We start from the raw sequence: 230686 nt of genomic DNA, 5'->3' as shown, positions 1-230686 counted from the left end.
TGTCCGAGACCGAGCCGAACACGCCGCCCTGCATCTTCACCATCTTGATGGCGGCGTCGTGATTGCCCTTGTCGGTGGCGCCGCAGCAATCCTCCAGCAGCAGGCATTCGAAGCCCCGGTCGTTCGCTTCCCGCATCGTGGTATGGACGCAGACATCGGTGGTGATACCGCTGAGCACGATGTTCTCGATCCCCTTGGTGCGCAGCATCAGCTCCAGATCCGTGGCGCAGAAGCTGCCCTTGCCGGGCTTGTCGATGATGGCCTCGCCGGGAGCCGGGGCAAGTTCGGAGATGATGTCCCAGCCCGGCTCCCCGCGCACCAGAATGCGGCCGCACGGGCCGGGGTCGCCGATCCCGGCGCCGATCTGCTGCGAACGCCAGCGCTTGTTGGCGGGCAGGTCGGACAGGTCCGGGCGATGCCCCTCCCGCGTGTGCATGATGTGATAGCCCTTGGCCCGCATCGCCGCCATGGTGGCCTTGATCGGTTCGATGGGCGCGCGGGTCAGCGACAGGTCATAGCCCATCTTGTCGACGTAGCCGCCTTCACCGCAGAAGTCGGTCTGCATGTCGATGACGATCAGGACCGTGTTCTCCGGCCTCAGATCGCCGTTGTAGGGCCAGGGATAGGGATCGGCCTTGATGGTGCTCATTCTGCAGCCTCCAGCTTGCGGACATAGGTGCGGGTCGGTGCGTCGAAGCCGCAGCTCGTCCCGTCGGTGATCGCCACCTCTTCTTCCCACGGCAGGCGATAGCGCCCGGCGGCGAGGTCGGTCATGTAGGTATAGGGGCAGTCCTGTGCGCCGCCCTTCACCGCGACATAGCCGCGATGGCCGAACTGGTAGATGTTGTTCTCCACCCCCCAGCCCGTGCGCGCTTCCCGCACCAGGTCGGGGCGCACCTCCGCCGTGATGATCTCGTCGGCCCGGCCCGTGGTGCCATGTGCCAGTACCGTGCCGTCGAAGTTGACGATCATGCCCTCGCCCATGCTGTCGAAGGTGCCGTCGGAACCGCACATGCAGACATTCGCCGTCACCATCAGGTTGCAGAAGGCGTTGGACTGGTTGGTGAAGCGCCAGCTCTCGCGGATCGGCGCGGTATAGCCGGCGGTGCGGATCATGATCTCCGCGCCCTTGTAGGCGCATTCCCGCGCCATCTCCGGGAACATGCCGTCATGGCAGATGATCAGCGCGATGCGCGATCCGTTCGGGCCATCGATGACCGGAATACCGAGGTCGCCCGGCTCCCACGGTTCCACCGGCACCCAGGGATGCAACTTGCGGTAATAGAGCTGCATCTCCCCCTGGTCATCGATGATGATGCCGACGTTGTAGGGCATGCCGCCGGGGTTCAGCTCCATGATGGAGAAGCAGCCCCAGATGCTGTTGTCGATGCAGGCCTGGCGGAAGGCCGCGACCTCCGGCCCGTCCAGGCGGCACATGATTTCCGGGTTCGTGTCCATGCTGAGGCCGTGCAGCGCGTACTCGGGGAACACGACGAGATCCATGTTTGCTGAATTGCGCCGCGCCTTGCCCACCATCTCGACGATCCGCGCTGTCTGTGCCGCCAGATCATCCGGTGTCTCCACCACGGGCAACTGCAACTGCACCATACCGATGACGACGCCGTTCGCCGACTTGTTCAGCCCACCAAGTCCGTTCATTGCGAGACTCCTACTTCGTGATGCTCAGTTCGCCGGGTGCGCTTTCCAGCGCCCGGTTGGGGGAGGATGTGGCGATCAGCAGGCCCAGGGTCAGCACATAGGGGGCAGCATAGAACAGGTAGTAGCCGGAGCTGATGCCCACGGACTGCAGTGCCGGACCCAGCGCCCCGGCGCCGCCGAACAGCAGCGCCGCCCAGAAGCAGTTTACCGGCGACCAGCGCGCGAAGATGACCAGCGCCACCGCCATCAGGCCCTGACCGGACGACAGCCCCTCGTTCCAGCTGCCGGGGTAGTAGAGCGACAGATAGGCGCCGCCGACGCCGGCCAGCGCGCCGCCCGCACCCGTGGCCAGCAGACGCACGACATTGGGGTTCAGGCCCATGGAGCGGGCCGCGTCGGTGCTGTCGCCCACGACACGCACGATCAGCCCGATGCGGGTGGTGCGGAACATCCAGCCCATGGCAACCGTCAGCACGATGCCGATCAGGAACAGCACGTTGACCTGCAGCGCCGCCTGCACCTGGGAGATGTCCGACCACCAGCCGAAGGAGATGGCCGGCAGGTCCGGGGCCTGCGGCTGCACGAAGGGCTTGCCGAAGAAGAAGGCGAGGCCCATGCCGAGCAGCATCAGGGCGATGCCGATGGCAATGTCATTGACCTTCGGCAGCTTGCAGACCCAGCCGTGAAAGAAGCCGAACAGCATCCCCGCGAGCGCGGCGGCGAGGACGCCGATCCATGCGGAGCCGCTTTCGTAGGCGACGGCGTAGCCCGACATGGCGCCGAAGACCAGCGTCCCCTCCAGCCCCAGATTGATGCGCCCCGAGCGTTCCGTCAGGCATTCGCCCAGCGACACGAACAGGAAGGGCGTGGAGACCCGGATGGCGCCGCCGATCATGGCCAGCGGGACGGCCCAGAGGCCGAGATCGGTCTCGTTCATGGCTGTTCCTCCGCCCTTGGCGTGAAGATGCGGAAGCGACCGTAGAGGGTCTCCGATACCAGGATGGCGACGAAGACGATCCCCTCCAGCACCAGAATGGTTGCGTCCGGCAGGTCCATGCGGCGCTGGATCAGGCCGGATGACGCCTCGAAACCGCTGAGCAGGATGGCCACCGGAATGATGGCAAGCGGGTTATGACGTGCCAGAAAGGCAATCAGGATGCCGGTATAGCCATAGCCGCTGACCAGCGAGCCATTGGCGGAACCGTGGATCGCCGAGACCTCGAAGAAACCCGCCAGCCCGGCGCAGGCCCCGCCCGCCGCCGTGAAACAGATGATCAGCCGCCCGACGGGCAGCCCCTGAACCTGGGCGGCGCGAATGTTGCCACCCGCGATCCGGGCAGCGAAGCCCCAGGTCGTCCGCTCGATCAGCACCCAGGCGACGATGCAGGCAACGATGCCCGCGACGAAGCCCCAGTGCACGTCCATGCCTGGCAGATCCCCCACACGCAGCGCCGGGTCGAGTGGCGCGGTGGAGGGCTTGTTGAGACTTGCGGGGTCCCGGAACGGTCCTTCCACCAGATGGTTCAGCAGGGCGATGGCGATATAGGCCATCAGCAGCGACGAGATGGTTTCGTTCACACCCCGCCTGATGCGCAGGGCACCGACGGCCCCGATCCAGAGCCCGCCGATCAGCATTGCGGCGAGCATCATGAGTGGGATGCCGATGGCGGTCGGCGCACCCGAGAGCGCTGTCCCGACCACGGCAGCCGCGAGGCCACCGAGAACGACGGCCCCCTCGCCGCCGATCACCACCAGTCCCAGCCTTGCGGGCAGAGCCACGCACAAGGCTGTAAGCAACAGCGGCGCGACCCGTGACAGGGTATTCTGCCACGAGAACGCCGTGCCGAACCCGGCCTTGTAGACCAGGCCGAAGAAGTCCACCGGCGACTTGCCGAGCAACACCAGGAACACGGAGAAGGCGAGCAGGCCGCCAAGCAGGGCCCCGATCGGAATGATCAGGGGCTCCAGCCGTGGCGCGATGTCCGCGAATCCACGACGTTCAGGTGCACGAAGCTCTGTCGAGGTGCCGGTGGACATCGGATCAGGAAGTCGAGCCGATCACGCCCTCGACCAGGTAGTCCATGCTCTCCAGCGCAATATCATCCTCGGCGAAGGCCTTGCCGGCGGGGGCAATGACATTGCCCTTGTTGTCGTTGATCGGTCCCTTGATGATCAGGAACCCGCCCTTCATGATCTCCGCCTTGGCCGCCTCGAACTGGTTGCGGGCGGTGTCGGAAACCGCCGGACCCAGCGGGCTCATCTTGACGAAGCCATCCGACAGTCCACCCCGGACGAAGTTGTCGATGGTGCCGCCGCTCATCATGGTCTTGACCATGCCGGTATAGACATTGGCCCAGTTCCATTCGGCACCGGTGAGATATTTCGCGGGCGCCAGCGGGCTCTGGTCGGCGTGATAGCCACAGACGAACGCGCCGCGACCGGCAGCGGTCTCCACCACTACCTTCGGGCCATCGACGTGGCAGGTGATGACATCGCAGCCCTGGTCGGCGAGGGCATTGGTGGCCTCTGCCTCCTTCACCGCCAGCGACCATTCGCCGGTGAAGATGACCTGGCAGGTGATGGTCGGGTCCACGGCGCGGGCACCCAGCAGGAAGGAGTTGATGTTCATCAGCACCTGCGGGATCGGCTTGGCCGCAACGAAGCCGATCTTCTTGGACTTCGTGGCGTGGCCCGCGGTGATGCCGTTCAGGTACTGGCCGAGACCGATGTAGCCGAAATATGAACCGGCGTTCTTCGGATGCTTGTCCGCGGACCAGAGGCCGCCCGCGTGCTGGAACCGGACATCCGGGTGCTTCGGCGCGACCGCCAGGATATGCGGATCGAAATAGCCGAAGGAGGTCGGGAACATCAGCGATGCACCGTCGAAGTTGATCATGGATTCCATGGACTTCTGGACGGCGACGGTCTCGGGGACGTTCTCTTCCTCGACCACGGTGACGCCCGCCATCTCCTTGACGGCGGCGGCCCCTTCGGCGTGGGCCTGATTGTAGCCGAAGTCATCCTTCGGCCCGACGTAGATGAAGCCGACGGTCAGGTCAGCGGCATGTGCGGCACCGAAGGGCAGGGCGCTCGCGGCGGCAAGCGCGCCTGTTGCGGCACCGGCCTTGAGAAGGCTGCGACGTGAGATGGTTCTGCGGTTCATGAGTGTCTCCTGGCCCTGGATTCGGAAAGGGGTTCCTGCCCCGCCACATCTGTCTTGGGGCTGCATCGATTGCGGATGAAGAAAGGATAGGTGAGGTGGTGGGTGTCGTCTTTTGCTATTAATTCCTCGGATGTGTTCATTTTCTGCACCGGTCTGGACTCAGCGTCCTGCAGCGAGGTGGCCACGCCATCCAGCCGCCGCGTCAAGTTCCCGCGCACCGGCCAGCCCATGGGTTTCACAGAGAAACCCGGTCACCGACTCGCCGTCGGACAGCGTGAGTGTGCCGAGGCCGAGCGGGGCGGGGATGCCGGCCAGGAAGCTGCCGACTTCCGTCATCGGCAGGGCCCAGACCTCGACAGGCACGGAACCTCCGCCTGCCGGGTCGCGTACCAGTCCGGGTCTTTCAGGCGGGCCGCCATTCAGCGCGTAGAGGCGGTAGTCCCCGGCGGTCGTGGTGGCGCGCAGGAACCGCCCCCCCCGGGATGTGAGCTGACCATTCAGCGGCAGACCGGCCATATGGGCGCCGCAGACCGCGATGGCCATCTCGTCCGGGCCGGGGCGGGGTGCGTGAACGCCCGGTGTCGGGCGGCTGTGTGCCGTTGCACCGACTTTCCCCGACCGCTCCAGTGCGAGTGCCACGGACGCCAGCCAGCCATCCCGTCCTGCCTGTGCCAGCAGGGTGACGCTGCCCGGCCGACCGTCCGTGCGCGGCGCCGTCGGAACGGCAATGCCGCAGAGGTCCATCAGGTTGACGAAGTTGGTGTAGGTGCCAAGCCGGGCGTTCGGACCAATGGGGTCCCGGGTCAGGTCCGCCACGGAATAGAAGGTCGGGATGGTGGGAACACACAGCAGATCAACGCTCGCCACCATCGGATCGGCAATGGCCCGCAGTTCCTTCAGGCGATAGATGCCCCGGAAGGCGTCCGTTGCCGACTGGGTCTCCGCCACCTGGATGATCTGGCGCGTCACCGGATGGACGGCTTCCGGGGCGGAGGCCAGCAGATCCTCGATGACCGCGTGCCGCTCCGCCACCCATGCCCCGTCGTAGAGCAGTCGGGCAATGTCATGGAACGGCGTGAAGTCGAGCGGGACCAGCTCCGCCCCGGCCTTCTCCAGACGGTCCAGGTCCGACATGTAGGACGCCTGCTGCAGGGCGTCACCGAAGAATTCAAGGGTGGCCGCATCCGGCACACCGACGCGAAAGCTGTCCGGCAGGGGGGTCAGCGGCGCGACGCTGACGGGGCGGGAATAGGCGTCACTTGCGTCAGGGGCGGCGACCGCTTCCAGGACGGCGTGCGCGTCCTCCACTGTCAGGGCGAAGATCGAGATCGTGTCGAGGGTCCGGCAGGCCGGCACCAGGCCGCTGGCGGAGATGGCACCCAGTGTCGGCTTCAGTCCGACAATGTTGTTCAGCGCAGCCGGCACGCGTCCCGATCCCGCCGTGTCGGTGCCGAGGGAAAAGCAGACCATGCCGTGCGCCACCGCGACGGCGGAACCGCTGGACGATCCGCCGGGCACGATTGCCGGGTCGACGGCGTTTCGGGGGACCGGGTAGGGGGTGCGGACCCCCACCAGGCCGGTCGCGAACTGGTCCAGATTGGTCTTGCCGATGGGCAGCGCCCCCGCGGCTCTCAGGCGCGCGACGGAGACCGCATCCTGTTTGGCGCGGTAGGAATACGCCGGGCAGGCGGCGGTGGTCTCGTGCCCGGCGACGTCGATATTGTCCTTGATCGCGAAGGGAATGCCCCAGAGCGGCAGGGAACGATCCATGCCTGCCAGCGCATCGACGGTGGCCAGCACCTCCGTCCGGTCGAACAGGTCGATGAAGATGCCCGGATCATCGACCTCGGCGATGCGTCGGTAGACTTCCTCGATGACTGCCACCGGGCTGACGCCATCGGCATAGGCCGATCGAAGAGACGGCAGCGTGAAGGGCAGATCATCAAGCATGGGTGTCTCCTGACAGGCCGTCACAGCCCCTGTTCTTCTTGCTGGAGTGCGGGAGGCTGCGGCGCGGCGGCCACCAGCGTTCGTGTGTAGTCGGTTGCCGGATTGCGCATCACCTGCTCTGCCGGGCCCTGTTCGACGATGGAACCGCCCTGCATCACGATCACCTGGTCGCACAGCAGGCGGACGACGTTCAGGTCATGGCTGACGAACAGGTAGCTGATGCCCAGCCGTGCCTGCAGGTCGATCAGCAGGTTCAGCACGACGGCCTGGATCGAGACATCCAGCGCCGCCGTGGGTTCGTCCAGGATCAGCAGGTCCGGGTCCAGCGCGATGGCCCGCGCGATGCCGACCCGCGCCTTCTGGCCGCCCGAAAGCTGGTGCGGAAACCGGTCCAGCAGGGGCAGCGGCAGGCCGACCAGATCGGCGAGTTCCGCGATCCGTTCATCACTTGCCCCGTCACCCAGTCGCCGAAGCGGTTCGGCGATGGACTGGCGGGAGGTGTGGCGGGGGTTGAGACTGTTGGTGGCATCCTGAAACACCATCTGGATGCGGGCGCGACGCGGGTCCCGGGCAAAGCGGCTGGCCGGTGTTGCAGCGAGGTCCTCGCCACGGAAGATGATCTGGCCACTGGTCGGGTCCAGCAGCCGCACGACCATCGATGAGGTGGTGGACTTGCCACAGCCGGATTCGCCGACCAGCCCCAGGGTCTGGCCCTTGTTGATGGTGAAGGAGACATCGCGGACCGCATGGACGGGGCCTGAGCGGGAGGGGAAGGTCTTGACGAGGTTCCGCACCTCCAGCAGTGGTTCATCCTCTACCCGACGTTCCGGCAGCGGGGTTCGGGCCTCCACCGGCAACAGCTCCCGGATCTGCGCGCCCAGCCGGGGCGTGGCGTCTATCAGACGGCGGGTGTAGGGGTGGTCGGGGGTGGTGAACAGGCTGAGCGGTGTGCCGCGTTCCACCACCTCGCCGTCGCGCATCACCATGATCCGGTCGCAATAGCCCGATGCGAGGCCCAGGTCGTGCGTGATCAGGATAGCGCTCATTCCCCGGTCGCGGATCAGGTCTGCCACCAGGTCCATCACCGCCTTCTGGGTGGTGATGTCCAGCCCCGTTGTCGGCTCGTCCATGATCAGCAGCTTCGGATCACAGGCCAGCGCCAGGGCGATGACGACACGCTGGCACATGCCGCCGGACAGTTCGAACGGATAGGCATCCACCCGCGCGGCGGCATCGCGGATGCGCACGGCCTCCAGCGCCCTGATTGCCTCCGCCCGCGCCGTGGTCCGCGTGGCGCGGGCATGGCGGCGCAGCACGTCGCCGATCTGGTCACCGACCCGACGGATCGGGTTCAGCGCGGCGCGCGGGTTCTGGAAGATCATGGAGATCTCCCGCCCCCGGATGTTGCCCATCTGGGTCTCCGTGGGATCGCTCAGGTCGACGCCGCCATAGCGCACCGTGCCGTCGGTTACCTGCCCGCCGGCCTCAAGCAGGCGCATGATCGAATAGGCGGTCACCGACTTGCCGGAACCGGACTCGCCGACGACGCCCAGGATCTCGCCGCTTGCGACGTCCAGGCTGACACCCTTCAGGGCATCGACGGGACCCCGGCGGGTCTGGAAGCGGACTGCGAGATTGGTGACTGACAGCATGGCTCAGGTCCGCTGCCGGGGATCGACGATGTCGCGCAGACCATCGCCCATCAGGTTGAAGGTGAAGACGGCGAACATCAGGGCCAGGCCGGGGAAGACAGCCAGCCACCATTCGCCGGAGACGATGAAGTTCGCCCCCTCCGCCACCATGATGCCCCACTCCGCGGTCGGCGGGCGCACACCGAGGCCGATGAAGCTGAGACCGGCTGCGTTCAGGATCGCCCAGCCCAGGTTCAGGGACATCTGCACCATCATCGGCGGCAGGGCGTTGGGGAAGATGTGCATGGCCAGCACGCGGATGTCGGAGTTGCCCGCCAGCTTGGCCGCGTGGACGAAGCCTGCCTCGCGCCGGATGTTGACCTCCGCCCGGACGAGGCGGGCGTAGAAGGGCGTATTGATGACCGCGGTGGCATAGACGATGTTCTCCACCGTGTTGCCGAGTGCGGCGACGATGCCCATGGCCAGCACGAACAGCGGAAACGCCATGATCGTGTCCATCACCCGGTTCAGCACGGCATCGAGCCAGCCGCCCCAGTACCCCGCAGCCGCCCCCAGGATCGACCCGGCCATCAGCGACAGGGTGACGGCGGAGATGGAGATCATCAGGTCCAGCCGGGTGGCGATGACGACGCGGCTGAAGACATCGCGACCCAGGTTGTCGGTGCCGAACCAGTGTTCCCAGCTTGGCGGCTGCAGGGCATTCGCGGCCTCGGACGCGAGCGGATCGTAGGGCACCAGAAGGGGGCCAAGCACTGCCGCGATGATCAGGATGGCGAACATCACGAACGACAGCAGCGTCACCGGATTGCCGCGCAGGACGTAGCCGATGTGGCTGAAGGTGCCGGGGGAAGCGGTCGTGACGCTCATGACGCTTCGAACCCGATACGGGGGTCGATCAGCGTGTAGGTCACGTCGATCACCAGGTTCAGCGCCACGAACAGGAAGGCCATGGCCAGCACAAAGCCTTGCACTGCCGCATAGTCGGAGACCACCAGCGCCTCCACCGCGTAGGTCCCGATGCCGGGCCAGGCGAAGACCTTCTCCACCAGCACGTTCGCGCCAAGCGTGAAGGAGAAGACCATACCCAGCGTGGTCACCACCGGCAGCAGCGCGTTGCGGAAGGCATAGGTGTAGCGAACGGTGCGACCGGTCAGTCCGGCGGCGCGGGCGGTTCGGACGAAATCGGCGGAGAGCGCACCCAGCATTGCCGCGCGGGTCATGCGCGCGATGGGGGCGAGGGTGAACAGCGCCAGGGTGATCGCGGGCAGGACGAGCTGTCTCAGGGCGGCGAGGAAGGTCTCGCCGTCGCCCGCCAGCGCGGAATCGATCAGATAGAAGCCTGTGATCCGATCCGGTTCGATATAGATGAAGTCCAACCGGCCCAGCGGCGATGGGGCGATGCCGAGCAGGTAATAGAAGAGGTAGATCAGCACGACGCCGGTGAAGAAGGTCGGCAGCGAGACACCGGCGGTCACCAGCACCCGGCAGGCATGGTCGATCAGCGATCCGGGCCGCGTTGCGGCCATGACGCCCAGCGGGATCGCGATGGCACAGGACAGCAGCAACGCCACCAGCGTGAGCTCCAGGGAGGCGGGCAGGCGGCTGGCGAGATCGGCGATCACCGGCTGGCCGGTGGAGATGGACTCGCCGAAGTCACCGCTCAACAGGTCACCGACATAGATCAGGAACTGCTGCGGCAGCGGCAGATCCAGTCCCAGTGTCTTGCGGATTTCCGCGATGGATGCCGCATCGGCAGCGGCCCCGGCGAAATAGACCGCCGGGTCGCCGGGCAGGGCCCGTGTCAGGACGAAGCCGATGATGACAACGCCGATGACAACGGGGATCGCCTGCGCCATGCGGAACAGGATGCCCTTCAGGCGCGGTGACATTGCGCTGCCTCCGTCCGTGGACATCCTGTGCCGGTATCGCGGCCGGGGTTCATGTTCAGCCCTTGGCCAGCTTGCGGGCATCGAGCTGGCGATGGAACCAGTACTCGTAGCCGGTCGCACCATTGGTCGCCACGTTCAGGGCGGGCTGCCACAGCGGGATGCGGGGCAGATCCTCGAACGCGATCTCGAACATGCGCTTCACCTTGGGCGCGTAGTCGGGGTCATCGACGGGCAGATGCAGGGTCTCGTCCACCAGCGTCTCGATCTCCTCGTTGCGGTAGTTGGAGGAGTTGAAGAGATGCCCGTCCTTGTAGGCCCAGAAGAAGTAGTAGCAGGGGTAGTTCAGCCAGCCGCCGAAGCCTTCCAGATGCAGCGGCAGACGCTTCTCCACCAGGGACGCGGTGCGCCAGTTGGCGCCGGGGATCTTGTCGATCTCCGACTTGATGCCCAGCTTCGCCAGGCTCTCCTGGATCAGCAGCGCGGTCGGTTCCATCCAGTCGGTCTGGCCCAGGCTGATGGAGAAGGGCACCTCGAAGCCCTTGGCGAAGGCTGACTTCTCCAGGTGCTCGCGCGCCTTGTCCATGTCGGTGCTGTAGGGGGACTTGCGCGGCCAGTCGATGCTGTCGATGTCGGCGCTGCCGCCCCACATCGGATTGCCGCGCCCGTAGGCGGCAGCCTGGAAGATTTCCTCGTAGGGAATGGCATAGGCGAGCGCCTTGCGCACGTCCGGGTCCTGGAACGGCTCGAACTTGTGGTTCACGCCGACGACGTAGATCGAGTTCTCGATGGGCGTCGAGAAGACCTTCACGTCGCCGCTGAGTTCCTTCGCATCCTTGTTGGGGATGTTGAAGGAAAGCTGGGCGTCGCCACGGGTGATCAGGGCGCGACGGGTGGCCTGGCTCGGTACCTCGCGCAGCACCAGCCGCTTGATGCCGGGCAGGGGGCCACCGGTCCAGGCGTCGTTGCGTTCATAGACCAGCTGCTGACCCGGATCCCAGCGCACCACCTTGTAGGCGCCGGAACCGATGGTGTTCTTGTGGACATATTCCATGGCCCAGGGGTCATCGGCGGTCGCATTGGCCTTGGCGATGCGGGAGTTCAGGATATAGGGGACCGGCACGGCCAGATCGGGCAGCGTCAGCTTCGACGACCGATCCAGCGTGATGACAAAGGTCTCGTCATCGACTGCCGTGAACTGGTCGGGGCGGACCAGCCCGCCGGCCTTCATCTGCACGGTGGGGAAGCCACCCGCCGAAACGGCGCGGTCGAAGGACCATTTGACGTCCTCCGCCGTTACCCTGGAGCCGTCCTGGAAGACCGCCTTCGGGTTCAGCTTGAAGGTCATCGTCAGGCCGTCGTCGGAGATGGTCCAGCTTTCCGCCAGCTCCGGTTCGATCTTCGAATAGTCGTAGGACAGCCCGCCGTCCGGCGTGGTCTTGGTGCCGAAGGACACCAGCCGGTCGTAGCAGTTCACCGCGACCTGATAGCTGGGTCGGTTGGTGCCCGTGCGGTGGATGTCGAGGGAGTTGATGGTCTGCCCATGCACTCCGACGATCACGTCGTCCGTTGCCGCGGCTGCGGGCAGGACCTTCAGGAACGGCAGGATGCCGGCACCCAGAACACCGCCACCGCCGATTTTCAGTAGTTCGCGCCTTGTCAGGGTCATGCCCTCGTCTCCTTGCCAGGTCAGGAATGCTGCACTGCAGAAACGCTAGGAGTTTAGGGTATGTCATTCTATTGCTATTAATTCACAGAACCGGTTCAATAAATGAACCACTCGGGAGCAATCGCGATGCGCCATCTGCAGACCTTCCGCCTGATCGAGGCCGTCATGCGGGCTGGATCGATCCGCAAGGCCGCGGAGGATGTGAACATCACAGCCTCTGCCCTGAACCGGCGCATCCGGCGGTTCGAGGATGAATTCGGCTACGAGATCTTCGAGCGGCTGCCGCGGGGGGTGCGCCTCAACCCGGCCGGGGAACTGCTGATCCAGCACATCCGGTCCCAGGTATCCGATCTGGTGCGGGTGCAGTCGCAGGTGGCCGACCTGGCCGGGGTCAGGCGCGGTCACGTGTCGATAGCCTGTTCGCAGGCACTGCTGCCCTATTTCCTGCCGGCACAGATCGCGGCCTACCGCCATGAACATCCCGGCGTGACCTTCGAGGTCAAGGTGCGCGACCGGGAGGCGGCGGAACGTGACCTGAGTACCTTCAGCAGCGACCTTGCGCTGGTGTTCGAGCCGGTGGTGCTGGTGGATTTCGAGGTTCTGAGCTCGATCCCGCAGCAGATTCAGGTGGTGATGGCTGCAGACAATCCGCTGGCAGAGAAGGATGAACTGAGGCTGCGCGACTGCCTGGATTGTCCGCACGTGCTGCCCACCGCCGAGTATGGGGTGCGGCATCTGCTGGACCAGGCGTCACGACGCGGCACGCGACGGCTGTCGCCCATCGTGGAGGCGGAGTCCTTCGACTTCATGCGCCACTATGTGCTGCACGAGAAGGCCGTGGCGTTCCAGATTCCGATTGGCCTGGATGCCGGGCCGCAGCATGGGCTGGCCATTCGCCCGCTCTCCACCCGCGACGTGCCTGTCGGTCACCTGCTGCTCGGCCAGGTGCGGGGCCGGACCCTGCCGATTGCCTCTGCCCTGTTCGCGCGGCAGCTGGCGCAGGATCTGGAAACCCAGGTGTCCCAGTCCGTGGCGGACACCAACTGACAGGCGTGTCTGGCACTATTCCGCCGGGACCAGCAGGTCGTGCACGTAGTCGGGGTGGGAGATCCGGCGCATCGGAATGCCATAGACCCTCGAAAGCCGTTCCGGGGTAAGCGCTTCATCGGTCGGACCTGCCGCAACGATCTGCCCCGCCTGCATCAGGACAATCTGGTCCGAATAGGCGATGGCGAGGTTCGGGTCATGCAGGACGATCACCACACCGAGCCCGCCCCTTGCCAGTTTCCGGGCATGGCGCAGGACAACATGCTGGTGCGAGAGGTCGAGGTTGTTGGTGGGTTCATCCAGGAACAGCAGTTGTGGCGCGGCGCCCGACGGACGCCAGGGGAGCAACTGGCAGAGGGTGCGGGCGAGGTGCACCCGCTGTTTCTCGCCGCCGGAGAGGGTGAGGAAACTTCGGTCCGCCAGATGTTCGACATTGGCGATCTGCATGGCTTCAGCGACGGCCATCAGGTCGGTCCGGCGCGTCGAGCGACCGGCATGCGGGATGCGGCCCAGCCTGACGACGTCCGTGACGGAACTGCCGAAGGCGAGCTGTCCCTCCTGCCCCAGCACCGCCCTGTGCAGGGCCAGCTCGGATGCCGTGTAGTCGCTGAGGTCACGACCGTTGAACAGGACGCGACCCCGATCGGGGCGCATGGTCCCGGACAGGCAGCGCAGCAGCGTGGACTTGCCCGCGCCGTTGGGACCGAGGATGGTCGTTACCTCCCCCGCGCGGATGCCGAGGTCGGCATTGTCGATCAGCATCTTGCAGTCGCGCCGGATGCAAAGGCCCGCCACCTCGATGACCCGCATCAAAGGATCCCCCGTCGGCGGCAGAGCAGCCAGATGAAGAACGGGCCACCTGCCAGGCTCATGACCACGCCGATGGGCAGGACCACGCGGGACGGTGGGCCTCGGCAGGAATTACGTCAGTGGGGGTGGGGAAAGGGGCCGGCGGAGATCGACTGGCAGGCTGTCGGGAGCGTGTGAATCAACGCCCCGCCCTGCATCGGGTCAGGACCCGCTGTCCTTGCGCGGCCCGCCGTCAATCGATGTCGGATCAGGCGTCGCGCTGGCGTTCGATGATGGTGTCGCCCAGCACCAGAACATCCATGTCGGTGCGCAGGAAGCAGTCCAGCGCTTCCTGCGGGCGGCAGACCACCGGCTCGTTCTCGTTGAACGAGGTATTCAGCAGGATCGGCACACCGGTCAGGTCACCGAAGGCGGAAATCAGCGCGTGGTAGCGCGGGTTGGCCGACTGATGCACGGTCTGCAGCCGCCCGGAGCCGTCGACATGGGTCACAGCCGGGATCTCGCTGCGCTTCGGTTCGCGGATCTGGAAGACCTGCATCATGAAGGGGACGTTGTCGTCCTCCTCGAACCAGTCCGGGACATGCTCTGACAGGATCGAGGGCGCGAAGGGGCGGAAGCTCTCCCGCTTCTTGATCTTGGCGTTCAGCACCGCCTTCATGTCGCCTCGGCGCGGGTCGCAGAGGATGGAGCGGTTGCCCAGCGCCCGCGGCCCCCATTCCAGCCGACCCTGGAACCAGCCGATGACCTTGCCATCGGCGATGGCCTTCGCGGTCCGGGTACAGAGGTCGCTTTCCCGGTCATGGGTCGTGACGCTGCAACCGGCGGCCGAGATGGCGTCCCTGTTGTCGTCCAGTACGCCCTTCACCGCCGCCGCATCGTAGTCGGGACCCCAGTAGGCGTGATCCATGACGAAGCTGCGTGGCGCCCCGGTGTCATGCCAGGCGGCATAGGCGGCACCGATGGCACCCCCGGCATCGCCCGCTGCGGACTGGATATAGACCTTCTCGTAGGCTGTCTGACGACGCACCTTGCCGTTGGCGACGGAGTTCATGGCGCAGCCACCGGCCAGGCACAGGGTCTTCAGACCGTGGCGCGGCTGCAGTGTGTTGAGCATGTTGAAGAAGGCTTCCTCGTACATCGCCTGTACCGAGCGGGCGATGTCATAGTGCCGCTGGCCGATCTCCGCCTTCGGCTCCCGGGCCGGGCCCAGCAGTCCCTCCAGAGCGTCGGAGAACAGGGTGCCGACTTCCGGGATGCCGGATTTCCACTCATATTGCACGCCTTCCTTGTGGTGACGGAAATACCGCAGGTCGAGCTGGTAGCCGCCATCAGACTGCAGCTTCACGATCTGGCGCATCTCGTTCATCAGGTCCGGCTTGCCGTAGGGGGCCAGGCCCATGACCTTGTACTCGTCGCCATAGTGCCGGAAGCCGAGAAACTGGGTCAGCGCCTGATAGAAGATGCCCAGCGAATGGGGGAAATAGACCTTCCCCTCCATGCTGATCTCCGTACCGCGCCCGATCCCCCAGGCACCGCTGGAAAAGTCGCCGAACCCGTCCACGGAAATGACGGTCGCCTCCTCGAACGGAGAGACGTGGAAGGCGGACGAAAGATGCGCGCGGTGGTGTTCGATATTGCGGATCTCGCCGGTGAACGTCTCTCCCGGAAAGGCTTCATCGATCAGTTCAGGCAGGCTGCGTCGGGCATGGCGGTTGCGGATGCGGTCGAGCACCAGACTCAGATCGGGACGCTTGCGCAGCACATAGCCGATCTTGCGCGGCAGACTCGCGCGACTGTCCTGGTTGACGGCCAGCACATCGACATCGCCAAGTCCCAGACCCGCTTCGTCCAGGCAATAGCGGATGGATTCGGACGGGAACCCCGCCCAGTGCTTGATCCGGCGGAGGCGTTCCTCCTCCAGCGCGGCGACCAGCTTGCCGTCACGGATCAGACAGGCGGAGCTGTCCCCGTGAAAGGCGTTCACGCCAAGGATGATCATGCAACTCTTCCTGTCTTGAATCCGGCCTGAACGGAGGAATAGAGATCGAGAAACCGCATTGCCACCGATTCCCAACTGTATTGCGTGCGAACCAGATCATGGCCCCGGCCGCCCATGGCGATCCTCGCCGCATCGGATAGGGCGGTTGCCGCGGATATGCCGTCGGTGAGGCCCGCGACACTGACAGGCACGCGCCAGCCGCAGTCGATCCGTTCGAGGTCGGGCCACGGTACGGCCTGGGTCGTCAGCACCGGCAGGCTGTGGGCAAGCGCCTCCGCCACCACCATCCCGAAGCTTTCCGAGTGGCTGGGCAGCACGAAGAGGTCGGCGGCACGCAGCAGTTCCGTCTTGGCGTCGCCATCAACCGCGCCGATCAGCCTGACGCAGTCGTCCAGGGCATGCTTTGCAATCAGGTCCTGCAGCACCGCGCGATAGCCGTCCTCATCCGGTCCGGCGATCTCGAACACCCAGCCATCAGGCCGTACGGCGTTCCAGGCCTCCAGTGCCAGCGGCAGTCCCTTGACCGGGTGCAGGCGCCCCAGGAAGACAGCCTTCCGCGGTGCTGTCCGGGCTGCTGTCCCGGGTGAGGGAGCTTCGGTCGGCAGGTCGGCCCCGTTGGGGATCAGCGCGGCCGTGTGTCCGAGGTTCAGTGCGGCGACGTGGCCTGCCTCCTCCGGCGATGTCGCGTGGATGGCGGTGGCGCGCATCAGGTCCCGGCGCTGGTAAAGCTGCCAGGCGACCTTCTTGCGCCAGTACTTGTGGCGCATTGCCCAGGGGGCGAGCATGCCACGGGTGCTGACCACGACCGGTTTCCCGGCCTGCCGCGCATGACGGCTGATGGCGTGATTGTGGGACCACCACAGGCCGCTGTCATGAAAGACGTCGACCTCTCCGAATGTCTCGAGCGCCGTCGGCAGGGCCCCGTCGAGCCGGGACAGCCGGTCATCACCCTGACCTTCGGCGACCTGGATGACGTCGGAGCCAACGGCGCTGCCATCCGGTGCCCAGAGACCGACCTGTGCACCCGCATCGGCCAGCGCCCGGCCGAGCCTGGAAACCGAGTAGGCCGGACCTCCATAGCTGCGGTCGAAACTGCCCGACGACATGAAGATGCGCATCAGCTGCAGTCAGCCGGGTCGATGACGCCGAAGGTCTAGATGCGCCACTTCAGAACCTTGTAGGCAAAGACGTAGAACATCGCGACCAGAGCTCCTGACTTGACGATGTGGTTCAGCACGATGGCGCTCTCGGTCTCGGCCTTGGTCGCCTGCAGGAATATCAGGGGTATCCAGAAGATTACCGTGGGAAATCTTCGGGCAATGATGACGATCGTCTTCAGGATCAGGCCATAGAATGTGCCAAAGAATCCCATGAAGATGATGCCGTAGTAGCCAAAATTGACCCAGGCCTCGCCCACGACGCTGATGCCGAAAGAGGTGTCGCTGGAAACCTTCAGCCCGGTGTACCTCTCGAATCCGTCAGATACCTTGATGTCGCGCTTCTCGAACAGGAATCTCGGCAGAAGACTTTCCTGGAATGCGCGCACAATTGTCTCTCCGTTCTCGAATTCGCGAACCGAGGGGACATAGTTCATCGCGGCGCTGATGATCCATCCCTGATTCAGGCGGGCATTCAGCTGTCCATAGTCGGTGCTTGTCGACGAGAATGCGGAATTCTGGAAGAGGGAATTCTCCACCATGGCGTCCATTAGTGAAAAGATTCCGGCACTACCGGGATCTTGAATGATGCGGAGACGATATTCGGACTTGGCTGCCTGAAGCTGCGCCACAAGCAGTACACTCAGGACCAGAACAGCAAGCTTCGTGGTAAAATTCAGCCGTAGTTCTGCGCAGATATAAGACGCGATAAGTGCGGACCAGAGCAGGAAAATGTGAAAAAGGCTGTAATCGAGCGAATTCATTCCCTGAAGAAGAAACGCAGTAATCAGGCATACCCAGCGGAATCGCATCCCGAGAACCATCATGTAGATGGCGCCAATAAATGCAAATTGAGAGAACAGGAAAATGAAAAATCGAAGAGAAAATGGGAGACTTGATACGGATAGCTGTGTAATGGCTCCAATCGCAAAAATATAGTAAATATTTCTCGAACTCAGAAGCGACGTATTGACGATATAATTTCGAATTTGAAAGATGCTGATCTTGGGCGCGAAAAAACGAATTGCAAATACGAGCAGGAACAACGACGGAACGATGTAGAGGGAGTAGGTTTCCTCGTCAACGTACATTCTGTACTTGTAAGTAACGGCATCGTGGTAATAGGCCAGATAGGGTCCGACAATCCACTGTGCGGTGGCAATCATCGAAACCACGGCGCCAATGGCGACTTCCTTACCTGTTGTATCGATGAACCAGTAAAGCGAGTAGGCGAAGAGACCAAGGCCGAGTGCCATCAGGATTTCGACACCGGACATCAGCGCGACAAGCGCGACCGCTGCGCCAACCACCAGATCGGCATAGCCGGATGTACGATGCGAAGCCAGGTCACCGTCTGAACCGTGATAATTCTCAACTGCCGTCATGCAACTGCTTTCGATCAATGCCAGAAGGTGGTGATGGTCAAGGCATCGGCCATTGTCCTGGGGGCACCGGGCACCCCTGTCCGGGCCGGTGTTCGCCAGATGCCCTTTGGAGATAGCCACGCCTGTCAGCCCACATGTCGTAGTGGCTTGCCAGTGCTTGGAAATCAACGCAAGTCATTTTGTCTTCAATCCCTGTGTGACCAGGGCATGGATGCGCAGGACTGTGAGAACATTCACGCTGTCGAGTGCCAATAGTCGGTGTGGCCAATCAACGGAGCGGGGATTCCGTGGCTTCACGTATCACCGCCGCAACGGCCTCTGCCGCGGACTCGATTGACCAACCCGGACTGTCCTCGACCGCCTGACGCGCAAGCATGGGCAAGTCTGATCGCAGATCCACAAACTCGCGCATCGCTGCGCAAAGTGCAGCGGAGTTGCCGCACTCGAAGATCCGGCCATATTGCCTGGCCTCCAGCAGATCGGGTGCGGCGCCGACATGATCGCTGGCGATCGCGACGCAGCCTGCTGCCAATGCCTCGTTCAGCCCCAGGCCCCAGGTGTCGCGAACCGAGGGCAGCACATATACATCGGCCATCCGGTATGTTGCCGGCATCTCGCTCTGGTTCCTGAAACCGCAAAAATGTACCGAGGGCGTCTCCTCTGACTGCCTTCGAAGCATCGGCTCGTCAGGTCCGTCCCCGACCAGCACCAGGTGCATGTCCGAGGAGGGGAGTTCGGTACGAAGTTCCCTGAAAGCTGCGAGCAGGACATGCACCTGTTTGCGCTGGACGAACTTCCCGGCGAAGAGAAACACGAGCGCTTCCGGCGAAATGCCCAGATTGGAGCGCATCTCATGCGCGCGCCGCGATGATTCAGGATCGTCCGCGGAGAAGCGATGTATGTCGATCGCATGGGGCATGTGGCGTATGCGGTCTTCGGGGAAACCCATCGCCTTCAGGTACTTGCGATTTTCCTGCCCGGGCGAGAGTGCGAGATCAACGTGTCTGTAGACCCAGGTCAGTAACGTCCGGCGCAACCATGATTTCCAACGGGCGTGATGCGTCGACCGCAATGTCGAATCGCCGCGGAAGAGAACGGGAATGCGGCCATGGAAGTGCCTGAGCGCGCTCAGGTTCGTCCGCCAGGCCCAGCCGAACACAAGCAGGCAATCCGGATCAAACCGGGCAATCCTGGAGTTCATTTCGGGGTTGTGCAGGCCGCCGAAATGGTGCGTGCCGGGATCCTTCGCGACATTGGGCACCATTTCCCAGTCATAGCCTTCCAGCAGCGGAATATCGAGTGTCACAGGCCGATTGAATTCGTGATCGAAGGAATTCGCCGTACCTTCCCAGCAATAGAAGACACGTAGTGTCAGGCCGTCCTGGTTCGCGAGTTCACGAAAAAGAGGGGCGTTGTACTGGATCGGATGGCTGGAAAGTATCGCCAGCCGCACGTTCGATACCTTCTTGTTCAACGCGGTTTCCTGCACTCGATGCCCAGACTGTTCGCCCAGCGCCCGGGATCTTCGACGTCTGCAAAGGCGGCCATCGAGGCGTCGCCGTGGCTAGCGCGACGGATATCTTCGAAACCCGCATGCTTCAGCTCCTGCGCGAGACCCTTGTAGTCCCACATCCACAGATAGCTGCTGTTGCCAAACTGGCTGGTCAGCTTCTGTCTCAAGGTGCGGGCCCTGCGACGCGATCCCAGATAGGTCGCGTCCATGAACTGGCTCACGGCATCGGCATCGGGGTTGTCCAGATACCGTCTGGCCTCGAACTCCATGTCGGGAACAACCAGCCGGAACATGCCACCAGGCTTCAGCAATCGAATGGTATTGCCAAGCGCGATACGCAGGTCTTCAAGTGCCAGATGTTCCAGCACATGCGAACAATAGACAGCGTCCGCGCTGGCATCCGGTTCAGGCAGCCCTGCCACGATGTCGCCATAGCGGACGGTGTCGGCGAAACGCTGGCTGTTGCGGGTGTAGAGGCGTCCGATCAGCGGAATGCGCTCGAAACGAAGGGTGGGCGATGCGTCGTAGTTCACCCAGGTGGCCGGTCCACCCTGGCCACAGCCATACTGTACGAATTTCTCGGTCATAGGCATTCCATCAAGGTCGGGACGCAACGGCTTCTTCGAAGAACGCGGTCATTCTTGCCGTCATGGCTTCAGCGGTGAAAGCGGCGAATGCCGTCCTGTCCATTTCGGGAACTTGCGGCATGCGGACGAATGCGGCAAGGGCGGAACAGGTCTCCTGCACTGCCAGGTCGTCGGTCTGTCCCGGGCCGAATGTCACGACAGAGCCGGCACCTGTCTTGCGGACGAATTTCGCAGCCCCGCTGGATTCGTGAAAGATCGAGAGCAGTGGCCGGCCGGCAAGCACGTAGGGATAGACCTTGGACGCTGTATAGGCGGCGTCATCGGAGCCGATCACCAGCAGGGCATCCGCGTCCAGAAGATGGCGCAGCGACACGAAATAGGGGAGACGGTCCGGTATCTCGCTGACCTGGTCTGCGACCCCCTCCCGTTCTGCAACCGGCAGGATCGTTCGCATGCCGTGGCCCGCACGGGCGTAGCTGGTGCCGTAGAATTCGAACCGCAGCCTGTCAAAGGTCTCGCGTTCGCGTTCAAGCCCCAGCCGCATGGCACGGAACAGGATTGCAAGCGCCCGCGCCATGTCCGGTCCGCCCCGGCCGACGTAGCGCACGACAACCTGTGACGGGTCCGCTGATCTCTCGGTCTCGGGAAGGGTACGTGCGATGTCCATGTCGCCGACCGCCGCCGCGAAGGGCAGGGTCAGTTCCGGCCTGTCGCGCAGTACGGGATAGCGGTCCTGAACCGTGCGGATGTAGGGTTCCGACACGGCCAGCACGCCGGCAGCCTCCGGCATCGTGCGGGCTTCCAGTTTCGACTTCTGCCAGTAGTCGAAGGCAAACTTGCGCGGGCGTTTCTCGCGCGGCAGCGAGAGATAATAGTCGTTGCGCCACGGATCCTGCAGATCGACGACGAAGGGAACACCGAATTTCCGCTTCCAGTGCGGACCGTGGGCGATGGCCGTGAAGACCGTTGTCGTGAAGAAGATCAGGTCCACCGGATGGCGGGCCAGATAGGCATCCACGGCGCGCCGCAACTGCAGCCAGCAGCGAAAGCCGAGATTGCCCAGCCCCACCTTGCGCGTCAGGCGGGGCGAGAAGGCCCGCACGTGATGGACCTCGATGTCGTCGGGAATGGTCTGAAGCAACAGGGGGTCGGAGGCCGTCTCGCAGTCAGCGGGATCGACGGCAAAGACAATCGGTTCCCAGCCGTTCGCGCGCATCCACGGCAGGGATTGCCGCAGCCGGTGCATGTCGGCGGCATTCACCGGCGGAAAGTGCGGCGAGATGCAGAGAACCCGTTTCAAGTGTCTGCTGCTCCCAGAAAGCCATTCACCTGATCCTGCAGCCGTGCCTTCGACAGTTCCCAGGAGAAATGCTGATCCAGGGCCGCCACGGCCGCGGCCGCCGCGCCTTTTCGGGTCTCGGCATCCTCGATCAGCGGGCGCAGGGCATTGGCAAGGGCCTGCGCATCGTCCTGCGGAAAGATGCGGACCGCTTCGGGCGCCGTCGCGGCGACTTCCTTCTGTCCGGCAGTGTCACTGGCCACGATGGCGAGGCCGGCGCGCATGTACTCGAAGACCTTGTTTGCGATGGTCAGATCGCTGTTGGGCTTGTCCGAACGTTCCCCGCAATAGCCGATATCGTGCTCGCTCAGCCGCGACAGCAGTTCTTCCTGCGGGACCTGGGCATGGACATGGACACGACCACGGACTTCCGGTGAGAGCGGGGCCATGAGTTCCTGCACGAAGCCGGGGCGAGGGGTTCCGCGCAGATGCAGTTCGAACGGTGCATCGATCAGCATGATCGCCTTCATCAGGATCTCGAGTCCGCGCCCTGGACCTATCGTCTGCGAGAACCAGGTGATTGACGGAATGGCGGTATCTGTACGGTCCACGATCCTGCCGTCCGTCGTCAGACGTTCCCCGGACGGAAAACTGTTGTGGATCACGTCCGGCTTCGGGCAGCCATAGGCCTGCACCAGGGCATCTGCCAGAGCATGGGACGTCGTTGTTGCATGGACGGCATTGTTGAGCAGGAACGACTCGGCCCGACGCATCATCGCCAGTGGCCGCTTGGCCTGATCGACCGGAAGACCATCACAGGTGTACCAGTCCTCCATGTCGATCCGCACGGCGCGGCCATCATGGATCAGTTTGGTGCCGACCCAGAGTGCCTTTTCCAGATGCAGACTGTAGAGGTCAGCGTTCAGCCGACGCGCGGTGCGCAGCAGCGAACCTGCTTCATACCCCAGTTGCATCGGGTGTTCGTAGCCGAAGCGTTGCCCGGCCTCCCGCATCAGTCGCGCCATCGCCCGCAGCCCGGTGCCACGCAGCCGATTCATCAGCCCCGTGCGGGTCAGGTCCACCACGGGCACATGTTGCCATTTCCGCTCCCGTACCATCGCGTTGATGCGCGGCAGGTCCTGCGCCCGATGTATGGCAGCCAGCACGATGACCTCGTGACCCAGTTCCGCGATGGCGTCGGCTTCCTTGACCACGCGCGGATTGTTGATCACCTGGAAACCGGAGACGATCACATAGCGATGCGCCATCAGGAAGGCTTGGCGACCAGGTGGCAGACATGGAAGTTGGCAGCGGTGATGGTGTCCAGATCCTGTTGCACGACGTGCATCCGGTAGTTCCGCTCCGCCAGCCATTGGCGGCAACCGGTCAGCAGATCGTGGGAGTGGACCTCGATCAGCAGGGTCGGTCTGAACTTCTCGATGGTGGCGGTCGCACCCTGCAGGGCATCCAGCTCCGCACCCTCGATGTCGATCTTCAGCAGGTCTGGCGGTGCAACGACCTGACTGTCGACCAGGGTATCCAGACGCGCGACCTGAACCTCGATACGCTGCTGCCCGTCGGTGCCGTGCTGAAAGCTGGAACTCGAAAGCTTGCCCATGCTTGTCTCGGGCATGATCTCGAACGTGGCGGTTGTATCGTCTGCGCCGACGGCAAGAGTCTGCAGGGACAGTTTCATCTGCGGGTTCAGCGCGATCAGGTCATCGATCGTTGCCGCATTCTGCGGATTGGGTTCGAAGCAGATCACCTCGCCCGCACTATTCGCGGCCATGACACCGGCCATGAAACCCCTGTGACTGCCGATGTCGTAGCAGACCATCCCCGGCGCGACCTCTGCCGCGAGGGCGGTTGTCACATCCTGCTCCCAGGTGCCGGTCCAGTACAGCTTGTCCTCCGGCAGTCTGATCCGCATGGACAGCCCCTTCGCGGGACCGGCGGTGATGCGGTGCACGAACTCGGCATCCTTCATCGCCGAGTTGACCAGCCAGCGCTGCAGCGGTGCCACCAGTGGCAGTGACTTGATGCTGTTGCGCACACCCCAGGGCAGCACATCGACACTGCGGGCGATCAATCGTTTCAGGCTCATGATCTCGTTTCCTTGCTGCGGCCGGTGGTCGTCTCGATCTGGCAGAGAATGCTGTCGATCCGTGCAATGTTGCGGGGGTAGGTATTCTGCAGTGCCAGTGCCTTGCGGCGCATCTGGCGTTCCGGCGCGTTGTGGGTGCCCAGGGTGTTCACCGTCTCGCTGAAGACATCACAGAAGTCACTGTCATCGACCGCACCGGACATGCGGACCAGTTCCGGGTCGTCGGCATAGATCGACATGCGGCTGCTGACAACCACCTTCCCCGTCGCGAAATACTCCAGGAACTTGTGCGAATTCGAACGGTCCGACTCGGTTTCATGATCCTGATAGCTCAGCAACAGGCAATCCATGTCCGCCGCCGCCTTCGCCAGTTCCGCCTTCGGCAGCGCGCCGTGAAACAGGCAGTTCCCGCAATCCGCCAATGCCGCCGCCAGGGGGGAACCCTCGCTGAAGGGGCCCCAGTAATGGAAGGTGATATCCGGATGCTGCCGCGCCACTGCCCTCAGCAGATCCACGTTGATGGTGGGGCGGTCGAGGTTTCCGAAGTAACCGCAGTGAATGCTGCCATCCATCTGTTGTGTACTCACCTCCGCGCGCGCCAGTGCCTCGAACTCCGGTCCGGTGCCATGACTGATCACGGCGCTGACGGGGGACGGCGCGTGTGCCGTCACACTCTCCAGAATGCGTTCCGACACGCTGAGCACGAGGTCGGCGGTACGACCGATCCGGGCCTGCCGAGGATCGCTGATGGGGTCCACCGGATGGAAGATCGCGCGCGGCGCACCGAATGCACGAAGGTCGGGGTAGGTATTGAAATCGAAGCACCAGACCAGATCCGGGCTGGCCCGCAGCGTCCGGACCAGCCGACGGACCTCCCGTCCGATCCATATCCGATAGAGCCCGGGCGCATGAAACCGCAGTGCCCTCGGCAGGCAGGGTCGCCAGATGATGCGCTCCACGCCCTGCCGTTCCGTTGCCGTGCGGCGCACTGCGCCCGGACGCATGGTCCAGTCCGGAGGATCGAGAAAGAAGACCCTGTTCGAAAGTCCCAGCGCCTCTGCATAGTGATGCTTGGAAATCGGTATGTGGTCCCAGACCTGCGGTGAGATCAGCAGGATCTGCCTGTCCGTAAGCCACCGAACGTCTGTTCCGGTCATTCGGGGACACGCGATCCCGACACTCAGGTACGCTTCCCGGCACGGGGCTTGATCAGGTTGAAGGCACCACGCAGCGGGCGCAACGCGGGGTACATCTCGTAGACGGAACGCTCGACCGCAAAGTCGCTGTGGGGCCGCGGCGGCGCCCGCATGAGTTCATCGAACTCCGCCAGGGTGAACCCCAGCTTCTTGGAGACGAACTGGCGGTCCTCCTCCATCTGATCCGGATCGTAGGGGGGCGCGGACAGTTCGGCCAGCGCCTCTTCCTTGGTGATCTGTCCGGCATAGATCAGGTTCGTCAGATGGGCCTTGCGCTTGTCGACACCGAACTTCACCGGCAGGATGTAGCCTTGGTAGAAGCGGGTGAATATCGACTCGTGGTGCTTGCCGCCATAGTCCCGCCAGCCCAGTTCCTCGATGATCCGCTGTTTCACCGCAGCCTTGTCGTAAGGCATCAGGTTCAGGATGGAGTGGGATTTCAGTCCCCGGAACATCATGTCCCACTTCTTCTGTTTCAAGGACATGAAGGGGTAGGTCTTCAGCGGTACCTCGCCATAGGCAGCGTGGATCGCCTGTATGTTCACGTGATCGGTCTTGGCATAGATCCAGTGCGGCGGCATGACGAATTCGGTCACCACATTGGTGCCGCTGAGGACATGGCGGATGCCATACTTCGATGCCAACTGGTTCAGCAAAGCAAATATCGCGTGGTCCGAAACGACTTCGATGTCGATCACGGATGCCTTGATGTGGGCGCGCTGCAGGTCCCGGAACTCGTTCCAGTCAATGACATGGGTGTGCAGGTCGATGTCCAGGCGGCTGACGATCTGTTCGATGTTCTGGACCGCAAGCTCCGCGTTCCAGCCATTGTCGAGATGAACGGCGAGGGGGCGCAGTCCCAGACGGCGCGCCTGCAGTGCCACATAGGTGCTGTCGACGCCACCGCTCAGACCCATGATGCAGTCGTAGGGCTTGCCCTTGCCGTCCGCACGGATCTGCTCGGCCAGTGCCTGCAGCATGGCCTCGCCCTCTGGTCCCTCGTGAACCAGCTCGGCAGCGGCGCGCATGTAGTCGTGGTAGTAGTGGCTGCGCCCTTCGTCATCGAAGCGCATGTCCGGATCGTCGCCCGTATCCAGTACACCGACGCTGCACTGGCGATGGTTCTGGATCTGGTTCAGGTCCGGCTCTTCTGTCCTGCTCATTTCAGGCCCCACATGCTTTGGCGTAGACGGCACGAAGCTTCTGACCAAATTCCTGTGGTCCCCAGGTTGTCCGTGCGCTGGCCTGAATGGCCTCGGCATCGAAGCTTCCGGACGCCGAGGCGACCTCCACCATTGCCGCGACCAGACCGGCCGCGTCGGCCGGCGCGACCAGCCGCCCGTTCGCGGGCGTGACGATTTCTTCCGGGCCGCCCGATGCCATGGCAATCACCGGCAGGCCGCAGGCCAGGGCCTCGATCAGCGCAACGCCGAAGGTCTCGAACTGGCTGGGAAAGACGAAGGCGTCAGCCTGCTGCATCTGCGCGCGAACCTGTTCCGGTTCCAACAGTCCCGCGAATTCGACCCGATCACCCAGCCCGGCCTCGGCGGACTGTTGCTCCAGTGACTGGCGAAGCGGCCCGTCACCAACCAGGACCAGGCGGCAGTCGGGGCGGGTACTGAGAACCTGCGCGAACGCGGACAGCAGCAGGGTCTGGTTCTTGACCGGCAGCAGACTGCCAACGGTGAGAAACGTGAAGGGACTGCCTGCTCTGTCTCTCGGCGGAACAGCCATGAAGGCACGTGGCAGCACATTGCCGAGAACGGTGACTTCGGTGTCCGGCTGGCCGATACGGGTGACCATGGACTGCAGCAAGGCCTTGCTGACCGGCAGGAAGGCCCGCGCCCCCGCGATGGCGGCGCGAACCGCGGGAAACAGGGAAGCCGGGACCTCATCAAGCTGGTAGGCACTGCTGTGCTCGGTCAGCACATAGGGAATGCCGTCCCGTCGGGAGATCCGGTGCGCCAGCAGACCGGCTGAGATGGTGTTGTGGGCATGGATCAGGTCGGGGCGACCGTAGCGTGCACAATATTCGCGATAGCCTGCCCAGCCTGTCCGCTGCCACCAGATCGGGTCGTACCTGCGGGACGGCGGCGTGCCGTAAAGCCCCTCCACCCTCACGACCGGTGTGCCTTGCCATTCCGCGACGGTCACTGTGGACCGCGGCTCGAACCACCGCCGGGTCAATTCCCGGCACAGGGTCGAAAGGCGTGTGCCCGGCAGTGCGGGATCGGCCGGACGCAGGGCGAGGCGGCGCAGGATGCTGCGGATGTACATGGGCACGGAATGGCGCAGGCGAACGGAGAGAACGCCGAACCGCTCGTTGCCGGTCATCCGCAGCGCTTCCAGTTGATGTCCCTGAAATATTCCTGCCAGTGGTGCATGAGCCGGCAGGAACTCCTCGGTTGGCAGGATGAGGACATGAAGTGGCATCGGGTGAGAATGCTCAGCTATCGCGCCGACAGATGAAGATCTCTGAGAGGTGGTTCGGTTCGTTTGAACAGTTTCGAGCCGTTTCTTAGGTGGATTTTCCGCTTGGTTATGCCGCCACCGGGATTGGTTGCAACTTGATGTGATATGCCTGATCGGGCGTTTGCCCTTCCAGCGATGAATGCGGTCTCCTTGTGTTGTAGAAGGCCAGGTATCGGTCGATGCCCTGTCGGGCGGCTGACACGCTTTCATAGGCGTGCAGATAGACCTCCTCGTATTTGACGCTGCGCCAGAGCCGTTCGACAAACACGTTATCGCGCCAAGCGCCCTTGCCATCCATGCTGATCTGGATGTCGGCGTCCTTCAGCGCCTTGATGAAGTCAATGGACGTGAACTGTGATCCTTGGTCCGAGTTCATGATCTCCGGCTTGCCATATCTGCGCAGGGCATCATTCAAGGCCTCCAGACACGGCGCTGTTTCCAGCGTCACCGACAGCCGCCAGGCCAGAACCTTGCGGCTGAACCAGTCCAGAACGGCGACCAGATAGACGAACCCTCGGGCCATGGGAATGTAGGTAATATCCATGGCCCAGACCTGATTGGGCTGCGTCACGGCCAGCTTGCGCAGCAGGTAGGGATAGATCCTGTGACCGGGCGCAGGCTTGCTGGTGTTCGGTCTGCGATAGAGCGCCTCAATGCCCATCGTTTTCATGCAGGTTGCCACGTGCAGCCGCCCGGCCGTGAAGCCTTCCTGCCGCAGCAACCCTTTCATCATACGGCTGCCCGCGAACGGGTAGTCCATGTGCAACTCGTCAATTCTGCGCATAAGCTTGAGGTCCGCCGCACTGGTCGGGCGCGGCGCGTAATACAGGCTGCCCCGGCTGATCCCGAGAAGCCGGGCTTGCCGTGTCAGGCTCAGCCTGTGGTCCGGGCCCGTCATTTCCTTGCGCTCGGCAACAGACCGGCCTTGTCGAGCGCGCCCTCTAAAAAATCGTTTTCCAGCGCCAGCTGGCCAATCTTCGCGTGCAGGGACTTTACGTCGATCTGCGGCTCTTTCGCGGCCTTTGGCGTGTCATCGAAGACACCCGTTACGCCCTCAAGCAGCTGATCCTTCCACTGCTTGATCTGATTGGGATGCAGGTCGAACTGCGTCGCCAGCTCGCTCATCGTCCTGTCGCCCTTCAGCGCCGCCAATGCGACTTTCGCTTTGAAGGCAGGGCTGTGGTTCCGCCTGGGTCGTCTTGTCATCTTCGCTCCTTCGTCCCGGCAACGCTGCCGGATTGGGAGCAGAAAATCCACCTAACTCAACTGTCCAGATTTGTCGGGCCACCTCTCTGTCGAGGGACCGCGCGACAGCAATCGCAGTGCCGCAACTTCTATTGGATAGAGTGCAGCTCCGACGACTTGGCCCCAGGTTTCACTGCGGGCGGCCAGCCGATAGATCCGGTTGAACAGGGCCCGCATGATCCGACTGCGGCTGCGAACCGGGTCGTTCATGAAGACGAACATGGGCACGACCTTCTCGATAGAGAAACCATTCCGGCGCAGCAGATCACGGACATCGCCCTCTGTTCGCGAGATCTGATGCGTGTCGTGATTGCGACCGTCATCGACCAGGTTGTCCGAGAAGATCAGATAGCCACCGGGCCGGATCAGATCCGAAAAGTTCCGCATCGCCCTTGCGTAGGGTTCCTTCTCCACGATGTGAAACAGCACATCATAGGCGGTGATCACGTCCAGCGAACCCGGTTGCAACGTTTCCGGCAGGTCACTGCCTATGTCGATCTGCATGAACACGGCGTTCGGAAAACGGCCTGAAAGATTCCGGACGGCCGTCGCGGTGATGTCGGCGCCCGCAAGCATGCGCGGGCGGCGCTGTGTCCACTGCTCGATATAGAAGCCGGTCCCCGAACCGACATCCATAATGGACCAGTCCCCGGGATTGCCCTGCAAATGTTTCAGTACATGCCGAAAGGCGCTGGCACGCACACGATACAGCCAGTTGTTGTAGCTGAGCGGCAGGCCGATATCGCCGACCCCCTGCAGGGTGTAATGCTGCGAGAGCCTGCTCTCCCAGTAGTCTCCAGCCTTGAAGGCTGACTTCTCTCCGTCGTCAGACGGCTCTTGGTCATTCATTTCTGGAACTTTCCGGCAGACTGCCGCGTTGCACGCTGCAGGCGCGCGAGCACGGTACGGCGGTAGGCAAGCGCGTTGCCAATGCGGTCAGGGTGCAGCAGTTCGCGCCAGAGTGGTCTGTGGAGCTTGCTGCGGTAGGCTTCCAGGGCTGCCTGCTTTTCCGCCATGTCCAGCGGGCAATCCGGCGATTCGAGCGCGGCGATCACCACACCTGCTCGCATCGCGGCCTTTTCGGTATCGGAGTCGGCGTTCTTCTCCTGCCCGCCATGCACCCGGTCCCAGACCAGGGCAGGCGGCAGGGTCACCACCGGGTAGCGGGCCCCGATCTTCAGCCAGAATTCCATGTCACCCAACTGGCGCATGCCGCTGAAGCCGCCGACGGCCTCGTAGGCGTCGCGGCGAATGATGCCGGATCCGGGCGCTCGCCCGAACAGTTCGCGCCCGTGGAACTCTTCCCTGTAGGCTTCAGCGGGGGAGAAGATCATCGGATGCGGGCGATCGGGCGCGGAATGGGCTGACAGGCCGAAACCGGCCTCCGGGAATTGCTCCATGCACCGCACGAAGACACCCAGACCCCACGGATAGATCATGTCGTCGGAATCGACGTACTTCAGGTACTTTCCTTCTGCGAGACTGGCGGCGTGCTTGCGGTTCGGATAGTCGCCCAGGTTCTTCTCGTTCTGATAGACCCGTACACGGCTGTCGGTGGCTTCCAGCTTCCGTGCGATCTCGACCGTCCTGTCACTCGACCCGTCATCGACCACGATCAGTTCGAAGTCGATAAAGTCGGAGGCCAGAACACTGCCCATCGCGTCGGCGATGAAGTCGGCCCGGTTGTAGGCTGTCATCAGCACACTGACCGTCGGGGCAGGTTTCGTCGTGCCGTTCTCCTGGCTCATCAGTCCTGATCGCCTGTCTTCGTGAAGTAGTCCCTGATGGCAGCGACCACCTGATCCTGCTCCTCTTCGGTCAGAAGCGGATGGATCGGCAGCGACAGGATCTCCGACGCATGGGCATGTGCCACGGGGAAATCGGATGGTGTGTGCCCCAGGCGGTCGTACGCCGAATAGAAGGGCAGGGCGCGGGGGTAGTTGATGACTGTCGGTACGCCCGCTGCCGAGAGATGTTTCTGGAGCGCGTCACGGTCTCCGGTGCGGACCACATACAGGTGGTAGACATGGCGCACGCCGGGACGCTGCGCCGGCAGGATCAGGTCCCCGACCCCGTCGAGCAGGGCATCATAGCGGGCCGCAACCTTGCGGCGGGCATCATTCCAGCCAGGCAGATGGGGCATCTTCACGTTCAGGACGGCCGCCTGCAGCCCGTCCATGCGGCTGCAAATCCCCTCCATGACGTGGTTGTTCTTGCCACCATGGCGAGCAAACAGGGTGGCGAATTCCGCGCTGTCGTCGCGATCGGTGATCAGGCACCCGGCATCGCCCATCGCCCCCAGGTTCTTGCCCGGATAGAAGGAGAAGGTGGCAACGTCGCCGAAGCGACCCACCTGCTGCCCGTCCGCTTCGGCCAGATGTGCCTGGGCACTGTCCTCGATCAGCCAGAGTCCGTGGCGGTCACAGATGGCCTTGATCTCGCCGATCGCCGCAGGCTGTCCATAGAGGTGCACGACAACCACCCCCCTGGTGCGGGGCGTGATCTTCGCCTCGACCTCTGCGGGATCAAGGCAGAAGTAGGCGTCTTCCGTATCGCCGAACACGACCTTCGCCCCGGTCTGGGTGATGGTCTCGCTGGTGGCGATCCAGCTGTGCGCCGTGGTGATGACTTCATCACCCGGTCCGGCCCCCAGGGCCCTGAGCGCGATATAGAGCGCGTCCGTGCCATTGGCGCAGGAAACACAATGCCTCGCGCCGGTCAGGCTGGCGAAATTCTGCTCGAAATCGTCGACATCCTTGCCGCGAATGAACGCGGACGTGTCGATGATGCGGGTGATCGCGTCGTTCAGGGCAGGCTGCAGCGTGTCGTGCAACGCCTTCAGGTCTACGAACTGCATCAGTCAGCGCTCCATACGTCTTGCAGGGTTCCCGACATAGAAGCCGGGTTGGGTAATGTCTTTCGTCACCACTGCTCCGGCGCCGACGACGGCATTGTCGCAGATGCTGACGGGCATGATCGTGGCGTTGGTGCCGATGGAGACATTGTTGCCGATACGGGTGTGGCCCCAGCGGGTGCGGTCCCCGCGCGCCGGCCCGCCGCCGGAAAAGCTGTCGTTGATGAACATCGCGCCGTGGGAGATGAAGCAGTCTTCACCGATGGTCACCAGTTCGCAGATGAAGGCGTGCGACTGCACCCGTGTCCGCGCCCCGATCTCCACTCCGGCCTGGATCTCGACGAACGGACCGACGAAGCAATCGTCGCCCAGCGTGCAGCGATAGATGTTCGACGGTTCGACAATCGTCACGCCCGTGCCGCAGGTGACGTCGCGAATGCCGACGCTCTTCAGGTCAGGAGGCAATCCTGGCCGCCCTGTAGATCTTGTCGATGATCTCGACGGTCTTCAGCCCCTCGAAGCCGATGGTGCCGATGGAGCCTTCGGCAGTCAGAACCTGCTGGATGTTCTGGTAGACATCCTCGTGGTTCGACATGGAGCCCTGGTAGGCCCCGTATTCATTGGGGGGGCGGCCCTGCTTCAACTCCGCCGGGTCCATGCCGGCGATGTTCTCGTATTCGATCTCGTTCAGGTACTGGCCCCCGATCTTGATCGTGCCCTTCTCGCAGAACAGCGTCAGCGACCCCTCCATGTTCCGCCCGAAGCTGTTGATGGTGAAGCTGACGCTGCCGATGGCACCGCTGTAGAAGCGCAGGATCGCGACCCCGGCGTCCTCGAATTCCACCGAGTCCGCATGGCAGTAGTTGTCCATGAAGCTGGCCACGTCCTGCACGTCACCGGCGAGCCAGTAGAGCAGATCGATGAAATGGCTGAACTGAGTGTAGAGCGTGCCGCCATCCATCGCCAGGCTGCCCTTCCAGCTGTCGGCGTAGTAGGCGTCATTGCGGTTCCAGAAGCAGTTCAGATGCACGCTGTAGATGCGCCCCAGGGATCCCTGGTCCAGCAGCTTCTTCAGGTGTTCCACAGGCGGGTTGTAGCGGTTCTGCTTGACGACGAAGAGACGACGGTTGGCTTTCTCGCCTGCCTTGATCATCTCCCCGCACTCGTGAACGGTCAGCGCCATCGGCTTCTCGCAGAGTACATGGTACCCCGCCTCGAACGCCTTGATCGTGTGCTCCGCATGCAGGCCGTTCGGGGTGCAGATCGCGATCACATCCGCCTTGCCGCGCATGTCCTTCAGCATCTGGTCCAGATCGGTGAAGGCTTCGGCCCCCTGCTCGGCCGCAACCTCCTGTGCCTTCTCCGGCACGATATCGCAGACGGCGGTCAGGCGACCGAACTTGGGGGCGTGGCCGGCGTGACGCTGACCGATCCGGCCACAGCCAACGATGGCGAAGCCTGTGCTGTTGGGGGATACCTGCTGCATGTTCTCTTTCAGACTAGTGTTTCAAGGATGAAAAGGGGTCAGACAGTGATGTCTTCGGGACCAAGGTGATTGAACAGCCCTTCGCGCAGGACGGCCTGGCTGGGGTAGTTGACCAGAACGGCCCTGTGCGGACCCTTGAAGACAAACTGGGCACCCGCCGCGACAGCGGAGGCGCCGCCTTCCTTGATCGCGGCCAGGAAATCGGGAATCCCGCGTGCACCGCCGCTGGCAATGACCGGCACATCGACAGCGGCAGTGACCCGCTTGATCAGTTCCATGTCGTAGCCATCGAAGGTTCCGTCGCGATCCATGGCCGTCAGCAGGATCTCGCCCGCCCCGGCATCGACTGCGTTGCGCGCGATCTCCGTGACGTCCCCGGAAACGCGCCTGGAGCCGCATTCGGTCATGACCTTCGGGCCGCCCAGCAGGCCCTTCTTCACGTCAATGCTCGCAACCACGGCCTGGCTGCCGTACATGCGGGCGATCTTGCTCGCCAGTGTCGGCGCACGGTGCAGGGCGGTGTTCAGCACGACCTTCTCGACCCCGGCATCAAAGGCCCGGCGCGCCTGCTCCAGTGTGCGGATGCCACCGCCGTAGCCGAAGGGAATGAAACATTCGCTGGCGATCTCGCGCAGCAGGTCGAAATCCGGTTCCCTGCCTTCCTTCGCGACACCGATGTCGAGCAGCATCAGTTCGTCGACTTCCTTGTCGCTGAAGATGCGCACCGTGTTCACCGGATCACCGATATAGGTCCGCTTGCCGAACTTGATGGTCTTTACCAGACGCCCCTGCTCGATCAGCAGGGTGGGTATGACGCGCACACGTTTCATCGGGGATCAGATCTCATTCGGCGCCTGTCTTTCCTTCGGCGAAGTTGCGCAGCAGCGTCATGCCGAAGCGATGGCTCTTCTCCGGGTGAAACTGAACGCCGATCAGATTGTCGTGCGCGACTGCGGCGCAGAAATCATAGCCATGATGGGCCGTCGCAGCGACATCTGCCGGGTCATCGCACGTCATGTGAAATGAATGCACGAAGTAGAAGCGCGGATCCTCGTGGAAGCCGTGCAATGCCTTCTCCGGCTGCTTCACGTCCAGGCTGGCCCAGCCCATGTGCGGCACCCGGTCGGTCGGTCCAAGTCTGGTGCGGTCGAACGCCAGGACATCGCCATTGATCCAGCCGAGACCGGGCAGTTCGCCCTCGTCACTGCGTCGGGCAAACAGCTGCATGCCGACACATATCCCCAGGATCGGAACGCCGTCGCGGATCACCCGCTGTTCCAGCGCCTCTGCGATGCCCTTCGACTGAATGCTCTCGGCCCCGTAGTCGAAAGCACCGACGCCGGGGAAGATGATCCGGTCGGAAGTCAGGATATCCTCCGCCTCCGACGTGATCGTGGCCTTGATACCCAGCTTCTTCAGCATGTTGCGGATGGAGGCGGGGTTTCCGCAGCCATAGTCGACGATTGTGATCATTCCTGCGGTCATGCGGCGTTCGCCTGCCCGCGCTTGACCGGGATCGGCGGTGTTCCGAGGTATTCCTCATGCAGGGCGGCCAGCGCCGCTGCGCCTTCTGATCTTGCCTTCTCGAACAATGCGATTCCATCCATCATGCCGCGGAAGCACTGGCGCTGGTTGCGCCACCAATGCACTTTCTGACGCAGCGAGAGTGACGGTTCCCGCATCAGTCGCACTGCTTCCCGGGCGGGTTGCGATACCGGTACCCCCGGCGTGGTACCGAAAAGGTCATGGCGCATGAGACAGACAGCGACAGTCCGCTGCAATGTCGTCCTGTAGTTCTGAAGATGATAGTGGAATACACAGGCTGCGGGGTCCCTGACCAGCGCATGACCCGCGCGCAGGGCATCGACACAGATCAGCATGTCCTCTCCATAGACCGTCCTGCGGAAGGGGACAGCCTCCAGGAACGCGCGTCGATACATCGACGTCACATCGTCGATGACGCAGGCCGACTGCTTCGCGGCACCGTCCGCCGCATCGAATTCGGCAGCGCTGCCGAACCGGTGGACGGACCGCACCGGTTCGGAAACAGGCCGGTACCATTCCAGCGGATTGTTGCTGGGATCGTGGGCGACGATCTGGATGCCGCCAACTGCCGCAACGTCTTCGGCGACGAAGCCGGCCTGCAACCGCTCGATCCAGCGGTCGTCCACGGGGCGCGCGTCGCCAACCGTGAAGAGGATGAGTTCGCCGTTGGTCTCACGAACGCCCAGATTGCGAGTGTCGCCGTGATTGAAATCGCCTGGCTCGATCTCCAGCAGACGGGCAAGGTCGTATCCCTGCACGATCTCCTGCGTTCCGTCAGTGGACCCGGAGTCGATCACCAGAATTTCCTTCACCGGCACGGTCTGGCTCAGGATTCCGTCAAGACAGGCGGCGATTCCGGCGGCCTCGTTCTTCACGGGGATGACGACGGATATCGTGGGCTGTTCGGTCATGCTGCTCAGAGATTGAACTGTTGCAGGGCCAGGTTGAGTTCGGCGGTGGTGCCGATGTCGATGTATTTCGCCCCTTCGAACGAGGTGGCCTTGACCCGCATCTTCCGCTCGATTGCATGATTGAAGACGTCCCCCAGCACGACCTCGCGCGTGCCAGGCGTCAGTTTGCCGAGATACTCGCCGATCAATGCGGTGAATGCAGGCGACCAGCAGCAGGCCCCCCAGGTACAGGGCAGGTCCGATGTCTCCGGCTTGTCGTAGGTCCAGATGACGTCGTGGTTCGCATCCATGTCGACCATGCCGAACTTGCTCGGGTTGTCGGTCGGAAACAGGGCCAGTGTCAGATCGGCTTCGTGGCGATCATGAAACGCCAGCAACTGGCTGAAACAATCGGCGGGTTCAATGATCGTGTCCGGCATCCCGAACAGAACCGTATGGTCGTCGAGCCAGGGGCGGGCCAGATCAATGGCGTAGGGCATGCCATGCAGCTCTTCCTGGAACAGGTAGCTGACATGGGCCCCGAAGCGGGTGCCGTTGCCGTAATACTGCATGATATCGGACTTGCCTTCGCCCAGGACGATGAACACCTGCTCCGCGCCGGCCGAGACCAGGTGTTCCAGCAGGTACTGGCTGACCACCTTCGGCCGTTTCTCCAGCACGCCATCAATCATCACGTCCTGATAGCCGACCGGGAAGAGTTCCTTCGGACAGGGAAACGGCTTCAGCCGTGACCCACGACCTGCGGCCGGAATGATTGCAGCGAGGGATCTCGTCATGAGGGTGTGCCTGCCATTTTCGTGACTGGAGTGGTGGTCGGGATCTGGCCGATTGTTCCATTCCCGACGAAGGGGGTCTGCAGCGCTTCGGCCCAGCGGCGAAACAGCGTGAACCGCGTCAGGCGCCCGCCGTAGAGGCAGATGACACCAGCGATGCGCAACGCCTCCAGGGTGCTGACTGCACCCTCCCTGAAAGCCCAGAGCAGGAATGAGACAGCGAGGCGTGGCTGCCCGGAACGGGCGGCACCGGCCACGATTTCCGCCACCATGTAGCGCAGCTCGTTCAGCCGATGCTGCTGACCGTTCTGACGCAGCATTGACGCGGCCTGTTTCGCTACCCTGATCCGGCTCAACTGCTTCTCCGGGCTGAAGAAATTGCCGCGGCTCAGGCTCGTCGGATTTACGCGGTTGTGCAGGTCAGGCGGCAGGTCGAAGAACTTGCGATAGCGGTAGCCCTGGATGTAGGCGCGGAAGAACAGCTCGATATCCTGCCAGAGCATCAGTTCCAGGTCCCACATGCCGATCCGGACAAAGGAGTCCTTGCGCCAGAGAACGCCCGTCCCCTGTGCGATGGCATCGCCGCGGAATTGCCGGGTCAGTTCATCTTCCGGCTTGTCGGTGTTCCACCAGAGGCCGAGGTCATTCGGTACATGCGCGAACATCAACCCGGGAAAGATCGCGAAATCGAGGTCCGGATCGCCTTCCATGGCCTTCACCCGGTTCTCCAGGCAGAAGGGTTCGATGATGTCGTCGGTATCCAGGAACATGACGTAATCGCCAGTGGACATCGAAACGCCTTCGTTCCGGCAGGTGCATGCACCCTTGGGTTGCCATGTGCGATCGAACAGCCGAATCCTGCTGTCCCGCGCGGCATACTCCGCCACGACATCTCTGGTCCTGTCCGTCGAGCCATCGTCGACCACCAGCATTTCCCAGTGGGGCCATGTCTGTGCCAGCACGGAGTCCAGCGTTTCCGCGACAAGGTCCTCGCGGTTGAAACTGGGGGTCAGGATGGAGACGACGGGGGGCATGGCTCAGGCGGTGCGCCGCTTGTACAGGCGCCACAGCGGCAGCAGGGGCTTGAAGATCGGATACCGTGCGAAGAACCACTTGTGGTTCTCGAAGTCCAGATGCCGCCGCGGCGGCGCGCGCATGAAATCTTCGAATTCCTCTTGCGAAATCTGAAGCTTCTTGCAGACAAATTCCAGATCTTCGCGTTGTTCTTCAGGCGAATAGATTTCCTGCTGAAACTCGCGCAAGGCCTCGTCACGGGTCATCTGGCCACTGCACACCAGGTTGGACAGATGGGCCTTTCGCTTGTCGACACCGAATTTCCTGGGCAGCAGATAGCCCTGGTAGAAACGGGTGAAGATCGACTCGTGATGCTTGCCGGTATAGGGGCGCCAGCCAAGTTCCCTCTCGATGGTCTCGCGTACTTCGGCCACGTCATAGGGAATCAGGTTCAGGATCTGGATCTGCTCGATGCCGGATCGCATCAGCTTCCGCCACTTCCGTCGATCCATGAGCGGGTAGTTGCTCAGCTTTCTCGCACCACCATGCTTTCGATAGATGTCCATGATGTTGTAGGCGTCGTACTTCTCGTAGTTCCAGCCATCCGGCATGATGTGCTCGGTAGCGACATTGACTCCGCTGATGATGTACTTGATGCGGTTGCGCATCGCGATGTCGTACAGTGCCCAGAAGATCGCGTGGTCGGTCAGTACCTCGATATCGATGACATATGTCACCAGATCGATGTTCAGCCTGGTGACGATGCGGTCAATGTTCTCGACGGCCAGCTCCGTGTTCCAGCCATTGTCGAAATGTACTGCCAGCGGCCGCAGCCCATGCTGCTTCATCAGGTATGCGATATAGGTGCTGTCCACCCCGCCGGAGAGCCCGATCAGACAGTCGTAGGGCTTTCCCTTTCCCGCCGCCTTCAGCTGTTCGACGGTCCGGTTGAGCTCCGGTTCGGCCTCGTCCCAGGTTCTCGGCACCTTGGCATATGCAATATCGAAGCTGCGGCACTGGTCGCAGACACCATCTTCGTCGAAGGTCAGGTTTGGAGCGTCCGCCTTCGTCAGGATGCAGCGCGAACAGGCGAAATGGTTCTGCTCTGGAACTGTCACTTCACATTCTCCGCTCTGGCAGCGGCATTGGCTGGCAAACCATGAAGCTGATCCTTCAGGTCCATAGATAGGCCGCCCGGTAGGCTTCGAATTCAGCCGCAGGCATATAGCCGATGTAGGGGTCGGTTTCGTTGCGCGGGTGGCAGCGTTCCCTATCCAGGTCCCGGATCTTCCGGGCAGGGTTCCCTGCAATGACGCAATAGCCTTCAGGAAAGGGCTTTGTGACGATGCTGCCGGCGGCGACGATCGTAAAATCACCCAAGGTTACATCGGGCAGGATCACGCAATTGACCCCGATCCAGCAATTCGACCCAATCTCGACGCGACCGGGCAGGTGCTTGTTGAGGTCGTACAGGTCATGATTGGCACTGATGATCGAAGTGCGCGCTGCGATCGCGGTATAGTCTCCGATGATCACGGTGCCGATGCCCTGAATGTAGCATCCTGGTTCTATCCCGGGGTTCGTGTTCCTGCCGACGATGATCTGCTTGGGTTGGGTCACCTTGCTGGTGAAATGGACACCCCAATAGGCGGCACGATTGAAACCAAGCACTTTCTGCATGAACCAGATCGAGAGCGTGATCGGACCCTGCTTGCCCTCGTATGCCTTCAGGAAACGGAATCCTGGCAACAGGACGAGCGCATTGTAGCCCGTTCGCCGCAATGCGCGCCCGAACCGCCGCAGGATGCGAACGGGCAGGGACCCGAACTTGTTGCGGTACTGCAGTTTCATTCGGATGCCTGGCTTGCTGTCCATTCCAGACTGGGATGAATCACCCCGGGCATCCGGACTGCATGTTTTGGTCCCCAGCCGTCATGAACCATTTCGTCGATCTCGAATGCGCAGGTCTCCCCGCTCACGAAATCCTGAATGCGGGGGGTCTCTATGCCGACCCCCACGGTGTACTTGCCATCCAGAAGCATGTGGCCCGGGATGCGCACCGTGCTGCTGTGGCGGCCCTCCGGACGGATGGCGCCGGAACCGCCTGCTTCATAGTCGCTGCTGATCAGGATCAGGGTGCCTTCGGAATTGAACAGGCTGATGCCGACACGCAAGTCGCCCCGTGGGGCGTCGAGTTCATAGTCGACCTCGACAAGAATGTCCTCGTCACTGCCAAGGGCACCCTCGGTCTGGCCGAGATGGTTCTTCACATAGATGCCGCGCAGGCTGACTCCCTCGCTGCCCGGGGCCTGTTCCTTCGGCCAGGTGACAATGCGCGCGGCGGTGCTTCCCAGCGTCATGTACTGTTCGATGATCGCATTGGTTTCGCCGCTGTTCACCACCGTGCCCTGGTTCATGAGGATCGAGCGGGGGCAGAGCTGCCTGACGGCGGCCATGTTGTGGCTGACGAACAGCACGGTCCGGTGCCCCTTCGTGCTCAGGTCCTTCATCTTGCCGAGGCATTTCTGCTGGAACTCGGCGTCGCCGACGGCCAGCACCTCGTCAACGATCAGGATGTCGGTCTCCAGATGCGCGGCGACGGCGAAGGCGAGGCGGACGTGCATGCCGGAGGAATAGCGCTTCACGGGCGTGTCGATGTATTTCGCGCAGCCGGAGAATTCGACGATCTCGTCGAAGCGGGACCGGATCTCCTGCTTGCTCATGCCCAGGATGGCACCGTTGAGGAAGATGTTCTCCCGCCCCGTCAGGTCGGGGTGAAACCCGGTGCCGACTTCCAGCAGACTGGCGATGCGTCCGTTGATGTAGATGCTGCCTTCGGTAGGGGCAGTGACCCGTGAGAGCAGTTTCAGCAGTGTGGACTTGCCCGCACCATTGCGGCCGATGATGCCGACGATATCTCCCTGGCCGACTTCGAAATTGATGTCACGCAAGGCCCAGACGAAATCGCGGGTACCTTCTGAGGCCCGGTCATTGACCGCACCGACCAGGGCATAGGGATCGGGGCGGCCGCGGAGACGTGCCCAGGCCCGGTTCAGGTCGTGCGACAGAGAGCCCGTGCCGACCTCACCAAGACGGTACATCTTGGACACGTTCTCGACCCTGAGTGCCGGGGTACTCATCAGACGGTATCCATGAAATTCTTCTCGACCTGATTGAAGATCACCGTCGCCAGGATCAGCAGGGCCAGGATCACACCGCCGCTGTAGGCCAGATGCATCGGGTCGAAGTCTCCCCGGCCGACAAAGGCATAGCGGAAGGTCTCCACGATGGGCGTGATCGGGTTGGCGAGGATGTAGACCCGATAGGCCTCGGGCAGGGACGAGACGGGATAGATCACCGGCGTCGCATACATCAGCAGCTGGACCCCGAACTGCATCAGGAACCGCAGGTCCCGGTACTTTGTGGTCAGGGCGGAGATGATCATGCCGAGACTGAGACCCAGCGTGCCCATCATCAGCAACAGGACCGGCAGCAGCAGCACGGCCCAGTTCGGACGCACGATCTCCGTCGTCGCCGCGAAATAGGCGACGAAACCGACCAGGATGGTGAACTGGACCGCAAACTTCAGCAGCCCCGACAGCACCACCGAGAGCGGCACGATCACGCGGGGAAAGTAGACCTTGCCGAAGATGTTGGCGTTGATGATGAACGTTTCGGATGTCTTGGTGAAGGCATCGGCAAAGAACGTCCACATGGTGATCCCGGCCAGATAGAAGACCGTGTGTGGCACACCATCGGTGGAGATGTTGGCGATGTTGCCGAAGACGATGGTGAACACGATGGTCATCATCACGGGCTGGATGACGAACCAGATCGGCCCCAGCACTGTCTGCTTGTAGAGCGCAACGAAATCGCGTCGCACCAGCAGCAGCAGCAGGTCACGGTAGGCCCAGATCTCCGCAAGTGGGACGGAGAACAGGCCCCGCTGAGGCTGGATGACACGGGTCCACTGTACATCAGCCTGCGTGGCAGGCAGGCCCGTCGCGATCTTGTCTGTCTCAGTCATGCAGGGCTTTCTCTGACTCGACCATGGCCTTCACGATGTCCTTCATCCGATATCCCGCTGTCCAGCCAAGGTCGCGGGCGGCCCGGCTGGCATCGCCCTGGCCAAACGCGATGTCCGAAGGGCGCTTGAGGTCTTCATCCATTTCGACATGTGCGGCGGCGTCCAGGCCGAGTTCGGCAAATGCCGCATCGCAGAAGGCCTGCAGCGTATGGCTGGTGCCGGTGGCGATGACATAGTCCGACGGCGCGTCGGTCTGCAGCATCCGCCACATTGCATCGACATATTCCGGTGCCCAGCCCCAGTCCCGGCTGACCGAGAGATTGCCGAGCTGCAGTACCCCGCCGCCGTCGCGGGCAATACGGCAGGCGCCGTTGACGATCTTGCGCGTGACGAAGCGGGCGGGCCGCAACGGTGATTCATGATTGAACAGGATGCCTGTGCAGGCGTGCAGGCCATAGGCTTCACGATAGTTCGCGACCGCCCAGTGCGCTGTCGCCTTGGCGGTCGCATAGGGGCTGCGCGGACGGAAGGCGGTATCCTCGTTTGCGGCCTTGCCGCCGGTATCACCGAAACATTCGCTGGAACCGGCATTGTAGAGCTTCATGGGACGCCCGGTGAAGCGCACCGCCTCCAGCAGGTTGATGGTGCCGCCCGCGATACTGTCCAGCGTCTCGACCGGCTGCTGGAACGAGAGGCCGACCGAACTCTGACCGGCGAGATTGTAGATCTCGTCGGGCTCGAAGCGGCTCAGGGTCTGCAGCACACTGCGGAAGTCGGTCAGAACCATGGAGGCGGTCTCGACCCGGTCCGCGATGCCCAGGTGTTCCAGGTTAGTGAAACTGTTGGTCGTGGCATCGCGGGAGGTGCCGATGACCCGATAGCCCTTGTCCAGCAGCAGCCGGGCCAGATAGGCCCCGTCCTGGCCGGACACCCCGCAGATCAGGGCCGTTACCTGGCCGCTCACCGTTTCACCATCCCGTCCAGAATGTCGCGAACGCGCTCGGCAAACTGGCCGAAGGCAAAGTACGAAAGGCCATCGGGCACCCCGCGCGGTGCGTTCAGGCCGCGCCGTATGGCGCCAAGCAGTTCCTCCGGCCGGTCCGGATCGACCATCTCGCCCAGCTGGCCGTCACGCACCGCGTCGCGGCTGCCATCGGTCGAACTGGCGATGACGGGGACGCCGCTCGCCATGGCCTCCAGGAAGACGAAACCGAAGCCCTCGCCCCGGCTCGGCATGACATACAGGTCGGCGAGGCGATAGAGATCAGCCTTCTCCGCTTCCTCGACGAAGCCGGTGAACACGACATGTTCGCCAAGGTGCAGCTCGGCCACCCGGTCTTCCAGCCGCCGCCGGTAGTCGCCGTCGCCGGCGATCAGATAGGCGATGGACGGATCTTCGGCCACCAGGGTCGGCAGCACCTGCAGCACCTCGTCGAAACCCTTCGCACGCTCCTTCGAGACCAGGCGCCCGAACGTCAGCAGGACCTTGCGGTTCTGCAGGCCGAAGCGCGCCGCCAGCACCTCGGATTTCTCGCCCGGGGCATAGTCCTGCAGATGGATCGCGTTGGGCAGCAGGTCGATGCGCGCGTCCGGGACACGGGACCAGGAAGTGAAACGGTCGCGGGTATAGTTGCTGATGGCATAGTACCGGGCGAGGTGGCGGCTGGCCCAGGCTGTCATTCGACGGCTGGAGGGACGCCAGGCCTCGATGCCATAGAGGGCGCCAAGCACCGGTCGGCCGAACAGCTTGCCCAGTGCCCAGGCGAGGGGCGCAAGGTTCAGGTGTCCGCAGTAGATCATGTCGCTCCGCGCGATGCGTGGCAGGTCCCTGACGATGGTCGCGAGGAACCGGACAACGCCACCGGCCGCACCGGTGCGATAGGTCAGCCCTTCCGGCAGGGCCTCCATGGTGTGACTGATCACCCGGGGAACCGCGATCACCTCGGTCACCCTTGGGTGTTGCAGGAAGGCGGAAAGCAGGTCGCGATTGTAGACCGCGACGCCGCCGTGCCCCCCATAGGCATCCGTGATCAGGGCATAGATGCGCATCAGGCGCGCAAGCCTGTTGCTTCGGTGCGACCGTGGAGCTTCCCGTGCCAGTTCCAGGCGGTGCGGATGATCTCGTCCAGTGCAGCAAAGCGTGGTTGCCAGCCCAGTTCACGACGGGCCTTTTCGGCGCTGCCGACAAGGCGGCCGGGGTCGCCCGGGCGGCGCGGGCCGATCTCCACGGGCACGGTCAGGCCGGTGACGCGTTCCACCGCCTGAATGACCTCGAAGACGGAATAGCCAGTGCCGTTGCCCAGATTGAAGGCTCCGGAGGGCAGGCCGCGCTGCAGCCCCTCCAGCGCACGCAGATGCGCATCGGCCAGGTCGGTGACATGGATGTAGTCACGGATGCAGCTGCCGTCCGGCGTGTCGTAGTCATCGCCGAAGACGGTAATGGCGGCCCGTCGCCCGGCCGCGGCATCCAGGATCAGCGGGATCAGATGTGTTTCCGGCGTGTGATCCTCACCGGTCTCGCCATCGGGGTCCGCGCCCGAGGCATTGAAGTAGCGCAGGGCGATCCAGCCCAGACCGTGCGCCTGCTCGAAATCAGCCATCATCCGCTCCACCGTCAGCTTCGACTGGCCGTAGGGATTGATCGGATGCTGCGGTGCATCTTCCGTGATCGGAACGCTCTCCGGCACGCCATAGGTCGCGCAGGTGCTGGAGAACACCATGTGCGCAATGCCGTGATCGCGGATCGCCTCGATCAGGTTCAGGCTGCCTGCCACATTGTTGCGATAGTACTTGCCGGGATCGGTCACCGACTCGCCGACATAGGCGAAGGCGGCGAAATGGATCACGGCCTCCGGCGCATGTTCGGCGATGACTTCATCCAGTCTGGCGCGGTCCAGGATGTCGCCCTGCGCGAACGGTCCCCACTGGACGGCGTGACGGTGACCATGGACAAGATTGTCATACACGATCGGCTCGTGCCCCGCCGCTGCCAGCACCTTGCAGGTATGGGCACCGATGTAGCCGGCGCCGCCTGTGACGAGTACGCGGGTCATTTCTGCTGCGCCTGCTTCTGGGGCACGGACTGGTCGATGTCCGGTTCCAGTTCGACCTTCAGGGCATCGATCTCGGCCTTCAGCGCCTCATATTCGGCCATCTTCCGTTTCAGGAAGCGCCCGGTGAGGGCTGATTTCTCCGAAATGCCCTTTGGTGTCAGGATGTAGGCATAGCGGCGCTTGTCCCGCGCGGCGGAGAAATTGCCGATCTTGACCCACCCCTTCTCGATCAGCGCATTGAGGCAATAGTGCGCGCCGCCGACACTGATCCCGACGGCCTGTGCCAGATCGCGCTGGCTCATCTCCGGATTTTCCTCCAGCAGGCGAAGTACGCGGAAATGCACATCTTCCTGCGATGTCTTGCGACTGCCGGCCATCAGCGGGCGACGGGCCTTGTAGTCTGCTGCGGAATCTGGTTCACCACGGCTACCGCACCGGTCTGCACTGCGGTGCGCCGGTGACGTTGCGGGGGCGGATAGGGGCGGTGAGCCTGCGAATCGGTGCAGATCATGCCGCGTTCATAATTGAGCGATATGTGGCAGGCAAGCCTTGTGACAGCTTATGGAGCCGCGGTTCACGGGCCATGATGACGCACCTGACGTGACGCTTCGCACTTCAAATCCACAACCGCAGATGCAATGTTCATTATTGAGCAATCACTTGACCGAACGAGAGGCCGATGGCGGCGACCGAAACTGCTGAGCGGTGGTATCTGGCGCAGTTGAAACCCAACTGTCAGCGCATCGCGTTGCGCAATCTGGATCGGCAGGGCTTTCGCACATTCCTGCCCCTGCATGACCTGACGACCCGGCAGGGCGGCAGTTTCGTCACCCGCTCCCGGCCGCTGTTTCCCGGTTATCTCTTCGTCGCCTTCGACATGGATGCCGGGGGATGGAGTGCCATCAACAGCACCTATGGCATCACCCGGCTGGTCAGCTTTGGCGCGAAACCCGCACCGGTCCCGGATGAACTGATGACATCCCTTCTGGGGCGCTGTGATGCCGACGGCAAGCTGCTGGCGGAGGTCACCGTGCGGACCGGTGATGCGGTCAGGGTCACCGCTGGCGCTTTCACCGATTTCGTTGGCAGGGTCGAGCGTATTGATCCCGATCAGCGCGTCTGGGTCCTGCTCGACCTTATGGGACGGACCACCCGCGTCAGTCTGGGTCCCGACAGCATGCGCATCGCCTGAACGGTTCCGTTCTCACTGTCGGCCCGCGTCAGCTGTCGGTTCTTCGGCGTAACCTCACTCGGGCGGCGTGACCTTCAGGCGATTGATGCGGTGTCGCCGACGCTCCAGAATCTCGAACGTGAAATCATGGAACCGGAAGACCTGGCCGATCTCCGGCAGGACCTGCGCCTCATAGATCACCAGCCCGGCAATCGTCGATGCCTCTTCATCCGGCAGGTTCCAGTCGAACCTGCGGTTCAGGTCGCGGATGGTCACGGAGCCCTCGACCTCGTAGGCGCCGTCCGGCAGCGGACGGACACCGGCCGTCACCGCGTCATGTTCGTCGGAGATGTCACCGACGATCTCCTCCAGGATGTCTTCCAGCGTGACGATGCCCTTCAGCGCACCATATTCGTCCACCACCAGCGCGAAATGCGCGCGCCTGCGACGGAACGCATTCAACTGTTCGCGCAGGGAAGCCGTCTCCGGCACGAACCAGGGCTCCCGCGCCACAGCGGTAATGTCGAGTGTCGCGGCATCACCATTGTTCTTCGACAGGGCGCGGGCCAGATCCTTGGCGTGCAGAACGCCGACGATGTTCTCCTGATCGTTCTGCCAGAGCGGAATGCGGGTGAAGTTGCTGTCCAGCGCGGCACCGACGATTGCCTCCGGCGGGTCGTCGATGTTCAGGGTCTTGATGCGCCTGCGATGCATCATGATCTCGGAGACGAACACGTCATCCAGCTCCAGGATGGAACCGAGCATGTCCTTGGCCGTCTTGCGCACGCCGCCTTCACGGTGATGCAGTTCGATCTGCCCGCGCAGCTCATCGGCCACGTCGTAGGTGTCGTCGCCGTCCTGCCTGGCGCCAATCACGCGCAGGGCCACACGGACAATGGCCTCGACCGCGATCACGGCCGGGGAGAGGGCGCGGACCAGAAAGGCCACGACGGGGGAGACGGCGAGGGCGAAACGGTCCGGGTTGCGGATCGCATATGTCTTGGGCAGCACCTCTGCGAAGATCAGCACCAGCAGCGTCATCGCCACCGTTGCAATGGCGACCGCGGCGTCGCCCACCAGCGCGATGAGCACACTGGTCGCCAGCGCAGAGGCGAGGATATTGACCAGGTTGTTGCCGAGCAGGATGGACCCGATCAGCCGCTCCTTGTCCTCTGTCAGTCTGTTGACCAGATGCGCCTTCTTGTTGCCCAGCCGTTCCATGTGATGCATCCGCGCCCGCGAGGATGCGGTCAGCGCGGTTTCGGAGCCGGAAAAGAACGCCGACATCACCAGCAGCAGGACAATGGCGGCAATGGAGAGAACCAGACTCCAGTCGATCGAGGACATTTCAGTGCCGGCGCTTTCCATCAGTTCGGTTCCGTTTCGAGAAAGGACTGCAGCCTTGCTGCATCTACATCGCGCGTGACGAAGGCTTCGCCGATGCCACGCGCCAGAACGAAGGTGAGGCGTCCGTCGCGTACCTTCTTGTCCTGTGCCATATGGTCGAGCAATCGCGTGACCGGAATATCGCCCAGACCCCGGTCTGACGGGCGGGTCGGCAGGCCGACGGCCTGCAGGTGGCGGCGCGCGCGCTCCGCGTCCTGTCCGGGGCAGAGACCCTGGCTGACGGAGAACTCCAGGGCCTGCACCATGCCGATGGCCACGGCCTCGCCATGCAGCAGGCGTCCATCATAGCCGCCTTCCGCCTCCAGCGCGTGGCCGAAGGTATGGCCGAGGTTCAGCAGGGCGCGCTGATCGTTCTCGCGCTCATCCGCCGCCACGATATCGGCCTTGGCCTGACAGCTTCTGGCGACGGCCTCCTCCCGTGCGGCGGGATCACCTGCGATGACCTCCCTGCCGTGGACTTCGAGCCATTCGAAGAACGCCCTGTCACCCAGCAGGCCGTATTTCACCACCTCCGCATAGCCAGCCAGCACCTCGCGCTCGGGCAGGCTGTCCAGGGTGGAGGTATCCGCCAGCACCAGGCTCGGCTGATGAAAGGCACCGACCAGGTTCTTGCCCTCTGGCGTGTTGATCGCGGTCTTGCCGCCGACGGAACTGTCGACCTGCGCCAGCAGGGTGGTCGGAATCTGGATGAAGCCGGTCCCGCGTCGCAGGATCGCCGCCGCAAAGCCGGTCAGATCACCGATGACACCGCCGCCCAGGGCCACGACCATGTCGTCGCGTCCGACGCGTTCCGATATCAGCCAGCGTGTCAGCCGCTCCAGTTGGGCAAAGTCCTTGGTGGCTTCGCCAGCGGGCAGCGTCAGGCAGACCGTCTCGATCCGCGCTGCGGCGCAGGCATCGTTCAGGGCAGGCAACTGGGCCTTCGCCACATTCTCGTCCGTGACAATGGCGATGCGGGGACGACGCAGAAGCGGGGCGATGAACTGTCCGGCCTGCGCCAGCACATCCGTGCCGATGTGGATGTCGTAGGACCGCGCACCCAGTGCGACATGCACCATGGCCGTCATGGCTGCACCGTACCGTCATCGGAACCGACAGGCTTTCCCAATGCGCTGATGATCCGGTTGACCACCACGTCATGGGTATCCCCGCCGCTTTCCACCATCAGGTCCGATGTCTCGTAGACCGGGTAGCGTTGCTGCATCAGCGCAGCCAGTGTCTCACGCTGGTTCCGCCCGCGCAGCAGGGGGCGGTCCGTCCGCTTGGCACAGCGCCGGACGAGGGTGTCCAGATCTGCCTTGAGCCATATGGAGGTTGCTTCGGCGGCAATGAGAGCCCGTGTTTCATCATTCATGAAGGCGCCGCCCCCCGTGGCGATGACCTGGCGGGGTTCGCTCAGCAGGCGTCTGATGACCCGGCGTTCCCCGTCCCTGAAATGCGCCTCGCCATAGCGATCGAAGATTTCCGGGATGGTCATTCCGGCCGCAGCCTCGATCTCGTCATCGGCATCGACGAAGCGCAGGTTCAGGCGCTGCGCGAGGCGGCGACCCACGGTACTCTTGCCCGCGCCCATCAGACCGACAAGCACCAGGGAGCGCCGGTCGTCTTCCCGGGCCTCTCCCGTGCCCTGGAACATCACGCCTTGAGCCGCCTCCCGAACCATGAAACTGCAGTGTCCTTCGTCGTTTTCAGTTGCGATGCAGCGCTGGTGACTGCAATTGAAAGCCTGTTACCCCGTCGATACACTGCCGACACCGTCCGTCAAGCTCTATAGGGTGATGGACAGCCTGTCCGACACCGTCATCGCACACCGACCGGAGTATCCCACGGCCCCATGCGACGTCTGTTCCTCTTCCTGTTCCTGCTGGTCATTGTGCTCGGTGCCGCCGGCGCCGTGTTTGTCGCCACTTGGGACATCCCGCCCCCCACGAAGGAAACCCGCAAGGTGGTCCCCGATGAGCGTTTTCCGCGTTAGCAGCCTGCTCGGGCTCTGCCTTTTCCTGCCCGTTCTGGCCCTGGCGCAGACCAGCGCCGATGGCGGACAGAATAGCGGCCCGAAATCGCTTCTGCCCGCAACGGTGAACTCCGGGGGCACCTCCCAGGCACCGTCGGACCAGAGTGTCACCTCCGGTGGAATCGTCATTGGTCGGCTGGATGCTCCGGGGGAAGCGGCGGCTGGCCTGCTCGGCCCTTCTTCCGGTGGCCTGGGGCTCGGTCTCTGGGAAGGGTCCGCCGCGGGGATCGTGCATGCGCTCTACGGGCGGATGCCGAGCCACTATGAATCGCCTGCGGCCCGTGATCTGGCGCGCCGCCTGCTGCTGTCCATCGGGACGCCGCCGTCGGGCAGCGACAGCGCCGCCCTGCTGGGGCAGCGCATGACCCTGCTGGTCACGATGGGGGAGGCGGATTCGGCGGTGGCGCTGGCGGAGGCCGCATCAGGCGGTGACCTGAACAATCCTGCCTACAGCCGTCCCCTGGCCGATGCCCTGCTGCTGAGCGGCGACGTCGAGCGTGCCTGTGACATCGTCGGTGCCCAGGTGCGGGGCGGCAGCCGTGATTTCTGGCAGCGTGCGTCGGTCTTCTGCGACCTTCAGGCGGGTCGGCGCCCGGACGCGGATCTGACCCGCACGATCCTGAACGAGACCGGGCGGAGCAATCCCGTCTTCGATGACCTCGCCGACGCGGTGGCCGACGATGCGACTGTCGAGCTGGAGGATGCCGCGCAGCTTTCGCCGCTGCACCTCGCCATGTTCCGTCTTGGACAGAAGGTCACCCTGAAGTCCCTTGCCGGGCTGGCACCTGCCGTCGCAGCGCGGCTGGCAACCCTGCCCCGGCTGACGACACCCCAGCGGCTCGATGCAGGTATTTCCGCGATACGCACCGGAACCCTGCAGCCTGCCGCCGTTACCCTGATCCTGGGCGCACCCGACGCGGACCTGAATGCCGACGATTTCCGTCTGGCGGCAGTCGCGTTCGCACGGGCGGAGGGCAAGCTGGCCCGAGCGGAGGCGATGCTCGCGATGTGGACGGTTGCCCTGTCGCAGGGCGAGGCGCCGATGGCAGCGGCCCTGGCCGCGCCGGCGCTGGAACGCCTGCTGCCCTCCATCGACCTGGCCTTTCTCGCACCAGCCGCGTTCCGCATGCACCTGCTGAATGGTGACAGGGACAGGGCGCGGGGCTGGCTGGAACTGCTGCGGCGCCGTGCTGCGGCCGGGGAGCGTGATGCCGTCCTGGCCCAGACCGCCATGCTGCCGCTTGCGCAGGTTTCCGGCATCGATCCGGCGAACAACAGGCGGTTGGGCAACTGGCGTGATGCCAACCCGGCGGGTGAGGGGGCAGATCGGCAGTGGCATCGCATCCTGTTGCTGATGGACGCTGTGGGGCGGCCAGTGGCGGAGGGACTCTGGACCGATGCGCTGCAGTCACCCGCGACAGATGGTGTACCGGGTTACGCGACAGACGCTGCGCTCTGGCGTCAGCTTGTGCTGGCGACCGGCGCGGGCCGGACGGGGGAGGCGGTTCAGGCTGCCCTGGCGCTGATGGGTTCCGCCGGGCCGGGCGTACTTGATCCGGTCGCACTTGCCAGTGTCGTCGGATCGCTGCGTCGGCTTGGTCTCGCGCCGGTGGCGGAGCGGCTGGCGGTGGAGGCGCTGATTGCCACCGAGGCCGGGCGGTCCGGTGAATGACGGTCGGCTGATCGACCTCTATCTCGACATGCTGGCGGCGGAGCGTGGTGCTGCCGCCAACACGCTCGCGGCCTATCGGCGGGATCTGAACGGCATTTCCGAGGGTCTGCCACGCGGGCGCAGTCTGCTTGATGCCCGGGCCGAGGACCTGAGGCGCTGCCTGCACGGGATGGTAAAGGCCGGGCTGGCCGCATCCACCCAGGCACGGAAGCTCTCTGCCATTCGCGGCCTCTACCGGTTTCTGGTGCAGGACGGACTGCGTTCGGATGATCCGGCGCAGGCCCTCGACGCGCCGCGCCTGTCACGCCCGCTGCCCAGGGTGCTGACGGTGGAGGATGTTTCCGATCTGCTGCACTGCGCGGCATCGAAGACAGATCACAAGGGTCTGCGCATGACCTGTCTGCTGGAGGTGATCTATGCCTCCGGCCTCAGGGTCAGCGAGTTGCTGACCCTGCCGCATCCCCCGCTAGGACCCGATCCCCGCTTCCTGCAGGTGCGGGGCAAGGGCGGGCGGGAGCGGCTGGCGCCGATGAGTCCCGAGGCGCTGGAGGCGCTGGCGCGCTATCTCGAGGTCCGGGAGATGTTCCTGCAGAAGGGCCAGCCGTCACCCTGGCTGTTCCCGTCCCGCGGGGCGAGTGGCCACCTGACACGGCAGGCGTTCGGGATCGCGCTGAAGCAGCTTGCGCGGGATGCCGGGATCGATGCCGCGAAGGTGTCGCCGCACGTGCTGCGCCATGCCTTCGCCAGTCATCTGCTGGCCGGTGGCGCGGACCTGCGCAGCCTGCAGAAGATGCTGGGCCATGCGGACATTTCCACCACCCAGATCTATACCCACGTGCAGGAGGCGCGGCTGACGGCCCTGGTGGAGGAGACCCATCCGCTGGCGCGACGGGGCCGGACCGGCTGACCGCCGCCGGGCGCACGGCAGCGAGTTCGCTTGTCTGCATGCGCGGTGGTCTGTAAGAGAGCGACAGAGGAAAATATTCCACAAACCAGGGGGGAATCCCGAAAATGTCCTTCAAGATTGTCGAACAGACCACGCCGCGCCTGAACCGTTGCGAGCTTGCCGTGCCGGGGTCGTCCCCGAAGATGTTCGAAAAGGCCGCCAAGTCCGACGCCGACGTGATCTTCCTCGATCTGGAGGATGCCGTCGCACCGGACGACAAGGCCTCCGCGCGCAAGAACATCATCGAGGCGCTGAATGACATCGACTGGGGCGACAAGACCATGTCGCTGCGCATCAATGGCCTGGATACCCACTACATGTACCGCGACGTGGTGGACGTGCTGGAACAGGGCGGCGAGCGTCTGGACCTGATCATGATCCCGAAGGCCGGCACGGCCTCCGACATCTATGCCGTCGACATGCTGGTGACCCAGATCGAGGCCGCGATCGGTCGCAAGAAGCGGATCGGCTTCGAGATGATCATCGAGACCGCGCTCGGCATGGCCAACGTCGACGAGATCGCCGCCGCGAGCCCGCGCAACGAGTCGCTGCACTTCGGCGTTGCCGACTATGCCGCCTCCACCAAGGCCCGCACCACGGTGATCGGTGGTCCGAACCCGCTCTATGGTGTCCTGACTGACCCGGCCGAGGATGGCGGCGCGCGTGACTATCACTGGGGTGACATGTGGCACTATGCGGTTGCCCGCATGGTGGTCGCCGCCCGCGCCAACGGCCTGCGTCCGATCGACGGCCCGTTCGGTGATTTCTCCGATCCCGATGGCTACAAGGCCCAGGCCAACCGTTCCGCGATCCTCGGCTGTGAAGGCAAGTGGGCCATTCACCCGAGCCAGATCGCAACGGCCAACGAGGTCTTTACCCCGTCCGAGAAGGAAGTCGCCAAGGCCAGGCGCATCCTGGAAGCCATGGAGCAGGCACAGAAGGAAGGCCGCGGCGCGGTCGCCCTCGACGGTCGCCTGATCGACATTGCCTCCATCAAGCAGGCCGAGGCACTGGTCAAGCAGTCGGAACTGATCAGCGGCCGCTGACCGGCCCGGAACTGCACTGCGCGCCGCAGGGTCCCGGTCCGGCCGGAGCCCATGCGGCGCGCTTGCTTCCTCCGATCCGGTTCATCCTTCGTCCGCACCACACTTTCTCCCCGCCCCGCCGTTCCCGTGTATGGTCGGCGTTGAGGCTGACGCAGGGCGGTCGTGTTTGGGGGGAGAGATACAGAGATGACCAGGCTGCTGGCCCTGATCGATGGATCGGTCTATTCGCGCAGTGTCTGTGACCACGCTGCATGGGCGGCGGCGCAGACCGGCGCATCGGTGGAACTGCTGCAGGTATTGGGGCGGCGCAATACGTCCAGCGCGCCGACGGACCTGAGCGGCAGCATCAATGTGGATGCGAAGGAGCATCTGCTGACCGAACTCGCAAATCTGGATCAGGAGCAGGCGCGGCTGACGCAGAAGCGGGCGCGGCTGGTGCTGGAGGAGGCGAAGCAGCGGCTGGAGCAGGCAGGTGTTGCCGATGTCACCGCACGGCTGCGCCATGGCGATCTGATCGAGAACCTGCAGGAGGCCGAGTCCGATGCCGATCTGGTCATCATCGGCAAGCGCGGGGAGGGTGCGGACTTCGCCAGACTGCACCTGGGATCGAACCTGGAACGGGTGGTGCGGGCCTGTCACAAGCCGGTCCTGGTCACGTCCCGCGCCTTCCGGCCGATCAACAGCCTGCTGATCGCCTTTGACGGCGGCGAGAGCGCAATGAAGGCGGTGCGCCACATCGCCCACGGTGTGCTGTTTCCCGGCACTGTCTGTCACCTGCTGACGGTCGGCAACCGCACCGACCAGGCCGAACGCAATCTGGAGGATGCCGCTACCATGCTGCGCAAGGCGGGCTACGAGGTGGAAACCGGCATCCGCCCCGGCCAGGCCGACAGCGTCATCGCCGCCAAGGTGGAGATCGACAGGATCGAACTGCTGGTCATGGGTGCCTACGGCCATTCCCGCATCCGCAGCCTGATCATCGGCAGCACCACCAGCGAGATGATCCGGTCCTGCCTTGTCCCGGTGATGCTGTTTCGCTGATCCTGAATGCTGAAACCACGACTGACTCATCGGGAGAAACGATGGAACTGACAATGGACCTGCTGCCGCTGGCTGCCATTCTGGTGGGCACCGGATGTGTTGCCGGTGTGCTGGCCGGCCTGCTTGGTGTCGGCGGCGGTATCGTCGTGGTGCCGGTGCTCTACACCATGCTGGGGCAGCTGGAGATCGATCCGTCGGTGCGCATGCATGTGGCGGTCGGGACCTCGCTGGCCAGCATCGTGCTGACCTCCATCGGCTCGGCGCGGGCGCATCATCGCAGGGGCGCGGTGGATACGGACCTGCTGCGGCGCTGGGGGCCGTTCATCTTCGCCGGATCCGTCTCGGGTGTGCTGATCGCCAGTCTTGTCAGCGGCGCGACGCTCACAATGGTCTTTGCCATCGTCGCGCTGATCGTCGCGGCCTACATGGCCTTCACCCCGGCCGACTTCCGCCTGCGGGACCGGCTGCCCGGCGGGGCCGCGGGGGCGGCGTCCGGCTTCGCCATCGGTGGCACATCAGCCATGATGGGCATCGGTGGCGGCACCCTCTGCGTGCCCTATTTCAACATCTTCGGCTATCCGGTGCATCGGGCGGTGGGTACGGCAGCCGCCATCGGCCTGATCATTGCCTTGCCGGGTGCCATCGGTTTCATCGTTTCCGGCTGGGGTGTCGCCGCCCTGCCGCAGGCGAGCGCAGGTCATGTCAACCTGCTCGGCCTGGTGCTGATTGCCCCCTTCGCCAGCCTGACCGCGCCACTGGGCGCGCGTCTCGCCCATGGGATGAAACCGCGTGCGCTGAAGCTTGCCTTTGCCCTGTTCCTGTTCGCGACGGCGGTCCGCATGCTGGCCTGAATGGGCCCAGATCTGGAACAGTCAGAGACGCCGAACCGCTCCGTCCTATCCCTTGATCGCGGCCTGGATCCGGCCTGCCATTTCCTCGATCGCCATCTGACCGTTGAAGATGTCGATGTTCTGCCCGTCCGGCCCCATGAAATAGATGAAGTTGGAGTGATCCATCAGGTAGTAGGGGTCGTCCGGCGTGTCGCTCGGAGCCTTGGCGTAATAGACCCGATAGGCCTTTGCGGCACGGGTCACCTCCGCCTCCGATCCTGTCAGGCCGACCATGCGCGGATGAAACGCCTCGACGTAGGCATGCATCTGGGCGACATCGTCCCGCGACGGATCAACCGTGATGAAGACCGGCGTCACCTTGGCCGCATCCGCGCCCAGTTCATCCATCACCGCCGCCATGTCCTGCAGCTCGGTCGGGCAGACATCGGGGCAGAAAGTGTAACCGAAGTAGACCAGTGACCAGGTGTCGTTCAGCATCGCCTCGGTCACCCGTTCCCCGTCGTCGTTGGTCAGGGTGAAGGGGCCGCCGATGGAAACCGTGCCGCTGGTCGTCACTCCACCCGCCTGCTGCGACGGTGCGCGAAGACCATCAACGATGACTGCCGCGCCGCCGATCAGCGCCGCGAGCACAAGGACCGAGATCCCGAAGATGCGTGTGCGTTTCATGGGAGAAGGATTTAGGCGCCCCCGTCCCCATCGCCTTCGTGGCATCCGGTCGCAGCAGGGGGCGGGACGGGCTGAACCTGTTCAACCCCGCGTGAAACGGCAGGCCATGCGCCGGGCCCCATGATCGGCGAGTGGCCGCGAGACCGATTGCACCAGCCTCGCTTTTCGTCTATCAGAGCGCCTCTGGCCCGCACATGCAGGCCACGCGGGACCCGTAGCTCAGCTGGATAGAGCGCTGCCCTCCGAAGGCAGAGGTCACAGGTTCGAATCCTGTCGGGTCCGCCATTAACCTTCTGAATAGACTTAAAATTCTTGTCACAGAACCAATGAGGATTGACGATCAAGCCTTTCGTGTCAGCACGATGTCAGCGCCGAGTCCGATTTCGCAATTTGTGATATGATGCTGGATGCCCTGTTGGCGGACCGCTCCCGCTGCCCCTAGAGAGCACCGCCAGCCGAATCCGAGTTACGACGGAGCGGATCGTGATAGAAGCAACGCAGACGCAGCCGGGCCGCCGGTCCCGCAACGAACGATTTGCACAGCTCATCGCCGCCGGGTGGACGCAGAGCGCCGCTTTCCGTGATGTCTGGCCGCATGCTCGCGAATGGAAGCCCGAGAGCGTACACACCGCTGCGTCGCGCAAGGCCGCCAAGGTTGCGCCAAGGGTTGCGGTGATTTCCGCCGAAGCCGCAGCCCAGGCCGGAGTGGCGCTGCAGGACATGATCCGCCAGGCGGACCTCGATCACGCTGTCGCCCGCGCCTGCCGGAACGCCTCAGCGGCCATCAAGGCGACGACGCTGAAGGCGAAGCTATGCGGATTGCTCGGTGGGGGTGAAGCGCAGAGGCGTGAGGCAAACGAAAAAGCCTTGGCGGACCTTCTGGGGATGCTTGATGGCCTCGACCGCCAGGCGGGGCAGACACCCCCCAGGGGGAGGACACCCTAGGGGCCCCAATCGGCAAGATCTGGCCGGGTTTAGGGGTCCCAGCCTCTCTAGTCCCCGCCAAGATTTCGAGGGATCGTCAATTGCCTTGGACAACCTGACACTCTTCCCCCGTCGAAACGGGAGCTTTGCAGTCGCAGAAGGCACGCAATGATCATGCATACAAGAGTGGCCGTCCTGCTGCCCATCCTGCTTTGGCAAGCTGCGGTCGCCGAAGAGATTGTCGGCCGGGCATCCGTGACGGATGGTGATACCGTCGTCATCCGGAGCGAGCGAATCCGGCTGCATGGTATCGACGCACCGGAGAGCGCCCAGACATGCGAGGCAGGGGGCAAGGTTTGGCGCTGCGGTCAACAGGCCAGTCTGGCACTAGCGGACAAGATCGGTCGCTTGCCGGTTCGCTGCGAGACCTTCCAGCGTGACCGCTATGGGCGTGCAATCGCCATCTGTCGACAGGGGCAGACCGACCTGAACAGGTGGATGGTCCGCAACGGCTGGGCGCTTGCCTACCGTCGATATTCGACCGACTACGTAGCGGCGGAGAACGAAGCCAAGAATGCCGGCCTGGGGATATGGCAAGGCCGCTTCGTTCCGCCATGGAACTGGCGTCGCGGAAAGCGGCTCGCGGTGACTTCTCCGGCGAGACCGGATACCATGTTGCCTTCTGGAGCAGACCGCAACTGCGGTGATTTTCAGACGTGGCAGGAAGCACAGGAGTTCTTCAAGGCGGCTGGGCTTGGCGACCCGCATCGGCTGGACCGCGACCGCGACGGCGTTGCGTGTGAGGGGCTACAGTAGCTGAGATCTCCCAGTCGCTGCAGGTGTGCGTGCGGGCATACTCGTTGATGCAATAAGGGACAGACGGTTTCGTCGGCTTGTTCCACGTGACGGGCGGTGTCGGCGCGAGTGGTGCCGTACAGAAAGCGGACGCGACCGTCGGCAATGCCAGCGCTAGGACAAGGACCAGGGCGAGGATGTGCTTTGGTTCTGTCGGCATGTCGTCTCTCCCGTCATTGTCCAGTATTCGGCCAACCGCTCACTGCAGCGGAAGCACCTGACCTGCAGACCGAGAGCGCCCGTGCGCTCCTGAAATGTCCCGCGCAACAACCGAAGACACTGCCGATGAGGCCCCGGCGTTCATGTTGCCGACATGACCGCTCTGGTCGGGTATCCGAGATCAAGCGTCACCGGCCAGTGGTTTCAGAGTCTTGGGTGCCGAGATTGTCGAAGAATGAGGCGACCATGTATGCGATCACTCCGTTCGGGCTGTCAGCACAACCATGGAGATTCATGTCGTCTGCCTAAGCATGTGCTGATGCCTGAGATAGCTTACTCCCCAATAATTGCGAGCAAGGTTCGACTGATTGCTATTGACGTCTATGTCTGAGATATTTCCAGTGGTTCTTGGAATATTATCAATCTGAGACGGACGCTACCCATCTGAAGGGGGGGATTAATGCAATGTTCCGGGTATTTTTGTTTGCTAGTACGTGCCTTTTATTGTCATGCGTAAACGTGGAGGGAATAAACAAACGTCTAGGCTCGTGGGTGGGATCCACTGAAGACAGTCTTATTGCTGCGTGGGGGCCGCCAAATCATTCCCATGAAACTGACAATAGTCGCTATCTGACTTGGTCGGACTCAGGTCAGGTAACGATACCAGGCACGCCTCCAAGTTATACAACCACAGTAATCGGCAATACGATTTATACAAATCCGATTGGCGGCACCGCACCCACCACAGTTAATTTTCGGTGCAAGATAACCATGACTGTATCTAAATCTACTGGCCGTGTAACATCTTGGAGATGGGAGGGCAATAATTGTTGAGTAGTAAATGGTATTTTCACCCATGCCGATGGCATTTTGGCTCAAGAAACTGCTCTCGCAGATTGATATTGTCTGAGTATAATCCTGTTATGAATTCAATGCGGCAATGAAGACGTGGTACGTCAGGTCGATAGTTCCCGCTATCTCCTTTCTGCTTTACCAAGTAACGGAAGTATGATCTTTGTAATTGTCGGCTCAGAAAAGCGGTGGAAAATCGAAACCGTCATGATGTCATCATCGTTGTAACGGCCAACATTATGGAGAGGTGGTTCGGTTCGTTTGAACAGTTTCGAGCCGTTTCTTAGGTGGATTTTCCGCTTGGTTATGCCGCCACCGGGATTGGTTGCAACTTGATGTGATATGCCTGATCGGGCGTTTGCCCTTCCAGCGATGAATGCGGTCTCCTTGTGTTGTAGAAGGCCAGGTATCGGTCGATGCCCTGTCGGGCGGCTGACACGCTTTCATAGGCGTGCAGATAGACCTCCTCGTATTTGACGCTGCGCCAGAGCCGTTCGACAAACACGTTATCGCGCCAAGCGCCCTTGCCATCCATGCTGATCTGGATGTCGGCGTCCTTCAGCGCCTTGATGAAGTCAATGGACGTGAACTGTGATCCTTGGTCCGAGTTCATGATCTCCGGCTTGCCATATCTGCGCAGGGCATCATTCAAGGCCTCCAGACACGGCGCTGTTTCCAGCGTCACCGACAGCCGCCAGGCCAGAACCTTGCGGCTGAACCAGTCCAGAACGGCGACCAGATAGACGAACCCTCGGGCCATGGGAATGTAGGTAATATCCATGGCCCAGACCTGATTGGGCTGCGTCACGGCCAGCTTGCGCAGCAGGTAGGGATAGATCCTGTGACCGGGCGCAGGCTTGCTGGTGTTCGGTCTGCGATAGAGCGCCTCAATGCCCATCGTTTTCATGCAGGTTGCCACGTGCAGCCGCCCGGCCGTGAAGCCTTCCTGCCGCAGCAACCCTTTCATCATACGGCTGCCCGCGAACGGGTAGTCCATGTGCAACTCGTCAATTCTGCGCATAAGCTTGAGGTCCGCCGCACTGGTCGGGCGCGGCGCGTAATACAGGCTGCCCCGGCTGATCCCGAGAAGCCGGGCTTGCCGTGTCAGGCTCAGCCTGTGGTCCGGGCCCGTCATTTCCTTGCGCTCGGCAACAGACCGGCCTTGTCGAGCGCGCCCTCTAAAAAATCGTTTTCCAGCGCCAGCTGGCCAATCTTCGCGTGCAGGGACTTTACGTCGATCTGCGGCTCTTTCGCGGCCTTTGGCGTGTCATCGAAGACACCCGTTACGCCCTCAAGCAGCTGATCCTTCCACTGCTTGATCTGATTGGGATGCAGGTCGAACTGCGTCGCCAGCTCGCTCATCGTCCTGTCGCCCTTCAGCGCCGCCAATGCGACTTTCGCTTTGAAGGCAGGGCTGTGGTTCCGCCTGGGTCGTCTTGTCATCTTCGCTCCTTCGTCCCGGCAACGCTGCCGGATTGGGAGCAGAAAATCCACCTAACTCAACTGTCCAGATTTGTCGGGCCACCTCTCCCGACAACCGCTCCGGCGCAGCCAAGCCAGTAGAGGACATTACCGAGCCTAGCGATCATCCTTCACGCCATCCTTCTTGAGCGGCGGCTTCACAATCTTCTGTAGCGTGCGTTCAAAGGCTTCCTCGCTTTCGTCCGCTTCCTGTTCCTCCCGCCACCGTGTTCCTTTCAAGCTTCCAACCAGACTGAAGGGGCATCGGGATGGCCGTCGCAAGTCTACGCAGATTCCGAGGCTCTGAGCCATCGCCATCATGCTGGCGTCTTCAAGACGCGAAATTTCGTCGCGCATCCGCATATAGGTTCTCCAATACATCCCCTTCGGCTTGCGGGACATCGGCTGGTGGAAGCCTGGCTCGCCACCGATCTTCTGCCGCAAGCTGTGCGCCTTCTCGGCTATCCGGTCCGGCAAGCTTTGGCTCTGACTGCGATAGGCCAACCCGTAGGCATTGCGACTGCCGAAGACGGTTCCACCAGGCGGGAGATACAGTTTTGCAGCCCGGTCGTTCGACAGCGGGCACACAAACCACCGGCGCAGGCCACCATAGTTAGGCACCGTGGTCGTTATCTGGATCGCGTATTCCTTCGGCAGGTCATTGTGCCTGTATTTCAATCGCAGCCAGCCGCAGCCCTGCTCCGGCAAGCTGGACTCATACCCGATGGTAGCAAGAACCTCTCCATCACGCTGACTGCTCCAACTCAGCACGCCCCGAACATGGCGCAGGGGCCTGATGCTCTCTTGCCGCAGCAGAAGGCCCAAGTCCAAAGTCAGACTGTCCTCGACCACCGGGCGGGTATCCCACCTGTACCAGTGACCTGACCCAGATCCGCCCATAACGCCCTCCAGATTTTCCCGAAATCATCAAGGAAATACACTACCAGCCGCCTTTTCCGTATATTCTCCAGTTGAGTTGCGAGACAAGGCTGATGGGGCACAAAAGCTGATGAAACTTGGTCTGACGGCGATTCTGGTTCTTTCGACAATGCTTTTGTCTGGCTGCCAAACCGCGCCGAAATCGTTCACCGGGCCGACAGGAGAAACGATCAATACGGTTCGTTGCACGACGGACCCGACAAGCTGTTTCGAATCGGCTTCCGAGGTGTGTGCGGGAGGCCGTTACAAGGTCGTTAGTAGCTATCGCAACGCCGGGGGACTTTTCGCCGACATACTCCCTGGTCCGGTCACTTGGTACACGATGAGCGTGGTTTGTGGAGAATCTGACGGCGCCATGCCTCAGTTTCCGCTGCGCGGTACCGAACCGGCTATGCCGCCTCCAACACCAGCACCGGCACCGGCTGCCATTCAACGACCTTCCACGACAACGTGTGTCCGAACCGGCTCTGTCGTGTCTTGTACGAGGCAGTAGAATTCTGATCGTTGCGCCTGAACTTTGCGTTTCTGCCGCTATGGAGCCTTCCGGAATATATGCGCACGGGTGAAGCCACCACGTCCTGCACCACGCCGTTGCCGAGCGGGAACCGGTAGGGAATGACGGCCAAAAATGGTCGCTCGCCAGATGCAGCTTTGTAACGGCTTTACCGTATTCTGCCCGCGCGGTTCCCGGCGCGTTCTCCCGCCAGCTCCAGCACGTCTGAGCACGTCGCATCAGGAAAATCTATCGGCCCCTCCTGAAGCGCGACCTGGTTCCGTCTGAAGGCATACCCGCCAAGGCATCACCTTCTCCCGGCACCACGACAAATATCCGCTCACGCGACTCCGAAGGCACCTCACAGGGCCGGTGGCATCAAAGCGCGGTGACAGGGCCTTTTCGATTCACCGGCGCTCCTGCCCCCTTTCAAATGCCGCTTGTTCACTAAATGTTCTCATGCCATCGTCGGGCATGGACGAGATTGACGACAAGCACCTGACAGAGACCATCGCCTATGCCCTGTGGCGCTCGTACACGCTGCGGATGAAACGGCGGAGCCTGGACGAGGCGCGGGCATGGGCGCAGCACGTCACGGCCCACCTACGGACCTGCGGGATGATTGTCAGCCGTCATCCGCCGAAGCAGGCACATTCAACGCCAAAGCTGCACGACACCCCAGAACCCGACGCCAAGTAGGCAATCTACTCGCCCGCGACATGGGGATTGCTCCACCCCATCTCCTGCGAAATCACCGCGTGGCGGTTCCGCTCGGCGTCGTCAACGGGATCTGCGGCTGACCAGCCTTCAAGCATCGTTGTCATGTCGGCAGGGACAACCACGCCGTAACGGTCGCGCATGTAGAACCAGACGCGGGCAACGTCGCCCCTGATGCTTTCCATCGGTTCGGCCATGCCCCGCCGCTGAGCAGGTCCATCGCCGTCCGTCACCACCTCGAAGTCACATGCACCATATTCGCGCGGTTCGTCCGGGATGATGCCGAAGGGCCTGGCGCTGCGGTCGCCGTTCAGTTCACCGATCGCAGGCACAAGGTTGAACAGGTCGCCCTCGGCTTCCTCATAGCCCGGTATCTGACGGCACTCGTCGCGACTGGCTTCCTGGCAGCCGAAGCCCGTTGCAATCCAGTCCGCCGGGACAACGTGCTCCCGCTCGATGCGCATGGTCCGGGCGTTCGGCTTGCCCTTGCGGGTGATGTCGGGTCCGCCATTTCTCTCCGGAAATTTTCAGACAGGCATGGTGTCTCATCGCCCGAACCGTCGAGCGCGATTCAGCCTATTTCTTGGTGTGCACGTAGACGCCGGTCCATTCCTCTTCAGGCGGGGAGCGATGCAGCTTGCGGGCGCGACGCGCCATGATGCCGGCGGCGAGGTTGGTCGGATTCCTCTGCGACAGATCCATGAACCGGCGGGACGCCTCGTCGAACGCGCCGTTCATGTAATATCCGATCGCCTCCTCGTAGGCGTCCCGGTCTGACAGCCGTTCCGGGGCGACCTGTCCCTTCTCCCCCATCAGTTCGAAGATGCGGGTGCTGCTGGTGCGGCCGACCACCGAAGCCCGGTCCAGGAAGCGCCATTCGAAACGGTCGCCGGTCGCGTCACGCAGCGCCTCGCTGCCCATGATGCTGATGCCGTAGAATTTGCAGAGACCTTCCAGCCGGCTGGCGAGATTAACGGTGTCGCCGATCACCGTGTAGGAGAACCGGTCAGCGGTGCCGATGTTGCCGACCAGGACCTCGCCGACATCCAGTCCGATCCTGGCATGGAACAGCGGCCTGCCTGCGGCCTCCCGCTTGATGCGGTCCTGCACCAGCAGTTTCTGTCCCTCGATGGCAGCCAGGCAGGCTGCGACCTCGTGATCCGGTGTTTCTATCGGGGCGTTGAAAAGCGCCAGGATGCCGTCGCCGATATACTTGTCGACCGTGCCCTGGTTTTCGGACAGGGAGTCGCGCATCAGGGAGAAATAGTCGCCCATCTCGTCAACGATCTCTTCCGGCGTCAGCTTCTCCGAAATGGCCGTGAAATTGGCGATATCTGAGAAGTAGATTGTCATCCGTCGGCGCTCTCCGCCAAGTTTCGCCTCCTCGCCGGAGATGATCAGCTTGCGGACCAGATCCGTGGGCACATACCGCCCGAACGACCGAAGGCTGAGCTTCATTCTCTCCTTCGAGTGATCGAGAATATCAAGCTCCTGGACGATCGTGTCGAGCATCTGCGTGTCGGTCAGGCTGAACTGACCGATGTTGTTGAACTCCACGACCAGGTGATTGACCGCTCGCCGGATCCGGTTGGCCAGAAGCAGGATGATTGCACTCAGAATCACCACCAGAATGCCCGTGATCGCCGCCATCTCCTGATTGGTGCGGATCAGTTCGCCCACGAAGTCGTCGGTGGACGCGACTGAAAGGACACGCCAGTCCTTCCGGAACCGGTCGGGGAACGGCATTTCCCTGATGCTGAGCTGGCGGCCCTGGGAATCCTCGAAGACATAGGATGAGGTCTTCGCCAGATGCCGCAGATCGTATGACTCGCGGATGGAGATGTCGTCGATGCTGGCGACACCTGATGTGACGGCACCCTTCTGGCCAGTGTTGAGGAGCCCCAGATCGGAACTCGCGATCAGATTGCCCTGACCGTCATAGATGATCGTGGTGCTGTTCTCGCTGATCCGGTTGTTGTCCAGATAGTCGGAGATGTTCGACAGGGTCATGTTGGCGCCGACAAAGCCGATGAACTTGCCGCTGCGAACGATCGGGAAACCGAGCGAGATCACCCTGAAACCCGTGTCGGGATTGATGCTGGGTTCGCCGATCGCCAGCCTTCCCGTGTCCCGGGCTTCGATGTAGTGGGGCAGTTTCCGGATATCGAGATCGGTCGGGACGGAATAGGCCGCGAGGCTCTCGCCGCCCCAGGTCTCGAAGAACTCCCGGTGGCGCGCCCTGTCTTCACCTGCCGAGAATTCATCAATGTAGCTGGAGTGCCAGTTGGCTGTCTCCGGTATCCGTGAATCGGACTTTCGGCGGTCCGCGTCGATGCGCGACACCACCCGGTGAAAGCCGTTCTCCAGACTGACATAGATGGCATCGATCTGGTTGGCCGCCCTCAAGCTGCGCCAGAGCACCTGACCGCCGCGGCTGGACTTGAAATAGACCGGGCTCATGGCTGCCGAGTCCGCCACGACGGCGATGACATGACCGACCGTCTCGATCATCTCCGCGGAGGCCAGGACCGTCTGGCTCATGTTGCGGGTCACCTGGCGCTCCAGGTTCGCAAGTGCTGAGGCCTCGTTGCGGCTGTAGCCGTAGATCAGGACGCCCAGCATCGGCAGGATCGTGAAGACCAGAAACATCCCGAGCATCAGGATGCTGAGACTGATGCGGACCCGTTTGCGCAGAACCTTGGCGTGTACCGCCTCCATATTGCGTCCCTCCCAGGAACCAGACTCGTGGTTGGACTCAGACGCTACACGTTCCGGAAACGTGCCCGAGAGTATCGCGGCGACCGGACTGCCGCCACAGCGCACGTCAATCGCCGGCCCCTTGAGGTATGATCACCCCACAAAGTCAGTGATGCCGGAAGCAAATGCAACTTCCGGAAGCTTTCGATGCCCATCAAGGCAACCGGAGCGTCCTGTCTCGGGTGATCAGGTCGGCGATTCGCAGACAGCGGAGTGCCCGAATCCTGCACCGGAGCGAAGTCCGCGTGCTTGCAGCGCTGGAATCAGCTTTCGAAGGCACCGGCACCATGCCTGGTCAGGTACTCGGCCGGTCAGGTGCGTGGTTGCGGAGCGTGGCGATCGCGGCGAGGCGCTTGGTTCAGCGAGATTGCCCGGGCTGCAACTATGGACGTCAGGTGCGCTGAAGACTCTGGAGATAGGCGCAGAACATGTCGGCCATGGCGTCCGCGTGAGCCTTGATCTCCGTCGGCGTTCGTGACCTCTCCGAGAAGCTCTTGCCGACCGTGCTCAACGTTGTGGTGATCAGGTCGCCGGCCAGGTCGCGCATCGCGTTTGTGGTCCCGGGCAGGACCTCGCGCATGAAGGTGTCGAAGATGCGGTCTCCTGCCGCGCGGACCTCCTGCGCCTCGGGTCCATCGCGATAGAGCGGAGCTGCGTCGTTGAGCGCCACGCGCACGGCGGCTTCATCACATTCCGAGCGGATGAAGGCGTGGACCAGGGTTCGCAGACGCTCGAATGGCGGCCGCGTGCCGTCATCGAGGATCGCACTGAGCATGTCGGTCGTCTGCCGCCACTCGTCGCTCTGGAGCCGGAAGAGGATTGCGGCCTTGTTCGGGAAGTACTGATAGAGCGAACCGACACTGACGCCGGCCTTCTCGGCCACCCGAGCCGTGGTGAAGCGCTGCGCGCCTTCCTTTGCCAGAACCTGAACAGCCGCCTCGAGAATCGACGATACGAGTTCGGCCGAGCGCGCCTGTCTAGGCTCTTTCCGTGAGGAAATCCGGGGTGTTGAGCGGTCTGTCACGCGGCGCTCCGGGAACGCGAATAGGAAACGCGAATGATTAATCGTATTTTCAGATCAACACAAGAATGCACCCACTTCCGACCGGAGACCCCCAATGACCACCCTGACAACCGCACCGCTCGCGCCCCTGCTGGAACGCCTGTTCAGGGAGGCCGCCGCGACGACGAGCCCGGCATTGGCCGAAATCTCCCGTGACGAGCGGGAACGCCTCATGCACAGCAAGACGGACTATCTCGACCTCTACGGACGCCTGAAGGATCTCTGGCTGCCCGTCTCTCGCAAGACCGCAACGCTGCTCTACATTTTGGCGCGAAGCACCCGCGCCCGGACCATCGTCGAGTTCGGAACGTCGTTCGGCATCTCGACCCTGCATCTGGCTGCCGCGCTCAGGGACAATGGCGGCGGCCGCCTGATCACCAGCGAGTTCGAACCGTCCAAGGTGGCACGGGCATGGGAACATCTGTCTGCGGGTGGTCTCGCCGACATGGTGGAGATCCGGGAAGGCGATGCGCTCAGGACGCTTGCGGTCGATCTGCCGGAGACCATCGACCTGCTGCTGCTGGACGGTGCCAAGGCGCTTTATCCCGAGATACTGCATCTGGTGGAGACACGGCTTCGGCCCGGCGCGCTCGTCGTTGCGGACAACGCCGACTTCTGCCCGGAATATCTGGCGCGCGTGCGTTCCGCCGACAGTGGCTACATGTCATTGCCGTTCAACGCGGAAGTCGAGCTGTCCATGCGTCTCGGCTGACTCCTGTCCGATCCCCGGACAACAGCCAGGTGAAGGCCCCTCCGTCAATGCCTGGCCGACGACGTGAAGATTTGCGGGCCAGGTCGGCGGGATCGCTGTCAGGAAAGGCCTACAGCCTGTTGTGCCGTCCGCCGCCGGTGGGGAAGGCCTGGGCGTAGCCGATGCCGAGGATGGTGGCGTACATGATGGCGACCGCCGGAATCTGCAGGCTGAAATCAACGAGGGAGTGCAGCGCGACGAGCGCTGTGGCAGCGAATCCTATCGCCGGGTAGGACGCGTCCTGCTTGCGTCTTCGCATGCCTGCCAGGCTCGTCAGGGCGATCCCGCCAATGACGACGACCACCACGATCAGGGCCGGAATGCCCGCATCGGCGGCGAATTCGAGATAGCTGTTGTGGGCCTTGGAGATGGAATAGACACCGCCGAAGTCAGCATTCTTGTAGCGCTGGAAATAGCTCTCGAAGGCACCCGCACCATGCCCGGTCAGGGGTTCGTCGGCGATGGCGCTGATGGTGCGCTGGAACAGCCAGGTGCGACCGCCCAGCTCGCCGGCCTCCGCCTTGTCGACCTTGCGTTCGAAGGTGCCGGTCCCCGCCGCGAACAGCAGGACCGAGGCGGCGAGTACAACGCCACCGGCGACCATGCCCCAGCCCGGAATGCGCCGCCAGCGCCACAGGTGCGCCACCACCAGGGTTGCCATGCCGACGCCGGTGGCGACCAGTCCTGCCCGCGAATGGGTCAGGATCAGGGCGACGCCGATGATGGCCACGGCCACCAGGATCAGGCCGGCGCCGACGCGCGACAGGTCGGTGCGGCGCGTGCGGATGACTGGCTCCGCCTCGTCCCGGCGCAGCATGCGCAGGGCCATGCCCAGTCCTGTCACCATCGACAGGCCCGCGAAGGTGGCAAAGCTGTTGCGATTGACGAAGGTGGAGGTCAGGGCATCGAGATAGGCCCACTTCTCGAACCAGAGAATGCTGTCGGTGCCGAGCATCTCGTTGGCCAGGCCGTAGAGCGCATAGAACAGGCCCACCAGCAGCACGCCGAGACTGAGGGCCTGCGCATTGTCGCTGTCCCGGCCGGTCTGCACCGCCAGCCAGAAGATGCCGCCATAGGCCATCATCCGCATGGCCGTGGAGCCGGTGTCGAAGGGGGCGACGGAGATTGCCCCGCGGGTCGGTTCCCCCAGCCCGGCGGCAAGGTCCCAGAACGGATGCCAGAGGAACTGGGGTCCCGATGCCTGGAACAGCAGCCAGGCAATCACCAGCCCCCAGAGCAGTGCCGGCCAGACCGCGTCGCGCCCCTGCAGACGGAACAGGGTCGGGCGGACGGAGGCCAGCAATCCCCAGGCGATGATCAGACCGCCAACAACCAGCGCCATGAGGCTCCAGCTAGCCGGGCGGTTGCTGCCCAGCGGCAGGGGCGCCAGCGCCATGACGAGCAACAGGCTGAACAGCATGAACCTGTCGATCAGGATCGTCATCATCCTGCCCGGTACTCCGGGGCCTGTCGGTCAGTAGGCATTCTGGTTCACGAAGCCCACGAACAGGGTGCGTACCAGGATCTTCAGATCCAGCCACAGGGACCAGTTGTCGATGTAGTAGAGATCGTACTGGACGCGCATTTCCATCTTGTCGGGGGTATCGGTCTCGCCCCGCAGGCCGTGGATCTGGGCCCAGCCGGTGATGCCCGGCTTCACCTTGTGGCGTCCCAGGTACTGATCGATGATGCCGGCATATTCCTCGTTGTGGGCGACGGCATGGGGGCGGGGGCCGACCAGCGACATGTCGCCCTGCAGCACGTTGAACAGCTGGGGCAGCTCGTCGAGGCTGCTCTTGCGCAGGAAGGCCCCGATGCGGGTGATGCGCGCATCCCCCTTCGTCGCCTGCTTGCCGCCGCGCGTGTCGCCGACGTCGTTGCGCATGCTGCGGAACTTGTAGACCGTGAAGACATTGTTGTTGAAGCCATAGCGTTGCTGGCGGAACAGCGCCGGTCCGGGGCTGTCGAGCCGGATCAGCAGCGCGATCAGCAGCAGGATCGGCGAGATCAGGATCAGGATCAGCAGGGCCAGTATCCGGTCCTCGATGGCCTTGACGATGTAGCTCCACCCGGTCAGAGGTCGTTCCTGCACCACGGTCAGGGGCAGGCCCCCGACATTGTCCACCCGGCGATCGGCCAGGCGATAGGCCAGGGGCTCCGGTGCCAGCGAGACATCGACGGGCGCTTCGCGCAGCCGGTCCAGCACCTTGGAAATCCGCTCCTCCCGCGCCCAGGAGATGGCGACGACGATCTCATCGACCGGATTTGCGCGGACATAGAGCAGCAGATCGTCAAGATCACCGAGAACGGAAAGGCCCGCAACCTCGGTGGCCGTTTCGTCCTCATCGACGGCAAAGGCGCCCACAAGCTGGACACCGCTCTCCTTGCCGCTGGACTGCACATGGCCGATCAGGCGGCGGGCGGAATTGCCGACACCGACCACGACCAGATTGCGCTGCAGCAGCCCCGACCGCTGCCAGGCCAGCACCTGCCAGGTCAGCCACGTGCGGAACAGTGTCAGCCCGACGGATGCGAGCACCAGCCAGGTCGCCAGCCAGATACGGGAATATTCGGCGGAGGTCTTGGAGAAGAAGCCGATCACCAGCAGCAGGACCGCAACCGCTATCCAGGCTCCCAGCAGCCGCGTCAGATGCCCGCCGATGTTGCGGATCGTGTCCAGCCGGTACAGCCCGGCGAAATGAAACGCATTGGCGGCAAAGAACATCGACAGCCCGATGGCCGAGAAATAGATCACGGGCGGATTGGCGGAGTCATGCCGGATCCAGTAGGCGGCCCAGCCGACCAGCAGGATGATCAGCAGGTCCATCACGCGGGTGGAGCCAAGCACGACCGACGGTGAGGAAACCACCATGCGCAACCGTCTGCTCTGTCTGCTGGTCGCCGCTGTCATTGCTTCATGCTGCCCGCATCGGTCAATTTCGGTCTCGGTCGCATCTTATATCGCCAAAATGGCTGCGGTGTCAGTGTTTTGACGGTCGCCGCGCACCTGCCTTCAGGAAGTGGTCGCGGCGTTCAGCCAGGCGTCGCCTTCCGCAATGGCCCTGGCCTTCTGCTGTTCGCTGATCCTGGCGCTCATGGAGGCCATGCCGACATTTCCCTCGATCAGGCCCTTCTGGGCAGCGATGTAGTACCACATGAACGCGCTTCCGAAGTCCTTGTCGCCCAACTGTCCGCGCTCGTAGGCTTTCGCAAGGCGAATGGCACTGGAATCGTTGCGCCGGGCGGCCTTGGTGAACCAGTTCAGGGCTTCCTGATAACTCTGGGGGACGCCGACACCATTCGCATATGACATTGCCAGGTCGATCATCGCGCCCGCGTGACCAAGGTCGGCAGCCGTGCGCAGGTATTTCATGCCGAGTTCCATGTCCTTTTCGACACCAACACCCTCGCGCAGGATGACGGAGGCATTGAAATAGGCGAGATGGAAGCCCTGAGCCGCGCTCTTCTCGAACCACTCCAGCGCGGTGGCGAAGCTCTGCTTCACGCCCTTGCCGTCGCGATAGAGTTCGCCGAGCAGGTTCTCGCCGCGATCAATCCCCGCCTCCGCCCCGATGCGCGCCCATTTCACGGCCTTGGCGTGGTTCTCCTTCACGCCTGGCTCACCGGAGCGATAGATGGCACCCAGCGGGATCGAGGCACCAACCACGCCCAGATCAAAGGCCTTCAGATACAGTTCCTCAGCCTTGGCCGGGCTGTGGACGACCCCGATGCCGTTGCGGTAATGCCAGGCGAGCCTGTTGGTCGCCTGCTTGTGACCCTGGTCGGCGGCCTTCTGCAGCCATTGGGTGGCGCGCAGGGAGCTCTTCTTTACCGCGATGCCTTCCTGATAGATGACCCCCAGGCCGTACTGGGCATCTGCGTCACCGGCCTCGCCAAGCGGTTTCAGCGTTTCGAACTTGACGATCTCCTCCTCGACCGTCTGTGCGACGGTCGGGCCGTACGACATCAGCAAGCCACAGAACAGAAGGATTGCTGTTGCAGGGATTTTCCATCGGTCCATCATGATGCTCCTTGAACTTCCGCGTTCAGTTCAGTGCCAGTTCAATGGCTTCAGCGTGGATTCCGATCCTTTGCCGGACGACCATTTTTCCATTCCCGCAAATCGCAAGATGCGATAGGAAATGCAGGTTGCCGGTCAAAATCCTGCAAGAGGATCAGAACTGCCAGTCATGCCGGATCGAATGCAAACCTCATGCTACCCTGGATGAAACGGACCGAGAGTCCGGTCGAAACCGTGTCCGAGAACAGGAACCGGGTGGCCATGGTGCCGGACGGTTTGCGGGTCTACGCCATCGGCGACATTCATGGCCGGGCGGATCTGCTGGACGAGTTGCATCGCATGATCCGCAACGATGCCGCGGAATGGGAAGGCGACCGGATCATCGTCTATCTGGGCGACTACATTGATCGCGGCATGCACAATCGGGAAGTCCTGGATACCCTGGTACATCACGCGCCCGACGGCTTTCGCTCGATCCATCTGATCGGCAATCACGAAGCGGTCCTGCTGCAGTTCCTTCAGGATGCCGAGATTGCCCGCGACTGGCTCAAGTTCGGTGGCGAGACGACGCTCGCGTCATACGGCGTGCACCTGCCGCGTTCAGGGGCCACGATCGACAGTCTGCTGGAGGCGAAGGCGAGCCTGCAGCACAACATGCCGCCCGAGCATCTGGCTTTCCTGCGCGGTCTGCGCCTGAACTACTGGATCGGCGACTACATGTTCGTCCATGCAGGCGTCCGGCCCGGTGTGCCGCTGGACCGACAGGACGGCAACGACATGATCTGGATCCGCAACAGGTTCCTCAAGTCCCGCGAGGACTTCGGCAAGGTCATCGTGCACGGTCACACGCCGATGCTTGCGCCGGAGGTGCGCCCCAACCGCATCAGCATCGATACCGGGGCCTTCTTCAGCGGCCACCTGACCGCACTGGTGCTGGAAGGCGGAACGCGGCGGTTTCTCAGCACCTGAAACGGGACTGCTGCTGCGTGGTGCGGGACTTGCTTGGTGGGTCGCCACGGGCAAGGGTTGCTTCATTCTGGACCAGAGGCGCATTCGGATGGTTGCGGGCTACGGCGATACAGGGACTGGCAGGGCGGGGGCGGCACGTATCGACCTCGTCGAACTCGCCATGCCCTTTTTCATCGTGCTCGATTTCTTCTACGGCGCTTTCTACAACGCCCTGCCGGACGGGCTCCTGACGCCCATCGCGGCGGCGCTGTTCGGTGGCCAGACCGTGCTTGCCGGTGTCAGTATCCTGGCGCGGCCGAACTGGTGGCGCTGGCGACTGTTCTTCGTCATCACGGCGCTGCCCTTCGTCTGGCTGACCGCGCATCTGATCCTGCGGCAGGAGATCGATTTCCCGCAGATGCTGCGGTATCTGGGCGGCTTCTATCTTGGTGTTCTGGTGCTTGGCCATGCGGACCGGTTTCCGGTGCGTCTGATTGCCTGGCTGGCCTGTGGTGCCATTGTCTGGGTAATGGTGTGGTCGTTCACGCAGCCGCTGTATCTCCATTCCGGTGAGACCGGCGTGGCGGAACCGGTACCCGGATGGTGGGCAAGCGTCTTCGGCAATGGACGGCTGGCCCCCTATCACGGCGGCATCGATAACCCGCATTCCAGCGGTTACATGTCACTCGCCCTCATGCTGGTCGTGCATCAGGCCTGGCTGGCCGGCCTGCTGCGCTGGCAGGTGATGGTGGCCTTCGTCGGCCTGGCGATGGTCTACATCATCGGCTGCTTCTCGACCCAAGTGCTGGTCGGGGCCGTGGTCTACTTCGGTGCCTATGGCATGTTCTCGACCCGGTTCTCTCGCCCCATGAAGGCGATTGTCGTGGCCGCGGGCATTGGTGGCATGCTGTTCATCGTGGTGGAGAACGAACAGCGGAAGGCGGAGGTCCGTGTCGATACCAACGTGAAGATCGAGGAACTGGGCTCCGGTCGTCTCGGCACATGGATGGAGCGTCTGGAGATCATAAGTGCACGCCCGGCGGGCGAGATATGGCTGGGCACCGGGATCGGCTCCGACAACATGTCGTCGATCATCTGGCGCCTGAAGGAGACAACGTCCCACAATACCTATCTGACGATGATCATCGAGAACGGGATCATAGGCTTCTTCGCCTATTGGGGGGCACTGGTGATGATGATGCTGGGGCTGGGCCGCACGGGAATCTGCCTGTTCGCCCCCGTCTTCGTCACCGGCATGATCGGCAACGGTCTGTCGCTGCGGCCCATGCCCTTCATGATGTTTTTCATTGCGGTTTCCATCGCGGTCTGGGCCATGATGCGTCAGGCAGAACGAAGCCGCAGGCTTGCGGAACACCGCAGGCGACTGAAGGAACAACAGATGGCCGAGGTGCTGGCGGGCCGTGACGGTTGGTAGCGACCGTCGCGCCCGGCGCGCGCAGATGGCTGGATTCGGGGATCCGGTCGGGGGGGATCAGGAATGGCAGACGGCAACGCCGATCAGATTGAATACTGGAACGGACCCAGCAGTCAGAAGTGGGTGCAGAACCAGCAGCGCATGGACCGCACACTGGGGGCGTTCAGTCGTCACGTGATCGAGGTGGCCGACGTCAGTCCGGGGGAGAGTGTCCTGGACATTGGCTGCGGCTGTGGCTCGACCAGCCTGGAACTGGGCGCCCGGGTCGGCGCGTCGGGACGGGTGGTCGGGGTCGATGTCTCGCGCCCGATGCTGGAGGTCGCGAAGTCGGTGGCGACCGATATGCCGGTGGAATTCGTCGAGGCTGATGCGTCGAGTCATGATCTCGACCGTGACGCCTTCGACCTCCTGTTCTCCCGCTTTGGCGTGATGTTCTTCGCGGATCCGGACGCGGCCTTCGCCCATATCGGTGGATCCCTCCGTTCCGGCGGACGCGTGGCCTTCGCCTGCTGGCGTCCGCTTTCCGAAAATCCCTGGATGCTGGTGCCGGTGCTGGTGGCGAAGGAATTCGTCCAGCTTCCCGCCCGGCCCGGGCCGGAAGAACCCGGCCCGTTCTCCTTTTCCAACCCGGAGCGGGTCAGCCGGATACTCAGCAGCGGTGGCTTCACCGACATCCGGATCGAACCCTACGATCACGAGATGGTCATGGGAGAAACGGTGGAGGAGGCGATCCAGACCGCCATGGAGGTGGGACCGGTCGGGTCCGTGGCCAGCGAGGCTGATGCGCAGACCCAGCAGGCGCTGAACCAGGCGATGGCGGAAAAGCTCTCGTCGTTCGCCACCCCGGAAGGTGTGCGACTTGGCGCGGCCATCTGGTGTGTCACGGCCACGAAACCCTGATCCGAACGCGATCAGTCTGTTTGTGTTGCTCGGCTTTCGTCTTCCAGGCGGCGCGTTGCCGTCTCGATGTCGGCCTGCAGGCGGGCATGGAATGCCTTGCGGTCCAGACCCGGGGGAATCGGTTCCAGATACTCCAGCACGATGGTTCCCGGGCGCTTGCGAAAGGCGTTGCGGCCCCAGAAGAGCCCGGAGTTCACCGCGACGGGTATCACGGGGATGTCGAGGTGCCGGTACAGCGCGGCGGCACCCGGATGGAAGTTACCGCTTTCCCCCGGCGCGACACGTGTCCCCTCCGGGAAGATGATGATGTGACGGTTCAGGTCGCGGGCGGCGGCGGCGCTGTGCAGCATGTTCTTCAGCGCGCTCGCACCCGCGCCCCGGTCGATCGGAATCTGGCGGGTGTGGCGGCAGTACCAGCCGTAGACCGGGATGCTGAGCAGTTCGCGTTTCATGACCACGGCAGGGTCCGGCACCTCCAGATGCCAGATGATCGTGTCCCATGCGGACTGATGCTTTGACGCGATGATCGCGGGACCGGGGGGCAGATTGTGCTTGCCGCGAACTTCGTAGCGCAGGCCGACCAGCCAGCGCATGCCGAAGTTCACCCCCCGTGCCCAGACCCGCTGGCCGAACATCACGGCCTGCCTTGGCAGGGTCAGCGCCGGAATGAAGAACAGCAGGGCCACGATGGTCCAGCCGAAGAACCAGATATTGAACAGGGTGGCCCGAACCAGTCCGATCATCTGAGCCTCACGTCGCCGATGTCGGCGGTCAGGCGGGCACGCAGCAGGCTGAAGACATACTTGTGATATTCGACCACCAGCCGCAGGAATGTCCGGCGGTCCTCCGACCAGCGATCCGGGTCATCGGTGCCGGCGCGTGTCGGCCATGGCTCCAGCCGGAAACTGGCCGTCGTCCGTTTCAGTTCCACCAGACTGCGCGGCATGTGATAGGCGGCGGTAACGACGATCAGTGACTCGACGCCTTCCCGAATGGCCCAGCGGGCAATTTCCTCGGCGTTGCCAACGGTGTCCAGGGCATCGGGCCCCAGGGTGACGCAGCAGGCGATCAGCGCCGCCGAGTCCGGATAGGCCCGGGCCAGCGCCGCCTTGTCGGTGCGGGTGTCGACGCCGGAGATCAGCATCCGGCGGCTCGGGTTGCGGGCCAGCAGTTCCAGCCCCTCCGTCACACGTCCCTGAGAGCCGGTCAGCACGACAATCGCATCTGCCGCGACATCGGTCTGCCGCATGGTCTGAATGTCGCCGACGAAGTGAACCAGGCCGCCGAACCAGAGGGCCACCAGAACAAGGATGATGCGGAACAGGGTCTTCATGCGGCTCACCAACTCGCGCGGAGCAGCTTCAGCACGGTGACACGGGCCGTGAATGTCGCGACAAGCGCAACGATCAGAGGCAGTGCGGCGATGGCCAGCCAGCCTGCCAGTGAAGGTGTCAGTCCGTTCAGCAGCGCCGCGCCCTGCAGACGTGCGGCTGCCGTCGCGAAGAAGATGACGATCAGGCCGGGTACCGTCCCGGCAATCCCGCCGACCAGCGCCAGCCGCAGGCCATGCCGCTGGAACCGTTTCGCGATGTAGCCGTCAGCAGCCCCGATCAGTCTCAGCAGATCAACGGTCTGGCGCTGGTTCACCAGGGCGGAGCGGGTGGCGAACACGGTCACCAGCATGATGGCCCCGACCGCCACCGCCGCCAGCACCCAGGCCACCAGCCGCGCCAGCCCGGCAAGGTCCTGCAGCGGGGCAAGCCAGGCGTCGGCGGAATCCAGCGTGATCTCCGACCGGTCGGCGATCAGTGCACGCAGTTCGGTGGTATTCGCGCCGGGCTTCAGTCTGACGTCGATCAGGGCGGGCAGGGGCAGCAGGGCGGTGTCGACCTGTGCCACATCCCCCAGCCAGGGCTGCAGCATGCGGGCCACCTGTTCCCGTGGCAGGTGTTCGATCCGGCTCACGGCGTCCAGCTGCGCGACCTGATCGACCAGTGCCGGGATGTCGGTGTCCCCGGTTGCCACCCGCAGGGTGACCTGGTCGCTGGCCGCCCGGCCCCAGTCCGCAGTCATGGAGGCGAGGGCGAAGGCCGTGCCCAGCGCGATCGCGCACATCAGCGACAGCGCCGCGACGATCCAGGGGACGAAGCGGCTGGAGGGGTCTCTATCCAGTGACAATTCGGAGACGGACATTCAGGCCGTTCCCCCCGATTCGTGGGTCAGCCGTCCATCCTCCAGATGCAGCAGCGGATAGCCATACTGTCCGGGCAGGGAGAGATCATGGGTCGCAATCACGATGGTCGTGCCGAGGGAGTTGAGCTTCACGAACAGGCGCATCAGCCGCTCCCCCATTTCCTGATCGACGTTGCCGGTCGGCTCGTCCGCCAGCAGCAGGCGCGGGCTGGAGATGACGGCGCGGGCAATGGCGACGCGCTGCTTCTCCCCGCCGGAGAGGGTCGGCGGGCGCGCCTGGGCCTGCTGTCCGAGGCCGACCCAGTCAATCAGTTCCCGAACGATCTCGTCGATCCGTTCGGCATCCATGGTGTTGGCGACCTTCAGCGGCAGCGCCACGTTCTCCTGTGCCGAGAGATGGTCCAGCAGGCGGAAATCCTGAAAGACCACGCCGATCCGGCGTCGCAGCACGGGCACATCCCGTGCCGGCATGTCCTGCATGTCGTGGCCGAACACCCGCATCAGACCCCGGCTGGGGCGGCGGCTGAGATGCAGCAGGCTCAACAGCGACGACTTGCCTGCACCGGAGCGTCCGGTCAGGAAATGAAACGACCCTTCGGCGAGTTCCAGATCGAGGTCGCGCAGGACTTCCGGTCCGGTGCCATAGCGCAGTCCGACATTGCGCATGGCCACCAGCGGTTCGCCGGTTCCGTCTGTCCCCTGCTGTTGCACGTCTGTCTCGCCTTGCCTGCGTTGAACTCATTCGGGCCTGCTGTGAGACCCGCGCGGGGGTCGCCGCCTTGAACGGCGGATCATTCAGTGCCTATATGGCCTGATCGCCCGGCTGTCGACCGGGTTGGACGACTGGCAGACGAGCCCGCGAATGATATTGACCTGTCCAGCCTGCGCAACGCGCTATGTGATTGGCGACGATGTGTTTCAGGCAGGCAAGCGCGAAGTGCGCTGTGCACGGTGCAGCCACCGCTGGACCACCGACGGCAGTGATGCGGTCGAAGAGGTCGATGCGCGCATGGACATGCAGAACGAGGCCCCGAAGCCCAGGGCGGAACCGCCTGCGCCTCCGGCAGCGTCCGAACAGGTTGGCTTCGGCCTCAATGACATGCCGGGAATGGATACTGCGGAGCCGGAGGAAGACCCGGAGGACGCGGCACCGGACGACGCCCCGCCAGAACCGGCGGATGACGCGGCACCCGCCATGCCGGTGCTGGCGGCTGAACCGAAGCCCGAAAGCATGGAGAAGGCCAGGAAGCCGAAGAAGGCAGAAGCCGACAGGAAGCCACGGGCAGGGCGCAGGCGCACGCCGGTATGGGTCTGGATCGGCTGGGTATTCCTGCTGGGCTGCATCGGCGGTCTGGCGGCGGCGCTGGTGCTGATGCGCGGCCCCCTGGTGGAGGCATGGCCGCCGCTGCAGCGGCTCTACGACACGGTCGGCACCATGGCTCCGGGTATCGTGGAGAACGCGCATGAGGCGGCGGGCGTCGAACTGGCGGTCGAAAGCTCCGAACTGGTGGATGATCACGGCGCGCGGCAGTTGAACCTGCTGATCCGCCTGACCAACAACACCGGATCGCGGCAGTCACTGCCCATCGCCGTCGTGCATCTGCTGCGCGCCGACGGGGAGACCGAGAAGACGGAACGGATCAGGCTGCCGTCCGACGAGCCTCTGGCCCCGAAGGAAAGCCGTGTCATGGCCCTGCGGCTGAGTGAGGTTCCCGCCGACGTCACCAGCGTCCGTGCCGAAAGCGAAGCCGGATCGGACCATTGAGAATGGCCCGCTTTCCAGCCTGTCGGGCGGGGGCTATCATGAGACGAGGCTCGGAATTCAGGGTGCGATAGCTATGGCAAGGGTTCTCGTCGTCGATGACGAACCGGACATCAGGGATATTGTCTCGCGCGCCCTGCGTCATGCGGGGCATGACGTCGATGTTGCATCCGACGGCGCGGCGGCACTGGAACGTCTGGAGCAGGACAGCTACGACCTGCTGCTGACCGACATCGTCATGCCGATCATGGATGGTGTGGCGCTGGCGCTGAAGGCGGGCAAGTCCTGGCCGGACATGTGCATCCTGATGATGACCGGCTATGCCAACGAACGCGATCGCGCCCACAATCTCGACCTGCTGATCCACGACATCGTCGTGAAGCCCTTCACGGTCGACGAGATCATCCTGAAGGTGGACGACGCCCTGCAGGGATGAGTCTGTCTCTAGTCCTCTGACGCTCCGGTCAGCATGCGCGGTGCAGTGTAGCGGTGGAAGCCCTGGTAGGGCTTGGCGCGGTCGTGATCCGGGACGGTCCAGTCCTGGCGGATCGAGAGGCTGGCACCATGCACGTAATAGCTGGCGCCGGTGACGTAGGATGCCCCCTCCGACAGCAGGAAGCAGATGACGGAGGAGATTTCGGATTCCGTTCCCATGCGCTTGAACGGCATCTTCTTCATGTTCTCGCGGAATTTCTCCTGCATCTCCGGGCTGTAGGTATCCATGCCGGATGAGGCAATGTAGCCCGGTACCACCGCATTGATGCGCACACCGGACGGTGCCCATTCGACGGCCAGGGTCTCCGTCACGCTCATCATGCCGGAGCGTGAGGCGCCGGTATGGACCATCGCCGGGGTGCCGCTGGTCGGGTCGGCGACGATGTTGACGATGGCGCCGCCATGCTCGCGCATCCACTGCACGAAACACTGGCGCGCGGTCGTGAAGCCGGAAACCAGGTTGTTGCGGACGACGGTCTCGAAACCCTTCTGGTTCATGTCTGCCGCGGGGCTGGTGAACTGCCCGCCCGCATTGTTGACCAGACCGTCCACGCGACCCGTGCGGGCGATCACGTCGGCCACCATCGCCGTCACCGCCTCCTCGTCACGCAGGTCGCAGGCATGCGTGATGGCGGTGCCGCCATCCTCCGTGATCTCTGCCGCCACGGCCTCCAGCTTCTCGATCCGCCGCCCGATCAGCGCCACCGTGGCCCCGAGGGATGCCAGCTCGTGCGCCGTGCAGCGCCCGATGCCCGAACCGCCGCCGGTGACGATGATGGTCTGTCCCGCGAAAAGCCCTGACCTGTAGATCGACCGGTAACCCATGACGCTTCCTCCCCATTCCGCTGTGCATGTTGCGGCCAGCTTCGGCGATTGGGGTCCGCTTTGTCCATGGTGTCGGCCGCTGCCGGGTCATGCGGCCAGCGCGGGCGGAATGCTGCGTTCTGTCGGTAGCGACAGCGTCGAAAATGCTCCGGGACAGCCCCGGCGGGGTCCTGCTTCAGGGTGATCCGACCCGGCAAAAGGTTAATGCCGACGGTCACACTTCCCTAACAGTCTGCTTGTAAGATCTCGCAAAAATGGCCAAATAGGTCAGGGCTTCAATGATTTGACCGGCTTTGATTCGCAATTTTGTTGCGCGGGCCGATGGCGGACGGGGCGGAGCAGGCATGCGGATGAAGACTGGGACCGGTATTCGATCAATGTTCGTGGCGGGTGCGCTGGGCCTCGCGACGCTGGTGGCAACCGCACCGGCATTCGCCGACACCCTGCGTGACCCCTACGAGGAAACCAACCGCGACATCTTCCAGTTCAACCTGGGTCTGGACCGGGGTGTGATCCGCCCGGTCGCACGCGGTTATCGCACGATCACGCCCGCGCCTGTGCGCAGTGGCCTGTCGAATGCGCTGGAAAATCTGACCGAGCCGCAGACCCTGCTGAACAACATCCTGCAGGGCGATGCCGAGGCGGGCTGGAACACCTTCATGCGGTTCATGATCAACACCACGGTTGGTCTGGGTGGCCTGTTCGACATCACCACGGCGGGCAATTTCGAACGGCGCAAGGAAGATTTCGGTCAGACGCTGGCCGTGTGGGGCAGTGATTCCGGCCCTTACCTGATGCTGCCGTTGTTCGGCCCGTCCAATGCCCGTGACACGGCGGGCAAGGTAGTGGATATCTTCACCGACCCCTTCAGTCTGGTCTTCGGTTTCGTGCCCGCCGTCGTGCGCACCGGCACGGCAATCGTGGACAATCGGTCCGAGACGATCGAGGCCTCGGAATCGCTGGAGGCCACGTCGCTGGACCTCTACGCCTCCGTCCGTACGCTGCATTTCCAGAACCGGGAATTCCAGATCCGCAATGGCGCACCCGCGCCGCTGGATGATCTCTATCGCGATCTGGAACTGCAGAAGGACGTCTCCGTCCGTTTCCCCCGCACCCAGAACAACTGACCCGGCCCGGCCCCTGTAGGTCTCCTCCGGTCAGGTCCTGCCAAAGACCTTCAGCAGGAAGGCGTGATTGCGCGCGACCTCGTGCAACTTGTCGAAGCGTCCTGCCGATCCGCCATGGCCTGAGTCCATGTTGATCTGCAACAGCAGCAGGCTGTCGTTGGTGCGCGTCGCCCGCAGCTTCGCCGCCCATTTGGCCGGTTCCCAGTAGGTGACGCGCGGGTCGGTCAGGCCGCCCGTGATCAGCATGGCCGGATAGTCCATGGCCGCCACATTGTCGTAGGGGCTGTAGGACTGCATCAGGTCGTGGACGGCCCGCGATTCCACCGGGTTGCCCCATTCGGTCCATTCCGGCGGGGTGAGCGGCAGGCTGGCGTCCAGGATCGTCGTCAGGCAATCGACGAAGGGCACTTCCGCGACGACCGCGCGCCACAGCGTCGGCGCCATGTTGGCCGCCGCACCCACCAGCATGCCACCGGCACTGCCGCCATGAATGGCGATGTTGCCGTGTCCCGCCAGGCCCTGGCCGACCAGATGCTCCCCGGCGGAGACGAAGTCCCGGAAGGTATTGGTCTTCTTCAGCAGCTTGCCTTCGGTGTACCAGCGATAGCCCTTCTCCATGCCGCCCCGGATATGGGCGATCACATAGGTGAAGCCGCGATCCACCAGGCTGAGCCGGTGCGGGCTGAAACTGGCCGGCATCGACATGCCGTAGGAGCCGTAGCCGTAGAGCAGCAACGGACGGTCCGGCGCAGGCGGCGTGTCATTGCGGTGCAGCAGGGTCAGCGGGATCTGCTCCCCGTCGTGGGAAACGGCCTGCAGACGGCGGACGGTATAGCTGGCCGGGTCGTGACCGGACGGGATTTCCTGCGCCTTGACCAGGACCCGTTCCCGCGTCCGCATGTTGTAGTCGTAGGTCTGCTCCGGCGTGGTGGGAGAGGAATAGGAGAAGCGGACGGTGTCGGAGACATATTCCCCGCCCGCGATGCCGAGGCTGTAGGCCTCCTCATCGAAGGCGATGCTGTGCTGCTCGCCACTTTCCGTGTCGGTCACGACGATACGGGGCAGGGCATTGACCGTTTCCAGATGTACCAGCCAGCTATCGAATGCGCATACCGCGCGGAGCAGCCGGCCGTCGCGCGCGGGCTCCAGGTCCGTCCAGTTGTCTTCCTCCGGCCGGTCCAGCGGTGCGGTCATCAGCTTGTAGTCGATGGCACCGTCCTTGTTGGTCCGGATGACGAAGCGGTCGCCCTGATCGGTCACGTCATAGTCATGACCGTCGCGGCGCGGGGCGATCAGCCGTGGTTCGGCGTCCGGACTGTCGGTGGGGATGAAGCGCACTTCCGTGGTCTCGGATGCATGCGAGACCAGGTAGAGAAAGCGCTCGCTCTCCCCGTTGTCGAGGCCCAGGAAATAGCCGCTGTCCGGCTCGTGATAGACCAGCCGGTCATTGGCCGGGTCGTCGCCGATGCGATGGCAGAAGGCCCGGTCAGGCCGCAGGTCGTCGTTCAGCAGGGTGTAGAAATAGTGTGTGTTGTCGGCGGCCCAGATGACTTCCCCGCTGGTGCCGGTCGGCCCGGTCTCGATGGTTTCGCCGGTTGCAAGATCACGGACTTCGATGCCGAAGAGTTCGGACCCCCGCGTGTCGCAGGAAACGGCGAGCAGCCTGTGATCCGGTGAATGCCGCAGCGCGCCCAACCGGAAGAAATCATGCCCCGCCGCCATCGCGTCCCCGTCCAGCAGCAGTTCGGTGTCGCCACCTTCGCGCGGGATGCGGCAGAACTGCGGGTGCTCGGCCCCGGGCAGGAAGCGGGTGAAATAGGCGAAGGGGCCGTCCGGAGCCGGGGGTGTGGAATCGTCCTGCTTCAGCCGTCCCTTCAGTTCCTCGAACAGGTGCTTCCGCAGGTCCGAGACATCTGCCAGCCGGGCTTCGGCATAGGCATTCTCCGCCTCCAGATAGGCGCGGATGTCGGCATCCAGCACGGCGGGATCGCGCATGACCTCCCGCCAGTTCTCGTCACGCAGCCAGTACCAGGGGTCCTGGCGGGTCACGCCGTGGGCGGTCAAGCTGTGCGGGCGCTGTTCGGCAACGGGAGGCTGGGCATCGGACACGCGGAAATCTCCACCGGAGGATCAGAACTGATCCTCCGATCGTTAGTGGTTTTCACGTCCAGGCGAAAGGGCTTCAGGCTTTCGGGAAGGCCGGTCGGTCAGACACGGACCAGCGACTGCATCAGGCGCGGCACCCAGCCGGTGAACTCCAGCGGCGCATCGGTGGCGATTATGCAGATGCAGTCGGTATCGGCGTCGGAGACCGGCTGATGCGTAACTTCCGGGTCCAGATCGACCACATCGCCGGGCATGAAACGCCCGATCTCGTCGGTATAGGAGCCGGAGACGATCATGGTCATCTCGTGACCGCCGTGACTGTGCTGCGGCACGGCCCGACCGGGCGCGATCCGCAACAGGCGGATCATGGCCTCGCCGGTACCGACACGGGCCTGACGAATGCCGCGCCCGACCGGCCACCAGCGCAGGCTGTCCAGATCGGCAGGCAGCATGGCGCCAAGGGGGGACGGCAGATCGCGATTGCGCATGCCCGTATCCGCAACCTGGTTCACGTCGCCAGCAAAATCCGCGTCGATTGCGGCCAGCGCGCGATCCAGCGCCCCGGCACCGACCTCGACAGGCTCGACCGCGCCCAGCAGCGCGCCGCCAATGGCCTCCGCCTCCGCGGTGCGGGCACGGCAGGTCGGGCAGACCGCCAGATGGGTTGCGACGATGGCCGACAGCGCGGTGGGCAAGCCGCCGGAGGCATAGCTCAGCAGGGTCGCCTCGTTCGGGTGATGACGTATCATCATCTCTCATCTCCCAATGCAGAACGTATCTTGCGGAACGAAAGTCTCAGGCGGGATTTCACCGTGCCCAGGGGCAGGGAGAGACGTTCCGCAATCTCCGAATGTGTCAGGCTGTCGAAGAACGACAGCCGCACGATCTCGACCTGTTCGGGCGGCAGGTGCTCCAGTGCCGCCCTGACCCGGACCTGGTCCTGTCTGGACTGGGTGAATTCCTCCCCCGACTGGGGCGGGTCGGGCTGGAACATCGGATCTTCCGGATCAGGCTCGGGCCGACTGACCCGGCGCAGGATGTCGATCCGCTTGTTGCGCGCGATGGTGAAGATCCAGGTGGATGCGCCGGCCCGGGCGGCATCGAACTGCGTTGCCTTGGTCCAGACGGTCACCATGGTCTCCTGCACGATCTCTTCCGCCAGCTCCTCACTGGTGCCCGAGCGCATGATGAAGCCCTTGATGCGGGGGGCGAAGTGACTGAAGAGTTCCGCAAAGGCGGCACGGCTGCGCTTCTCGGCAATATCGACGAGAAGCCGGTTCAGTTCCGGTATGGACGGCCCGGTGGTCTCGAACGACCCCGAACCCGGTACCTGTTTCAATGCTGCCCTCATGAAGCCGTGTACGTGCGCGCTGCCGGAGCGGATCAGGCACAATGCAGAAAAATTTCCGACATTGTCCCCCGGTGATCCACCGAAACAAACGCCTCGTAGCCTAGGGTGACGAACCGGGGTCCGGCAATCGGACAGCGGGACGCGGTAAACCGGCTCACGCCCTTGGGTAGGAAACACATGCATTCAGCCACCAGTACCGGTCGCAACATCGCCATCATCGGGTCCGGCATTTCCGGTATGTCCGCTGCCTGGTTGCTGTCCCGGAGCCACAGGGTCACGGTCTATGACCGCGCGGAGCATGTCGGCGGACATGCGAACACGGTCGAAGTGGATGCCGGTGACGGGACCATTGCCGTGGACACCGGCTTCATCGTCTTCAACGACCGGAACTATCCCAACCTGAATGCCCTGTTCGACCATCTGGATGTACCGGTGGCGAAGTCGGACATGTCCTTTGCCGTGTCCAGCGACAATGGCCGTTTCGAATATGGCGGGGCCGCGCCTTCCATGCTGTTCGGGCAGCGCCGCAACCTGATCCGGCCGGACTTCTGGCGCATGCTGATCGACATTCGCCGCTTCTATGCGGAGGCGAAGGAGAGTTTCGCGGAGACGCCGGAGACCATGACCCTGCGCGAGTACCTGGGCCAGCACCGGCTGGGCCATGCCTTCGTGCGTGATCACCTGCTGCCCATGACCGCGGCGATCTGGTCCACCCCGGCGGAGCACATGCTGGACTATCCGGCGCAGAGCCTGCTGCGGTTTCTGGACAATCACGGGCTGCTGGGCCTTTCCGGCCGACCGCAATGGTCGACAGTTCAGGGCGGCAGCCGTGAATACGTGAAGCGGCTGACGGCAGGCTTTCGGGACCGGATCCGCCTCAACACGGCGGTGGAAGCGGTGACCCGGCTGCCGGACGGTGTCCGGATCGAGGACCGGCAGGGCGGTGTCGAGGAGTTCGACGAGGTCGTCCTTGCCTGCCACGCCGACGAGGCGCTGGCGCTGATCAAGGATCCTGACGGCGCGGAGCAGCGCATGCTGCGCGCCTTCCGCTACCAGCGGAACGTGGCGATGCTGCATACCGACAGGGCGCTGATGCCGAAGCGCCGCCGGGTCTGGGCAAGCTGGAACTACCTCACCCGTCAGGCCTCCGCCAATGGCGAGGCGCAGCAGCTCTGCGTCAGTTACTGGATGAACCGGCTGCAGCCGTTGCCGACCCGGCACGACCTGTTCGTCACGCTGAATCCGGTGGAGCAACCGGCGGAGGGGACGATCCTGCGTACCGTGCCTTATGATCATCCGGTCTTTGATGCGGCGACGGTGCGGATGCGCAGCCTGATCTGGAACATTCAGGGCCATCGCAACACCTGGTTCTGCGGCAGCTATCTGGGGGACGGGTTTCATGAGGATGGCATTCAGGCCGGGCTGGCGGTGGCGGAGGCGCTGGGCGGTGTCCGCAGGCCGTGGGACGTGGAGAATGAATCCGGCCGTCTCAGCCTGCCGCCCGGCTGGCCGGAACTGATGACCAGCACCCGGCAGGCCGCCTGACCGTGACCGGCATTCACCCGATACCGGCAGGCAGCATCTACGAGGGCCGCGTGGTTCACGTCCGGCACCGTCCGAAGCGGCACCGGTTGAGCTACCGTGTCTTCTCGCTGGGGCTCGACGTGGACCGGCTGGACGAACTGGACGGGACGCTCAGGCTGTTCGGCCACGGACGCCGGGCCCTGCTTTCGTTCCGGCCAGAAGATCATGGGCCAACGGATCACGGGCAAGGGGAGGCGGGTCTGGGCCTGCGCCCCTGGATCGAGGGGCTGCTGCACGACATCGGTCAGCCGGCGCCGGCCCGGATAGAGATGCTGACCTATCCCCGATTGCTCGGGTACGTGTTCAACCCGCTGACCGTCTGGTTCTGTCGCGACGACACCGGCACGCTGCGCGCCATTGTCTATGAGGTCCACAATACCTTCGGCGACCGCCACGCCTATGCCATCCCCGTGGAGGGGGAGGATACCGGGCTGGTGATGCAGCAGGCGGAGAAGCGTTTCTTCGTCTCTCCCTTCATCGCCAATACCGGCAACTACCGCTTTCGGGTGCGCCCGCCGGGTCAGGATGTGGCGGTGGTGATCCGTCATGCCGACGACGATGGCCCGCTGCTGGATGCCAGTTTCAGCGGTCAGCGCAAGCCTCTGACCGACCGCCAGATCGTCTCGACGGTCTTGCGTCACCCGCTGATGACCCACAAGGTTGTTGCCGGGATACACTGGGAGGCGGCGCGGCTGTGGCTGAAAGGCATTCCGTTCCTTGGGCGGCCCGCCAGTTCATGGCGCGCCTGAGACGTGACGAGACATCAGGACATCGACCGGACAGCATGACGTTCAGGGAGTGCCCATGAGCACGATCGACACCGTTGGGGATCGCAAGCGCCAGGACACGGTTGAAGCGATGCTGGAGGAAATCGGCGCCCGACGCCGGAGTGGCTGGCTGCACCGGCGGGGGGGCGCCCTGCTCTGGTCGCGCGTGCTGCACCGCGTTGCCGGATGCATCGGCACCGGCCAGATCATCTTTCACCGGCCTGATGGCCGCACGCTCACGGCGGGGCGGCGCGCATCGGACGCGGAACCGGCGGCGGAGGTCGTGCTGCATCGCTGGCGCGCCCTGCGCAGGCTGGTCACCGGCGGAGAGCTTGGCTTTGCCGAGGCCTATCTGGATGGCGACTGGTCGACGCCTGATCTCGCGGCCTTTCTCCAGGTCGTGCAGATGAACCGCCAGGCGCTTGTGCGCCAGTCGCAGGGACTGGCCACCCGGCGCTGGCTGGACCTGCTGTTCCATCGCCGCCACGCCAACTCCCGCAGGGGCAGCCGCCGCAACATCGCCTACCACTACGATCTCGGAAACGCCTTCTATGCGCCCTGGCTGGACGAGAGCATGACCTATTCGTCAGCCCTGTTCACGGCGGATGACGATGAAACGAGCCTCGCCGAGGCGCAGGCGCGGAAATACCGCACGATTCTCGACATGGCCAATGTCGGCACAGGTGACCGGGTGCTGGAGATCGGCTGCGGCTGGGGCGGCCTGGCGGAGGTCGCGGCGCGTGAGCGCGGGGCGGATGTCACCGGCATCACCCTGTCGACCGAGCAGCTTCGCCATGCCCGTGACCGCATCGCGGCGGAAGGGCTGGCGGACAGCGCCCGCTTCAGCCTGACCGACTACCGCGACACCTCCGGTACTTATGACCGCATCGTCTCCATCGAGATGTTCGAGGCGGTGGGGGAGGAGAACTGGCCTGCCTATTTCCGCACCGTGCATGACCGTCTGCGGCCGGGCGGGGAAGCGGTGATCCAGGTCATCACCATCGACGACGACGCCTTTCCCGCCTACCGCAAGCGCGCGGACTTCATCCAGCGCTACATCTTTCCCGGCGGCATGCTGCCGTCGCCCTCCGCCTTCCGCAGTGCTGCCCAGGATGCGGGACTGGAACTGGCCGGAGAACAGTTCTTCGGCCGCAGCTACGAGCGCACGCTGCGCATCTGGCAGCAGTCATTCGAACGCGCCTGGCCGGAGATCGGCCGCCTCGACGGCTTCGACGAGCGCTTCCGCCGCATGTGGCGCTTCTACCTGCTGTTCTGTGCCGAAGGCTTCCGCGACGGCCTGATCAACGTCGCCCTGTTCCACCTGAAACGCGCCTGATTCCGGCTGTGCCGCGCAGGCGTGGGCGATGGGGCTCGCGGATCAAGTCCGCGAGCGGCGTGGCAGGAAGGCGGATCAGTGGAACTCACCGCCAACACCCAACAGACGCCTTGCCCGGGCTTGACCCGGGTACCCAGGAGTGCCGCGCGGGCTTTGGAGACCGTGCACTTCCCGAAATACCCGGCATGCCGAATGTCCGGGAGACAGGGGCGCGGCGGGCGGGATAGGTTGCGCGGATGGAGCCTGTCGCCGAACCCTTGCCCGAGCGCGTCCACGCCCCCCGGTTTCACCGGGGCTGGGCGGTCACCGCAGGGTGTTTCCTGATCGCGATCTTTGCCTGGGGCACGGTCTTCTACGGTCACGGCTTCTACATCTCCTCGCTGACGCGGCTGCATGGCTGGTCCACCAGCGCGGTCTCCGGCGCGGTGACCCTGTTCTGGGTGGTGGGCATTCCGATGACGGTGATCACCGGTGGCATGATCGACCGCTTTGGTCCGCGCGCGGTGATGGCCGCCGGGGGGACGCTGGTGGGCATCAGTGTGCTGCTGCTGGGGCAGGCGAGCGAACTCTGGCACATCTATGCGGCCTTCGTGGTCATGGCGCTGGGCTATCCGGCGGTGGGCGCAGTGGGGATCAGCGCCACGCTGGGGCCGTGGTTCGACCGCAACCTCGGCATGGCCATGAGCTTTGCCCTGACCGGAGCGAGCGTCGGGGCCATGGTGATGGTGCCGGTCGTGACCCGGATCGCCGTGGCGGAAGGTTTCACCTTCGCCGCCACGGCGGCGGGGCTCTCCATCATCATCGTCACCCTGCCCGTGGCGGCGCTGGTCATCGCCCGGCCCCCGGGCGCGGCAGAGACCGCGGCAAGCGCCACGCCTGCGCTGCGTCACCTCGGCACGACGGCACGCATTCCCGCATTCTGGGTCATCGTGCTGGCCACCGGCCTCAGCCTCGCCGCGCAGGTGGGGTTCCTGTCGCACCAGATCCCGGTGCTGGAGGAGCGTCTGACCCGGACAGCGGCGGCGGACGCGGTGGCGGTCACGGCGGCAGCGGGGATCATCGGGCGTTTCGGCCTGGGGTTCTTCGCGGCGCGTTTCGACCTGCGCTGGATCGCCGGTGTGTCCTATGGCGTCCAGGCGCTGGGGCTGGTGGCGATCGCGGAGGCACCGCCCGGCCTCGCGCTCTATGGTGCCTGTGCGCTGTCGGGTTTCGTTGTCGGCTGCCTGGTCATCCTGCCGCCGCTGCTGGCGCGACGCTGGTTCGGGGCCGCCGGCTATGGCAAGACCTACGGGCTGCTGGCGCTGTTTCTCTACCTGTTCCAGGCAATGGGGCCGGGGATGAGCGGTGTGATCCGCGATGCCGCCGGATCCTATGGACCGGCGCTCTGGACCCAGTCGGGGATACTGATCGTCGCGATCTTCGTGATCAGCCGTCTCTCGGCGCCGCCGCCCGAGTGAGCCGGTCGTTGATGGCCAGTCCGAGTCCATGGTTCGGGATCGGCATCACGGCGATCCGCCCTGTTTCGCCCCTGTCGATGCTGTGCAGCACCTGAAACAGGTTCGCCGCCGCCTCCGCCAGGTCGCCTGTGCGGCTGAGATTCGGACCTGGCGGGGCATCGGGGCCGAAACCCAGAAGCGTTTCACCAGGCTCCGCCGTCATTGCGTTGAGGCGCAGTGCACTTTGCGGTGCGTAGTGGCTGGCCAGCATGCCGGGACTTGCCGGCGCGTCCGGGGCACCGGAGGGGCGGCTGAGGGGGCCGACGATGGCCTCGATCTCCTCCACCGCCAGCCCACCGGGACGCAGCAGCACGGCCTGCCCCTCGAAGACGCCAACCACGGTGGACTCCACCCCGACCGGGCAGGGGCCGCCGTCCAGCACCATGGCCACCCGGTCGCCGAGGCCGCTGATGACATGCGCGGCGGTGGTGGGGCTGAGGCGGCCCGAAGGGTTGGCGGAGGGCGCGGCGACGGGGCGCCCGACCGCCCGCAGCAGCGCCTGCGCGATCTCGCCCGCAGGCACCCGCACGGCCAGCGTGTCCAGTCCGGCGGAGCAGATCTCCGCCACCGGGCACCTGTCGCGTCGGGGCAGGACCAGGGTCAGCGCGCCGGGCCAGAAGCGCGTCGCCAGCCGTTCCGCGAGATCGTCGAAGACCACCAGTTCCCGCGCCGCGGCCAGGTCCGGCACATGGGCGATCAGCGGGTTGAAGCTGGGGCGGTTCTTGGCGGCGAAGATCCCCGCGACCGCGGTGCCGTTGGTGGCGTCCGCACCCAGGCCATAGACCGTCTCCGTCGGGAAGGCCACCAGACGACCGGCGCGCAGCAGCGCCGCCGCGCGGGTGATCTCCGCCGCGTCGATCACGGGCTGGTCCGGGTGTCCGTCGGGCATGGATGCTTACCTTTGTCGCAGTCGGCTTCCCTTGAACGCGGGCGGCTTACAGGTCAAGTGCTACGGCAATTGCCGGGGTGTCGGCATTCCCCGTACACTCCGCCACAAGAGATGCGAAACAAGAGATATCCCGAACGGATACCACAAGGGAGTCGACCCCATGTCCGATTACGCCGCCCCTGTGCGCGACATGCGCTTTGTCCTCAATCACGTGCTGGATCTGGAGGATATCGCCAGACTGCCCGGCTACGAGCATGCCGAGCCCGATCTGGTGGACCAGATTCTGGAAGAAGCGGCGAAGCTGGCCAATGGCGTGCTGGGGCCGCTGAACTGGACCGGTGACCAGCAGGGCGCGCAGTACGAGAACGGGGTTGTGCGCACGCCGGAGGGATTTGCCGATGCCTATCGCCAGTTCTGCGAGGGCGGCTGGAACGGTGTGCCGTTCGATATGGAGCGTGGCGGCGGCGGCCTGCCCTGGGCGGTGACCATCGCCCTGACGGAGATGTGGAACGCAGCCAATCTGGCCTTCTCCCTCTGTCCGCTGCTGACCCAGGGCGCCATCGACGCGCTGGAGGCACACGGCTCGGAAGAGCTGAAGGACAAGTATCTCGACCGCATGATCTCCGGCGAATGGACAGCGACCATGAACCTGACCGAACCGCAGGCGGGATCGGATGTCGGTGCCCTGCGCACCAAGGCCGAGCCGCGCGGCGACGGCACCTGGCTGATCAAGGGCCAGAAGATCTTCATCACCTTCGGTGAGCACGACATGGCCGACAACATCATCCATCTGGTGCTGGCCCGGACACCGGACGCGCCTGCGGGCACGCGTGGCATCAGCCTGTTCGTGGTGCCGAAGTTCCTGGTCAATGACGATGGCAGCCTGGGGGAGCGCAACGACCTGCGCTGCGCCTCCATCGAGGAAAAGATCGGCATCCACGGCAGCCCCACCTGCGTCATGTCCTATGGTGACAATGACAATTGTGTCGGCTGGATGCTGGGCGAGGAAATGAAGGGCATGCGGTCGATGTTCACGATGATGAACAATGCGCGCCTGTCCGTCGGCACCCAGGGTGTTGCCGTGGCGGACCGTGCCTACCAGCGCGCTGTCGCCTTCGCCCGTGACCGGGTACAGGGCAAGGCCATCCCCGATGCGGCGGCCGGTGGCTCCGGCAGCATCATCGACCATGCCGACGTGCGGCGGATGCTGATGACCATGAAGGCCTATACGGAAGCATCGCGCGCCATCTGCCTCTACAACGCCGCCTGCCTGGACTATGGCCGCCGTCATCCGGACGCGGACACGGCCCGCCGCCGTGGCGGTATGGCGGAACTGCTGACGCCGATCTCCAAGGGCTTCGGTACCGACATCGGGGTCGAGATGTCCTCCGTTGGCGTCCAGATCCATGGTGGCATGGGCTTCGTGGAGGAAACCGGCGCCGGGCAGCATTATCGCGACAGCCGCATCCTGCCGATCTACGAGGGCACGAACGGCATTCAGGCCATGGACCTGGTGATGCGCAAGCTGACCCTGAATGGCGGGGAACCGATCAAGGACCTGCTGGCGGAGGTGAGTGAGACCATCGCCGCCTGCGGCAAGAGCGACGACGAACGGGTGCAGGCGATCGCGGAGCCGCTGGAGGCCGCACGGTCCGCAGCGGAGGAATCCGCCACGTGGCTGGTGGAGCGCATGGGCAGTGCGGCCAATGATGCCGCAGCCGGTGCCGCACCTTTCCTGCGCCTGATGGGCCTGCTTGCCGGTGGTGACCTGCTTGCCCGTGCAGCCATCGCGGCGGCGCGCCAGGTGGCGGCGGGGGAGGGGGACACGCCTTTCCTCAATGCCAAGGTCGGGACAGCGCACTTCTTTGCCACCCAGCTGATGCCGCAGGCCGGATCGCTCGGGCTGGCAGCACGTCAGGGCTCGGCCGCCCTCTATGCCATTCCCGACGATGCGCTGGTCGCCTGAGGTCGGCCTGCGACCCGGTTCCGTTGTGTGAAGTGATCGGCCGGGCTGTTGCCGTTACAGCAGCCCGGCTGAGCGGAAGCTGATTTCCTGACCCTTGCCGATCACCAGGTGGTCATGCAGCGTCACGCCGACGGCCTTGGCCGCATCGCGTACCAGTTTCGTCATCTCGATATCCGCGTGTGACGGCATCGGGTCGCCGGAGGGGTGATTGTGCACCATGATCAGGGCGGACGCTTCCAGTTGCAGCGCCCGCTTCACCACTTCGCGCGGATAGACCGGGGTATGGTCCACCGTGCCCTTCTGCTGCAGTTCGTCGGCGATCAGCTTGTTCTTGCGGTCGAGAAACAGCACCCGGAACTGCTCCGTCTTGCGGTAGGCCATGTCGGCCTTGCAATAGTCGACCAGCGTGTCCCATGACGACAGCACCGTGGCGCTGCTCATCGCCTTCGTGCGGGTCAGGCGGATGGCTGCGGCCTCGACGGACTTCAACGCTGCGACACCGGTCTCGCCCAGCCCCTTGATCTCCAGCAGCCGCTCCGGGGCGGCGCTGATGACATGGGCGAAGTCGCCGAATGCCGCCAGCAGGGCCTTGGCCAGGGGCTTCGTGTCGCCGCGCGGATTGCCGGCCCAGAGAATCATCTCCAGCAGTTCGTAGTCTTCCAGGTTCTCGCCGCCGGTCTTGGTCAGCCGCTGGCGCAGGCGGGCGCGATGGCCGTGGTAGTGCGGTTTCGCATCTGCCGCGGGGCGCTTCGCTTTCCCGTCATCGCTGGATTCGGACACGGCGCGGCACCCCCTCAATACGGGGGCTTGTGCATGCCCTTCGGCGATTCCGTGAAGATCTCGACGCCGGTTTCCGTCACGCCGATGGAATGCTCGAACTGTGCCGACAGGGAACGGTCGCGGGTCACGGCGGTCCAGCCGTCCTCCAGGATCTTCACCCGCCAGTCACCCAGATTGATCATGGGCTCGATGGTGAAGAACATGCCCGGGCGCAATTCCTGACCGGAGCCGTAATCGCCATAGTGCAGGATGTTCGGGGCATCATGGAACACCTGCCCCAGACCGTGGCCGCAGAAATCACGCACCACGGCGCAGCGCTCGCTCTCCGCATATTCCTGGATGGCGGCGCCGATGTCGCCGACGCAGGCCCCCGGTTTCACCATGCGGATGCCGCGCATCATCGATTCGTAGGTAATGTCGACCAGACGCTTGGCCTTCAGCTTGACCTTGCCGGAATAGAACATGCGACTGGTATCGCCGTGCCAGCCATCGACGATGACCGTGACATCGATATTGACGATATCGCCATCCTTCAGCACCCGGTCCCCCGGAATGCCGTGACAGACAACGTGGTTGATGGAGGTGCAGATCGACTTCGGAAAGCCGCGGTAATTCAGCGGCGCGGGGATCGCGCCATTGTCGGTGATGTATTCGTGGCAGATGCGGTCCAGTTCCCCGGTCGTCACGCCGGGCTTCACGTGGGGTGCGATCAGGTCCAGCGTCTCGGCGGCCAGCCGGCCTGCCTTGCGCATGCCCTCGAACGCTTCCGGTCCGTGCAGCTTGATCTGTCCGGTATTCTGGCTCGGCGCCTTCTCGGCTGCGACATAATCCATGGGCTGCGGCCTCCTCTGGGCGCGGGAGCGTGGCTCTCTCAATCGATATCTACGGGCAGGACAGCCTTGGGATATATGGCTTCCGGGGAAATCACGCAAGCTTGGGCAACCGCCTCGACACCCGCCTCACGGGCGCGGCGAAAGGCTTCCGCATAGGCAGGGTCGATATCCTCCGCCAGGCGGAACGAATTTCCGTCATCGCGCATGGCGAGATAGAACATGACCGCTCGATGGCCCTGTCGGACCATGCTTGCCAGCTCATCCAGATGCTTTGCCCCGCGACTGGTGACCGAATCCGGAAATTCCAGCACACCGGGCAGGCGCGACATGGTCACGCCCTTCACCTCCACGTAGCAGTCGGGGCGTCCCTGTGACTGCAACAGCAGATCGATCCGCGACTTCTCCCCGTACTTCACTTCCCGGCGGATGGTTTCGTAGCCGTCGAGCGACGGCTGCAGGCCGGTCTCGATGGCCTGCCGGGCCAGCAGGTTGGGCCGCATAGTGTTGACGCAGACAAGCGCCGCATCCACCTGCAGCAGTTCCAGGGTCCATTGCAGCTTTCGTTTCGGATCATCGTGCGGGGTCAGCCAGACCGCCTGGGGCGCGCCGTCGATCAGGCTGAGCATGGAGCCGGGATTCGGACAGTGCGCCGTGATCTCCCTGCCGTCCTCCAGCCGCACGTCGGCCAGAAAGCGCTTGTAGCGGCGCAGAAGCGTGCCCCGGATGAGGGGAGGCTGAAATGTCATGAAGTGTCTCCCCTGCGCCGGATGCAGCGGCATTGACGGAAATTCATTGCGCCCGTGCAACAAGTTTCACGCTCGCGGTGCTTGACAGGGATGCGTGGCGGGCGTATCCCCCCGCTCGCACTTCGTTGCGGGGGTGTAGCTCAGTTGGTTAGAGCGCTGGCCTGTCACGCCAGAGGCCGCGGGTTCGAGTCCCGTCACTCCCGCCACTTTCTCCCTGCCAAAAACGCCACCACTGTGCCTGCGTTCGGGGAACTCCTTGAAATATAATCGATCTCCGCAGCAAACTGCGCCGGATTGACGCTTTCGCCCGGTCCAAACGGTGCCTATACTCCCCCGTCTTCATTGTCGGGGAAATGAGGGAGCCGAGACCGGTGACAGGTGTCGATACGCTGTTGAGTGAATATCTGCCGATCCTGATCTTTCTGGGCGTGGCCATCGGGCTCGCCAGTGTGATCGTGATCGCGTCCTTCATTGCTGCCCGCCAGAAGCCGGACAGCGAGAAGCTTTCGCCATACGAATGCGGCTTCGAGCCGTTCGGGGATTCCCGGACGCAGTTCGACGTGCGCTTCTATCTGGTGGCCATCCTGTTCATCATCTTCGATCTGGAGGTCGCCTTCCTGTTCCCGTGGGCGGTATCGCTGGCCGAAATCGGTACCTTCGGGTTCTGGTCGATGATGATCTTCCTCGGCATCCTCACCATCGGTTTTGTCTACGAGTGGAAGAAGGGAGCGCTGGAATGGGAGTGAACGAGAACCTTCCTGTCACCGCGCTGGCGGCCAAGGCCGCGTCGGGCGATCAGGATGCCTTCTACCGCGACGTGGGGGAGGAACTGTCGGAAAAGGGTTACATCATCAGCAATGTCGACAAGCTGGTGAACTGGGCGCGGACAGGGTCGCTCTGGCCGATGACGTTCGGTCTGGCCTGCTGCGCCGTGGAGATGATCCACGCCTACATGCCGCGCTATGACCTGGACCGCTTCGGTGTCGTGCCGCGCGCCAGCCCGCGTCAGTCGGACGTGATGATCGTCGCCGGTACGCTGACCAACAAGATGGCCCCGGCGCTGCGCAAGGTCTACGACCAGATGTCGGAGCCGCGTTACGTCATCTCCATGGGGTCGTGCGCCAACGGCGGCGGCTACTACCATTACTCCTACTCGGTCGTGCGGGGCTGTGACCGGATCGTTCCGGTCGATATCTATGTGCCCGGCTGCCCGCCGACGGCGGAGGCGCTGGTGTACGGCATTCTGCAGTTGCAGAAGAAGATCCGCCGTACCGGCACCATCATGCGCTGACGAGCAACGTTTTTTCAGGGGTCCGGGATCATGGACGAAAATCTGAACGAGCTGGCGGAGCAGATCAGCTCCGGTCTGGGCGATGCGATCATCGGCGTTACCGTCACGAACGGTGAATTGCGGGTAGATGCGCGCGCGGATCGCATTGTTCAGGTGATGACGTATCTGCGTGACAATTCCGGGTGCCAGTTCAAGGCGCTGATGGATGTCACGGCGGTGGACTGGCCTGCCCGGTCGCCGCGGTTCGATGTCGTCTACCATCTGCTGTCGATCCGGCTGAACCAGCGTGTCCGGGTGGCGGTGAAGACCGACGAGGAAACGCCGGTGCCGAGCGTGTCGGAGGTCTACAGCGTCGCGAACTGGTTCGAGCGCGAGACCTGGGACATGTATGGCATCATGTTCTCCGGTCATCCCGACCTGCGCCGCATCCTGACCGACTATGGCTTCGAGGGGCATCCGCTGCGCAAGGATTTCCCGCTGACCGGCCATGTCGAAGTGCGCTACGACGACGAGCAGAAGCGCGTGATCTACGAGCCGGTGAGCCTGACACAGGAATTCCGCCGGTTCGACTTCATGAGCCCGTGGGAAGGGGCGCAGTACATCCTTCCCGGCGACGAGAAGAGCAGTGAGGCGTCCTGATCATGGCTGAGGTCGAGATCAAGAACTACATGATGAACTTCGGTCCGCAGCATCCGGCCGCGCACGGTGTCCTGCGCTTGGTGCTGGAGCTGGACGGCGAGATCGTGGAGCGGGCCGATCCGCATATCGGCCTGCTGCATCGCGGCACCGAGAAGCTGATCGAGTACAAGACCTACCTGCAGGCGATGCCCTATTTCGACCGGCTGGACTATGTCGCGCCGATGAATCAGGAGCATGCCTTCTGCCTGGCGACGGAGCGTCTGCTTGGGCTGGAGGTTCCGGCCCGTGGCCAGGCGATTCGCGTGCTGTTCGCGGAGATCGGGCGGCTGCTGAACCATCTGCTGAACTGCACCACGCAGGCCATGGACGTGGGCGCGATGACGCCGACGCTCTGGGGCTTCGAGGAGCGCGAGAAGCTGATGGAGTTCTACGAGGCCGCATCGGGCGCGCGGCTGCATGCGGCCTACTACCGGCCCGGTGGCGTGCACCAGGACATCCCGGCGGACATGCCGGAGAAGATCCTGGCCTGGTGCAGGACCTTCCCGAAGTTCCTGGACGACGTCGAGGGGCTGCTGACGGAGAACCGGATCTTCCGCCAGCGCAATGTCGATATCGGCGGCCTGAGCGTCGAGGACGCGCTGGACTGGGGTTTCTCCGGCGTCATGCTGCGGTCCTGTGGCGTGCCGTGGGACCTGCGCAAGTCGCAGCCCTATGACGGGTATGAGGCGTTCGATTTCGATATTCCCGTCGGCAAGACCGGTGACTGCTTCGAGCGTTATCTGTGCCGGCTGGAGGAGATGCGCCAGTCGCTGCGGATCATCGAACAGGTGCTGGAGCGCATGCCGGATGGCCCCGCGAGTTCGGTCGACCGCAAGGTGACGCCGCCGAAGCGGGGCGAGATGAAGCATTCGATGGAAGCGCTGATCCATCACTTCAAGCTCTACACCGAAGGCTTCCATGTGCCGGAAGGCGAGGTCTATGCCGCCGTCGAGGCGCCCAAGGGCGAGTTCGGCGTCTACCTTGTCTCCGATGGCAGCAACAAACCCTACAAGTGCAAGATCTCGGCACCTGGCTATCGTCACCTTCACGCGACGGACTTCCTGTCGAAGGGCTACCAGCTTGCCGATACGGTGGCGATCGTCGGATCGCTGGACGTGGTTTTCGGGGAGATCGACCGATGAGTGGTGCTGCGGGACCCGCCGTGGAACAGCCGGCCAGCTTCGAGTTCGAGCCGGAAGTCTGGGCGCAGGCGGAAAAGATCATCGCCCGCTATCCGGAAGGGCGCCAGCAGAGTGCGGTCATGCCCCTGCTGGATCTGGCGCAGCGCCAGCATGGCTGGCTGCCGCAGGCGGCGATCCGCTGCGTCGCGGAAAAGCTGGGCATGCCCTACATCCGCGCCTATGAGGTCGCGACCTTCTACACCATGTACAACCTGGCCCCCGTCGGCAAATACCACCTGCAGCTCTGCCGGACGACGCCGTGCTGGCTGCGCGGGGCCGATGAACTGCGCCGCGCCATCAAGGACAGGACCGGCCTCAGTCACGCCGGTGTATCCGACGACGGCCAGTTCTCGCTGGTGGAGGTCGAGTGCCTGGGCGCCTGCTGCAACGCACCCATGATCCAGATCAATGACGATTTCTACGAGGATCTGGATTACGAAAGCTGCACCACTCTGCTGGATCGGCTGGCGAAGGACGATGTGCCCGCGCCCGGTCCGGTGAATGGCCGCCGGTTCTCCGAACCGGCCGAGGGGCGCAAGACGCTGCTGGATCGTGTCGAGGGGACATCCTGATGCTGCAGGACAAGGATCGTATCTTCACCAATCTCTACGGTGACCAGCCCTGGAACCTGGCTGACGCGCGGAAGCGTGGCATCTGGGACAATACCAAGGCGCTGCTGGACATGGGGCCGGACAACATCATCGGCCAGATCAAGGAATCCGGTCTGCGTGGCCGGGGCGGCGCCGGTTTTCCGACGGGGCTGAAGTGGTCCTTCATGCCGAAGGAATCGGACGGGCGTCCGTCCTATCTCGTCGTCAACGCTGACGAATCGGAACCCGGCACCTGCAAGGACCGGGAGATCATGCGCAACGATCCGCACCGGCTGCTGGAAGGCTGTCTGGTGGCAGGGTTCTCCATGAAGGCGAGCGCCGCATTCATCTATATCCGTGGCGAGTTCGTCATGGAGGCGCGGGTGCTTCAGGCGGCGATCGAGGAAGCCTACGAGGCTGGCCTGATCGGCAAGAACGCCTGTGGTTCCGGCTATGACTACGACATCGTGCTGCATCGCGGTGCCGGGGCCTATATCTGCGGCGAGGAGACGGCGCTGATCGAGAGCCTGGAGGGCAAGAAGGGCCAGCCGCGGCTGAAGCCGCCGTTCCCGGCGGCCGTGGGCCTGTATGGCTGCCCCTCCACGGTGAACAATGTCGAATCCATTGCGGTGGCGCCGGAGATCCTGCGGCGCGGCGCGGCCTGGTTCGCCGGTCTGGGCCGGCCGAACAACACCGGGACCAAGCTGTTCTGCGTTTCGGGGCATGTGAACACGCCCTGCAACGTCGAGGAGGAAATGGGCATCCCGCTGAAGGAACTGATCGAGAGGCACTGCGGCGGAGTGCGTGGCGGCTGGGACAACCTGCTGGCCATCATTCCGGGCGGATCTTCGGTGCCGATGATCCCGAAGTCGATCTGCGACGAGGTGCTGATGGATTTCGACAGCCTGAAGGAAGTGCAGTCGGGTCTGGGGACGGCGGCGGTGATCGTCATGGACAAGTCCACCGACATCGTGGAGGCCATCGCCAATCTGGCGCATTTCTACATGCATGAGAGCTGCGGGCAGTGTACCCCTTGCCGGGAAGGCACCGGCTGGATGTATCGGGTGCTGACGCGGATGGTGCGCGGTCAGGCAACGGTTGGGGAAATCGACCAGCTCCACGAGGTGACGAAGCAGGTCGAGGGCCACACGATCTGCGCCCTGGGGGATGCGGCCGCCTGGCCGATTCAGGGTCTGATCAGGCATTTCCGGCCCGAGATGGAGCGTCGGATACTGGAATATCGCAAGCAGGCCGCCTGAGGGGTGTCCGTGCGAACCGTGAACGAATAGAGGGAACGGCAGGAAGCCATGCCGAAGCTGACAGTAGACGGGATCGAGGTTGAGGTACCAGCAGGTGCCACGGTGCTGCAGGCCTGTGAGGCTGCGGGCCGGGAAATTCCCCGGTTCTGCTATCACGAGCGTCTGTCCATCGCGGGCAACTGCCGCATGTGCCTGGTGGAGATGGAGAAGGCGCCGAAGCCTATCGCCAGCTGTGCCATGCCGGCGGGTGACAACATGGTCATCCACACGGATTCACCGACGGTGAAGAAGGCGCGTGAAGGCGTGATGGAGTTCCTGCTGATCAACCATCCGCTCGATTGCCCGATCTGCGACCAGGGCGGCGAGTGTGACCTGCAGGACCAGACCATGGCCTATGGCCGTGGCGGGTCGCGCTTCGACGAGAACAAGCGCGCGGTCAAAGAGAAGTACATGGGGCCCCTGATCAAGACGATCATGACCCGCTGCATCCATTGCACCCGCTGCGTCCGCTTCGTGGAGGAAGTGGCTGGCGTGCCGGACATCGGCGCGATCAACCGGGGTGAGAACATGGAGATCACGGCGCTGGAAAGCGTCGTGGACAGCGAGCTTTCGGGCAATGTCATCGACCTCTGCCCGGTTGGTGCCCTGACCTCCAAACCCTATGCCTTCAACGCGCGCCCCTGGGAGCTGCGCAAGACCGAAGGCATCGACGTCATGGACGCGCTGGGCAGCAACATCCGCATCGACGCACGTGGTCGTGAAGTGCTGCGGGTGATGCCGCGCCTGAACGAGGACGTGAACGAGGAATGGATTTCCGACAAGACCCGCTTTGCCTGTGACGGCCTGCGTCGCCAGCGGCTTGATCGTCCCTATGTCCGGGTGGATGGGCGTCTGAAGCCGGCAAGCTGGGCGGAGGCGTTCCGCGTCATCGGCGAGAAGGTCTCCTCCGTGGAGCCGTCGAAGATCGGTGCCATCGTCGGTGACATGGCGGCGCTGGAGGAAATGACGGCGCTGAGGGATCTGATGGCGGCACTGGGCAGCCCGAACATCGACTGCCGTGCCGATGGTGCGAAGCTGGATGGCGCGCACCGCGGGGATTACCTGTTCAACACGACGATTGCCGGGATCGAGGATGCCGATGCGGTGCTGCTGGTCGGCAGCAACCCGCGCAAGGAAGCGGCGGTGCTGAACGCGCGTATCCGCAAGACCTGGGTGCAGTCCGCCGGTGCGCTGAAGGTTGGCGTGATCGGCGAGAATGCCGACCTGACCTATCCCACGACATATCTGGGTGCAGGCCCGGAGACGCTGACCGAGCTGCTGAATGGCAGCCATTCCTTCTGCGACGTGCTGAAGGAGGCCGAACGGCCGCTGATCATCGTCGGTGCCGGTGCGCTGGCGCGTGAGGATGGTGCGGCGGTTCACGCTGCGGCGCGGAAGCTTGCCGATCAGACCGGCGCTGTCACCGATGACTGGAACGGTTTCTCGGTCCTGCACACCGCTGCCTCCCGCGTTGGCGGGCTGGAACTTGGCCTGGTGCCGGGTGAGGGCGGTCTGGATGCGGGCGCGATGCTGTCCGGTGGCGTCGAGGTCCTGTTCCTGCTGGGCGCGGATGAGATCGATACCTCCGGCCTGGATGGTACCTTCGTGATCTATCAGGGCAGCCACGGCGATGCCGGGGCCCATGCGGCGGATGTGATCCTGCCGGGCGCCGCCTATGCGGAGAAGGCCGGGATATGGATCAATACCGAAGGCCGTATCCAGATGGCGGAACCTGCCAACCAGGCACCGGGAGAGGCGCGGGAGGACTGGAAGGTCCTGCGGGCGCTGTCGGCGCAGCTGGAGCACACGCTGCCCTATGACGATATTGCCGCCCTGCGCGCCCGGATCGGTGAACTGATCGAAGGGCTGGACATGGTTGATCTTGCACGGCCCGGAACACCGGGACCGCTGCGCGATGATGCCGGTGAGATGTCGGATGCGCCGTTTGCCTGTCCGGTCACCGACTACTTCATGACCAACCCGATCGCGCGGGCCAGCCAGACCATGGCTGAGTGTTCCGAGCTCTATTCCGTCGGCAAGGCCGCTGCAGGGGAGGCGACAGGGACCAATGGTTGAGTTCTGGAGCGTCTGGCTGCTGCCTTTCCTGATCATTCTCGGCAAGATCCTGCTGATCGCGGTGCCGATGCTGCTGGCCATGGCCTATCTGACCCTGGCTGAGCGCAAGGTCATCGGCGCGATGCAGATGCGCCGTGGCCCCAACGTTGTCGGCCCCTTCGGCCTGCTGCAGCCGCTGGCCGACGGTGCCAAGCTGCTGCTGAAGGAAACCGTGTTCCCGACCGGCGCGGACAAGACGGTCTTCGTCGCCGCGCCCATGCTGACCTTCATCCTGGCCCTGATCGGCTGGGCGGTGATCCCGTTCGATTCCGGCTGGGTGCTGGCCGACATCAATGTCGGCGTGCTGTACCTGTTCGCCATCTCCTCGCTGGGTGTCTATGGCATCGTCATGGCGGGCTGGGCCTCGAATTCACGCTATGCCTTCCTGGGTGCGATGCGCTCGGCGGCGCAGATGGTCTCCTACGAGGTCTCCATCGGCTTCGTCATCATCACGGTGCTGCTGTTCGCGGGCACGCTGAACCTGTCCGAGATCGTGGAGGCGCAGTCGTCAGCCGGCATCGCTTCGCTGCTGGGGCTGGAGCAGGGCGGTATCCTCGGCTGGTACGTCTGGCCGCTGTTCCCGATGTTCATCATCTTCTTCATCTCGGCACTGGCCGAGACCAACCGTCATCCGTTCGATCTGCCGGAGGCAGAGGCGGAACTGGTGGCGGGCTATCAGGTTGAATATTCGTCCATGACCTTCGCCCTGTTCTTCCTGGGCGAATACATGAACATGATCCTGATGAGCGGCCTGACCGCCCTGCTGTTCCTGGGCGGCTGGCATTCGCCGATACCGGGGGAAACCTTCATTCCCGGCGTGATCTGGTTCGCGCTGAAGATCAGTTTCCTGCTCTTCGTTTTCATCTGGGTGCGCGCAACCCTGCCGCGCTACCGCTATGACCAGCTCATGCGGCTTGGCTGGAAGGTCTTCCTGCCGGTTTCGCTGGGCGCCGTGGTGTTCTATTCCGGTGTGCTGGTCTACGGCGGACTGTTGCAGGGCTGAGGCAGGACAAGAGGAGGCTGCGATCATGGGATTTCTGGACCGTACCGCGCGGGCTGTCCTGCTGGGCGACATGCGCTCCGGCATGTGGCTGACGCTGAAGTACATGTTCAAGCCGAAGGTGACGCTGAACTACCCCTACGAGAAGGGGCCGCTCAGCCCGCGCTTCCGGGGCGAGCACGCGCTGCGCCGCTATTCGAACGGCGAGGAACGCTGCATTGCCTGCAAGCTGTGCGAGGCGATCTGTCCGGCACTGGCCATCACCATCGAGGCCGAACCGCGCGAGGACGGCAGCCGCCGGACCACGCGCTACGACATCGACATGACCAAGTGCATCTACTGCGGTTTCTGTCAGGAAGCCTGCCCGGTGGATGCGATTGTCGAGGGGCCGAACTACGAATTTGCCACCGAAACGCGGGAGGAGCTGTTCTATGACAAGAGCAAGCTGCTCGCCAACGGCGACCGGTGGGAACGGGAGATCGCGGCCAATCTGGCTGCGGACGCGCCCTACCGCTGATCGCGGTGGGCGCTGGACTTGAGGTGTCGGCGGCGCGATCAGGGGATCGCGGTGACGGCGTGGCCCGGCAAGGGCCTGAAGGGGCGACTGGAATGAAGGGAATGGACACGTGATCCTGCCAGCCTTGGCATTCTATCTGTTCGCGACGATCACCGTTGCCTGCGGCGTGATGGTGATCGCGTCGCGCAACCCGGTGCATTCCGTGCTGTTTCTGATCCTCGCCTTCTTCAATTCGGCGGGGCTGTTCGTGCTGCTGGGGGCGGAGTTCCTGGCGATGATCCTGGTCATCGTCTACGTCGGCGCGGTCGCGGTGCTGTTCATGTTCGTCGTCATGATGCTGGACATCAATTTCGTCGAGTTGCGGCAGGGTTTCCTGCAGTACCTGCCCATCGGCCTGCTGGTGTCCTTCATCCTGCTGGTGGAGATCCTGATGGTGGTGGGTGCCTGGGTGATCGCCCCGGAAACGGCAGCCGTCGCTGCTGCGCCAACCCCGGATCCGGCCCTGCGCAGCAATGTCGCCGCGCTGGGGGATCTGGTCTACACCCGCTACGTCTACCTGTTCCAGGCGGCAGGGATGATCCTGCTCGTCGCCATGATCGGTGCCATCGTGCTGACCCTGCGTTCGCGCCCGGGTGTGCGTCGCCAGCGCATCGCCGATCAGGTCAGCCGCACGCGGGACAGTTCGGTTGAGATCAAGAAGGTCCAGCCCGGCCAGGGCGTCTGAGGGGGGCCGAGGGGAAGTCATATGGAAATTGGTCTCGGACATTATCTGACGGTTGCGGCGATCCTGTTCACGCTGGGGATCTTCGGCATCTTCATGAACCGCAAGAACGTCATCATCATCCTGATGTCGATCGAGCTGATGCTGCTCGCCGTCAACATCAACCTGGTGGCCTTCTCTACCCACCTGAACGACCTCGTGGGTCAGGTCTTCGCGATGTTCGTGCTGACCGTCGCGGCGGGGGAGGCGGCCATTGGCCTGGCCATCCTGGTCGTGTACTTCCGCAATCGCGGCTCCATCGCCGTTGAAGACATCAACATGATGAAAGGCTGATCGAGACCGCCATGATGTATGTCCTGATCACCTTCGCACCGCTGCTCGGTGCCCTGCTGGCCGGTTTCTTCGGGCGTTCGCTCGGCGACCGTGCCGCCATGCTGATCACAAGCCTGCTGATGACCCTGGCTGCTGTCCTGTCCTGGGTCACGCTCTATCAGGTTGCCTTCGGCCACAGCCCGGCGCACGTCGAGCTGCTGAGCTGGATCAAGTCCGGGGACTTCGCGGTCAGCTGGGCGCTGCAGATCGACAGCCTGACCGCCGTGATGCTGGTCGTGGTGAACACCGTGTCCTGCCTGGTTCACTGGTATTCCATCGGCTACATGAGCCACGACAAGGCGAAGGCGCGGTTCTTCGCCTACCTGTCGCTGTTCACCTTCGCCATGCTGATGCTGGTCACCAGCGACAACTTCGTGCAGCTCTATTTCGGCTGGGAAGGTGTGGGCCTGGCATCCTATCTGCTGATCGGTTTCTGGTACCACAAGCCCTCCGCCAACGCGGCGGCAATGAAGGCCTTCATCGTCAACCGCGTGGGTGACTTCGGCTTTGCCCTCGGTATTGCCGGCATCTTCCTGGTCTATGACAGCGTGACGTTCGAGGCGGTGTTCAGCGCGACACCGGACTATGTGGACCACACCTTCATGTTCCTCGGCTACGAGGTGCATACCCTGACCACGATCTGCCTGCTGCTGTTCCTCGGTGCGATGGGCAAGTCGGCACAGTTGCCGCTGCACACCTGGCTGCCGGACGCGATGGAGGGCCCGACGCCGGTCTCCGCGCTGATCCATGCGGCAACGATGGTGACGGCAGGCGTGTTCCTGGTCGCGCGCTGTTCGCCGATGTTCGAGTATGCGCCGGACGCGCTGGCCGTGGTCGCGGTCATCGGTGCCACGACAGCCTTCTTCGCCGCGACCGTCGGTCTTGTGCAGACCGACATTAAGCGGGTCATCGCCTATTCGACCTGTTCGCAGCTCGGCTACATGTTCTTCGCGGCGGGCCTGTCAGCCTATCCGGTGGCGATCTTCCACCTGTTCACCCATGCGTTCTTCAAGGCGCTGCTGTTCCTGGGCGCCGGTTCGGTGATCCATGCCGTGGCGGATGAGCAGGACATGCGGAAGATGGGCGGTCTGGCCCCACACATCAGGAAGACCTTCTTCATGATGTGGATCGGCTCCCTGGCGCTTGCCGGTATCGGCATTCCGGGGGTGATCGGCTTCGCCGGCTTCTATTCCAAGGACCTGATCCTGGAGAGCGCGTTCGCCGCACACACCAGCTTTGGCGAATATGCCTTCATCATGGGTATCGCCGCGGCCTTCATGACCGCCTTCTATTCCTGGCGCCTGCTGTTCATGACCTTCAACGGCAAGCCCCGTGCTCCCCGCGAGACCATGGCGCATATCCATGACTCGCCGCCGGTGATGATGATCCCGCTGTATGTCCTGGCCGTTGGCGCAGTCTTCGCCGGTATCGCATTCTACGGCCCGATGACCGGACACCACTGGGAGGAGTTCTGGGGTGAGGCGATCCTGATCCTGCCGGTCCACACCGCGCTGGAGCATGCCCACGACGTGCCCACCTGGGTGAAGTGGCTGCCGCTGGTGGTCTCCGTTGCCGGTATCGCGCTGGCCTGGCAGATGTACATCCGCAACACGGAACTGCCCGGTTCGTTCGCCCGGACACATCAGGCGATCTACCAGTTCCTGCTGAACAAGTGGTACTTCGACGAGCTGTATGACTGGATCTTCGTCCGCCCGGCAAAGGGGCTGGGACGGATCTTCTGGAAGCGTGGTGACGGTCAGGTCATCGACGGCTTCGGCCCGGATGGCATCTCGTCGACGGTTCTGAAGCTGGCCCGCCGGGCGAGCCTGCTGCAGAGCGGCTACGTCTACCACTACGCCTTCGCCATGCTGATCGGCGTCGCCGTGCTGGTCAGCTTCTATTTCTACGCGATCGGGGTCTGAGGATAAGATGTTTGCTTTCCCGCTGCTGAGCATCGTTACCTTCGCGCCCCTGGTTGGTGCGCTGATCATCCTGCTGTTCGTGCGTGGTGACGACGCCGATGCGCAGAAGAACGTCCGCTGGGGCGCGCTGTTCGCCACCACCGGCACCTTCCTGCTGTCGCTGATCATCTGGGGCCGTTTCGAATATGGCACCGCCGACCTGCAGATGGTGGAGGAAGTCGACTGGATCGGCACCGGCATCGACTACCGCATGGGGATCGACGGGATCTCCCTGCCGCTGGTGCTGCTGACCACGTTCCTGATGCCGCTCTGCATCCTGGCGAGCTGGGAGGCGATCAAGGTCCGGGTGAAGGAGTACATGATCGCGTTCCTGCTGATGGAAACGCTGATGATCGGCGTCTTCTGCGCGCAGGACCTGCTGCTGTTCTACCTGTTCTTCGAGGCCGGTCTGATCCCGATGTTCCTGATCATCGGCATCTGGGGCGGCGGGCGCAGGATCTACGCCTCCTTCAAGTTCTTCCTCTACACGCTGCTCGGCTCCGTGCTGATGCTGCTGGCGATCCTTTGGATCTACTTTGATGCCGGCACCACCAGCATTCCGGCACTGACGGCACAGGCAGTCGATCCGGACAAGGCGATACCGGCCAATATCCAGACCTGGCTGTGGCTGGCCTTCTTCGCCTCCTTCGCAGTGAAGATGCCGATGTGGCCGGTCCATACCTGGCTGCCGGACGCGCACGTGGAGGCACCGACGGCCGGTTCCGTGATCCTGGCCGGTGTGCTGCTGAAGATGGGCGGCTACGGCTTCATCCGGTTCAGCCTGCCGATGTTCCCCGTCGCCTCCATGGACTTTGCGCCGCTGATCTTCGGCCTGTCGGTGGTCGCGGTCATCTACACCTCGCTCGTCGCGCTGGTGCAGGAGGACATGAAGAAGCTGATTGCCTATTCCTCCGTGGCGCACATGGGCTTCGTCACCATCGGCCTGTTCACCTTCAATGTGCAGGGTATCGAGGGCGCGATGTTCGTCATGCTGGCGCATGGCCTGATCTCCGGCGCGCTGTTCCTCTGCGTCGGTGTCGTCTATGACCGGCTGCACACGCGGGAAATCGCGCGCTATGGCGGACTGGTGGAGCGCATGCCGCGCTATGCCTTCGTCTTCATGCTGATGACCATGGCCTCTGTCGGCCTGCCGGGCACCGCCGGGTTCGTCGGCGAGTTCCTGTCCATCGTCGGCGCGTTCGAGGCCAATACCTGGGTTGCCCTGCTGATGACCACCGGTGTGATCCTGGGGGCGGCCTATGCGCTGCTGCTCTATCGCCGGGTCGTCTTCGGCAAGCTGGAGAAGGAAGACCTGAAGGCCATGACCGACCTCAGCCCGCGCGAGATCCTGATCTTCGCGCCCATTGCGGTGGCGGTGATCTGGCTTGGCGTCTATCCCTCCTCGTTCCTGGACATCATGGAACCGTCGATCACCTATCTGGTCGAACACCACAACGCGGCCATCGCGCTCGACGCAGCGATGCAGCCCGCGGGCGCCGAGACCCTCGGCGCGGCGAAGCATTGAGGTCCGATCACCATGCATGATTTCGCCATAGCCCTTCCCGAGATCTTCCTGGCTGTCGCCGCGATGGCGATGCTGATGATCGGCGTGTTCCAGAAACCCGGTTCCGACATGGGGCTGGTGTCCTGGCTGGGCATCCTTTCGCTTGCCGTTGCGCTGGTGCTGGTGGTGACGGGGGAAGGTGACAATGTCAGCTTCGCCGGCCTGTTCGTCGATGATCCCTTTGCACGCTTTGCCAAGGTGCTGATCCTGATCGGCTCTGCCGCCGCCATCATCCTGTCGCAGGGCTTTGTCCGGCGGGAGGGGATGAACCGGTTCGAATATCCCGTGCTGATCATGATCGCCACGCTGGGCATGCTGATGATGGTCTCCGCCAATGACCTCATCTCGCTCTACATGGGTATCGAGCTGCAGAGCCTGCCGCTCTACGTGCTGGCGGCCTTCAAGCGTGACTCGACCCGCACGACGGAGGCGGGGCTGAAGTACTTCGTTCTCGGCGCGCTGTCGTCGGGCATGCTGCTCTATGGCTGTTCCATGATCTACGGATTCACCGGCTCCACCACGTTCGGTGACATTGCCAATGTGATGCAGGGGCAGGAAAAGGCGGGCCTGGGTCTCGTCATCGGCATCGTCTTCCTGTCGGCCGGTCTGGCCTTCAAGGTGTCGGCAGTGCCGTTCCACATGTGGACGCCTGACGTCTATGAGGGCGCGCCGTCGCCGGTCACCGCCTTCTTTGCCACGGCACCCAAGGTCGCGGCACTGGCCATGTTCCTGCGCGCCATGCTGGAGCCCTTCGGCGGCATGGAGGCGGACTGGCGGCAGATCATCTGGCTGATTTCGGTCCTGTCGATGCTGCTGGGTGCCTTCGCGGCCATCGGGCAGCACAACATCAAGCGGCTGATGGCCTATTCCTCCATCGGCCATGTCGGTTACGCACTGGTCGGCCTGACGGCGGCAACGTCGGAGGGTGTGCGCGGCGTTCTGGTCTATCTGACCATCTATCTGGTGATGAACGTCGGCACCTTTGCCTGCATCCTGGCGATGCGGCGCGGCGACCGGATGGTGGAGAGCATCGACGACCTGCGTGGTCTGGGAAAGACCCACAAGGGCATGGCCATGGCGCTGGCGATCTTCATGTTCTCGCTGGCGGGCGTGCCGCCGCTGGCCGGGTTCTTCGGCAAGTTCTACGTCTTCATGGCGGCCATCAATGCGGGCCTGTACTACCTGGCCGTCATCGGTGTCCTCGCCAGCGTGGTTGGTGCGTTCTACTACCTGCGGATCATCAAGATCATGTATTTCGATGAGCCGACCGAGCCGCTGTCGAAGCCGATCGGCATGGAGCTTGGCGTGCTGATGGCGGTCACCGCCTTCCTAACCGCCGCCTTCTTCGTCGTGCCCGGTGTTCTGGTCAATGGTGCGGCTGTTGCGGCAGGCAGCCTGTTCCCCTGAACGGGGAAGGGGTGACCAATGGACATCCGCATCCAGGAAGATGAACCGACCCGTCCGGAATGCCTGGCGCTGCTGCAGGTGCATCATGCGCACATGCAGGCCCATACCAGCCCGGAGAAGATCTACGCGCTGGATGCCAGCGGACTCGCCGCGCCCGGCATGACGTTCTGGAGCATGTGGGGCGACGGTCGGCTGATCGGTTTCGGCGCGCTGAAGGAACTCGATACCGGGCATGGCGAGATCAAGTCGATGCACACCATCGGTGAGCTGCGCGGGCAGGGACTTGCCGCCCGCATGCTGGACCATATCGTCGCCGTGGCACGCCAGCGGGGGTATCAGCGTCTCAGCCTGGAGACCGGTTCGGCGGACGGCTTCCGTTCGGCGCGGACACTCTACGCCCGCTACGGCTTCACGCCCTGTGGTCCCTTCTCCTTCTACCCGGATGACCCGGAAAGCTTCTTCATGACGCTTGTCCTCGACTGATGTCGACCGGCCGCTTTCATCATGTGGCGCTGGGCGATGTCGGTTCCACCAATGACGAGGTGAAGGTGCGGCTGGAGATGGCTGATCAGGGCGGGCTGGTGGTCACGGCAGAGCGTCAGATGCAGGGACGCGGACGGCGCGGTCGGGAGTGGACCAGTCCGGCCGGCAATCTCTATTCCTCCTTCGGCTTCTGCCCGACGGTGCCGCTGGCCCGTTTCGCCGAGCTTTCCTTCATTGCCGCGCTCGGCGTGGCTGAGGTGGCCACAGAGGTCCTGCAGGACCGGGCCGCCGTCCGCTGCAAGTGGCCGAACGATGTTCTGGCGGACGGTGCGAAACTGTCCGGCATCCTGCTGGAGACGGCACGCACGCCAGCGGGGCGGGACGCGGTCATAATCGGCATCGGGGTCAATATTGCCTCAGCGCCGACAGGCACACCCTATCCGGCCTTTGCCCTGTCCACCCTTGCACCGGAGACCACGGTCCAGCGGGTTCTTGCCATGTTGAGCCTGCGCTTGACGGCGTGGACGGAAACGTGGGAGAGGCAGGGCTTTGCGGCTGTTCGCCGGGCCTGGCTGGACATGGCTGACGGACTGGGCAAGCCGGTCGTTGCCCGTCTGGCGGATGGCGAACTGCATGGCCTGTTCGAGGGGCTGGATGACGACGGTGCCCTGTTGTTGCGACAGGATGATGACACCTTGAGGCGGATCACGGCGGGGGATGTCTTCCGGCCGCCGCCCCACTGAAGCGCGAATCGAGGAGAGGTCGATGCTGCTGACGATCGACGCGGGCAACACCAATACGACCTTCGCCGTGTTTGACGGTGAGGACATTCTCGGCGAGTGGCGGACAAGCACGAATTCTGCCCGGACCGCCGACGAGTATGGCGTCTGGCTGGCCAGCCTGATGGGGCTGGTGGAAGTCGATGCGAAACAGATCGACAGCGCCATCATCGCCACCGTGGTGCCGCAGGCGCTGTTCAACCTGCGCACACTCTGCCGCCGCTATTACCGTTGCGAACCGATCGTGGTCGGTGATCCGGACGTGGATGTCGGCATCAAGGTGCTGATCGAGAAATCGCGGGAGGTCGGTGCGGACCGCATCGTCAACGCCGTCGGTGTGAAGAAGAAGTATGGCGGCCCGGCGATCATCGTCGATTTCGGCACCGCCACGACGTTCGATATCATCAATGAAGCAGGCGACTATCTGGGGGGCGTGATCGCGCCGGGCATCAACCTCAGCCTCGAGGCCCTGCACATGGCGGCGGCGAAGCTGCCCCGTATCGCGGTGGAGCGACCGGAGCGCGTGATCGGCAATGATACGCAGTCCGCGATGCTGTCAGGGGTCTACTGGGGCTATGTCGGTCTGATCGAAGGGCTGATCAGTCGCATCCGCGAAGAATACGGGCAGCGCATACAAGTCATTGCAACCGGCGGCCTCGCCCCTATGTTCGCCGATGGTACGGACTGCATCGAGGCGATCGATCGTGATCTGACGATGCACGGGCTGCTGGAGATCAGTCGCCGCAACCCAAGGACGCTGTAGTGGGCAAATCGAAATCGAGCAAGGCTGGCGGACATCACGCCTATCGTGACGGACTGGTGATGGTGCCGCTGGGTGGCTGCGGTGAAATCGGCATGAACCTGACCATGTATGGCACGGGCGGGAAGTGGCTGATGGTCGACTGCGGCATGACCTTCGCCGACGACAACCTGCCCGGCATCGACATTGTCGTGCCCGATCCGACCTACGCGGAGACGGAGGCCGAGGATATCCTCGGTCTGGTGATCACGCATGGTCATGAGGATCATCTGGGTGCGGTTCACCACCTGTGGCACCGTTTCAAGTGTCCGGTCTATGCGACACCCTTTGCCGCGGAACTGCTTGTCGGCAAGTTCAGGGAAGCGGGGATCGAGGACGACGTCGATCTGCGCATCGTCCGTGACGAGGGCCCGCTGGAACTCGGCCCCTTCCGCGTGACCATGATCGGCCTGACCCACTCGACGCTGGAGATGCAGGCGCTGGCGATCGAGACGCCGCACGGCACGCTGCTGCACACCGGCGACTGGAAGTTCGATGCGACCCCGATGCTGGGCCCGGCCTCCGACGAGGAGGCGCTGCGGGCATGGGCGAAGAAGGGGATCCGGGCGCTGATCTGCGATTCCACCAATGTCTTCAGTCCCGGCACGTCGGGTTCGGAGGGCGATGTGCGCGACGAACTGGTCAGGACCGTACAGGGGCGCAATGGCCTGGTGGTGGTGACAACCTTCGCCTCCAACGTCGCGCGGCTGGAAAGCGTGGCCTACGCCGCGAAGCAGTCCGGTCGTCACTTCGCGCTGGTGGGCCGGTCGCTGTGGAAATTCTACGAGGCGGCGCGAAAGGTCGGCTATCTGGCGGACATGGACGAGCCGCTGAACGACAAGGAAGCGGCAGCGATGCCGCGGGACAAGGTGCTGCTGCTCTGTACCGGCTGCCAGGGGGAGGCGCGCGGTGCCATGGCGCGCATCGCCAACGATGACCACCCGCAGGTCAACCTGCGCAAGGGCGACGTGGTGATCTTCTCCTCCAAGATCATTCCGGGCAACGACAAGACCCTCTATCGCCTGCACAACCAGCTCGCCCTGAACGAGATCGAGGTAGTGACGGAAAAGGATCGTCCGGTGCATGTCTCCGGCCACCCGAGCCGTGATGAACTGCGGCGCATGTACGAGATCGTGCAGCCGGAAATGCTGATCCCGGTCCATGGCGAGGCGCGCCACCTGATCGAGCAGGCGCGCTATGCGGTGAAGGAATGCGGCGTCCCGGAAGCGCACGTGGTGCTGAATGGCGACATCCTGCAACTGGGGCCGGGCACACCGGAGAAGGTGGGTGAGGTGCCGGTCGGGCGTCTGGCCGTCGATGCCTCCGGACTGGTGCTGACAGCGGCGGAGATGCTGCTGAACCGGCGCAGGCTGAGCCACAATGGTGCCGCCATGATCGTGCTGGTGGTGGATGAGGACAGCGAACTGATCGAGGATCCGCGCATCATCCTGATCGGCATTGCCGAAGGCGCGGAGCATCGCGACCTGATCGCGGACGCGGAACGCGCGATCGAGCGGGAGATGGGCAAGGTCAATGGCCGACGCCCGGCGGATGATGACACTTTGGCCCAGACTGCGGTCCGGGCGCTCAGGAAGGTGGTACGGCAGGCCAATGGCCGCCGGCCGGTAACGGAATGCGAGGTCGTGCGCCTGGAAGAGGGTGAGCGGGTCGCGGCAGGCAAGTGGAAGGAGGCTGTCTGATGATCGGACGTCTGAATCATGTGGCAATTGCGGTTCCTGATCTGGAGGCCGCGACGGCAACCTATCGTGACACGCTGGGGGCGAAGGTCTCCGAGCAGCAGCCGGAGCCGGATCACGGCGTGACGGTGGTGTTCGTGGAACTGGGCAACACCAAGATCGAGTTGCTGCATCCGCTGGGTGAGGATTCGCCCATCGCCAACTTCCTGAAGACCAACCCGTCGGGCGGCATGCACCACGTCTGCTACGACGTGGAGGACATCATTGCCGCGCGCGACAAGCTGAAGGCCGAAGGCGCCCGGGTGCTGGGCGACGGGGAGCCGAAGATCGGCGCCCACGGCAATCCGGTGCTGTTCCTGCACCCGAAGGACTTCTGCGGTACACTGGTGGAACTGGAACAGCCCTGACGGGGGCGGTCTCGGGGGGGCGAGGGTCCAGTCTGACACTTCGGCCTGAGTACGACAGCCCACAACCAACCACGGAACCGAACCATGTCCATCGCCGGCGGCATCGTCATCTACATCATCCTCTGGTGGGTGATCCTGTTCACCACCCTGCCCATCGGTGTGCGCACGCCGGAGGAAGCGGGTGAGGACCTGGTGCCGGGGCAGGCGGACGGCGCGCCGGTGAAGCCGCGCCTGCTGTTCAAGTTCGCCCTGACGACCGCCATTACCACCGTGGTCTTCCTGCTGCTCTGGGCCAGCGACCACTATGGCATCGTGCCCTGGCGGGAGTTCTTCGACCGCAAGCCGTGAGGCTGCACCTTTTCTCTGGCCGTTCCGTCCCTCTCCCCATCCCGACCACCCACGGAAGTATCCTAAAAAGGGTGTTCGGGAGGGGGAGAGGGGCGGACCAGTCCCTCGGACGAGGGCAAATCGGGCCGCCGCTGCATGCCCCCCTGCGGCCCTGTTCCCCTTGACCCCAATACTGCCAGCCATATACCTACGCGGACACTTTCTGCCTTCAGTCATCAGGGATCGGTTTCATGCCAGAGCGCGAGGCCGCTGCGCCATCGTTTCAGGACCTCATTCTGCGCCTTCACAGCTACTGGTCGGCGCGCGGATGCCTGATCCTGCAGCCCTATGACATGGAAGTCGGCGCGGGCACATTTCACCCGGCCACGACCCTGCGCGCACTGGGGCCGGAGCCCTGGAATGCCGCCTACGTGCAGCCGTCACGGCGGCCCACGGATGGCCGCTATGGCGAGAACCCGAACCGCCTGCAGCACTACTACCAGTACCAGGTGATCATGAAGCCGTCCCCGCCGGACTTTCAGGAGCTCTATCTGGGCAGCCTGCGGGAGATCGGTATCGACCCGATGAACCACGACATCCGCTTTGTCGAGGATGACTGGGAAAGCCCGACGCTGGGCGCCTGGGGACTGGGCTGGGAGGTCTGGTGCGACGGCATGGAGGTCAGCCAGTTCACCTATTTCCAGCAGGTCGGCGGCTATGACTGCACGCCGGTCTCGGGCGAACTGACCTATGGACTGGAGCGGCTGGCGATGTATGTGCAGGGCGTCGACAATGTCTACGACCTGGCTTTCAATGCGCCCACCGCCACCACGCCAGGGGTGAAGTACCGGGAGGTGTTTCATCAGGCGGAGGTCGAATATTCCGCCCACAACTTCGAGCACGCCAATACCGAGATGCTGTTCCGCCACTTCACGGATGCGGAGGGGGAATGCATGGCGCTGGCGGATCAGGGCCTGTCCCTGCCTGCCTATGACCAGTGCATCAAGGCGAGCCATGTCTTCAACCTGCTGGACGCGCGGGGCGTCATCAGCGTGACGGAGCGCGCCGCCTACATCGGCCGGGTCCGGGCGCTGGCCAAGCGCGCGGCGGAGGAATGGCTCCGCGCCCGCGGACATCTGCCGGGGGAGGGCTGAGCCATGGCTGAACTGCTGCTGGAACTGTTCTCGGAGGAGATCCCCGCGCGCATGCAGGCGCGGGCCGCCGATGACCTCAAGGGTCTGCTGCTGGAGGCGCTGACCGCCAACGGGCTGACTCATGAGGCTGCGCAGGCCCATTCCACGCCGCGCCGCCTGACCGTCGTGATCAGCGGCATTCCGGAGGCGCAGGAGGACGTGCGCGAGGAACGCCGTGGTCCCCGCGCCGATGCGCCGGAAAAGGCCATCGAGGGGTTCCTGAAGGGCGCAGGCGTCAGCCGTGACCAGGTCGAGGAGCGGGAAAGCCCCAAGGGCACGTTCCTGTTCGCGGTGATCGAGCGTAAGGGACAGGCCACAGCCGAGGTGCTCCCCGGGCTGGTCGAGGGCGCGATCGCGAAGCTGCCGTGGCCCAAGTCGATGCGCTGGGGCGACCGTCCGGAACGCTGGGTGCGCCCGCTGCATTCGATCCTGTGTCTGTTCGGCGGCGCCACCGTCCCCGTGACCTTCGGGCCGGTGACGAGCGGCAATACCACACGCGGTCACCGGTTTCATGCGCCGGACGCCTTTGAGGTGGCGGACTTCGCCGACTATCAGGCGAAGCTGGAAACCGCCCGGGTGGTTCTGGATCGCGAAACCCGCAAGACAATGATCGACAGCCGCGCCCGTGCGCTGGCGGAGGCCGAGGGCCTGACGCTGAAGGATGATCCGGGCCTGCTGGACGAGGTCGCGGGGCTGGTGGAATGGCCGGTGCCGCTGATAGGCAGCATCGACGATGCCTTCATGGATGTGCCGGCGGAGGTTCTGACCACCTCCATGCGCAGCCATCAGAAGTATTTCGCGACGGAAAAGCCTGACGGGTCGCTGGCCCCGCGCTTCATTCTGGTGGCGAACCTGGAAGCGGAGGACGGCGGCACGGAGATCACCGCCGGCAACGAGAAGGTGCTGCGCGCGCGCCTCTCGGATGCGCGGTTCTTCTGGGACCAGGACCAGCAGCGGACGCTGGAAAGCCGCCTGCCGGACCTGAACCCCATCGTGTTTCACGCCCGCATGGGCTCCGTCGGGGCCAAGGCCGGACGCATCGCGGAACTGGCGGCCTGGCTGGCGCCGCAGGTCGGGGCCGATCCGCTGATGACCCGTCGTGCCGGACTTCTCGCCAAGTCCGACCTGACCACGGGCATGGTGGGTGAATTCCCGGAACTGCAGGGGATCATGGGCCGCTATTATGCCAGGCTGGATCAGGAACCGGAGCAGGTGGCGGAGGCGATCCGGTCGCACTACAGCCCTGCCGGTCCTGCCGACGACTGCCCGTCGGACCCGGTTGCCGTTGCCGTGGCACTGGCCGACAAGCTGGACAGCCTGGTCGGTTTCTTCGCCATCGGCGAGAAGCCCACGGGGTCGAAGGACCCCTTTGCCCTGCGCCGCGCCGCCCTGGGTGTCATCCGCATCATTCTGGAGAACGGGTTGAGGCTGCCGCTGGATCCGGCCCTCACCTTTGCGTTCGACGGTATCAAGGGCGATCTGCTGGCGGAGGTCAGTGATGCGGAAACCGTCTCGGCGGAGATCATCGCTTTCATTGCCGAACGGCTGCGTGTGCATCTGCGCGGCGAAGGCGTGCGCCATGACCTGATCGCGGCGGTGCTGGGGCTGGGCAGCGAGGATGATCTCGTCCGGCTGGTGGCGCGGGTTGATGCGCTGACCACCCTGGTGGGGTCGGACGACGGCGCGAACCTGCTGGCGGCCTATCGCAGGGCGGCAAACATCCTGCGGATCGAGGAGAAGAAGGACGGTTTCGCCTGGCAGGGTCCGGCGGACCGTGATCGTCTGGTGGATCCGGCCGAGGTCGATCTGGGTGTTGCCCTTTCCACAGCGGACGAAACAGCGGATGCTGCGCTGCTGGCCGAGGACTTCGCCGTTGCAATGTCTGCGATGGCGGCGCTGCGCGGCCCGGTCGACGCATTCTTCGAGAGTGTGACGGTCAATGCAGACGATCCGGCCTTGCGGGCCAATCGTCTGAAACTGCTGGCTGAAATCCGTGCCACGCTGCACCGGGTTGCCGATTTTTCGAAGATCGAGGGCTGAAGCGATGAGCAAGTGGGTCTACACGTTCGGTGACGGCGCGGCCGAGGGCAGGGCGGACATGCGCAACCTGCTGGGCGGCAAGGGTGCCAATCTGGCGGAAATGAGCAATCTCGGCCTGCCGGTGCCGCCGGGCTTCACCGTCACGACAGAGGTCTGCACCTGGTATTACGACCACGGTCAGAGCTATCCGGCGGAGCTGACCGATCAGGTCCGCGACGCCATGGCAGTGGTCGAGAAGACCGTGGGTGCCGGGTTCGGCGATGCCGAAAATCCGCTGCTGGTTTCCGTCCGTTCCGGCGCGCGGGCGTCGATGCCGGGCATGATGGACACGGTCCTGAACCTGGGCCTGAACGATGTGACGGTGGAGGGGCTGGCCAAGCGTTCCGGTGACCGCCGCTTTGCCTTCGACAGCTATCGCCGGTTCATTCAGATGTACGGTGACGTGGTTCTGGGGGTCGATCACGGCGACTTCGAGGATCTGCTTGAAGGCATCAAGGAGACCCGCGGCGTCTGGCTCGACAATGAACTGACGGTCGCGGATCTGGAACAGCTCGTCAGCCTGTTCAAGGAACAGGTGCAGAAGGCCACGGGCAAGCCCTTCCCGCAGGACCCTGAAGACCAGCTCTGGGGTGCTGTCGGTGCCGTCTTCGGGTCATGGATGAATGACCGCGCCAATACCTATCGCCGCCTGCATGACATTCCGGCGGCCTGGGGCACGGCCGTCAATGTGCAGGCCATGGTGTTCGGCAACATGGGTGAGGGGTCGGCAACCGGTGTCGCCTTCACCCGCGATCCCTCGACGGGAGAGAACATCTTCTTCGGCGAATACCTGATGAATGCGCAGGGTGAGGACGTTGTGGCCGGTATCCGCACGCCGCAGCTCATCACGAAGGCGGCGCGGGAGGCGGCGGGCGAAGAGGCCCTGTCCCTGGAGGAGAACCTGCCCGAGGTCTTTGCCGAACTGGTCAGGGTCTACAAGTCGCTGGAGGCCCACTACCGCGACATGCAGGACATCGAGTTCACGGTGCAGCAGGGCAAGCTGTGGATGCTGCAGACCCGCTCCGGCAAGCGTACCGCGAAGGCTGCGCTGAAGATCGCCGTGGACATGGCCGAGGAAGGCCTGATCGACCATACGGAGGCGGTGAAGCGGATCGAGCCCGGATCGCTCGACCAGTTGCTGCACCCGACACTTGATCCGTCCGCCGAACGCGACGTGATCGCCAAGGGGCTGCCTGCCAGCCCCGGCGCCGCATCGGGCCGGATCGTCTTCACGGCGGACGAGGCCGAGCGTCAGTCCAAGCTGGGTGAGAAGGTGCTGCTGGTGCGGGAGGAGACGAGCCCGGAAGACATCCACGGCATGCATGCGGCAGAGGGTATCCTCACCAGCCGGGGCGGCATGACCAGCCATGCGGCGGTGGTTGCGCGCGGCATGGGGCGTCCCTGCGTTTCCGGTGCCGGTCACATCCGCATCGATCACAAGGTGGGGGAGATGCGGGTGCTGGGCCGTACCTTCCATGCCGGCGACATGCTGACCATCGACGGTGCCACGGGCGAGGTCATGGCCGGTTCCGTGCCGACGATCCAGCCCGAGCTGTCGGGTGATTTCGGCATCCTGATGGGCTGGGCCGACAAGATCCGCAGGCTGCGGGTCCGCGCCAATGCCGAGACACCGCACGACGCCCGCACCGCCCGCGAGTTCGGCGCGGAGGGCATTGGCCTTTGCCGCACCGAGCACATGTTCTTCGACGATGATCGCATCCTGGCGGTGCGGGAGATGATCCTGTCGGAGAAGCTGGAGGGGCGGAAGGCCGCGCTGGCGCGCATCCTGCCGATGCAGCGGGCGGACTTCGTGGAACTGTTCCGCATCATGGCGGGGCTGCCGGTCACGATCCGGCTGCTGGACCCGCCGCTGCACGAGTTCCTGCCCCGGTCGGACGAGGAGATCGAGGGCGTGGCCTCCGCCATGAACGTGGAGTCGGAGCAGATGCGCCGCCGCGCCGCCGAACTGCATGAGTTCAACCCCATGCTGGGGCATCGCGGCTGTCGTCTCGGTATCTCCTTCCCCGAGATCTACGAGATGCAGGCCCGTGCAATCTTCGAAGCCGCCTATCTGGTGGCGAAGGAACTGGGAGAAGCGGTGACACCGGAGATCATGATCCCGCTGGTGGCGACACGGCAGGAGGTCGATATCCTGAAGGCCCGCATCGATGCGGTGGCGACCGCCGTACATGCGGAACAGGGCGGCCGCGAGGTGGAATATCTGGTCGGCACCATGATCGAACTGCCGCGTGCCGCGCTGCGCGCCGCCGACATTGCGGAGTCCGCGGCCTTCTTCAGTTTCGGCACCAACGACCTGACCCAGACCACGTTCGGCATCAGCCGCGACGACGCCGCGTCCTTCCTGGACGCCTATGTCGGTCAGGGCATCCTGCCGAAGGACCCCTTCGTCAGCCTGGATACGGAGGGTGTCGGCGAACTGGTCGAGATCGCTTCGGAGCGTGGCCGGAAGACGCGCCCGGACATCAAGCTCGGCATCTGTGGCGAGCATGGCGGTGACCCGGCATCGATCCATTTCTGTGAGGCGGTTGCGCTGGACTATGTTTCCTGCTCGCCGTTCCGTGTGCCGATTGCCCGGCTGGCGGCGGCACAGGCAACGCTGAACAGCGCGCCGGAGAAGGATGGCTGACAGCAAGAACCTGCTGATCGTCGCCCACGCGCCGTCGCCGAATACCGCACGGCTGCGCGACGCACTGGTTTCAGGGGCGTCGCATCAGGACATCGATGGCGTGGCGGTGGACTGCCGCTCACCGTTTGACACGGAACCGGAGCATGTGCTGCGGGCGGGTGCGATCATCCTGATGACCACCGAGAACCTGGGCTACATGAGTGGCGCGCTGAAGGATTTCTTCGACCGGTGCTACTATCCCTGTCTGGAGGAAACCCAGGGTCGGCCCTTCGCGCTTCTGGTCCGTGCCGGGCATGACGGAACCGGCACCTGCAGGGCTGTGGAGACCATCACCACGGGCCTGCGCTGGAAAGCGGTGCAGGAACCGCTGGTCTGCCGCGGTGACTGGGACGAAGCCTTCGTCGACAGGTGTCACGATCTCGGAATGCTGGTCGCGGCAGGGCTGGAGGCCGGGGTATTCTGAACCGGCGCCTGTTGCAGGGCTGTGACTTCTGAGGCGTTCGGTCGCTGCATCCGCACAAGCCCTTGCGACGTAGGTATATGATGACGATGTGTCGTCGCCTTGTGCTTTGAGCTTTCCGGCAGACTGTCTGCCGTCCGATTGACTGGAGATTTTCCCGATTTCGCTCAACTGCCTGACATTGAACCTGCCAGGTCGTGCACGCATCCTGGGCCTCTGTCTGGCCCTTCTTGCGCTCGCGGGCTGTGAAACGGTTGGCCTGGATCAGATCACGGGCGGCGAAGAGTCGGCGCAGCAGACCCGTCTGGGCGACATCACCTACACAGCGGAGATCGTGGGGCTGCCCGGTGACAAGGACCTTGACGCGGTCGCGCGCGGGGTCCTGAAGACCTTCACGCTGCAGTCCCGTGGCGTGCGCAGCACGGCTGCGCTGCAGCGCCGTGCCGACGGGGACATCAGCGAGTTGCAGCGCATCCTGCGGGCCAGCGGGTACTATGACGCCAAGGTCACGACCGAGGTTGCGGACGGCCCATCACCCGATGTCACCTTCCGGGCGGAACCCGGCGCGCTGTTCACGATCGGCAGCTACAGCATTGCGTTCCGCAAGACGCGCCCGACCCTGCCAGAAGCAGCAGTACTTGACGCGACCGCGGAAATGCCCGCCGGGATCGTGGCGGACGGTGAGAGCATCGTGGAAGCGGAAGCCCGTATCGTCACCTATCTGCAGGAACATGGTTTCCCGCATGCGGCATTTGATTCCCGTGTCGCCCGCGCCAACAGCGAAGCCGGCACACTGGACGTCACGGCAACCTTCCGCAGTGGCCCCTACATCACCTACGGCGACCTGATCATCGAAGGCGAGACGGGCGTAGAACAGGATTACCTGCGGGAAATGATCACCTGGGACAGGGATGCACCGGTCGCCCGCTCCCAGCTCAATCAGTTGCAGGAACGGATGGCGAGCACTGGCCTGTTCAAGACGGTCAGCGTGCGGCTGCCAGCGTACGAGCCGGGCGAGAACGTGGCGGACGGCGCACAGCCCGTGACCGTGAAGGCAAGCGAGGCCAAGGCGAAGTCCATCAGCGGCAGTGTCCGCTATGACACCGATCGGGGTCCCGGTCTCCGGGCCGGATGGCGGCACCGCAACCTGTTTGGCCGGGCGGAGGATCTGCGCACCGAACTGGACCTGTCGCTGGACGAGCAGAAGCTCTCCGCCGAGTTATCGCGCCCGCGCTACCCTTCGGCACGCTGGACGGTCTTCGAGGGCGCGGAGGTGCGCAATACCTTCGACGACGCCTTTGACGAACAGGCCGCCGAGGTGCAGGTCGGCATGCGCACGGGTCTGGAGGACGGCTGGACCGTCAGTGGTGCGATCAAGGGCAGTGTCTCCCTGACCGAGACCGATGTCGAGAGCGACACGGCCTATCTGGTCGGCCTGCCACTCACCGCGCGGCAGGTACGTACCGATGATCCCCTGAACGCGACGAGGGGGCACAAGCTGTTCCTTTCCGCCACGCCCTACATGGGCCTGAATGACGGCTCGCCGACCTATTTCGGATCGGTCTCCGCCGGTGGTTCCTACTACCTGCCGGTCATCGGCAAGGACAGTCTGGTGCTCGCCACCCGCGCACGGGTCTCCTCCATCCTCAGCGGTGATCTGCAGGATGTGCCGGTCAACCAGCTTCTGTTCGCAGGTGGCGGCAGTTCGGTACGCGGCTTCGGTTTCCGCTCCATCTCTCCGGTTGATCTCGGCGACGAGACCGGTGGCCGGTTCCTGGCCGAGACCGGGCTGGAGACACGGATCAAGGTCACGGACAGTTTCGGCTTCGTCACGTTCGTGGACGCGGGCGTTGTCGAGGAAGAGCCGTTTCCGAACTTCAAGGAGCGGGTGAACGTCGGCGTGGGGGGTGGTCTGCGGTACTACAGCCCCGTCGGACCGATCCGTTTCGATCTGGCCTTCCCGCTGCATCGGCGCGCGGGTGACAGTCTGTTCGAGTTCTACATCAGCCTCGGACAGGCGTTCTGATGTGGCGTCGTCTGCGCAAGATACTGCTCTGGTCGCTGGCGGTGCTGCTGACACCGGTCCTGCTGCTTCTGGTCGGCCTGTTCTGGTTTCTGGAGGTGGCGGGGGAGGATAGCTGGACCGCGGCGCTGGATCAGGGGCTGGCGGCGGCGAGCACACCGGGCGAAATGGAGATCGCGGCCAGCGGCTTTCGCCGTGACGATGCAGGTGTGATCCATCTGGGCCGTCTGCAGATGGCCGACGGGGAGGGCGTCTGGCTGACGCTGGATGACCTGGCGCTGGACTGGGATCTGGGTGCGCTGCTCGGCGGTGCCCTGACGGTCGAGAGCCTGACTGTCGCGCGCGTCGATGTCAGTCGCGCGCCGGTTGGTTCCGTGCCGGTGGAGCCGGAACCGGACGATCCGACACCCCTGCTGGAATCCTTTGAATGGCCGCGTGCGCCGCTGCCCGTAAGGCTTGACCTGCTGCGCGTCGATGCCCTGTCGCTGGGCGATGACCTGGTGCCGGGCGGCGCCCGTTTCTCGGTCAAAGGTTCGGTACGTGATGCCGGCACCGATCAGCGCGTCACCCTGAATGTCGAGCCACTGGATCTGAAGGCGAGCTTCGCCCGCGTGGACGTGGCGCTGGACTTCGGCACGCGGCAGTCGCGGATCACCATGGCCGCCGACCTGCCTGTCCTTGCGCCCTTGTCGGAGCCGCTGGGGATCACCACCGATGAACGCCTGTATCTGAATGTGGAGGGGGGCGGTCCCTTCGGTTCCGCCACCATAGACCTCTCGCTGACGGTGGAGCGTGTTGCCGACCTGCTGCTGGGCCTGCGACTCAGCGCCGACCCGGCGACGGGCTGGGCACTGGATGCGGATGGTGTTGCCAATCTGCTGGCGGCGGCACCCGTGCCGACCGACCTGACCGGGGAGACGATCCCGTTCCGACTGGCGGCGCACGGGGCCGATGAAACCGAACTGCAGCTTGCCCGTCTGGAAGTCTCGACGGCTTCTGCCTCCCTCAGTGCCAGCGGTTCAGTCGATCTCGATGCCGGGACGGTCAATCTTGGCAGCACCGTGGATGTGCATCGCCATCCTGCGCTGGACGCGCTGCTGGCCGGTGCAACATTCGGTGCCGCGCGGATCGAGGCCCAGGTCAGTGGCGCGCTGGACAGTCCTGATCTTTCGGTTGCGGCAGACCTTCGCGAGCCCGCGTTCGGTGACATGGGCGCACGAGCCATCAGCCTGAAGGTCACCGGGGGCCTGAAGGACGCCGACTTCGACGGGGATGTCGCCGTCGATCTGACCGAACCATCGCTCGGCGATCCCGGACTGGATGTCCTGCTTGGGCCGTCGCCCCGTCTGACGGCGCATGTGACGGCAGGCGCCGCACAGGCCCGTGTCACGGCCCTGGATCTGACGGCGGCGGCGTTTGGCCTGTCCGGCGACGTCTCGACGCCCCTGCCGGAGCCGAAGATCGATGGGGAACTCGTGCTGCTGGTGCCGGAGCTGTCGAAGCTGCCCGGCGCTGATGCGGCCCTCCGTCAGGGCAGTGCCCGGCTGGTCGTCACCGCGGATGGTGTTGTCCCGGAAGGTGGCGGTGAGATACGTCTGGCAGGCGGTCTCACCGGTCTCTCGTTCATCGACGACGTGATCCAGTCGGCCGTCGGGCCGAATGTGAAGCTGACAGCTACTGCACGGCCGCTTGCGGCAGGTGCGGCGATGCTCGATCTCTCGGTTGCCACCGCGTCCGGGCCTGCCCTGACCATTGATGCGGGCCTGGATGCCGCCGGTTCGGTGAAGGGTGAGTACGGGCTGGACATGGCGGCGGTCCCGGGCGGTCTGGTGCCGGAAGGGGTGCTGATCGAAGGCCCCATCCGCCTGCGCGGCAGGGTCTCCGGCACGGCGGACGCCCCGCGCACCCAGGGCCGCCTGGAACTGGCCGCCGTCGGCAGTGACGAAATCAGACTCGCCGGGCCTGTGCTGGCCTATGACTTCAGTGATCTGGCCACCGATCCGTCCGGCAACCTGAGCCTGGACGGCCAGTGGGGTGAGGAGGTGCTGGATGTCGATCTGCGGCTCGCCATGCGCAATGCGTTCCAGCAGGCTGACGTGCCGTCGCTCTCCGTCTCGCTCGCCGGGCTGACGCTGGAGGGCAACGCCTCCGCTGACCTGAGCACACCGGGCTATCGCGCCAATCTGACGGCGGCAAGTGACGAGCTTTCGCGTATCGCCGCCCTGTTCGACGTCCCGCTTGCCGGTGCCCTGAATGCGACCGTGACGGTGCAGCCCGAAGGACAGGATCACGGCGCGGACATCGATGTGACGCTGCAGCGTCTGGAAGCCACCGACGCGGGCGCGACCGTGGCGGAGGTGCGTCTGGCAATGCACCTCGCGGCATTGCTCTCTCCGACGCCGACCATGCAGGGTGATCTGACCGTGCAGGACATTCGGGCAGATGGGGCACGGATCGGGAAGACGGAGGCCCGGATCGGAGGTACCTTCTCACGCCCGACCATCGACCTCAGCGTGTCTGCGACCGAACCTGAACCAGCGCGCCTGACCACCCGTATCGTGGCTGATCTTGCCGGTGCGGAAGGCCCATTGATCGATGTCGAGAACCTGCGTCTCGAAGGCAATGAAGCGGCCATCGAGGCCGTGCAGCCATTCAGTGTCCGGGTGGGTGAGACCATCGTGCTTTCAGGGCTGCGGCTGGGCACCTCCTTTGGCGGTGAAGTGATTGCAGATGCGCGCTACGCGCCTGACCTGCTGGACGCCACGGCCCGGATCAGTGCTCTGCCGCTGGGACCGCTGGCCGCGATTGGCGGCGTTGGCGGTCTGCAGGGCATGCTGGCAGCCGATGTGCGCTTTGACAGCACGGCGGCGGATGAGAAGGCCAGGCTGTCGGTGCAGGTTGATGACCTGCACCCCCCCGGCGACGAGATCGGTGCAAGCTTCGACATCGCGCTCGATGCCAACTGGAACGGGCAGACCGCGCGGGCCGGTACCCGCATTACAGGTCCATTCGAATCCCCCCTGGTGGCAGAAGTCAGTGCGGAGGTCCGACAGGGGCAGGGGACATTCCTGCCGGAACCCGCACCGGGCGGCGCATTGCAGGGCAGCATCGACTGGACCGGAAGCCTGGCAAAGCTGATGCAGTTGCTGCCGGAGGGGGATCACCTGCTTGAAGGCACGGCCAGTGTTGCCGTGGATGTTTCCGGCACCATCGGGGCTCCCGTCATGCAGGGTAACGTCGCGATCTCCGATGGCCGCTACGAGAACCTGATGACCGGCACGATCCTGGAACGCCTCACACTGACCACGGCCTTCGCCGACAGCGGTGTGGGAGAACTTGAACTGTCCGCTGTCGATCCGGCGGGCGGAAGCGTGAGCGGCAGTGGCACGGCGCGGTTGCTGGGCGCAGATCGGCGGGCCAGCGTGAAGGTCACACTCGACAGGCTGCGCGCGGTCAGTCGGGAGGAGGCGACGATCCTGGTTTCCGGCAATACCGATGTCACCTGGGACGGCAGTCTGGTGCAGGTGGTGAACCGGACGACGATTGACGAGGGCGAGATCCGCCTCATAACCGATAACCTGCCGCCCAGTGTTGTCGATATCGAACTGGCGCGGGACAGCGATGCCGCGCCAACCGGTGATTCCGGCGAGGAACCGGTGGATGAACTGCCCGTGGCGCTGGATGTGGTGGTCGATGCCCCCGCGCGGCTGTTCGTGCGCGGTCGGGGCCTCGACAGTGAATGGAGCGGCAAGGTCACGGTAATGGGCCACCTGCCGGAACCGCAGGTGGATGTGAACATCGGCGTCGTGCGCGGTCATCTCTCCCTGCTGGGCAAGGACTTTCAGGTCTCGACCGGGGAGATCGGGCTGACCGGGGACATGCAACCGCGCTTCAACATCGCGCTGACCCGCCAGAGCGGTGACATGGAAGGCACGATCAGCATCTCCGGCAGCCCGGCGAAGCCCGAGATTGCCTTCTCCTCGACCCCCGAACTGCCGGAGGATGAGGTGCTGCCGCGTCTGCTGTTCGACAAGTCGGCCCAATCCATGAGCCCGCTGGAGGCAATCCAGCTTGCGCAGAGCATCAATACCCTGACCAACGGCGGTGACGGGGCAACCGACAAGCTGCGGGAGGCCGTGGGCCTCGACGTCCTGCGTGTGGAGGAAGGCGCCGACCCGGACTCCTCCGGCTCCGTCGCGGTCGGCCGGTACGTGCGGGAAGGGGTCTATGTCGGGGCGAAGCAGTCGCTGGACTCGGAGGCCGGCAGCGTTGTCGTGGAGATCGACGTGCTGCCCAACCTGAAGGTCGATGCGGAGGTCGGTCGCGGCGGCGGTGGCAGCACCGGCCTGACATGGGAACGGCGTTACTGAGCCATCCGGAAAAAAAGTTCCTGCTTTTCCTGAGACCGGTGATCCGGTCCCTGCCACGGGGCGTAACAGTCTCAGAGTTGCCTGTGGTTCAGTTCATCAGGCATCCGGTCTCCCCCAAGACCATGACTGGTGCGGGGGGCATGTCACTCCCTCCCCCTCGCGACATGTCCCCCGCCCCCTTTCGAAATTCCCTCCCGGAACTGGACCCGACACCGCCCGCGCGCGATGATGGCCCGATCAGTCAGTCTCTTGGGGCAGGGGAAAAGAATCATGAAATACGTACGTCTGGGTAACACGGGTCTGAAGGTCAGTCGCCTCTGTCTCGGCTGCATGACCTATGGCGATCCCTCGAAGGGCAATCACAGCTGGGTGCTGCGTGAAGATGAATCGATGCCCTTCTTCCGGGAGGCCTGGGAAGCCGGCATCAACTTCTTCGACACCGCCGACATGTACTCGCTCGGCGCGTCGGAGGAAGTGACCGGGCGGGCGCTGAAGCAGCTCGGCTCCCGCGATACCCAGGTGATCGCGACCAAGGTCTTCAACCCTATGAGCGACGACCGCAATGACCGCGGTCTCTCGCGCAAGCACATCATGAAGAGCATCGACGGCAGCCTGAAACGGCTTGGCACCGATCATGTCGATCTCTACCAGATCCACCGCTTCGACTATCAGAGCCCCATCGAGGAGACGATGGAGGCGCTGCACGACTGCGTGAAGGCGGGCAAGGTCCGCTACATCGGTGCCTCGTCCATGTGGGCGCGGCAGTTCATCCAGATGCAGCATGTGGCGGAGATGAACGGCTGGACGAAGTTCGTGTCGATGCAGAACTTCTACAATGCGGTCTATCGGGAGGAGGAGCGGGAGATGATTCCGTTCTGCCATGAAACCGGTGTCGGCCTTATCCCCTGGAGCCCGATGGGACGTGGTTTCCTGACCCGGCGGCACGCGGAGAAGACCATCGGTGACACGGCGCGTGCGACGTCTGATCCGGTCGCGGCCCGTGTCTTCGGACGTGACGAGGACTTTGCCGTGGCCGACGCGGTCGGAGACGTTGCAGACGCGCGCGGAGTGCCCATGGCGCAGGTGGCGCTGGCCTTCGTGCTGGCCAATCCGGCGATCACGTCCCCGATCATCGGTGCCTCCAAGCCCGGCCACATGGCGGATGCCCTGGCGGCGCTCTCTCTGGAACTGACCGATGAGGAAATGCAGGTGATCCGGGACGCCTATCGCCCCAATGACGTGAAGGGGCACCAGTGATCGACATCGACCGCTGCCGGGCGGAGACGCCGGGCGTGGCCAACGTGCTGCACTTCAACAATGCGGGCGCCGGGCTGATGCCCGCGCCCGTGTTGCAGTCGGTGAAGGACCATCTGGATCTGGAGGCCGCGATCGGCGGTTACGAGGCGGCGGACCGGGCACGTTCCTCCATTGACCGGACCTACAGCGCCATCGCCCGGTACCTGAACTGTGACGCAGGCGATGTGGCCGTCATGGAGAATGCGACCGTGGCGTGGAACCAGGCGTTCTTCGCCGTGGCCGACCGCATGAAGCCCGGTGACCGCATCCTGACGGCGGAGGCGGAATATGCCTCCAACTATCTGACCTACTTGAAGGTCGCGGCGCAGAAGGGTGTCTCCGTCGAGGTGGTGCCGAGCGATGCGGATGGGGTGCTGGACGTGGCGGCGCTGTCGCGGATGCTGGACGGCGGCGGGGTTGCGCTGGTTGCGGTGACGCATGTCCCGACCAACGGCGGGCTGGTCAATCCGGCGGCGGAGATAGGAAAGCTGACCCGTGCGGCAGGTGTTCCCTATCTGCTGGATGCCTGCCAGTCGGCGGGGCAGCGGGTGCTGGATGTGCAGCAGATCGGCTGTGATTTCCTGACGGCGACAGGGCGGAAGTACCTGCGCGGCCCCAGGGGGACCGGCTTCCTCTATGCCCGGCCGGAAGTCGCCGCGCGGTTCGAGCCACCGGTGATCGACCTGCACTCGGCCACCTGGACCGCCCGCGAATCGCTGGAGTGGCAATCCGGTGCCCGGCGGTTCGAGAACTGGGAGTTCAACGAGGCCGGGCGCATCGGACTGGGTGTCGCTGTCCATTACATGCTGGATGTGGGTATTGCGGAGATCGAGGCACGTGTGACAGGGCTGGCCGAACAACTCCGCGCGCGACTGGCCGAGACTGCCGGTGTGCGGGTGCACGATCTGGGGCGGGACCGCTGCGGAATCACGACCTTCACGGTTGACGGCATGGAGCCGCTGGCGGTGAAACAGGCACTCTTCGCCCGACAGATGAACGTCACCACCAGCACACCGAGCAGCACGCGGATCGACATGGAACGGCGACGGATCAGCGGACTCGTCCGCGCCTCCGTTCACTACTACAATACTGAAGTGGAGATTGACCGCTTCGTCGAAGCGGTCGCGGAGGAAGCTGGGAGGCAACAATGACACCCAAGGAACGGGCAGCGGCACGCGACAACGCCGTCAAGGCGGCCATGATGCAGGTACGTGCGATCGAGGTCGCGCAAGGGGTCACCCGCCAGTCCATCGCCGACATGCGCGATGTGCTGATCGAACTGGCCAAGCGCCGGGACCTGTTCCCGCTGGAGGACTTTCCGCCACCGGAGGCAACGACGGAGCGCAAGAACGCGCTTTATCGCCTGTCGGAGGATGCAGACCACCGTTTCGCGCTCTATGCACAGCTCTCCATGGGCGGCACCAACTCCCCGGCGCATGATCACACCACCTGGGCGGTGATCGTGGGCATGGAAGGCAAGGAACTGAACCGTCTCTATGATCCTGCCGATGATGGCGGTGTGGCGGAGAAGGACCAGTTCGTCGTCGAGGCCGGGACCGGGCTGGCGCTGATGCCGGACGATCTGCACTCGATCCATATCGACGGCTCCGAACCGGTGCTGAATTTCCACATGTACGGGCTGGCGCTGGAGCAGCTGGAGCATCGCCGCTACTACAAGCCCGAGACCGGTGAATGGAAGCATTTCCCCGCCTCCGAAGGCATTCGCGATCTGCCGATGCCGGCATGAAGAGCCTGACAGCCCCGGCGTTGCGCGCCCGTCTGACCGACGGGCAGGAAATCGCCCTGATCGACGTGCGGGAGGAAGGCGCCTTCTCCAGGGAGCATCTGTTCCTCGCCGCCTGCATCCCGTTGAGCCATCTGGAATTCCGCGCGCCGCGCATGGTGCCGCGTCGGACGGTGCCCGTGGTGGTGACGGACCATGGCCCGTCGGACAAGGGACTGGCGGAACGCGCCGCTACCCGGCTGGCGGATATGGGCTATTCGGATGTTTCCGTGCTGGTCGGCGGAACGGCGGGCTGGCGGGCGGAGGGATACGAGGTCTTCTCCGGCGTCAATGTCCCCTCGAAGGCTTTCGGTGAATTCGTCGAACATCACTACGACACACCACGTATCGAGGCGGCGGAACTTCAGCGGATGAAGGACAGCGGCATGGACCTCGTCATTCTCGACAGCCGTCCGATGCCCGAATTCAACCGCATGTCGATCCCCGGCGGTGTGGACTGTCCGGGGGCGGAGCTGGTCTATCGTGTCCATACGCTCGCCCCTGATCCGAACACCACCGTGGTGGTCAATTGCGCCGGTCGCACCCGTTCCATCATCGGCAGCCAGTCGCTGATCAATGCCGGCATTCCCAATCCGGTCATGGCGCTGAAGGATGGCACCATGGGCTGGCAACTGGCGGGACTGACCTGCGCCAGCGGGGAGACCGAACATGCGCCTGAGCCGGAAGGGGAGGCGCTGCAGGCCGCGAAGGACCGTGCCGCGCATGTCGCCGACCGCTTTGGTGTGCGCCGGACGGACAGCGCCACGGTGGCCCGCTGGCAGGCCGAGACGGACCGCACCACCTGCCTGCTGGACGTGCGCACGGTGCAGGAGTTCGAGGCCGGTCACTGGCCCGGCGCGCATCACGCACCGGGCGGACAACTGGTGCAGGCGACTGATGAATATGTCGCCACCCGCAATGCCCGGATCGTGCTGGCGGATGCGGAGGATGGCGTGCGCGCCACCATGACCGCTTCGTGGCTGATCCAGCTTGGCTGGACGGACGTGCATGTGCTGGCCGAACAGCCGACCGCGCCGGAAGTCGGCCCGGTGGATGTGGAACCGGCCCTGTTCCGACCGGCGGAGACACTCTCGGTCGCCGAGATGCAGGCCGTCATCGACTCGGGCGAACCGGCAGCGGTCGTTGACCTGACGGAGAGCCTGACCTTCCGCAAGGGACACATTCCGGACGCCTACTGGACCGTGCGTTCACGCCTGACGGAGAGCATGGTGGCGCTGGCGCATGTCGGGCTGATCCTGCTGACTTCCCCCGATGGCCGATTGGCCCACTATGCGGCGCATGAACTGCGCGCCGCGCGGCCGGATCTGGTCGTCCGCGTCCTCGAAGGCGGAACCGCCGCCTGGGTCGCTGCCGGTCAGCCCATGGAACCCGGCCTCGACCGCGCCCTGACCGACACCGATGACGTCTGGTGGAAACCCTATGACCACCAGGGCGGCGTCCGGCAGGCGATGGAAGACTACCTGACCTGGGAAGTCGGTCTGGTCGAGCAGGTCAATCGCGACGGACTGGTCGAGTTCAGACGCTTCGATTGAACAGCCGGGTTGTGACCGGTCAATAGCCGAACATGTGGTCCAGGCTGAAGGCGATGCCGGGGCGAAGCAGGCCGTGGAAGCCGAACAGGCGACAGGTGGTGTCGCGGATCTGGACGTAGGCGTCCGGACCGGCGGCCTTCAGGTCAGCGGCGTCGAAGGTCTCTGACACGCGCCAGTGGCGGGAGCCACCGCAGGGAATCGCGATGCGCTTCGTCACCACCATTTCGCCCGCGCCGCTGAACAGGTTCAGGTCGGTGCTGGACTCCGGCGCCCAGGGCAGGGACGCCGGGTAGAGCAGGTGACACATGGCATCCGCCGTCTCGCCGCCCAGCCGCAGGAACAGGCGGGTGGAGAGGCCCGGCGGGCGACCGGAATAGGACTGCGGCTCGTCGCGGAAGACCAGCGGCATGTTGAACATGTGCGCGCCGAAGATGGTCTCGGCGCGATGGCCGCTGGCCCGCTGCTCGACCCGGGCGAGGGCATGCAGCCAGCCGTCCGCCTCGCCACCATCGCGGAAGTCATAGAGGAATTCCACGTGACCGGTGCCGGAGGGCAGTTCGGCGGCGGCTTCCTTCATCCAGGCATCGACATCGATGGCGATGGAGTCGCGGCGCGCGACCCGGCCGAGGAACTTCTCGGCAACGCAGGTACCGTTGGCGTCGATCAGGTCGGCCCGGATCGGCAGTTCCATCTGGGTATCCGCCATCGGCGTCGGCAGGCAGAAGGTCCGGAACTCATCCACCGGCAGCACCGGCAGGGGCATGATGTAGCCCTTCCCGAACAGGGGGGCGTTCTCCCGGATATCGGGGTCCGGTTTCAGGTCAACCCGTTCCACGTTCGCGTGCGCGATGCGGCGGCGGCCCGAGGCACGCTGGATCACCTCATAACGCGGACGGACGAAATAGCGCCCGGCCTGCAGTTCGATCTGATCGGGGAAGCGGGCATCGGGCAGCATGGCGCCGACATCGACCGCGACGGTTCCGAACGGGGGCACGCTCTCGTCGTAGGTGGTGACATCCTGGCCACCGACCAGGTTGAAACCGATCACCCCGGCGGGAATCTCGATCGGATGGCTGTTCTGCACCCAGAGGATCAGGTCCTCGTTCTCGTCGGGCGCAGGCACGCCGGAATAGAGGTCGGCGGGCCAGGCATTGGCGTCATGGGTACAGCTCAACTGCTCCGCCGCGTCGCCATAGACGTCCAGCGCATATTTGACGATCTCGTGCCCCCTGATGCGCACCGCATGCATGAAGAGGGTGCCCGCGAAATCGTCGAGGCCAAAGCGCTGCCGTACCTCGGCGCTGTCGATGGTGATGGTCTCGAACGGGCGGGTCAGAGGCTCTTCCCACTCCGCCAGCGTCACGCCGTCGCCGCTGATCAGACGGCACCAGAGTGCCGGATCCTCGGCCCCGTAGCCGGACCAGTAGTTGGCTGTGACGATGCGGGTGTGCAGGCCGTCGCCGTCGCGCAGGAAGCCGAAGTTGGTGGCGAAGTTCAGCGCATCCACGTAGGCCTTCGGCTGTGACAGCATGGTCTCGGGCAGCCGCAGCGGGTCCAGCGTCTCGATGCGCTTGCCGGTGGGCAGGATGTGTTTCAGGTGCTGCAGGAAGCTGCCGCCATCGAAGGCGGTGATCAGCAGCGTATCGAAATCGTCACCGATCTCGGTCACCGGACGCGCGGTCAGGCCAAAGGCTTCCCGGCCCACATGCTCGATCTGCTGCACCAGATAGGCGACAGGCGACAGCCCGGCCAGATCATGAAACACGTCCACCGTCTCCGCGTCGCCCAGCGGATCATAGATCGCGATCCGGCCCGCATCGGCCAGGGCGGCACGCCAGCCTTTCGCAAGATCGGCGGTGATCGGGTGGCCCAGCGCCTTGAACAGGGTCAGGCCGCCGGAGTTGTTGCCGGGACGCCAGCCCGCGCGGTGGTCGGCATTGCGGAACGTCTGGATATTGAGGGTCATGGTCGGACCTATCGCATGCTGCTTGCGCGACTGGCAAACGGGTTGAAACGCTTCAGCTTGGCGGAGACGCGGTGCCGCGCCTTCTCCTTGTCCGCTACCGCCTGGCTGGTCACCCAGTTGATCTGGATGGAGCGCCGGGTGCCCTCGAACGGTTCATGGCCGTGCCAGGAGGAATCCGAACGCTTGAAGATCAGCAGGTTGCCGGACGAAGGCTCGATCTCCTCCGCGAAGTCATTCAGGTCGGTGCCGGAGCGGAGCACGCGCAACCGCCCGCCTTCCGCCTGCCAGGGCGGATTGAGGTAGATCAGGACCGTGATCAGCTTGGTCTTCGAATCCGTGTGGATCTGCCCGTCCTTGCGCTGGGCCGCACCGCGCACGGTGCAGGTCATCGGACGGCCGGTCAGGTCGATGTCGAACTTCTCCGCGACGGCATCGCGGAAGTCATCCTGCGCCAGCCGCTCCAGCAGTTCGGCGAACCGGGGACCATATTCCAGTTCCTCGATGGGGAACGACCCCGGCAGATTCAGATCGGGAAAGTCTTCGGCGATTGATTCGAGTGTGTCGACGGGGACGAAGTTCTCCACCATCACATAGCTGTAAGGGTCGGTCTTCAGCGGGGTTTCCCGCAACCTCTCCATCTCGATCCGGGTCATCGGACCCTGTCCTCCTGGCTCATGCCGGCCGATCAGCGAGCCTGTCCCGCACGGCCTTGGCGACCATCGCGGTATCATCCAGCGGAGAGTAAGTCCAGTTTTCCAGCCTTCCCCGGAAGGGGCGGGTCAGTCCGTCGCGGCTGAGGGCATCGTGAAAACGGGCGAACTTGGCGTTGCCGCCTTCCAGATCGACCACGAAGACCGGCTTTCCGGTGGCGCAGGCCTCCGAGACCATATTGACGGAGTCGCCGGTCACGACCACCGCATCCGCCAGTCCCAGCCAGCCGAGGTAGGGGTTGTCGCCCTTGCCGTCGTGCCAGAGGTACGGCAGGTCATGCAGCGCCGCTCGCAACCTCTGCCCCAGTGCCGTGTCGGTCCGGCGGGAGGGGGTGAGCAGCAGTCCGGCACCGGTCTCTGCCACAAGCTGCCGCAGATCCGCCGCGAGCCGGTCGATCACGGCCTCCGTCATGCGGAAGACGCTGTTGTCCCCGCCGAGAGAGACCATCACATGCGGCCGGGGCAGGTCGCCGATGCCGGCCCTGAACCGTTCCGCTTCCTCGGCAAGCCGGGCCGGGCTCACACGTCCGAGCGCACCGTAGGTCTGGATCACGTTGGGGCCGGTCAGGCGGTCATGACGCGGGGCCACGACCAGGTCGAAACGCGCCGGCGAGACGCCTGGGTTCTGGAGCTGGACGCAGAATGTCGCGCCGCCCGAAAGCCGTCGGATGGCCATGGCCGGGGCCACGGTCTGACGCCCGGTCGCGATCAGCAGGTCCGGCCAGGGCGGGGTGAGGGGGTCGGAATCCGCAGCCAGCGACTTCAGCGGCGCGAGCCACAGTTGCGGCGGCAGGCTGCGCCATGGCTGCCGGATCGAGAGCTGGCGGAGCGATGGCGTGACGCCCAGCGCCTCAGCCAGGCCGAGACACTGGTTCACCATGCCCTGCTTGCCGTCGCACAGCGCCCAGGTCGTCGGCCGGAGGTCGGTATCGTCGCGTGTCATCCTGGCATTCATCCAAAAACGGAAACGCCGGAGCCAGCATGGCTGGCCCCGGCGCTCCACCGACGCCGAAGCGCCGGGATCTTCGTCAGCGATGTGATCGCAGGGAAATCCCTTACGACTGGTCGCCTTCGTTCTCGCCACCTTCCATGCGGGCCTTCAGGGCCGCACCGAGGATGTCGCCGAGGCTCGCGCCGGAATCGGAGGAACCGAAGTTGGCAACGGCTTCCTTCTCTTCCGCGAACTCCAGCGCCTTGACCGACAGGTTGACCCGGCGGGTCTTGTTGTCGACGCTGATGATGTTCGCATCGATCTTGTCGCCCACCGCATAGCGGTCGGGACGCTGCTCGGAGCGATCACGGCTGAGGTCGTTCTTGCGGATGAAGCCCGGCAGACCGGTCGAGGTCTCGACCTCCAGCCCGGCTTCCATGACACGCACGACGGAACAGGTGACGGTCTCGCCACGCTTCATCGACTTGGCATCGGCAAACGGATCGTTGTCGATCTGCTTGACGCCCAGGCTGATGCGCTCCTTGTCGATGTCCACGTCCAGAACCACGGCACGGACCATGTCGCCCTTGTCGTATTCGTTCATGGCCTGCTCGCCCGGGACATCCCAGGACAGGTCGGACATGTGGACCATGCCATCGATCTCTTCTTCCAGGCCGACGAACAGACCGAACTCGGTCTTGTTCTTGATCTCGCCCTCGACGATCGTGCCCTTCGGGTGGCTGGCGGCAAAGGCATCCCACGGATTGTCCATGGTCTGCTTCAGGCCAAGGCTGATACGGCGCTTGTCCGGATCGACCTCCAGCACCTGCACGGAGACTTCCTGGCTGGTGGAGACGATCTTGCCCGGATGGATGTTCTTCTTGGTCCAGGACATCTCGGAGATGTGGATCAGACCTTCGACACCCGGCTCCAGCTCCACGAACGCACCATAGTCGGTGATGTTCGTGACGCGACCGTCGAAGCGGACGTTGACCGGATACTTGGCGGCAACGCCGTCCCACGGATCCGTCTGCAGCTGCTTCATGCCCAGGCTGATGCGCTGGGTTTCCTTGTTCACCTTGATCACCTGGACCTTAATGGTCTCGCCGATCGTCAGCACCTCGCTCGGGTGGTTGACGCGACGCCAGGAAATGTCGGTGACATGCAGCAGGCCGTCGATACCGCCCAGGTCAACGAACGCACCGTAATCGGTGATGTTCTTGACCACGCCGTCGCAGACCATGCCCTCTTCCAGGCGCTGGATCAGCTCGCTGCGGGCTTCCGCGCGGGTCTCTTCCAGAACGGCGCGGCGCGACACCACGATGTTGCCGCGGCGGCGATCCATCTTCAGGATCTGGAACGGCTGCGGCGTGCCCATCAGCGGGGTCACGTCGCGGATCGGGCGAATGTCCACCTGGCTGCCGGGCAGGAACGCCACGGCGCCGGACAGGTCGACCGTGAAGCCACCCTTGACGCGGCCGAAGATCATGCCCTCGACACGCTCGTTGACCTCGTAGGATTTCTCCAGCTTGGCCCAGGCTTCCTCGCGGCGGGCCTTGTCGCGGCTGATGACGGCTTCGTGCATGCCGTTCTCGATCCGCTCCAGATAGACCTCGACCTCGTCACCGACCTTGACTTCGGCGGGACGGCCACCGACCTGGAATTCCTTCAGCGGAACCCGGCCTTCGGTCTTCAGGCCGACGTCAACAACGACAAAGTCGTGCTCGACGGCCAGGATGGTTCCGCGAATGACGGAGCCCTCAAGATTGCTTTCGGAGCCATAGGTTTCGTCCAGGAGGGCGGCAAAGTCCTCCCGTCCCGGGAACTGCTCGGCAGCTCCGACGGATACGTCGCTCATATAGTGATTTCCTTTCTCGCGGCCCTTCGCTGGGATTTGCCAGTTGCCTGGCTACGATCGGGCCGTTCGCACTCTGCAGGCGGGACATTCAGACCTCAGGCCTGACGCTCCAACCGCGCCGTAACCAGCTTACGGGCTGCGAAGAACGCGGCCTCTATATCCAATTCCGTTGTATCGAGCAAGTCCGCATCTGCTGCGGGTTTCAGCGGAGACGTGGCGCGGTTCGTGTCGCGTTCGTCCCGCGCGCGCAGATCCTGCAGCACATTCTCCAGCGTCACGTCGGTTCCGCGGGCCACCAGTTCGGCATGGCGCCGCGCCGCGCGCGCGGCCGCCGTTGCGGTCACGAACAGCTTTGCCGTCGCGTCCGGGCAGACCACCGTGCCGATGTCTCGCCCATCCAGCACCGCGCCTGCTGCCCCGTCGGGCGGTGTCAGGGCGAAGGCCTGCTGGAACGCGAACAGGGCATCGCGCACGGGCTGCAGGGCCGCAACCTTCGATGCCATGTTGCCGGTCGCTTCCTCGCGCAGGGCGGGGTCGGAGAGATCGCCGGGCGTGATGCCCTGCGCCGCAGCCACTGCCGCGTCGACATCGCTGCCATCTTCACCGGCGCGGATCAGCCGCAGGGCGGTCGCGCGATAGAGACCGCCGGTATCCAGATAGGCGAAGCCGAGATCCGCCGCCAGCCGCCGCGCCAGCGTCCCCTTGCCGGAAGCGGTCGGTCCATCGACGGCCACCACAGGTGTCATGCCTTGCCGTCCAGCCTGGCCTGCTGCATCTCGCTGCGGCGCACCTTGCCCGCATCGTCGCGCAGGGGCTCGTTCACGAACTCGAAGCTGCGTGGAATCTTGTAGCGCACCAGCCGCTCCGCCAGGAACGCCACCAGTTCGTCCTGGGAAATTCCGCCGGGCGCATCGACAATGCCATGGATGCGGTTGCCCAGATCCTCGTCCGGCAGGCCGATCACCACCGAGGAGCGGACGCCGGGGAACTGGTCGATCGCCGCCTCCACCTCCGCCGGATAGATGTTGGCGCCACCGGCCAGGATCATGTCCTTGCGCCGGTCGGTCAGATAGAGGTAGCCGTCGGCATCGACGTAGCCCATGTCGCCCAGGCTCTCCCAACCTCCCTCGATGGCTTTGCTCTCCGCGCCGAGATAGTGATAGGTCGTGCCGCGCCCGGTATCGGGGCGCAGGAAGACCTCCCCCACCTCGTTCGGTTCGCAGTCGGTGCCGTCCTCGCGCACCACCCGCATCGACGAGCCCTCGCGCAGCCGCCCGACGGAGCCCTTGCGCAGCATGGACTCATGACCGGTGATCCAGGTCGTGCCGGTGCCTTCGGTGCCGCCCATCAGCTCGAAGATGCGGTCGGGGCCCAGCCATTCGATGAAGACATCCTTCAGCCACACGGGGCAGGGGGCCGCCAGATGCAGCAGGACCCGCAGGCTGGACAGGTCGTAGCGGTTGCGCACCGCCTCATCCAGCCGCCAGATGCGCTGCATCATCGTCGGCACCATCATCATCCAGTTGATGCGGTACTGCTCGATCAGGGCCAGTGTCTGCTCCGCGTCGAAGCGGTCGGCGACCACGACGTGGGAGCGTTTCAGCAGCGCCTGGATGCAGAAGATGAAGGGGCCGTTGTGATACAGCGGCCCGACGACCAGGTGATTGTCGTGGTCCTGTTGCAGCAGCCAGCTGTTGTCTCCCCCGGCCAGCAGACCGGCATCGAAATCCCACAGCGGCGGCGAAGCCGCGACGATCAGCTTCGGACGACCGGTGCTGCCACCGGATGTCGGCGCCTTCCAGTAGTCGGCGATGATGTCGGGCAGGTCGCTGTCGTCGGCATTGTCATCGGGCATGAAACCGGTAGGCAGCGTGGGAGCGCCATTGGGCGTCGGCTCGCTTGTGCCAACCACCAGCGCAGATTTCGCCAGGTCGATGATCGCATCCCGCTCCATCTTCGGCAGCCGGGCGGAAACCGGCTGGGGAATGCCGCCAGCCTTCCACGTCGCGAAGGCAGCGGCCAGGAACTCGGCGCCATTGGGCAGGGCGATGGTGACCATGTCGTTGCGGCGCACACCCAGTTCGACATATTTCCGCGCCAGCCGGTTGGTCCAGCGATGAAATGCGGCCACCGTCCAGGTCTGCCCGTTGTGCGTGACCAGCGGCGCCTCCGGCTCTTCCTTCGCCCAGCGTGCCAGATTGGCTCCGAATGACAGTTCGACCATGATCCCAAATCCCTCCCCGAAGACCCGCAGAACCTATGCTGGCAGGGTTTCGGCTGGCAATGGGAAAGCGCGGGGTGCTGGTTTGTCCGCGGCTTGGGGATTTGTGATCGCGAATTGCTTCCGGGAAAGAAAGTGGCCCGCTGCCAGCGGTGCGTGAGGGGGTACGACCGAGGCAGCGGGCCGGGTTTTCAGAACCGGCGGACGGGTCATGGTCCCGGCGAGATCGGGTCGCAGGAGGGATTGAGGGTCCCGCCGGAACGCATGTCGTCCTTCTTGCCGGTTCGGGGCAGCCCGTCCGCATCACCGGCGGAGGGGGACGCCGTACGCGTGGTGCTGTTCGGACTGCCCGTCCCTGAGCCTGATATGTGAACTCGTGCAAAGCCCGCCAAGGGGCGGAATTGGGGCAATTTCAGGGCACACGCCAAGGTGAAGTGGCCATCACACATGGCGCCGCCCGTTGCGACCGTATTCCGGGAGATTCAGGACACGATTTGCGCTGCCCCCGAACCCCTCTATAACGTTCTGCATGAACACAAAATCCGCCCATCGGGCCAATGTCGGCCTGTTCGTGACCTGCCTGGTTGATCTCTATCGACCAACGGTGGGCTTCGCTGCCGTGAAACTGCTGCGGGATGCCGGTTGCACGGTCGAGGTACCGGAATCGCAGACCTGCTGCGGTCAGCCCGCCTACAATTCAGGTGACCGGGCGGATACGAAGGCCATCGCGCGGAATACAATCGCGGCCTTCGAGGATTTCGACTATGTGGTCGCGCCCTCCGGTTCCTGCGCCGGGATGCTGAAACACCATTATCCGCGCCTGTTCGAGGGGGATGCGGACTGGGAACTGCGGGCGAAGGCACTGGCGGCGAAGACACATGAACTGGTGTCCTTCCTGACCGATATCGCCGGAGTGACGGAGGTGGATGCCGCGCTGCAGGGCAGCGTCACCTATCACGACAGCTGCTCCGGCCTGCGTGAACTGAAGATCAAGGAACAGCCGCGCCGTCTGCTTGGCACGGTCGAGGGCCTGTCGCTGAAGGAACTGCCGACCGCCGAGACCTGCTGCGGCTTCGGCGGCACCTTCTGCATCAAGTATGCGGATGTCTCGGTCGAGATGGTCTCCCGCAAGGCGGAGGATATCCGGGCGACGGAGGCAGACCTGCTGCTGGCCGGGGACATGGGGTGCCTGCTGAACATGGCCGGTCGGCTGAAGCGGGAGGGTTCCGAGATCCAGGTGCGGCATGTCGCCGAGGTTCTGGCCGGCATGACGGATCGTCCCGCCATCGGTGAAACGGAGCAGATCTGATGCAGTCCGAAGCGCTCAACTTCAAGAATGCAGCGAAGGGGGCCATCGCGGACCCGAACCTGCGGCAGGCCCTCAGCAATCTGGAAACCGGTTTCGTCGCCGCACGTTCCCGGGCAGCCGCGGGGCTGGACGAGTTCGAGGCCATGCGCGATGCGGCGGTGGATCTGAAGAACCACATCCTGGCCAACCTCGATTTCTATCTGGCACGGTTCGAGGAACGGGTGGTGGCGCAGGGCGGCACGGTGCATTTCTGCGCCACGGCGGAGGAGGCGCGCCAGACCATCCTGGGTCTCTGCAAGGACTATGGCGCCAAGACGGTCACCAAGGGCAAGTCGATGGTGGCGGAGGAAATCGCCCTCAATCCCTTCCTGGAGGCCAATGGCGTCGAACCCATCGAGACCGACCTCGGCGAGTACATCATCCAGTTGGCGGAGGAACCGCCGAGCCACATCATCGGTCCCGCCGTGCACAAGACCAAGGACCAGGTCTCGGACCTGTTTCACGAGCATCACGGCAAGTACGGCAAGACCGAACGGCTGACCGAGCCTGAGGATCTGGTGAACGAGGCGCGGGAGATCCTGCGACAGAAGTATTTCGACGCCGACGTCGGGATCACCGGCGCGAACTTCCTGATCGCGGAGACCGGGTCGACGATCATTGTCACCAACGAGGGCAATGGTGACCTGACCCAGATGCTGACCCCGGCCCATGTCGTCATTTCCTCCATCGACAAGGTGGTGCCGACGCTGGAGGACGTCTCGACGATCCTGCGCGTGCTGGCGCGGTCAGCGACCGGGCAGGAGATGTCGGCCTACACGACCCTCTCGACGGGGCCGAAGCGGGACGGGGACCTGGACGGACCGGGTGGCTTCCATGTGGTGCTGCTGGACAATGGCCGCTCCGACCTGCTGGGCACGAAGAAGCAGGAGATGCTGCGCTGCATCCGCTGCGGTGCCTGCATGAACCATTGCCCGGTCTATCTGGCGGTTGGCGGGCACACCTACGGCTGGGTCTATCCCGGCCCGATCGGTGCGGCGCTGGACCCGCATTTCCTCGGGATCGAGGACGCGCATCACCTGCCGAATGCCTCCACCTTCTGCGGGCGCTGCCAGGAAGTCTGCCCCATGCGCATCCCGTTGCCCTCGATCATGCGGCACTGGCGGGAGGAAGCTTTCGAGAAGAAGATCAGCGCGAAGTCCGAACGCTACGGCGTGAAGACCTGGGCCTTCTTCGCCCGCCGCCCGAGGCTCTACCGCTTCGCCACCCGGATCGCGATGCGCCTGATGGGCCGTGCAGGTTCGGTGTGCGGCGGCCGCTTCGAGAGCCTGCCGCTCGCATCCGGCTGGACCCGTGGCCGCGACATGCCGGCACCGGAGGGGCGGACCTTCATGGACCGCTGGGCGGCTGGCGAGCGCTGATGACTGTCAGTGAAGACGCGGACCTGGTCTCCTGGCTGCAATCGGCGGTGCAGACCGGCGTGCTGCGCATGCATGTCAACTACCGCAAGGCCCGGCGCAACGGCGCCTTCCATCAGGCGCTGGTCGCGCGGGTGGGTCCCCGGGCGGTGAAGATCAGGGACCGGTTCCTGTTCGGGTCCTTCGCCCTGTTGCTGGTCTGGTTCGGCTTTGCCGAGGCCCTGGAACTGAACACCATCATGCTGCCGGTGGCGGGCTCCGAGATGTCGCTGGGGTCGATCACCTTCTTCGCCCTGCTGCTGGCGCTTGTCCTTGCCGGCCGGCGCTTTGTCCGTCCGCTGCAGGGACGCCTGCTGCATGAGGTCGTGACGAGCGATGCGGAACTGTTCGACAGCCTCTGGCGTGCCGGCGCGCTGGCCCTGATGGCCATGTCCGGCAGCGACCGCCTGTGCTCCTCGCCCAAGGGCGACTGGCGGCAGTTCGTCCGCCAGGCGCGTCTGTCTGCCGAATAGCGCGGGGCGGTCAGCCGATCCTGGCACCCAGCCCCGTCATGTGACCGACAAAATCCGGGTAGCTGGTGGCAATCGTTTCCGCGCCGGTCACGGTGATGGGCTTCTCGCAGAACAGGCCGAGTATCAGGAACGACATGCCGATGCGGTGGTCGTGTCCGGCGTCGATGGTGCAGCCGCCAGCCGGGGCCCTGCCGCCGGACCCGGTGACGGTCATGCCGTCCTCATGCTCCTCCACCGCGACACCCGTCGCCCGCAGCCCCTCGACCATGCGCGCGATGCGGTCGCTTTCCTTGACGCGCAGTTCCTCGATCCCGCGCATGACCGTCTGCCCCTCCGCCAGGGCCGCGGCGACGCAGAGGATCGGGTACTCGTCGATCATGGCAGCGGCATTGTCGGGCGGTGCGGTGGTGCCGTTCAGATGGTCGCCCCGGATCACCAGATCGGCCACCGGCTCGCCACCCTGGCTGCGCTGGTCCGTGAAGGTGATCCTGCCCCCCATCGCCTTGAGTACATCGAACAGCCCGGCGCGCAGCGGATTGATGCCGACATTGCGGATTGTCACGTTGCTGCCGGGGGAAAGCAGGGCGGCCACGGTCGCGAAGGCGGCCGACGACGGGTCTCCCGGCACCACGATCTGCTGTGGTGACAGTTCCGGCTGTCCGGTCAGGCGCACGGTGCGGCCCGCGCCATCCGGTTCGCTGACGACCTCCGCCCCGAACTGGCGCAGCATGTTTTCCGTGTGGTCACGGGACGGCTTCGGCTCCCGGACTGTCGTGACACCCGGTGCGTTCAGTCCGGCCAGCAGGATGGCCGATTTCACCTGCGCGGAGGCCACAGGCGAGTCATAGGTGATCGGCATGACTGTTTCCGGGCCGGTGACCGTCATCGGCAGGCGATCCCCCTCCCGACCCTGGAACCGTGCGCCCATCTGCTGCAGGGGCTTCGTCACGCGCCCCATGGGCCGTCCGGACAGGGATGCGTCACCGGTGAAGGTGGCGCTGATCGGATGCCCTGCGACCAGGCCCATCAGCAGGCGCGCACCGGTGCCGGAGTTGCCGAGGTCCAGCACGGTCTCCGGTTCCGCCAGTCCACCGACACCGACACCGTCGACCTGCCATTCGCCGGGTCCCAGCCGCTCGACCCTTGCACCCAGCGTGGCCACGGCGGCGGCGGTCGCGCGGACATCCTCCCCCTCCAGCAGTCCGGTGATGCGGGTACGCCCCACGGCGAGGGCACCGAACATCAGGGCGCGGTGGGAGATCGACTTGTCCCCCGGCGCGGTGAGGTCGCCGCCGAGGGTGGTTTCATTCAGGGGATGGGCTGTCAGACTGGTCACGGAGGGTGGGCCTTGTACTTCAGGTATCGGGGGCTGGCAGCGCGATAGCACAGCCGCAGGCACCTTGCCACGACTGCTGACTTGAATGGCTGAAATGAAGACTTATTTTCATGTGTGACGGGTGCCTATCGCTGGGCCCGTCTGTGGAGGCCGAGAGGTCTCCGGTCATGCTCGCTTAACCGACAAGGAGATGACGGTACATGTCCAGGATGTCCCTGTTCAACAGTCCGCACCTGCTGGGCTTCGATCATGTGGAGCGTGTGCTCGACAGGGTCGCGAAGTCCGCGAATGACGGCTATCCGCCCTACAACATCGAACAGACCGGCGAGAATGCGCTGCGCATCACGCTGGCGGTCGCAGGTTTTGGCGACGGTGACCTCAGCGTCACGGTCGAGGAAAACCAGCTCGTGATCCGGGGCCGCCGGACCGAGGAGGAGGATGAGCGCATCTTCCTGCATCGCGGCATCGCTACCCGCCAGTTCCAGCGGGCCTTCGTGCTGGCCGAGGGGATCGAGGTGCATGATGCACAGCTCGACAACGGTCTGCTGCACATCGACCTGCAGCGCCCGGTGCCCGAGACCCTGGTGAAGACAATCCAGATCAGGGCCGGCAAGTCCGGTTCCCGTTCCGTGATCGACAATGCGCCGGAGAAGGAGGCTGCAGATGACTGACCCGTTCGAAGCCGTCCGCCAGATCACGCCGGAGGCACTGGCCATGCTCGGCCAGCCGCAGATCGCCTATGTGAAGCCTGTCGAGACCGAACAGGGCCTCAAGGGCTTTGGCATCTTCTCCGCCAGCGGCCAGCAGGTCGGCGTCGCCCCCACCCGCGAGACCGCCTTCATCGCCGTGCGTCAGCACGAGATGCAGCCGGTCCACGTGCACTGAGGCTTCGCGCGCCTTACACCGTCATCAGCTTTGCCAGGTCGTCGAGCATCGGGATGATCCTGTCCTCGCCTTCCGAGGGCAGGCCGAAGACCAGACGCTCGACGCCTGCATCGCGATAGGTGGCGATGCGTTCGGGCTTCTGGGAGGCTGCGAAGATGCTGACGGGCAGGTCGTCCGGCTCGCGGCCCTCCGCTGCGGCCATCTGCCGGAACTGCGACAGGCTTTCCATGATGTCCCAGCCACGACCGTCGATCGGCATCCAGCCGTTGCCGTAGCGGATGGCGCGTTTCGCCCCCACAGGGAAGCCGCCTCCGAGGATGATGGGCGGATGCGGCTTCTGCACCGGCTTCGGCCAGGTCATCACGGGATCGAAGTCGACGAACTCCCCGTGGTACTCGGCCTTGTCCTGGGTCCAGATCAGCTTCATCGCCTCGACCTTCTCTCGCATCAGCCTGAAGCGGGTCTTGAAGTCGGTGCCGTGATTGGCCATTTCCTCGGCGTTCCAGCCACCGCCGATGCCCAGCATGAAGCGCCCGTTGGAAATCATGTCCAGCGATGCGACCTCCTTTGCCAGCTGCAGCGGGTCACGCTGAACCACGAGGCAGATGCCGGTACCGAGCAGCAGCTTGGTGGTCACCGACGCGGCGGAGGCCAGGGCAACGAAAGGGTCGATGACGTCGTAATACTGCTTCGGCAGCTCAGCGCCGCCGGGCCAGGGTGACAGGCGCGAGGCCGGTATGTGCGAATGCTCCGGCATCCACATGGAATCGAAGCCGCGGGCTTCCGCCTCTACAGCCAGTTTCGCCGGACTGATCGAATAGTCCGTCGCGAACATCATCACGCCGAATTTCATGGTTTCCTCCCCAATGCGTCTGCGAAAGCCTAACGCACGGGAGATGGCTGGCAAGCGTGTCGGTGCTCAGACCTCGCGCCAGCCCCAGGCATCCGCATGATCGGCGCGCAGGCGATACCCCTTGTCCAGCAGCAGCCAGGCGACGGTGCGGCGCTCGGGTGCGTCCAGATGCTTGTGCTCGTACTGGATCAGGCGCGGCCAGATACCGGCTTCGGCCAACATGTGGATGATGGCCCCGTCATAGCCTTCCGTATCGATCAGCACGATGGTCGGCGGCTTGGCGATTCCAGCCGTTTCCAGCGCCTGCCCGATCGGCATCACCGGGACGTGCGTCATCTGGATCAGCCCGGAAATCTCCGCCTGGGAAATCGACGGATCATATGTCCTCAGAATCCGGACAAGGTGGTCCCGGTCGAAGGAGGCGATGCCATCGGAGACCGTGCGGCCAAGTCGTTCGGAAGCAGTGTCGCGGTCCAGCGTGAACAGGGATCGTTCACCGGATTCGCGGTCGATGGCCGCCTGCAGGCATGTCACCTGCGGCACGTCGGCATATCGGGCGGCGAGGCGGGCGAAGGCGGGGCCCTGGGGTTCGATCAGCAGGGCCGCCGTGAACCGCTCCGGATTGCCATGCAGCAGCTTGCCCACGGGGTCGTTGGTCGCACCGTCGTTGGCACCGACCTGGACCAGTGTCAGCAGTTCGTCGGAGGCCATCGCGTCGCGCACCAGATCGGCGAAACCGACATCTGGCAGGCGCCACTGACGCAGATAGATCGCGGGGTTGCGGATGAGCGCCTTCAGGGAGAACCTGATTCCCAGGGTGCGCTTGATCTTCCTGATCATGATGCGTCGCTGGCATCCGGTCCGTCGGACACGGGCTCCGGGCCATCGTCCCAGTAGTCGGCGATCCAGGGGGTCGGCAGGCAGTGCCGGTGCGGTCGCCCCTTCGGCCGGTAGCCGTCCAGGGCCTGATCCGGGTCGGGGAAGCCGTGAAACACCAGAATGCGGGTGCCCGGCGGGATCTGTGGCGTCTTCATCAGGTTCAGCGGGAAGGCGGGAATGGCGTGACGCTTGAAGCTGGTGGCCCATTCGGCGGGCCAGTAGTACTTCTCCCCCAGCCCGTAGGTCAGGTAGGTCTGCGGCGGGCGGAAGTTCGCCATGGCCCACTCGGCCTCCGCATAGAACTTGTCGACGATGAACTGCGTCGTGCCTGCGGTCCAGCGGAACACCGAGGAATTTCCGACGTCCGGGCGCTTCTTGAACACCTGATGACCCTGGATCCAGTTGTGGATGATGCAGCGCTTGCCCGGCATGTATTCGAAGAAGCAGTCGATATTGTCGATGATCAACAGGTCGAGGTCCAGGAACAGGCATTCACCCTGCATGTTGCCCATGCCGGTCTGGAACAGGCCGAGCTTCATCCACGGCGTGTAGTAGTATTTCTCCGGCATGCGGATGTCGGGCAGGGGAAAGGCCTCGATCCCCGCGTCCAGACCCTTCGGGTCCTCGGTGAAGCACAGGAACCGGAAGGGTCGGTTGAGGTTGCGCGCCACGGCCCGGTGCAGGCGGTTCACGAACAGCGCCGGATAGCGGTCGCCCCACTTCAGGGTGACGATATTGACCTGTTCCATCGGCTGACCGGTCCCGTTTCGGAAAGAAGCTGTCTCCTACATAGCCCGAAGTGCCGGACCAATGCGACAAATGCCCCTGCCGACGGACTGCTCAACCATTGAACAGGACACCGGTCCGGTTTCCTGCGGCTGTCAGGCCGGCGAGGTGCAGCATGTGCCAGCCCAGTACCAGATTGCTGCTCAGCACCGGCTTGCCGATCAGCGCCTCCGCCTCGGCAATGATCGAAAGGCTGCGCAGGTTGGTGCAGGACACGAACACGGCATCCATTTCCGCCCCGGCGTCCATCTCGCGGATGGCCTGCAACAGGCTGTCCGAGGTGATGCGGGCGACGGTTGCCTCCTCTGCCTGTTCGAAGGACGCGAAGGCACTGATCTCCAGTCCGTTCTGCTGCAGCAGGTTGCGCATGGCTTCCGAAACCTCTGCCACATAGGGCGTGATGAAGCCGATGCGCCGGACGCCCAGGTGCGCGGCGGCGGCCAGCACGGCGGTGATCGGGTCGGTGGTCAGCGTGTTGGGGTGGACCTGCCGGATCAGCACGCTGACAAGCTGCTGGCCGATGATCGTGGCCCCCGAGGTGCAGCCATAGCCGACCACGGTCAGCGGACTGGCCGACGGCAGCAGGGCGGCCACCTGAGGCAGCTCCGCCTTCATCTGCATCAGTGTTTCACGGGTGACGGCGAGGCCGCTCGGGATGCGGCTGTGATACAGCGCGACACCGGGCTGGCTGAACATCGGCCCCAGTTCCGGTTCCATGGTTTCATCGTTCTGCAGCACGATCAGACCGAACCGCGCTGCGGCACCCGCGCCACCGTCAAGCTGATAGGAAAGGCTCATGTCGCAGCCTCCAGGACCGGCAGCTCGGCTGGCGCACGGCGCGACAGCAGTTCGGGTTCACCGTCGCGAATCACCAGATTCTCCTCATGCACCATGATCCGTCCCTCCGCCAGGACCATGCTGGGTTCCAGGGTCATGACCATGCCGGGCTGCATGACCGTATCGTCGAAGCCGATGATCGACGGCGATTCCGTCAGCTGCATGCCCAGGCCGTGGCCATAGCGCCCGACATCGCCGGTATCCTGTCCGATGACGGCCTGCATGGTGCGGTGCAGCTCGGCGCAGGTCACGCCCGGCCGCGCGACAGCAAGTGCCGCATCGGTGGCGCGGTGCAGGGTGCGGTAGCCCGCCCGGGCGGTCTCGTCTGCGTCGCCAAAGGCAAAGTTCCGGTCGAAGTCGCAGTGATAGCCGCGCAGTGTCGCGCCAGTGTCCAGCATCAGCACGTCACCCGGCTGCAGCGGGCGCGCACCGGGGGGCGAGATCACGTCCGGATAGCCGCCCGGACCGGCCCCGCCGACCAGATAGGGCACGTCGTCGGCTCCGGCACGCAGCAGTGCGACGCGAAACGCGCGGAACGCCTCCGACAGGGGCTGGCCGATATGAAACAGCTCCGGGGCCTTGTCGAAGGCATCGGAGGCAATGGCGCAGATGTGCCGCAGCACATCGATCTCGGCTTCCGACTTCACCATCCGCAGGTCCCGGACCAGCGGCGTGCAGTCGGTGAAACGGGTGCCGGGCAGGCTGTTCCGAAGCCGCTCGAAATCCGTCAGCGCCATGCGCAGGCTGCTCTCCCGCCCCATCGGCATGCCGACCACGGCAAAGCGTTTCAGGACATCGCCGAGCAGGCTGATCCCGTCATCGGTTGCGTGAGGTGACGACCAGGTCCGAATGTCGTCGATCCAGGTCTCGGCCATCAGGGCCGCTCCGATCTCCGGCACGATGGCGATCGGTTGACCCTCGCCGGGGACCACCAAGAACCAGGGGCGCGTCGGGCTTTGCCAGAACAGGGTGCGGAAGCCTGTGAAGTAGCGCACCTCCGCCTCTGTCGTGAAGAACATGGCGTCCAGACCGGTTGCGCGCATGGCGCGCTGGGCGCGGACCAGACGCCCCTCGAACTCCTGCTTCGGGAAGTCGGCTTCAGTCATCCGCCGCCCCTTCCGAGACATAGAGCAGGACCCGTGATCCGGCATCGAGACCGAATGTTTCGGGCTGCGCCAGAGCCTGCCGCAAACCGGTCAGACCGCCGGTGCCGGAGGGGCTGGAAGCGAGCCCCTTCGCCGCCAGCCAGGCCGTCGTTTCATCTGCCTGTGCATCGGTCACGGTCATGAAGTTGTCCGCCGCCTCCGCCAGATACTTCAGGGCGAGGTGGGACGGCTCCTTGCAGTCCAGCCTGCCCATGCAGGACGCCGCGCCGCTGGTGGTCACCGGGCGCCCGTCGCGAATGCTCTCGATCAGCGCCGGTGCCCGCGACGGTTCCACCACGATGATCCGCGGGTCATCACCCCATGCCGCACGCGCGGCGGCGGCTGCCGCCGCGGCCATGCCCCCGACCCCGGCCTGCAGGAAGATGTGCGTGGGTGGCGCAGGCACGTCATCCGCCGCCTCTGCCCCCATGATCAGATAGCCCTCCATGACATCACGGGCGGGGGTGCTGTAGCCGACCCAACTGCTGTCGGAGAGCAGGTTCCAGCCCTCCGTCTCCGCCAGGCGCATCGCCTCCGCCATGCTGTCCTCATAGACCGCGCCATGGCGGATCACCCTGGCCCCCTTGGCCCGCAGCCGGTCGGCGAACCCCTCCGGTACTGTCTCGGCCAGCAGGACCACGGCCGCCGCACCGAACAGCGCCGCGCCCGCCGCCATGGACAGCCCGTGATTGCCCGCGCTGGCACAGACATAGGTGGTGCCGGAAAGCGCGGTGTCATGCGCCGCGGCCTTGCCTGCCCGAACCGCGTTGTCCGCTGCGCGCGCAATGGCGAAGGCGGCCCCCAGCGCCTTGAAGCTGCCCAGACCCATGCGCGTGCGCTCGTCCTTCAGCCACAGGCTGCCGATCCCGAGGTCGCGCGCCAGGTCATGCCGGTCCAGCAGGGGTGTCCGGTGTGCTGCGGGGCAGAGCGTGAAGAGCTGCTGTGCGGCGCGTGCATCGGTTACGACCTCGCCATCCGCCATGCTTCCGCCTGTCTGGATCTCCGGCGGCAGGCCCTGTCCGCGCCAGGGGTTCAGAAGCACTTCGGTTTCGGTCTCGGTCATGATCGCCATTTTCCCCTTGTCGGCCATGCGCAACGCGGCGGGTGACACCTCCCCCGCAACACGGGCAGAATGGAGGGATGCTAATGGGGAGGACATCCAGATGACACACGAATTCAAGGCAACCAGCTTTGCCATCGGCGATGACGGTATCGCGCGGTTCACGATGACGCGTGGTGACATTCTCAATCCGCTGACCCAGGACCTGCGCAACGACTTCGTCGCGATGCTGGATCAGGTGCAGGGCAACATGGACGTGAAGGCACTGATCATCGCGGGGGAGGGGCGTGCATTTTCCGCCGGCGGTGACGTGAAGGGCATGGCGAAGCGGGAGTTCGCTGATCCTTCCGTGGCGCAGCAGCGGATGTATTCGACGCACACCTGGCTTGAGCGGCTGTGGAACCTGGACTGCCCGGTGATCGCTGTGGTGGATGGTCTGGCCTACGGCGGCGGTTTCGCCTTTGCCCTGCTGGCGGACTTCGTCTTCGCCGGTCCGAAGGCACGCTTCTGTTCGGTCTTCGGCCGGATCGGCCTGATGCCGGACCTGGGTCTGGTCTACACGCTGCCGCGCGTGGTCGGCATGCAGGCGGCCAAGGATCTGATGTACACCTGCCGCTCCATCGATGTGGAGGAGGCGAAGTCGATGGGGATCGTCTATGCGGTCCATCCCTCCGAAACGCTGATGGATGAGGTCGAGACCTTTGCCGGGCGGCTGGCCCAGGGGTCGAAGGCGGCCATGTCGGTGACCAAGCGGGCGGTGAACAAGACGTTCGAGGCGTCCTATGCCGAGACCGTGACGGCGGAGTCCACCGGGCAGCCGCTGCTGTTCACGACGGAGTTCCACCAGGAGGCCACACGTCGCTTCGTGTCCAAGGAACCTTCGCTGTATGACTGGGACCGCATGAGCAAGTCCGGCTGATCCGTTTCGCGATCCGGGCAGCTTTCGCGCACGCGCCAAGGGGGAGGAAGAGAGTTTGAGCAGCAACGCGACCGATGTGGAGATCATCGACGTCAGGCCACATCACAAGTTCGACGACGGTGCGCTGGCCGCCTACATGGCGGAACATGTGGACGGCTTCAGGGGGCCGCTGACCGTGCGGCAGTTCCAGGGGGGCATGTCGAACCCGACATACATCCTGGAGACACCCACCAAGCGCTATGTCATGCGCAAGAAGCCGCCGGGCGAACTGTTGAAGTCGGCGCATCAGGTCGACCGCGAATACAACGTGATGAAGGCCCTGAAGGGCGCCGACGTGCCGGTGCCGGAGGTCTATTGCCTGTGCATGGATGACGCGGTGATCGGCCAGGCGTTCTACATCATGGAGCATGTCGAGGGGCGCGTGCTGATCGACCCGGCCGTGCCGTCGTTCAGCAAGGAGGAACGTGTCGCCCTCTATGACGACTGGCTGCGGGTGCTGGCCGCGCTGCACATGGTGGATCATGAAGCGGTGGGACTGGCCGACTTCGGGCGCCCCGGCAACTACTACTCCCGCCAGATTTCCCGCTGGTCGAAGCAGTATGTCGCCTCCGTCACCGAGGAGATCCCGGAGATGGATGCGCTGATGGAGTGGCTGCCGGCCAATACGCCGGAGGCCGAGGAGGTCTCCATCGTTCATGGCGACTACCGTATCGGCAATTGTGTCCTGCATCCGACGGAGCCGAAGGTGGTGGCGGTGCTCGACTGGGAGTTGTCGACACTGGGCCACCCGCTGGCCGACCTTGCCTACTGCTGTCAGGAATATTACGGCCACGCGGCGGCTGGCGGATTTGCCCACCTCGACGACCCGCGGGAGATCGGCATACCGACGGAGGACGAGTTCGTCGCGCGCTATTCGGAGCTGACCGGGCAGGGCGAGATCACCAACTGGCCCTTCTATATCGCCTATACGCTGTTCCGTTCGGCGGCCATCGTGCAGGGCGTCTACAAGCGCGGGCTGGATGGCAACGCCAGTTCGGACTCGGCGATGAAGTTCGCCGGATATGCCGAACAGCGCGCCAAGTGGGCCTGGGATGTGGTCAGGAAGGCCGGTCTCGCCTGACGGCAAGGTCAGACCAGATTGCGGAATGCTCTCTTCCCCCCTTGCGGGGAAAGGGAACCCGGTCTCACGTCTGATCGCTGTGCAGGGTCTTGCCTCACCCCGCCTTGCGTTCCATGTCCAGCAGCGCCTGCTTGCGTTCCAGTCCCCAGCGGTAGCCGTGCAGCTTGCCGTCCGCGCCGATGGCACGATGGCAGGGGATGGCGATGGAGACGGGGTTGAGGCCGCAGGCGCGCCCGACGGCGCGGGAGGCCTTGGGCCTGCCCATCATCTCCGCCACCTGCGCGTAGCTGCGGGTCTCGCCGTAGGGGATGCGCATCAGCGCCTGCCAGACCTGCCACTGAAACGCGGTGGCGCGGACATCGAGCGGCAGCGACGGGTTGGGGCCGCGCTGGTCCAGATAGGCGACCAGGTGTTTCAGGGCGTCCTCCAGTCCCGTCCGGTCCTCCGTCAGCAGGGCACCGGGATATTCGATCTCCAGATCACGGGCCAGCCTTGCCGTGTCGTCACCCAGATAGACGGCGGAGACGCCCTTCGGCGTCGCGGCGGCGAGCACGAGGCCAAGATGGCTTTCGGCAAAGGCATAGTTCATGGCGATGCCGGTCGCACCCCTGGCATAGGCACCGGGTGACATGCCCAGGGTGCGGTCAGCACGCTCATAGACCCGGCTGGGGGAGCCGAATCCGGCCCCGTAGACCGCATCCGCCACGCCATTCCCGGCCCGCAGTCCGGCCTTCAGCCGCGCCGTGCGCCGGGCGTCCGCATAGTCACGGGGCGAGACACCGAGGGCGCGCTTGAACGACTTCTGGAAATGCTGCGGGTTGAACCCGGCACGGTCGGCGAGGGCGGTCAGCTCGGGGACGGCGGCGTCCTGCTCCAGGCTGCGGTCGATGCGGCGCGCCGCATCCTCCACCGCCGCCATCATCGGATCCACCATGTCCAGCCGCTCCGGGTGGCAGCGGCGGCAGGGCCGGAACCCGGCACGCTCTGCAGCGGCAGGCACATCGTAGAAGCTGACGTTCTCCCGCTTGGGGCGGCGTGCGGCGCAGCCGGGACGGCAATAGACGCCGGTGGTCTTCACGGCAAAGACGAAACGGCCATCCATCTGCGCATTGCGCTCGCAGACGGCGGTCCAGCGGTCCTGTTCGGTCATGCTGTCCTCCTCGGTTGTGTCAGACACCATGATCCTCCCTGCGCTGGCGCTCTATCCGCCGCTTGTGGCCAATGTCAGGCTGCCGCCGAGCCTTCGACCTCCCGGCGGTGCACGCCCCATGCGACAGGCACGTTCACCGGCAGATCCATCATGATCTGGGCGTAGGCCTTGCCCTGGTTGTCGGTGCGCAGGCTGGCGATGCCGCCGCCACCCAGCGCGTCATGCAGGAAGAAGTTCATCGCCCCGATGCCGGGCAGGTCATAGCGGTCGACACGGATCTCGCCGTCGAAGACATGCGCGAAATAGGACCCGACGATCTCCGGCGTCAGCACCTCCCGCAGCAGCGGCAGGTACTCCGGCGCGCGGGCCACGATACCGATGTTGGCGTGGGAGCCCTTGTCGCCGGAGCGGCCATGCGCGATGGCGAGAAGGGGCACTTCCACCGTCGGGCCGTCGGCAGCCGCGGCCGCGACCGGTTCCGGGCGCGCGATCAGGGACGGGTCGAAGGCGCCATCCGTGGGAATGGAGACCCCGATCTCTTCCCCGTCCAGCAGCACCTTCACGTCCAGGTCGGCCTTGGGCACGAGACAGGAGAACAGGCGGATCACCGGCTGGGCCTTGGGGCGACCGCCGCCGAAACCGGTGGTGCCCTGGCTGAAGGAAGTGCCGGCCGGCGCGATTTCCTTGGCGAACATCGACAGCGCCTTGGCGTCCGGGTGTTTCACGGCCAGTTTCATGATGGCTTCACGGGCAGCGAGTGCGCGGGAGTTGGCGCCATACATGGACTCGCCACCCAGGACCTCGACACTGGTTTCGGTGTAGTCGCCCATATTGCGCTCCGCCAGCATGCGGCGGGTGCGTTTCAGGATCGCTTCGGCTGTCTTGCGGCACTTGCCGACGGCATCCCAGCCGCCGATGACCATGGTCGCCACGGCCTTGAAGCCATCCTGGAACGTGGCCGAGACCTTGTAGTGCGGGGTGGGCGGCAGGCCCTTCGTGCCGGTGACCCGGACCCGGTTCTGCCCGACCTCCGTCACCTCGACCCGGGTGAAGTCGCAGGTCACGTCGGGCAGCATGTAGGCCGCCGGATCGCCGATCTCGTAGAGCAACTGTTCCTTCACCGTGCCCGGCACGACGATCCCGCCGGTGCCATCGGGCTTGGTAACGACAAAGCTGCCGTCGGCGGCACATTCGGCGATGGGATAGCCGATGTCATCCCAGTCCGGCACGTCCTGATAGTCGGTGAACAGGCCACCGGTGGCCTGCGCGCCGCATTCCAGGATATGGCCGCACAGGCTGCCTGCGGCCAGCAGGTCGTAGTCGTCATCGGCCCAGCCGAATTCGTGCATCAGCGGACCCAGTGTCACGGCGGAATCCACGGCCCGCCCGGTGACCACGATCTGGGCCCCGGCGTCCAGCGCCCGCGCGATGGGGATGGCACCGAGATAGGCGTTGATCGACCAGCACTTGTCGGGGAACGCGGCACCGGAGAACATCTCCGTCACGCCAGCGGCACGCAGGGCTTCCTCCTGCGGCAGCAGGTCGTCGCCTTCCACGTGCGCAACCTTGATCTGCACCCCGGCCTCCGCCGCCAACTGGCGGATGGCCTCGGCGCAGGCGGCCGGGTTGACGCCGCCGGCGTTGGAAACGACACGGATCTTCTTCTCCGCGATTTCCCGGATCACCTGTTTCAGGGCCACGGCAACGAAATCCACCGCATAACCGGCGTTCGCGTCCTTGGCGCGCATCCGGGCCATGATCGACATGGTGATCTCGGCCAGATAGTCGAAGACGAGATAATCGACCTCGGCACGGCGTACCAGCTGCGGTGCCGCAACGCCGGAATCGCCCCAGAAGCCGGATGCGCCGCCGATACGGATGATCTTGTCAGTCATGAATTCCTCCCCCGGAAGACACTGAAATTAGCACGCGTCAGTCGGCGCCGCCAACCGGTGTGCCGCCTGGTGTCTACGAAGTGACCTTCTGTTCGCGATAGACGATGTAGAGGCCGCTGCAGACGATGATCCCGGCCCCGATCCAGGTCCAGTGGTCGGGGAAGGTGCCGAAGACGAAGTAGCCCAGCAATGTCGCCCCGATGAGCTGGCCATAGCCGAAGGGGGCCACGACGGAGGCACGGGCATGCTGGAACGCCTTCACCACGAAATAGTGCCCGAAGCCACCCAGCGCGCCCATCGAGATGAACAGGATCCAGTGCCAGGTGGAGCGCGGCACCTCCATCCCGTTGATCAGCAGGAAGCTGGCGATGATGCAGCCCACCAGCGCGGTGTAGGTGATCGTGGTCTCGGGCGTATCCTCCGCCGAGATCTTGCGTGTCAGCACCTGATAGAAGGCGTAGCAGATGGTATTGCCGATCAGCAGCAGCGTGGCCCAGTGGAACTCCGCATGGCCGGGCCGGATGATGATCAGCGCGCCGGCGAAACCGACGCATACCGCAACCCATCTGCGCGCACCCACCTTCTCGCCCAGGAAGGGTACGGACAGCGCCGTCAGCAGGATCGGGCTCGTGAAACTGATCGATGCGGCGAGGGTAAGGTCAACGTACTGCAGCGCGAAGAAATACAGCGCCGTGCAGGAAAACAGCAGCAGCGAGCGGATGCCCTGCACCCCTGGCCGGTGGGTGATGAACAGGGACATGCCGAAGCGCGGGGCGAAGGCCAGCACCATGAAGATGAAATGGCCGGCGTATCGCGCCCAGACGATCTGGCCGTAGGGGTAGCCCTGCTCCCCCAGGTACTTCACTGTCGCATTCATCGGCGGGAACATGGAAATGGCCAGGCACATGAACAGGATGCCTGTCATGGCGCTCGGCTGCCAGATGACAGTCCGCGCTGACTTCCCCGTCGACTCGTCGTTGGCGATGGTCATTGGTGTGAACCGGATTCAATATCACGCATCGGCCAGTGATAACGCGTTCTCGGCGTCAGCAAGCATGCGCATATCGCAGGCGTCACAAACGCTGTGCGGGACCGTTGACGGGCGTCAATAGACGTCACCGCCCTGGAACACACCGGCAGAGACACAGAACGCGCGCACCTCGCCGCTCTCCAGCAGGGTACTGCGTCGGGCCCAGTATTCGGCCTCCGCCACCAGCAGGGGCTGCAGGGTCGGGGCGTCGGGACCGGCTTCCTTCAGGATCGTGCCGACCTGGCTGAAGGCGTCGCGAATGCCCGCCAGATAGGCATCCGTGATGTCGGTGAAGTCCGGCATCGTGAATCCGATCTCATACAGCCAGTCACGGGCGGTCTGGGGGTTCAGCAGATACATCGGTCGCGGCTCCATCGCCGACCAGACCGCAACTTCGGGGCATTCCGGGTCGTCACCGGTCAGGAACATGTCGGTGAAGACCAGACGACCGGTCGGCTTGAGCAGATGAAACACGTGATCGAACAGGTGCTTCTTGCGGCGGACCGCCATGAAGCTGTCGCGGGCGATCACCGCGTCGGCATAGCCAAGGCGCAGCCCGGTGTCGTTGAGTTCGCGCCGGTCCAGCTTCACGCTGGCGCCGGTCTTCTCGATCCACGCGGTGCCGTGATCGATCAGGCCCATGTGATCCTCGAACGCGGTGACCGTGGCGCCGGTCTGCTGCGCCAGCCGTGCACCGATGCCGCCAAGACCGGCCCCCAGTTCGACGACGCGTGAATCCTTTTCAAGCGGCAGATCGCTGTCCTGTTCCAGTGCCCGGAACATCCGGTTCACCATCGCCTCACCGCCCGGCCATACCAGGCCGTCGCCGAACAGCCGCTGGACCAGCTCCACCCGTGCGGCGGGCCAGATGGCATCATCGACTGCAGGTTTGGATTGCCGATGCACCTCGCTGCCCCTGGATGCGGGGCCGGACAGCGAATCGGAATCCCACCACGCGGCCAGCTTTCCGAACAATCCGTTGCGCGATCCGCCGCCTGGAGATGCCAATCTCTTGTCAGCCGTCAGTGGCACTGCATCCGACTCCGTACCTGAATGAAACCAGCGGTAGATTAGGAGCGGGCCGGTTAATCCCCCGTAAACCCGTGTGCCAAGCCGTCGTGAATTGGCCGCGACCCCGGAAATGTGATCGCTCCCGTCGCCACGCACGGCGGTTTCCCGTCAAGTGCCGTTGCCGAGGACCCTGTCCAAGCTTATGTTGAATCCGGCCAGCGTGCGGCAATCGTTTTTTTGGGGAGTTCGGCGCCGACGGCACGAAGAAAAACTTGCGGAACCAGGTATCAGATTAAATGACCAATACTGCTGAGATTATCGAACCGCGCGAGGGGCATCGCGAGGTTCTGGAATCGGTTGTCGTGCGCTTTGCGGGCGACTCCGGTGACGGGATGCAGCTGACGGGGAGTCAGTTCACCCAGTCCACTGCGCTGGCGGGCAACGACCTGGCCACGTTCCCGGACTTTCCGGCCGAGATTCGCGCACCTACCGGCACGACCTTCGGCGTGTCGGCATTCCAGATCAATTTCGGGGCGCGCCGCGTGATGACGGCGGGCGACCAGCCGGACGTGCTGGTGGCCATGAACTCGGCGGCGCTGAAGGTGAACATCGGCAACCTGCGTCGCGGTGGCCTGATCATCCTGGACAGCGGCACCTTCAAGGAACGTGACCTGCGCAAGGCCGGGTATGACACTAACCCGCTGGAGGACGGCACGCTCGACCCCTATCAGGTGGTCGAGATCGACGTCTCCAAGATGGTTGTCGAGTCGGTCAAGGAATTCGGCCTCGGCACCCGTGACGCCCTGCGCTGCAAGAACATGTGGCTGCTGGGGCTGGTCTACTGGCTCTATGGCCGCGATCGCCAGCCGTCCATCGACTGGCTGAATGCCAAGTTCAAGTCGAAGCCGGAGGTGGCCGCTGCCAATGTGGCCGCGCTGAACGCCGGTCATGCCTATGGTGAAACCGTCGAACTGCCCGGTGAGATCCTGGGCTACACGGTCGGCCCCGCGAAGATCGACAGCGGCCTCTACCGCAACGTGGCGGGGGCGGAGGCGCTGGCCTGGGGGCTGGCTGCGGGCACGCAGCTTGCGGAACTGCCGATGTTCTTCGGCTCCTACCCCATCACCCCGGCCTCATCGCTGCTGCACACGCTGGCGCGGCTGAAGCAGTTCGGCATCACCACGTTCCAGGCCGAGGACGAGATCGCGGCGGTCTGTGCCGCAATCGGTGCATCCTATGCCGGCCAGATCGGTGTGACGTCCAGTTCCGGCCCGGGCATCGCCCTGAAGACGGAAGCCATCGGCCTTGCCATCATGGTGGAACTGCCGCTGGTGATCGTGAACTCGCAGCGTGCGGGGCCGTCCACGGGCATGCCGACGAAGACGGAGCAGTCGGATCTCTATCAGGCCGTCTATGGCCGCAATGCCGACAGTCCCCTGGTGGTGCTGGCGGCGAACGGACCCGGTGACTGTTTCTACACCGCAATCGAGGCGGTGCGGCTGGCCACGAAGTTCATGACCCCGGTGATGCTGCTGACAGACGGCTATATCGCCAACGCTTCGGAACCATGGATGATCCCGGACTTCTCCAGTTTCGAGAAGTTCCCCGTGAAGCAGCACACGGAGGCGGAGGGTTTCGAGCCCTACAACCGTGACGCGGACACGCTGGCGCGGGTCTGGGCCGTTCCGGGAACGCCGGGGCTGCAGCATCGCGTTGGTGGCATCGAGAAGGACTTCACCTCTGGCCACATCTCCTATGACGCGGACAATCACCAGCGGATGACCGACGTGCGCCATGCCAAGATCAATGGTGTCGCGAACTTCATTCCGGAGCAGACGGTCGATCAGGGCGAGGCCGGTGGCAAGCTCGCGATCATCGGCTGGGGTTCGACCTATGGCCCGATCAGCCGCGCGGTTTCCAACATGCGGGAGCAGGGCAAGGACGTCGCGCACATCCATCTGCGCCACATCTGGCCATTGCCGCGCAACCTCGGCGATCTGCTGTCGTCCTACGACACCGTGATCTGCCCGGAAATGAACAATGGACAGCTTTCCACCGTCCTGCGTGCCGAATATCTGATTGATGTGAAGCCGCTGACGAAGGTGGAGGGCATGCCCTTCAAGATCAGGGAAATCGAGGCGGCCATCGAAGCCGTGCTCGGCGCCTGAGGGGAGAGAGAACCATGAACCAGCAGGCACCCATCGCCTACAAGCCGAAGGATTTCGCCACGGATCAGGAAGTCCGCTGGTGCCCCGGTTGCGGTGACTACGCGATCCTGAAAGGTGTGCAGAAGGCCCTGGCCGACATTGGCACCGCGCCGGAGAACGTTGTCTTCGTGTCCGGCATCGGCTGCGCCGCGCGCTTTCCCTATTACATCGAGACCTATGGCTTCCACACCATCCATGGCCGGGCACCGGCGGTGGCAACGGGGGTGAAGCTGGCCAATCCGGACCTGGATGTCTGGCTGGTGTCGGGTGACGGCGACGCCATGTCGATCGGCGGCAACCACATGATGCACCTGTTGCGGCGCAACATCGATGTGAACTACCTGATCTTCAACAACGAGATCTACGGCCTGACCAAGGGGCAGTATTCGCCCACCTCGCGGCTGGGTACGCGCTCACCCTCCACACCCGCCGGTTCCATTGACGCGCCGGTCTCGGCCTGTGGACTGGCGCTGGGTGCCGGCGGCCGGTTCGTGGCCCGCGGCATCGACCGTGGCCAGAAGGAACTGCCGGGTATCCTGCAGCGTGCCCATGCCCACAAGGGCGCATCCTTCGTCGAGATCCTGCAGAACTGCATCGTCTACAACGACGGTGTCTTTGACGGTGTCGTTGACAAGAGCGTTGCGGGCGAAGCCCAGATTCACGTCAAGCACGGGGAGCCGCTGCGCTTCGGTGCCGACAATGCCAAGGGACTGCGCTTCAATGCGAAGGCCATGCGGCTGGAGGTGGTGACGGTCGGCGAGGACGGCGTCAGCGAAGACGACATCATCGTGCACGACCAGACCAATCTCGCGCTGGCGCAGATGCTGGCTGCGATGGATCGCCCGGACTTCCCTGTCGCCGTGGGCGTGATCTACGACAATCCCGCCGACGTGACATACGATCAGGCCGTGAAGGCGCAGAACGAGAGCGCGAAGGCCGATGCGAAGATCACCAGCATCGACCAGTTGCTCCGCTCCGGCGCAACCTGGCAGGTGGATTGACCGAAGTTGTCGGACTCCCTGCCTGACCTGGCACGCGCGGCGAACTACCGGCGCTGGATCACGGATCGCATCCGCTATTGCGATACCGACCAGGCCGGCCATGTGAACAACGTCGCCTATGCTGCCTATGCCGAGACCGGGCGGCTTGACCTGATGCATGGCGTCATTCGTCCGCAGATGCCGGAGGGGCTGCGTTTCATCGCGGCCTCGATCACCGTCAACTACCTGCGCGAGTCCCATTATCCGGGGGAGGTGCGCATCGGCACCGGCGTCGCCCGCATCGGGCGGACCTCCATCACCGTGGGGCAGGGCATCTTCAAGGATGACCTCTGTGTCGCGACGGCACTGGGCACGGTCGTGTTGCTGGACGGTTCCACCCCCAAACCCCTGACCGAACCACTGCGCGCGATGGCGGAGAGTCTCCTGCTGGGCTGACGGCCCGGTGGCGGGATCAGATTGGGTCCAGTGGGCAATATCTGCCGGGGCATTGCTGCCGGGTCGGCAGGATTTACCCGGCAAGAATTGCCCTGGTTAACATGATTTTAGAAAAAATACATATTCTTCAATTGGTTATTCGGTTTGGTTAACTGGCCTGACGGTTGCTCCTAGGGAACCGGGCAAAAAGCCCAGTGAACCCAAATGATCCAGAATGGAGAATTGAAATGCTGTCAGTGAACACCAACAACGGCGCGATGACCGCGCTGCAGAATCTGAACCAGACCAACAAGCAGCTGAACGAAGTTCAGTCCCGCATCAACACGGGCCTGAAGGTTGCGACCGCGAAGGACGATGGTGCCACGTTCGCCATAGCCCAGAACATTCGTTCCACCGTTGCCGGCCTGGACGCAGTTAAGGGAAGCCTTGATCGCGGTGTTTCTTCTGCCGATACAGCCATCGCGGCTGGTCAGTCGATCTCCGATCTCCTCATCGAAATGAAGGAGAAGTCGGTGGCGGCGACCGATGCGAGCCTGGACACGGCCAGCCGGACCGCCCTGAACAACGATTTCGCGGCACTGCGTGATCAGATCTCGACCATCGTCAGCAATGCTGAATTCGATGGCGTGAACCTGATTGACGGTTCCCTGTCCTCGATCGCCGTCCTGGCGAACGACGAAGGTTCCACGATCACGGTTTCTGCTCAGCAGTTGTCCGCCAACACGGGTCTTGGTGTTGCATCGGTCGATCTGACCACAGCAACGAATGCTGCGGCGGCCCGCAGTGCAGTCGAAGCGGCCATCCAGACCGCCAACTCGCGTCTTGCCTCGCTGGGCACGGATGCGAAGAGCCTCGAGATCCACAAGGATTTCGTGGGTCAGGTCCAGGATACGCTGACTGCTGGTATCGGCAACCTCGTCGATGCCGACCTGGCGAAGGAAAGTGCTCGCCTCCAGTCGTTGCAGATCAAGCAGCAGCTGGGTACGCAGGCCCTGTCCATCGCGAACCAGGCGCCGCAGTCGATCCTCGGTCTCTTCTAAGTCGGGACCGCGTAACCGGGATATGGGAGCTTCGGCTCCCATATCCCCCGCGCGCTCCGCAACGGTTGCGGCGTCGAGAACGACACAAGCACAGAAAGTCGTCCGTGTTGCATCCTGAACCGGGGCTCGCCCATCGGGGGATGGCACTATGATAACCAACCTGGTGACGGATCTGTCCCAGGCAATCGGTCGGACACCGCCTGCACGGGCTGTTTCTGATCGTGAGACCGAGCCTGATAAATCGGTCGATACCAAGGACTACAAGGCCGAGCGGGAAGCCGCGCAGGCGGAAGAGGATCCCAAGGTGGACCGTCAGCGGATCACCGACACGATCACCGCCGCCCTGCGCAACGACTTTCCGGCCAACACCAACCTGCAGATCGATATCGCCGACGAAACGGGCAGCTTTGTCTACAAGGCTGTCGATCGTGATTCAGGTGAAGTCGTGAAGCAGTTTCCGGCCGCTGACGTGCTCGAACGGCTGGAGCGCATGGCAAAGGTCCAGGGCCTGGGGATCGACAGCGAGGTCTGACGGACCGCTCTGTCTGCTTCTCAGTAACTGGCTTTCAGCTCACTGGGCGCCGCGTCGGCGTCACGTGAATCGCGCGCCATATCCATCACGCCCGCCAGGTCCGACAACCAGGCAGGGCGTGCTGGCGCGTGCAGCATCGACAGCATCAGATGCATGCCCTTCGGCTGCTGGGTCAGTCCCGGTAGCCATCCCTTTTCCGCCATGCCTTCGGCGACCCTGAAGATGTCGACGTCATCACTGCCGAAGCTGATGATCGTCAGATCGGGTTCCGCGTGCAGCTTCAGACCGGGGATCGCGCAGATACCATCCCGATAGGCCCGGGCGTTTGAAATCAGGTCCGCCGCGATGGCCCGGTATCCGGCATGGCCGAGGTGGTTCATGACCGCCCAGGCGCCCGCAACGCCACCGCCGGGTCGGGTGCCGACCAGTGTCTGCGTGACGAACCGGCCGTTGGCCCAGACATCCAGGTCGAAGGCGTTGCGCGCCATGTCCTCCGGATCGCGGAAGAAAACCGTGGAAGCGGGCTTGGGGCAGAAACCGAACTTGTGCAGGTCGGCAGACAGGGATCGGACGCCGGCCAGGGACATGTCAAAGACCGGCAGGGCGACGCCGTTGGCGCGGGCGAAGGGCAGGACATAGCCGCCGACACAGGCATCCACATGCAGCCACAGGTTCTGCGCCAGCGCCAGTTCGGACAGTTCGGCAATCGGATCGACAACGCCGAAGGGGAAGCAGGGGGCGGAGCCGGCGATCAGCATCGTGTCCTGATCCACCGCACTGGCGATAGTCGCCGGATCCGCCCGACGGTCGGGCCGCAGGGGACGGCGGCGCACGTCGATATCCATGGTGATCGCCGCCTTCTCGAAGGCCGGGTGCGCGCTCTCCGGCAGCACCATGTTCAGCGTCCGGCCACGGCCATGCAGGGCGCGGTGGTGTTCCCGTGCCGCCTTCACCGCCAGGAAGATGCTCTCGCTGCCGCCGCTGGTCATGTGGCCCGTGGCCTGGCCGGGCGCGCGGAACAGGTCGAGCGCCATGGCAATGACGTCGTCTTCCATTCTCTTCAGGCTCTGAAAGGCGCGCTTGGCCCCCAGCGCATTCTCGGCGAAGAACTGATTGAAGGCGGCCTGCCCGACTTCCTGCACGCTGTCGGTCGCCTTGAACACGAACAGGGGCACCTTGCCGCCGCGCCAGTCCGTGTCACCCCTCGCCATCTCCGACATCTGCCGGGAAAGCTCAGGCCATTCCGTTCCCTGTTCAGGCAGTGTGATGCGTTTCATGCCTGACAGGATAGGTCAGTCGATGGACTTGAGATAGGCAATCAGGTCATCGCGCATGCTGCCGCGCTTGATGCCGACGAACTGCATCACGGTGCCGGGGATGAATTCCCTCGGCCCCCGGATGAACTCCCGAAGATTTTCTTCCGTCCAGATCATCCCTTCCGCCTTGCGGGCGAGGAACGGGTCGGAATAGCGGTAATTGGGGGCGGCGGCGATGGGCCGACCGACAACACCGTTCAGTTTCGGTGCAGCGAGGGGATCACCCGGCAGCGGGATATGGCACTGGGCGCAATACTTGCGGAATGCCGCTTCGCCCTTCTCGACATCGCCGGCACCGAGAGCTGATCCGGCCGGAAGGGCCAGAACGAAGAACATGGTCCTTGCCAGGTGCCTGAGGATTGCGCGCATGCCGTCTGTCTCCAGTGCCGTTGTGTCCGCTCCTGCGTTCAATCTGGCGATCAGTCGGCACGGTTCAATGGCCATCGTCACTCCAGCGGCAATTGGCGCTTCTGCCAGCCGGGACCGGCGGCGCTGCCGAGCATGCCCTCGCCGATGTCGCGCACATTGCTGAATCCGTTTGCCCGCAGGAAGGCCGCCGCGTCGCTGGAGCGGACACCACGGGCGCAGATCAGCGCGATGGCGCGGTCGCGCTCATGGCCGACGATGGCAAGCACGTCCTCCAGAAAACCGCTTTCCCCGCCGATCTGCCACCAGCTTGCCCGTGCCGCCCCCCTTGGCACCCCGGTCCATGCCCATTCGGCCGCATTGCGTACGTCGATGATCAGCATCCGACCCGCGCTTGCTTCCTCCCAGGCCTGGTCCGGGGACAGCAACGCCGCGTCCGCGCGCGCCGTGAGGGGCATCAGCAGCAAGAGGATCAACAGGTGCAGGCGAAGGTGTCTCATGCCACGCAGCAGAACCGCATGTGATCGCGCCGCGCAATTCAAGGGCGCGTGAGGTGCCGGTTCACAGGAATCCATGATCGCGAAACCAGACCAGGCTGGCCTCCGTCGTGGTTGAAGGGATGTATTCCAGCCCGACAGGGCCGGTGTAGGCCATGGTGTCCACCAGGCGCAGGAACCAGTCGAAATCAACCTCACCCATGCCGGGTTCATGACGGTCCGGCGGGTTGGCGATCTGGACATGGCCGATACGGTCGAACAGGTCGCGAAAGGCCCGGGTCAGATCGCCGGTCATGATCTGGGTGTGATAGGCATCGAACTGCAAGCGCACGTTCGCCGCCCCGATCCGGTCCAGCAGCCGACAGGCGTGGTCGTTGGTGGTCAGGAAGTATCCGGGCCGGTCGACCGTGTTCAGCGGCTCCAGCATCAGTCTGACGCCGCCCGGGGCCGCCTCGATCGCCGCCTGCTTCAGGTTGGCGACCAGGCAGTCGTTGGCCGCCTTGTCCGTGGCGTCCCCATGTCCGGCCATGACATGAATGCCCGCCGCGCCAATGCTGGTTGCCATGGCGAGCGCCCGCGCCATCAGCCGCTCGAACTCACCGCGCCGCTCGGGTTGCGTCGCGCAGCCGACGTCGCCCGCTTGCGCATTCGGCATTGGCGTGTTGATCAGGGCAATGTCCACGTTTGCGGCGCGGGCCGCGTCGGCGATCTCGTCCGCGTCGTGGGCGTAGGGGAACAGGATCTCGACCGCATCGATTCCGGCATCGCGCGCCGCCTGGAACCGGGAAAGGAATGGCCGTTCGGTGAACAAGAGGTCTATGTTTGCATCGAACCGGGGCATTTCAGTCCTTCCCGAGATGGTGATTTCCGAGGTGGCCACTATTTCCACTGCCAGTGCCAAAGGCAACCAGCCCACCGACACGACCTGGCTGGCGCAGGGGCAGGGCGGTGTGCTGCATCTGAAAGGCGACTGGACGGTCGCGCATGCACGCAGGATCGACAGTCTGATCCGGCAGGTGCGGATCGAGCCCGGTTCCCTCCGCCAGCTTGATCTGGGGGGCATCACCGGCTTCGACACCACGGGCGCCTGGCTGTTGCTGAGACTCGCGGACCGCCTGTCGGTCGCCCTGCCCGAGGCGATGATTGCCGCGCCACATGGTGTGTCGGCGCTTGTGCAGCGCGTGTCCGCCGCACGGGCGGAGCCTGCGGAACCGTCGCGGGGCGGCAATCCGTTTGTCGTCATCCTGGCGCGGCTGGGCAATGCAACGCTGGAGGCGGGGCGGGAAGCCGGGGCGATGCTCGGCTTCATGGGGGCGACGGTGGCGGCGGCGATGGGGGCACTGCGTCGACCGGGCCGACTGCGTCTGACGGCGACAGTGCATCACATGGAGCGGGCAGGACTGAATGCCCTGCCCATCGTTGGCCTGATCTCCTTCCTCGTCGGTGTCGTGCTGGCCTTTCAGGGCGCGGCACAGTTGCAGCGGTTCGGTGCGGAGATCTTCGTGGTCAACCTGATCGGCGTGTCGGTGCTGCGGGAGATCGGGATCCTGTTGACGGCGATTGTCGTGGCCGGACGATCCGGCAGTTCCTACGCGGCCCAGCTTGGTTCCATGAAGGTGAACGAGGAAGTGGACGCACTGCGCGCGCTGGGGCTTGATCCGGTACAGGTGCTGGTGCTGCCGAGGGTGCTCGCCCTGTTCCTGATGATGGGGCCGCTGGCCCTGTTCGCCGATCTGATGGGTCTGATCGGTGGCGGGCTGATGGCCTGGGTGGCACTGGATATTCCGCCGACGCTCTATGTCGACCGGCTGACGAATGCGGTCTCGCTCTGGACCCTGCTGGTCGGGCTGGCGAAGGCCCCGGTGTTCGGCGCCCTGATCGGGCTGGTGGGGTGCTACGCCGGGCTGCAGACCGGTGGCAGCGCGGACTCGCTGGGACGCCAGACGACGATCGCCGTGGTTCAGGCGATCTTCATCGTCATCGTCGTCGATGCCATTTTCTCGATATTCTTCAACATTGTCGGAGTCTGACCTGGGATGGTGCTTGAGGAAGAGAATGCGCCGATCATCCGTGTGACGGGACTGCTCAACCGTTTCGGACCACAGGTGGTGCATGAGGGACTGGATCTCGAGGTCCGCAAGGGGGAGGTGCTGGGCGTCGTTGGGGGGTCCGGCACCGGCAAGTCCGTCCTGCTGCGGACCATCATCGGCCTGAACCGCCCGGCGGCGGGCAAGATCGAGGTCTTCGGCCAGGAACTCGCCCGGCTGGAGCCCGCCGACCGGCAGGCACTGGAGCGTCGCTGGGGGGTGCTGTTCCAGAACGGTGCGCTGTTCAGTTCGCTCACGGTTGCGGAGAATGTCGAGGCCCCGATGCGCGAGCATGCGGATCTGCCTGCGGCCCTGATGGACGAACTGGCGGGGCTGAAGATCGCCATGGTCGGCCTGCCGCACGAAGCCTGTGCCAAGTTCCCTTCCGAACTGTCGGGCGGCATGCGGAAGCGGGCCGGCCTGGCGCGGGCGCTGGCGCTGGATCCGGAGATCGTGTTCCTCGATGAGCCAACGGCCGGTCTCGACCCCGTCGGGGCGGCGGATTTCGACCTGCTGATCAGGGAACTGTCCGACACGCTCGGACTGACCGTTTTCATGGTGACCCACGATCTGGACAGCCTGTATGCGATTTGCGACCGTGTGGCGGTTCTGGCGGAGCGAAGGGTCCTGGCTGTCGCGCCGATTGCGGAACTGGAAGAGCATCCGCATCCCTGGCTGCAATCCTATTTTCACGGCCCGAGGGCGCGTGCGGCCCGAAAAGCGAGGCAATGATGGAAACCCGTGCCAGCCATGTGCTCATCGGCAGTGCGGTACTGCTGTTCACCCTGCTGTTCATGGGCATGGTCGTTTGGTTGTCGAGCGCTGATATCGACAGCAAGACAAAGACCTACGACATCTTCTTCAGGGGATCCGTAGCGGGCCTCGCCGTCGGTGGCGATGTCCGCTACCGCGGTATCCGGATCGGGCGGGTGCTGGAGATCGTCATCGACCAGGAAGATCCGAGCCAGGTTCGCGCCGCGGTCGAGGTGGACGAGGCGACCCCCATCCGCGAAGGCGATGTCGCCAAGCTGAAGCTGCAGGGCATCACCGGTGTCGCCTATGTGAACATCGAGGGTGCGGTTGCCCGCAGCCCGTTGCTGACCACCCCGCCGCTGGCGGAGCGACCGATCATCCCGTCCGCGCCATCGGAACTGGAACGCCTGTTCTCCGGCGCGCCCGAGCTGCTGGGCCGTGCGATCATCGTCTCCGAACGTCTGGCCGACCTGCTGGGGGAAGACAATCAGGCCCAGTTCGCCGGAATTCTTTCCGATCTGAAACTGCTGACCGGGACGCTGGCCAATCAGCAGTCCGGTATCGAGAATACCCTGATCGCGATGGAGCGGAGCGCGGCCAGCGTCGCCTCGGCGGCGGGCAAGGCCGATGCCCTGGTCGATGACCTGTCGGAGACCATGGCCGTGGCGCGCGGCACCATGATCGGGATCGATCAGGCCGTGTCAGTGGATTTCGGCGCGCTGGTGAACGAACTGCGCGCCACGAACCGAGACCTGGCTGCGACGATGGGAGCGGTCAACCGGATCGTGCAGGGCAGTGAGCAGCCGCTGGTCGATTTCACCCATGACGGGCTGTCGGAGGCGCAGCGTTTCATCACGGAGGCACGTCTGATGGTGGCGGCAATCTCCCGCCTGACGGAACGGTTGGAAGCAGGTGGGGCACAGACCCTGCTGGGTGTTGAAGCGGCGGAGGTCGATGCGGAATGAAACAGATGACCCGACTGACCCTGGTCGCACTGTCGCTGGTCGCGGCGCTGTCACTGGCAGCCTGTGGCAACTTCCTGGGGGTGCCGAAGGCCGCGTCCAACATCTTCACCCTGACGCCCAAGAGCACCTTCCAGGCGGGTCTGCCTGCCGTCGCCTGGCAGTTGGTGATCGAGGAGCCGCTGGCCGCCGGTGGGCTGGACAGTTCGCGCATTGCCGTGAAGCCCAACGAGATCGAGCTGAAGTATTTCTCTGACAGCCGCTGGACCGAACGGGCACCGAAGATGATCCAGACCCTGCTGGTGGAGAGCTTCGAGAACAGCGGCACCATCGTCGCGGTCGGCCGGCAGGCCATCGGCCTGCGCTCCGATTTCAGTCTCAAGACCGAACTGCGGGAGTTCCAGGTGGAGCCCTATCGTGGCGGCCTGGTCCGGGTTCGGGTGAATGCGAAGCTGATCCGCCAGCCGCGCCAGCTGATCATCAACTCAGCGAGTTTCGAAGCCACCGCCCAGCCAGCGGGCACGGGCATGCTTGCCAATATCCGCGCGTTCGATGAGGCGCTGGGTGCTGTGCTGCGGGACATCGTCGAATGGTCGATCCTGGAAGGCCAGGCGGCCCATGCCGCAGGACGGCGCTAGGCCCGCAACCGTGGCGTGGCCGCTCCGAATCCTCGGCATTCTGGCGGTTGTCCTGCTTGTCATGCTGGGCGGGCTGGTGCTTTTCCGCCATTTCGTGGTCGAGTCGCTGGCGGTCGCCTACCTGGAAGGCAAGGGGGTCGCGCCGGTCGAACTGACGGTCTCGGCGCTGGGGCCCGATGGAATCGAACTGCGCGCCGTTGCCATCGGTGACCTGAAAGCGCCGCACGTTTCGGCCAGACGGATCATCGTCGGATTTGACGGCATGAGCATCGGGTCAGTGGACGTCCACGGTCTCGGCGTTCGTGTTGCGCATGGGCCGGACGGGCTGGACGCGGGACCGGTCATGCGTCTGGCGGAGTCTGCTGAAGGATCGCCCGCCGATGCCTCCGTGCCGCTTGCGTTGCCTGCAGACTTGCCGACGCTCGGTCTGCATGGCGTGCAGGTGCTGATCACCAAGGAGAACGCGCTGCACGGGCTGACCCTGGGTGGCGACTATAGGCTGCATGAGGGTCAGCTTGACGGGTCGGGACCTATCAGGGTCTCCGGCGCATTGGGCCTGGTTGAAGGCGAACTGCGGGTCGATCTGGCTTCGGACCTGACAGGCGGTGTCATCCTGTCCGCCCGCGATGTGTCCCTCAACGTGCCCGGTCTGCGCACCAGTCTGGCCGTCGCGTCGCTCGATCTCACACTGGGCCGACAGCCCGACCTGATCTCCGCCGATCTGACTGCCGCCCTTCCCGGGGGCGATCTGACCGGCAGCCTGCTGCTCGCCGCGCCGTTCGACCAGCCGACGATCGATCTCGGCGTCCAGGCCAGCCTTGGCGATCTGGCCCAGACCCTGCCGCTGATCTCCGACGTCGCAGGAGACCTGCCGGTGAGTGGCGGTTCCGCCGATCTCTCGTTCGCGCTGGTGGCCACTGCAGATGCCGATGTGACCATTCCCGACATTGCCGGTCTGATCAGGACATCAGTGGGGGAGGTAAGGCTGGAGGGCGATCTCCGCCTGCCCGCCTCCGCTCATTCCGCAGGGGCGGACTTCGGTGACATTGCGCTCGATCTGGCAGCCGACGGCAAGCTGGGCGCGGGGGAGATCACGCTCGATTTCAACAGGCTGAGTCTGACGTCGGAAGCGGTTCCCAAGGTGGCTCAGGCGCGGGACCTTGCGCTGCGCTACGGCCCCGGGGCGTCCTTCGCGGTCCGTCCGGGCATGACGGCAACCCTTGCGCTGGCCGAACCCGGCGCGATTTCCTTCCGCGGCGGGCTGGACGCGCGGAGCGGCCCGCTGAGGCTGGCCGCCGAACTGGAGAATGCGCGGCTTTCCGGCACCGGGCTTGATGTGACAGGCGCCACGCTGACCGTGACCGGGCTTTCGGTGATGCAGCAGGACATCGACCGCCTGCACTATGACGGCAAACTCCTGCTTGGCGCGCAGTCCGAGCTTCATGGCCGGTTGCAGGGTTCATCCTCTGCCCTGTCGGTCGGCGATGCCGACGCAGAGACGGTTTCCGCGGCGCTGGCCCTCGACCTCACTGTCGAGTCGGCGGAGCGGCTGCGGGTCCGCCTGAACGGCCCCGTGCGGGCCGGTCGCCTGGCGCTCGCGGAGCCCGCTGTCAGCATCGACGCGCCGGAGATAGCCCTTGAGGAGGTCCAGTTCGCGCTCGTCCCAGGCAAGGGCATGGTCACCAGGGGGGCGTTCGTGGCTTCGTCCGGCCCGGTCACCGCACCCGAAATCGCGGAGAGCCAGTTCACCCTCGAGCCGATGCGGTTCGGTTTCGATCTCGACGGCTATGGCTTCGGCACGATGTACGGTTCCGTGACCCTCGACAGTGACGGTCTGTCAGCGCCCGGTCTCGCCCGCAGTGGTCCGCTCAGGATCAGGGGAAAGGTCCGGCCCTCACCGCAGAGTGTGAAGGCAGAGATCTCGGTGGCAGACATGAACCTGGATGGATTGTCCGGCCTTTCGCTGCCGCCGATGTCCTTCGACGGCACGCTGGACGTTCTGGAGGCGCGGGCCGCACTCGCGGGGCGGCTGTCGTCAGGTGCCATCGGCATCGACGTCTCCGCGGATGCGGATCCGGCCACGGGCGCGGCGCAGGCACGGATGGTGCTACCCGAGACGGCTCTGCCGTTGCTGGCGGAGGTGCTGCGCGATGTGGTCCTGCCTGCCGGGACCGCCCTGCCGGAGGGATCCGTTTCAGCGGAGGTGACTCTTCGGCAGGCCGAGGCGCTGTCCGCCGACCTCGATCTGAACGTGACAAACGGCAGTGTTGCGGTAACGGAGTTCGCCCTGTCAGGCATCAATGGGACGCTGCATCTGGAGGAGCTTCTGCCGCCACGCACCGACGCGCCGCAGGAGGTGCGGATCGCCCTGCTCTCCGGCCCTGCGGACATGCGCGACATGCTGCTGCGGTTCGAACTGGCGCAGGATGGCGATGAAACCATCGCCCGCATCCTGGACCTGCATGGCGATGTGCTCGGCGGGCGCATGGCGATGCGGCCGTTCGAGCTGCGTGCCGATGAAACGCGCCGCAGGATCGATGTCGACCTGCAGCGCATCGACATGGCAACAATCGTTGATCTGGCAGGACTGGAGGACTTCATCCTGACCGGCAGCCTGTCCGGTACCCTGCCGGTGGAGATCGTCGGCGAAAACGGCGTCGTGGTGCGTCAGGGCAAGCTGGTCGCGGATGGTCCAGGGACATTGCAACTGGATGGCAATGTGCTGCGCGGCATTCTCGGTCAGCAGGGCGGTGACGAACTCGACCTGATGATCCGCACGCTGGAGGATTTCCGCTACGACGTGCTGGAAGTCAGTCTCGACAAGCCGCTGGAGGGCGAGACGACGATGCTGATCACGCTCGGCGGTCTCAATCCGGCGGTGCTGGACGGGCACCCGTTCCGGTTCAACATTTCGGTGAGCGGGGATGCGGATCGCCTTCTTGCGACCATATTGACGGTATATCGGGCATCAAGCGGCATGATCGAGCAGGGTATCAAGTCCTTGCAGTAGACCTGGTCAGGCCGCAGCATGTCGGCACGCATATTCGGGAACATGACCATGGCAGCAGGATCGGAAGAGTGGCGGAGGCAGCGCGGTACCGGACTGCCCGGTATCGGCGGCGTGATGGCTCTTGCCGCATTGCTGGTTGCCTGTACGCCGACGGTTCAGGTGGAGGCCCCGAAGGAGCCGATCACCATCAACCTGAACATAAAGCTGGATGCGGATGTGCGGGTCCGGCTGGAGGAAGCCGCCAAGAACGACATCAAAACCAATCCGGGGATTTTCTGATGCTGCGTCGTACATTTCTGATGCTTGCCGCTGCCCTTTCTCTGTCGGTGGCCATGGCTGGCAGTCCGGCGATGGCCCAGTCACTGGACGCCCTGCGCAGCTCCGGTGCGGTCGGTGAACGCTTCGACGGTCTGGCGGTCGCCCGTGACGGTAGTGCCGCGACCGCGAAGTTTGTCGAGGGCGTGAACGCACAGCGGCTCGGCATCTATCGGGATCGCGCCGCCGCACAGGGGGTTTCGCCCGAACAGGTGGGACGGGTCTATGCGCAGCAGATTCGCAAGTCCGCGCCGCGCGGCACCTGGTTCCTGCAGGACAATGGCAACTGGACCCAGTGAGCTTGTCACGCTACTGAAAGATTCCGGGATCAGGGCCCGGTTCGGAATCATTCGGGGACAGGAATAGCGCGATGTTCAATCAGTTGAGGCTCGACAACCGGATTGCACTGGTAACCGGCGCCAGCCGGGGGCTGGGCCGCTCGATTGCCCTGGGTCTGGCGTCCGCCGGGGCACGTGTTGTCGTCAATGCCCGGGACGAGGATGCGCTGGGGAAAGTTGTCACGGAGATCGAGCACAGGGGCGGTCAGGCCGACCTGCGCTGCTTCGATGTGACGGATGAGGAAGCGGCGAAGGAAGCCCTGGCCTCCATCGTCACGGACCATCGTCGTCTCGACATCCTGGTCAACAATGCGGGCACGGTTGTCCGCTCTCCCCTGCTTGAAAGCACGACGGAGGACTTCCGCCAGGTCGTCGATACCAACCTGACCTCCCTGTATGTCATGTCGCGGGAGGCCGCGCGGCTGATGGTGCCACGGGGCTATGGCCGCATCCTCAACATCGGCTCCGTCATGTCCCACATCGGGCGCCCCAACATCGTGTCCTATGTCTCGACGAAGCATGCCGTAGCCGGGCTGACCAAGGCGCTGGCAAACGAACTGGCGCCACAGGGGATTGCCGTGAACGGCATCGGGCCGGGCTATTTCGGGACCGAGTTCAATCGTCCCCTGATGGAAGATGCCGAATTCACCGCGATGGTGGAGGGGCGGACCCCGGTGGCACGCTGGGGCAATCCCGACGAGATCGCCGGTGCCGCGATCTTCCTCTGCTCCGAAGCAGCGTCTTACGTCAGCGGTCACATGCTGATGGTGGATGGCGGTCTGACGATCAAGCTCTAGCCGGATCGGTGGCGCAACATGGCCCGGTTCAGCCTGCTGCTGCTGGGTCTGCTGCTTGGTCTGCTGTTCTGCGGTTCAGCTCTCGCACCCGACCTGTTGGCAGACGACAGGCTGATGGCGTCCGCCAGCGGCCGGATCAATCACGCCGGTTTCCGCAACCGTTCCCACTGCACCGGTTTCGTGGTCGAGGGCGGCCATGTCGTGACCGCGGCCCACTGCATGCCCGGCTGGGACGGGGAGCAGGTGCACTTCCTGCGCGGCTATGACCGGGGCGACCTGGCGCAGCATGTCTCCGCGCCGCGCGCTGCATGGCACATCATTCGCGGGCGCGATATCGCAGTCCTGTGCAATGCCGCACCGGACGCCCCCGCATTCGTCCTGGGGGACAGCGACAGGCGGATCGCGCCGGGCGACGACCTGCTGATTCCCGGCTACGCCATTCCGCGAGCACACATGCTGCAACAGCATCATTGCCATCTCTGGAAGCTGGAGGCCGGCGGCGGGATACGTGTGGCCTGTCCGGTCCGGCCCGGAACCTCCGGCGCGCCGGTTCTGCAAGCGGTCGCGGAGGGCTACCGCGTGGTAGGCGTGATGTCGGCCAGCAGCCGGACGGCGGCGCGGGCAGACGCGCTGGATGCCGACGTGCTGGCACCCTGTTCGGTGCCGTGAAAACCATGCAATGATCCGCGAACGGGTCGTCGAACGGGTCGCGCAACGGCGTGAACAGATCGTACTGACAGGAGTGCCGGATGCTGGGTGAATTGCGGGAGCGGATGCGGACACAGTTGCGCGCCGAGGAGGTCGGTGCCGTCGGGCACCTGGCCGCGCAGGCGAACCTGACCGAGGCTGACCGCGCTGCCATTTCCGACCGTGCCGCCGCCCTGGTGCGTGCTGTCCGCTCCGGCGGTGCGCCCACCATGATGGAGAGCTTCCTGGGCGAATACGGCCTGTCCACCAGCGAGGGCGTGGCCCTGATGTGCCTGGCGGAGGCGATGCTGCGCGTGCCGGACGCTGAGACCATCGACGACCTGATCCAGGACAAGATCGTGCCGCATGACTGGGCCGCGCATGTCGGCGATTCCGGGTCGCTGATGGTCAATGCATCGACCTGGGCGCTGATGCTGACCGGGCATATGCTGGATGATCGGGAGGGCGGCGTGGTCGCCACCCTGCGCGGGATGGTGCGCCGTCTGGGGGAGCCGGTGATCCGTACCGCCGTCACCCGCACGATGCAGGAGATGGGTAACCAGTTCGTCCTGGGCCGCACCATCAACGAGGCGATCAAGCGCGCCGACCGCATGATCGCGAAGGGCTATCGCTATTCCTTCGACATGCTGGGGGAGGCAGCGCTGACCGCCGATGACGCCGACCGCTATCACGCGTCCTATGCCAACGCGATCGATCGACTGGCGGAACATGGCCGCAATTCCGGCATGCATGAAAGCACGGGAATTTCCGTCAAGCTCTCGGCGCTGCATCCGCGCTACGAGTTCGCGCAGCGGGCGCGGGCGGTGCCCGAACTGGCCGCCCGGACGCTGGAACTTGTCCGCGCGGCACGGGATGCCGGCATGGGCTTCAACATCGATGCGGAGGAGGCGGACCGCCTCGATACCTCCCTGGACGTGATCGAGCAGATACTGCGTGACCCCTCGCTGGAAGACTGGGATGGCTTCGGTGTCGTCGTGCAGGCCTATGGGCCGCGCGCCCATGCCGTCATCGACTGGCTGCATGCGCTGGCCACCGAGCTTGATCGCCGCATCATGGTGCGCCTGGTGAAGGGGGCCTACTGGGACACGGAGATCAAGAAGGCCCAGGTCATGGGGCTGGATGGTTTCCCCGTGTTCACCCGGAAGATCCATACCGACATCAGCTACCTGGCCTGCGCCCGCAAGCTGCTGGACGCGCGGGACCGGATCTACCCGCAGTTCGCGACCCACAATGCCCACACGGCGGCGGCAGTGCTGCATCTGGCGGGCGAGGAACGCAGCGGTTTCGAGTTCCAGCGTCTGCATGGCATGGGGGAACGGCTGCACGACATCCTGAAGTCCGAGAGCGGCGTGCCCTGTCGCATCTATGCGCCGGTGGGCGCGCACAGCGACCTGCTGGCCTATCTGGTGCGGCGGCTGCTGGAGAACGGGGCCAATTCCTCCTTCGTGCATCAGATCGTCGATCCCGCCATCGCGCCGGAGACAATCGCCGCCGATCCGATGCTCGGGATTGCGGACGGCATCACGGCCAATCCTGCGATCCGGCGGCCCGCGGACCTGTTCCGGCCGGCGCGGGCCAACTCGGTCGGTATCGACCTGACCGACCCGGTCACCGTGGCAAGGGTCGAGGCTGGCCGCGCCCCCTTCGCCGCGCCTTTCGTCTGGCAGGCTGGGGCGGGAACGGCAGGCAGCCGTGATGTCACCAATCCGGCGCGACCGGATGAGGTCGTGGGACAGGTGGCGGAAGCGAACGCGGCGGATGCCGTCGCGGCCATCGCCAAGGCGGCGGAAGTGTTCCCGGACTGGTCGGCAACACCGGTTGCGGAGCGCGCGGCAATGCTGCGTCGCGCCGCTGACCTGTATGAGGAGCACATGATCGAGTTCATGGCGCTCGCCACGCGGGAGGCCGGGAAGTCGCAGCTTGATGGCGTTGCGGAGGTGCGGGAGGCCGTGGATTTCCTGCGCTATTACGCCGACCAGTCGGTTGTGGCGGAGCAGGAGGGCACGGCGCGTGGCGTGATCGTCTGCATCTCGCCCTGGAACTTCCCGCTGGCCATCTTCACCGGGCAGGTGGCGGCGGCACTCGTCACCGGCAATGCGGTGATCGCGAAGCCTGCGGAGCAGACGCCGCTGATCGCGGCACGCGCGGTGGCGCTGCTGCATCAGGCGGGCATTCCGGGCGACGCACTGCAGCTTGTCTGTGGTGATGGCCCGTCCGTCGGGCAGCCGCTGACCGCTGACCCGCGCATCGCAGGGGTCTGTTTCACCGGCTCCACCGAGGTGGCGCGGATGATCGAGGGGCAACTGGCCGAAACCGCACCCGCCGCGATGCTGATCGCGGAGACTGGTGGCCTGAACGCGATGATCGTGGATTCGACGGCCCTGCCGGAACAGGCGGTGCGCGATATCGTGGCCAGTTCGTTCCAGAGCGCGGGCCAGCGCTGCTCTGCCCTGCGCATGCTCTATGTGCAGGAGGATGTGGCCGACCGGATTCTGGAGATGCTTGCCGGTGCCATAGATGCACTCAGCGTCGGTGATCCCTGGGACCTGAGCACGGATGTGGGACCGGTGATCGACGAGGACGCGCGGTCGGGCATCGCGGACTATTGCGCGGCGCAGGCTCAGGCGGGAAAGCTGGGCAAGCAGCTGGATGTGCCGGACACGGGGCTGTTCGTGCAGCCGTCCATCGTCCGTGTCTCCGGCATCGAGGCGCTGGAGCGGGAGGTCTTCGGGCCGATCCTGCATGTGGCCACCTTCCGCGCCGGGGACCTGGGGAAGGTCGTGCAGGCGATCAATGGCCGGGGCTACGGGCTGACCTTTGGCGTGCATACACGGATCGACCGGCGGGTGCAGCAACTGGTGGATTCCATCGCCGTCGGCAACGTCTATGTGAACCGCAACCAGATCGGTGCCATCGTCGGATCGCAGCCCTTCGGCGGTGAGGGTCTGTCGGGTACCGGGCCGAAGGCCGGCGGGCCGCACTATCTCTCCCGCTTCCGGATGCAGCGGGCCGAGGCGCCGGCGGCGCAGATGGCGCCCGCGCTTGACTGGGCCACTGTGCGCAGGGCGCTCTCCGATCTGCAGAAACTGAAGGCCGGTGGCCGTGGCGACGGCCGTGGCGACGAAGTCCTCGCCGCCCTGCGCACCGCCCTGCGCGGTCGGGCACGTCAGGCCATGACCGCTGCGGCGGCGCTGGACATGGGGCCGGTCGATCTGCCGGGGCCGACGGGGGAGGCAAATTACCTCTGGCTGCATCCGCGCGGTACGGTGCTCTGCCTGGGTCCCGATGCCGACACGGCGCTGGATCAGGCCGTGCAGGCCCTGCGCGCAGGCAATCGGGTGCTGGCCATTGCGCCGGAGGTCTCGGCCCGCATCCGACCGCTCGCCCAGGCCGGGCTCCCGGTCGTGGCACTGGACGGTACCATCGCACCGGATTTCCTGACCGACATGGAAATCGATGCCGTGGCCTGCGCGCCCGGTGATCCGGCATACCGCAAGGCGATGGCAAGGCGCGACGGGGCGCTGCTGCCCGTGATCGACAGCCGGATCTGCCCGCAGGCCTATGCGCACGAGCGTGCGATCTGTGTCGATACGACGGCGGCGGGCGGCAATGCCGACCTGCTTGCCTCCGCCTGAAAACGGGAGCAGCAGAACAATGAGCATGGATCGGATCGTCATCGCGGGGGGCGGTATCGGCGGACTGGCCACGGCGATCGGGCTGGCGCAGCAGGGTGTCCGCTCCATCGTGCTGGAGAAGGCGGCGGAACTGGGGGAGATCGGGGCGGGCATCCAGTTGGGGCCGAACGCGTTTCACGCCTTTGACTACCTGGGGGTCGGCGATGCGGCACGGGCCATGGCGATCTACATCGACAACCTGCGCCTGATGGACGCCCTGAGCGGGGAGGAGATCACCCGCATCCCGCTGGATGACGCCTTCCGGGCGCGGTTCCGCAACCCCTACGCCGTGGTGCATCGCGGTGACCTGCACGGCGTCTTCCTGAAGGCCTGCATCGATCATGATCTGGTGGAACTGCGCACCAGCGCGGGTGTCGCGGGCTATGCGCAGGATGGCACGACGGCGACAGCCCTGCTGGAGAATGGGGAGCAGGTCACCGGCCAGGCGCTGATCGGGGCCGATGGACTTTGGTCGAACATCCGCCAGCAGTTGGTGGGGGACGGCGCGCCCCGCGTCTCCGGCCATACCACCTATCGCAGTGTGATTCCGGTGGAGCAGATGCCGGAGGACCTGCGCTGGAACGCGGCGACGCTCTGGGCCGGGCCGAAGTGCCATATCGTTCACTATCCGCTGTCCGGCTGGAAGCTCTTCAATCTGGTCGTCACCTATCACAATGATGCGCCGGAACCCGTGGCGGGCCTGCCTGTCAGCCGCGACGAGGTGGAGAAGGGATTCGAGCATGTCAGCCCTGTCGCGCGCCAGATCATCGAGCGTGGCAAGGACTGGAAACTCTGGGTGCTTTGCGACCGTGACCCGGTCATGGACTGGGTGGACGGGCGGGTTGCGCTGCTGGGCGATGCGGCGCACCCGATGCTGCAGTATTTCGCACAGGGTGCCTGCATGGCGATGGAAGACGCGGTCTGCCTGTCGCATGAAGTGGGGCAAGGGGGCGATATCGATCAGGCTCTGGTGAACTATCAGAACCGGCGCCGGCTGCGCACCGCACGCGTGCAGTTGCAGTCGCGTGAGATCGGTGAGCACGTCTATCATCCGGCAGGTGCCCATGCCGCCCTGCGGAACACTGTGATGAACGCCAGAACGCCTTCGGACTGGTACGATCAGATCGACTGGCTCTATGGCAGCACCGGCCTGGAAGGTGCAGTCTCGGGCGAGACCCGAAACCGGGAGCAGAAAGCCAAATAATTCTTGCAGTATTGTGCAAAAATGCGCAAAAGACGCATTATCATGCAATAAAAATAGGTCAACAGGGAGAAGACAATGACCATGTACCGATCACTCATGAATCTCGCGGGCGGTGCCGCGCTGGCGCTGGGCCTCGCGTCCGCCGCAACAGCCGCCGACTATGAGTACAACCTGCAGAGCTTCCTGCCGGCGCAGGCCACGATTCCTGCGGACATCATCGATGTCTGGGCCGACAGGATCGAGGCTGCCTCCGGTAACCGCATCAAGATCAACCGCTTCCCGTCCATGCAGCTCGGCGGCAAGCCGCCGCAGCTCATCGACCAGGTGCTGGATGGCGCCATCGACATGACCTGGAACGTGGTCGGCTATACGCCGGGCCGCTTCCCGTCGACGGAAGTGTTCGAACTGCCCTTCATCGTCAATGACGCGCGTGCAGCCTCCGCCGCGTTCTGGACCATGATGAAGGAGCATATGGAGAACACCGAGTTCAAGTCGATGAAGGTGCTCGGCACCTGGGTCCACGGACCTGGCATGATCCACACCAACAAACCCGTCGTGACCCCGTCGGACCTGGACGGCATGAAGATCCGTGGCGGCTCCCGTCAGGTCAACGCGCTGCTGAACCAGCTTGGTGCGACGCCGGTCGGCATGCCGGTTCCGGCAGTGCCGGAGGCGCTGTCGAAGGGCGTTATCGACGGCACCACGATCCCCTGGGAAGTCACGCGCGCCCTGAAGGTGCCGGAGCTTGTACAGAACCACACCGAGTTCACCGGCCCGATGCTCTACACCATCACGTTCGTTCTGGTCATGAACAAGGACAAGTTCAACGAGCTGCCAGCGGACCTGCAGAAGGTCATGGATGACAATTCCGGCATGGATTTCTCGGTCTTCGCCGGCGGCACGCAGTCCGATGCCGATGGTCCGTCCCGCCAGCTTGCGGTGGATCGTGGCAACAACATCATCACCCTCGACGCCGCCCAGTCCGCTGCATGGGCGGCGGCTGCGGCCCCGGTCTATGACACCTGGCTGGCAGAGATGAAGGACCGTGGCATCGACGGTCAGGCTCTGATCGACCAGGCCAAGGCGCTGATGGCGGCCTACAAGTAGGTCAAAGGCGTAGAACGGAACAGACGGGCCGCGCGGGACTTCTGCGCGGCCCGTCCATTCCGGCCTGACGGGAGTGTGTGATGCACAGGGCAATGGCGGTACTGGCCAGGAACATGGCCATACTTGGCGGCATCGTGCTGGGATTGCTGATCCTGCTGGTCTGCGCCTCGGTACTGGGGCGCAGCCTCAACGGCTTCCTGCATACGGTGCTGTCGCCTGTTGCGCCCGACCTGGCGCAGGCCCTGCTCGACACCGGCGTTGGCCCGATCAACGGTGATTTCGAACTGGTGGAGGCGGGCATTGCCTTTGCCATCTTCGCCTTCCTGCCGCTGTGCCAGATCACCGGCGGGCATGCCACCGTGGACATCTTCACCAATTTCCTGCCGCGCCGCGCGAACCGTGGACTGCGCATGGTGACGGAAGTCATCTTCGCGGCGGTCCTGATCGTGATCGCCTGGCGCCTGTTCGAGGGCATGTGGTCCAAGATGAGCTACGGCGAAACGACCTTCCTGCTGCAGTTCCCGATCTGGTGGGCCTATGCAGCCAGTTTCGCCGGCGCGGTCGTTGCCGCGCTGGTGGGGACCTATACGGCCATCGTCCGCAGCTATGAGATGTTCAGCGGGCAGACGATCCTGACCGACGGGCCGGAGACGGACCATTGAGCAATCTCGATATCGGTCTGCTGTCGTTTCCGGCACTCATGGTGCTCATCTTCATCCGGGTGCCCATCGGCCTGGCCATGTTCCTGGTCGGGCTGGTCGGCCTCTATGCCGTTACCGGCAGCTTCAACCTGCCGCTGGCACGACTGAAGAGCGAGACCTATTCGACCTTCGCCAGCTATTCCCTGTCCATCGTGCCGATGTTCCTGCTGATGGGCCATTTCGCGACGCTTGGCGGACTGTCCACGGCCCTGTTCAAGGCGGCGGAGAGCTTCCTCGGGCACCGGCGGGGCGGCATTGCCATGGCGGCCATCGGGGCCTGCGCCGGGTTCGGGGCAATCTGCGGTTCCTCCCTCGCGACCGCGGCAACGATGAGCCGCGTGGCGCTGCCTGAGCTGCGGCGCTATGGCTACTCGGGCGGGTTCTCGACCGCCACGCTGGCCGCAGGCGGCACCCTCGGCATCCTCATTCCGCCGTCGGTCGTGCTGGTGATCTACGCGATCCTGACGGAGCAGAACATTGCCAAGCTGTTCCTCGCCGCCTTCATCCCCGGCATCCTGGCGGCACTTGGCTACATGGTCGCGGTATCGATCTACGTCCGCCTGCATCCGGATCAGGCCGGTGTGGCGGCGCGTGTGCCCTGGGCGGAACGACTGACCGCGCTGGTCGCGGTCTGGCCGGTGCTGCTGGTCTTCGGTCTGGTGGTCGGGGGCATCTATCTCGGCTGGTTCACACCGACCGAAGGTGCGGCTGTCGGCGCGGCGGGAACCGGGCTGATTGCCTGGCTGAACGGCGGCCTTGGCCGACGCAGCCTGATGGACAGCTTCCTGGTGACCGCCCGCTCCACAGCCATGATCTTCTTCATCGTGCTGGGCGCGGCCTTCTACAACGGTTTCCTGGCCCTGACACAGGTGCCGCAGGAACTCTCCAGCATGGTTGTTTCCCAGGGGCTCAGCCCATGGACCGTGCTGACCGTCATCCTGATCTTCTATCTGATCATGGGGTGTCTGATGGACAGCCTGAGCATGATCCTGCTGACCGTTCCGATCTTCTTCCCGGTGATCAGCGAACTGGACTTCGGCATGTCGCCGGAGCATGTGGCGATCTGGTTCGGCATTCTGGTGCTGATCGTCGTGGAAGTCGGGCTGATCACACCGCCGGTGGGGCTCAATCTGTTTGTCATCAACGCCATGGATCCGAAGACGCCGTTGGTCGAGACCTATCGCGCCGTGATCTATTTCGTGGGCACGGACCTCTTTCGGGTCGTGCTTCTGGTGCTGTTTCCATCGATCACGCTGTTCCTGATCTAGAGCGGGACGGGATGTGCATGAAAATGCACATGACAAAGAGTGTGAGTTGAATTGAATTTCGGTTTTGCATTATAAAGCATAAAGCAACGTCTCGGGAGGATGGTCATGTCGGAGAATCAGAATGCGTCAGTCTGGCTGGTGGACCGCCATCTGGAGGAGGGGCGCGCCGGCAAGCAGGCGTTTCGCGAAGCGGCAGGCGCCAGGCGCAGCCTGACCTACGGAGAACTGGCGCAACGCACGAACCAGGTCGCGGGTGCGTTCGCCCGTGCGGGCATCGCGCGTGAGGAGCGTGTCGCCTGTCTGATCCTGGATCAGATCGAATATCCCGAGATCTTTCTGGGGGCGATGAAGGGCGGCGTCATTCCCGTGGCGCTGAACACGCTGCTCTCGACATCTGTCTATGATGTCATCCTGCGCGACAGCCGGGCCGCGTGCCTGATGGTCTCCGCCGAGCTCTTCGAGGTCGTGAAGCCTGCGATCAGCGGCAATCCGTGGCTGCGCCAGGTGATTGTCATCGGCGGTGACGCGCCGGAAGGCACGGTCAGCTATGACGCCTTCATGGAGGGCGCGCCGGAGATGAGCGCCATCGACGTTTCGGCGGACGAGGGGGCCTTCTGGCTCTATTCCTCGGGGTCCACGGGCCAGCCCAAGGGCGTGCGTCATGTCCATGGCAGCCTGCGTGCGACTGCGGAAACCTATGGCCTGCAGGTGCTGGGCATTCGCGAGGATGACGTCGTCTATTCGGTCGCCAAGATCTTCTTCGCCTATGGCCTCGGCAATGCGGTGACATTCCCGCTTTCCGTGGGCGCGACCACGGTCCTGTTCAATGGCCGTCCGACGCCGGAAACCACGCTGGAGATCATCGCGAAGGAGCAACCGACGATCTTCTGCGGTGTGCCGACACTCTACGCGGCGACCATTGCCGAACTGGAGAAGATGGCGCGGCCCGAGTCTTCCCTGCGCATCTGCATTTCCGCCGGCGAGGCCCTGCCCGAGCAGACGGGCCAGGCCTGGCGCAGGATCTGGGGCGTCGACATTCTGGATGGAGTGGGATCGACGGAGATGCTGCACATCTTCCTGAGCAACCGCCCTGATGACATCATCTACGGCACGTCCGGGGTGGCGGTTCCGGGCTATGAGGTGCGTTGCGTTGACGAGAGCGGGGCGGAGGTCGGTCCCGGCGGCATTGGTGAGATGCTGGTGCGCGGCGCATCCGCCGCCGACGGCTACTGGAACCAGCGTGACAAGAGCCGGGCCACCTTCGAGGGGGAATGGACCCGGACCGGCGACAAGTACGAGATCACGGAGACAGGGCGCTACATCTACTGCGGCCGTACCGACGACATGTTCAAGGTGTCGGGGATCTGGGTTTCGCCGTTCGAGATCGAGCAGGCGCTGAGCGCGCATCCCGCGGTGCTGGAAGCGGCGGTCGTGGCGCACCGGGACGAGGAGGGGCTGGAGAAACCGAAGGCCTTCATCGTCCTGAAGGAGGGGCAGGACGCGGCTGCGGTGACCGAGGCGCTGAAGGACTTCGTCAAGGAACGGATCGGCAAGTGGAAGTATCCGCGCTGGATCGAGGTCGTGGCCGAACTGCCGAAGACCGCGACCGGCAAGATCCAGCGCTTCAAGCTGCGTCAGGCCGCCTGAGTCGCCGTGACGCAACTGCCGCCGCCTTCCGACTGGCGACCGCCATACGCGTTTCTGCCCGGCCGGACGCCGGCGCACGAGGGGGCGGAACTGGCGGTCATCCGCGCGACGGTGGACGCGGTATCGAGCGACCGTCTGACAACGACGGCAGCATGGACCTTCGGGCTTGATTTCCTGCGCGACGGATATTTCTGGGAAGCGCATGAGGTGCTGGAGGCCGTCTGGCTGGCGCTGCCGCCCAATTCGGCGGAACGGGTGCTCTGCCAGGGGCTCATTCAGCTTGCCAATGCAGGGCTGAAACAGGTGATGCAACGCGACCCGGCAGCGGCGCGTCTGCGCCAGATCGCACGGGACGGAATCGCGGAAGGTGTCGCGCGGGGTGGCCTGGAGCGCCTTGGTCTCGACCCGCTGGACATCGAGGGTTTCTGGCAAGCTGTAGAGCATGCGAAATAAGCAATATAATGCATATTTCCGCATCGCGACTTGCTTTCGATCTTTTAATCGACTGGAAAATAATAGAAATCAAAAAATGCAATATCATGCACATTTGACTTTACGTGAGGGGTTGATCGCACTATAGTGCAGGCAATGGAACTCGAGAGGAGACTTCGTCATGACCAAGGTCATCGACTTTCAGACCGACCCGTCGAAGTACCGTCACTGGCGTGTGGAATATGATGGCCCCGTCGCCAATCTGATCATGGATGTGGACGAGACAGCCGGGCTGTTCGAGGGCTATGAGCTGAAGCTGAACTCCTACGACCTGGGTGTCGACATCGAACTGGCGGACATTGTCCAGCGCATGCGGTTCGAACATCCCGAGGTCAAGGTCGTGGTCATGCAGTCGGGCAAGGACAAGGTCTTCTGCGCCGGTGCCAACATCCGCATGCTTGGCGGCGCGGCGCACAGCCACAAGGTCAATTTCTGCAAGTTCACCAACGAGACCCGCAACACCTACGAGGCGGCGGAGGCCGACAGCGGCCAGAAGTACATCGCGGCGGTCAAGGGTGCCTGCGCCGGTGGCGGCTACGAGCTCGCCATTGCCTGTAACCACATCATGCTGACGGACGACTCGACCTCTTCCGTGGCGCTGCCGGAGGTGCCGCTGCTGGCGGTGCTGCCCGGCACCGGCGGCCTGACCCGCGTGACCGACAAGCGCAAGGTGCGCCGCGATCTCGCCGACATCTTCTGCTCCATCGAGGAAGGGGTGAAGGGGCGCAAGGCGAAGGACTGGCGTCTGGTGGACGAGGTCATTCCGAACTCGAAGTTCGATGAGACCGTGAAGCAGCGCGCGCTGGAATTCGCGGCGGCCTCGCCGAAGGACGACGTAGCCGAAGGTGTGAAGCTCGGCCCCCTGGATCGCACGTTCGGCGATGATGGCTCGGTGACCTATTCATCCGTCGAGGTCGCGGTGGATCGGGCAAACCGCAAGGCAACGATCACCATCCATGGCCCCGAGGCGGAGGCCCCCGCCGACATGGCCGCATTCCAGGTCCAGGGTGATCAGGCCTACATGCTGCGCATGGCGCGGGAACTGGATGACGCGATCCTGCATCTGCGGCTGAACGAGATGGAGCTGGGCCTGATGGTGTTCCGCACCCAGGGCGATCCGGCGCTGCTGGCGGCGCACGAGGCCGTGCTGATGAATGATGCCGGTCACTGGCTGGCCAATGAGGTGCTGCGCTACTGGAAACGCATCCTGAAGCGGATCGACGTGACCTCCCGTTCCCTTGTGGCGCTGGTGGAGAACGGTTCCTGCTTCACCGGTATCCTGGCCGAGATCCTGTTCGCGGTTGACCGGTCCTACATGATGGAAGGCGAGTTCGAGGGCGATAACCGCCCCGTGGCCACCGTGACCCTGACGGATGCCAACTTCGGGCCGTTCCCGATGGGCAATGATCTGACCCGCCTGCAGACCCGGTTCCTTGGTGAGCCGGAATCGGTGGCGACGGCAGAGGCGCAGAAGGGCACGCCGCTGGAGGCCGAGGAGGCTGCCGAGCTTGGACTGGTGACCATGATCCTGGATGACATCGACTGGGAAGACGAGGTCCGGATCTTCCTGGAAGAACGCGCCAGCTTCTCCCCCGATGCGATGACGGGCATGGAGGCCAACCTGCGTTTCGCCGGTCCGGAGACCATGGAGACCCGTATCTTCGGTCGGCTGACGGCCTGGCAGAACTGGATCTTCCAGCGTCCGAACGCGGTCGGCAAGGAAGGTGCGCTGCAGAGCTACGGCACCGGTATTCGCGGCAAGTACAACATGGAGCGTGTCTGAGCGCTTGAACCCTTCACGGCCATCGCGGGACAGCCTGCGGCGACCGACTGAAAACAGGAGAGACACATGACCGATCTCATCAACGTCAGCTACGACACGCAGATCCCCAACAATGTCGGCCTGTCGTCGGACAGGAAGGTGCTGAAGGCGCTGGAACGCTGGCACCCGGGCTACATCAACTGGTGGAACAATCTGATTCCGCAGAATTTCCAGGAAAGCCCCGTCTATCTGCGCACCGCCGTCTCCGTGGACCCGAAGGGCTGGGCCAAGTTCGGTCACGTGAAGATGCCGGAGTACCGCTGGGGCGTGCTGCTGGCACCGCAGGTGGAGGATCGCAGGATCCCCTTCGGCGAGCACCTGGGGGAGCCGGCCTGGCAGGAAGTGCCGGGCGAGTACCGCAACATGCTGAAGCGGCTGATCGTCATCCAGGGCGATACGGAGCCGGGGTCGGTGGAACAGCAGCGCTTCCTGGGCCGCACGGCACCCAGCCTCTATGACCTGCGCAACCTGTTTCAGGTCAATGTGGAGGAGGGACGTCACCTCTGGGCGATGGTCTATCTGCTGCACAAGTATTTCGGCAAGGACGGGCGGGAGGAAGCCGATGACCTGCTGCGTCGCCAGTCCGGTTCGGACGAGACGCCGCGCATGCTGGGTGCCTTCAACGAGGAAACGCCGGACTGGCTGTCGTTCTTCATGTTCACCTATTTCACCGACCGTGACGGCAAGATGCAGCTCGAGTCGCTGGCGCAGTCCGGCTTCGACCCGCTCAGCCGCACCTGCCGCTTCATGCTGACCGAGGAAGCGCACCACATGTTCGTGGGTGAAACCGGTGTCGGACGGACAATCCAGGCCACTGTCGATGCGATGAACAAGGCCGGGATCACCGATCCGACGGACGTCAACCGCATCCGCGAACTCGGCGTGATCGACCTGCCGACGATCCAGAAGAAGCTGAACCTGCACTATTCGCTGTCGCTGGACCTGTTCGGTCAGGAAGTCTCCACCAATGCCGCCAATGCCTTCAACGCAGGCATCAAGGGGCGCTACATGGAGACCCGGATCGATGATGATCACCAGCTGAAGAACGAAACCTACGTCGTGCGGACGGTGCGCGAAGGTGCCGTGGTGGCGGAGGAAGTGCCGGCCCTGACGGCGATCAACATGCGCCTGAGGGACGATTACATCCGTGATGCCGCCGGTGGCGTCGGCCGCTGGAACAAGATCATCCAGAAGGCCGGTGTGAACTTCGAACTGACCCTGCCGGACGAGGCATTCCATCGCCAGATCGGTGTCTTCGCCGCCGTGAAGGCCAATCCGGCCGGTGACCTGATCAGTCAGGAAACCTGGGATGCCAGTGTCGGGCAGTGGCTGCCGACGAAGGCGGACGGGGAATTCATCCAGTCGCTGATGAAGCCGGTCACGGAGCCGGGTGCCTATGCAAGCTGGATCGCCCCGCCGAAGGTCGGTATCGACAGCAAGCCGGGTGACTTCGAGTACGTGCAGCTTCACGCTGCGTGATGCAGTGCGGGGAGGGGGCATGGTCCCCTTCCCGTGTCGCTGCAGCCGAAATCCGATCCGGAACGACGTCGATCAGGGAAGTGAGGTGACAGGATGAACAAGCCGCTGAAACAGCATCTGATCGACCCGGAAATCTGCATCCGCTGCTATACCTGCGAGATGACCTGTCCCATCGGGGCCATCGAGCATGACGACAACAATGTCGTGGTGAACGCCGAGATCTGCAACTTCTGCATGGACTGCATCCCGGTCTGCCCTACAGGCTCCATCGATGAATGGCGCGTGGTGCGGGAGCCCTATTCCCTCTCCGACCAGTATGAATGGACCGAACTGCCGGAGCAGGAGGAACTGGGCGCGGACGAGGCGAATACCAGCGTCGAGGCTCTGGACGACGCCATGGCCGCGCTGCTGGCGGAGGCGCACAAGGGGGCCGGTGGCAAGGCGAAGGCCCCTGCCTCGGCGCAGAAGCCGACGATCAACATGTACAACCTGGGCAAGCCCGCCGTGGCAAGGGTCCAGGGCAACTATCGCCTGACCGACGATCCGTCGCATGACGTCCGCCACATCATCCTCGACTTCGCAGGGCAGACCTTCCCGGTGCTGGAGGGGCAGTCGATCGGCATCATTCCGCCGGGGGAGGACGAGAACGGCAATCCGCACCTGCCACGGCTCTATTCCGTTTCCAGCCCCCGCGACGGGGAACGGGCCAACTACAACAACCTGTCTCTGACCGTGAAGCGGGAGGATCAGGGCCTCTGTTCGAACTATGTCTGCGACTTGGCGCAGGGGGACGAGGTGCGCGTCACCGGCCCGTTCGGCGCGACCTTCCTGATGCCGGATGATCCGAAGGCGCGACTGCTGCTGATCTGCACCGGCACCGGTTCCGCCCCCATGCGCGCCTTCACGATGCGGCGCCAGAGGGCGATGGCCTCCGACTCCGGAGCCATGACCATGTTCTTCGGTGCGCGTTCACCGAAGGCACTGCCCTATTTCGGGCCGCTGAAGAAGGTGCCCGCCAGCCTGCTGGAGCAGCACCTGGTCTACAGCCGTCTGGAAGGACAGCCGAAGGAATATGTGCAGGACCGGCTGCTGGCGGAACAGGAGAAGGTGGCCGACCTGCTGGTCGATCCGAATACCCACATCTACATCTGCGGGCTGCGCGGCATGGAGGAAGGCGTGGAGAAGGCTTTCGTCAGCATTGCGGAGAGCATTGGCGAGCAATGGCTTTCGATGCGTGACGCCATGCGGGAAGCGGGCCGCTACCACGTCGAGACCTATTGAGGATTGGCGACCGTCCGGGAAGGTCAGGCGGGAATTCACCACCACGATTGATCTGCATCATTGCATTCGGCGGAACCCGGGCTAATTTGTTGCACTATATTGCAAGGGTGAGTCGGCATGGCGGAAATCGCGACCTTCAGCGGAGAGGTGACACCGGTCGATGATGCGGCCTCCCCGGATCACGCGGTCGCCGATCTGATGCTGCAGGTGGGGGAGCGGGTCCGGAAGGCCCGGGAGCGCAAGGGCATTCCCCGCCGCGTGCTGTCGGAGATTTCCGGTGTTTCACCGCGGTATCTGGCCCAGCTCGAAAGCGGGGCCGGCAATATCTCCATCGGTCTGCTGAAACGCGTTGCCATGGCTCTGGACCATCGCATCGAATGGCTGGTGGGGGAGGATGATCCCTGGAGTTCGGAGGCGCTGCGGGTCGCGGACCTGTTTCGCTCCGCCGACCGCAGCACGCAGGAGGAGGTGTTGCGGGCGCTCAATCCGGAACCGGAAGCCTCCCGGCGCGCCAACCGCATCTGCCTGATCGGCCTGCGCGGTGCGGGCAAGTCGACGCTTGGCCGGATGGCGGGCGCGGCGCTGGACCTGCCGTTCGTGGAACTGAACCGCGAGATCGAGGCCCATGGCGGCATGGAGATCGCCGAGATCATGGGACTCTACGGCCCCGAGGGCTACCGCACGCTGGAGGCTGAGGCGCTGGGGCGCATCATCGCCACCCATGACCGCATGATCCTGGCCGTCGCGGGGGGAATCGTGGCGGAGCCGCGCACCTACCAGACCCTGCTGACGCGCTTCCACACCATCTGGCTGAAGGCTGCCCCCGACGAGCACATGCAGCGGGTCAGGGCGCAGGGCGACGAGCGCCCGATGGCCGGCAATCCGGAGGCCATGACCCAGCTGCGTTCGCTGCTGACCAGCCGGGAGGCGCTCTATGACCGGGCGCAGGCCAGGCTGGACACCAGCGGCCAGACGCGCGAGACCTCGCTGAAGCATCTGCTTGCACTCATCGCGGAGCGTGGCTTCCTCGACTGAGGTCCTGCCCGCCCCTCTCATGCATCTGTCGCACTGTTCCGGAGGTCGGGGTCTTGTCCACGCCACTGCGCCGCAACCCATCATTCTTCTATCAGCTGATCGCCCTGCGTGGCTCGGTGGTGCCTGCCGTGCTGCCCTACATCATCGGTTTCGCGGCACTGACCGCCGCGCTGGTCGCGGCAAGCGACAGGGGGGTGGTCGTGCCGCAGACCAGCTTTGCCCCCTTCGCGATCTTTGGCGTTGCCCTGTCGCTGTTCCTGGGCTTCCGCAACTTCGCGGCCTACGAGCGCTGGTGGGAGGCGCGAAAGGTCTGGGGCGGCGTCATCGGGCAGGTGCGCAGCATCGACCGGGACACGACCCTGTTTCTTGCGGCAGCGGCAGACCGTCTGGCGGTTCAGACCCATGTTCACGGGTTCATCGACGAGATCGCGGCGATCGGGCGTGTACCCCTGTCGCCGCACCGTCCGGCGCTTGGCCGCTGCGCGGCGTACCTGCACGAATGCGCGGAGCGTCAGCAGCTTTCCGAGTTTGGCCTGCGCGCCTTCTCGGACCGGCTGCATCACCTGGAACATGCGAAGGCCGGATTGCAGCGGTTGCAGAACACGCCGTTGCCATTTGTCTATTCCCTGCTGGTCAAGCGGACCTGCACCCTGTTCTGCCTGCTGCTGCCCTTCGCCACGATCGACATCGCAGGCTGGTTCGCACCTGTCATCGTGGCGGTCGCCGCCTATGTCTTCTTCGGCCTTGCACGGGTGACGGAAGTGCTGGAATTCCCGCTGGAGCCCGGCATGAACGCCCTGGACATCGACGGTTTCGTCGCGATCTGCAAGCAGCCGTTCGATGGTCTGAAAGCTGAAGAAGCAGCGACGCAGGCCGGGATTGCCGCCTGATCGGAATGTACATTCGGGGGGATGGTGCCGACGGAGGGACTTGAACCCCCAACCTACCGCTTACAAGGCGGTTGCTCTACCAATTGAGCCACGTCGGCTTGGTGCTTTCGACTACCGGAAAAAACTGCCAATGTCACGGGGCGACGCGCGGCAGCGCGGGAATTTTCATCGTCGGGGAGGGCGGAGACATGCAGAGCTGGCAAATCGGTGACGTGAAGGTGACGAAGGTGGTGGAGATGGAAGTTGCGGGCGGAACCCGTTTCATCCTGCCGCAGGCGACCAAGGAGGCCTGCCTGCCCCTCGAATGGCTGCAGCCGCACTTCATGACGCCGGAGGGACGGCTGATCATGTCGATCCATGCGCTGGTGATCGAGACGCCGGATCGCCGGATCGTCGTCGATACCTGCATCGGCAACGACAAGCAGCGCGCCAATCCCAACTGGACCAACCTGCAGAAGCCCTTTCTGGCGGACATGGCCGCCGCAGGCTATCCGGTCGAGAGCATCGACACCGTGATGTGCACGCACCTGCATGTCGATCATGTCGGCTGGAACACCATGCTGGTGGACGGCAAATGGGTGCCGACGTTCGCCAATGCCCGCTATCTGATGGCCACACCGGAGTTCGACTACTGGCGGGATCAGGACACGGACGAGGAGAGCCGTGTGATCTTCGACGATTCCGTGCAGCCGGTGTTCGACGCAGGGCTGGTGGATTTCGTCACGACGACGCATCAGATCTGTCCGGAGGTCTACCTGAAACCGACCCACGGGCACACGCCGGGCCACGTCTCCGTCATGATCGAGTCAAGGGGCGAGAAGGCGATGATCACCGGCGACTTCGTTCATCATCCCTGTCAGATGGCGCACACGGAATGGTGTGCGACCGTCGACTATGACCCGACGGAATCGAAAGCGACCCGCGACCGGGTGTTCGACGAACTGGCCGGCCAGCCGGTGCTGATCATCGGCACCCACTTCGCCGGTGTCACCGCCGGGCACCTGAAACGCGACGGGGACGCCTACCGCCTGGAGACCTGACGGTCCCCGGCGCTTCGGCGTGGTGCCATTACCGTGAAGGCAGGATTCGCCGGTCAAGATATTCTGCCCTCGCGGCCTTGTGCATCAGGCCGGTTTCGTGGTGTCCGGCCATGCTGATGATGGATATGTCGGACCATGCCGGGTGCATCCCGCTGAAATAGGGCATCTCGTCCAGCAGTGCACCGAGGATGCGCCTCACCTTGGTAGCGTCCATGTCCTGTCGTGCGACCAGCATTGCCGAGATCGCGAAAGTGTCGACTGTCTTGTCCATCTGGGGATAGGAACTGCGTCGGAAGCGAAAGAAATCCACGCCCGGCGTTGCGCGGACATAGGCCGCATTCGCCTTCCGTATGAAGCCGACGATGTCCCCGCCGCAACGCTCCAGCGCCAGGGCGATCTTTCCGTTCGGGACACCGGCGATGAAGGCGAATGCGTCGATCTCGCCATTGCAGAATGCGTCGAGGTCACGCGAACTCGAGATCGCCAGGGGGTGCTTGAAGTCGTCGATCGACATGTTGAGCGCGCGCAGCAATCCGTTGATGGTCTGTCGGGTTCCCGTGTTTGGCAGGCCAAGGTTCGAGCGATGGTTCACGAGATCCAATGCGCGTGTCACGCCAAGCCCGCGCCGCACGACGATCTGGAAGACTTCCGGATAGAGTGTCGCCAATGCCTTGATGCCATTGGCATCGGCGACGGTCTGTTTTCCCGAAGTCGAGGCGGGAGAGAGCAGGATATCGGCCTGCGCGATGGCAAGATCCACCTGCCCGTCAGTCAGCAGCGTCAGATTGGAACCTGTTCCACCCGTTTCCAGAACCTGACAGTCCGTGCGCTTGCCGTAGCGCCGCTCGAGTACCCTGCAGATGGCGTTTCCGGCGCTGTAGTACACTCCGGTGAGACTGCCGGTCGCGATGCGCACCTTCAGGTCAGTTTCCTTGGCCAGCACTTCCATTCTGAAAGGCGAAAGGAAGTACATGAGAATGATTGCGACAAGACAGAATATCTTCATCGGCTGAATCTCAATCGAAGTTGAGGTATTTGCGGTGGTTCGTCGTCATCTGAGTCTTGTTCAGGTTCTTCGGAAACCTTGGCCGTATCTGCGACGAACGGTCGGCTCTGCAGCGGAATCCTGCAGGCCTCCGGCGCCTGGCCCCTGACGTTGGCCCCGTCTGTCCCGATCGTCACGCGCTCGGTGCCCACCATCAGGGTCAGCGCGCCGGAGGGCAGACGTTCGGGTTCGGAGTTCGCTGTTGCACGGCAATCGAATGACACGAGAAAGAGCCATTCCATGTCGTCATGCATTTCCCTTGTCCTGAACTGGCCGTGCCACTGCTTCTGCCAGTCGGGCTGCAATTCCCGGTTAGGATCGATGGGAAAGGCATCTGTCTGACTGAATGCGGACTCCGGTCCGTACAAGGGCCGGATACAGACGCTGGCCCGCGACTTCTCCAGCCGGATCCCGTTTCCAGAGGTGGTTCGGTTCGTTTGAACAGTTTCGAGCCGTTTCTTAGGTGGATTTTCCGCTTGGTTATGCCGCCACCGGGATTGGTTGCAACTTGATGTGATATGCCTGATCGGGCGTTTGCCCTTCCAGCGATGAATGCGGTCTCCTTGTGTTGTAGAAGGCCAGGTATCGGTCGATGCCCTGTCGGGCGGCTGACACGCTTTCATAGGCGTGCAGATAGACCTCCTCGTATTTGACGCTGCGCCAGAGCCGTTCGACAAACACGTTATCGCGCCAAGCGCCCTTGCCATCCATGCTGATCTGGATGTCGGCGTCCTTCAGCGCCTTGATGAAGTCAATGGACGTGAACTGTGATCCTTGGTCCGAGTTCATGATCTCCGGCTTGCCATATCTGCGCAGGGCATCATTCAAGGCCTCCAGACACGGCGCTGTTTCCAGCGTCACCGACAGCCGCCAGGCCAGAACCTTGCGGCTGAACCAGTCCAGAACGGCGACCAGATAGACGAACCCTCGGGCCATGGGAATGTAGGTAATATCCATGGCCCAGACCTGATTGGGCTGCGTCACGGCCAGCTTGCGCAGCAGGTAGGGATAGATCCTGTGACCGGGCGCAGGCTTGCTGGTGTTCGGTCTGCGATAGAGCGCCTCAATGCCCATCGTTTTCATGCAGGTTGCCACGTGCAGCCGCCCGGCCGTGAAGCCTTCCTGCCGCAGCAACCCTTTCATCATACGGCTGCCCGCGAACGGGTAGTCCATGTGCAACTCGTCAATTCTGCGCATAAGCTTGAGGTCCGCCGCACTGGTCGGGCGCGGCGCGTAATACAGGCTGCCCCGGCTGATCCCGAGAAGCCGGGCTTGCCGTGTCAGGCTCAGCCTGTGGTCCGGGCCCGTCATTTCCTTGCGCTCGGCAACAGACCGGCCTTGTCGAGCGCGCCCTCTAAAAAATCGTTTTCCAGCGCCAGCTGGCCAATCTTCGCGTGCAGGGACTTTACGTCGATCTGCGGCTCTTTCGCGGCCTTTGGCGTGTCATCGAAGACACCCGTTACGCCCTCAAGCAGCTGATCCTTCCACTGCTTGATCTGATTGGGATGCAGGTCGAACTGCGTCGCCAGCTCGCTCATCGTCCTGTCGCCCTTCAGCGCCGCCAATGCGACTTTCGCTTTGAAGGCAGGGCTGTGGTTCCGCCTGGGTCGTCTTGTCATCTTCGCTCCTTCGTCCCGGCAACGCTGCCGGATTGGGAGCAGAAAATCCACCTAACTCAACTGTCCAGATTTGTCGGGCCACCTCTTCCCTCCCAGGGCTTCATCTTGTGGTCGGCATGGATATTCCATTCGAACCGGCGGGGAACGGTGGAACGCAGGCGGTCGTGCACCAGCAATGTGCCCGGACGCAGATACAGCAGGGTTCTCCGGGCCTCCTGCAGTTCCCCCCGGTAAGCCTGTGTGGCGTTCCCGGTCACGGCATCGTAGCCGGGACAACTGACGAAACGCTCGAGATTTCCCTGTGCCGACAGGTCGTCCCATGGCTGACCCTTGCCGCCATCGTAGGTAATGGCGTTGTGGGCAACGGTCTGGGTTGTCCAGGCAAGGTGATGACGGGATCTGAAGGTGTCGTAATACCCGGAGTCGATGGCCAGCGGCTGCTGACGACCATTGATGATGAAGCTGTTCTGGTCAGCGTGACTGTGATTGAAGGAACCGTAGGGACTGGACTTGAAATAGATCGAGAACCGGTCGGGATCAGCCAGGTCACTGTGCATTGCCACCCAGCCGATGGACGGAAAGATCGCTAAATCCGGGAGTCCCTCAATGGTCGCGGTGGACCTGTCGATAGCTGCCGGCGGGGCGCCGGCGCCGAGCAGGAAAGTCCAGCTCGCGAACTCCGCCTCCAGCTCCGGCAGTTCAGCGTCGTTCCGGACAAGCAGATCGCGCCACGCGGCGTAGAGGTGCCCGGTTTGCGGCAGGCGCGTCCGCTCGAAGAGCATCCGGATGGTCTCGGTCCAGAGCAGCGGCTTGAAGTCTTCCGCGCCATCGCCGAAGCCGCTGGTGGGGGAACCGGGCGGGATGATGTACTGCAGGAAGTTGCCTGCCTGTCGCGTCCATCCCGAACTGAAGTAGTCAGCACCCGTGACGTTGCGGATGGTGTCCCAGTACTGCAGGTTGTTCAGCATGTCCCAGGTGGCGTAATTGATGCCATTTGAGTAGCCACCATCATCGCCCCCCCAGGGGTTTCCAAATCCGGAGAAGACCGGATAGGTGGCGTTGAACCAGCTCTGCGCGCGGGGTGTTTCACCAGCCATGATCGTGGAGATCGCGAGAATGCCAAGGGCATGGCGGAAACCGTGCGAATTGTATGGATAGGCAGCGAGTGCACGGCTCTCGTCGACAACGAACTTGTCAAAGGTCTGCTGCACGCGGTTCTCGATCGCGGCGAGCATGCTGGTGCGTTCAATCACATCAAGCGCGTCGTACATGACGTCATAGGTGGTCGCGAGGGCGATGGCGATCCGCAGGTTCAGCAGGTCCGCAACCTCATCCGAGGTGATGCCGAGGGGGTCCAGACTGGTCAGCCAGTTTGCGGCAGCGCGCGCTTCCGCCAGCCCCTGATCGCCCTCCCTGAGGTTCCGTGTGACGACCCAGACCAGCAGGCCCTGATACGTCTGGCGCATGACCCGATTGACCGAGGCGCGGATGTTGCGCCGCAGTTGAACCAGCTGCTCCTGTGACAGCTGCGCCGCACCCGACCGCGACAGGGGCCCATCCATTTCCGGAAACTCGGTGTTGCCCGTTTGCAGTTGATCCAGCACCGCATCGAAGTACGGACGCTTCCAGCCGATGTAGGCATCCGCGATCATGAGTGAGCGTTGGGGGTCTGGCGGCAGCAGTCTTGGTCGTCCCCGACCTGCGGCAATGCGGAACGCGCCAGCGGGACTCATGACCTGCCTGACGGGAGTCCTCGACTCGATCTCGAACCGGCGCTCGTTCGACCAGTTGTCCGCGTCGGCATATGCCCCCCAGCGGCGCACACGCCAGGAATGGGTGCCTGGGGGGAGTGGCCTGTCGAGTGCGAGGATATTGGTTGAAGACAGTCTTCGTACCAGTGGTCCATCTTCGAGCTTGATGAAGACTTCATAGACGTCGCCCGATTCCATTTTCCTCCATCGGAATGAAGGCGGGTTCTCCGAAGGTCTGGCGCCATCAGGTGGATAGGGCCGCATTTCCCTGTCGTCGACGGGGGTCAGCCAGTCGGTGATATCTGAAGCTGATCGGGGTGAATCATCCGTCGTGCGCTGCTGGGAATGGGACACACTGGCGAATGCGAGCAACAGCAATGCAGCCATGCCGGACCACGCGGATCTGGTGATTCTATGGGCGTTCCGATCAGGCAACATGCGGTACCTCCAACATGATGGCTCCGGGCAACCTGTATCAATCGCGGTATTAGATTACCTGAGGTTGCGTCGGCGGCAAAGTGTCTTACGTTGCGTAAGTCAGTACGATGCTTGTCCGGGTCGGGATCACATGGTACGCCCGCGCAACCCAAATCCCCCGACGTGCAGGCAGGACACCATGGCCGAAGAACAGACAGCTCCCCAGATCCGCATCAACGCCCAGTACATCAAGGACCTGAGTTTCGAGAACCCGAATTCACCCGCAGTACTGGCGGAGCCGCCGAAGGATACCGGCCTGAACATCAACGTGAATGTGGAGGCCGCGCAGCTCGAAGGCGCAACGTTCGAGGTCGTGATCAAGTTCGATATCCAGGCCAGTTCCGGCGAGACCACGATCTTCATCATCGACCTGACCTATGCGGGCGTCTTCACGCTGGTCGGCATTCCGCAGGAACAGATCGAAGCTGCCTGCCTGATCGAATGTCCGCGTCTGATCTTCCCCTTTGCCCGTCGGGTGATCGGTGACCTCACGCGCGACGGTGGCTTCATGCCGCTGCTGCTCGACCCGATCGACTTCATGCGCCTGTACCAGCAGAACCGCCAGCAGCAGGCCGCGGCACCCCAGGCGACGCAGTGATCAGTCGGACGCCCTGGCACGATCGATCTCCCGCAGCAGGGCGTCGATCCTGCGCCATTCCTGCGTCTGGCACATGATCCAGATGCAGCCCCTGACGTCGATCCGGTCTGGGGCGGCGAGCCGCATCGTCACCTCATAGGTCTCCCCGTCCTCCGGATTGAACATCGCCCCGCTGATCACGTCGCCACGTGCATCAAGGTCGCTGAAGATGCGCACGTCGCGCGGTCCGTCCGTCGCCCATGACCAGATCACGGTGCCGCAGGCCCGCGCGACCTCTGGCCGGGCCGGATCACAGGGCGCGATGCGCACCAGGGCCCCCATGCCCGGCGTGGCCCAGATGCCCGACAGTCCGGGCGCACCGTCTTCGGGGATCGGGGCTGCCCCGCCGCTGAGCGTTGCGCCGATGATCAGGACCAGCGCGCCTGTCACCCGACGGAGGCGTCCGCGTCTGGTGACCCTCCCGTCACCTGCAATCGCATCCCCTGCTTCCGGCTGCCCTGCCCCTCCCGCGGCGTTCCGTCGGAATGTGTCGGCGTAGTCGGGATGTTCCGTTCCCATCAGCCGGTCCCAGAAGGTGAAGTACAGCCCGTAGTTCCAGCGGCCGCAGGCATGGTGCAGGTCATGGTGCGTCGGGGTGGTGATCCAGCGCGCGACCGGCCAGTCGACCCAGCCACGGGGCATGATCTCTACCCCGCAATGGCCGATCACGTTGCGCGCCATCATGTGGCTGAGGAAGATGATGATGGTCACGCTGTCGACAGGGACCAGCAGCAGGAACAGGGGCAGGAACACGGCCTCCGCCACAGCCTCCGGCGGTGCGAAGGCGTAGGCCGCCCAAGAGGTCGGGGTAACCGACCAGTGGTGGGTCAGGTGCGCCAGACGGAACAGTGGGCGCAGGTGCATCGCCCGATGCAGCCAGTAGAACCAGGCATCGTGGGCCAGGACAATCATCAGGACCTGCAGCGCGACCACCGCAGCACCCGAACTCTCGCTGATCCGGATCAGGTCCATCTGCATCAGGCACCAGACCAGCAGGAAGCCGTTCAGGGAGAAGATCAGCGCGGTAAGGACCGACCATCCCACTTCCCGCAGCATGTCCCGGTTCGAGGCACGTCGGCGCTGAATGCGATAACGTTCCAGCCGACTGCGCAACAGGCGCAGCAGCACGAAGGCGGCACCGGCGAACAGGAAGTAGCGCGCGGCGTCGGAGGCGAAGATCAGCGGCCATACTTCGGGAAAGTGACTGAGGGCTTCGGTACCGGACATTTTCTTCTGGCTCCATCGTTGACTGTTTGACGATGAAGCCACTGTGCGGTGGGCGCGGCCTGATGGCCTGTCGATCCCGAGATCGGCCTGATGAATCAAGGAATCGGAGAGCTTTTTCAGGAATCGGCGATGTTTTCCCGGCGGTACGCGGTGGGTGTTGTGCCGGTAATCTCCCGGAACGCCCGGTTGAAGGGGCCAAGTGATCCGTATCCCAGATCCATCGCGATGGTCAGCACGGGTGTCCGGGCCAACTCGGGATCAGCCAACCTCTTCTGCGCCTCGGCCACCCGATGCACATTCAGGAATGTGTTGAAGTTCCGGTATCCCAGATCCCGATTGATGTGGGAACGCAGCCGATGCTCGGTGACACCCGCCTTTGCCGCGAGACCCGCAACGGTCAGCCCCGACTGCCACAGACCGCCGGAATCGATGAAGGCGCGGAGCGGACCGGCAACCCTGTCGTCAGGTGGGCCGGGCTTTTGGCCCGGTGTGACCCGCGGGACCTGTTGTGGGGACTCCACCGGATCGATGGTCAGGAAGGACACGCCGAACAGCAAGGTCAGAGCGAGGATGGCACCCGCATTGACCGGCGTCAGCAGGGCCAGCATCTCCGGCTCCGTGACGACCAGTTCGACCAGCAGAACCGATGTTACCTGCAGCACCATCATCGCCACGGCAATCAGCCGCCACCTCCGGCGCCGCTCCATCAGGTCATCACGGCGGCCCGCGAGGGTTCTGAACACCGCATGCGACAGCATCAGCAGCCCGACGATGCGTTGCAGGGTCACCAGTGCGGGTCGCAAGTCCTCCGGCAGGGTGGCGAAGGCAAGGGCCTGCATGGCCGCCAGCAATGCCAGAGCGGCAATGCAGACGCGCACATGGCGAAACGCGTCATCAAAGGCTGTCATGACCACCGCCCAGACCGCAAAGGGAATGGTCGGGGCAAGGCCGAGCAGCAGCAGCCGGAACAGGCCCTTGTCGGGTGCGAGCGGATCGCCGCCGCTCAGGAGCAGGTAGGCGGTAGTGCAGGCGATCAGGATGACGAGCAGCCAGGTGAGCGACTGACGCGGTTGCCGAACGACCAGTGTTGCAGCAATCAGGGCGAAAGCCCCCATCGCCAGCAGGCGCAGTACTGTATCGGCACTTTCGGTCACGGTTCGGTCCTGAGGCTTTGCTTGACGGTTCAGCTTTGGCGCGGGGAGACTGTCGTTTCAATCGGTTTGTGACGTGGGGGGGGACGGGATGTCAGATGCTTCGATGGATGAATTGCTCAGGCTCGGCGCCGAAGTCGGCGAGATGCTGAAGGCGCGGGGAGAGCGTGTGGCCGTTGCGGAATCGTCGGCTGGCGGGCTGATTTCCGCCGCATTGCTGGCCGTGCCGGGGGCGTCGGGTTACTTCCGGGGCGGCGCGGTGATCTACAACCGGACCTCGATCAGGGAACTGACGGGGCTGGATATTCGGGCGTTGATGCAGACCGGTGTGCGGTCAAGTTCCGAACCCTTCGCGGCCTGCCTCGCGGAAGCGGTGAAGACCAACATGCGCGGCGACTGGGGGCTGGCGGAAACCGGTGCGGCGGGTCCGACCGGCAACGGATATGGTGACGCTGCCGGGCACAGCTGCTGCGCCGTTGCCGGTGCGCAAACCGTCAGACGCACGCTGGAGACGGGTGACAGTGACCGGGCGGCGAACATGATCCGCTTTGCCATCGCCGCGCTGACCCTGTTCCGCGAGGAACTGGCTGCCGCGCCGCCAAAGGCGGATTGAGGAGCAGGGCCGGGAGCAAGGCTTCGGCCTGTTCCATCCCTCTGCCCCGCCCGGTGGCGTCGGAACCGGATCAGGTCTGTGGCCGGAGCATCCCGAACCGGGTGTCGCGGTCGCTCGGGATCTTCATGATGCCATTGGCGCGCAGCACCGGCTGATCCTCCACCAGCAGCATGGCGTTGCAGAACACCATGCGCGGGGTGGCGCGGACGACCTCCGTCCGGCCCTCCACCCACTGCCCGGTCAGGACAGGGGCCAGGAAGTCGCAGTTCAGGTTGATGGTGGGGAAGAACTTCTGCTGTTTCAGCGCAACGGCGGAACCGAACCCGATCTGCACATCGACCAGGGTCGCCAGCATGCCCCCGTGACAGGTGCGGGTCGGATTCAGATGCTTCTCCGCCACCCGGAAACCCAGGTGTGCCTCCCCATCCACGATGCGGCCGAAGATCGGGCCGACCAGTCCGAACAGGCCGTCCTGTACGCCGAAGACCTTGAACCCCTCCGGTGCGTCATGTTCTTGCTCTGGTGTCACTGAAACAGCTCCTTCGGGTCCAGCGCGTTGGGATCGCCATTGCGCGGCAGTTTGAAGATTCCTGCGGCGCGCGCGATCAGCGTGCCGTCCTGCTTGATGATCCGGCAGTCGGTGAAGACCGTGCTGCCGCCCCGCTTCAGCACCTCGGTCCGGCCCTGAACCCAGTCGCCGGCGACAGCGGGTGCCAGGAAGTCGACGTTGATGGAAACGGTCGGAATGAACAGACCGGTATCGAGCTGGTAGTTCAGCGACGAATTGAGCTGCATGTCCACCAGGGTCATCAGCATGCCGCCATGCAATGTACCACCCGCATTGGTGTGGCGCGGCTCGACCCGGATGCCGAGGATCAGATAGCCGTCCTCGTCACGCCAGAACATCGGGCCGTTGCCTTCGATAAAGGGCGCAGGCAGTCGGGCGGGGCGGAAACCCGCAGGTACGTCTTCAGTCATTTCTGAGATAGCTCCGTCAGGCGACCCGGGGGGCGACGTCGGCCATGAAGGCCGCCATCCGGTCCGTGGTTTCTCCGGCGCTGCCGGCCGTGAAGTTCAGCATCAGGTCGCCGAACCCCTGTTGTTTCATCTCGCCGATGTCATTGGCAATGGCATCCGCCGAACCCGTCAGGATCATGCGGTCGCCTTCCTTGTTCCGCACCTCCTCGCCCAGATTGTACCAGTGGCTCCAGTAGGCGAGGTCCAGCGTGGCAAGGTCACGCCCTTCCTCATCCGCGATCCCCTTCAGCCGATCAAGGCGTCCCGCGATGCGGGCATGGGTGTCCATGGGGAAGCGGGGGTTGTTGCCGATGGGGTACCAGCCGTCGCCGACCCGGACGGCACGGCGCAGGGCCGGTGCGCTCTCGCCCCCGGTCCAGATCGGCACGCCGGGTTTCTGCACCGGATTGGGCAGCACGGAAACGTTCCGGAAGTTCACGTACTTGCCCGCGTGACTGACCGTCGGGGCGGACCAGACCTTGCGAAACACCTCGATATATTCATCGGTCACCGCGCCGCGCTCCGCGTAGGGGGGCAGTTCCAGCGCCTCGAACTCCTCCTCCATCCAGCCCGCACCGCAGCCGAGCGTCATGCGCCCGCCGGAGAGCTGGTCGATGGTGGCGACCATCTTCGCGGTCAGCAGTGCCGGGCGGTGCGGCACCACCATGACGGAGGTCAGCAGCCGCAACCGGCTGGTCATTGCGGCGATGAACGACAGGGCCACCAGCGTGTCCATGCATTCGCCGTTGGCGGTGCCGGGAAAGGATCCGTCCGCGCTGTAGGGATAGGTGCTGTCGATCGCCACCGGAATGACGACATGGTCCGGGACCACGATGTGGCTGAAGCCCAGGCTTTCCCCCGTGGTCGCGATCTTGCGCAGGCTGTCGCTGTTTGCCAGCGGCCCGCGCGTGAACCATGCGAAACCGTAATCCATGTTCGCCTCTTCCGCGTATGTTGTGCAAAGCAGGGGCAACAATAAGGCGCGCTCAGCGTCGGGAGAACCCATGATTATCCCAACCGAGGAACGCTCATTCATCAAGGACCGGCCAGTCGGTCGCCTGGGCACGGCGGATGGGGCCGGATTTCCGCATGTGGTCCCGGTCTGTTTCGCCATTGCGGGCAACACTGTCTTCATCCCGATCGACGAGAAGCCGAAGCGTGGCGATCCGCGCGATCTCAAGCGCCTGCGCAACGTCATGGAGAATGAGCGGGTCTGCCTGATGATCGACCGCTACGCAGATGACTGGTCGGATCTCGGCTGGGTCATGCTGCGGGGCAGGGCACGGGTGGAACCGGTCGCGGCGGAGCTGCACATGGCCATCGAACTCCTGCGCGCCCGCTATCCCCAATACCGCGGGATGGCGCTGGCGCAGCGGCCCATGATCATCATCGACGTGGAACTGTGCACGAGCTGGGGCGACCTGTCCGTCCAGTCGTCAATGAGTGTGCCCGCCGACTGAACACCGCCCCATTCACTTCCCCGCAGTGCCGCATTGTTCCAGTATGTGGCGGACATGCACCGGGGGAGGCGACAGAGATGGGCAACGCGGAACAGAAGTCTGCAACTGAGGCAACACGCGCCGCGCACGAGCGGCTGCGCGCGCGACTGGACTTCGACCAGTCGGATGATTTCGCCAATGCCGCGCGCGGACTGGTGGAGGCGGTGCCGGACGGAGGGGTGGTGAAGACCGAGGGCGGCACGGTGGTCTGGAACCTGCCGGCCTATGACTTCCTGGAAGGCACGGAGGATATTCCGACCGTCAATCCCAGCCTGCTGCGCATGGCGCGGCTCAACATGGCCAACGGCCTGTTCAGGGTGGTGGACCGTGTCTGGCAGGTCCGGGGCATGGACCTGGCCAACATGACAATCATCGAAGGCGCGACCGGGCTGATCATCATCGACTGCATGACGACGGCGGAGGTCGCGCAGGCGGGTCTGGAACTCTATTACCGCCATCGCCCGCGCGTGCCGGTGAAGGCCGTCTTCTATACCCACAGCCATGTCGATCACTATGGCGGCGTGAAGGGCATCGCCACGCAGCAGGCGGTGGATGCGGGCGAATGCGACATCTACGCGCCTGACGGCTTCATGGAGGCCGTTGGCGGGGAGAACGTGCTGGCCGGGAATGCCATGAGCCGGCGGGCGCAGTTCCAGTTCGGTCCGCTGCTGCGGCCCGGACCGCAAGGGCAGGTGGATGCTGGGCTGGGCAAGGTCACGGCCCGTGGCCGTGTCACCCTGCTGGCGCCCACGCATCTGATCCGGGAAGCGGTGGAGCGCCACGTGGTGGATGGCCTGCAGGTGGATTTCCATCTGGCCCCGGGCACCGAGGCCCCGGCGGAGATGCACATGTTCTTCCCCGAACTGGGGGTCCTGAACATGGCGGAGAACGCGACGCCGCTGCTGCACAACTTCTGCCCCCTGCGCGGTTCCGAAGTCAGGGACCCGCGCATCTGGTCGTACTACCTGGCGGACGCGGTGGAGAAGTTCGGCAGCCGGACGGAGGCGCTGATCTGCCAGCATCACTGGCCCACGTGGGGATCGGAGAACATCGTGGCGTTCCTGGAACGTCAGCGCGACCTCTACAAGTACATCCACGACCAGACCGTGCGCCTGATGAACCATGGCTGGCGTCCGGCGGAGATCGCGGAGGTGCTGGACATCCCGCCCTCGCTTGCCACAGACTTCCGGATGCGGGGCTACTACGGATCGGTCAGCCACAATTCCAAGGCGGTCTTCCAGCGCTACCTGAGCTGGTATGACGGCAATCCGGCGAACCTGAACCCGCTGCCGCCGCGCCACGCCGCCGTGAAGTACGTCGATTACATGGGCGGTGCGCCGGAGGTGCTGGCCCGCGCGCAGGCCGATTTCGACAATGGCGAATACCGCTGGGTGGCGCAGGTGCTCTATCACGTGCTGTTCGCGGACCCGGACAACGAAGCGGCGAAACATCTGGCCGCCGATGCCTTCGAACAGCTCGGCTATCAGGCGGAGTCGGCGACCTGGCGCAACGCCTACCTCTATGCCGCGCAGGAACTGCGCCACGGAGTGATGAAGCTGCCGCCGCGCCCGATCCTCAGCCCCGACCTGCTGGGGGCGGTATCGACCGACATCCTGTTCGACTTCATTGCCGTGCGGCTGGATTCATCAAAGGCCATCGGCAAGCGCTGGCAGGTGAACTGGAACCTGAGCGACCGGGATGAAAAGGTCTGTCACACCCTCAGCAACGAGACACTGACCCAGTTGATGGGCAAGGTGGCGAAGGCACCGGCGGCGACCGTGACGACGACGCGCGAAGTGCTGGTCGGCCTGATCGTCGGCAAGGTCTCCGTTGCAGATGCCGTCACCTCGGGCGCGCTGGGCATCGATGGCGACCGCGCGGTGATCGAGGACCTGTTCGACATGCTCGATACCTTCGGCATGCAGTTCGACATCCTGACCCCCGGACCAGGTGTGCCCGGCCCGGACTGAAGCCGCGACCGCAATGTATCAGTGGGCACCCGTATCAGGTACGGGTGCGGCATCTGTTGTTGTATTCGGCCTTGCCGGTTCACCCTCATCCCGGCCTTCCCCCGTCGAGGGGGAAGGGGGGAGCAGGCGTCCCGGAATCGGCTGTATCTCAGCCCTTGGGATAGCCGAGTGTCGCCAGTGATTCCCGGACCTCGTCGATGATGGCGGGGTCGTCGATGGTGGCGGGGGTCTTGAAGTCGACGCCGTCGGCGATCTTCTGCATCGTGGCGCGCAGCACCTTGCCGGAGCGGGTCTTGGGCAGGCGTTTCACGGCGGTCACCAGCTTGAAGGCCGCGACGGCACCGATCTGCTGACGCACCATGGCGACGCAATCACGCTCGATGTCCGCCAGAGGCTTCTCGGCACCGGCCTTCAGCACGATCACACCCAGCGGTAACTGGCCCTTCAACTGGTCCTCGACACCAAAGACAGCGCACTCTGCCACGTCCGGGTGCTGCGACAGCACTTCCTCCATCGCGCCGGTGGAGAGGCGATGCCCGGCGACGTTGATGACATCATCGGTGCGCGACATGATGTAGATGTAGCCATCCGCGTCGATCATGCCCGCGTCACCGGTGTTGTAGTAACCGGGATAGGCCGCGAGATAGGCGGACTTGAAGCGCTCGTCGGCGTTCCAGAGCGTCGGCAGGGAGCTTGGCGGCAGCGGCAGTTTCACCGCGATCGCCCCCATCTGCCCTGCGGGGACCGGGTGCCCGCCCTCATCCAGAGCATGGATCTCGTAACCGGGAACGGCGCGCGTCGGGCTGCCGTACTTCACCGGCAGCGGCTCGATCCCCATCGGGTTGATGGCCATGGGCCAGCCGGTTTCCGTCTGCCACCAGTGGTCGATCACCGGCACCTTGAGCTGGTTCTCGGCCCACTGGATGGTGTCGGAATCGGCGCGCTCTCCGGCCAGGAACAGGATGCGGAACTTCGACAGGTCGTACTTGCCGATGAACTCGCCGTCCGGGTCCTGCTGCTTGATCGCGCGGAACGCGGTCGGCGCGGTGAACATCACCCGCACGTCGTGGTCGGCGATGACCCGCCAGAAGGTGCCCGGATCGGGCGTCCCGACGGGCTTGCCCTCGAACAGGATCGTGGTCGCACCATGCAGCAGCGGCGCATAGACGATGTAGGAATGGCCAACGACCCAGCCGACATCGGATGCGGCCCAGAATGTCTCCCCCGGGTTGGCGTCATAGAGGTTCTTCATCGACCACTTCAGCGCCACGGCATGACCGCCGTTGTCGCGGATCACGCCCTTGGGCTGGCCGGTGGTGCCGGAGGTATAGAGGATGTAGAGCGGATCCGTTGCCTGCACGGGCACGCAGTCGGCGGGGGAAACCCCCTGCAGCGCATCGGCCCAGAGCATGTCGCCTTCCCGTACCTCGAAATCCGGGACCTGCTCGCGCGGGAAGATGATGCAGCCGTCCGGCTTGTGCTTCGACAGGTCGATCGCGCCATGCACCAGCGGCATGTATTCGATCACCCGCCCCGGCTCCAGCCCGCAGCTTGCCGTCACGATCAGCTTCGGCGTGGAATCGTCGATGCGGGTGGCCAGTTCGTTGGGGGCGAAGCCGCCGAAGACGACCGAGTGCACGGCACCGATGCGGGCACAGGCCAGCATGGCCACCGCAGCCTCCGGGATCATCGGCATGTAGATGATGACCCGATCACCCTTCTCCACACCACGCGCCTGCAAGGCACCGGCAAAATGCGCGACACGGTTCAGCAGTTCCTTGTAGGTGAACTTCTGCACCGTCCCGGTGATCGGGCTGTCATGGATCAGCGCCACCTGATCGGCCCGCCCGCCTGCCACATGCCGGTCCAGGCAATTGTGGCAGGTGTTCAGTTCGCCGCCGGCGAACCAGCGGGTGAAGGGCGCATTGCTGTCGTCCAGGACGGTGTCGAAGGGCCTGAACCAGTCGATGCCCTTCGCGGCCTCCGCCCAGAAGCCTTCCGGATCGGCCTTCCAGCCGTTGTAGACGTCATCATATGCACCCATGACCCTTACTCCGCCGCCGTCTGTGCCGTGGGCAGGGTGTAGTCCTTGAACTGCTCCCTCAGGGTCGTCTTCTGGATCTTGCCCGTGGCGGTATGCGGGATCTCGTCCACGAACTGCACGTCGTCCGGCATCCACCATTTCGCGATCTTGCCGTCCAGGAACGCCATCACGTCGTCCTTGGAGACATCCCTGCCCGCCTTCTTCACGATGCAGAGCAGGGGGCGTTCATCCCATTTCGGATGATAGACGCCGATGACGGCGGCTTCGGCCACGTCCGGGTGGCCCATGGCGGCATTCTCCAGATCGATGGAGCTGATCCATTCACCGCCGGACTTGATGACGTCCTTGGCGCGGTCGGTGATGGTCATGAAGCCGTCTTCGTCCAGGGTCGCGACGTCGCCGGTATCGAACCAGTTGCCGTTGTCCAGCACGTTGCCGCCCTCGCCCTTGAAGTAGCCGCTGGTGATCCAGTAGCCGCGGGTCAGCAGGTTGCCGAAGGCGACACCGTCGCGCGGCAGTTCATTGGCTTCGTCGTCGGTGATCTTCAGTTCCACGCCATAGATCACGCGACCCTGCTTGGCCTTGAAGGGCAGCTGCTCCTCGAACGGCAACTGCTCGATGGCCCTGGTCATGACGCCGGTGGTGCCCAGCGGGCTCATCTCCGTCATGCCCCAGGCATGGATCACGGTGACGTCGTACTTGGTCTCGAAGGTACGGATCATGGACGCCGGCGCGGCAGAGCCGCCGATGACCGTGCGGTTCATCTCGGGCAGGCCCAGGCCATGCTCCTCCATGTAATTCAGCAGCATCAGCCAGACCGTCGGCACGCCCGCCGACATGGTGACCTTCTCGTCAGCCATCAGGTCATAGACCGACTTGCCGTCCAGGTCCTTGCCGGGCAGCACCAGCTTGGCACCGCACATCGGCGCAGCGTAGGCCAGGCCCCAGGCGTTGGCATGGAACATCGGCACGACCGGCAGGACGGTGTCACGCGACGACAGGCCGAGGCAGTCGCCCATGCAGGCGGCGAAGCTGTGCAGCACGGTGGAGCGGTGCTGGTACAGCACGCCTTTCGGGTTGCCGGTGGTGCCGGAGGTGTAGCAGAGGCTGGAAGCCGTCTTCTCGTCGAACTCCGGCCATTCGAACTCGGTGGTCTCCGCGGCCAGCAGATCCTCGTAGCAGTAGACGTTCTCCAGCGTGGTCTGGGGCATGTGATCGCTGTCCGTCATGATGACGAAACCCTTCACACTCGTCAGTTCCGACTGCACCTTCTCCAGCAGCGGCACGAAGGTCAGATCGACGAAGATGAACTGATCTTCGGCATGGTTCGCGATGTAGACGACCTGCTCGGGGAACAGGCGCGGGTTGATCGTGTGCAGCACCGCGCCGAGGCCGGAGACACCATAGTAGCACTCGAAGTGGCGATGGGTGTTCCAGGCCAGGGTGCCGATCCGGTCCCCCAGCTTCACGCCCAGGCGGGTAAGGGCGTTGGCCAGCTGCTTGGAGCGCTTGTGGGCATCCGCGTAGGTATAGCGGTGGATGGGGCCTTCGACGGTGCGGGTCACGATCTCCGTCCGCCCGTGATAGGTGGCGGCATAGTCGATCAGTGTGTGGATCAGAAGCTGCTTTTCCTGCATCAGCCCGAGCATCGTTTCATCCTCCCATGAGACACCAGACAGGCCGCCATCAAGGCGCCCGCGAAATTGGCGCGGAACATACGCGAGCGACAGGGACGGTCAAGCATTCCGGGGTCGCAGCCTGCGGCGCATCGGGGGATACCGCCTGATCTGTCGCGGAGACGAAAGAATGCTGGGTTATCGATATCGCTGAAACAGGTCATGCTGCCGCGCTCTGGAAAAAGGGGGGAAACGAATGACAACCGGAACACGACTGACGGGGATGATGAAATGCGTGGCGACAACTGCCGCCGCAGGACTGATGGCGGTAACCCTGTCGGGGACTGCGCAGGCCGCGGACCCGCTGCCGATCGTCTTCGTCCACGGCGACAGTGACAGCGCTTCCGCCTGGATCGTGCAGAAATGGCGTTTCGAGTCCAATGGCTATCCGCGCGACCGGATGTTCGCGGTGGATCTGGATCATCCGGGTGCACGTTCCGACGATACGGTGGCGCAGGAGAATCGGTCATCGACCACCGACGTCGCCGCGCAGCTCGCCGGGTTCGTGGCGCGTGTGAAGCTGGAGACCGGGGCCGACAAGGTCATCATGGTCGGCAACTCGCGTGGCTGCCAGACCATCCGGAACTATGTGCAGAACGCGGGCGGCGCGGCCAATGCGGCGGCGCTGATCCTTACCGGTTGCGTGCATCACGGCGTGTTCGTCGCGCCGGGGGCGGTCATGGGATCGGAATACAATGGCGCCGGAACATTTCTCTCCGGTCTGAACGCCGTCAGCGAAGTGGTACCCGGCCTGCCGACCGTGACCATCCGTTCCGACAGGTTCGACCTCTATGCGCAGCCCATGGGGGACTTCATCGGGCGTGCGGGACAGCCGACCGGTGCGACCTACGCGAATGCCGAACTGCGTGGCGCGACCAATATCGTGCTGGACGGCGTTGACCACCGGGAGACGGCCTATTCGACCCGGGCCTTCCACGAGATCTTCAAGGTGGTTGCAGGCCACCCGACATTTTCCGCTGCGGTCAGACCGGAGGAAACGCCGGTCCTGAACGGGGAAGTCTCCGGCTGGGCTGCGGACCGTCCGACCAACCTGGCGCTGGTTGGTGCGAAGGTCAGCGTCTTCGAGACCGATCCCGAAAGCGGTGCGCGGATGGGTGAGCCGGTGCATGAGCAGACCATCGGTGAAGATGGCATGTGGGGACCGTTCGCGGCGAAGAACGACCAGCCCTATGAATTCCGCATCCAGGCCGAGGGCTATCCGGTCCACCATATCTATCGCTCTGCCTTCCCCCGTTCATCCGATCTGGTGAACCTGCGTCTCTATCCGCAGGCCAGGGAGGCCGAGGGGCAGGCGGGGGCGCTGCAGATGATGCGTCCGCGCGGCTACTTCGGTGCCGATGACACCGTGACCTTCAACGGGGAGCGGGCGAGCGGCCTGAACGATCACGAGGTGCCGAATGGCTGGAAGGTCTGGATCACCTTCCCGGAATCCTCCGGCCAGACGGTTGTCGGTCGCTTCGCCGACGGGGATGTCGACGAGACCATTGCCGCCAAGGCATGGCCCGTGGATGGCCACGTTGCCTGGATCGAACTGACCTACTGAGGCACGGGCAGGGGGCGGCGCGTGCCAGTGCCGTCCCAGCTGCCTCACGGCCTTCCGGTTCAGTAGCGGCCGGTATAGGCGCTCATCAGGTCCTGGCCTTCGCCTTCCTTTTCCTCCAGACGGAAGATCGTCTGCAGATGCACCTCGTCGGGGCCGTCATAGATACGGAACGCCCGGGCGGTGGCGAGCGCGTCGGCGAAGGGCGCATCCTCCGTGACGCCCATGGCACCGAAGATCTGGATGCCGTGGTTGCAGATGTCGTGATAGGCGCTGGCGACGGCGACCTTGATCAGGGATACGTCCTTGCGGGCCGCCTTGTTGCCCTCCCGGTCCAGCCGCCAGGCGGTGCGCTGCACCAGCAGCCGCGCCTGCTCCAGCGCCAGCCGGGATTCGGCGATGGCCGCCTGCACGGAGCTGTATTCGCGGATGGTCTTGCCGAAGGTGCTGCGACGGCCGGCACGCTCCACCATCAGCCGGATCAGCACCTCGCAGCGGCCGATGGCCCGCATGCAGTGATGCACCCTTGCCGGACCCAGCCGTGCCTGGCCGATCAGGAAACCGGCGCCTTCCTCTCCCAGCAGGTTGGCGACAGGCACTTCCACATCCTCGAACAGCAGTTCGGTGTGGGGGGTGCGGTGATCCATGTGGTTCAGCACCGAAAGGCTGCGCACGACGGTGATGCCCGGCGTGTCCTTCGGCACGATCAGCATGGAATGCTGCCGTCCGCGCGGCGCGTCCGGGTTGGTCACGCCGACGACGATCAGCAGCTTGCAGTCGGGGTTGGCTGCACCGGTCGCGAACCACTTGCGGCCATTGACGACATAGGTGTCGCCCCGCCGTTCCATCCGCGTCGCGATGTTGTTCGCGTCTGACGAGGCAACGTCCGGCTCCGTCATGGCGAAGGAGGACCTGACCTGGCCCAGCAGCAGCGGTGCCAGCCATTCCGCCTTCTGTTCCGGTGTGCCGAACATCTGCAGGATTTCCATGTTGGGCGTGTCGGGGGCGTGGCAGTTGAAGACCTCCGACGCCCAGCCGACGCGGCCAAGGATTTCCGCGATGGCGGCGAACTCCAGATTGCTCAGGCGCGTCCCCGGTTCGTCGTCCGCCAGCTGGGGCAGGGCCATGTTCCACAGACCCAGATCAAAGGCCTTCCGTTTCAGTTCGGCCAGCAGCGGGGGCGTCAGATCGTGGTCCCGCTCCGTCGCGGCCATGTAGGCACGGTTCCCCGGCAGAATGTCGTTCTGGAAGATTTCCTCGACCTGCGCGGCGATCTCCGTGGTTCTGCTGCTATGTTCGAAATGCAAGGCGTCCTCCCCGACGATTTGTGGTTCTACTTCAGAATTGATGGCAGCAGGTTAGACTGGCAGTCGATGGTCGTTTGCATTTGCGTCGGACAATCCTGCCAAAAACCAGGCTTGCACCACTAATGCATGTGTATTAGATTTTTCGCGAATGCAAGGCAAGGGCCTTGCTCCGGACATTGGGAATTTCGACGTGGATACCCGGGAACGCCTGCTTCTGACCGCTGAACGATTGATGGGCGAACGCGGCATCAACGGCGTCTCCCTGCGCGAGATCACGCGGGAGGCCGGGCAGAAGAACGCCTCCGCCCTGCACTACCATTTCGGGTCGCGTGACGGCCTGATCGAGGCCATCTTCGAGAAGCGGATGCGGTGCCTTGATGCCAACCGCATGAATCTGCTTGATCGGATGGAGCGGGAAGGTCGGCTGAACGACGTACGCTGCGTGGCGGAGGCCGTCTCCCTGCCCACGGCCGAGTTGCTGGATTCGACGGATGGCGGCGGCAACTACATCAAGTTCCTGACCGAGATGTTCCTCTCGACCGACGCCAACATCGATGACTTCGTGCGCGGCCGGCTCGACGGCGGACTGCGCCGGTCGTTCGAGATTCTCAAGACGCTGCTGCCCGAGATTCCAGAGACTGTACTGCGTCAGCGTTTCATCATCATGATGCGCGCAGGCACATTTGCCCTTGCCGATATCGACGTACACCGCAAACGTATGGAGGCGCAGGGCAAGCCCTTCGATCTGCAGCGGGCAATCGGGACCCTGATCGACATGTGGGTCGGCGGCGTTTCAGCGCCGTTGAGATCAACCGAAGCTAAGACAACCGGGCGCGAAGCCGCCTGACTGGCGGCTGGAATAACCGGGCATCCTGGGGAGGAGACCAGAGTTATGGGATACGAACGGATCAACGTGAAGCCGATCGCAGGTGCCCTGGGCGCCGAGATCGAAGGTCTGAACATGGCGGAGCCCATGGGCAACCAGGTGTTCCAGGAGGTGCATGACGCGCTGATGGAGCATCAGGTGATCTTCCTGCGGGACCAGCATGTCACGCCGGGGGAGCATGTGGCCTTCGCGCGTCAGTTCGGAACGCTGCATGTCCATCCCTACGCGCCCAACCTGGCAGATCATCCGGAAGTGCTGATCCTGAAGAGCTCGAAGGAGAACCGTTCCGCCGCGAATGCCTGGCACTCCGACGTGACGTTTCAGGAGGAGCCGCCGATGGGATCGATCCTGCTGGCGCGGCAGGTCCCCGACCATGGCGGCGACACCATGTGGGCCAACATGTACGCGGCCTATGAATCCCTCTCCGAGCGCATGAAGCGCTATCTGGACGGCATGACCGCGCTCAATACGGCAGGCCGGGCCAACTTCGAGAAGGCCTATGACAAGCAGGTCTCCGATGACCGGAAGCGGGAGATTCATGCGGACCGGAATTCGCTGGCCCCGGCGGAACACCCGGTGGTCCGGACCCATCCGGTGACGGGCCGGAAGGCGCTCTACGTCAATTCCATCTTCACCCAGAAACTGGTCGGCGTCTCCGGCAAGGAGTCCAAGGCGATCCTTGAGTTCCTGTTCGATCACCTGAAGAGGCCCGAGTTCACCTGCCGTTTCCGCTGGGAGGAAGGCTCCGTTGCTTTCTGGGACAACCGGTGCACGCAGCACTACGCCATCGCGGACTATGGTGATGCGACACGGGAAATGCACCGTGTCACGGTCAACGGCGACCGGCCGGTCTGAGGGAAGCACATGAACAATCAGAGTGAGACCGTTCCGGCGCCATCGCCGGAAGATGGTGAAGTGCCTGTCTCCGGCAACCCGTTTGTGCGCGCCCTGAAATGGATCGGCCTGACGATCGCGGTCGGGCTGGCACTCCATTCCATCTTCATTGCCTACTACGGTCAGTACGTTAACCCGGAGATGATACGTGCCGGTGCGCTGTTTCTCTGCGCTGTGGTGGTCGTGTTCACCTCCCCGCTGGCGAACGAGAAGTTCTTCAGCGGCTCGGTTCTCGGCACCCTTGCCTGGGTCATCGATTTCGCGCTGGCGGCCAATCTGGGGTTCGCCTGCCTCAACTTCCTGAACAAGATCGACGACATCGAGAACCTTGTCGTCAATTTCAGTACGCTGGACCAGTGGTCCGCGCTGATGGCCATCGTTGCCCTGCTGGAATTCACCCGCCGCACGTTCGGGCTGATTCTCGCCGCTGTCGGTGCGCTGAGCCTGCTCTACTGCCTGTTCGGTCAGGACCTGCCCTGGTTCTTCCGGCATTCGGGCTTCAGCCTGGAACTGACCATGGAGATCATCTGGTACGGCCTGCAGGGCGTCTTCGGATTCCCGACCGGAATCGTCGTGCTGCTGGTCTTCATCTTCATCGTCTTCGGCGCGTTGCTGGAAGGCACCGGTGCAGGCACCGTCATGATCCGCATGGCGCTTGCGGCGACCAGCCGGACTCGTGGAGGGCCGGCCCATTCGGCGATCATTGCATCATCGATCTTCGGCATGTCGTCGGGCAGTGTGACCGCGAATGTGGTGGGCACGGGCGCGGTGACGATTCCGCTGATCAAGAAGCGTGGCTTCAAGCCCGAGTTCGCGGGCGCGGTGGAGGCTGCGGCCTCGACGGGCGGTCAGCTCATGCCGCCGGTCATGGGCGCCGCCGCCTTCCTGATGACGCAGCTTGCGGGTGAGTCCTATCAGACGATCTGTATCGCGGCGCTGGTTCCCGCGTTGCTCTACTATGCCAGCCTGTTCGTCGCGACGGGGCAGGAGGCACGGCGCATCGGCCTGAAACCCTATCCCAAGGGCGAACGGCCGAAGATGGAGCGTGGCGATGGCCTGAAGTCGCTCATGTTCTTCCTGCCGCTGGTTGCCATCATCGTGACGCTCGGCATGGGGCGCTCCCCCAGCATGGCCGGCTTCTGGGCGGTCATCGTGACGATCATTTCCGCCTTTGCCCTCAATCCGGCCCTGCGCAAGGACCCGAAGCAGCTCATCGTCGCACTGGCCAAGGGCGGTGTCGCGGGCTCCCGCATCATGATGGCGGTCGGTTCGATCGGCGTCATGATCGGCGTTTTCGAGCTCACCGGTCTCGGCCTGAAGTTCGCGACGCAGGTCGCCCTGCTGGGCGAGCAGACGCTGTTCATCGCCCTGCTGCTGGCCGCCGCTTCATGCCTCGTGCTCGGCATGGGCATGCCGACACTTCCGGCGTACCTGATTGTCGTACTGGTGCTCGGCCTGGCGATGAAGAAGCTCGGACTGCCGGACCTGTCGGTGCATCTGTTCGTGTTCTACTTCGGTGTGCTGTCGGCGATCACGCCACCAGTGGCCTTGGCGGCGGTGGCCGCCGCGCCCATTGCGGGGGGAGAACCGATACGGACCGGCATCACCGCGCTGCGGCTGTCGCTGGTCGGGTTCATCATCCCCTTCGTCTTCGTCTACGAGCCCAGCCTGCTGCTGGTGTATGATGATTTCAGTCTCGCTGACTTCATCTGGATCCTGTTCAGGCTTTGCCTCGGAGTCTGGCTGCTGACCACGGCGATGAGCGGGTTCGAGATGAACCGGCTGCCCGCCTGGTCGCGACTGTTGCGCCTGGTCGCGGGTTTCGCGATGCTGGTCGTGATCTGGGAGTTGCAGGTGGCTGCGGTCGCGGTGGGTATCGCGCTGATCGTGATCGAGGCACTGAGGAGTAAACGCCAATCGGCTGAGGCAGAATCCGCCTCCGCCAATACCTGAGAAACATCCTAACCAACACAACAGGGAGGAGACTAGATGATGAACCGCAGAACAGTCATGAAGGGGGCCGCCGCATTCGCGCTGGCTGCCGGGCTTGCCACGGGGGCAGTTGCCGCAGACAAGAAGTTCCTGACGATGGACGGCTTCCCTGCCGGCTCGACACCGGGCCAGTTCGGGATCGCCTTCACCCAGATGATCCAGAAGAAGCTGCCCATCGAGATCCAGGTCTCGGTCGGCAAGCCGGCCACCAAGTCGGCCATCGACGCGGCGCAGGGCAAGGTCGACCTGTTCCTGACCTCGCCGACCATCAACCAGTTCATGCAGACCCAGACTGCGATGTTCAAGAAGGTCGATGCGGCGCCGGAGCTGAACAAGAACCTGCGTGGGTTCATCAACTACCCGCTCGGCCCGTACCACATCGTCGTCTATGAGGATTCCGGCATCAAGTCGATCGCCGACTTCAAGGGCAAGAAGGTCTTCCTGGGCCCGCCCGCCGGTGCCGCGACGACCGTTGCGACGCAGCTGGTCACGGGTGCCACCAATCTGGTTCCGGGGGAAGACTTCGATGTCGTGAAGTTCGACTGGAAGTCGGCGGAGACCGCGTTCCTGGATCGCCAGATGGATGTCTATATCGCCCCGACCACTGTGCCGAGCCCGTCCATCCAGCAGTTCGCCCTGGTTTCTCCGATCCGCATCCTGGGTCTGGATGAAGCGGCCTTCAATTCCGAACCGGTGAAGAAGGCCCTGTCCTATCCGGGCCGCACGATCGTCGATATCCCGAACGGCATCTATGACAATCAGGTCAACGAGGCGCCTGTGCGTACCGTCGGCTCGTGGGTCGGTCTGGGATCCAACAAGAATCTGGATGCGGACGTTGTCTACGACATGATGAAGACATTCTGGGAGAACATCGACGAGATCCACCAGACCGCGGATTGGATGAAGGTCATCAACCGGGATACCGCCCTGCTGGAGATGAACATCCCGCTGCATGTCGGTGCCTATCGCTACTACAAGGAACAGGGTTGGGACATTCCCGACCATCTGGTCCCGCCTGAGGCGAAGTAAGCGCCTCAGACGTCATGAGACCGGAAGGGGCGTGGCCGGTTCGCCGCGCCCCTTCTGTTTCGACCAACCACGAACCGAATGGATGCCGTTCGCGACCCTGGGGAGGGGAACCCATGCTTGATGCCAATCTGAAACGCATGTTCGAGGCGCGGTCGATCGCGATCATCGGCGCATCGGGTGACGCGACCCGCATCGGCGGTCGGCCGGTCGCCATGCTCAAGTCCCAGGGCTATGCGGGCGAGATCTATCCGATCAACCCGAAGCGCGACGAGATTCAGGGGCTGAAGGCCTATCCCTCCGTTCTGGATGTGCCCGGTCAGGTTGACCTCGCCATCTGCGCCGTGCCCGGCAACCTTGTCGAAGGCGTCATCCGTCAGTGCGCGGAAAAGGATGTCGCCGGAACCGTGATCTTCGCCGGTGGCTTCGCCGAAGTGAGTGAGGCGGGGGCTGCGGACCAGAAGCGCCTGACCGCCATCGCCCATGAGACCGGCATGCGCCTGAATGGTCCCAACTGCATGGGGTTCGCCAACTTCGCCAACAACATGCCGGCCAGTTTCCACCCCGCATTCGCCCGCAACATGCCGACCGGCCGTATCGGACTGGTCAGTCAGTCGGGTGCGTTCGGTGGTCTTTCGGCGATGATGGCCTGTGACCGTGGCGTCGGCTTCCGCCACGTGCTGACGACGGGCAACGAGAGTGACATCGGCGTCGCCGACTGCCTGGACTATCTGGTGTCCGATCCGGGCACCGAGGTGATCCTGCTCTATATCGAGGGGGTGCGGGACGGCCCGGCACTGCTCGACGCCCTGGCGCGCGCGCGGGAGGCGGGCAAGCCCGTCGTCGCCGTCAAGCTCGGCCGGACGGAAGCCGGAGCCAGAGCCGCCGCGTCACACACGTCCGCGCTGGCCGGTGCGGACCAGATCTATGACGCCGTCTTCAGCCAGTTCGGTGTGCATCGCGTGAACGCGATCGAGGAATTCTTCGACCTGGGTGCGGCGCTGGCTGTCGGCGGACGCCCGGAGGGTGACGAGGTGGCGTTGGTGACCGTGTCCGGTGGCGTCGGGGTCCTGATGGCCGACGATGCGGCGACACGCGGGCTGGAGGTCACCCCCCTGCCGGACGCGACGCAGGCCAAGTTCAAGGAACTGGTGCCCTATGCCGGTGTCAACAATCCGCTGGACGTGACGGGGCAGATCATCAACCAGCCCGACCTGTTCGAGAAGGCAATGCGTCTGGTGCTGGAGGAAGGCAGCTACGACACCGTCATCGGCTTCCAGGGCGCGCTGCTGAACCAGCCCGACCTGGTCCAGCCGAACCTGGACATGTGGAAGACGCTGCGGGATGCCTATCCGTCGAAGCGCTTCGCCGTCGCCAGCCTGATGGGCGACGACGCCCAGCACCGGTTCGAGGCGGAGGGCATTCCCGCCTTCCGCGAGCCCACCCACGCCACCCGCGCCATGGCGGCGGGCGCGCATTTCACCCGGGCGTTCAACCGCTCCTTTACCTGGGCACCGGAGGTCGCCCCGGCGGCGGACCCGGGAACGGGGCCGTTCACTGAGGCCGCGGCGCTCGACCTGCTGGGGGCTGCCGGGGTGCCGACAATGCCGACCCGCACCGCCGCAACGCCGGAGGAAGCCGCGCGCGTGGCCACTGAACTGGGTTTCCCGGTGGTCATGAAGATCCTGTCGCCTGACATCATCCACAAGACCGACGTCGGCGGCGTGCGGCTGAACTTGGCCAGTGCCGAGGCGGTGCAGGCCGCGGCCGAGGACATGCTGGCCAGCGTCGCCGCACGGGTTCCGGAGGCGCGGATCGATGGCGTTCTGCTGGCGCCGATGATCAGTGGCGGTGTCGAGACGATCCTCGGGGTGCATGTTGACCCGATCTTCGGCCCGGCGGTGATGTTCGGGCTGGGCGGAATCTTCGTCGAGGTGCTGAAGGACGTGACCTTCCGCATCGCGCCCTTCGACACGGACGAGGCCCTGCGCATGATCGACGAGATCAGGGGACGGCCGATGCTGGACGGTGTGCGCGGTGCGCCGGCGGCGGACATTCCTGCCCTGGCGGAGGCACTGTCGGCACTGTCGCGCTTTGCCGCTGCACATCGGGAGCGGCTGGTGTCCGTCGACCTCAACCCGTTCGTGGTGCTGCCGGCGGGGCAGGGGGCCATGGCGCTGGATGCCGTGGTCGAGATGAAGGGGAGCAATGGCAATGACTGACGAGAGCCCGATCCAGACCGAACTGGGCCGCCGCATGGGGCTGAAGCACCCGATCTTCGGCTTTGCCCATTCCATCGATGTGGTCTGCGCCCTGGCGAAGGCCGGGTGCATGGGCATCTGGGGTGCCACGCGCGAAACGCCGGAGGAGATCGAGGCCGGGCTGAAGCTGATCCGTGAACGCATCGGGGATCTGCCCTTCGGCATCGACCTGGTGCTGCCGCGCGGCATGCCGAAGACCGCCAACAAGGCGGCGATCGAGGCCGAACTGCCGGAGGAGCACAAGGAGTTCGTGCAGTCGATCTATGACAAGTACAGCGTGCCAAAGGCGACGAAGCCCGGCATGCGCTCCCGCTTCCTGCGCTCCGACGAGGTGGCGGAGGCGCAGATCGCCGCTGTGCTGGCCTCCGACGTGAACGTCTTCGCCTGCGGCATCGGTGCCCCGGCCGAGGCCGTGGCCCACGCCAAGGCCGACGGCAAGGTGACCATGGCGCTGGTGGGCAGCCCGCGCCATGCGGAAGCCGCGATCCGCAACGGAGCGGAGGTCATTGTCGCCCAGGGCTATGACGCCGGTGCCCATACCGGCCAGATCGGCACCTTCTCGCTGGTTCCCCAGGTGGTGGATGCCTGTGGCGACATTCCCGTGCTGGCCGCCGGTGGCGTGGCCACGGGCCGCCACATCGCCGCCTCCTTCGCGCTGGGTGCGGAGGGGGTCTGGCTCGGCACCTCCTGGCTGACCACGCTTGAACATGCGCTGCACGAGAAGATCGTGGCAAAGCTGCTGGCTGCTGGCAGCGAGGACACGGTGATCAGCCGCGCCGACTCCGGCAAGACCCTGCGCCAGATCCGCACCGCCTGGTCGGAGGAATGGGCCTCCCCCAACGCCCCGGCGGCGCTGAAGATGCCCTATCAGGACATCCTGGTCGGCGACCTGCTGGGTGCCATCGACGAACATGAGGTGGAAGCCCTGATGCACCACCCTGCCGGACAGTCCATCGCCTATTCCAACGAACGCAAGTCGGTGGCGCAGGTGGTCGACGAACTGGTGGCGGAGGCGACGCGGGCGGTGCGGTAGCCTAAGGTCTCGAAGCTGCACCGGGTTGCATCGGCCGAGCACCGGATGATCATTGTATTGTGGACTTATCCACCGGCGTTGAAGAAGTCGTAGATCTGCTGCGCCATCTGGTGGCTGATGCCATCGACCTTTTCCAGGTCGGCGAGACCGGCGCGGGCGATCTGCCTGGCGGAGCCGAACTTCAGCAGCAGGGCCTTCTTGCGGCGCGGGCCGATGCCGGGGATCTCGTCCAGCGGGGACTGGCCGATCTGTTTCGAGCGGCGGTTGCGGTGGGTGCCGATGGCGAAGCGGTGGGCCTCGTCACGCAGCCGTTGCAGGTAGTAGAGCACGGGATCGCGCTCCGGCAGGTCGAAGGGCGGCTTGCCGGGCAGGAAGAACCGTTCCCGTCCCGCATTGCGGTCCGGCCCCTTGGCGATGGAGACCAGGCCGACGCCCTCCACTCCCAGCTCCGCGAAGACTTCCTCCGCGACGCCGAGCTGGCCCAGCCCGCCGTCGATGATGACCAGATCGGGCCATTCGCCGGCCCCTGTCGCCGCGGCCTGATCGTCCTTCTTCAGGCGCTGGAAGCGGCGGGTCAGCACCTCCCGCATCATGCCGAAGTCGTCGCCCGGCGTGATCTCCGTCGACTTGATGTTGAAGGTGCGGTAGGCGGCCTTCCGCATCCCCTCCGGCCCCGCGACGATCATGCCGCCGACGGCGTTGGTGCCCTGGATGTGGCTGTTGTCATAGACCTCGATCCGCTGCGGCGGCTCCGGCAGGCCGAACAGGTCGGCCACGCCCTGCAGCAGTTTCGTCTGCGCCGCGCCTTCGGCCTGGCGGCGGCCCAGCGCCTCCTCCGCATTGCGCACCGCCTGTTCCACCAGCTCCCGCTTGCCGCCGCGCTGCGGGCGCAGCAGATGCACCTTGTGTCCGGCGTGGATGGCCAGCGCCTCCGCGATCAGTTCGTCTGACGGGACATCGTGGCTCAGCAGGATCTGTTTCGGGGCCGGACGGCTGTCGTAGAACTGGCCGATGAAGGCGGCCAGGATCTCGCCTACCGAGTCGTCCTTCGTGTGGCTCGGGTAATAGGCGCGGTTGCCGAAGTTCTGCCCGGCGCGGAAGAAGAACACCTGCACGCAGGTCTGCCCCCCGGCGGAGTGCGCCGCGATCACGTCGGCCTCCTCCAGCCCGTCGATGTTCACGCCCTGCTTGCTCTGGATCTGCGACAGCGCCCAGATGCGGTTGCGGTACATGGCGGCATCCTCGAACGCCAGTTCGTCCGCCGCCTGCTGCATCTTGCCCCCCAGTTCGTCGCGCAGGTTCTGGCTGCGGCCGGACAGGAAGTCGCGGGCCTCGCGCACCATCTCGCCATAGGCTTCGCGGCTGATCTCGCCGACGCAGGGGGCGAGGCAGCGCTTGATCTGGTACTGCAGGCAGGGACGTTGGCGGCTCTCGAAGTCGCTGTCGGTGCAACTGCGCAGCGGAAAGGCCCGCTGCAGCGCGGTCAGCGTGTGGTTGACGGCGGTGGCGGAGGCGAAGGGACCGAAGTATTCCCTGTCCTTCTCCCGCTTGCCCCGATGCTTCACCAGCATGGGATAGTCGTGATCGAGGTTCACCTCGATATAGGGAAACGACTTGTCGTCACGCAGGATGATGTTGAAGCGGGGTTTCAGCCGCTTGATCAGGTTGGCTTCCAGCAGCAGCGCCTCGACCTCCGTATGGGTCGAGATGATCTCCAGATCGCGGGTCATCTGCACCATGCGCAGGATCCGCATCGACAGGCCGCGGGCGCGGGTATAGCTGGTGACGCGGTTCTTCAGGTTGCGCGCCTTGCCGACATAGAGCACGTCGCCGCTCTCGCTCAGCATCCGGTAGACACCGGGGCTGTTGGGCAAGGTCTTGAGCTTCGCCGTCAGGATGGCAAAGCCGTCAGGCTCCGCGACCTCCGGCTCCGGACCATCAGTCTCAGGGGCTTCCGTTTCCGGTTCTGTAGGCTGCTCGCTCATGTCCCGAATGTAGTGCGCCGGGCCGCGTGTGTCAGGAGTCGTCCGCAGGCAGCGGCGGCACGCGGGAGACGAAGTGACCCTTCACCCCCTGCGGCCACTGGCGATAGGGCACCTGGCCGGTTTCGGAGGCGTCGTACAGCGCGGCGAATGCGACCAGGGCCTCGGCGGCCTCTGCCTCCGGCGCGAAGGATCCCATGACGTAGGTGATCTTGCCCGGTGCCGACAGGCCGACATTGCAGTGATGGTCGCAGCCCATCAGGCAGGCGTGGCGACGGCTGGTCACTGCCGTGCTGTCGGCCACGGCCTTCTCCACCAGCCCGCAGAGGATCTCTCCCCCCGTCAGACCCTCCGGCCCGCGCTTGGTGTCGGGGGCGAAGTTGCAGGTCTCGCAGACGGTCAGCGTGGCGGTCATGATCAGATTCCGGGATCGGGTGTTTCAGGAATGCAGCCTTGTGCGGCAGAATGGGGGGAGGATCAAGCACGGTGGCTGTTCCGTTGGGGGAGGATTGATGATGCATACGTTCAGGGGACCCTGGCCGGAAGGTAAGTCCGGTGCCATGGCGCTGACCTTCGACTGCGACGTGACCTATGCCTATGCGCCTGCCCGCCCCGGCCCCGATGGCCCGCGCACCGGAGCCGCCCTGTTCGAGAAGCAGCCGAAGCGGCTGCAGGGCTACAGCCGGGGTCTCTATGGCGTCAATGTCGGCCTGCCGCGCATCCTCGACATGCTGAAACGGCGCGGCGTCAGTGGTTCCTTCTACATCCCCGGCGCGAATGTGGAGCGCTGGCCGGATGCCTTCCGCCGCATCGTCGATGAGGGGCATGAGGTCGGCGCGCATGGGCACGAGCACGAGAACCTGTCGCTCTACAAGGATGACCCGGACGGCGAACGCCGCATCCTGGAGACCTGCATCGCCGCCTTCGAGACCCATCTGGGGCAGCGGCCGACCGGCTATCGCTCCCCCGCCTGGGACATGAACCTGCATTCGGGACGCATCCTGATGGAGCAGGGGATCAGCTATGATTCCAGCCTGTTCGCGGAGGAAGCCCCCTACCTGCTCTCCGCCGCCTACCCGGACCAGCCGGACCTGCTGGAGTTCCCCATCGACTGGTCGCTGGACGACGCCACCTATTACATGTGGTTCATGCCGCCGCACCTGATGGCGCAGTTCCACGACCCGGACGAGGTCTTCCGCATCTGGCAGGCGGAACTGGACGGCATCATCGGGGAGGGGGGAGTGTTCACGCTGACCTGCCACCCCTCCGTCATCGGTCGCCACCACCGGATGAACATCCTGGAACGCCTGCTGGACCATGTGACCGCACGCGGCGACATCTGGCTGGCCCCGCTGAAGGACATCGCTGCCTGGGTGCAGCCGCGGATGGCGGAGCAGTCAGCGGCGGAGGCTGCCGAGTAGGGGCGCGATTGCCGCGAGATAGTCGTCCCGCGACGCTCCGCCGACGATCTCAAGTGCGGCCCGGTCGAACATTGCTGACAGCAGGCTGGCCAGCGCTTCCACCGGGGCATCAATGACGTCCCCCGCCGCCTGTCCGGCGCGCAGGCCCTCCACCAGTGTTGCCGCGCTGGTCTGGCGGTCGATCTCTTCCATCTCCGCACGCCCCAGGACCGCAGGCCCGTCGAGCAGCAGCAGTCGCACCCGGCCGGGGTCGGACATGGCGTCGAACCAGGCGTTTGCGCCCTGCATCAGCGCCTCCTGCGTCGATGCGGCATCCGCGGATGCGGCGTTGATCTCCGTCGCTACCTGGCGCGATTCCCTGACGATCACGCCGCGCAGCAGGTCTGCCTTGTCGGTGAAATGATGGTAGAGCGCGCCGCGCGTCACCGCCGCCGCGCGGACGATTTCCGGCGTACCCGTTTCGGCATAGCCCTTGTCCACGAACAGCATTCTGGCGGCATCGAGAAGTGCCGTTCGGGTGGCATCGCTCCGCTGTTGGTTGGTCCGGCGTGTGATTTTCTCTTGCATACATGCAGCCTGTATGTTTATTTCATTCACATACACATTGTATGTTTTGGCAGGGAGGTTCAAGCCATGAAGTCGACGCAGTTCTATCCGGTGATCCTGACGCAGGACGTTGATGCAACGGCGCGGTTCTATACAGAGCATCTGCGGTTCCGCCGCGCCTACTACAGCGACTGGTACGTGCACCTGCAGTCAACCGAGGACAGCCAGGTGAATATCGGAGTCGTGTTGGGAGACCATGAGACCGTTCCCGCGTCGGGGCGGGGCAGTGTCAGTGGCCTGATCCTCAACTTCGAGGTCGCGGATGTGGATGCGGAGTTCGCCCGGGCCGAGGCGCAGGGGCTTCCCATACTGCTGTCGCTGCGGGACGAAGCCTTCGGACAGCGTCATTTCATCACGCAGGACCCGAACGGGGTCCTGATCGACATCATCAGGCCCATCCCGCCGAGCGCGGAGTTTGCCGGACAGTACGCGGAGGACGTGCTGCCAACCTGACGCGGCTGCGTCTCACCCCAGCTTCAGGTTGATCAGCACGGTCTCCGTGTACAGGTGGTCCACCTGCCAGTCGGGCAGGGGCGGGTCGGCGCGGCGGACCATGCGGCGATAGGGCAGGGGGGTGCAGGTGCCGTCGGTCCTGTTGCCGTCCAGGAAGCGTTCGTCGATCAGCAGGCGGGCGCGAGGGTCGTTGCCCATGATCCGGTCGGCGGCGCGGTCGATCATCCGCGCCAGTGCCATCGGGTCACCGGTATAGATCAGGTCGTGGCAGAAGCCCTTGTCGCCCCGGTCCTGCTGCAGGAAGAAGCAGAGCACCTGCCCCTCGTCGTCGCGCAGCAGCACCGGATGGGCGGTCAGGTCGCGATGGTCGTCGAGGTAGCGCTGTTCCTCCGCGCCGACCAGCGGCCGGATCTGATCGTGGTCGGTAATGACCTTCACCCGGTCGTCGCGCGGGGACATGCCCGGCTCCCAGACGTAGCGGTTCAGGTCGAGATCGCGGAAGCCGCAGCTTTCCAGGATGCCGTGCACGCGCGTGCTGGGGTCGAAGACGGTGTAGGTGATGTCGGGCCTCTCCTCGTAGGTGCGCATCATCCGCACCCCCAGATCCTCCCCGCGCCAGTCGCGCAGCACGTAGATGGAGGTGAAGCTGCCGAATATCCGTTCCACCCCGTTGATCCGACGCATGGAATAGACGTTGCCGTGAAAGCCGACGATCTTTCCGTCCGCCTCCGACACCATGCCGATGTGCGGCTTCTCCCCGGCCCAGTCGTAGTTCATCAGCCGGGCGAAGACCTCCGCCGGGACCTTGCGGTTCATGTTCCGGTGCAGCAGGTCCGCGACCTGCGGAATGTCGGCGTCGGTGCCGGGGCGGATGATGGCCGCGCTCATGCCGCGGCACTTTCCGGCATCAGCCCGGCCCGGTCGAGCCAGCGGGCCGCAGGATGGTCCGCGACCAGGCGCAGGACTGCCTGCAGCGCCTCCCAGCAGGCCTCGTCCTGGGCCCAGACATGGGTCAGCAGCCCGGTGGGTTCGTCAGCATCCACCTCTCCGGCACGGCGGGCCGCCAGATGCTCGACCAGCCGTGCGGCGGTCTTCTCCGGCCCGATGAAGGTCCGGCCCCGCTTCCAGGCGATCAGGTCACAGTGGCCGTTGATCATGTCCAGGCCCGGGGCGACGGTGCGGCTGGCGCGCGGTGCGAAGACGCTGACCACATCAAAACCCAGCTCCGGCAGATGCGGGAACAGTTCCGGCGCGATGCGGTTCCAGGGCGGGGCCAGCATGGGACAGACCCGGTCGCCGTACATCGCCGACATGCGCGCCGCACCCTGGCGCAGTTCACCGAGAACCGCCTCCAGCGGGCGATGCAGGCCAAGCTCCCACTTTCCCTTCACGTCGGCGGGAGAGTGGTCGGCGTGGGCAAAGCCATGCTGCAACGGAATGGCTGTCGCGCAGGCCAGCAGGGGATCGGCCAGCGCATCGACGGCCCTGTCGGGGACCGTGGCGATGAAGACGGGCGCACCCGTCGCCTCGGAAAGTGCCAGCATCCGCAGGATCGGGGCATCCGGAGCCTCCGCGTCATCGTCGCGCCACCAGAGCGTGGCGGTCCGTCCGGCCTCACCCCAGAGGTCCAGCTCATGGCGCAGGGGATCGAGTTCATTCATGTGAAGACCTGTTCCAGACGGCTTTGATGCGGCATAAGGCGTTGCATGAACGAGAAAAGCCATGAACTGACCGATCCCGCAAGCTTCGACTTCTGGGCCAACGACGTTGTCCGCTTCGGCGATATGGATGCGACAGGGCATGTCAACAATGTGTCCTTCGCCCGATATGTCGAAACCGGCCGGGTGCCCTTCATGCGCGCCGGGTTCCTGCCGGCCTATGACGACCGTCAGCGTTTCGTCGTCGGCAACCTGTCGATCCGCTACCGCGCGCAGGCCTTCTGGCCCGCCGATGTCCGGATCGGGACCCGCGTTTCGAAGCTGGGAAACACCTCCATCACGCTGGGGCACGGGGTCTTCATCGACGATTCCTGCATCGCCACGGCGGAGACCGTGATGGTCTACATCGTCCATGGCAAGGCCAGCCCCCTGCCGGATCAGGTCCGAGCCACACTGACGGAGAGGTTCGATCTATAGCAGGTCGCGCGGGATCGCCTCCCGGAAGTCCTGCTCGAAGACCTTGCGGCCACCCTCATAGGCCTCGATGCGGCCGCGGAGGTGGAAGGTGGTGGCGTCGGACCACATGTCGGCGAAGGTCTCGGTGCGGATCGACCAGCCGTCGCGGGCGAGGGTCTGGGTCCAGTGGGTCTGGCCCACGGCGGACAGCGGGTCGTCGGGCCGTATGGTCCAGCGTTCGCGGGCGACCGCGCCGGTGATCAGACCATGTTCCAGATCCCTGCTGGCACCGAAATCATCCTCGATCACCAGTGCCACGGTCTCCCCCTGCAGGTCATGCTCGACCCGGCGGACGTGCCGGGGCGGGCGCAGGTCCTCGGATGCCCAGGGTGCCGCCGCTTCCGGTTCCGGGAAGGTGACTTCGTCGCCGCCCGTGACGGGGCGTACGGGCAGCTCCATATGGCCGGAGACCAGATCGAGTGACGCCTGCTCCGGCACTGGCCAGATCAGCGGCCAGTAGCTGGAGGATACGGCGACCCGCAGCCGGTGGCCCGCCGGCAGGTTCCATGCGATGTCGTCCAGTTGCAGCCGGATCCCGAACGGCTGCCCCGGTGTCAGGGCTTCCGGTTCGGCGTGACCGTTGCGATGACAGAGGTTGAGCACACCATAGGTGATCCGTGTCGATGCCCCGTCCGGGGCAACGTCGCACAGACGCACCGCGATCTGGGCCACCGGGCGGTCGGCGGTGAGGGTCAGATGCAGGACGGGGGCACCGACAATATCGATGGCCTCGGTTGCTTCCGCACCGTCGAAACAGACGGAAAGCGCATCATCGCTGCGCTGGTCGCCAGGCAGTTCCGGGCCGAGCCAGATGGCGCAATATTCGCCGCCGCCCATGCCGCAATCCAGCGGCGAGGCCACGCGGCGGTTCAAGGCTTGCGTCGGCGCATCCGGTGCGAGCGTGCCAGCCGGGTGGAGATGCAGTGTCCGGCGGGTGATCGCGGGGGAGGGCCATTCGGCCTCCGTGATCCAGCGGCCTGGGCGCTCCGTGTACCAGCGTTTCGGTGGTGCGCTGTCCATGATGTAGCCGCGCCAGGCGGGCAGGTTCTCGGCCCCGTTCGGCGCATCCTTCAGCCAGCGGTCCCACCAGTGCAGCGCCTCCTGCAGGAACCCGATGCGCGGCTCCGGCACCGCGAAGTGGGGATACTTGTGGACCCAGGGGCCGGTGATGCCCTTCGCGGGTGCCTTCAGTCCCGCCAGCAGGCGCGGCACGGCGTTCTTGTAGGCATCGCCCCAGCCGCCCACCGCCAGTGTGGCGGCGCGGATGGCGGAGAAATCCTCGCAGACCGAACCGTGCTGCCAGTAGCTGTCCCGGTGCTGATGCCGCAGCCAGACGGCAGGCAGGAAGGGTTCGTGCTCCAGCCGCTCCAGCCACATCTGCCGCCATCGCGGGCCGACGATCTCCGGGTCCGGCGGGCGGGAGGAATAGGACAGCATCGTCGCGCCCCAGCCCAGGTTCTCGTTCAGCAGGCAGCCGCCCTTGTAGTGGATGTCATCGGCATAGCGGTCATCGGTGGAGCAGAGCGTGATGATCGCCTTCAGCGATTCCGGAGCCAGCGCCGCCACCTGCAGCGCATTGAAGCCACCCCATGAGATACCCATCATCCCCACCGTGCCGCTGCACCAGTCCTGCGCCGCGATCCAGTCGATCACCTCCACCGCGTCCGCCAGTTCCTGCGCCGTGTACTCGTCCGCCATCAGGCCGTCGGAGTCGCCGTTGCCGCGCATGTCGACCCGCAGGCAGGCATAGCCCCGCGCCGCGAACCACGGGTGGGTCAGGGCATCGCGGGCGACCGTCCCGTCCCGCTTCCGATAGGGCAGATACTCCAGGATGGCAGGGACGGGGGCACCGGCGGCGTTCTCCGGCATCCAGACGCGGACGGACAGACGACAACCGTCGCTCAGCACGATCGCCATGTCCGGGATTTCGGTGATCGCAGTCATGGTGAAGCTCCCGGACGGGCGGGCACGCGGGCCGCGATCCAGCGCCGCCGCACCGTCTCCCGCCAGGTGATGTAGAGGCCGCTGGCGATGATCAGCAGGATGCCCGCGACGGTCCAGGCGTCGGGGTATTCGTCGAAGAAGGTGATGCCCCACAGCACCGCGAGGGGCAGCGCCACATACTCGAACGGAGCCACCAGCCCGGCATGGGCCAGCCGATAGGCCTGCGACAGGCAGTAGCCCGTGATGGCAACGGTCACGCCGCAGGCGCCCAGCAGGATGGCATCATCCATCGGCGGCCAGACCCAGGCCCGCAGCAGGAAATCGATGCTCGGGTCACCGCTACGGCCATAGCGCCCATCGCCGAAGGCAAGGCCGAAGATGATGCTGAAGACCAGGAAGACGATCTGGATGTAGAAGGCCATGCAGGATGCCTTGTCGGCGACGCCGATCTTGCGCGTCAGCACGCTCATCATGGCGTAGCTGAAGGCAGACAGCACCGGCAGCAGCGCGATCAGGCCGAAGATGCCGCTGCCTGGCCGGACCACCACCAGTACGCCGATGAAACCGATGACGATGCCGAGGACCCGGTGCAGTCCGACGCTTTCCTTCAGGACCACGACGGAGAGGATGGTGACGAACAGCGGCGCGACGAAGTAGAGCGCCGTCGCCTCGGCCAGGGTCATGCTGGCCAGGGCGGTGAAGTAGAGCATGTTGGCGCAGATCACCAGGCCGCCACGGGCCAGATGGATGCGCCAGTGCGGCGTTCGCAGGATGCGCCAGCCCCCCTCCATCTGCACCAGCATCAGGGTTAAGCACAGACCGATCAGGCTGCGGGTGAAGACGATCTGATGCAGCGGATAGCCATCGCTGAGGCCCTTGATCAGGACGTCCTGGACGGAGATCGACGCCATGCCCAGCATGACGAAGAATATCCCCGCCCCCGGCCTGTCCGACTCCGCGATGACCGCCATTGCCCCTGTCCCTCCTCCGACCGTGCCACGGGATACGTGCCGCGCCGGTCTGTCAAGAAATGCGATGCGGGTGTAGCATCACGGAAAACGCAGGGGAGGAAGTGTCATGAAGTTCGGAATGTCGATCATCGTGCGTGGTGACGAGGCCACGCCGCAGACCTTTGACCGGATGGCAGAGAAGGCGGAGGCGATCGAGCTTGATTGCCTCTGGTCGAGCGATCATCTGCTGATGCTGCCCATGGTGCATTCGAAGTACCCGGGCACGGCGGACGGGGAACTGCCGGAACCGTGGAAGCGCACCTACTACCAGCCTTTCAGCGTGCTGAACTATCTGGCCGGACGGACAAAGAAGGTTCGGCTTGGCACCTCCGTTCTGGTGCTGCCGATGCGCAACCCGATGGAGGCGGCGGCCCAGGTCGCGGAACTGGACCAGGTCAGCGGCGGGCGCGCCAACTTCGGCGTCGGCGTCGGCTGGTACCAGGAGGAATATGATGCGCTGGGCTATCCCTTCCGCAAGCGCGGGCGGCGCTGCAACGAGGGGCTGGAGATCGCGACGCGACTGTGGAGCGGGGAGCCGACGGACTTCGACGGGGAGTTCTACCAGTTCAAGGGCGCACGACTGGGCCCGCGCCCGGTACAGCGCCCGCATCCGCCGATCTATGTCGGCGGGCATACGCCGGCGGCGCTGAAGCGGACGGCGCGCTTCGCCGATGTCTGGCATCCCTTCAAGGTGCTGCCGGAAGACGTGGTGAACCTGCGCCCGGAACTGGAACGGCTGCTGGCGGAGCAGGGCCGCGATCCGAAGGACTTCCCCATCGCGCCGAAGGTATCCCTGATCTTCCAGGACGGGCCGACCGCCGATGGCCAGCCCCCGACCCAGGGCCGCCCGCAGGACATCATCGACGCCATCCGCCGCTTTCAGGACGCGGGCGCGACGGAGATGTGCTTCGACATTGCCCCGGAGACCGCCGACAACGCCGTCGAAACCATGGACCGGTTCGCCAACGAGGTGCGCGCGAAGCTGTAGGGGACTCCCTCCTCCACGTCGCACCCGGGCTTGACCCGGGTGTCCATGCGCCGGAGTCCGAGCGGCACCGCTGGGTCGCCGGATCAGGTCCGGCGGTAACGTCTGGTGGGGAGGCGATTCACGTACGGCCTGCTCTTGCTCACCGCGTCCAGACCACCGGATACTGGTCACTGGCCAGGTCGTCGCCGGTCTTGAGGGTGGGGTTGCGCAGGCCCGCGTTGGGGCCGGGGCCGCCGAAGTAGGTGGCGTCATCGCCGCAGTAGCGCACGGTATAGCCACGTCGGCGGCGGTCGAGACGGTGGTTGCCGCCTGCGCCATGCACCGCCATGGCGTGAAAGGCGATGACATCCCCCGGCTGCATGTCCCAGCCGATCAGATTGTAGGCGTCGCGATTGGCGTCGATGTCGGGAATATCCTCGTAGTTCTCGCCGCGTTCGTATTCGGCTCCGCCGGGGGCGAAGGGTTCGGGCTGGAACCAGCGTTCCCAGTTGTGCGAACCGGCAACGAACTCCAGACGGCCCGAATCTGCCGTCACCTCGTCCAGCGCCAGCCAGAAGCTCATGACCTGTCGCCCGCGCACGGGCCAGTAGGGCTGGTCATTGTGCCAGCGCGTCGGATGGTCGGAGCCTTCCTCCTTCACGAACAGCTGGTCATAGAACAGGGTGATGCGCTTCGCCCCCATCAGTTCGGCGGCCAGTGCGGGCAGGGGCGAGTCGAAGCAATAGTCGTGGAAGGCGGGGTCATTCTCCCAGATCCGCATGTTGCCGTGAAACCGGCGACCATTGTCCAGCGTGTAGCCGTGGCAGAAGGGACCGGGCTCGGCGATGTCCCGTTCGATCGCCTCCCGGATCCTTGCCACCCAGTCGCTGGAGATGACGCCGGGCAACAGCACGGCACCGTCGCGCCGGAAGGTCTCGATGGTTTCTGCTGGCAACATTTTCCGGTCCTCCCAAACCGTTGCGCCGATCAGGCTACCGCTTCTTCACCGGCGGCTTGCCATAGGCGTAGATCATCTTTTCTCTCAGCATCCAGTCATAAGCGTCAGAGATCGCAGTATGCAGGGTCGATGGCTCATAGCCCAGTTCGTCGATGGCCCTGGTGGACGTGATGCGGACGCGTGCCGTCACCATGGCAACCGCTTCCGGCGTGATCTGGGGAGGTTTCGCCGTGGCGGCGGAGATTACCCCCTCGACCTTGCCCATCATGCGCATCATCCAGGCTGGCACCGTGCGTTTCGGGCGCTTCTTCTGCTGCGCCATGTCAGCGACGGTCTGCACGAATTCGAGGAACGTCGCGTCGGGACCGCCGAGCAGGTAGTTCGCCCCCGTCCTGCCCTTGTCCACCGCTGCGATATGGGCGCGGGCGACAGCCTGCCCGTGCGCGAAGCTGCCTGCCCCGGGGGGGACGCCGGGCAGCTTGCCGACAGCCGCCATCATGATCAGCTGCGCCCAGTTCTGCCGGTCGAAACGACCGACGATGTGCGACGGATTCAGGATCACGGCATCCAGACCGCGTTCCGCCACCGCACGCCGGATCACCTCCTCCGCCGCGAACTTCGACCGGTTGTAGTTGATCCACGA

General features: G+C 64.3%; 209 protein-coding genes and 3 tRNA genes (2 of these 212 running past the window's edge). 104 read left to right on the top strand and 108 right to left on the bottom strand.

Going from position 1 to position 230686, the window contains the following annotated elements:
• The 10 genes from QGV54_RS12745 to QGV54_RS12700 form a co-directional block, all read right to left on the bottom strand.
• Positions 1-649 carry the 5' portion of an isochorismatase family cysteine hydrolase gene (locus QGV54_RS12745; protein ID WP_281016439.1) on the bottom strand. It extends 29 nt beyond the left edge of the window, so 649 of the gene's 678 nt are visible here — the first part of the coding sequence; its start codon is at positions 647-649; its stop codon lies beyond the left edge, outside the window.
• Positions 646-1659: a formamidase gene (locus QGV54_RS12740; RefSeq protein WP_281016440.1), complete on the bottom strand. Its 1014-nt coding sequence runs from the start codon at positions 1657-1659 to the stop codon at positions 646-648. Before QGV54_RS12740 ends, QGV54_RS12745 begins: the two co-directional genes overlap by 4 nt.
• Before the next feature lie 10 nt (positions 1660-1669).
• Complete coding sequence (locus tag QGV54_RS12735) at positions 1670-2596, bottom strand: ABC transporter permease (RefSeq protein WP_281016441.1); 927 nt, start codon at positions 2594-2596, stop codon at positions 1670-1672.
• The gene (locus QGV54_RS12730) at positions 2593-3696 is read right to left on the bottom strand and encodes an ABC transporter permease (protein ID WP_281016442.1); all 1104 of its coding nucleotides are present in this window, start codon (positions 3694-3696) and stop codon (positions 2593-2595) included. The genes QGV54_RS12735 and QGV54_RS12730 overlap by 4 nt, the downstream gene beginning before the upstream one ends.
• A 4-nt stretch (positions 3697-3700) precedes the next feature.
• Positions 3701-4822, bottom strand: coding sequence for a BMP family ABC transporter substrate-binding protein (locus QGV54_RS12725; protein ID WP_281016443.1), 1122 nt, complete (start codon positions 4820-4822; stop codon positions 3701-3703).
• 159 nt (positions 4823-4981) lie between these two features.
• A complete protein-coding gene (atzF, locus tag QGV54_RS12720; RefSeq protein ID WP_281016444.1) occupies positions 4982-6772 on the bottom strand; it encodes an allophanate hydrolase in 1791 nt (596 codons plus the stop codon).
• A gap of 20 nt (positions 6773-6792) precedes the next feature.
• Positions 6793-8424, bottom strand: coding sequence for an ABC transporter ATP-binding protein (locus QGV54_RS12715; RefSeq protein WP_281016445.1), 1632 nt, complete (start codon positions 8422-8424; stop codon positions 6793-6795).
• 3 nt (positions 8425-8427) lie between these two features.
• Positions 8428-9291, bottom strand: a complete 864-nt coding sequence (locus QGV54_RS12710) for an ABC transporter permease (protein WP_281016446.1) — start codon at positions 9289-9291, stop codon at positions 8428-8430.
• Complete coding sequence (locus QGV54_RS12705; RefSeq protein ID WP_281016447.1) at positions 9288-10313, bottom strand: ABC transporter permease; 1026 nt, start codon at positions 10311-10313, stop codon at positions 9288-9290. The genes QGV54_RS12710 and QGV54_RS12705 overlap by 4 nt, the downstream gene beginning before the upstream one ends.
• A 55-nt stretch (positions 10314-10368) precedes the next feature.
• Complete coding sequence (locus QGV54_RS12700; protein WP_281016448.1) at positions 10369-11979, bottom strand: ABC transporter substrate-binding protein; 1611 nt, start codon at positions 11977-11979, stop codon at positions 10369-10371.
• Positions 11980-12105: 126 nt separating this feature from the next.
• On the opposite strand from QGV54_RS12700, the gene QGV54_RS12695 reads away from it, so the two are divergent.
• On the top strand, positions 12106-13026 hold the full coding sequence (locus tag QGV54_RS12695) for a LysR family transcriptional regulator (RefSeq protein WP_281016449.1): 921 nt from the start codon (positions 12106-12108) through the stop codon (positions 13024-13026).
• A 15-nt stretch (positions 13027-13041) separates the two neighbouring features.
• Here the strand turns inward: QGV54_RS12695 and QGV54_RS12690 are convergent, their stop codons facing one another.
• The 31 genes from QGV54_RS12690 to QGV54_RS12540 form a co-directional block, all read right to left on the bottom strand.
• On the bottom strand, positions 13042-13836 hold the full coding sequence (locus QGV54_RS12690) for a heme ABC transporter ATP-binding protein (RefSeq protein WP_281016450.1): 795 nt from the start codon (positions 13834-13836) through the stop codon (positions 13042-13044).
• A 247-nt stretch (positions 13837-14083) separates the two neighbouring features.
• Positions 14084-15835, bottom strand: a complete 1752-nt coding sequence (locus tag QGV54_RS12685) for a carbamoyltransferase C-terminal domain-containing protein (RefSeq protein ID WP_281016451.1) — start codon at positions 15833-15835, stop codon at positions 14084-14086.
• Entirely contained in the window at positions 15832-16953 is a 1122-nt protein-coding gene (locus tag QGV54_RS12680) for a glycosyltransferase (RefSeq protein WP_281016452.1), read from the bottom strand. The genes QGV54_RS12685 and QGV54_RS12680 overlap by 4 nt, the downstream gene beginning before the upstream one ends.
• Positions 16954-16988: 35 nt before the next feature.
• A complete protein-coding gene (locus QGV54_RS12675; protein WP_281016453.1) occupies positions 16989-18377 on the bottom strand; it encodes a hypothetical protein in 1389 nt (462 codons plus the stop codon).
• Positions 18378-18645: 268 nt separating this feature from the next.
• Positions 18646-19851 carry a glycosyltransferase family 4 protein gene (locus QGV54_RS12670; protein ID WP_281016454.1) on the bottom strand — a complete coding sequence of 402 codons (1206 nt, stop codon included), beginning with the start codon at positions 19849-19851 and terminating at the stop codon, positions 18646-18648.
• The gene (locus QGV54_RS12665) at positions 19848-20477 is read right to left on the bottom strand and encodes a methyltransferase domain-containing protein (RefSeq protein WP_281019931.1); all 630 of its coding nucleotides are present in this window, start codon (positions 20475-20477) and stop codon (positions 19848-19850) included. The genes QGV54_RS12670 and QGV54_RS12665 overlap by 4 nt, the downstream gene beginning before the upstream one ends.
• Positions 20478-20487: 10 nt before the next feature.
• Entirely contained in the window at positions 20488-21777 is a 1290-nt protein-coding gene (locus QGV54_RS12660; RefSeq protein ID WP_281016456.1) for a glycosyltransferase, read from the bottom strand.
• A complete protein-coding gene (locus tag QGV54_RS12655; RefSeq protein WP_281016457.1) occupies positions 21774-23024 on the bottom strand; it encodes a glycosyltransferase in 1251 nt (416 codons plus the stop codon). The genes QGV54_RS12660 and QGV54_RS12655 overlap by 4 nt, the downstream gene beginning before the upstream one ends.
• Positions 23024-23860: an FkbM family methyltransferase gene (locus QGV54_RS12650; protein WP_281016458.1), complete on the bottom strand. Its 837-nt coding sequence runs from the start codon at positions 23858-23860 to the stop codon at positions 23024-23026. Before QGV54_RS12650 ends, QGV54_RS12655 begins: the two co-directional genes overlap by 1 nt.
• Positions 23857-25017: a hypothetical protein gene (locus QGV54_RS12645; protein ID WP_281016459.1), complete on the bottom strand. Its 1161-nt coding sequence runs from the start codon at positions 25015-25017 to the stop codon at positions 23857-23859. Before QGV54_RS12645 ends, QGV54_RS12650 begins: the two co-directional genes overlap by 4 nt.
• A gap of 23 nt (positions 25018-25040) precedes the next feature.
• Positions 25041-26219, bottom strand: a complete 1179-nt coding sequence (locus tag QGV54_RS12640) for an N-acetyl sugar amidotransferase (protein WP_281016460.1) — start codon at positions 26217-26219, stop codon at positions 25041-25043.
• 1 nt (position 26220) lies between these two features.
• The gene (locus QGV54_RS12635; RefSeq protein WP_281016461.1) at positions 26221-27390 is read right to left on the bottom strand and encodes a glycosyltransferase; all 1170 of its coding nucleotides are present in this window, start codon (positions 27388-27390) and stop codon (positions 26221-26223) included.
• A 205-nt stretch (positions 27391-27595) separates the two neighbouring features.
• Positions 27596-28734, bottom strand: a protein-coding gene (locus QGV54_RS12630) for an IS3 family transposase (RefSeq protein ID WP_281015974.1) whose coding sequence is annotated in 2 segments (ribosomal slippage) — positions 27596-28470 and positions 28470-28734 — 1140 coding nt in all. Because the reading frame shifts where the segments join, the coding sequence is not laid out codon by codon here.
• Between the two features lie 51 nt (positions 28735-28785).
• The gene (locus tag QGV54_RS12625) at positions 28786-29622 is read right to left on the bottom strand and encodes a class I SAM-dependent methyltransferase (RefSeq protein WP_281019930.1); all 837 of its coding nucleotides are present in this window, start codon (positions 29620-29622) and stop codon (positions 28786-28788) included.
• Positions 29619-30521, bottom strand: a complete 903-nt coding sequence (locus QGV54_RS12620; RefSeq protein ID WP_281016463.1) for a glycosyltransferase family A protein — start codon at positions 30519-30521, stop codon at positions 29619-29621. Before QGV54_RS12620 ends, QGV54_RS12625 begins: the two co-directional genes overlap by 4 nt.
• Complete coding sequence (locus QGV54_RS12615) at positions 30521-31630, bottom strand: DegT/DnrJ/EryC1/StrS family aminotransferase (RefSeq protein ID WP_281016464.1); 1110 nt, start codon at positions 31628-31630, stop codon at positions 30521-30523. Before QGV54_RS12615 ends, QGV54_RS12620 begins: the two co-directional genes overlap by 1 nt.
• Positions 31631-31633: 3 nt before the next feature.
• Positions 31634-32092 (bottom strand): acyltransferase, encoded by a 459-nt coding sequence (locus QGV54_RS12610; protein WP_281016465.1) that lies wholly within the window; start codon positions 32090-32092, stop codon positions 31634-31636.
• A complete protein-coding gene (locus tag QGV54_RS12605; RefSeq protein ID WP_281016466.1) occupies positions 32082-33113 on the bottom strand; it encodes a Gfo/Idh/MocA family oxidoreductase in 1032 nt (343 codons plus the stop codon). The genes QGV54_RS12610 and QGV54_RS12605 overlap by 11 nt, the downstream gene beginning before the upstream one ends.
• 38 nt (positions 33114-33151) lie before the next feature.
• Positions 33152-33943 (bottom strand): AglZ/HisF2 family acetamidino modification protein, encoded by a 792-nt coding sequence (locus QGV54_RS12600; RefSeq protein ID WP_281016467.1) that lies wholly within the window; start codon positions 33941-33943, stop codon positions 33152-33154.
• Positions 33944-33956: 13 nt separating this feature from the next.
• Positions 33957-34598 (bottom strand): imidazole glycerol phosphate synthase subunit HisH, encoded by a 642-nt coding sequence (hisH, locus tag QGV54_RS12595; RefSeq protein ID WP_281016468.1) that lies wholly within the window; start codon positions 34596-34598, stop codon positions 33957-33959.
• Positions 34595-35569 carry a glycosyltransferase gene (locus tag QGV54_RS12590; protein WP_281016469.1) on the bottom strand — a complete coding sequence of 325 codons (975 nt, stop codon included), beginning with the start codon at positions 35567-35569 and terminating at the stop codon, positions 34595-34597. The genes hisH and QGV54_RS12590 overlap by 4 nt, the downstream gene beginning before the upstream one ends.
• A 5-nt stretch (positions 35570-35574) precedes the next feature.
• On the bottom strand, positions 35575-36345 hold the full coding sequence (locus QGV54_RS12585) for a nucleotidyltransferase family protein (protein ID WP_281016470.1): 771 nt from the start codon (positions 36343-36345) through the stop codon (positions 35575-35577).
• A complete protein-coding gene (locus QGV54_RS12580) occupies positions 36342-37376 on the bottom strand; it encodes a glycosyltransferase family 2 protein (RefSeq protein ID WP_281016471.1) in 1035 nt (344 codons plus the stop codon). Before QGV54_RS12580 ends, QGV54_RS12585 begins: the two co-directional genes overlap by 4 nt.
• A 3-nt stretch (positions 37377-37379) precedes the next feature.
• Complete coding sequence (locus QGV54_RS12575) at positions 37380-38474, bottom strand: 7-cyano-7-deazaguanine synthase (protein ID WP_281016472.1); 1095 nt, start codon at positions 38472-38474, stop codon at positions 37380-37382.
• 55 nt (positions 38475-38529) lie between these two features.
• Entirely contained in the window at positions 38530-39207 is a 678-nt protein-coding gene (locus QGV54_RS12570) for an acyltransferase (RefSeq protein WP_281016473.1), read from the bottom strand.
• Positions 39204-40496, bottom strand: a complete 1293-nt coding sequence (locus QGV54_RS12565) for an ABC transporter ATP-binding protein (RefSeq protein ID WP_281016474.1) — start codon at positions 40494-40496, stop codon at positions 39204-39206. The genes QGV54_RS12570 and QGV54_RS12565 overlap by 4 nt, the downstream gene beginning before the upstream one ends.
• Entirely contained in the window at positions 40496-41383 is an 888-nt protein-coding gene (locus QGV54_RS12560) for an ABC transporter permease (protein ID WP_281016475.1), read from the bottom strand. Before QGV54_RS12560 ends, QGV54_RS12565 begins: the two co-directional genes overlap by 1 nt.
• A complete protein-coding gene (locus QGV54_RS12555; protein WP_281016476.1) occupies positions 41376-42347 on the bottom strand; it encodes a GDP-mannose 4,6-dehydratase in 972 nt (323 codons plus the stop codon). The genes QGV54_RS12560 and QGV54_RS12555 overlap by 8 nt, the downstream gene beginning before the upstream one ends.
• Entirely contained in the window at positions 42344-43432 is a 1089-nt protein-coding gene (locus QGV54_RS12550) for a glycosyltransferase family 4 protein (protein ID WP_281016477.1), read from the bottom strand. Before QGV54_RS12550 ends, QGV54_RS12555 begins: the two co-directional genes overlap by 4 nt.
• Positions 43432-44436, bottom strand: a complete 1005-nt coding sequence (gene galE, locus QGV54_RS12545) for a UDP-glucose 4-epimerase GalE (protein ID WP_281016478.1) — start codon at positions 44434-44436, stop codon at positions 43432-43434. Before galE ends, QGV54_RS12550 begins: the two co-directional genes overlap by 1 nt.
• Positions 44433-44813: a MarR family EPS-associated transcriptional regulator gene (locus QGV54_RS12540; protein ID WP_281016479.1), complete on the bottom strand. Its 381-nt coding sequence runs from the start codon at positions 44811-44813 to the stop codon at positions 44433-44435. Before QGV54_RS12540 ends, galE begins: the two co-directional genes overlap by 4 nt.
• A 302-nt stretch (positions 44814-45115) precedes the next feature.
• Here QGV54_RS12540 and QGV54_RS12535 point away from each other — a divergent pair, with 302 nt between their 5' ends.
• Positions 45116-45628, top strand: coding sequence for a transcriptional activator RfaH (locus QGV54_RS12535; protein WP_281016480.1), 513 nt, complete (start codon positions 45116-45118; stop codon positions 45626-45628).
• A gap of 54 nt (positions 45629-45682) precedes the next feature.
• On the opposite strand, the gene QGV54_RS12530 is transcribed toward QGV54_RS12535, so the two are convergent.
• The 3 genes from QGV54_RS12530 to QGV54_RS12520 are packed head-to-tail and all read right to left on the bottom strand — an operon-like array spanning position 45683 to position 48650.
• Positions 45683-46975 carry an HlyC/CorC family transporter gene (locus QGV54_RS12530; RefSeq protein ID WP_281016481.1) on the bottom strand — a complete coding sequence of 431 codons (1293 nt, stop codon included), beginning with the start codon at positions 46973-46975 and terminating at the stop codon, positions 45683-45685.
• Positions 46975-48081, bottom strand: a complete 1107-nt coding sequence (aroB, locus tag QGV54_RS12525) for a 3-dehydroquinate synthase (RefSeq protein WP_281016482.1) — start codon at positions 48079-48081, stop codon at positions 46975-46977. The genes QGV54_RS12530 and aroB overlap by 1 nt, the downstream gene beginning before the upstream one ends.
• A complete protein-coding gene (locus QGV54_RS12520; RefSeq protein WP_281016483.1) occupies positions 48078-48650 on the bottom strand; it encodes a shikimate kinase in 573 nt (190 codons plus the stop codon). Before QGV54_RS12520 ends, aroB begins: the two co-directional genes overlap by 4 nt.
• A gap of 198 nt (positions 48651-48848) precedes the next feature.
• Here QGV54_RS12520 and QGV54_RS12515 point away from each other — a divergent pair, with 198 nt between their 5' ends.
• From QGV54_RS12515 to QGV54_RS12490, 6 genes are all read left to right on the top strand, one after another.
• Complete coding sequence (locus tag QGV54_RS12515) at positions 48849-48989, top strand: hypothetical protein (protein ID WP_281016484.1); 141 nt, start codon at positions 48849-48851, stop codon at positions 48987-48989.
• Complete coding sequence (locus tag QGV54_RS12510; RefSeq protein ID WP_281016485.1) at positions 48970-50700, top strand: hypothetical protein; 1731 nt, start codon at positions 48970-48972, stop codon at positions 50698-50700. Before QGV54_RS12515 ends, QGV54_RS12510 begins: the two co-directional genes overlap by 20 nt.
• Positions 50669-51607: a site-specific tyrosine recombinase XerD gene (locus QGV54_RS12505; RefSeq protein ID WP_281016486.1), complete on the top strand. Its 939-nt coding sequence runs from the start codon at positions 50669-50671 to the stop codon at positions 51605-51607. Before QGV54_RS12510 ends, QGV54_RS12505 begins: the two co-directional genes overlap by 32 nt.
• Positions 51608-51711: 104 nt before the next feature.
• Positions 51712-52692 carry a CoA ester lyase gene (locus QGV54_RS12500; RefSeq protein ID WP_281016487.1) on the top strand — a complete coding sequence of 327 codons (981 nt, stop codon included), beginning with the start codon at positions 51712-51714 and terminating at the stop codon, positions 52690-52692.
• Between the two features lie 186 nt (positions 52693-52878).
• The gene (locus QGV54_RS12495; RefSeq protein ID WP_281016488.1) at positions 52879-53733 is read left to right on the top strand and encodes a universal stress protein; all 855 of its coding nucleotides are present in this window, start codon (positions 52879-52881) and stop codon (positions 53731-53733) included.
• Positions 53734-53774: 41 nt separating this feature from the next.
• Positions 53775-54584 (top strand): sulfite exporter TauE/SafE family protein, encoded by an 810-nt coding sequence (locus QGV54_RS12490; RefSeq protein ID WP_281016489.1) that lies wholly within the window; start codon positions 53775-53777, stop codon positions 54582-54584.
• 45 nt (positions 54585-54629) lie between these two features.
• On the opposite strand, the gene QGV54_RS12485 is transcribed toward QGV54_RS12490, so the two are convergent.
• Positions 54630-55250 (bottom strand): SCO family protein, encoded by a 621-nt coding sequence (locus tag QGV54_RS12485; RefSeq protein ID WP_281016490.1) that lies wholly within the window; start codon positions 55248-55250, stop codon positions 54630-54632.
• Positions 55251-55458: 208 nt separating this feature from the next.
• Here QGV54_RS12485 and QGV54_RS12480 point away from each other — a divergent pair.
• The 3 genes from QGV54_RS12480 (at position 55459) to QGV54_RS12470 (ending at position 56990) form a co-directional block, all read left to right on the top strand.
• Positions 55459-55535: transfer RNA gene (locus QGV54_RS12480), tRNA-Arg, on the top strand.
• Positions 55536-55733: 198 nt separating this feature from the next.
• Positions 55734-56195, top strand: a complete 462-nt coding sequence (locus tag QGV54_RS12475) for a hypothetical protein (RefSeq protein ID WP_281019929.1) — start codon at positions 55734-55736, stop codon at positions 56193-56195.
• A gap of 147 nt (positions 56196-56342) precedes the next feature.
• Complete coding sequence (locus QGV54_RS12470) at positions 56343-56990, top strand: thermonuclease family protein (protein WP_281019928.1); 648 nt, start codon at positions 56343-56345, stop codon at positions 56988-56990.
• A 1354-nt stretch (positions 56991-58344) separates the two neighbouring features.
• Here QGV54_RS12470 and QGV54_RS12465 read toward each other — a convergent pair.
• Both QGV54_RS12465 and QGV54_RS12460 read right to left on the bottom strand, forming a co-directional pair.
• A protein-coding gene (locus QGV54_RS12465) for an IS3 family transposase (RefSeq protein ID WP_281015974.1) occupies positions 58345-59483 on the bottom strand; the annotation gives its coding sequence in 2 pieces (ribosomal slippage) (positions 58345-59219 and positions 59219-59483; 1140 coding nt in all).
• Positions 59484-59618: 135 nt separating this feature from the next.
• Positions 59619-60353 (bottom strand): hypothetical protein, encoded by a 735-nt coding sequence (locus tag QGV54_RS12460; RefSeq protein ID WP_281019927.1) that lies wholly within the window; start codon positions 60351-60353, stop codon positions 59619-59621.
• Between the two features lie 1054 nt (positions 60354-61407).
• On the opposite strand from QGV54_RS12460, the gene QGV54_RS12455 reads away from it, so the two are divergent.
• Positions 61408-61632 (top strand): hypothetical protein, encoded by a 225-nt coding sequence (locus tag QGV54_RS12455; protein WP_281019926.1) that lies wholly within the window; start codon positions 61408-61410, stop codon positions 61630-61632.
• Positions 61633-61637: 5 nt separating this feature from the next.
• On the opposite strand, the gene QGV54_RS12450 is transcribed toward QGV54_RS12455, so the two are convergent.
• From QGV54_RS12450 to QGV54_RS12440, 3 genes are all read right to left on the bottom strand, one after another.
• Positions 61638-62114, bottom strand: coding sequence for an endonuclease (locus QGV54_RS12450; protein ID WP_281019925.1), 477 nt, complete (start codon positions 62112-62114; stop codon positions 61638-61640).
• A 112-nt stretch (positions 62115-62226) separates the two neighbouring features.
• Positions 62227-64368: an adenylate/guanylate cyclase domain-containing protein gene (locus QGV54_RS12445; RefSeq protein ID WP_281019924.1), complete on the bottom strand. Its 2142-nt coding sequence runs from the start codon at positions 64366-64368 to the stop codon at positions 62227-62229.
• Positions 64369-64798: 430 nt separating this feature from the next.
• Complete coding sequence (locus QGV54_RS12440; protein ID WP_281016509.1) at positions 64799-65431, bottom strand: TetR family transcriptional regulator; 633 nt, start codon at positions 65429-65431, stop codon at positions 64799-64801.
• A gap of 94 nt (positions 65432-65525) precedes the next feature.
• On the opposite strand from QGV54_RS12440, the gene QGV54_RS12435 reads away from it, so the two are divergent.
• Positions 65526-66182, top strand: a complete 657-nt coding sequence (locus QGV54_RS12435) for a class I SAM-dependent methyltransferase (protein WP_281016510.1) — start codon at positions 65526-65528, stop codon at positions 66180-66182.
• 109 nt (positions 66183-66291) lie between these two features.
• Here the strand turns inward: QGV54_RS12435 and QGV54_RS12430 are convergent, their stop codons facing one another.
• The 3 genes from QGV54_RS12430 to QGV54_RS12420 all read right to left on the bottom strand — a co-directional run bounded on the left by QGV54_RS12430 (position 66292) and on the right by QGV54_RS12420 (position 70188).
• The gene (locus QGV54_RS12430) at positions 66292-67668 is read right to left on the bottom strand and encodes an O-antigen ligase family protein (RefSeq protein WP_281016511.1); all 1377 of its coding nucleotides are present in this window, start codon (positions 67666-67668) and stop codon (positions 66292-66294) included.
• A gap of 27 nt (positions 67669-67695) precedes the next feature.
• Positions 67696-69093, bottom strand: coding sequence for an undecaprenyl-phosphate glucose phosphotransferase (locus QGV54_RS12425; protein WP_281016512.1), 1398 nt, complete (start codon positions 69091-69093; stop codon positions 67696-67698).
• 141 nt (positions 69094-69234) lie between these two features.
• Positions 69235-70188: a tetratricopeptide repeat protein gene (locus QGV54_RS12420; RefSeq protein WP_281016513.1), complete on the bottom strand. Its 954-nt coding sequence runs from the start codon at positions 70186-70188 to the stop codon at positions 69235-69237.
• 258 nt (positions 70189-70446) lie between these two features.
• On the opposite strand from QGV54_RS12420, the gene QGV54_RS12415 reads away from it, so the two are divergent.
• From QGV54_RS12415 to QGV54_RS12405, 3 genes are all read left to right on the top strand, one after another.
• A complete protein-coding gene (locus QGV54_RS12415; RefSeq protein WP_281016514.1) occupies positions 70447-71211 on the top strand; it encodes a metallophosphoesterase in 765 nt (254 codons plus the stop codon).
• Positions 71212-71299: 88 nt separating this feature from the next.
• Entirely contained in the window at positions 71300-72625 is a 1326-nt protein-coding gene (locus QGV54_RS12410) for a hypothetical protein (protein WP_281016515.1), read from the top strand.
• A 63-nt stretch (positions 72626-72688) separates the two neighbouring features.
• Positions 72689-73525, top strand: coding sequence for a methyltransferase domain-containing protein (locus QGV54_RS12405; protein WP_281019923.1), 837 nt, complete (start codon positions 72689-72691; stop codon positions 73523-73525).
• A gap of 11 nt (positions 73526-73536) precedes the next feature.
• Here the strand turns inward: QGV54_RS12405 and QGV54_RS12400 are convergent, their stop codons facing one another.
• From QGV54_RS12400 to ftsE, 4 genes are read right to left on the bottom strand one after another with little or no spacing between them, the layout of a single operon-like run.
• Positions 73537-74268: a lysophospholipid acyltransferase family protein gene (locus QGV54_RS12400; RefSeq protein ID WP_281016517.1), complete on the bottom strand. Its 732-nt coding sequence runs from the start codon at positions 74266-74268 to the stop codon at positions 73537-73539.
• A complete protein-coding gene (locus QGV54_RS12395; protein ID WP_281016518.1) occupies positions 74265-74858 on the bottom strand; it encodes a YdcF family protein in 594 nt (197 codons plus the stop codon). The genes QGV54_RS12400 and QGV54_RS12395 overlap by 4 nt, the downstream gene beginning before the upstream one ends.
• 5 nt (positions 74859-74863) lie before the next feature.
• Complete coding sequence (locus tag QGV54_RS12390) at positions 74864-75718, bottom strand: hypothetical protein (RefSeq protein ID WP_281016519.1); 855 nt, start codon at positions 75716-75718, stop codon at positions 74864-74866.
• Entirely contained in the window at positions 75719-76393 is a 675-nt protein-coding gene (ftsE, locus tag QGV54_RS12385) for a cell division ATP-binding protein FtsE (protein WP_348637699.1), read from the bottom strand. It lies immediately after the preceding gene.
• 223 nt (positions 76394-76616) lie between these two features.
• On the opposite strand from ftsE, the gene QGV54_RS12380 reads away from it, so the two are divergent.
• Both QGV54_RS12380 and QGV54_RS12375 read left to right on the top strand, forming a co-directional pair.
• Entirely contained in the window at positions 76617-77483 is an 867-nt protein-coding gene (locus QGV54_RS12380) for a hypothetical protein (RefSeq protein ID WP_348638756.1), read from the top strand.
• Positions 77484-77556: 73 nt separating this feature from the next.
• Positions 77557-77916, top strand: coding sequence for a response regulator (locus tag QGV54_RS12375; protein ID WP_281016522.1), 360 nt, complete (start codon positions 77557-77559; stop codon positions 77914-77916).
• A gap of 8 nt (positions 77917-77924) precedes the next feature.
• Here QGV54_RS12375 and QGV54_RS12370 read toward each other — a convergent pair whose 3' ends face one another.
• Positions 77925-78800 (bottom strand): SDR family oxidoreductase, encoded by an 876-nt coding sequence (locus tag QGV54_RS12370; RefSeq protein WP_281016523.1) that lies wholly within the window; start codon positions 78798-78800, stop codon positions 77925-77927.
• Between the two features lie 350 nt (positions 78801-79150).
• On the opposite strand from QGV54_RS12370, the gene QGV54_RS12365 reads away from it, so the two are divergent.
• Positions 79151-79927 carry a VacJ family lipoprotein gene (locus tag QGV54_RS12365; RefSeq protein ID WP_281016525.1) on the top strand — a complete coding sequence of 259 codons (777 nt, stop codon included), beginning with the start codon at positions 79151-79153 and terminating at the stop codon, positions 79925-79927.
• Positions 79928-79957: 30 nt separating this feature from the next.
• On the opposite strand, the gene QGV54_RS12360 is transcribed toward QGV54_RS12365, so the two are convergent.
• The 3 genes from QGV54_RS12360 to QGV54_RS12350 form a co-directional block, all read right to left on the bottom strand.
• The gene (locus QGV54_RS12360) at positions 79958-82036 is read right to left on the bottom strand and encodes a S9 family peptidase (RefSeq protein ID WP_281016526.1); all 2079 of its coding nucleotides are present in this window, start codon (positions 82034-82036) and stop codon (positions 79958-79960) included.
• A gap of 98 nt (positions 82037-82134) precedes the next feature.
• A complete protein-coding gene (locus QGV54_RS12355; protein WP_281016528.1) occupies positions 82135-82785 on the bottom strand; it encodes a ChrR family anti-sigma-E factor in 651 nt (216 codons plus the stop codon).
• On the bottom strand, positions 82782-83372 hold the full coding sequence (locus QGV54_RS12350) for a sigma-70 family RNA polymerase sigma factor (protein WP_281016529.1): 591 nt from the start codon (positions 83370-83372) through the stop codon (positions 82782-82784). The genes QGV54_RS12355 and QGV54_RS12350 overlap by 4 nt, the downstream gene beginning before the upstream one ends.
• Before the next feature lie 189 nt (positions 83373-83561).
• Between QGV54_RS12350 and QGV54_RS12345 the strand changes: the two genes are divergently transcribed.
• The 4 genes from QGV54_RS12345 (at position 83562) to QGV54_RS12330 (ending at position 88528) form a co-directional block, all read left to right on the top strand.
• Entirely contained in the window at positions 83562-84929 is a 1368-nt protein-coding gene (locus tag QGV54_RS12345) for an FAD-dependent oxidoreductase (RefSeq protein ID WP_281016530.1), read from the top strand.
• A 2-nt stretch (positions 84930-84931) separates the two neighbouring features.
• Positions 84932-85717, top strand: coding sequence for a DUF1365 domain-containing protein (locus tag QGV54_RS12340; RefSeq protein WP_281016531.1), 786 nt, complete (start codon positions 84932-84934; stop codon positions 85715-85717).
• Between the two features lie 55 nt (positions 85718-85772).
• Positions 85773-87071 carry a cyclopropane-fatty-acyl-phospholipid synthase family protein gene (locus QGV54_RS12335; RefSeq protein ID WP_281016532.1) on the top strand — a complete coding sequence of 433 codons (1299 nt, stop codon included), beginning with the start codon at positions 85773-85775 and terminating at the stop codon, positions 87069-87071.
• A gap of 236 nt (positions 87072-87307) precedes the next feature.
• A complete protein-coding gene (locus tag QGV54_RS12330; protein WP_281016533.1) occupies positions 87308-88528 on the top strand; it encodes an MFS transporter in 1221 nt (406 codons plus the stop codon).
• Here QGV54_RS12330 and QGV54_RS12325 read toward each other — a convergent pair.
• On the bottom strand, positions 88497-89456 hold the full coding sequence (locus QGV54_RS12325; RefSeq protein WP_281016534.1) for an L-threonylcarbamoyladenylate synthase: 960 nt from the start codon (positions 89454-89456) through the stop codon (positions 88497-88499). The two genes, QGV54_RS12330 and QGV54_RS12325, sit on opposite strands and share 32 nt — an antisense overlap.
• A gap of 160 nt (positions 89457-89616) precedes the next feature.
• On the opposite strand from QGV54_RS12325, the gene QGV54_RS12320 reads away from it, so the two are divergent.
• A complete protein-coding gene (locus QGV54_RS12320) occupies positions 89617-91422 on the top strand; it encodes an acyl-CoA dehydrogenase (protein ID WP_281016536.1) in 1806 nt (601 codons plus the stop codon).
• A 54-nt stretch (positions 91423-91476) separates the two neighbouring features.
• Here the strand turns inward: QGV54_RS12320 and radC are convergent, their stop codons facing one another.
• The 3 genes from radC to sfsA are packed head-to-tail and all read right to left on the bottom strand — an operon-like array spanning position 91477 to position 93781.
• Positions 91477-92202 (bottom strand): DNA repair protein RadC, encoded by a 726-nt coding sequence (gene radC, locus QGV54_RS12315; RefSeq protein ID WP_281016537.1) that lies wholly within the window; start codon positions 92200-92202, stop codon positions 91477-91479.
• A 14-nt stretch (positions 92203-92216) separates the two neighbouring features.
• Positions 92217-93035 carry a type I methionyl aminopeptidase gene (map, locus tag QGV54_RS12310; protein WP_281016538.1) on the bottom strand — a complete coding sequence of 273 codons (819 nt, stop codon included), beginning with the start codon at positions 93033-93035 and terminating at the stop codon, positions 92217-92219.
• Between the two features lie 38 nt (positions 93036-93073).
• Positions 93074-93781, bottom strand: a complete 708-nt coding sequence (gene sfsA, locus QGV54_RS12305) for a DNA/RNA nuclease SfsA (protein WP_281016539.1) — start codon at positions 93779-93781, stop codon at positions 93074-93076.
• A gap of 129 nt (positions 93782-93910) precedes the next feature.
• On the opposite strand from sfsA, the gene QGV54_RS12300 reads away from it, so the two are divergent.
• The 31 genes from QGV54_RS12300 to QGV54_RS12150 all read left to right on the top strand — a co-directional run bounded on the left by QGV54_RS12300 (position 93911) and on the right by QGV54_RS12150 (position 130372).
• A tRNA-Asp gene (locus QGV54_RS12300) sits at positions 93911-93987 on the top strand.
• Positions 93988-94152: 165 nt separating this feature from the next.
• On the top strand, positions 94153-94527 hold the full coding sequence (locus QGV54_RS12295) for an NADH-quinone oxidoreductase subunit A (RefSeq protein ID WP_281016540.1): 375 nt from the start codon (positions 94153-94155) through the stop codon (positions 94525-94527).
• Complete coding sequence (locus tag QGV54_RS12290; protein ID WP_281016541.1) at positions 94518-95072, top strand: NADH-quinone oxidoreductase subunit B; 555 nt, start codon at positions 94518-94520, stop codon at positions 95070-95072. Before QGV54_RS12295 ends, QGV54_RS12290 begins: the two co-directional genes overlap by 10 nt.
• 30 nt (positions 95073-95102) lie before the next feature.
• Complete coding sequence (locus QGV54_RS12285) at positions 95103-95711, top strand: NADH-quinone oxidoreductase subunit C (protein WP_281016542.1); 609 nt, start codon at positions 95103-95105, stop codon at positions 95709-95711.
• Positions 95712-95713: 2 nt separating this feature from the next.
• Positions 95714-96892, top strand: a complete 1179-nt coding sequence (locus QGV54_RS12280) for an NADH-quinone oxidoreductase subunit D (protein WP_281016543.1) — start codon at positions 95714-95716, stop codon at positions 96890-96892.
• Positions 96889-97503 carry an NADH-quinone oxidoreductase subunit NuoE gene (gene nuoE / locus QGV54_RS12275; protein ID WP_281016544.1) on the top strand — a complete coding sequence of 205 codons (615 nt, stop codon included), beginning with the start codon at positions 96889-96891 and terminating at the stop codon, positions 97501-97503. The genes QGV54_RS12280 and nuoE overlap by 4 nt, the downstream gene beginning before the upstream one ends.
• Positions 97503-98780, top strand: a complete 1278-nt coding sequence (gene nuoF, locus QGV54_RS12270; protein WP_281016545.1) for an NADH-quinone oxidoreductase subunit NuoF — start codon at positions 97503-97505, stop codon at positions 98778-98780. Before nuoE ends, nuoF begins: the two co-directional genes overlap by 1 nt.
• Before the next feature lie 48 nt (positions 98781-98828).
• Complete coding sequence (nuoG, locus tag QGV54_RS12265) at positions 98829-100895, top strand: NADH-quinone oxidoreductase subunit NuoG (RefSeq protein ID WP_281019922.1); 2067 nt, start codon at positions 98829-98831, stop codon at positions 100893-100895.
• Positions 100888-101937: an NADH-quinone oxidoreductase subunit NuoH gene (nuoH, locus tag QGV54_RS12260; RefSeq protein ID WP_281016547.1), complete on the top strand. Its 1050-nt coding sequence runs from the start codon at positions 100888-100890 to the stop codon at positions 101935-101937. The genes nuoG and nuoH overlap by 8 nt, the downstream gene beginning before the upstream one ends.
• 25 nt (positions 101938-101962) lie before the next feature.
• The gene (gene nuoI / locus QGV54_RS12255) at positions 101963-102451 is read left to right on the top strand and encodes an NADH-quinone oxidoreductase subunit NuoI (protein ID WP_281016548.1); all 489 of its coding nucleotides are present in this window, start codon (positions 101963-101965) and stop codon (positions 102449-102451) included.
• 109 nt (positions 102452-102560) lie between these two features.
• Entirely contained in the window at positions 102561-103175 is a 615-nt protein-coding gene (locus tag QGV54_RS12250; RefSeq protein WP_348637608.1) for an NADH-quinone oxidoreductase subunit J, read from the top strand.
• A 21-nt stretch (positions 103176-103196) separates the two neighbouring features.
• Entirely contained in the window at positions 103197-103505 is a 309-nt protein-coding gene (gene nuoK, locus QGV54_RS12245) for an NADH-quinone oxidoreductase subunit NuoK (RefSeq protein WP_281016550.1), read from the top strand.
• Positions 103506-103519: 14 nt separating this feature from the next.
• Positions 103520-105466, top strand: coding sequence for an NADH-quinone oxidoreductase subunit L (gene nuoL, locus QGV54_RS12240; protein ID WP_348637700.1), 1947 nt, complete (start codon positions 103520-103522; stop codon positions 105464-105466).
• Positions 105467-105473: 7 nt separating this feature from the next.
• Positions 105474-107030, top strand: coding sequence for an NADH-quinone oxidoreductase subunit M (locus tag QGV54_RS12235; RefSeq protein ID WP_281016552.1), 1557 nt, complete (start codon positions 105474-105476; stop codon positions 107028-107030).
• Positions 107031-107042: 12 nt separating this feature from the next.
• The gene (gene nuoN, locus QGV54_RS12230; RefSeq protein WP_281016553.1) at positions 107043-108476 is read left to right on the top strand and encodes an NADH-quinone oxidoreductase subunit NuoN; all 1434 of its coding nucleotides are present in this window, start codon (positions 107043-107045) and stop codon (positions 108474-108476) included.
• An 18-nt stretch (positions 108477-108494) separates the two neighbouring features.
• Positions 108495-108959, top strand: a complete 465-nt coding sequence (locus QGV54_RS12225; RefSeq protein WP_281016554.1) for a GNAT family N-acetyltransferase — start codon at positions 108495-108497, stop codon at positions 108957-108959.
• Positions 108959-109702 (top strand): biotin--[acetyl-CoA-carboxylase] ligase, encoded by a 744-nt coding sequence (locus QGV54_RS12220; protein WP_281016555.1) that lies wholly within the window; start codon positions 108959-108961, stop codon positions 109700-109702. The genes QGV54_RS12225 and QGV54_RS12220 overlap by 1 nt, the downstream gene beginning before the upstream one ends.
• 22 nt (positions 109703-109724) lie before the next feature.
• Positions 109725-110501 (top strand): type III pantothenate kinase, encoded by a 777-nt coding sequence (locus tag QGV54_RS12215; RefSeq protein WP_281016556.1) that lies wholly within the window; start codon positions 109725-109727, stop codon positions 110499-110501.
• Positions 110501-112237 (top strand): ribonuclease J, encoded by a 1737-nt coding sequence (locus tag QGV54_RS12210; RefSeq protein WP_281016557.1) that lies wholly within the window; start codon positions 110501-110503, stop codon positions 112235-112237. The genes QGV54_RS12215 and QGV54_RS12210 overlap by 1 nt, the downstream gene beginning before the upstream one ends.
• Complete coding sequence (gene mce / locus QGV54_RS12205; RefSeq protein ID WP_281016558.1) at positions 112237-112641, top strand: methylmalonyl-CoA epimerase; 405 nt, start codon at positions 112237-112239, stop codon at positions 112639-112641. Before QGV54_RS12210 ends, mce begins: the two co-directional genes overlap by 1 nt.
• 84 nt (positions 112642-112725) lie before the next feature.
• Positions 112726-112989: a DUF1467 family protein gene (locus QGV54_RS12200; protein WP_281016559.1), complete on the top strand. Its 264-nt coding sequence runs from the start codon at positions 112726-112728 to the stop codon at positions 112987-112989.
• A 230-nt stretch (positions 112990-113219) separates the two neighbouring features.
• Entirely contained in the window at positions 113220-114122 is a 903-nt protein-coding gene (locus tag QGV54_RS12195; RefSeq protein WP_281016560.1) for a glycine--tRNA ligase subunit alpha, read from the top strand.
• A 3-nt stretch (positions 114123-114125) separates the two neighbouring features.
• Complete coding sequence (gene glyS, locus QGV54_RS12190; RefSeq protein WP_281016561.1) at positions 114126-116201, top strand: glycine--tRNA ligase subunit beta; 2076 nt, start codon at positions 114126-114128, stop codon at positions 116199-116201.
• Between the two features lie 4 nt (positions 116202-116205).
• Positions 116206-118887, top strand: a complete 2682-nt coding sequence (gene ppdK / locus QGV54_RS12185) for a pyruvate, phosphate dikinase (protein ID WP_281016562.1) — start codon at positions 116206-116208, stop codon at positions 118885-118887.
• Positions 118880-119350 (top strand): hypothetical protein, encoded by a 471-nt coding sequence (locus QGV54_RS12180; RefSeq protein ID WP_281016563.1) that lies wholly within the window; start codon positions 118880-118882, stop codon positions 119348-119350. Before ppdK ends, QGV54_RS12180 begins: the two co-directional genes overlap by 8 nt.
• Before the next feature lie 178 nt (positions 119351-119528).
• On the top strand, positions 119529-121373 hold the full coding sequence (locus QGV54_RS12175) for an autotransporter assembly complex family protein (RefSeq protein ID WP_281016564.1): 1845 nt from the start codon (positions 119529-119531) through the stop codon (positions 121371-121373).
• Positions 121373-125740, top strand: coding sequence for a translocation/assembly module TamB domain-containing protein (locus QGV54_RS12170; RefSeq protein WP_281019921.1), 4368 nt, complete (start codon positions 121373-121375; stop codon positions 125738-125740). Before QGV54_RS12175 ends, QGV54_RS12170 begins: the two co-directional genes overlap by 1 nt.
• Positions 125741-126010: 270 nt before the next feature.
• A complete protein-coding gene (locus QGV54_RS12165; RefSeq protein ID WP_281016566.1) occupies positions 126011-126997 on the top strand; it encodes an aldo/keto reductase in 987 nt (328 codons plus the stop codon).
• Positions 126994-128187 (top strand): aminotransferase class V-fold PLP-dependent enzyme, encoded by a 1194-nt coding sequence (locus QGV54_RS12160; protein ID WP_281019920.1) that lies wholly within the window; start codon positions 126994-126996, stop codon positions 128185-128187. The genes QGV54_RS12165 and QGV54_RS12160 overlap by 4 nt, the downstream gene beginning before the upstream one ends.
• Positions 128184-128783 (top strand): hypothetical protein, encoded by a 600-nt coding sequence (locus QGV54_RS12155; protein WP_281016568.1) that lies wholly within the window; start codon positions 128184-128186, stop codon positions 128781-128783. The genes QGV54_RS12160 and QGV54_RS12155 overlap by 4 nt, the downstream gene beginning before the upstream one ends.
• Complete coding sequence (locus QGV54_RS12150; RefSeq protein WP_281016569.1) at positions 128780-130372, top strand: rhodanese-like domain-containing protein; 1593 nt, start codon at positions 128780-128782, stop codon at positions 130370-130372. Before QGV54_RS12155 ends, QGV54_RS12150 begins: the two co-directional genes overlap by 4 nt.
• 19 nt (positions 130373-130391) lie before the next feature.
• Here QGV54_RS12150 and QGV54_RS12145 read toward each other — a convergent pair whose 3' ends face one another.
• The 6 genes from QGV54_RS12145 to QGV54_RS12120 form a co-directional block, all read right to left on the bottom strand.
• Entirely contained in the window at positions 130392-132338 is a 1947-nt protein-coding gene (locus QGV54_RS12145; protein ID WP_281016570.1) for a hypothetical protein, read from the bottom strand.
• An 8-nt stretch (positions 132339-132346) separates the two neighbouring features.
• Complete coding sequence (locus QGV54_RS12140) at positions 132347-132991, bottom strand: 2OG-Fe(II) oxygenase (RefSeq protein WP_281016571.1); 645 nt, start codon at positions 132989-132991, stop codon at positions 132347-132349.
• 19 nt (positions 132992-133010) lie between these two features.
• Entirely contained in the window at positions 133011-133991 is a 981-nt protein-coding gene (locus QGV54_RS12135; protein ID WP_281016572.1) for a mitochondrial fission ELM1 family protein, read from the bottom strand.
• A 112-nt stretch (positions 133992-134103) separates the two neighbouring features.
• Positions 134104-135837 carry a 30S ribosomal protein S1 gene (gene rpsA, locus QGV54_RS12130; protein ID WP_281016573.1) on the bottom strand — a complete coding sequence of 578 codons (1734 nt, stop codon included), beginning with the start codon at positions 135835-135837 and terminating at the stop codon, positions 134104-134106.
• A gap of 95 nt (positions 135838-135932) precedes the next feature.
• On the bottom strand, positions 135933-136583 hold the full coding sequence (gene cmk, locus QGV54_RS12125; RefSeq protein ID WP_281016574.1) for a (d)CMP kinase: 651 nt from the start codon (positions 136581-136583) through the stop codon (positions 135933-135935).
• Positions 136580-138061 carry an AMP-binding protein gene (locus QGV54_RS12120; RefSeq protein WP_281016575.1) on the bottom strand — a complete coding sequence of 494 codons (1482 nt, stop codon included), beginning with the start codon at positions 138059-138061 and terminating at the stop codon, positions 136580-136582. Before QGV54_RS12120 ends, cmk begins: the two co-directional genes overlap by 4 nt.
• Positions 138062-138587: 526 nt before the next feature.
• Between QGV54_RS12120 and QGV54_RS12115 the strand changes: the two genes are divergently transcribed.
• The 3 genes from QGV54_RS12115 to QGV54_RS12105 are packed head-to-tail and all read left to right on the top strand — an operon-like array spanning position 138588 to position 141294.
• Positions 138588-139367, top strand: coding sequence for a (Fe-S)-binding protein (locus QGV54_RS12115; RefSeq protein WP_281016576.1), 780 nt, complete (start codon positions 138588-138590; stop codon positions 139365-139367).
• The gene (locus tag QGV54_RS12110; RefSeq protein WP_281016577.1) at positions 139367-140785 is read left to right on the top strand and encodes a LutB/LldF family L-lactate oxidation iron-sulfur protein; all 1419 of its coding nucleotides are present in this window, start codon (positions 139367-139369) and stop codon (positions 140783-140785) included. Before QGV54_RS12115 ends, QGV54_RS12110 begins: the two co-directional genes overlap by 1 nt.
• Positions 140785-141294: a hypothetical protein gene (locus QGV54_RS12105; RefSeq protein ID WP_281016578.1), complete on the top strand. Its 510-nt coding sequence runs from the start codon at positions 140785-140787 to the stop codon at positions 141292-141294. The genes QGV54_RS12110 and QGV54_RS12105 overlap by 1 nt, the downstream gene beginning before the upstream one ends.
• A 10-nt stretch (positions 141295-141304) precedes the next feature.
• On the opposite strand, the gene aroA is transcribed toward QGV54_RS12105, so the two are convergent.
• Entirely contained in the window at positions 141305-142630 is a 1326-nt protein-coding gene (gene aroA, locus QGV54_RS12100; protein ID WP_281016579.1) for a 3-phosphoshikimate 1-carboxyvinyltransferase, read from the bottom strand.
• A gap of 200 nt (positions 142631-142830) precedes the next feature.
• Here aroA and QGV54_RS12095 point away from each other — a divergent pair, with 200 nt between their 5' ends.
• Together QGV54_RS12095 and QGV54_RS12090 are read left to right on the top strand one after the other, a co-directional pair.
• Positions 142831-143301 (top strand): Hsp20 family protein, encoded by a 471-nt coding sequence (locus QGV54_RS12095; RefSeq protein ID WP_281016580.1) that lies wholly within the window; start codon positions 142831-142833, stop codon positions 143299-143301.
• On the top strand, positions 143294-143515 hold the full coding sequence (locus tag QGV54_RS12090; RefSeq protein WP_281016582.1) for a DUF1150 family protein: 222 nt from the start codon (positions 143294-143296) through the stop codon (positions 143513-143515). Before QGV54_RS12095 ends, QGV54_RS12090 begins: the two co-directional genes overlap by 8 nt.
• A 13-nt stretch (positions 143516-143528) precedes the next feature.
• On the opposite strand, the gene QGV54_RS12085 is transcribed toward QGV54_RS12090, so the two are convergent.
• From QGV54_RS12085 to QGV54_RS12060, 6 genes are all read right to left on the bottom strand, one after another.
• A complete protein-coding gene (locus tag QGV54_RS12085; RefSeq protein WP_281016583.1) occupies positions 143529-144368 on the bottom strand; it encodes an LLM class F420-dependent oxidoreductase in 840 nt (279 codons plus the stop codon).
• A 66-nt stretch (positions 144369-144434) separates the two neighbouring features.
• The gene (locus QGV54_RS12080) at positions 144435-145208 is read right to left on the bottom strand and encodes a hypothetical protein (protein ID WP_281019919.1); all 774 of its coding nucleotides are present in this window, start codon (positions 145206-145208) and stop codon (positions 144435-144437) included.
• Entirely contained in the window at positions 145205-145996 is a 792-nt protein-coding gene (locus QGV54_RS12075) for a hypothetical protein (protein WP_281016585.1), read from the bottom strand. Before QGV54_RS12075 ends, QGV54_RS12080 begins: the two co-directional genes overlap by 4 nt.
• Positions 145997-146087: 91 nt before the next feature.
• On the bottom strand, positions 146088-146831 hold the full coding sequence (locus tag QGV54_RS12070; RefSeq protein WP_281016586.1) for a hypothetical protein: 744 nt from the start codon (positions 146829-146831) through the stop codon (positions 146088-146090).
• Positions 146828-147976, bottom strand: a complete 1149-nt coding sequence (locus QGV54_RS12065) for a Xaa-Pro peptidase family protein (RefSeq protein ID WP_281019918.1) — start codon at positions 147974-147976, stop codon at positions 146828-146830. The genes QGV54_RS12070 and QGV54_RS12065 overlap by 4 nt, the downstream gene beginning before the upstream one ends.
• Complete coding sequence (locus tag QGV54_RS12060) at positions 147969-149078, bottom strand: pyridoxal-phosphate dependent enzyme (protein ID WP_281016588.1); 1110 nt, start codon at positions 149076-149078, stop codon at positions 147969-147971. Before QGV54_RS12060 ends, QGV54_RS12065 begins: the two co-directional genes overlap by 8 nt.
• 100 nt (positions 149079-149178) lie before the next feature.
• Between QGV54_RS12060 and QGV54_RS12055 the strand changes: the two genes are divergently transcribed.
• Together QGV54_RS12055 and QGV54_RS12050 are read left to right on the top strand one after the other, a co-directional pair.
• On the top strand, positions 149179-149994 hold the full coding sequence (locus QGV54_RS12055) for an enoyl-CoA hydratase/isomerase family protein (protein ID WP_281016589.1): 816 nt from the start codon (positions 149179-149181) through the stop codon (positions 149992-149994).
• Between the two features lie 55 nt (positions 149995-150049).
• Positions 150050-151114 (top strand): phosphotransferase, encoded by a 1065-nt coding sequence (locus tag QGV54_RS12050; RefSeq protein WP_281016590.1) that lies wholly within the window; start codon positions 150050-150052, stop codon positions 151112-151114.
• 94 nt (positions 151115-151208) lie between these two features.
• On the opposite strand, the gene ada is transcribed toward QGV54_RS12050, so the two are convergent.
• From ada to QGV54_RS12030, 4 genes are all read right to left on the bottom strand, one after another.
• The gene (ada, locus tag QGV54_RS12045; protein WP_281019917.1) at positions 151209-152264 is read right to left on the bottom strand and encodes a bifunctional DNA-binding transcriptional regulator/O6-methylguanine-DNA methyltransferase Ada; all 1056 of its coding nucleotides are present in this window, start codon (positions 152262-152264) and stop codon (positions 151209-151211) included.
• Positions 152265-152338: 74 nt separating this feature from the next.
• On the bottom strand, positions 152339-154159 hold the full coding sequence (locus QGV54_RS12040) for an acyclic terpene utilization AtuA family protein (RefSeq protein WP_281016592.1): 1821 nt from the start codon (positions 154157-154159) through the stop codon (positions 152339-152341).
• 73 nt (positions 154160-154232) lie between these two features.
• Positions 154233-155150 carry a DMT family transporter gene (locus tag QGV54_RS12035; protein WP_281016593.1) on the bottom strand — a complete coding sequence of 306 codons (918 nt, stop codon included), beginning with the start codon at positions 155148-155150 and terminating at the stop codon, positions 154233-154235.
• Positions 155151-155264: 114 nt separating this feature from the next.
• Positions 155265-156095, bottom strand: coding sequence for a methyltransferase domain-containing protein (locus tag QGV54_RS12030; protein WP_281016594.1), 831 nt, complete (start codon positions 156093-156095; stop codon positions 155265-155267).
• Positions 156096-156496: 401 nt separating this feature from the next.
• Between QGV54_RS12030 and QGV54_RS12025 the strand changes: the two genes are divergently transcribed.
• The 5 genes from QGV54_RS12025 to QGV54_RS12005 all read left to right on the top strand — a co-directional run bounded on the left by QGV54_RS12025 (position 156497) and on the right by QGV54_RS12005 (position 161415).
• Entirely contained in the window at positions 156497-158368 is a 1872-nt protein-coding gene (locus QGV54_RS12025; protein ID WP_281016595.1) for a 2-oxoacid:acceptor oxidoreductase subunit alpha, read from the top strand.
• 14 nt (positions 158369-158382) lie between these two features.
• A complete protein-coding gene (locus tag QGV54_RS12020) occupies positions 158383-159408 on the top strand; it encodes a 2-oxoacid:ferredoxin oxidoreductase subunit beta (protein WP_281016596.1) in 1026 nt (341 codons plus the stop codon).
• Between the two features lie 6 nt (positions 159409-159414).
• Positions 159415-159843 (top strand): acyl-CoA thioesterase, encoded by a 429-nt coding sequence (locus QGV54_RS12015; RefSeq protein ID WP_281016597.1) that lies wholly within the window; start codon positions 159415-159417, stop codon positions 159841-159843.
• A gap of 227 nt (positions 159844-160070) precedes the next feature.
• A complete protein-coding gene (locus QGV54_RS12010) occupies positions 160071-160883 on the top strand; it encodes a flagellin (protein WP_281016598.1) in 813 nt (270 codons plus the stop codon).
• 148 nt (positions 160884-161031) lie between these two features.
• Positions 161032-161415: a flagellar protein FlaG gene (locus QGV54_RS12005; RefSeq protein ID WP_281016599.1), complete on the top strand. Its 384-nt coding sequence runs from the start codon at positions 161032-161034 to the stop codon at positions 161413-161415.
• A 20-nt stretch (positions 161416-161435) separates the two neighbouring features.
• On the opposite strand, the gene QGV54_RS12000 is transcribed toward QGV54_RS12005, so the two are convergent.
• The 4 genes from QGV54_RS12000 to QGV54_RS11985 form a co-directional block, all read right to left on the bottom strand.
• A complete protein-coding gene (locus tag QGV54_RS12000; RefSeq protein WP_281016600.1) occupies positions 161436-162626 on the bottom strand; it encodes an aminotransferase class V-fold PLP-dependent enzyme in 1191 nt (396 codons plus the stop codon).
• An 81-nt stretch (positions 162627-162707) separates the two neighbouring features.
• Positions 162708-163100, bottom strand: coding sequence for a c-type cytochrome (locus tag QGV54_RS11995; protein WP_281016601.1), 393 nt, complete (start codon positions 163098-163100; stop codon positions 162708-162710).
• A 77-nt stretch (positions 163101-163177) separates the two neighbouring features.
• Complete coding sequence (locus tag QGV54_RS11990; protein WP_281016602.1) at positions 163178-163597, bottom strand: rhodanese-like domain-containing protein; 420 nt, start codon at positions 163595-163597, stop codon at positions 163178-163180.
• 61 nt (positions 163598-163658) lie between these two features.
• On the bottom strand, positions 163659-164435 hold the full coding sequence (locus QGV54_RS11985) for a TIM barrel protein (RefSeq protein WP_281016603.1): 777 nt from the start codon (positions 164433-164435) through the stop codon (positions 163659-163661).
• A gap of 31 nt (positions 164436-164466) precedes the next feature.
• Here QGV54_RS11985 and QGV54_RS11980 point away from each other — a divergent pair, with 31 nt between their 5' ends.
• From QGV54_RS11980 to QGV54_RS11880, 21 genes are all read left to right on the top strand, one after another.
• Positions 164467-165624 (top strand): ABC transporter permease, encoded by a 1158-nt coding sequence (locus QGV54_RS11980; protein ID WP_281016604.1) that lies wholly within the window; start codon positions 164467-164469, stop codon positions 165622-165624.
• A 6-nt stretch (positions 165625-165630) separates the two neighbouring features.
• Entirely contained in the window at positions 165631-166413 is a 783-nt protein-coding gene (locus QGV54_RS11975; RefSeq protein ID WP_281016605.1) for an ABC transporter ATP-binding protein, read from the top strand.
• Positions 166410-167399, top strand: coding sequence for an MlaD family protein (locus QGV54_RS11970; protein ID WP_281016606.1), 990 nt, complete (start codon positions 166410-166412; stop codon positions 167397-167399). The genes QGV54_RS11975 and QGV54_RS11970 overlap by 4 nt, the downstream gene beginning before the upstream one ends.
• The gene (locus QGV54_RS11965; RefSeq protein ID WP_281016607.1) at positions 167396-168034 is read left to right on the top strand and encodes an ABC-type transport auxiliary lipoprotein family protein; all 639 of its coding nucleotides are present in this window, start codon (positions 167396-167398) and stop codon (positions 168032-168034) included. The genes QGV54_RS11970 and QGV54_RS11965 overlap by 4 nt, the downstream gene beginning before the upstream one ends.
• Before the next feature lie 10 nt (positions 168035-168044).
• On the top strand, positions 168045-171044 hold the full coding sequence (locus QGV54_RS11960) for a YdbH domain-containing protein (protein WP_281019916.1): 3000 nt from the start codon (positions 168045-168047) through the stop codon (positions 171042-171044).
• Positions 171045-171092: 48 nt separating this feature from the next.
• The gene (locus QGV54_RS11955) at positions 171093-171323 is read left to right on the top strand and encodes a YnbE family lipoprotein (protein WP_281019915.1); all 231 of its coding nucleotides are present in this window, start codon (positions 171093-171095) and stop codon (positions 171321-171323) included.
• Positions 171323-171658 (top strand): YdbL family protein, encoded by a 336-nt coding sequence (locus tag QGV54_RS11950; RefSeq protein WP_281016610.1) that lies wholly within the window; start codon positions 171323-171325, stop codon positions 171656-171658. Before QGV54_RS11955 ends, QGV54_RS11950 begins: the two co-directional genes overlap by 1 nt.
• 71 nt (positions 171659-171729) lie before the next feature.
• A complete protein-coding gene (locus QGV54_RS11945; RefSeq protein ID WP_281016611.1) occupies positions 171730-172494 on the top strand; it encodes a glucose 1-dehydrogenase in 765 nt (254 codons plus the stop codon).
• Positions 172495-172512: 18 nt separating this feature from the next.
• The gene (locus QGV54_RS11940; protein ID WP_281016612.1) at positions 172513-173163 is read left to right on the top strand and encodes a serine protease; all 651 of its coding nucleotides are present in this window, start codon (positions 172513-172515) and stop codon (positions 173161-173163) included.
• 80 nt (positions 173164-173243) lie between these two features.
• Positions 173244-176837 (top strand): bifunctional proline dehydrogenase/L-glutamate gamma-semialdehyde dehydrogenase PutA, encoded by a 3594-nt coding sequence (gene putA, locus QGV54_RS11935; protein WP_281016613.1) that lies wholly within the window; start codon positions 173244-173246, stop codon positions 176835-176837.
• Between the two features lie 19 nt (positions 176838-176856).
• Positions 176857-178080: a 3-hydroxybenzoate 6-monooxygenase gene (locus tag QGV54_RS11930; protein ID WP_281016614.1), complete on the top strand. Its 1224-nt coding sequence runs from the start codon at positions 176857-176859 to the stop codon at positions 178078-178080.
• A 75-nt stretch (positions 178081-178155) separates the two neighbouring features.
• Positions 178156-179187, top strand: a complete 1032-nt coding sequence (locus tag QGV54_RS11925; RefSeq protein ID WP_348637609.1) for a TRAP transporter substrate-binding protein — start codon at positions 178156-178158, stop codon at positions 179185-179187.
• An 80-nt stretch (positions 179188-179267) separates the two neighbouring features.
• A complete protein-coding gene (locus QGV54_RS11920) occupies positions 179268-179849 on the top strand; it encodes a TRAP transporter small permease (protein WP_281016616.1) in 582 nt (193 codons plus the stop codon).
• The gene (locus QGV54_RS11915) at positions 179846-181156 is read left to right on the top strand and encodes a TRAP transporter large permease (RefSeq protein WP_281016617.1); all 1311 of its coding nucleotides are present in this window, start codon (positions 179846-179848) and stop codon (positions 181154-181156) included. Before QGV54_RS11920 ends, QGV54_RS11915 begins: the two co-directional genes overlap by 4 nt.
• A gap of 105 nt (positions 181157-181261) precedes the next feature.
• Positions 181262-182803, top strand: coding sequence for a benzoate-CoA ligase family protein (locus tag QGV54_RS11910; RefSeq protein ID WP_281016618.1), 1542 nt, complete (start codon positions 181262-181264; stop codon positions 182801-182803).
• Positions 182804-182809: 6 nt separating this feature from the next.
• Positions 182810-183256 carry a DUF309 domain-containing protein gene (locus QGV54_RS11905; protein ID WP_281016619.1) on the top strand — a complete coding sequence of 149 codons (447 nt, stop codon included), beginning with the start codon at positions 182810-182812 and terminating at the stop codon, positions 183254-183256.
• Between the two features lie 160 nt (positions 183257-183416).
• The gene (gene boxC, locus QGV54_RS11900) at positions 183417-185078 is read left to right on the top strand and encodes a 2,3-epoxybenzoyl-CoA dihydrolase (RefSeq protein WP_281016620.1); all 1662 of its coding nucleotides are present in this window, start codon (positions 183417-183419) and stop codon (positions 185076-185078) included.
• A 66-nt stretch (positions 185079-185144) separates the two neighbouring features.
• Positions 185145-186596: a benzoyl-CoA 2,3-epoxidase subunit BoxB gene (boxB, locus tag QGV54_RS11895; protein WP_281016621.1), complete on the top strand. Its 1452-nt coding sequence runs from the start codon at positions 185145-185147 to the stop codon at positions 186594-186596.
• A gap of 93 nt (positions 186597-186689) precedes the next feature.
• Positions 186690-187877: a benzoyl-CoA 2,3-epoxidase subunit BoxA gene (gene boxA / locus QGV54_RS11890; protein WP_281016622.1), complete on the top strand. Its 1188-nt coding sequence runs from the start codon at positions 186690-186692 to the stop codon at positions 187875-187877.
• A 117-nt stretch (positions 187878-187994) separates the two neighbouring features.
• Complete coding sequence (locus QGV54_RS11885) at positions 187995-188912, top strand: helix-turn-helix transcriptional regulator (protein ID WP_281016623.1); 918 nt, start codon at positions 187995-187997, stop codon at positions 188910-188912.
• Between the two features lie 53 nt (positions 188913-188965).
• Entirely contained in the window at positions 188966-189802 is an 837-nt protein-coding gene (locus QGV54_RS11880; RefSeq protein WP_281016624.1) for a bestrophin family ion channel, read from the top strand.
• A gap of 22 nt (positions 189803-189824) precedes the next feature.
• Here QGV54_RS11880 and QGV54_RS11875 read toward each other — a convergent pair.
• Positions 189825-189900 (bottom strand) — tRNA-Thr (locus tag QGV54_RS11875).
• 90 nt (positions 189901-189990) lie between these two features.
• Between QGV54_RS11875 and QGV54_RS11870 the strand changes: the two genes are divergently transcribed.
• Entirely contained in the window at positions 189991-190842 is an 852-nt protein-coding gene (locus tag QGV54_RS11870; protein ID WP_281016625.1) for an MBL fold metallo-hydrolase, read from the top strand.
• 28 nt (positions 190843-190870) lie between these two features.
• Here QGV54_RS11870 and QGV54_RS11865 read toward each other — a convergent pair whose 3' ends face one another.
• The 4 genes from QGV54_RS11865 to QGV54_RS11850 all read right to left on the bottom strand — a co-directional run bounded on the left by QGV54_RS11865 (position 190871) and on the right by QGV54_RS11850 (position 195695).
• Positions 190871-191848, bottom strand: a complete 978-nt coding sequence (locus QGV54_RS11865; protein WP_281016626.1) for a TAXI family TRAP transporter solute-binding subunit — start codon at positions 191846-191848, stop codon at positions 190871-190873.
• The gene (locus tag QGV54_RS11860; protein ID WP_281019914.1) at positions 191845-192141 is read right to left on the bottom strand and encodes a hypothetical protein; all 297 of its coding nucleotides are present in this window, start codon (positions 192139-192141) and stop codon (positions 191845-191847) included. The genes QGV54_RS11865 and QGV54_RS11860 overlap by 4 nt, the downstream gene beginning before the upstream one ends.
• Before the next feature lie 226 nt (positions 192142-192367).
• Positions 192368-193506 (bottom strand): IS3 family transposase gene (locus QGV54_RS11855; RefSeq protein WP_281015974.1). Its coding sequence is split into 2 segments (ribosomal slippage): positions 192368-193242 and positions 193242-193506, totalling 1140 coding nucleotides; the frame shifts between segments, so codons are not numbered across the junction.
• A gap of 56 nt (positions 193507-193562) precedes the next feature.
• The gene (locus tag QGV54_RS11850; protein WP_281019913.1) at positions 193563-195695 is read right to left on the bottom strand and encodes a heparinase II/III family protein; all 2133 of its coding nucleotides are present in this window, start codon (positions 195693-195695) and stop codon (positions 193563-193565) included.
• 178 nt (positions 195696-195873) lie between these two features.
• Between QGV54_RS11850 and secB the strand changes: the two genes are divergently transcribed.
• Positions 195874-196332 carry a protein-export chaperone SecB gene (gene secB / locus QGV54_RS11845; protein ID WP_281016628.1) on the top strand — a complete coding sequence of 153 codons (459 nt, stop codon included), beginning with the start codon at positions 195874-195876 and terminating at the stop codon, positions 196330-196332.
• Here the strand turns inward: secB and QGV54_RS11840 are convergent, their stop codons facing one another.
• Both QGV54_RS11840 and QGV54_RS11835 read right to left on the bottom strand, forming a co-directional pair.
• Positions 196333-197598: a sterol desaturase family protein gene (locus QGV54_RS11840; RefSeq protein ID WP_281016629.1), complete on the bottom strand. Its 1266-nt coding sequence runs from the start codon at positions 197596-197598 to the stop codon at positions 196333-196335.
• A 116-nt stretch (positions 197599-197714) separates the two neighbouring features.
• Positions 197715-198752, bottom strand: coding sequence for a helix-turn-helix domain-containing protein (locus QGV54_RS11835; RefSeq protein ID WP_281016630.1), 1038 nt, complete (start codon positions 198750-198752; stop codon positions 197715-197717).
• A gap of 103 nt (positions 198753-198855) precedes the next feature.
• On the opposite strand from QGV54_RS11835, the gene QGV54_RS11830 reads away from it, so the two are divergent.
• Positions 198856-199362 carry a CinA family protein gene (locus QGV54_RS11830; protein WP_281023663.1) on the top strand — a complete coding sequence of 169 codons (507 nt, stop codon included), beginning with the start codon at positions 198856-198858 and terminating at the stop codon, positions 199360-199362.
• A gap of 70 nt (positions 199363-199432) precedes the next feature.
• Here the strand turns inward: QGV54_RS11830 and QGV54_RS11825 are convergent, their stop codons facing one another.
• Genes QGV54_RS11825 through QGV54_RS11815 form a run of 3 tightly spaced genes read right to left on the bottom strand, consistent with a single transcriptional unit; the run spans position 199433 to position 201313 of the window.
• Complete coding sequence (locus QGV54_RS11825) at positions 199433-199891, bottom strand: PaaI family thioesterase (RefSeq protein WP_281016632.1); 459 nt, start codon at positions 199889-199891, stop codon at positions 199433-199435.
• Entirely contained in the window at positions 199888-200340 is a 453-nt protein-coding gene (locus QGV54_RS11820) for a PaaI family thioesterase (protein ID WP_348637610.1), read from the bottom strand. Before QGV54_RS11820 ends, QGV54_RS11825 begins: the two co-directional genes overlap by 4 nt.
• 16 nt (positions 200341-200356) lie before the next feature.
• Entirely contained in the window at positions 200357-201313 is a 957-nt protein-coding gene (locus tag QGV54_RS11815; protein WP_281016633.1) for an LLM class F420-dependent oxidoreductase, read from the bottom strand.
• Between the two features lie 70 nt (positions 201314-201383).
• On the opposite strand from QGV54_RS11815, the gene QGV54_RS11810 reads away from it, so the two are divergent.
• Both QGV54_RS11810 and QGV54_RS11805 read left to right on the top strand, forming a co-directional pair.
• Entirely contained in the window at positions 201384-201839 is a 456-nt protein-coding gene (locus QGV54_RS11810; protein ID WP_281016634.1) for a TIGR03668 family PPOX class F420-dependent oxidoreductase, read from the top strand.
• A gap of 77 nt (positions 201840-201916) precedes the next feature.
• Positions 201917-203848 carry an alkyl sulfatase dimerization domain-containing protein gene (locus tag QGV54_RS11805; RefSeq protein WP_281016635.1) on the top strand — a complete coding sequence of 644 codons (1932 nt, stop codon included), beginning with the start codon at positions 201917-201919 and terminating at the stop codon, positions 203846-203848.
• Between the two features lie 148 nt (positions 203849-203996).
• Here QGV54_RS11805 and QGV54_RS11800 read toward each other — a convergent pair whose 3' ends face one another.
• Together QGV54_RS11800 and QGV54_RS11795 are read right to left on the bottom strand one after the other, a co-directional pair.
• Positions 203997-205892 carry a propionyl-CoA synthetase gene (locus QGV54_RS11800; RefSeq protein WP_281016636.1) on the bottom strand — a complete coding sequence of 632 codons (1896 nt, stop codon included), beginning with the start codon at positions 205890-205892 and terminating at the stop codon, positions 203997-203999.
• Positions 205893-205897: 5 nt separating this feature from the next.
• Positions 205898-207541 carry a 3-(methylthio)propionyl-CoA ligase gene (locus tag QGV54_RS11795; protein WP_281016637.1) on the bottom strand — a complete coding sequence of 548 codons (1644 nt, stop codon included), beginning with the start codon at positions 207539-207541 and terminating at the stop codon, positions 205898-205900.
• 262 nt (positions 207542-207803) lie between these two features.
• Here QGV54_RS11795 and QGV54_RS11790 point away from each other — a divergent pair, with 262 nt between their 5' ends.
• Positions 207804-209132, top strand: a complete 1329-nt coding sequence (locus QGV54_RS11790; RefSeq protein WP_281016638.1) for an alpha/beta fold hydrolase — start codon at positions 207804-207806, stop codon at positions 209130-209132.
• A gap of 59 nt (positions 209133-209191) precedes the next feature.
• Here QGV54_RS11790 and QGV54_RS11785 read toward each other — a convergent pair whose 3' ends face one another.
• Entirely contained in the window at positions 209192-210436 is a 1245-nt protein-coding gene (locus QGV54_RS11785) for an acyl-CoA dehydrogenase family protein (protein ID WP_281016639.1), read from the bottom strand.
• 190 nt (positions 210437-210626) lie between these two features.
• Between QGV54_RS11785 and QGV54_RS11780 the strand changes: the two genes are divergently transcribed.
• From QGV54_RS11780 to QGV54_RS11755, 6 genes are all read left to right on the top strand, one after another.
• Positions 210627-211283, top strand: a complete 657-nt coding sequence (locus QGV54_RS11780) for a TetR/AcrR family transcriptional regulator (RefSeq protein ID WP_281016640.1) — start codon at positions 210627-210629, stop codon at positions 211281-211283.
• Positions 211284-211328: 45 nt separating this feature from the next.
• Positions 211329-212177 (top strand): taurine dioxygenase, encoded by an 849-nt coding sequence (gene tauD / locus QGV54_RS11775; protein WP_281016641.1) that lies wholly within the window; start codon positions 211329-211331, stop codon positions 212175-212177.
• A gap of 9 nt (positions 212178-212186) precedes the next feature.
• On the top strand, positions 212187-214169 hold the full coding sequence (locus QGV54_RS11770) for a TRAP transporter fused permease subunit (RefSeq protein WP_281016642.1): 1983 nt from the start codon (positions 212187-212189) through the stop codon (positions 214167-214169).
• A 39-nt stretch (positions 214170-214208) separates the two neighbouring features.
• Positions 214209-215237 (top strand): TAXI family TRAP transporter solute-binding subunit, encoded by a 1029-nt coding sequence (locus tag QGV54_RS11765; RefSeq protein WP_281016643.1) that lies wholly within the window; start codon positions 214209-214211, stop codon positions 215235-215237.
• Positions 215238-215350: 113 nt separating this feature from the next.
• Positions 215351-217456, top strand: a complete 2106-nt coding sequence (locus QGV54_RS11760) for an acetate--CoA ligase family protein (RefSeq protein WP_281016644.1) — start codon at positions 215351-215353, stop codon at positions 217454-217456.
• Entirely contained in the window at positions 217449-218528 is a 1080-nt protein-coding gene (locus QGV54_RS11755; RefSeq protein WP_281016645.1) for a nitronate monooxygenase, read from the top strand. The genes QGV54_RS11760 and QGV54_RS11755 overlap by 8 nt, the downstream gene beginning before the upstream one ends.
• A gap of 65 nt (positions 218529-218593) precedes the next feature.
• On the opposite strand, the gene uvrC is transcribed toward QGV54_RS11755, so the two are convergent.
• Together uvrC and QGV54_RS11745 are read right to left on the bottom strand one after the other, a co-directional pair.
• On the bottom strand, positions 218594-220513 hold the full coding sequence (uvrC, locus tag QGV54_RS11750; RefSeq protein ID WP_281016646.1) for an excinuclease ABC subunit UvrC: 1920 nt from the start codon (positions 220511-220513) through the stop codon (positions 218594-218596).
• A 31-nt stretch (positions 220514-220544) separates the two neighbouring features.
• Positions 220545-220925, bottom strand: coding sequence for a DUF1636 domain-containing protein (locus tag QGV54_RS11745; protein WP_281016647.1), 381 nt, complete (start codon positions 220923-220925; stop codon positions 220545-220547).
• Between the two features lie 97 nt (positions 220926-221022).
• Between QGV54_RS11745 and QGV54_RS11740 the strand changes: the two genes are divergently transcribed.
• Entirely contained in the window at positions 221023-221931 is a 909-nt protein-coding gene (locus QGV54_RS11740) for a polysaccharide deacetylase (protein WP_281016648.1), read from the top strand.
• Here the strand turns inward: QGV54_RS11740 and QGV54_RS11735 are convergent.
• A complete protein-coding gene (locus QGV54_RS11735) occupies positions 221908-222498 on the bottom strand; it encodes a TetR/AcrR family transcriptional regulator (protein WP_281016649.1) in 591 nt (196 codons plus the stop codon). The two genes, QGV54_RS11740 and QGV54_RS11735, sit on opposite strands and share 24 nt — an antisense overlap.
• Positions 222499-222564: 66 nt before the next feature.
• Here QGV54_RS11735 and QGV54_RS11730 point away from each other — a divergent pair, with 66 nt between their 5' ends.
• Entirely contained in the window at positions 222565-222990 is a 426-nt protein-coding gene (locus QGV54_RS11730) for a VOC family protein (RefSeq protein ID WP_281016650.1), read from the top strand.
• Positions 222991-223002: 12 nt separating this feature from the next.
• Here QGV54_RS11730 and QGV54_RS11725 read toward each other — a convergent pair whose 3' ends face one another.
• Positions 223003-223878: a hypothetical protein gene (locus tag QGV54_RS11725; RefSeq protein WP_281016651.1), complete on the bottom strand. Its 876-nt coding sequence runs from the start codon at positions 223876-223878 to the stop codon at positions 223003-223005.
• Positions 223875-224651 (bottom strand): polysaccharide deacetylase family protein, encoded by a 777-nt coding sequence (locus QGV54_RS11720; RefSeq protein ID WP_281016653.1) that lies wholly within the window; start codon positions 224649-224651, stop codon positions 223875-223877. Before QGV54_RS11720 ends, QGV54_RS11725 begins: the two co-directional genes overlap by 4 nt.
• Before the next feature lie 45 nt (positions 224652-224696).
• On the opposite strand from QGV54_RS11720, the gene QGV54_RS11715 reads away from it, so the two are divergent.
• Entirely contained in the window at positions 224697-225125 is a 429-nt protein-coding gene (locus QGV54_RS11715) for a thioesterase family protein (RefSeq protein WP_281016654.1), read from the top strand.
• On the opposite strand, the gene QGV54_RS11710 is transcribed toward QGV54_RS11715, so the two are convergent.
• The gene (locus QGV54_RS11710) at positions 225120-227108 is read right to left on the bottom strand and encodes a CocE/NonD family hydrolase (protein ID WP_281016655.1); all 1989 of its coding nucleotides are present in this window, start codon (positions 227106-227108) and stop codon (positions 225120-225122) included. The genes QGV54_RS11715 and QGV54_RS11710 overlap by 6 nt on opposite strands.
• On the bottom strand, positions 227105-228079 hold the full coding sequence (locus QGV54_RS11705; protein WP_281016656.1) for a DMT family transporter: 975 nt from the start codon (positions 228077-228079) through the stop codon (positions 227105-227107). Before QGV54_RS11705 ends, QGV54_RS11710 begins: the two co-directional genes overlap by 4 nt.
• 106 nt (positions 228080-228185) lie before the next feature.
• On the opposite strand from QGV54_RS11705, the gene QGV54_RS11700 reads away from it, so the two are divergent.
• Complete coding sequence (locus QGV54_RS11700; protein ID WP_281016657.1) at positions 228186-229106, top strand: LLM class F420-dependent oxidoreductase; 921 nt, start codon at positions 228186-228188, stop codon at positions 229104-229106.
• A 139-nt stretch (positions 229107-229245) separates the two neighbouring features.
• Here QGV54_RS11700 and QGV54_RS11695 read toward each other — a convergent pair whose 3' ends face one another.
• Both QGV54_RS11695 and QGV54_RS11690 read right to left on the bottom strand, forming a co-directional pair.
• A complete protein-coding gene (locus QGV54_RS11695) occupies positions 229246-230043 on the bottom strand; it encodes a phytanoyl-CoA dioxygenase family protein (RefSeq protein WP_281016659.1) in 798 nt (265 codons plus the stop codon).
• A gap of 34 nt (positions 230044-230077) precedes the next feature.
• On the bottom strand, positions 230078-230686 hold the 3' portion of the coding sequence (locus tag QGV54_RS11690; protein WP_281016660.1) for an SDR family oxidoreductase. The gene runs 426 nt beyond the window's last position; 609 of the gene's 1035 nt are visible here — the last part of the coding sequence; its start codon lies beyond the right edge, outside the window; it ends in the stop codon at positions 230078-230080.

The organism is Minwuia sp. IMCC3060 (genome assembly GCF_029909435.1).
GTDB lineage: Bacteria > Pseudomonadota > Alphaproteobacteria > Minwuiales > Minwuiaceae > Minwuia.
The sequence above is the reverse complement of the archived record's forward strand: the minus strand, read 5'-3'. Positions and strand labels throughout refer to the sequence as shown.

What these genes read in the sequence shown, in the direction of transcription:
- QGV54_RS12740 (WP_281016440.1), bottom strand. Translation starts at nt 1,659, where the DNA reads ATGAACGGACTTGGTGGGCTGAACAAGTCGGCGAACGGCGTCGTCATC.
- QGV54_RS12735 (WP_281016441.1), bottom strand. Translation starts at nt 2,596, where the DNA reads ATGAACGAGACCGATCTCGGCCTCTGGGCCGTCCCGCTGGCCATGATC.
- QGV54_RS12730 (WP_281016442.1), bottom strand. Translation starts at nt 3,696, where the DNA reads ATGTCCACCGGCACCTCGACAGAGCTTCGTGCACCTGAACGTCGTGGA.
- QGV54_RS12725 (WP_281016443.1), bottom strand. Translation starts at nt 4,822, where the DNA reads ATGAACCGCAGAACCATCTCACGTCGCAGCCTTCTCAAGGCCGGTGCC.
- atzF (WP_281016444.1), bottom strand. Translation starts at nt 6,772, where the DNA reads ATGCTTGATGATCTGCCCTTCACGCTGCCGTCTCTTCGATCGGCCTAT.
- QGV54_RS12715 (WP_281016445.1), bottom strand. Translation starts at nt 8,424, where the DNA reads ATGCTGTCAGTCACCAATCTCGCAGTCCGCTTCCAGACCCGCCGGGGT.
- QGV54_RS12710 (WP_281016446.1), bottom strand. Translation starts at nt 9,291, where the DNA reads ATGAGCGTCACGACCGCTTCCCCCGGCACCTTCAGCCACATCGGCTAC.
- QGV54_RS12705 (WP_281016447.1), bottom strand. Translation starts at nt 10,313, where the DNA reads ATGTCACCGCGCCTGAAGGGCATCCTGTTCCGCATGGCGCAGGCGATC.
- QGV54_RS12700 (WP_281016448.1), bottom strand. Translation starts at nt 11,979, where the DNA reads ATGACCCTGACAAGGCGCGAACTACTGAAAATCGGCGGTGGCGGTGTT.
- QGV54_RS12695 (WP_281016449.1), top strand. Translation starts at nt 12,106, where the DNA reads ATGCGCCATCTGCAGACCTTCCGCCTGATCGAGGCCGTCATGCGGGCT.
- QGV54_RS12690 (WP_281016450.1), bottom strand. Translation starts at nt 13,836, where the DNA reads ATGCGGGTCATCGAGGTGGCGGGCCTTTGCATCCGGCGCGACTGCAAG.
- QGV54_RS12685 (WP_281016451.1), bottom strand. Translation starts at nt 15,835, where the DNA reads ATGATCATCCTTGGCGTGAACGCCTTTCACGGGGACAGCTCCGCCTGT.
- QGV54_RS12680 (WP_281016452.1), bottom strand. Translation starts at nt 16,953, where the DNA reads ATGCGCATCTTCATGTCGTCGGGCAGTTTCGACCGCAGCTATGGAGGT.
- QGV54_RS12675 (WP_281016453.1), bottom strand. Translation starts at nt 18,377, where the DNA reads ATGACGGCAGTTGAGAATTATCACGGTTCAGACGGTGACCTGGCTTCG.
- QGV54_RS12665 (WP_281019931.1), bottom strand. Translation starts at nt 20,477, where the DNA reads ATGACCGAGAAATTCGTACAGTATGGCTGTGGCCAGGGTGGACCGGCC.
- QGV54_RS12655 (WP_281016457.1), bottom strand. Translation starts at nt 23,024, where the DNA reads ATGGCGCATCGCTATGTGATCGTCTCCGGTTTCCAGGTGATCAACAAT.
- QGV54_RS12650 (WP_281016458.1), bottom strand. Translation starts at nt 23,860, where the DNA reads ATGAGCCTGAAACGATTGATCGCCCGCAGTGTCGATGTGCTGCCCTGG.
- QGV54_RS12645 (WP_281016459.1), bottom strand. Translation starts at nt 25,017, where the DNA reads ATGACCGGAACAGACGTTCGGTGGCTTACGGACAGGCAGATCCTGCTG.
- QGV54_RS12640 (WP_281016460.1), bottom strand. Translation starts at nt 26,219, where the DNA reads ATGAGCAGGACAGAAGAGCCGGACCTGAACCAGATCCAGAACCATCGC.
- QGV54_RS12635 (WP_281016461.1), bottom strand. Translation starts at nt 27,390, where the DNA reads ATGACCGGCAACGAGCGGTTCGGCGTTCTCTCCGTTCGCCTGCGCCAT.
- QGV54_RS12625 (WP_281019930.1), bottom strand. Translation starts at nt 29,622, where the DNA reads ATGAATGACCAAGAGCCGTCTGACGACGGAGAGAAGTCAGCCTTCAAG.
- QGV54_RS12620 (WP_281016463.1), bottom strand. Translation starts at nt 30,521, where the DNA reads ATGAGCCAGGAGAACGGCACGACGAAACCTGCCCCGACGGTCAGTGTG.
- QGV54_RS12615 (WP_281016464.1), bottom strand. Translation starts at nt 31,630, where the DNA reads ATGCAGTTCGTAGACCTGAAGGCGTTGCACGACACGCTGCAGCCTGCC.
- QGV54_RS12605 (WP_281016466.1), bottom strand. Translation starts at nt 33,113, where the DNA reads ATGCAGCAGGTATCCCCCAACAGCACAGGCTTCGCCATCGTTGGCTGT.
- QGV54_RS12600 (WP_281016467.1), bottom strand. Translation starts at nt 33,943, where the DNA reads ATGAAACGTGTGCGCGTCATACCCACCCTGCTGATCGAGCAGGGGCGT.
- hisH (WP_281016468.1), bottom strand. Translation starts at nt 34,598, where the DNA reads ATGACCGCAGGAATGATCACAATCGTCGACTATGGCTGCGGAAACCCC.
- QGV54_RS12590 (WP_281016469.1), bottom strand. Translation starts at nt 35,569, where the DNA reads ATGACCGAACAGCCCACGATATCCGTCGTCATCCCCGTGAAGAACGAG.
- QGV54_RS12585 (WP_281016470.1), bottom strand. Translation starts at nt 36,345, where the DNA reads ATGACGAGATCCCTCGCTGCAATCATTCCGGCCGCAGGTCGTGGGTCA.
- QGV54_RS12580 (WP_281016471.1), bottom strand. Translation starts at nt 37,376, where the DNA reads ATGCCCCCCGTCGTCTCCATCCTGACCCCCAGTTTCAACCGCGAGGAC.
- QGV54_RS12570 (WP_281016473.1), bottom strand. Translation starts at nt 39,207, where the DNA reads ATGAAACTGCAGTACCGCAACAAGTTCGGGTCCCTGCCCGTTCGCATC.
- QGV54_RS12565 (WP_281016474.1), bottom strand. Translation starts at nt 40,496, where the DNA reads ATGAGTACCCCGGCACTCAGGGTCGAGAACGTGTCCAAGATGTACCGT.
- QGV54_RS12560 (WP_281016475.1), bottom strand. Translation starts at nt 41,383, where the DNA reads ATGACTGAGACAGACAAGATCGCGACGGGCCTGCCTGCCACGCAGGCT.
- QGV54_RS12550 (WP_281016477.1), bottom strand. Translation starts at nt 43,432, where the DNA reads ATGCGCATCTATGCCCTGATCACGGATGCCTATGGGGGGCACGGCGGC.
- galE (WP_281016478.1), bottom strand. Translation starts at nt 44,436, where the DNA reads ATGACCCGCGTACTCGTCACAGGCGGCGCCGGCTACATCGGTGCCCAT.
- QGV54_RS12540 (WP_281016479.1), bottom strand. Translation starts at nt 44,813, where the DNA reads ATGGCCGGCAGTCGCAAGACATCGCAGGAAGATGTGCATTTCCGCGTA.
- QGV54_RS12535 (WP_281016480.1), top strand. Translation starts at nt 45,116, where the DNA reads ATGGCGGCGACCGAAACTGCTGAGCGGTGGTATCTGGCGCAGTTGAAA.
- QGV54_RS12530 (WP_281016481.1), bottom strand. Translation starts at nt 46,975, where the DNA reads ATGGAAAGCGCCGGCACTGAAATGTCCTCGATCGACTGGAGTCTGGTT.
- aroB (WP_281016482.1), bottom strand. Translation starts at nt 48,081, where the DNA reads ATGACGGCCATGGTGCATGTCGCACTGGGTGCGCGGTCCTACGACATC.
- QGV54_RS12520 (WP_281016483.1), bottom strand. Translation starts at nt 48,650, where the DNA reads ATGTTCCAGGGCACGGGAGAGGCCCGGGAAGACGACCGGCGCTCCCTG.
- QGV54_RS12515 (WP_281016484.1), top strand. Translation starts at nt 48,849, where the DNA reads ATGCGACGTCTGTTCCTCTTCCTGTTCCTGCTGGTCATTGTGCTCGGT.
- QGV54_RS12510 (WP_281016485.1), top strand. Translation starts at nt 48,970, where the DNA reads ATGAGCGTTTTCCGCGTTAGCAGCCTGCTCGGGCTCTGCCTTTTCCTG.
- QGV54_RS12500 (WP_281016487.1), top strand. Translation starts at nt 51,712, where the DNA reads ATGTCCTTCAAGATTGTCGAACAGACCACGCCGCGCCTGAACCGTTGC.
- QGV54_RS12495 (WP_281016488.1), top strand. Translation starts at nt 52,879, where the DNA reads ATGACCAGGCTGCTGGCCCTGATCGATGGATCGGTCTATTCGCGCAGT.
- QGV54_RS12490 (WP_281016489.1), top strand. Translation starts at nt 53,775, where the DNA reads ATGGAACTGACAATGGACCTGCTGCCGCTGGCTGCCATTCTGGTGGGC.
- QGV54_RS12485 (WP_281016490.1), bottom strand. Translation starts at nt 55,250, where the DNA reads ATGAAACGCACACGCATCTTCGGGATCTCGGTCCTTGTGCTCGCGGCG.
- QGV54_RS12470 (WP_281019928.1), top strand. Translation starts at nt 56,343, where the DNA reads ATGATCATGCATACAAGAGTGGCCGTCCTGCTGCCCATCCTGCTTTGG.
- QGV54_RS12455 (WP_281019926.1), top strand. Translation starts at nt 61,408, where the DNA reads ATGGACGAGATTGACGACAAGCACCTGACAGAGACCATCGCCTATGCC.
- QGV54_RS12450 (WP_281019925.1), bottom strand. Translation starts at nt 62,114, where the DNA reads ATGCGCATCGAGCGGGAGCACGTTGTCCCGGCGGACTGGATTGCAACG.
- QGV54_RS12445 (WP_281019924.1), bottom strand. Translation starts at nt 64,368, where the DNA reads ATGGAGGCGGTACACGCCAAGGTTCTGCGCAAACGGGTCCGCATCAGT.
- QGV54_RS12435 (WP_281016510.1), top strand. Translation starts at nt 65,526, where the DNA reads ATGACCACCCTGACAACCGCACCGCTCGCGCCCCTGCTGGAACGCCTG.
- QGV54_RS12430 (WP_281016511.1), bottom strand. Translation starts at nt 67,668, where the DNA reads ATGATGACGATCCTGATCGACAGGTTCATGCTGTTCAGCCTGTTGCTC.
- QGV54_RS12425 (WP_281016512.1), bottom strand. Translation starts at nt 69,093, where the DNA reads ATGGTGGTTTCCTCACCGTCGGTCGTGCTTGGCTCCACCCGCGTGATG.
- QGV54_RS12420 (WP_281016513.1), bottom strand. Translation starts at nt 70,188, where the DNA reads ATGTCGTACGGCCCGACCGTCGCACAGACGGTCGAGGAGGAGATCGTC.
- QGV54_RS12415 (WP_281016514.1), top strand. Translation starts at nt 70,447, where the DNA reads ATGAAACGGACCGAGAGTCCGGTCGAAACCGTGTCCGAGAACAGGAAC.
- QGV54_RS12410 (WP_281016515.1), top strand. Translation starts at nt 71,300, where the DNA reads ATGGTTGCGGGCTACGGCGATACAGGGACTGGCAGGGCGGGGGCGGCA.
- QGV54_RS12405 (WP_281019923.1), top strand. Translation starts at nt 72,689, where the DNA reads ATGGCAGACGGCAACGCCGATCAGATTGAATACTGGAACGGACCCAGC.
- QGV54_RS12400 (WP_281016517.1), bottom strand. Translation starts at nt 74,268, where the DNA reads ATGATCGGACTGGTTCGGGCCACCCTGTTCAATATCTGGTTCTTCGGC.
- QGV54_RS12395 (WP_281016518.1), bottom strand. Translation starts at nt 74,858, where the DNA reads ATGAAGACCCTGTTCCGCATCATCCTTGTTCTGGTGGCCCTCTGGTTC.
- QGV54_RS12390 (WP_281016519.1), bottom strand. Translation starts at nt 75,718, where the DNA reads ATGTCCGTCTCCGAATTGTCACTGGATAGAGACCCCTCCAGCCGCTTC.
- QGV54_RS12375 (WP_281016522.1), top strand. Translation starts at nt 77,557, where the DNA reads ATGGCAAGGGTTCTCGTCGTCGATGACGAACCGGACATCAGGGATATT.
- QGV54_RS12370 (WP_281016523.1), bottom strand. Translation starts at nt 78,800, where the DNA reads ATGGGTTACCGGTCGATCTACAGGTCAGGGCTTTTCGCGGGACAGACC.
- QGV54_RS12365 (WP_281016525.1), top strand. Translation starts at nt 79,151, where the DNA reads ATGAAGACTGGGACCGGTATTCGATCAATGTTCGTGGCGGGTGCGCTG.
- QGV54_RS12355 (WP_281016528.1), bottom strand. Translation starts at nt 82,785, where the DNA reads ATGATGATACGTCATCACCCGAACGAGGCGACCCTGCTGAGCTATGCC.
- QGV54_RS12345 (WP_281016530.1), top strand. Translation starts at nt 83,562, where the DNA reads ATGCATTCAGCCACCAGTACCGGTCGCAACATCGCCATCATCGGGTCC.
- QGV54_RS12335 (WP_281016532.1), top strand. Translation starts at nt 85,773, where the DNA reads ATGAGCACGATCGACACCGTTGGGGATCGCAAGCGCCAGGACACGGTT.
- QGV54_RS12330 (WP_281016533.1), top strand. Translation starts at nt 87,308, where the DNA reads ATGGAGCCTGTCGCCGAACCCTTGCCCGAGCGCGTCCACGCCCCCCGG.
- QGV54_RS12325 (WP_281016534.1), bottom strand. Translation starts at nt 89,456, where the DNA reads ATGCCCGACGGACACCCGGACCAGCCCGTGATCGACGCGGCGGAGATC.
- QGV54_RS12320 (WP_281016536.1), top strand. Translation starts at nt 89,617, where the DNA reads ATGTCCGATTACGCCGCCCCTGTGCGCGACATGCGCTTTGTCCTCAAT.
- map (WP_281016538.1), bottom strand. Translation starts at nt 93,035, where the DNA reads ATGGATTATGTCGCAGCCGAGAAGGCGCCGAGCCAGAATACCGGACAG.
- sfsA (WP_281016539.1), bottom strand. Translation starts at nt 93,781, where the DNA reads ATGACATTTCAGCCTCCCCTCATCCGGGGCACGCTTCTGCGCCGCTAC.
- QGV54_RS12290 (WP_281016541.1), top strand. Translation starts at nt 94,518, where the DNA reads ATGGGAGTGAACGAGAACCTTCCTGTCACCGCGCTGGCGGCCAAGGCC.
- QGV54_RS12285 (WP_281016542.1), top strand. Translation starts at nt 95,103, where the DNA reads ATGGACGAAAATCTGAACGAGCTGGCGGAGCAGATCAGCTCCGGTCTG.
- QGV54_RS12280 (WP_281016543.1), top strand. Translation starts at nt 95,714, where the DNA reads ATGGCTGAGGTCGAGATCAAGAACTACATGATGAACTTCGGTCCGCAG.
- nuoE (WP_281016544.1), top strand. Translation starts at nt 96,889, where the DNA reads ATGAGTGGTGCTGCGGGACCCGCCGTGGAACAGCCGGCCAGCTTCGAG.
- nuoF (WP_281016545.1), top strand. Translation starts at nt 97,503, where the DNA reads ATGCTGCAGGACAAGGATCGTATCTTCACCAATCTCTACGGTGACCAG.
- nuoG (WP_281019922.1), top strand. Translation starts at nt 98,829, where the DNA reads ATGCCGAAGCTGACAGTAGACGGGATCGAGGTTGAGGTACCAGCAGGT.
- nuoH (WP_281016547.1), top strand. Translation starts at nt 100,888, where the DNA reads ATGGTTGAGTTCTGGAGCGTCTGGCTGCTGCCTTTCCTGATCATTCTC.
- nuoI (WP_281016548.1), top strand. Translation starts at nt 101,963, where the DNA reads ATGGGATTTCTGGACCGTACCGCGCGGGCTGTCCTGCTGGGCGACATG.
- nuoK (WP_281016550.1), top strand. Translation starts at nt 103,197, where the DNA reads ATGGAAATTGGTCTCGGACATTATCTGACGGTTGCGGCGATCCTGTTC.
- nuoL (WP_348637700.1), top strand. Translation starts at nt 103,520, where the DNA reads ATGTATGTCCTGATCACCTTCGCACCGCTGCTCGGTGCCCTGCTGGCC.
- QGV54_RS12235 (WP_281016552.1), top strand. Translation starts at nt 105,474, where the DNA reads ATGTTTGCTTTCCCGCTGCTGAGCATCGTTACCTTCGCGCCCCTGGTT.
- nuoN (WP_281016553.1), top strand. Translation starts at nt 107,043, where the DNA reads ATGCATGATTTCGCCATAGCCCTTCCCGAGATCTTCCTGGCTGTCGCC.
- QGV54_RS12225 (WP_281016554.1), top strand. Translation starts at nt 108,495, where the DNA reads ATGGACATCCGCATCCAGGAAGATGAACCGACCCGTCCGGAATGCCTG.
- QGV54_RS12220 (WP_281016555.1), top strand. Translation starts at nt 108,959, where the DNA reads ATGTCGACCGGCCGCTTTCATCATGTGGCGCTGGGCGATGTCGGTTCC.
- QGV54_RS12215 (WP_281016556.1), top strand. Translation starts at nt 109,725, where the DNA reads ATGCTGCTGACGATCGACGCGGGCAACACCAATACGACCTTCGCCGTG.
- mce (WP_281016558.1), top strand. Translation starts at nt 112,237, where the DNA reads ATGATCGGACGTCTGAATCATGTGGCAATTGCGGTTCCTGATCTGGAG.
- QGV54_RS12200 (WP_281016559.1), top strand. Translation starts at nt 112,726, where the DNA reads ATGTCCATCGCCGGCGGCATCGTCATCTACATCATCCTCTGGTGGGTG.
- QGV54_RS12195 (WP_281016560.1), top strand. Translation starts at nt 113,220, where the DNA reads ATGCCAGAGCGCGAGGCCGCTGCGCCATCGTTTCAGGACCTCATTCTG.
- glyS (WP_281016561.1), top strand. Translation starts at nt 114,126, where the DNA reads ATGGCTGAACTGCTGCTGGAACTGTTCTCGGAGGAGATCCCCGCGCGC.
- ppdK (WP_281016562.1), top strand. Translation starts at nt 116,206, where the DNA reads ATGAGCAAGTGGGTCTACACGTTCGGTGACGGCGCGGCCGAGGGCAGG.
- QGV54_RS12180 (WP_281016563.1), top strand. Translation starts at nt 118,880, where the DNA reads ATGGCTGACAGCAAGAACCTGCTGATCGTCGCCCACGCGCCGTCGCCG.
- QGV54_RS12170 (WP_281019921.1), top strand. Translation starts at nt 121,373, where the DNA reads ATGTGGCGTCGTCTGCGCAAGATACTGCTCTGGTCGCTGGCGGTGCTG.
- QGV54_RS12165 (WP_281016566.1), top strand. Translation starts at nt 126,011, where the DNA reads ATGAAATACGTACGTCTGGGTAACACGGGTCTGAAGGTCAGTCGCCTC.
- QGV54_RS12155 (WP_281016568.1), top strand. Translation starts at nt 128,184, where the DNA reads ATGACACCCAAGGAACGGGCAGCGGCACGCGACAACGCCGTCAAGGCG.
- QGV54_RS12150 (WP_281016569.1), top strand. Translation starts at nt 128,780, where the DNA reads ATGAAGAGCCTGACAGCCCCGGCGTTGCGCGCCCGTCTGACCGACGGG.
- QGV54_RS12145 (WP_281016570.1), bottom strand. Translation starts at nt 132,338, where the DNA reads ATGACCCTCAATATCCAGACGTTCCGCAATGCCGACCACCGCGCGGGC.
- QGV54_RS12140 (WP_281016571.1), bottom strand. Translation starts at nt 132,991, where the DNA reads ATGACCCGGATCGAGATGGAGAGGTTGCGGGAAACCCCGCTGAAGACC.
- QGV54_RS12135 (WP_281016572.1), bottom strand. Translation starts at nt 133,991, where the DNA reads ATGACACGCGACGATACCGACCTCCGGCCGACGACCTGGGCGCTGTGC.
- rpsA (WP_281016573.1), bottom strand. Translation starts at nt 135,837, where the DNA reads ATGAGCGACGTATCCGTCGGAGCTGCCGAGCAGTTCCCGGGACGGGAG.
- cmk (WP_281016574.1), bottom strand. Translation starts at nt 136,583, where the DNA reads ATGACACCTGTGGTGGCCGTCGATGGACCGACCGCTTCCGGCAAGGGG.
- QGV54_RS12120 (WP_281016575.1), bottom strand. Translation starts at nt 138,061, where the DNA reads ATGGTCGAACTGTCATTCGGAGCCAATCTGGCACGCTGGGCGAAGGAA.
- QGV54_RS12115 (WP_281016576.1), top strand. Translation starts at nt 138,588, where the DNA reads ATGAACACAAAATCCGCCCATCGGGCCAATGTCGGCCTGTTCGTGACC.
- QGV54_RS12110 (WP_281016577.1), top strand. Translation starts at nt 139,367, where the DNA reads ATGCAGTCCGAAGCGCTCAACTTCAAGAATGCAGCGAAGGGGGCCATC.
- QGV54_RS12105 (WP_281016578.1), top strand. Translation starts at nt 140,785, where the DNA reads ATGACTGTCAGTGAAGACGCGGACCTGGTCTCCTGGCTGCAATCGGCG.
- QGV54_RS12095 (WP_281016580.1), top strand. Translation starts at nt 142,831, where the DNA reads ATGTCCAGGATGTCCCTGTTCAACAGTCCGCACCTGCTGGGCTTCGAT.
- QGV54_RS12090 (WP_281016582.1), top strand. Translation starts at nt 143,294, where the DNA reads ATGACTGACCCGTTCGAAGCCGTCCGCCAGATCACGCCGGAGGCACTG.
- QGV54_RS12085 (WP_281016583.1), bottom strand. Translation starts at nt 144,368, where the DNA reads ATGAAATTCGGCGTGATGATGTTCGCGACGGACTATTCGATCAGTCCG.
- QGV54_RS12080 (WP_281019919.1), bottom strand. Translation starts at nt 145,208, where the DNA reads ATGATCAGGAAGATCAAGCGCACCCTGGGAATCAGGTTCTCCCTGAAG.
- QGV54_RS12075 (WP_281016585.1), bottom strand. Translation starts at nt 145,996, where the DNA reads ATGGAACAGGTCAATATCGTCACCCTGAAGTGGGGCGACCGCTATCCG.
- QGV54_RS12070 (WP_281016586.1), bottom strand. Translation starts at nt 146,831, where the DNA reads ATGAGCCTTTCCTATCAGCTTGACGGTGGCGCGGGTGCCGCAGCGCGG.
- QGV54_RS12065 (WP_281019918.1), bottom strand. Translation starts at nt 147,976, where the DNA reads ATGACTGAAGCCGACTTCCCGAAGCAGGAGTTCGAGGGGCGTCTGGTC.
- QGV54_RS12060 (WP_281016588.1), bottom strand. Translation starts at nt 149,078, where the DNA reads ATGACCGAGACCGAAACCGAAGTGCTTCTGAACCCCTGGCGCGGACAG.
- QGV54_RS12055 (WP_281016589.1), top strand. Translation starts at nt 149,179, where the DNA reads ATGACACACGAATTCAAGGCAACCAGCTTTGCCATCGGCGATGACGGT.
- ada (WP_281019917.1), bottom strand. Translation starts at nt 152,264, where the DNA reads ATGACCGAACAGGACCGCTGGACCGCCGTCTGCGAGCGCAATGCGCAG.
- QGV54_RS12040 (WP_281016592.1), bottom strand. Translation starts at nt 154,159, where the DNA reads ATGACTGACAAGATCATCCGTATCGGCGGCGCATCCGGCTTCTGGGGC.
- QGV54_RS12035 (WP_281016593.1), bottom strand. Translation starts at nt 155,150, where the DNA reads ATGACCATCGCCAACGACGAGTCGACGGGGAAGTCAGCGCGGACTGTC.
- QGV54_RS12025 (WP_281016595.1), top strand. Translation starts at nt 156,497, where the DNA reads ATGACCAATACTGCTGAGATTATCGAACCGCGCGAGGGGCATCGCGAG.
- QGV54_RS12020 (WP_281016596.1), top strand. Translation starts at nt 158,383, where the DNA reads ATGAACCAGCAGGCACCCATCGCCTACAAGCCGAAGGATTTCGCCACG.
- QGV54_RS12010 (WP_281016598.1), top strand. Translation starts at nt 160,071, where the DNA reads ATGCTGTCAGTGAACACCAACAACGGCGCGATGACCGCGCTGCAGAAT.
- QGV54_RS12005 (WP_281016599.1), top strand. Translation starts at nt 161,032, where the DNA reads ATGATAACCAACCTGGTGACGGATCTGTCCCAGGCAATCGGTCGGACA.
- QGV54_RS12000 (WP_281016600.1), bottom strand. Translation starts at nt 162,626, where the DNA reads ATGGCGAGGGGTGACACGGACTGGCGCGGCGGCAAGGTGCCCCTGTTC.
- QGV54_RS11995 (WP_281016601.1), bottom strand. Translation starts at nt 163,100, where the DNA reads ATGCGCGCAATCCTCAGGCACCTGGCAAGGACCATGTTCTTCGTTCTG.
- QGV54_RS11990 (WP_281016602.1), bottom strand. Translation starts at nt 163,597, where the DNA reads ATGAGACACCTTCGCCTGCACCTGTTGATCCTCTTGCTGCTGATGCCC.
- QGV54_RS11985 (WP_281016603.1), bottom strand. Translation starts at nt 164,435, where the DNA reads ATGCCCCGGTTCGATGCAAACATAGACCTCTTGTTCACCGAACGGCCA.
- QGV54_RS11975 (WP_281016605.1), top strand. Translation starts at nt 165,631, where the DNA reads ATGGTGCTTGAGGAAGAGAATGCGCCGATCATCCGTGTGACGGGACTG.
- QGV54_RS11970 (WP_281016606.1), top strand. Translation starts at nt 166,410, where the DNA reads ATGATGGAAACCCGTGCCAGCCATGTGCTCATCGGCAGTGCGGTACTG.
- QGV54_RS11965 (WP_281016607.1), top strand. Translation starts at nt 167,396, where the DNA reads ATGAAACAGATGACCCGACTGACCCTGGTCGCACTGTCGCTGGTCGCG.
- QGV54_RS11955 (WP_281019915.1), top strand. Translation starts at nt 171,093, where the DNA reads ATGGCAGCAGGATCGGAAGAGTGGCGGAGGCAGCGCGGTACCGGACTG.
- QGV54_RS11950 (WP_281016610.1), top strand. Translation starts at nt 171,323, where the DNA reads ATGCTGCGTCGTACATTTCTGATGCTTGCCGCTGCCCTTTCTCTGTCG.
- QGV54_RS11945 (WP_281016611.1), top strand. Translation starts at nt 171,730, where the DNA reads ATGTTCAATCAGTTGAGGCTCGACAACCGGATTGCACTGGTAACCGGC.
- QGV54_RS11940 (WP_281016612.1), top strand. Translation starts at nt 172,513, where the DNA reads ATGGCCCGGTTCAGCCTGCTGCTGCTGGGTCTGCTGCTTGGTCTGCTG.
- putA (WP_281016613.1), top strand. Translation starts at nt 173,244, where the DNA reads ATGCTGGGTGAATTGCGGGAGCGGATGCGGACACAGTTGCGCGCCGAG.
- QGV54_RS11930 (WP_281016614.1), top strand. Translation starts at nt 176,857, where the DNA reads ATGAGCATGGATCGGATCGTCATCGCGGGGGGCGGTATCGGCGGACTG.
- QGV54_RS11925 (WP_348637609.1), top strand. Translation starts at nt 178,156, where the DNA reads ATGACCATGTACCGATCACTCATGAATCTCGCGGGCGGTGCCGCGCTG.
- QGV54_RS11920 (WP_281016616.1), top strand. Translation starts at nt 179,268, where the DNA reads ATGCACAGGGCAATGGCGGTACTGGCCAGGAACATGGCCATACTTGGC.
- QGV54_RS11910 (WP_281016618.1), top strand. Translation starts at nt 181,262, where the DNA reads ATGTCGGAGAATCAGAATGCGTCAGTCTGGCTGGTGGACCGCCATCTG.
- boxC (WP_281016620.1), top strand. Translation starts at nt 183,417, where the DNA reads ATGACCAAGGTCATCGACTTTCAGACCGACCCGTCGAAGTACCGTCAC.
- boxB (WP_281016621.1), top strand. Translation starts at nt 185,145, where the DNA reads ATGACCGATCTCATCAACGTCAGCTACGACACGCAGATCCCCAACAAT.
- boxA (WP_281016622.1), top strand. Translation starts at nt 186,690, where the DNA reads ATGAACAAGCCGCTGAAACAGCATCTGATCGACCCGGAAATCTGCATC.
- QGV54_RS11885 (WP_281016623.1), top strand. Translation starts at nt 187,995, where the DNA reads ATGGCGGAAATCGCGACCTTCAGCGGAGAGGTGACACCGGTCGATGAT.
- QGV54_RS11870 (WP_281016625.1), top strand. Translation starts at nt 189,991, where the DNA reads ATGCAGAGCTGGCAAATCGGTGACGTGAAGGTGACGAAGGTGGTGGAG.
- QGV54_RS11865 (WP_281016626.1), bottom strand. Translation starts at nt 191,848, where the DNA reads ATGAAGATATTCTGTCTTGTCGCAATCATTCTCATGTACTTCCTTTCG.
- QGV54_RS11860 (WP_281019914.1), bottom strand. Translation starts at nt 192,141, where the DNA reads ATGCATGACGACATGGAATGGCTCTTTCTCGTGTCATTCGATTGCCGT.
- QGV54_RS11850 (WP_281019913.1), bottom strand. Translation starts at nt 195,695, where the DNA reads ATGTTGCCTGATCGGAACGCCCATAGAATCACCAGATCCGCGTGGTCC.
- secB (WP_281016628.1), top strand. Translation starts at nt 195,874, where the DNA reads ATGGCCGAAGAACAGACAGCTCCCCAGATCCGCATCAACGCCCAGTAC.
- QGV54_RS11840 (WP_281016629.1), bottom strand. Translation starts at nt 197,598, where the DNA reads ATGTCCGGTACCGAAGCCCTCAGTCACTTTCCCGAAGTATGGCCGCTG.
- QGV54_RS11830 (WP_281023663.1), top strand. Translation starts at nt 198,856, where the DNA reads ATGGATGAATTGCTCAGGCTCGGCGCCGAAGTCGGCGAGATGCTGAAG.
- QGV54_RS11820 (WP_348637610.1), bottom strand. Translation starts at nt 200,340, where the DNA reads ATGACTGAAGACGTACCTGCGGGTTTCCGCCCCGCCCGACTGCCTGCG.
- QGV54_RS11815 (WP_281016633.1), bottom strand. Translation starts at nt 201,313, where the DNA reads ATGGATTACGGTTTCGCATGGTTCACGCGCGGGCCGCTGGCAAACAGC.
- QGV54_RS11810 (WP_281016634.1), top strand. Translation starts at nt 201,384, where the DNA reads ATGATTATCCCAACCGAGGAACGCTCATTCATCAAGGACCGGCCAGTC.
- QGV54_RS11805 (WP_281016635.1), top strand. Translation starts at nt 201,917, where the DNA reads ATGGGCAACGCGGAACAGAAGTCTGCAACTGAGGCAACACGCGCCGCG.
- QGV54_RS11800 (WP_281016636.1), bottom strand. Translation starts at nt 205,892, where the DNA reads ATGGGTGCATATGATGACGTCTACAACGGCTGGAAGGCCGATCCGGAA.
- QGV54_RS11795 (WP_281016637.1), bottom strand. Translation starts at nt 207,541, where the DNA reads ATGCTCGGGCTGATGCAGGAAAAGCAGCTTCTGATCCACACACTGATC.
- tauD (WP_281016641.1), top strand. Translation starts at nt 211,329, where the DNA reads ATGGGATACGAACGGATCAACGTGAAGCCGATCGCAGGTGCCCTGGGC.
- QGV54_RS11770 (WP_281016642.1), top strand. Translation starts at nt 212,187, where the DNA reads ATGAACAATCAGAGTGAGACCGTTCCGGCGCCATCGCCGGAAGATGGT.
- QGV54_RS11765 (WP_281016643.1), top strand. Translation starts at nt 214,209, where the DNA reads ATGAACCGCAGAACAGTCATGAAGGGGGCCGCCGCATTCGCGCTGGCT.
- QGV54_RS11760 (WP_281016644.1), top strand. Translation starts at nt 215,351, where the DNA reads ATGCTTGATGCCAATCTGAAACGCATGTTCGAGGCGCGGTCGATCGCG.
- QGV54_RS11755 (WP_281016645.1), top strand. Translation starts at nt 217,449, where the DNA reads ATGACTGACGAGAGCCCGATCCAGACCGAACTGGGCCGCCGCATGGGG.
- uvrC (WP_281016646.1), bottom strand. Translation starts at nt 220,513, where the DNA reads ATGAGCGAGCAGCCTACAGAACCGGAAACGGAAGCCCCTGAGACTGAT.
- QGV54_RS11745 (WP_281016647.1), bottom strand. Translation starts at nt 220,925, where the DNA reads ATGACCGCCACGCTGACCGTCTGCGAGACCTGCAACTTCGCCCCCGAC.
- QGV54_RS11740 (WP_281016648.1), top strand. Translation starts at nt 221,023, where the DNA reads ATGATGCATACGTTCAGGGGACCCTGGCCGGAAGGTAAGTCCGGTGCC.
- QGV54_RS11735 (WP_281016649.1), bottom strand. Translation starts at nt 222,498, where the DNA reads ATGCAAGAGAAAATCACACGCCGGACCAACCAACAGCGGAGCGATGCC.
- QGV54_RS11730 (WP_281016650.1), top strand. Translation starts at nt 222,565, where the DNA reads ATGAAGTCGACGCAGTTCTATCCGGTGATCCTGACGCAGGACGTTGAT.
- QGV54_RS11725 (WP_281016651.1), bottom strand. Translation starts at nt 223,878, where the DNA reads ATGAGCGCGGCCATCATCCGCCCCGGCACCGACGCCGACATTCCGCAG.
- QGV54_RS11720 (WP_281016653.1), bottom strand. Translation starts at nt 224,651, where the DNA reads ATGAATGAACTCGATCCCCTGCGCCATGAGCTGGACCTCTGGGGTGAG.
- QGV54_RS11715 (WP_281016654.1), top strand. Translation starts at nt 224,697, where the DNA reads ATGAACGAGAAAAGCCATGAACTGACCGATCCCGCAAGCTTCGACTTC.
- QGV54_RS11710 (WP_281016655.1), bottom strand. Translation starts at nt 227,108, where the DNA reads ATGACTGCGATCACCGAAATCCCGGACATGGCGATCGTGCTGAGCGAC.
- QGV54_RS11705 (WP_281016656.1), bottom strand. Translation starts at nt 228,079, where the DNA reads ATGGCGGTCATCGCGGAGTCGGACAGGCCGGGGGCGGGGATATTCTTC.
- QGV54_RS11700 (WP_281016657.1), top strand. Translation starts at nt 228,186, where the DNA reads ATGAAGTTCGGAATGTCGATCATCGTGCGTGGTGACGAGGCCACGCCG.
- QGV54_RS11695 (WP_281016659.1), bottom strand. Translation starts at nt 230,043, where the DNA reads ATGTTGCCAGCAGAAACCATCGAGACCTTCCGGCGCGACGGTGCCGTG.